Annotated in this window: 167 protein-coding genes, 6 rRNA genes and 1 pseudogene (1 of these 174 running past the window's edge); 88 read left to right on the top strand and 86 right to left on the bottom strand. The window is 68.1% G+C overall.

All coding sequences use genetic code 11. The features are described from left to right. Positions 1-10: 10 nt before the first annotated feature. The 4 genes from rrf (NOV86_RS12320) to NOV86_RS12305 form a co-directional block, all read right to left on the bottom strand. Positions 11-132: ribosomal RNA gene (gene rrf / locus NOV86_RS12320) — 5S ribosomal RNA — on the bottom strand. Between the two features lie 129 nt (positions 133-261). Further along, positions 262-3,177 (bottom strand): 23S ribosomal RNA (locus tag NOV86_RS12315). 364 nt (positions 3,178-3,541) lie between these two features. After that, positions 3,542-5,014, bottom strand: a 16S ribosomal RNA gene (locus tag NOV86_RS12310). The 16S, 23S and 5S rRNA genes sit together here, the layout of an rRNA operon. 508 nt (positions 5,015-5,522) lie before the next feature. Further along, positions 5,523-6,809: a Cdc6/Cdc18 family protein gene (locus NOV86_RS12305; RefSeq protein ID WP_267641691.1), complete on the bottom strand. Its 1,287-nt coding sequence runs from the start codon at positions 6,807-6,809 to the stop codon at positions 5,523-5,525. A gap of 1,283 nt (positions 6,810-8,092) precedes the next feature. On the opposite strand from NOV86_RS12305, the gene NOV86_RS12300 reads away from it, so the two are divergent. After that, complete coding sequence (locus NOV86_RS12300) at positions 8,093-8,902, top strand: DNA-directed RNA polymerase subunit epsilon (protein ID WP_267641690.1); 810 nt, start codon at positions 8,093-8,095, stop codon at positions 8,900-8,902. 337 nt (positions 8,903-9,239) lie between these two features. Here NOV86_RS12300 and NOV86_RS12295 read toward each other — a convergent pair whose 3' ends face one another. Both NOV86_RS12295 and NOV86_RS12290 read right to left on the bottom strand, forming a co-directional pair. Then, positions 9,240-9,491, bottom strand: coding sequence for a ribbon-helix-helix domain-containing protein (locus NOV86_RS12295; protein ID WP_267641689.1), 252 nt, complete (start codon positions 9,489-9,491; stop codon positions 9,240-9,242). 329 nt (positions 9,492-9,820) lie between these two features. After that, positions 9,821-10,588, bottom strand: coding sequence for a hypothetical protein (locus tag NOV86_RS12290; RefSeq protein WP_267641688.1), 768 nt, complete (start codon positions 10,586-10,588; stop codon positions 9,821-9,823). Positions 10,589-10,937: 349 nt separating this feature from the next. On the opposite strand from NOV86_RS12290, the gene NOV86_RS12285 reads away from it, so the two are divergent. Next, the gene (locus NOV86_RS12285) at positions 10,938-11,909 is read left to right on the top strand and encodes an AAA family ATPase (protein ID WP_267641687.1); all 972 of its coding nucleotides are present in this window, start codon (positions 10,938-10,940) and stop codon (positions 11,907-11,909) included. 510 nt (positions 11,910-12,419) lie between these two features. On the opposite strand, the gene NOV86_RS12280 is transcribed toward NOV86_RS12285, so the two are convergent. From NOV86_RS12280 to NOV86_RS12260, 5 genes are all read right to left on the bottom strand, one after another. Beyond that, positions 12,420-14,003: a DUF7519 family protein gene (locus NOV86_RS12280; RefSeq protein ID WP_267641686.1), complete on the bottom strand. Its 1,584-nt coding sequence runs from the start codon at positions 14,001-14,003 to the stop codon at positions 12,420-12,422. Positions 14,004-14,009: 6 nt separating this feature from the next. Further along, a complete protein-coding gene (locus NOV86_RS12275; protein WP_267641685.1) occupies positions 14,010-15,464 on the bottom strand; it encodes a DUF58 domain-containing protein in 1,455 nt (484 codons plus the stop codon). Beyond that, positions 15,461-16,246 carry a DUF7269 family protein gene (locus tag NOV86_RS12270; protein ID WP_267641684.1) on the bottom strand — a complete coding sequence of 262 codons (786 nt, stop codon included), beginning with the start codon at positions 16,244-16,246 and terminating at the stop codon, positions 15,461-15,463. The genes NOV86_RS12275 and NOV86_RS12270 overlap by 4 nt, the downstream gene beginning before the upstream one ends. Position 16,247: 1 nt before the next feature. After that, positions 16,248-19,391: a transglutaminase TgpA family protein gene (locus NOV86_RS12265; protein ID WP_267641683.1), complete on the bottom strand. Its 3,144-nt coding sequence runs from the start codon at positions 19,389-19,391 to the stop codon at positions 16,248-16,250. A gap of 162 nt (positions 19,392-19,553) precedes the next feature. Then, positions 19,554-19,958 carry a hypothetical protein gene (locus NOV86_RS12260; protein WP_267641682.1) on the bottom strand — a complete coding sequence of 135 codons (405 nt, stop codon included), beginning with the start codon at positions 19,956-19,958 and terminating at the stop codon, positions 19,554-19,556. Between the two features lie 500 nt (positions 19,959-20,458). Between NOV86_RS12260 and NOV86_RS12255 the strand changes: the two genes are divergently transcribed. Next, on the top strand, positions 20,459-22,708 hold the full coding sequence (locus NOV86_RS12255; protein ID WP_267641681.1) for an amino acid permease: 2,250 nt from the start codon (positions 20,459-20,461) through the stop codon (positions 22,706-22,708). A 45-nt stretch (positions 22,709-22,753) separates the two neighbouring features. Here NOV86_RS12255 and NOV86_RS12250 read toward each other — a convergent pair whose 3' ends face one another. Continuing rightward, positions 22,754-22,942: a hypothetical protein gene (locus NOV86_RS12250; RefSeq protein WP_267641680.1), complete on the bottom strand. Its 189-nt coding sequence runs from the start codon at positions 22,940-22,942 to the stop codon at positions 22,754-22,756. A gap of 184 nt (positions 22,943-23,126) precedes the next feature. On the opposite strand from NOV86_RS12250, the gene NOV86_RS12245 reads away from it, so the two are divergent. The 4 genes from NOV86_RS12245 (at position 23,127) to NOV86_RS12230 (ending at position 26,628) form a co-directional block, all read left to right on the top strand. After that, on the top strand, positions 23,127-23,891 hold the full coding sequence (locus tag NOV86_RS12245; RefSeq protein WP_267641679.1) for a TraB/GumN family protein: 765 nt from the start codon (positions 23,127-23,129) through the stop codon (positions 23,889-23,891). Positions 23,892-24,570: 679 nt separating this feature from the next. After that, positions 24,571-25,446 (top strand): ParA family protein, encoded by an 876-nt coding sequence (locus NOV86_RS12240; protein ID WP_267641678.1) that lies wholly within the window; start codon positions 24,571-24,573, stop codon positions 25,444-25,446. After that, positions 25,443-25,832 (top strand): DUF7970 domain-containing protein, encoded by a 390-nt coding sequence (locus tag NOV86_RS12235; RefSeq protein WP_267641677.1) that lies wholly within the window; start codon positions 25,443-25,445, stop codon positions 25,830-25,832. Before NOV86_RS12240 ends, NOV86_RS12235 begins: the two co-directional genes overlap by 4 nt. Positions 25,833-25,890: 58 nt before the next feature. After that, positions 25,891-26,628, top strand: a complete 738-nt coding sequence (locus NOV86_RS12230) for a sugar phosphate isomerase/epimerase family protein (RefSeq protein WP_267641676.1) — start codon at positions 25,891-25,893, stop codon at positions 26,626-26,628. Between the two features lie 120 nt (positions 26,629-26,748). Here the strand turns inward: NOV86_RS12230 and rrf (NOV86_RS12225) are convergent. The 4 genes from rrf (NOV86_RS12225) to NOV86_RS12210 form a co-directional block, all read right to left on the bottom strand. Beyond that, positions 26,749-26,870, bottom strand: a 5S ribosomal RNA gene (rrf, locus tag NOV86_RS12225). A 129-nt stretch (positions 26,871-26,999) separates the two neighbouring features. Continuing rightward, positions 27,000-29,915 (bottom strand): 23S ribosomal RNA (locus tag NOV86_RS12220). 364 nt (positions 29,916-30,279) lie between these two features. Beyond that, positions 30,280-31,752, bottom strand: a 16S ribosomal RNA gene (locus tag NOV86_RS12215). Positions 31,753-32,497: 745 nt separating this feature from the next. Next, positions 32,498-32,803 carry a non-histone chromosomal MC1 family protein gene (locus tag NOV86_RS12210; RefSeq protein ID WP_267641675.1) on the bottom strand — a complete coding sequence of 102 codons (306 nt, stop codon included), beginning with the start codon at positions 32,801-32,803 and terminating at the stop codon, positions 32,498-32,500. A gap of 244 nt (positions 32,804-33,047) precedes the next feature. Here NOV86_RS12210 and NOV86_RS12205 point away from each other — a divergent pair, with 244 nt between their 5' ends. Both NOV86_RS12205 and NOV86_RS12200 read left to right on the top strand, forming a co-directional pair. Further along, positions 33,048-33,245, top strand: a complete 198-nt coding sequence (locus NOV86_RS12205) for a hypothetical protein (protein ID WP_267641674.1) — start codon at positions 33,048-33,050, stop codon at positions 33,243-33,245. A 66-nt stretch (positions 33,246-33,311) separates the two neighbouring features. Next, entirely contained in the window at positions 33,312-34,373 is a 1,062-nt protein-coding gene (locus tag NOV86_RS12200) for a quinone-dependent dihydroorotate dehydrogenase (RefSeq protein ID WP_267641673.1), read from the top strand. A 24-nt stretch (positions 34,374-34,397) separates the two neighbouring features. On the opposite strand, the gene pheT is transcribed toward NOV86_RS12200, so the two are convergent. The 3 genes from pheT to NOV86_RS12185 form a co-directional block, all read right to left on the bottom strand. Then, on the bottom strand, positions 34,398-36,161 hold the full coding sequence (pheT, locus tag NOV86_RS12195; protein ID WP_267641672.1) for a phenylalanine--tRNA ligase subunit beta: 1,764 nt from the start codon (positions 36,159-36,161) through the stop codon (positions 34,398-34,400). Continuing rightward, entirely contained in the window at positions 36,161-37,663 is a 1,503-nt protein-coding gene (gene pheS / locus NOV86_RS12190; RefSeq protein ID WP_267641671.1) for a phenylalanine--tRNA ligase subunit alpha, read from the bottom strand. The genes pheT and pheS overlap by 1 nt, the downstream gene beginning before the upstream one ends. Before the next feature lie 223 nt (positions 37,664-37,886). After that, positions 37,887-38,540 carry a hypothetical protein gene (locus tag NOV86_RS12185; RefSeq protein WP_267641670.1) on the bottom strand — a complete coding sequence of 218 codons (654 nt, stop codon included), beginning with the start codon at positions 38,538-38,540 and terminating at the stop codon, positions 37,887-37,889. A 169-nt stretch (positions 38,541-38,709) separates the two neighbouring features. On the opposite strand from NOV86_RS12185, the gene NOV86_RS12180 reads away from it, so the two are divergent. After that, positions 38,710-39,363 carry a class I SAM-dependent methyltransferase gene (locus tag NOV86_RS12180; RefSeq protein WP_267641669.1) on the top strand — a complete coding sequence of 218 codons (654 nt, stop codon included), beginning with the start codon at positions 38,710-38,712 and terminating at the stop codon, positions 39,361-39,363. A 98-nt stretch (positions 39,364-39,461) separates the two neighbouring features. Continuing rightward, positions 39,462-40,172, top strand: coding sequence for a class I SAM-dependent methyltransferase (locus NOV86_RS12175; protein ID WP_267641668.1), 711 nt, complete (start codon positions 39,462-39,464; stop codon positions 40,170-40,172). A gap of 35 nt (positions 40,173-40,207) precedes the next feature. On the opposite strand, the gene NOV86_RS12170 is transcribed toward NOV86_RS12175, so the two are convergent. The 4 genes from NOV86_RS12170 to NOV86_RS12155 form a co-directional block, all read right to left on the bottom strand. Further along, entirely contained in the window at positions 40,208-41,833 is a 1,626-nt protein-coding gene (locus NOV86_RS12170) for a hypothetical protein (protein WP_267641667.1), read from the bottom strand. A 135-nt stretch (positions 41,834-41,968) separates the two neighbouring features. Beyond that, on the bottom strand, positions 41,969-43,546 hold the full coding sequence (locus tag NOV86_RS12165) for a tryptophan--tRNA ligase (protein ID WP_267641666.1): 1,578 nt from the start codon (positions 43,544-43,546) through the stop codon (positions 41,969-41,971). 624 nt (positions 43,547-44,170) lie between these two features. After that, the gene (endA, locus tag NOV86_RS12160; RefSeq protein ID WP_267641665.1) at positions 44,171-45,202 is read right to left on the bottom strand and encodes a tRNA-intron lyase; all 1,032 of its coding nucleotides are present in this window, start codon (positions 45,200-45,202) and stop codon (positions 44,171-44,173) included. Positions 45,203-45,265: 63 nt separating this feature from the next. Beyond that, positions 45,266-46,036, bottom strand: coding sequence for a topoisomerase DNA-binding C4 zinc finger domain-containing protein (locus NOV86_RS12155; protein WP_267641664.1), 771 nt, complete (start codon positions 46,034-46,036; stop codon positions 45,266-45,268). Positions 46,037-46,430: 394 nt separating this feature from the next. On the opposite strand from NOV86_RS12155, the gene NOV86_RS12150 reads away from it, so the two are divergent. Beyond that, a complete protein-coding gene (locus NOV86_RS12150) occupies positions 46,431-47,090 on the top strand; it encodes an HAD family hydrolase (protein WP_267641663.1) in 660 nt (219 codons plus the stop codon). Here NOV86_RS12150 and NOV86_RS12145 read toward each other — a convergent pair. From NOV86_RS12145 to NOV86_RS12130, 4 genes are all read right to left on the bottom strand, one after another. Next, the gene (locus tag NOV86_RS12145) at positions 46,982-47,575 is read right to left on the bottom strand and encodes a hypothetical protein (RefSeq protein WP_267641662.1); all 594 of its coding nucleotides are present in this window, start codon (positions 47,573-47,575) and stop codon (positions 46,982-46,984) included. The two genes, NOV86_RS12150 and NOV86_RS12145, sit on opposite strands and share 109 nt — an antisense overlap. A 76-nt stretch (positions 47,576-47,651) precedes the next feature. Next, the gene (locus NOV86_RS12140) at positions 47,652-49,997 is read right to left on the bottom strand and encodes a DEAD/DEAH box helicase (RefSeq protein WP_267641661.1); all 2,346 of its coding nucleotides are present in this window, start codon (positions 49,995-49,997) and stop codon (positions 47,652-47,654) included. A 68-nt stretch (positions 49,998-50,065) separates the two neighbouring features. Further along, the gene (locus tag NOV86_RS12135; RefSeq protein WP_267641660.1) at positions 50,066-50,506 is read right to left on the bottom strand and encodes an ester cyclase; all 441 of its coding nucleotides are present in this window, start codon (positions 50,504-50,506) and stop codon (positions 50,066-50,068) included. A gap of 62 nt (positions 50,507-50,568) precedes the next feature. Beyond that, entirely contained in the window at positions 50,569-51,981 is a 1,413-nt protein-coding gene (locus NOV86_RS12130) for an MATE family efflux transporter (protein ID WP_267641659.1), read from the bottom strand. Positions 51,982-52,118: 137 nt separating this feature from the next. Between NOV86_RS12130 and lipA the strand changes: the two genes are divergently transcribed. The 7 genes from lipA to pheA all read left to right on the top strand — a co-directional run bounded on the left by lipA (position 52,119) and on the right by pheA (position 59,884). After that, positions 52,119-53,063, top strand: a complete 945-nt coding sequence (gene lipA, locus NOV86_RS12125) for a lipoyl synthase (RefSeq protein WP_267641658.1) — start codon at positions 52,119-52,121, stop codon at positions 53,061-53,063. Positions 53,064-53,539: 476 nt separating this feature from the next. Beyond that, a complete protein-coding gene (pdhA, locus tag NOV86_RS12120; protein ID WP_267641657.1) occupies positions 53,540-54,646 on the top strand; it encodes a pyruvate dehydrogenase (acetyl-transferring) E1 component subunit alpha in 1,107 nt (368 codons plus the stop codon). A 5-nt stretch (positions 54,647-54,651) separates the two neighbouring features. Then, a complete protein-coding gene (locus tag NOV86_RS12115) occupies positions 54,652-55,659 on the top strand; it encodes an alpha-ketoacid dehydrogenase subunit beta (protein WP_267641656.1) in 1,008 nt (335 codons plus the stop codon). A 1-nt stretch (position 55,660) separates the two neighbouring features. Continuing rightward, positions 55,661-57,202 carry a dihydrolipoamide acetyltransferase family protein gene (locus NOV86_RS12110; protein ID WP_267641655.1) on the top strand — a complete coding sequence of 514 codons (1,542 nt, stop codon included), beginning with the start codon at positions 55,661-55,663 and terminating at the stop codon, positions 57,200-57,202. A gap of 1 nt (position 57,203) precedes the next feature. Continuing rightward, entirely contained in the window at positions 57,204-58,664 is a 1,461-nt protein-coding gene (gene lpdA / locus NOV86_RS12105) for a dihydrolipoyl dehydrogenase (protein WP_267641654.1), read from the top strand. A 91-nt stretch (positions 58,665-58,755) separates the two neighbouring features. Continuing rightward, positions 58,756-59,022 (top strand): DUF8593 domain-containing protein, encoded by a 267-nt coding sequence (locus NOV86_RS12100; RefSeq protein WP_267641653.1) that lies wholly within the window; start codon positions 58,756-58,758, stop codon positions 59,020-59,022. 55 nt (positions 59,023-59,077) lie between these two features. Beyond that, complete coding sequence (gene pheA, locus NOV86_RS12095; protein WP_267641652.1) at positions 59,078-59,884, top strand: prephenate dehydratase; 807 nt, start codon at positions 59,078-59,080, stop codon at positions 59,882-59,884. A gap of 21 nt (positions 59,885-59,905) precedes the next feature. On the opposite strand, the gene NOV86_RS12090 is transcribed toward pheA, so the two are convergent. Then, positions 59,906-60,649: a plastocyanin/azurin family copper-binding protein gene (locus NOV86_RS12090; RefSeq protein WP_267641651.1), complete on the bottom strand. Its 744-nt coding sequence runs from the start codon at positions 60,647-60,649 to the stop codon at positions 59,906-59,908. Between the two features lie 81 nt (positions 60,650-60,730). Continuing rightward, positions 60,731-61,516: a plastocyanin/azurin family copper-binding protein gene (locus NOV86_RS12085; protein WP_267641650.1), complete on the bottom strand. Its 786-nt coding sequence runs from the start codon at positions 61,514-61,516 to the stop codon at positions 60,731-60,733. Between the two features lie 112 nt (positions 61,517-61,628). On the opposite strand from NOV86_RS12085, the gene NOV86_RS12080 reads away from it, so the two are divergent. The 3 genes from NOV86_RS12080 (at position 61,629) to NOV86_RS12070 (ending at position 62,929) form a co-directional block, all read left to right on the top strand. Further along, the gene (locus NOV86_RS12080) at positions 61,629-61,979 is read left to right on the top strand and encodes an ArsR/SmtB family transcription factor (protein WP_267641649.1); all 351 of its coding nucleotides are present in this window, start codon (positions 61,629-61,631) and stop codon (positions 61,977-61,979) included. Between the two features lie 2 nt (positions 61,980-61,981). After that, a complete protein-coding gene (locus NOV86_RS12075) occupies positions 61,982-62,257 on the top strand; it encodes a DUF7521 family protein (protein WP_267641648.1) in 276 nt (91 codons plus the stop codon). Between the two features lie 252 nt (positions 62,258-62,509). Further along, complete coding sequence (locus tag NOV86_RS12070) at positions 62,510-62,929, top strand: Hsp20/alpha crystallin family protein (RefSeq protein WP_267641647.1); 420 nt, start codon at positions 62,510-62,512, stop codon at positions 62,927-62,929. A gap of 390 nt (positions 62,930-63,319) precedes the next feature. Here NOV86_RS12070 and leuS (NOV86_RS12065) read toward each other — a convergent pair whose 3' ends face one another. Next, positions 63,320-65,986 carry a leucine--tRNA ligase gene (gene leuS / locus NOV86_RS12065; protein WP_267641646.1) on the bottom strand — a complete coding sequence of 889 codons (2,667 nt, stop codon included), beginning with the start codon at positions 65,984-65,986 and terminating at the stop codon, positions 63,320-63,322. Between the two features lie 149 nt (positions 65,987-66,135). On the opposite strand from leuS (NOV86_RS12065), the gene leuS (NOV86_RS12060) reads away from it, so the two are divergent. Both leuS (NOV86_RS12060) and NOV86_RS12055 read left to right on the top strand, forming a co-directional pair. Then, positions 66,136-69,018 carry a leucine--tRNA ligase gene (gene leuS / locus NOV86_RS12060; RefSeq protein ID WP_267641645.1) on the top strand — a complete coding sequence of 961 codons (2,883 nt, stop codon included), beginning with the start codon at positions 66,136-66,138 and terminating at the stop codon, positions 69,016-69,018. Positions 69,019-69,087: 69 nt separating this feature from the next. Continuing rightward, on the top strand, positions 69,088-69,303 hold the full coding sequence (locus NOV86_RS12055; protein WP_267641644.1) for a DUF7535 family protein: 216 nt from the start codon (positions 69,088-69,090) through the stop codon (positions 69,301-69,303). A 40-nt stretch (positions 69,304-69,343) separates the two neighbouring features. Here the strand turns inward: NOV86_RS12055 and NOV86_RS12050 are convergent, their stop codons facing one another. From NOV86_RS12050 to eif1A, 12 genes are all read right to left on the bottom strand, one after another. Continuing rightward, positions 69,344-70,336, bottom strand: a complete 993-nt coding sequence (locus NOV86_RS12050) for an ornithine cyclodeaminase family protein (protein WP_267641643.1) — start codon at positions 70,334-70,336, stop codon at positions 69,344-69,346. A 59-nt stretch (positions 70,337-70,395) separates the two neighbouring features. Further along, positions 70,396-71,244 carry a hypothetical protein gene (locus NOV86_RS12045; RefSeq protein WP_267641642.1) on the bottom strand — a complete coding sequence of 283 codons (849 nt, stop codon included), beginning with the start codon at positions 71,242-71,244 and terminating at the stop codon, positions 70,396-70,398. Between the two features lie 169 nt (positions 71,245-71,413). Next, positions 71,414-72,301 carry a hypothetical protein gene (locus NOV86_RS12040; RefSeq protein ID WP_267641641.1) on the bottom strand — a complete coding sequence of 296 codons (888 nt, stop codon included), beginning with the start codon at positions 72,299-72,301 and terminating at the stop codon, positions 71,414-71,416. Between the two features lie 171 nt (positions 72,302-72,472). Next, complete coding sequence (gene thsA, locus NOV86_RS12035) at positions 72,473-74,161, bottom strand: thermosome subunit alpha (RefSeq protein ID WP_267641640.1); 1,689 nt, start codon at positions 74,159-74,161, stop codon at positions 72,473-72,475. A 243-nt stretch (positions 74,162-74,404) separates the two neighbouring features. Beyond that, the gene (locus NOV86_RS12030; protein ID WP_267641639.1) at positions 74,405-74,959 is read right to left on the bottom strand and encodes a KH domain-containing protein; all 555 of its coding nucleotides are present in this window, start codon (positions 74,957-74,959) and stop codon (positions 74,405-74,407) included. A gap of 176 nt (positions 74,960-75,135) precedes the next feature. Continuing rightward, on the bottom strand, positions 75,136-76,488 hold the full coding sequence (locus NOV86_RS12025) for an MFS transporter (protein ID WP_267641638.1): 1,353 nt from the start codon (positions 76,486-76,488) through the stop codon (positions 75,136-75,138). An 89-nt stretch (positions 76,489-76,577) separates the two neighbouring features. Then, a complete protein-coding gene (locus NOV86_RS12020; RefSeq protein ID WP_267641637.1) occupies positions 76,578-77,450 on the bottom strand; it encodes a winged helix-turn-helix domain-containing protein in 873 nt (290 codons plus the stop codon). A gap of 50 nt (positions 77,451-77,500) precedes the next feature. Beyond that, complete coding sequence (locus NOV86_RS12015; protein WP_267641636.1) at positions 77,501-78,778, bottom strand: MFS transporter; 1,278 nt, start codon at positions 78,776-78,778, stop codon at positions 77,501-77,503. A 108-nt stretch (positions 78,779-78,886) separates the two neighbouring features. Next, the gene (locus NOV86_RS12010) at positions 78,887-79,807 is read right to left on the bottom strand and encodes an ArsR/SmtB family transcription factor (protein ID WP_267641635.1); all 921 of its coding nucleotides are present in this window, start codon (positions 79,805-79,807) and stop codon (positions 78,887-78,889) included. A 96-nt stretch (positions 79,808-79,903) separates the two neighbouring features. After that, complete coding sequence (locus NOV86_RS12005; protein WP_267641634.1) at positions 79,904-81,136, bottom strand: tryptophan--tRNA ligase; 1,233 nt, start codon at positions 81,134-81,136, stop codon at positions 79,904-79,906. A gap of 223 nt (positions 81,137-81,359) precedes the next feature. Further along, on the bottom strand, positions 81,360-82,256 hold the full coding sequence (gene rio1, locus NOV86_RS12000; RefSeq protein WP_267641633.1) for a serine/threonine-protein kinase Rio1: 897 nt from the start codon (positions 82,254-82,256) through the stop codon (positions 81,360-81,362). A gap of 128 nt (positions 82,257-82,384) precedes the next feature. Then, a complete protein-coding gene (gene eif1A, locus NOV86_RS11995; protein ID WP_267641632.1) occupies positions 82,385-82,675 on the bottom strand; it encodes a translation initiation factor eIF-1A in 291 nt (96 codons plus the stop codon). Positions 82,676-82,838: 163 nt separating this feature from the next. Here eif1A and NOV86_RS11990 point away from each other — a divergent pair, with 163 nt between their 5' ends. From NOV86_RS11990 to NOV86_RS11980, 3 genes are read left to right on the top strand one after another with little or no spacing between them, the layout of a single operon-like run. Then, a complete protein-coding gene (locus NOV86_RS11990) occupies positions 82,839-83,069 on the top strand; it encodes a DUF7470 family protein (RefSeq protein WP_267641631.1) in 231 nt (76 codons plus the stop codon). 50 nt (positions 83,070-83,119) lie between these two features. Next, positions 83,120-83,839, top strand: coding sequence for a cytochrome c biogenesis CcdA family protein (locus NOV86_RS11985; protein ID WP_267641630.1), 720 nt, complete (start codon positions 83,120-83,122; stop codon positions 83,837-83,839). A 54-nt stretch (positions 83,840-83,893) separates the two neighbouring features. Continuing rightward, positions 83,894-84,307 (top strand): HIT family protein, encoded by a 414-nt coding sequence (locus NOV86_RS11980; RefSeq protein ID WP_267641629.1) that lies wholly within the window; start codon positions 83,894-83,896, stop codon positions 84,305-84,307. Positions 84,308-84,310: 3 nt separating this feature from the next. On the opposite strand, the gene NOV86_RS11975 is transcribed toward NOV86_RS11980, so the two are convergent. Beyond that, the gene (locus tag NOV86_RS11975; RefSeq protein WP_267641628.1) at positions 84,311-86,290 is read right to left on the bottom strand and encodes a DUF460 domain-containing protein; all 1,980 of its coding nucleotides are present in this window, start codon (positions 86,288-86,290) and stop codon (positions 84,311-84,313) included. 150 nt (positions 86,291-86,440) lie between these two features. On the opposite strand from NOV86_RS11975, the gene NOV86_RS11970 reads away from it, so the two are divergent. After that, positions 86,441-86,875, top strand: a complete 435-nt coding sequence (locus NOV86_RS11970; protein WP_267641626.1) for a rhodanese-like domain-containing protein — start codon at positions 86,441-86,443, stop codon at positions 86,873-86,875. Between the two features lie 31 nt (positions 86,876-86,906). On the opposite strand, the gene NOV86_RS11965 is transcribed toward NOV86_RS11970, so the two are convergent. Together NOV86_RS11965 and rnz are read right to left on the bottom strand one after the other, a co-directional pair. After that, the gene (locus NOV86_RS11965; RefSeq protein ID WP_267641625.1) at positions 86,907-87,758 is read right to left on the bottom strand and encodes a PhzF family phenazine biosynthesis protein; all 852 of its coding nucleotides are present in this window, start codon (positions 87,756-87,758) and stop codon (positions 86,907-86,909) included. A gap of 53 nt (positions 87,759-87,811) precedes the next feature. After that, complete coding sequence (gene rnz / locus NOV86_RS11960) at positions 87,812-88,741, bottom strand: ribonuclease Z (RefSeq protein ID WP_267641624.1); 930 nt, start codon at positions 88,739-88,741, stop codon at positions 87,812-87,814. Positions 88,742-88,925: 184 nt separating this feature from the next. Here rnz and NOV86_RS11955 point away from each other — a divergent pair, with 184 nt between their 5' ends. The 5 genes from NOV86_RS11955 to NOV86_RS11935 all read left to right on the top strand — a co-directional run bounded on the left by NOV86_RS11955 (position 88,926) and on the right by NOV86_RS11935 (position 96,364). Continuing rightward, a complete protein-coding gene (locus NOV86_RS11955; protein WP_267641623.1) occupies positions 88,926-90,227 on the top strand; it encodes a DUF4382 domain-containing protein in 1,302 nt (433 codons plus the stop codon). A gap of 212 nt (positions 90,228-90,439) precedes the next feature. After that, positions 90,440-93,832, top strand: a complete 3,393-nt coding sequence (locus NOV86_RS11950; RefSeq protein WP_267641622.1) for a S8 family serine peptidase — start codon at positions 90,440-90,442, stop codon at positions 93,830-93,832. A gap of 141 nt (positions 93,833-93,973) precedes the next feature. After that, positions 93,974-94,678: a cohesin domain-containing protein gene (locus tag NOV86_RS11945; RefSeq protein WP_267641621.1), complete on the top strand. Its 705-nt coding sequence runs from the start codon at positions 93,974-93,976 to the stop codon at positions 94,676-94,678. A 42-nt stretch (positions 94,679-94,720) separates the two neighbouring features. Beyond that, on the top strand, positions 94,721-95,728 hold the full coding sequence (locus NOV86_RS11940) for an AAA family ATPase (protein WP_267641730.1): 1,008 nt from the start codon (positions 94,721-94,723) through the stop codon (positions 95,726-95,728). Positions 95,729-95,920: 192 nt separating this feature from the next. Continuing rightward, complete coding sequence (locus NOV86_RS11935; RefSeq protein WP_267641620.1) at positions 95,921-96,364, top strand: acyl-CoA thioesterase; 444 nt, start codon at positions 95,921-95,923, stop codon at positions 96,362-96,364. Positions 96,365-96,366: 2 nt separating this feature from the next. Here the strand turns inward: NOV86_RS11935 and NOV86_RS11930 are convergent, their stop codons facing one another. Then, on the bottom strand, positions 96,367-97,425 hold the full coding sequence (locus tag NOV86_RS11930; protein ID WP_267641619.1) for a methyltransferase domain-containing protein: 1,059 nt from the start codon (positions 97,423-97,425) through the stop codon (positions 96,367-96,369). Between the two features lie 285 nt (positions 97,426-97,710). Between NOV86_RS11930 and NOV86_RS11925 the strand changes: the two genes are divergently transcribed. From NOV86_RS11925 to NOV86_RS11915, 3 genes are all read left to right on the top strand, one after another. After that, positions 97,711-98,271, top strand: a complete 561-nt coding sequence (locus NOV86_RS11925; protein WP_267641618.1) for a TATA-box-binding protein — start codon at positions 97,711-97,713, stop codon at positions 98,269-98,271. Positions 98,272-98,305: 34 nt separating this feature from the next. Then, the gene (locus NOV86_RS11920) at positions 98,306-98,677 is read left to right on the top strand and encodes a DUF7473 family protein (RefSeq protein WP_267641616.1); all 372 of its coding nucleotides are present in this window, start codon (positions 98,306-98,308) and stop codon (positions 98,675-98,677) included. A gap of 75 nt (positions 98,678-98,752) precedes the next feature. After that, positions 98,753-99,076 carry a hypothetical protein gene (locus tag NOV86_RS11915; RefSeq protein WP_267641615.1) on the top strand — a complete coding sequence of 108 codons (324 nt, stop codon included), beginning with the start codon at positions 98,753-98,755 and terminating at the stop codon, positions 99,074-99,076. A 26-nt stretch (positions 99,077-99,102) separates the two neighbouring features. On the opposite strand, the gene hisG is transcribed toward NOV86_RS11915, so the two are convergent. Beyond that, positions 99,103-99,951, bottom strand: a complete 849-nt coding sequence (hisG, locus tag NOV86_RS11910; RefSeq protein WP_267641614.1) for an ATP phosphoribosyltransferase — start codon at positions 99,949-99,951, stop codon at positions 99,103-99,105. Between the two features lie 59 nt (positions 99,952-100,010). Then, the gene (locus NOV86_RS11905) at positions 100,011-100,709 is read right to left on the bottom strand and encodes a stage II sporulation protein M (protein ID WP_267641613.1); all 699 of its coding nucleotides are present in this window, start codon (positions 100,707-100,709) and stop codon (positions 100,011-100,013) included. A 73-nt stretch (positions 100,710-100,782) separates the two neighbouring features. Between NOV86_RS11905 and NOV86_RS11900 the strand changes: the two genes are divergently transcribed. Then, positions 100,783-102,069: an amidohydrolase gene (locus NOV86_RS11900; protein ID WP_267641612.1), complete on the top strand. Its 1,287-nt coding sequence runs from the start codon at positions 100,783-100,785 to the stop codon at positions 102,067-102,069. Here NOV86_RS11900 and NOV86_RS11895 read toward each other — a convergent pair. Then, the gene (locus tag NOV86_RS11895) at positions 102,066-103,067 is read right to left on the bottom strand and encodes a type IV pilin domain-containing protein (protein ID WP_267641611.1); all 1,002 of its coding nucleotides are present in this window, start codon (positions 103,065-103,067) and stop codon (positions 102,066-102,068) included. The genes NOV86_RS11900 and NOV86_RS11895 overlap by 4 nt on opposite strands. Before the next feature lie 215 nt (positions 103,068-103,282). Here NOV86_RS11895 and NOV86_RS11890 point away from each other — a divergent pair, with 215 nt between their 5' ends. Then, positions 103,283-103,918: a hypothetical protein gene (locus NOV86_RS11890; RefSeq protein WP_267641610.1), complete on the top strand. Its 636-nt coding sequence runs from the start codon at positions 103,283-103,285 to the stop codon at positions 103,916-103,918. Between the two features lie 170 nt (positions 103,919-104,088). Here NOV86_RS11890 and NOV86_RS11885 read toward each other — a convergent pair whose 3' ends face one another. Further along, positions 104,089-106,479 carry a PAS domain S-box protein gene (locus tag NOV86_RS11885; RefSeq protein WP_267641609.1) on the bottom strand — a complete coding sequence of 797 codons (2,391 nt, stop codon included), beginning with the start codon at positions 106,477-106,479 and terminating at the stop codon, positions 104,089-104,091. Between the two features lie 144 nt (positions 106,480-106,623). Between NOV86_RS11885 and NOV86_RS11880 the strand changes: the two genes are divergently transcribed. Both NOV86_RS11880 and NOV86_RS11875 read left to right on the top strand, forming a co-directional pair. Further along, positions 106,624-107,907, top strand: coding sequence for an adenosylhomocysteinase (locus NOV86_RS11880; RefSeq protein ID WP_267641608.1), 1,284 nt, complete (start codon positions 106,624-106,626; stop codon positions 107,905-107,907). A 162-nt stretch (positions 107,908-108,069) separates the two neighbouring features. Beyond that, on the top strand, positions 108,070-110,223 hold the full coding sequence (locus NOV86_RS11875) for a coiled-coil domain-containing protein (RefSeq protein ID WP_267641607.1): 2,154 nt from the start codon (positions 108,070-108,072) through the stop codon (positions 110,221-110,223). Between the two features lie 27 nt (positions 110,224-110,250). On the opposite strand, the gene NOV86_RS11870 is transcribed toward NOV86_RS11875, so the two are convergent. Then, positions 110,251-111,063 (bottom strand): formate/nitrite transporter family protein, encoded by an 813-nt coding sequence (locus tag NOV86_RS11870; protein ID WP_267641606.1) that lies wholly within the window; start codon positions 111,061-111,063, stop codon positions 110,251-110,253. 100 nt (positions 111,064-111,163) lie between these two features. On the opposite strand from NOV86_RS11870, the gene hjc reads away from it, so the two are divergent. Then, positions 111,164-111,598: a Holliday junction resolvase Hjc gene (hjc, locus tag NOV86_RS11865; RefSeq protein WP_267641605.1), complete on the top strand. Its 435-nt coding sequence runs from the start codon at positions 111,164-111,166 to the stop codon at positions 111,596-111,598. A gap of 238 nt (positions 111,599-111,836) precedes the next feature. Here hjc and NOV86_RS11860 read toward each other — a convergent pair whose 3' ends face one another. Then, positions 111,837-112,475: an SWIM zinc finger family protein gene (locus NOV86_RS11860; protein WP_267641604.1), complete on the bottom strand. Its 639-nt coding sequence runs from the start codon at positions 112,473-112,475 to the stop codon at positions 111,837-111,839. A gap of 207 nt (positions 112,476-112,682) precedes the next feature. Between NOV86_RS11860 and NOV86_RS11855 the strand changes: the two genes are divergently transcribed. The 5 genes from NOV86_RS11855 (at position 112,683) to NOV86_RS11835 (ending at position 116,431) form a co-directional block, all read left to right on the top strand. Beyond that, entirely contained in the window at positions 112,683-113,027 is a 345-nt protein-coding gene (locus tag NOV86_RS11855) for a DUF7471 family protein (protein ID WP_267641603.1), read from the top strand. Continuing rightward, positions 113,024-113,536: a winged helix-turn-helix transcriptional regulator gene (locus NOV86_RS11850; protein ID WP_267641602.1), complete on the top strand. Its 513-nt coding sequence runs from the start codon at positions 113,024-113,026 to the stop codon at positions 113,534-113,536. Before NOV86_RS11855 ends, NOV86_RS11850 begins: the two co-directional genes overlap by 4 nt. Positions 113,537-113,725: 189 nt before the next feature. Continuing rightward, positions 113,726-115,036, top strand: a complete 1,311-nt coding sequence (locus tag NOV86_RS11845; protein ID WP_267641601.1) for a DUF7405 family protein — start codon at positions 113,726-113,728, stop codon at positions 115,034-115,036. A gap of 77 nt (positions 115,037-115,113) precedes the next feature. Then, positions 115,114-116,166 carry a DUF7350 domain-containing protein gene (locus tag NOV86_RS11840; RefSeq protein WP_267641600.1) on the top strand — a complete coding sequence of 351 codons (1,053 nt, stop codon included), beginning with the start codon at positions 115,114-115,116 and terminating at the stop codon, positions 116,164-116,166. A gap of 46 nt (positions 116,167-116,212) precedes the next feature. Then, entirely contained in the window at positions 116,213-116,431 is a 219-nt protein-coding gene (locus tag NOV86_RS11835) for a DUF7472 family protein (protein WP_267641599.1), read from the top strand. 21 nt (positions 116,432-116,452) lie between these two features. Here NOV86_RS11835 and NOV86_RS11830 read toward each other — a convergent pair whose 3' ends face one another. Together NOV86_RS11830 and NOV86_RS11825 are read right to left on the bottom strand one after the other, a co-directional pair. Then, positions 116,453-117,481 carry a DNA primase large subunit PriL gene (locus tag NOV86_RS11830; protein ID WP_267641598.1) on the bottom strand — a complete coding sequence of 343 codons (1,029 nt, stop codon included), beginning with the start codon at positions 117,479-117,481 and terminating at the stop codon, positions 116,453-116,455. Between the two features lie 107 nt (positions 117,482-117,588). Next, positions 117,589-118,032 carry a MaoC family dehydratase gene (locus tag NOV86_RS11825; protein ID WP_267641597.1) on the bottom strand — a complete coding sequence of 148 codons (444 nt, stop codon included), beginning with the start codon at positions 118,030-118,032 and terminating at the stop codon, positions 117,589-117,591. 206 nt (positions 118,033-118,238) lie between these two features. Between NOV86_RS11825 and NOV86_RS11820 the strand changes: the two genes are divergently transcribed. Then, positions 118,239-119,066: an alpha/beta fold hydrolase gene (locus NOV86_RS11820; RefSeq protein WP_267641596.1), complete on the top strand. Its 828-nt coding sequence runs from the start codon at positions 118,239-118,241 to the stop codon at positions 119,064-119,066. Then, positions 119,056-120,621, top strand: a complete 1,566-nt coding sequence (locus tag NOV86_RS11815) for a class I adenylate-forming enzyme family protein (RefSeq protein WP_267641595.1) — start codon at positions 119,056-119,058, stop codon at positions 120,619-120,621. The genes NOV86_RS11820 and NOV86_RS11815 overlap by 11 nt, the downstream gene beginning before the upstream one ends. A 1-nt stretch (position 120,622) precedes the next feature. On the opposite strand, the gene NOV86_RS11810 is transcribed toward NOV86_RS11815, so the two are convergent. After that, positions 120,623-120,979 carry a DUF7994 family protein gene (locus NOV86_RS11810; protein WP_267641594.1) on the bottom strand — a complete coding sequence of 119 codons (357 nt, stop codon included), beginning with the start codon at positions 120,977-120,979 and terminating at the stop codon, positions 120,623-120,625. Positions 120,980-121,011: 32 nt separating this feature from the next. After that, entirely contained in the window at positions 121,012-121,770 is a 759-nt protein-coding gene (locus NOV86_RS11805; RefSeq protein WP_267641593.1) for a DUF429 domain-containing protein, read from the bottom strand. A gap of 133 nt (positions 121,771-121,903) precedes the next feature. On the opposite strand from NOV86_RS11805, the gene NOV86_RS11800 reads away from it, so the two are divergent. From NOV86_RS11800 to NOV86_RS11765, 8 genes are all read left to right on the top strand, one after another. After that, positions 121,904-122,608, top strand: a complete 705-nt coding sequence (locus tag NOV86_RS11800; protein ID WP_267641592.1) for a helix-turn-helix domain-containing protein — start codon at positions 121,904-121,906, stop codon at positions 122,606-122,608. 119 nt (positions 122,609-122,727) lie between these two features. Then, entirely contained in the window at positions 122,728-124,128 is a 1,401-nt protein-coding gene (locus tag NOV86_RS11795) for an ABC transporter substrate-binding protein (protein WP_267641591.1), read from the top strand. A 16-nt stretch (positions 124,129-124,144) separates the two neighbouring features. Continuing rightward, positions 124,145-124,978 carry an ABC transporter ATP-binding protein gene (locus NOV86_RS11790; RefSeq protein ID WP_267641729.1) on the top strand — a complete coding sequence of 278 codons (834 nt, stop codon included), beginning with the start codon at positions 124,145-124,147 and terminating at the stop codon, positions 124,976-124,978. Further along, the gene (locus NOV86_RS11785) at positions 124,975-125,688 is read left to right on the top strand and encodes an ABC transporter ATP-binding protein (RefSeq protein ID WP_267641590.1); all 714 of its coding nucleotides are present in this window, start codon (positions 124,975-124,977) and stop codon (positions 125,686-125,688) included. Before NOV86_RS11790 ends, NOV86_RS11785 begins: the two co-directional genes overlap by 4 nt. Further along, on the top strand, positions 125,685-126,698 hold the full coding sequence (locus NOV86_RS11780; protein ID WP_438266712.1) for a branched-chain amino acid ABC transporter permease: 1,014 nt from the start codon (positions 125,685-125,687) through the stop codon (positions 126,696-126,698). Before NOV86_RS11785 ends, NOV86_RS11780 begins: the two co-directional genes overlap by 4 nt. After that, entirely contained in the window at positions 126,688-128,079 is a 1,392-nt protein-coding gene (locus NOV86_RS11775; protein ID WP_438266711.1) for a branched-chain amino acid ABC transporter permease, read from the top strand. The genes NOV86_RS11780 and NOV86_RS11775 overlap by 11 nt, the downstream gene beginning before the upstream one ends. Continuing rightward, entirely contained in the window at positions 128,076-129,113 is a 1,038-nt protein-coding gene (locus NOV86_RS11770) for a 3-oxoacyl-ACP synthase (RefSeq protein WP_267641589.1), read from the top strand. The genes NOV86_RS11775 and NOV86_RS11770 overlap by 4 nt, the downstream gene beginning before the upstream one ends. A 578-nt stretch (positions 129,114-129,691) precedes the next feature. Then, positions 129,692-130,981: an MFS transporter gene (locus tag NOV86_RS11765; protein ID WP_267641588.1), complete on the top strand. Its 1,290-nt coding sequence runs from the start codon at positions 129,692-129,694 to the stop codon at positions 130,979-130,981. A gap of 21 nt (positions 130,982-131,002) precedes the next feature. On the opposite strand, the gene NOV86_RS11760 is transcribed toward NOV86_RS11765, so the two are convergent. Both NOV86_RS11760 and NOV86_RS11755 read right to left on the bottom strand, forming a co-directional pair. After that, positions 131,003-131,374 (bottom strand): hypothetical protein, encoded by a 372-nt coding sequence (locus NOV86_RS11760; RefSeq protein WP_267641587.1) that lies wholly within the window; start codon positions 131,372-131,374, stop codon positions 131,003-131,005. Between the two features lie 79 nt (positions 131,375-131,453). Beyond that, positions 131,454-131,831, bottom strand: a complete 378-nt coding sequence (locus NOV86_RS11755; protein ID WP_267641586.1) for a DUF7994 family protein — start codon at positions 131,829-131,831, stop codon at positions 131,454-131,456. An 85-nt stretch (positions 131,832-131,916) separates the two neighbouring features. Between NOV86_RS11755 and NOV86_RS11750 the strand changes: the two genes are divergently transcribed. Together NOV86_RS11750 and NOV86_RS11745 are read left to right on the top strand one after the other, a co-directional pair. Next, complete coding sequence (locus NOV86_RS11750) at positions 131,917-132,513, top strand: DUF7474 family protein (RefSeq protein ID WP_267641585.1); 597 nt, start codon at positions 131,917-131,919, stop codon at positions 132,511-132,513. 7 nt (positions 132,514-132,520) lie between these two features. Further along, the gene (locus NOV86_RS11745) at positions 132,521-132,895 is read left to right on the top strand and encodes a hypothetical protein (RefSeq protein ID WP_267641584.1); all 375 of its coding nucleotides are present in this window, start codon (positions 132,521-132,523) and stop codon (positions 132,893-132,895) included. A gap of 9 nt (positions 132,896-132,904) precedes the next feature. Here NOV86_RS11745 and NOV86_RS11740 read toward each other — a convergent pair whose 3' ends face one another. Continuing rightward, positions 132,905-133,648 (bottom strand): DNA polymerase sliding clamp, encoded by a 744-nt coding sequence (locus NOV86_RS11740; protein ID WP_267641583.1) that lies wholly within the window; start codon positions 133,646-133,648, stop codon positions 132,905-132,907. A gap of 164 nt (positions 133,649-133,812) precedes the next feature. Here NOV86_RS11740 and NOV86_RS11735 point away from each other — a divergent pair, with 164 nt between their 5' ends. Next, on the top strand, positions 133,813-134,640 hold the full coding sequence (locus tag NOV86_RS11735; RefSeq protein WP_267641582.1) for an alpha/beta fold hydrolase: 828 nt from the start codon (positions 133,813-133,815) through the stop codon (positions 134,638-134,640). An 83-nt stretch (positions 134,641-134,723) separates the two neighbouring features. After that, a complete protein-coding gene (locus NOV86_RS11730) occupies positions 134,724-135,506 on the top strand; it encodes a 23S rRNA (uridine(2552)-2'-O)-methyltransferase (RefSeq protein WP_267641581.1) in 783 nt (260 codons plus the stop codon). 15 nt (positions 135,507-135,521) lie between these two features. Here the strand turns inward: NOV86_RS11730 and NOV86_RS11725 are convergent, their stop codons facing one another. Beyond that, positions 135,522-136,262, bottom strand: a complete 741-nt coding sequence (locus NOV86_RS11725) for a TrmB family transcriptional regulator sugar-binding domain-containing protein (RefSeq protein ID WP_267641580.1) — start codon at positions 136,260-136,262, stop codon at positions 135,522-135,524. Positions 136,263-136,363: 101 nt separating this feature from the next. Here NOV86_RS11725 and NOV86_RS11720 point away from each other — a divergent pair, with 101 nt between their 5' ends. Continuing rightward, positions 136,364-137,938, top strand: a complete 1,575-nt coding sequence (locus tag NOV86_RS11720; RefSeq protein WP_267641579.1) for a hybrid sensor histidine kinase/response regulator — start codon at positions 136,364-136,366, stop codon at positions 137,936-137,938. 9 nt (positions 137,939-137,947) lie between these two features. Here the strand turns inward: NOV86_RS11720 and NOV86_RS11715 are convergent, their stop codons facing one another. Next, positions 137,948-138,124, bottom strand: a complete 177-nt coding sequence (locus NOV86_RS11715) for a ribbon-helix-helix domain-containing protein (RefSeq protein ID WP_267641578.1) — start codon at positions 138,122-138,124, stop codon at positions 137,948-137,950. Between the two features lie 93 nt (positions 138,125-138,217). Here NOV86_RS11715 and NOV86_RS11710 point away from each other — a divergent pair, with 93 nt between their 5' ends. After that, positions 138,218-138,973, top strand: a complete 756-nt coding sequence (locus NOV86_RS11710; protein ID WP_267641577.1) for an HpcH/HpaI aldolase family protein — start codon at positions 138,218-138,220, stop codon at positions 138,971-138,973. Here the strand turns inward: NOV86_RS11710 and NOV86_RS11705 are convergent. The 6 genes from NOV86_RS11705 to NOV86_RS11680 form a co-directional block, all read right to left on the bottom strand. After that, entirely contained in the window at positions 138,970-139,758 is a 789-nt protein-coding gene (locus NOV86_RS11705) for an enoyl-CoA hydratase/isomerase family protein (protein ID WP_267641576.1), read from the bottom strand. The genes NOV86_RS11710 and NOV86_RS11705 overlap by 4 nt on opposite strands. Next, positions 139,751-141,943: an acetate--CoA ligase family protein gene (locus NOV86_RS11700; RefSeq protein ID WP_267641575.1), complete on the bottom strand. Its 2,193-nt coding sequence runs from the start codon at positions 141,941-141,943 to the stop codon at positions 139,751-139,753. Before NOV86_RS11700 ends, NOV86_RS11705 begins: the two co-directional genes overlap by 8 nt. Further along, on the bottom strand, positions 141,936-142,736 hold the full coding sequence (locus NOV86_RS11695) for an enoyl-CoA hydratase/isomerase family protein (RefSeq protein ID WP_267641574.1): 801 nt from the start codon (positions 142,734-142,736) through the stop codon (positions 141,936-141,938). Before NOV86_RS11695 ends, NOV86_RS11700 begins: the two co-directional genes overlap by 8 nt. A 131-nt stretch (positions 142,737-142,867) precedes the next feature. Beyond that, positions 142,868-143,740 carry an ABC transporter permease gene (locus NOV86_RS11690; RefSeq protein WP_267641573.1) on the bottom strand — a complete coding sequence of 291 codons (873 nt, stop codon included), beginning with the start codon at positions 143,738-143,740 and terminating at the stop codon, positions 142,868-142,870. 1 nt (position 143,741) lies between these two features. Further along, positions 143,742-144,659, bottom strand: a complete 918-nt coding sequence (locus NOV86_RS11685) for an ABC transporter permease (protein WP_267641572.1) — start codon at positions 144,657-144,659, stop codon at positions 143,742-143,744. 20 nt (positions 144,660-144,679) lie between these two features. Next, positions 144,680-145,720, bottom strand: coding sequence for an ABC transporter substrate-binding protein (locus NOV86_RS11680; RefSeq protein ID WP_267641571.1), 1,041 nt, complete (start codon positions 145,718-145,720; stop codon positions 144,680-144,682). Positions 145,721-145,967: 247 nt separating this feature from the next. Between NOV86_RS11680 and NOV86_RS11675 the strand changes: the two genes are divergently transcribed. Both NOV86_RS11675 and NOV86_RS11670 read left to right on the top strand, forming a co-directional pair. After that, positions 145,968-147,038 (top strand): ABC transporter ATP-binding protein, encoded by a 1,071-nt coding sequence (locus NOV86_RS11675; RefSeq protein WP_267641570.1) that lies wholly within the window; start codon positions 145,968-145,970, stop codon positions 147,036-147,038. Between the two features lie 45 nt (positions 147,039-147,083). Next, a complete protein-coding gene (locus NOV86_RS11670; RefSeq protein WP_267641569.1) occupies positions 147,084-147,569 on the top strand; it encodes an Lrp/AsnC family transcriptional regulator in 486 nt (161 codons plus the stop codon). A 39-nt stretch (positions 147,570-147,608) separates the two neighbouring features. On the opposite strand, the gene NOV86_RS11665 is transcribed toward NOV86_RS11670, so the two are convergent. Then, on the bottom strand, positions 147,609-150,059 hold the full coding sequence (locus NOV86_RS11665) for a twin-arginine translocase subunit TatC (protein WP_267641568.1): 2,451 nt from the start codon (positions 150,057-150,059) through the stop codon (positions 147,609-147,611). Positions 150,060-150,599: 540 nt separating this feature from the next. Here NOV86_RS11665 and tatC point away from each other — a divergent pair. The 7 genes and pseudogenes from tatC to NOV86_RS11630 form a co-directional block, all read left to right on the top strand. Next, positions 150,600-151,511, top strand: a pseudogene (gene tatC, locus NOV86_RS23405) (twin-arginine translocase subunit TatC); the annotation flags it as partial. 525 nt (positions 151,512-152,036) lie between these two features. Beyond that, entirely contained in the window at positions 152,037-152,669 is a 633-nt protein-coding gene (locus tag NOV86_RS11655; protein WP_267641566.1) for a histidine phosphatase family protein, read from the top strand. A gap of 202 nt (positions 152,670-152,871) precedes the next feature. Then, a complete protein-coding gene (locus NOV86_RS11650; protein ID WP_267641564.1) occupies positions 152,872-154,842 on the top strand; it encodes a MutS-related protein in 1,971 nt (656 codons plus the stop codon). Positions 154,843-154,931: 89 nt separating this feature from the next. After that, entirely contained in the window at positions 154,932-155,090 is a 159-nt protein-coding gene (locus NOV86_RS11645; RefSeq protein ID WP_267641563.1) for a DUF1059 domain-containing protein, read from the top strand. Positions 155,091-155,198: 108 nt separating this feature from the next. Next, positions 155,199-155,363 carry a DUF1059 domain-containing protein gene (locus NOV86_RS11640; RefSeq protein ID WP_267641562.1) on the top strand — a complete coding sequence of 55 codons (165 nt, stop codon included), beginning with the start codon at positions 155,199-155,201 and terminating at the stop codon, positions 155,361-155,363. A gap of 146 nt (positions 155,364-155,509) precedes the next feature. Next, a complete protein-coding gene (locus NOV86_RS11635) occupies positions 155,510-156,640 on the top strand; it encodes an ORC1-type DNA replication protein (protein WP_267641561.1) in 1,131 nt (376 codons plus the stop codon). 63 nt (positions 156,641-156,703) lie between these two features. After that, positions 156,704-157,435, top strand: a complete 732-nt coding sequence (locus tag NOV86_RS11630) for a CPBP family intramembrane glutamic endopeptidase (protein WP_267641560.1) — start codon at positions 156,704-156,706, stop codon at positions 157,433-157,435. 389 nt (positions 157,436-157,824) lie between these two features. On the opposite strand, the gene NOV86_RS11625 is transcribed toward NOV86_RS11630, so the two are convergent. From NOV86_RS11625 to NOV86_RS11615, 3 genes are all read right to left on the bottom strand, one after another. Further along, a complete protein-coding gene (locus NOV86_RS11625; RefSeq protein ID WP_267641559.1) occupies positions 157,825-158,526 on the bottom strand; it encodes an SDR family NAD(P)-dependent oxidoreductase in 702 nt (233 codons plus the stop codon). Positions 158,527-158,628: 102 nt separating this feature from the next. Continuing rightward, positions 158,629-159,870: an ABC transporter permease gene (locus tag NOV86_RS11620; RefSeq protein WP_267641558.1), complete on the bottom strand. Its 1,242-nt coding sequence runs from the start codon at positions 159,868-159,870 to the stop codon at positions 158,629-158,631. Further along, the gene (locus tag NOV86_RS11615; RefSeq protein WP_267641557.1) at positions 159,867-160,580 is read right to left on the bottom strand and encodes an ABC transporter ATP-binding protein; all 714 of its coding nucleotides are present in this window, start codon (positions 160,578-160,580) and stop codon (positions 159,867-159,869) included. The genes NOV86_RS11620 and NOV86_RS11615 overlap by 4 nt, the downstream gene beginning before the upstream one ends. Positions 160,581-160,703: 123 nt before the next feature. Here NOV86_RS11615 and rpiA point away from each other — a divergent pair, with 123 nt between their 5' ends. Further along, positions 160,704-161,390, top strand: coding sequence for a ribose-5-phosphate isomerase RpiA (rpiA, locus tag NOV86_RS11610; protein WP_267641556.1), 687 nt, complete (start codon positions 160,704-160,706; stop codon positions 161,388-161,390). 58 nt (positions 161,391-161,448) lie between these two features. Here the strand turns inward: rpiA and NOV86_RS11605 are convergent, their stop codons facing one another. Next, a complete protein-coding gene (locus tag NOV86_RS11605) occupies positions 161,449-161,616 on the bottom strand; it encodes a DUF1931 family protein (RefSeq protein ID WP_261649355.1) in 168 nt (55 codons plus the stop codon). A 511-nt stretch (positions 161,617-162,127) separates the two neighbouring features. Here NOV86_RS11605 and NOV86_RS23400 point away from each other — a divergent pair. Together NOV86_RS23400 and NOV86_RS11600 are read left to right on the top strand one after the other, a co-directional pair. Then, the gene (locus NOV86_RS23400; RefSeq protein WP_435320101.1) at positions 162,128-162,277 is read left to right on the top strand and encodes a DUF7563 family protein; all 150 of its coding nucleotides are present in this window, start codon (positions 162,128-162,130) and stop codon (positions 162,275-162,277) included. Between the two features lie 63 nt (positions 162,278-162,340). Further along, on the top strand, positions 162,341-162,595 hold the full coding sequence (locus NOV86_RS11600; protein ID WP_267641555.1) for a GIY-YIG nuclease family protein: 255 nt from the start codon (positions 162,341-162,343) through the stop codon (positions 162,593-162,595). On the opposite strand, the gene NOV86_RS11595 is transcribed toward NOV86_RS11600, so the two are convergent. The 3 genes from NOV86_RS11595 to NOV86_RS11585 form a co-directional block, all read right to left on the bottom strand. Beyond that, a complete protein-coding gene (locus NOV86_RS11595) occupies positions 162,573-163,295 on the bottom strand; it encodes an ATP-grasp domain-containing protein (protein WP_267641554.1) in 723 nt (240 codons plus the stop codon). The genes NOV86_RS11600 and NOV86_RS11595 overlap by 23 nt on opposite strands. Before the next feature lie 34 nt (positions 163,296-163,329). Next, on the bottom strand, positions 163,330-163,923 hold the full coding sequence (locus tag NOV86_RS11590) for an NADPH-dependent FMN reductase (RefSeq protein ID WP_267641553.1): 594 nt from the start codon (positions 163,921-163,923) through the stop codon (positions 163,330-163,332). A 101-nt stretch (positions 163,924-164,024) separates the two neighbouring features. After that, positions 164,025-164,621 carry an OsmC family protein gene (locus tag NOV86_RS11585; RefSeq protein WP_267641552.1) on the bottom strand — a complete coding sequence of 199 codons (597 nt, stop codon included), beginning with the start codon at positions 164,619-164,621 and terminating at the stop codon, positions 164,025-164,027. Positions 164,622-165,128: 507 nt separating this feature from the next. Between NOV86_RS11585 and NOV86_RS11580 the strand changes: the two genes are divergently transcribed. Genes NOV86_RS11580 through NOV86_RS11570 form a run of 3 tightly spaced genes read left to right on the top strand, consistent with a single transcriptional unit; the run spans position 165,129 to position 167,040 of the window. Beyond that, a complete protein-coding gene (locus NOV86_RS11580; protein WP_267641551.1) occupies positions 165,129-166,505 on the top strand; it encodes a phosphoglucomutase/phosphomannomutase family protein in 1,377 nt (458 codons plus the stop codon). Between the two features lie 43 nt (positions 166,506-166,548). Continuing rightward, positions 166,549-166,833, top strand: coding sequence for a DUF8066 domain-containing protein (locus NOV86_RS11575; RefSeq protein WP_267641550.1), 285 nt, complete (start codon positions 166,549-166,551; stop codon positions 166,831-166,833). A 45-nt stretch (positions 166,834-166,878) separates the two neighbouring features. Continuing rightward, a complete protein-coding gene (locus NOV86_RS11570) occupies positions 166,879-167,040 on the top strand; it encodes a hypothetical protein (protein ID WP_267641549.1) in 162 nt (53 codons plus the stop codon). On the opposite strand, the gene NOV86_RS11565 is transcribed toward NOV86_RS11570, so the two are convergent. Further along, a complete protein-coding gene (locus NOV86_RS11565) occupies positions 167,041-167,406 on the bottom strand; it encodes a GNAT family N-acetyltransferase (protein ID WP_267641548.1) in 366 nt (121 codons plus the stop codon). It abuts the gene before it with no gap. Between the two features lie 103 nt (positions 167,407-167,509). Here NOV86_RS11565 and NOV86_RS11560 point away from each other — a divergent pair, with 103 nt between their 5' ends. Beyond that, positions 167,510-167,851, top strand: a complete 342-nt coding sequence (locus NOV86_RS11560) for a DUF5789 family protein (RefSeq protein ID WP_267641547.1) — start codon at positions 167,510-167,512, stop codon at positions 167,849-167,851. Between the two features lie 7 nt (positions 167,852-167,858). Here NOV86_RS11560 and NOV86_RS11555 read toward each other — a convergent pair whose 3' ends face one another. From NOV86_RS11555 to NOV86_RS11545, 3 genes are read right to left on the bottom strand one after another with little or no spacing between them, the layout of a single operon-like run. Further along, positions 167,859-168,356: a peroxiredoxin family protein gene (locus tag NOV86_RS11555; RefSeq protein ID WP_267641546.1), complete on the bottom strand. Its 498-nt coding sequence runs from the start codon at positions 168,354-168,356 to the stop codon at positions 167,859-167,861. Then, a complete protein-coding gene (gene samp2 / locus NOV86_RS11550) occupies positions 168,357-168,554 on the bottom strand; it encodes a ubiquitin-like small modifier protein SAMP2 (protein ID WP_267641545.1) in 198 nt (65 codons plus the stop codon). A 47-nt stretch (positions 168,555-168,601) separates the two neighbouring features. Next, a complete protein-coding gene (locus NOV86_RS11545) occupies positions 168,602-169,720 on the bottom strand; it encodes a bactofilin family protein (protein ID WP_267641544.1) in 1,119 nt (372 codons plus the stop codon). Between the two features lie 124 nt (positions 169,721-169,844). On the opposite strand from NOV86_RS11545, the gene NOV86_RS11535 reads away from it, so the two are divergent. Both NOV86_RS11535 and NOV86_RS11525 read left to right on the top strand, forming a co-directional pair. Continuing rightward, the gene (locus tag NOV86_RS11535; protein WP_368408743.1) at positions 169,845-172,784 is read left to right on the top strand and encodes a replication factor C small subunit; all 2,940 of its coding nucleotides are present in this window, start codon (positions 169,845-169,847) and stop codon (positions 172,782-172,784) included. Between the two features lie 129 nt (positions 172,785-172,913). After that, positions 172,914-173,510, top strand: a complete 597-nt coding sequence (locus NOV86_RS11525) for a HalX domain-containing protein (protein WP_267641543.1) — start codon at positions 172,914-172,916, stop codon at positions 173,508-173,510. A gap of 16 nt (positions 173,511-173,526) precedes the next feature. Here the strand turns inward: NOV86_RS11525 and NOV86_RS11520 are convergent, their stop codons facing one another. From NOV86_RS11520 to NOV86_RS11505, 4 genes are all read right to left on the bottom strand, one after another. Continuing rightward, positions 173,527-175,422: an ATP-binding protein gene (locus NOV86_RS11520; RefSeq protein WP_267641542.1), complete on the bottom strand. Its 1,896-nt coding sequence runs from the start codon at positions 175,420-175,422 to the stop codon at positions 173,527-173,529. A gap of 89 nt (positions 175,423-175,511) precedes the next feature. Then, positions 175,512-176,021: a TspO/MBR family protein gene (locus NOV86_RS11515; RefSeq protein ID WP_267641541.1), complete on the bottom strand. Its 510-nt coding sequence runs from the start codon at positions 176,019-176,021 to the stop codon at positions 175,512-175,514. A gap of 89 nt (positions 176,022-176,110) precedes the next feature. Next, complete coding sequence (locus tag NOV86_RS11510; RefSeq protein ID WP_267641539.1) at positions 176,111-176,911, bottom strand: DUF7345 domain-containing protein; 801 nt, start codon at positions 176,909-176,911, stop codon at positions 176,111-176,113. A gap of 4 nt (positions 176,912-176,915) precedes the next feature. Next, positions 176,916-181,142 carry a metallopeptidase domain-containing protein gene (locus tag NOV86_RS11505; RefSeq protein WP_267641538.1) on the bottom strand — a complete coding sequence of 1,409 codons (4,227 nt, stop codon included), beginning with the start codon at positions 181,140-181,142 and terminating at the stop codon, positions 176,916-176,918. 253 nt (positions 181,143-181,395) lie between these two features. On the opposite strand from NOV86_RS11505, the gene alaS reads away from it, so the two are divergent. Continuing rightward, on the top strand, positions 181,396-184,167 hold the full coding sequence (gene alaS / locus NOV86_RS11500) for an alanine--tRNA ligase (RefSeq protein WP_267641537.1): 2,772 nt from the start codon (positions 181,396-181,398) through the stop codon (positions 184,165-184,167). Positions 184,168-184,296: 129 nt separating this feature from the next. Continuing rightward, positions 184,297-184,917: a DUF4013 domain-containing protein gene (locus NOV86_RS11495; protein ID WP_267641536.1), complete on the top strand. Its 621-nt coding sequence runs from the start codon at positions 184,297-184,299 to the stop codon at positions 184,915-184,917. Between the two features lie 269 nt (positions 184,918-185,186). Here the strand turns inward: NOV86_RS11495 and NOV86_RS11490 are convergent, their stop codons facing one another. Further along, positions 185,187-186,389, bottom strand: coding sequence for an HD domain-containing protein (locus NOV86_RS11490; protein WP_267641535.1), 1,203 nt, complete (start codon positions 186,387-186,389; stop codon positions 185,187-185,189). Positions 186,390-186,480: 91 nt separating this feature from the next. Between NOV86_RS11490 and NOV86_RS11485 the strand changes: the two genes are divergently transcribed. The 4 genes from NOV86_RS11485 (at position 186,481) to NOV86_RS11470 (ending at position 190,351) form a co-directional block, all read left to right on the top strand. Next, complete coding sequence (locus NOV86_RS11485; RefSeq protein ID WP_267641534.1) at positions 186,481-187,257, top strand: alpha/beta fold hydrolase; 777 nt, start codon at positions 186,481-186,483, stop codon at positions 187,255-187,257. Between the two features lie 215 nt (positions 187,258-187,472). After that, positions 187,473-188,192 carry a type 1 glutamine amidotransferase gene (locus NOV86_RS11480; protein ID WP_267641533.1) on the top strand — a complete coding sequence of 240 codons (720 nt, stop codon included), beginning with the start codon at positions 187,473-187,475 and terminating at the stop codon, positions 188,190-188,192. Positions 188,193-188,265: 73 nt separating this feature from the next. Then, positions 188,266-189,102, top strand: coding sequence for a DUF8054 domain-containing protein (locus tag NOV86_RS11475; RefSeq protein WP_267641532.1), 837 nt, complete (start codon positions 188,266-188,268; stop codon positions 189,100-189,102). 85 nt (positions 189,103-189,187) lie between these two features. Continuing rightward, on the top strand, positions 189,188-190,351 hold the full coding sequence (locus tag NOV86_RS11470; RefSeq protein ID WP_267641531.1) for an acyl-CoA dehydrogenase family protein: 1,164 nt from the start codon (positions 189,188-189,190) through the stop codon (positions 190,349-190,351). A 91-nt stretch (positions 190,352-190,442) separates the two neighbouring features. Here the strand turns inward: NOV86_RS11470 and NOV86_RS11465 are convergent, their stop codons facing one another. Both NOV86_RS11465 and NOV86_RS11460 read right to left on the bottom strand, forming a co-directional pair. Further along, positions 190,443-190,892 carry a hypothetical protein gene (locus NOV86_RS11465; protein WP_267641530.1) on the bottom strand — a complete coding sequence of 150 codons (450 nt, stop codon included), beginning with the start codon at positions 190,890-190,892 and terminating at the stop codon, positions 190,443-190,445. Positions 190,893-191,004: 112 nt separating this feature from the next. Next, on the bottom strand, positions 191,005-191,493 hold the full coding sequence (locus NOV86_RS11460) for a universal stress protein (protein ID WP_267641529.1): 489 nt from the start codon (positions 191,491-191,493) through the stop codon (positions 191,005-191,007). Between the two features lie 173 nt (positions 191,494-191,666). On the opposite strand from NOV86_RS11460, the gene NOV86_RS11455 reads away from it, so the two are divergent. Together NOV86_RS11455 and NOV86_RS11450 are read left to right on the top strand one after the other, a co-directional pair. Then, positions 191,667-192,845 (top strand): MFS transporter, encoded by a 1,179-nt coding sequence (locus NOV86_RS11455; protein WP_267641528.1) that lies wholly within the window; start codon positions 191,667-191,669, stop codon positions 192,843-192,845. 110 nt (positions 192,846-192,955) lie between these two features. Next, a protein-coding gene (locus tag NOV86_RS11450) for a phosphotransferase family protein (RefSeq protein WP_267641527.1) crosses the window boundary here: on the top strand, positions 192,956-193,894 show its 5' portion. 9 nt of this gene lie beyond the right edge of the window; only the first 939 of its 948 coding nucleotides appear in the window; it begins with the start codon at positions 192,956-192,958; its stop codon lies beyond the right edge, outside the window.

Here is a 193,894-nt window from a genome sequence, read left to right as displayed (position 1 = left end):
GTAGTATGAATGGAGGCGGCGAATGGGTTTTCCCAGAGGCTCGCGCACTCCAGTACTCGCCCAAACGCAGGTGAGCTTAACTTCCGTGTTCGGGATGGGTACGGGTGTAACCTCACCGCTCTGGCCGCCTTAACGCCGATTCGCGGAATCGAACCGCGACCATGATCCAATATCGGTGGTCTTGAAACCAGTGTGTAAACGCAATCCAGTTAACGCCTGGACCTCTCACCAGAACGGTGATCGATCCCAGTATGCGGTATGATTGTGTGGCTCGACCTGTTAGTGCTCGCGGGCTGAACGTCTCGTTGCCTTGACGCGTACACCCCGAGTCTATCGAACTCGTCTTCTACGAGTGGTCTCAGCGGCACCTCTTTTCCATGTGGGTTTCGAGCTTAGATGCATTCAGCTCTTACCCCGTGTGACGTAGCTGCCCGGCACGTGCCCTCTCGGACAACCGGTACACCAGTGGTCACCATTCGTAGTTCCTCTCGTACTATACGAACGTTCACGTCAGGTGCCATAGCACCCCCAATAGATAGCAGCCGACCTGTCTCACGACGGTCTAAACCCAGCTCACGACCTCCTTTAATAGGCGAACAACCTCACCCTTGCCCGCTTCTGCACGGGCAGGATGGAGGGAACCGACATCGAGGTAGCAAGCCACGCGGTCGATATGTGCTCTTGCGCGTGACGACTCTGTTATCCCTAAGGTAGCTTTTCTGTCATCAATCTCCCGCATCAAGCAGGATGATTGGTTCGCTAGACCACGCTTTCGCGTCAACGATCCTCGTTAGGAAGATCATTGTCAGCCCATCTTATGCTCTTGCGCTCTTCTCCGAGTCTCCGACTCGGATGAGATGGACTTAGGGCGCGCTCGATATCTTTTCAAGCGCGTACCGCCCCAGTCAAACTGCCCGGCTACCGGTGTCCTCCTCCCGGAGTGAGGGTCACAGTCACTAATGGGTAGTATTTCAGTGATGTCTCGGTGGCCCGCTAGCGCGGGTACCTGTGTAATGACTCCTACCTATCCTGCACATTAGCGACCGTGTCCCAGCGACAGCCTGCAGTAAAGCTCTATAGGGTCTTCGCTTCCCCTTGGGGGTCTCCAGACTCCGCACTGGAACGTACAGTTCACCGGGCCCAACGTTGGGACAGTGACGCTCTCGTTGATCCATTCATGCAAGCCGCTACTGAAGCGGCAAGGTACTACGCTACCTTAAGAGGGTCATAGTTACCCCCGCCGTTGACGGGTCCTTCGTCCTATTGTACTAGGTGTTCAGATACCCGCACTGGGCAGGATTCAGTGACCGTACGAGTCCTTGCGGATTTGCGGTCACCTATGTTGTTACTAGACAGTCGGAGCGTCCGAGTCACTGCGACCTGCCCCTATACAGGGCAGGCATCCCTTATCGCGAACTTACGGGACTAACTTGCCGAATTCCCTAACGTCGGTTGTTCCCGACAGGCCTTGGCTTTCACTGCCACGAGCACCTGTGTCGGTTCTTGGTACGAATCTCATACTCGCCTTTTCACGGGCTCTAGGTACGATCGACTTGCGCTATCCCGTGATTCGTCCGCTTCGTGCCATTACGGCTTCCACGGATTTCCACGGTTCGACTGGGCGAAGGCCCAGCTCGATTGTCCCCAAAGCGTCAGCTTTGAGTGTATGAGAGCACTGGAATATTAACCAGTTTCCCTGTTGTCACATTCGAATTACGGTGTGACTTAGGATCGGCTAACCCTCGACTGATTGGCATTGTCGAGGAACCCTTGCTCGTTCGGCCGTCGGGGTTCTCACCCGACTAACGCTGCTACTATGGCCAGGATTTTCGTCACTATACGGTCCACACGAGTTCTCACCCGTGCTTCCACCCGTATAGAGCGCCAGCCTACGGAATTGCTCGATCAAGAGCATCGTCAGGTCTCGGAAGCGGACTTGAGCCCCGATCATTTTCGGCGCCTCAAACCTCGGCCGGTAAGCTGTTACGCTTTTCTTAGAGGGTAGCTGCTTCTAAGCTCACCTCCCGGCTGTTTAGGGCTTGAGACCACCTTCAATCGCACTTAGTCCGCATTTTGGGTCCTTAACCCGACTCTGGGTTGTCTCCCTCATGGTGCACAGGCTTACCCCGCACACCGGACTCCCTGCATCGACGGCGTTCGTAGGTTTGGAGTTTGACAGGGAGGTCGACGTCTCTCGACGGCGAGTCTCCCAATCGGTCGCTCTACCCCACGAACTACCTCAGCAGAGGTCATGCTTCGACATGTTTCGGCTGGAACCAGCTGTTGCCAGATTCGATGGGCCTTTCACCCCTATACGTAGGTCACGAGAGGGTATTGAAGGACACCAACTCTAACAGGCCTCCACGTGCCTTTCGGCACGCTTCACCTTGCCCACGCATAGATCATCTGGTTTCGGGTCGTATCCGGTCGACTCCCCGCGCTTGAACACGGCGGCCCTGGTAATACTGCGGCCTTGTCGGTTTCCCTACGCCTTCCCCGGTACACGGGTTAGACTCGTCGATCAGATACACTCCCTGGCTCGTTTTTCAAAACGCACGACGCGACACCGGCTTCCTGTGATTCCTACTGCGGCCTTGCGGCCAGGTCGTTTTTCACAGGACCTTTCGTGCCACGTCGCTCCATCGCCACCTGATTTCAGGCCCTATTGCACCTCCCTTCTCGGGGTGCTTTTCAGTGTTCGCTCACGCTACTTGTTCACTATCGGTCTCGAGTAGTATTTAGTCTTGGCAGTAGATGCCTGCCATATTCACGAGGGATATCCAACCCCCGCTACTCTGGAGCTGACGCGTGCTGTACTGGTCTGGGTTACGGGACTGTCACCCTGTATCGTGCTCTGTTCCAAGAGACTTCACGCAGACGGTCGAGCAGTGAGAGTCAGTCCGAACACCACATTGCCCGTGAGGGCTTCGGTTTGGACTGTGTCGCGTTTACTCGCCGTTACTAACGACATCGCGGATTGCTTTCTCTTCCTGCCGGTACTGAGATGTTTCAATTCCCGGCGTTCCCCATTGCGCAAGGCAATTGCGAGAGGATTCCTATTAGGAGATCCGTGGTTCTTACCCTCCGTGCGGGTCCCCACGGCTTTTCGCAGCTTGGCACGTCCTTCGTCGGCACTCGAGCCGAGCCATCCACCAGGTGGCAAAGTAGCCACGCTGAGTGGGACGTTCACTGTTACCTGGTGAAAGGTCCAGTGGACGTCTGGATTGCGTTTACACACGGTTTCATCACGCACCCCGGTAGTCGCCGGGCATACGTTCGACCCTTCCCACCCTCGCTTGCACGGGATGGTGCATCGGTTTTCTTTCAGGATGAAATCGTTTCGTCGTCCCACACTTAAGGGGAGCGATTTGATTTCACCCTGAAGGTACGAACCTCCCTGGGAGTCGAACCCAGACGCCTCTGATATCAGGGCGTTCCAGCATGAGGTTCAGGTTCCGAGCCTTGGTGGTTCTAAAGCGCCCGGACGGACGACGTCGGACGAGTCGATAGTGGGCCAGGCGTGGTGCCTGGTCCCGGTCTGTGGAGGTGATCCAGCCGCAGATTCCCCTACGGCTACCTTGTTACGACTTAAGCCCCCTTGCGAAGCCCAGATTCGACCACCGTTACGGTGGCCTCATCCGGACCTCACTCGGGTGCTTTGACGGGCGGTGTGTGCAAGGAGCAGGGACGTATTCACCGCACCCTTCTGAGGTGCGATTACTACCGAATCCAGCTTCATGCGGGCGAGTTTCAGCCCGCAATCCGAACTACGATCGAGTTTCGGAGATTAGCGCCCTCTCTCGAGGTAGCTTCCCATTGTCTCGACCATTGTAGCCCGCGTGTAGCCCAGCTCATTCGGGGCATACTGACCTACCGTTGCCCGTTCCTTCCTCCAGTTTGGCACTGGCAGTCCTCCTAATGTACCCAGCCAGTCGAAACTGCTGCTGGCAATTAGGAGTGCGGGTCTCGCTCGTTGCCTGACTTAACAGGACGCCTCACGGTACGAGCTGACGGCGGCCATGCACCTCCTCTCAGTAGCTCAGGTAAGCTCATCACACTGACCTTCACTGCATACTGTCGGAGCTGGTGAGATGTCCGGCGTTGAGTCCAATTAAACCGCAGGCTCCTCCGGTTGTAGTGCTCCCCCGCCAATTCCTTTAAGTTTCATCCTTGCGGACGTACTTCCCAGGCGGCCAGTTTATCGCCTTCGCTGCGGCACAGCACGAGCTCGTAGCCCGCGCCAAACCTAACTGGCATCGTTTACAGCTGGGACTACCCGGGTATCTAATCCGGTTCGTGACCCCAGCTTTCGTCCCTCACCGTCGGATCCGATCTCTCAAGGTGCTTTCGCCATCGGCGGTCCGTCCAGGATTACAGGATTTCACTCCTACCCCAGACGTACCCCTTGAGTCTCTCGGTCCCAAGCCAAACAGTATCTGCTGGACGCCTGCTCGTTGAGCGAGCAGATTTCCCAACAGACTTGCCTGGCCGGCTACGGACGCTTTAGGCCCAATAATATCGGTCATCACTCGAGCTGCCGGTGTTACCGCGGCGGCTGGCACCGGTCTTGCCCAGCTCTTATTCGTGAACCTCCCTACGGTTCACAAAAGCGAGGGCACTATGCCCACGCACTCGGAGTCCCCTTATCGCACTGTCGTGCAGTGTAAAGTTTTCGCGCCTGCTGCGCCCCGTAGGGCCCGGAATCTTGTCTCAGATTCCGTCTCCGGGCTCTTGCTCTCACAACCCGTACCGATTATTGGCACGGTGGGCCGTTACCCCACCGTCTACCTAATCGGCCGCAGCCACATCCTATGGCGCCGGAGCGTTTGTACCTCGACCCATTCCAGGAGTAGAGGAGTATCCAGCATTAGCCTCAGTTTCCCGAGGTTATTCTGGTCCATAGGGTAGTTTGGCCACGTGTTACTGAGCTATCTGCTACGAATATGAATTCGTGCAACTAGCATGGCTAAATCGGACTCCGATAGCAATGACCTCCGGCAGGATCAACCGGAATGTCCCGTGCGGATGCACGGGGGTGGCGGAAATTGCGTTCGTCAAATTGCGTATCGGGTCTCGTCCGACGACATCCGACCGGATGTCGCCGAACCAACCAAGGCTCGCATCAGATTCCGTCTTGACGGCGGACCGCAGGGGCGGAATCCTCATACGTGACAGCCAGCACCGGAGACCGGTGCTGACCTTCTGCCCCGGGTGGCCGGGGCGTCCTTCACACCACTTCGTATTGGAGGCAAGTATTTAACCCCCACGAATCGGACTGGCATTGTGAAGCGCCGCCACGTCACCGCGTTATCACGGGGCCGTCCCCTGATTTTGCAAGTGGATTCACGGTTTTGTTTCACGCATGCGTGTGAGTGCAACAGTCGTGGCACTAGCGAGTCGAAATCGGGTCGTTCGACCAGTAATTCGGTCGAAGAGAGCGGTCTTTCTCGGTTCGGGTCGCTGACACGGGGGTCACGCCCCGGACCCCCCTGATTCAGAGTGAAAGATTGGGCAGGTTGAGATCACTCGACGAACGAGGAGAGGTCCGTGTCGTTCGTCTGGTTCCCGCCGTAGTTCACCAGCGTCTCGTAGGTCGGCAGTTCGTCGAGCGAGGCGTCGCGACGGACGGCCTTCACGATGTGCTTCGGGTCGGTCACGAGCCGGTGGAGGAGGTAACTCCCCTGCGACCGGCCGCCGCCGGTCTTCTCGGACTCGATGACCCCGAGGAACGCCTGCTCCTTGAGCTGGCGGTAGAGTCCGTTCTCGGTGACGGGGTCGAGCGCGGCCATCTCGCAGACGCCGACGTAGCGCTGGTACACCTCGCGGGTCTTGTACGTGTCCCGCTCGCCCGTGATGATGCGGCTCGCGAGCGCGTACAGCGCGAGCTTGGCGTGGACGGTCGCCCCGCTGGTCAGTTCCTCGATGCGGTTGACCTCCGCGACCTCCTGGGCCTGCTTGATGTGCTCCTCCGTGACCTCCGTCACGTCGTTGCGGCGCGCGAGTTCGCCGGCCTCCTTGAGGATCTCGATGGCCTTGCGCGCGTCCCCGTGTTTCTTCGCCGCCAGCGCGGCACAGAGCTCGATGGTCCCGTCGGCGAGGACGTCGGGCTGGAAGGCGTCCTGCCGGTTGCGCATGATCTCGCGGAGCTGGGCCGCGTCGTAGGGGTGGAAGAAGAGCTCACGATGGCCGAAACTGCTGTCGATGCGCTCGTCGAGGCTCTCCTTGTACTGGACCTTGTTGCTGATGCCGATGACCCCGATGTACGTGTTCGTCTTGCGCGCCTCGCGTGCGCGCGAGAGTTGCATGAGGATGTTGCTGTTGTCGAGTTTGTCGATCTCGTCGAGGATGACGATGGCCGCGTCGTACGCCGCGTCCAGGACCGCCCAGATGTGCTGGTAGTACTCCATCGTCCCGACGCCCCGCAGGGGGATCTCGGCCTCGTAGTCGGTCTTCTCCTTCAGGTCGAGGGCGAGCTGTCGCGTCGCCCGCGTCTCCGTGTTCGCCTCCGAGCAGTCGATGTAGAGGACGGTGCAGTCGATGTCGTTCGACTCCGCCGCTCGCTGGGCCCGGGTCGCGACGTGGCGCGAGATGAGGCTCTTGCCGGTCCCGGTCTTCCCGTAGATCATCACGTTGTTCGGTGGGTCGCCACGGACGACCGCCCCGACCTCGTTGGCCACGGACTGGATCTCGTCGTCGCGCCCGACGATCCGGTCCTCGTCGGGGACGTGGCCGACGTGGAGCAGCTCCTTCCGGGCGAAGACGGGGTCCTGGTCCTGGAAGAGGGGGTCCCCGCTCGTCTGCTCGGACATATCCCACTGGTTGAATCGTCTACTAATAAAAACCACGGAACCCGCTTCAGACTGAAAACGAGTAGTCTCAGAGAGTTTCCGTGTCGATTTTCGCTTTCTCGTGGGAGTTCAGAACGGACCAGAGGCAGAGTGAAACCGCGACCTGTGTCGATTCCCGGTCGACGGGACGAGTCGCCACCCTCACACCACCCCATTTAGTCCACCGGTTGAGCCGAGATTAGAACCCCACCTACCAGATTTCTTACCGTGGTTTTCGCCCCCGATTTGCGTCAGACGCACGTCTGACACACACACACCCCTGATTCAGAGTGAAAACGGCTCCGAAGGAGGGGTGGGTCGACGAGCTGGCGTCCCTGTCGAACCTCGTGCAGACTGTATCTCCCGGAATTTCTCCATCTACAGCCATTCACTCTCTCGTTCTCTCTTTCTTACTAGAATAAATACTAGTCGGGATTGGGAATTTGAAGTAACTAATCAAGCTTCGGGTACCAGCACCTGATGCCGCTACAACCAGCAAAAAATGCCGCAAAAATTTTCCACTACACCTTCGGAGCCGTTTACACTCTGAATTGGGGGAGAGGGTGTCCCACCCTCCCCCATATCTCGGCCGTTCGGACGACCTACCAGTGAGATGACGTTGATTCACGAGGTGGTGTGAAACCACCCACATCGCGGGTGGTTCTAGACCACCTACTACTAGACTAGGACTAGCACTAGCTAGCTAGCAAGCAACAGCTAGCAGCAGACAGCAACAGCACGGCAACAGCTGGCCGCGACAGCTGCCGCGCCAGCTGGTGTTGTGTCCGGTATCGGTCGGTGTCCGGTATCGTGGTGGCTAGTCTGGTCGCCTTCGTCCTGTTGTTCTCTTCCCGTCGTCCTGCGGTCTTCCTCGTCCCCGTTTCACTCGTGGTCTCGTGGTCTTCGTCTTCGTCTCTCCCGTTCCCCTACGTCTCCCTCACCACCCGTCACCACCCTTCCACTACCCGTCTCCCGGTGTTCGTCCATCCCCAGTGTCACCCCAACCTCCACCCACCCGTTCGTCGACCTCGTCCCTCGCTTCCCCACTGAGACGCTCTCCGCGGCGTTTTCACTCTGCATCGGGGGTGTGTGGGACTCTCACTTGACCACTCATGCACTACTCCACGAGAACGGTCGTCGGTCCACAACTCATACAAAAAAGCGTCGTTTTCACTCTGAACGAGGGGTGTGTCTCCCGGTCGAGTCCCGCGTGTTCGTGGCCCGGTTTTCCACGCATTTGAAGAGCGTCAAGCCCCCAATCTGGTATGATGAATTACGACGGGGACACTGCGTCGTCGGCACTCGTCGCGGGAACCGGGACCGGTGAGACCGACGTGGAGTCCACGTGGATCAGTGCGGGCCCCGGCGACGGCGCCCTGTCCCGGGTGGACGCGGTCAAGGACGAGGTCGTCCGCCGGTGGGACGTCATCACGCCGAGTGCGACCCTCATCGGCCGGGCCGACAGCCCCGAACACGACCTCAGCGAGAGCATCCGCCGTCTCCACGACGAGCAACACGGCGCGATGGCCGGCCACAGCGCCCGGATGCACCAGCTCGACAAGCTCCGCATCACTCACGCGCTCTCGTCCGCGCTCGACGTGACCCGCTGGGAGCGCGACTGCGCCCTCGGCATCATCGGCGAGATCGACCTCACCGCGTTCGGGAGCCAGCGCGCCATCCCGAAGGTCGCCCTCGTGGTCCTCCGGTACGTGGTCGACCGGGAGCGCCAGCACCAGCTCGGCCTTGACGACCAGGAGGCGGTCGCGAGGCTCACGCCCGACGAGATGGAGTCCCTCTACGACCGGTTCACCTCGCTCACCGAGAACGAGACCTACCAGGAGCTGCTGGACGAGCACGGCATGACGACGACCAACGTCAACCGGCTCACCCGCGTCCTTCGCGAGCAACTCGCCGAGCACGACCTCGAGGGTGCGGTCCTCGGCCGGGACCCCTTCCGCGACCCGAACCTCCCCGCAGTGGGCGAGACCCCACGCGACGAGGGCGAGCGACACGCCTGGACCGACGGCTGGGGCGCGGAGGACGGCGATGACGGAGCTTCCGGCCCCGACGAGTGAGCGAGCCGCCGCGATTCCTCTTTAAGTTGTTCTGGTGACAACGGCTCATTGTGAAGCATTCTGCGGGAGACTACACCCACGAGCCACTGCCGTCGCTCGTGTGCTCGAGAGCCGGATGAGACGAGAACGGTGTCGCCGGGCGCGTCGCTCGTTTAAGTTATTCTGGTGACAACGGCTCGTTATGAAGCATTCTCCGGGGACCAGACACCGTGAGCGAGAGCCATCTCTGTCGCGGGTTCGCCCGGTTCGTCCACGCCCGCGACGTGCTGGGCGGTCGGCGGAGGGGTCGACGCTCCGGGCTGGCGTGTCGCGGCGCGGTGCTCGGGAGGGGTCGACCTCAGAACGTGTAACCGTCGTTCTGGTCGTCGTTCATCGCGGCCGGGTCCTGCTGGTCGGCCACGGAGCGGTTGAACAGCCCTTCGTCGATCTCGTTGCGCGGTTCGTCGTCCTCGGTCGGGCCGTAGGCGGAGATGCCGCGGGTCAGGAGCTCCTCGACGGCCTCGTCGCGGTTCAGGAAGTCGCCCTGGTTGACGAGCCGGTCGATCTCGGCGTCGAGGTTGTCTGATATCGAGACTTCGGTCTTTGGCATAGCGAGGGCTTGCCAACCAAGGAGTGTTAATGCTCGGGTTCGCGCCAGCCCAGTCGCGCGGGAAATGAAGGTGAAGTTGTACGAGTGGGGGACGGGGGTGTCCCGAGAAATCGGTCGATTTCACGGGGTCTGGACCGTCACACTGTTGTGACGGTGGCTAGCCAGGCAAACCGGCGAAGATCGTGCTTTCGCTTCGCTACTAGCACTAGAACACGGGGCTCCTGCCCAGTGTCTCCACTAGGGAGAGGGGCAAGCGGGTGACGCAGCCGACGTGAATTATCGTGGCCTAGAGAGGTGCCTCTCGGTAGAGTGGGTTCGTCACACGGGGGCTAGTCGATGACCGTCACAACACTGTGACTGGACGACTCGATACCATCGAGGCGGTCGAGTCGCCGGAACAGTTCGTCGGTGAGGATGAGCAGGTCGGACCCGCGGCGTTCGACGATCCTGGTCTCGCCACGCCCGAAGTCGTCGAAGATCTCCCTGACCCGCCTGACCGTCTCCCTGTGGTCCGACCCGTCGTAGGCGGCGAGCATCTGCAGCATCGTCGAGGTACTGACGGCCCACCCGGCCGGAATCGACGTCGCGTAGGTCCGGATGTTGTTCGCGAGGAACCGGGCACGGTCCTGGTTCGGCCCGAGGAACTGGTCGGCCGCTTCCTCCGAGAAGACGGTGACGTGTTCCAGTGGCGTCTCCAGTCTGTAGTGCTCGCCGGTGTCCGGGTCGGTCACCTCCGTGCCGGTCTCCATCTCCTCGATCTCGTTCTTCAGCTCCTCGATTCGGCCCTCGACGTCGCTCATGCCGGGCTTGGACTGGATGGCCTTCCCGATGGGCGCGCCTTCGACGCGGAGGCTCTTGATGGGGTCCGAGTCGTCGCCGACCTCGAAGGTCGGCTGGGATTCGAGGACCGTGACCCGCTTGCTGAGGTCCTCGTTCCGCTCCTGCAGTCGCTGGTTCTCCTCGCGGAGCTGCTCGTTCTCTGCCTCGAGTTCGGCCGTCCTGGCCTCGAGGTCATCGATGCGGTCGCGGAGCGATTCGAGCGTCTCCTCGAACTGGTCTGCGAACTCTGCTCGCGTGCGTTGGGCTGCGTCGGTCATTGTCGGATTCGGTGGCCTGGTACAGACAGCCCCAGCAATCCGTATTGGTGGTAGTGACGACGAGAACAGACACGTACGACCGGAGGATTTTTGATTCGCACCTCCGATGTTGTACATGTAAGCTCCCATCAAATCCCGAGTCCAAACGAGATTCACAGGGGCTTTCTGGCCGGTGTTGGCGCACCGGCTCACGATTTCTGAGGTGAACCCAGAACCGCTTAGTTACGAGTGTCTCGTGGCGGTACTATAAAACTTCGTGAGCGGCTGCTCGGGGCCGGGGGCGATGGGCTCCCCTCGTCCCCGTCCGCCCACTACGGTTATACCCGGCCGCGCAGAACGACGGACACGAATGCCGCCCGCCGACGCGTTGCCCATCGACGAGGCAGCCAGACTCTGCACCGACGTCATCGACCGCGTGAACGAGGCCGTCATCGGCGAGCGCGACTTCTTCGAGACCGTCCTCACGGGCGCGCTGGCCCGCGGCCACGTCCTCCTCGAGGACGTCCCGGGGACCGGCAAGACCCTGACCGCCATCGTGCTGGCGCAGGCGCTGGGCCTCGACTTCTCGCGCGTCCAGTTCACGCCGGACCTCCTCCCCTCGGACATCACGGGCTCGCACGTCTACGACGAGCACGCCCGCGAGTTCGAGTTCCAGGCGGGCCCCATCTTCTCGAACGTGGTGCTGGCCGACGAGATCAACCGCGCGCCGCCGAAGACCCAGGCCGCCCTCCTTGAGGCGATGGACGAGAAGCAGGTCACCGTCGACGGGACGACCCACCAGCTCCCGGGCCCCTTCTTCGTCATCGCGACCCAGAACCCGGTCGAGCAGGAGGGCACCTTCGAACTCCCCGAGGCGCAGCGCGACCGCTTCGTCGTGAAGACCAGCATGGGCTACCCCGACAGGGCTGGAGAGCTCGAGCTCATCGACCGGCGCTCGAACCGCCACACCCAGATGCCCTCGGTCGGGGCGGCGCTCACGCCCGACCAGGTCCGCCGGCTGCAGGAGACGCCGGAGACCGTCACGATGCACCGGCAGGTCCGCGAGTACGTGGTCGACCTCGCCCGAGCGACCCGCGAGGACGAGCGCGTCGAGGTCGGCGTCTCACCTCGCGGTATCCAGCGGTTCTACGAGGCGTCGCGCGCCCACGCCGTCGTCGCGGGCCGGGACTACGTCGCCCCGGAGGACGTGAAGTTCGTCGCCCGCGCCGTGATGCAACACCGCATCGTCCTCACCCCGCAGGCCAACATCCAGAACGCGACGACGGAGGACGTGGTCTCGTCGGTGCTGAACCGCATCGAGGTGCCCGCGGTCTCGCCGTAGCACTGCAGCACCGACCGCCAAACCCTCGAACCGCCGAGAGAGGGTCCAGAGAACGGACAGAGATACCCGTGGCTCGTGGGTGTAGTCTCCCGCAGAATGCTCCACAATGAGCCGTTGTCACCAGAACTACTTAAAGAGCCGACGGCCAGCCGGGGAGTCTCCAGACCGAGACCACGACGAGACCGTCGAATCTCCGCCCACCAGCTCCCACTCACCCGTCACGAGAACGCAGGAGACAGCCGCGGCTCGCGGTGTCTGGTTCCCGGAGAATGCTTCACTACGAGCCGTTGTGACCAGAACAACTTAAAGCGCTGCTGCCCTCCGAACCTCGCGCTGTCTCTCCTCGCCTTTCCTCGCCTCTCCCCCGCACCCCCTCTCCACTCCTTTCCACTCCTCTCTGCGCGCTAGCGTCGGGCCCCCCGCCGCCGGCTGCGGCGGCGCGCGTCGCCCCGGCGCGGCCGGTGTGTCTCGCCGCCACCGCCCCCACCCGCCCGCCCTGTGCGCCTGCGGCTAGCCGCGCAGCGCGGCGACGAGGGCGACCACGCCCCCGACGGCGGCCACGACCCCGACCACCGCGGCGGTCGAGCCACCCACCGGAATGCGCTGCCCGGCCAGTACCGCGAGGGGCACCACGGCCGCGACGCCGACGAACCCGCCCGCGACCGCGTGGACCAGTTCGGGGCGGTGGGTGGCCGCGTCGTCGCCGAGTTCGGCCCCGAGGACCGTCCCGTAGCTGGCCACGTCCCAGACGACGAGGCCGGTCGCGACGGTCCCGAACAGCACGAGTGGGGGCACGCCGCCGATCCCGGCGAACAGCGCGGCCGCCACCAGCCCGCCCCCGGCCACCGACGCCGAGGCGGTCCGGTCCGAGACGAACCCCATCCCGGCGACCATCGAGAACCCGAGCAGCACGCCGAGGAACCCGGCCGCGAGCGCCACGACCAGCGCGAGCACGACGACCGTCGGCGAGGCCGCGTCGGCCCCCGCGGTCAGCACGCCGGTCACCGCACTCGGTACCTCCGCCAGCACGAGCGAGAAGGCCTGCTCGCCCATCGCGAGCACCAGCCCGGTCACCACGGCACCCCCCGCGAGCCGGGGCGCGACCGCCCCGGCGGTCTCGCGGAGGTTCCGGCGCGCGAGCCGGGTCACCAGCCCGACGACGAGGACGAGCGCGGTCGCGAGCACCGCGACCCCGAACAGGACCAGCCGGAGGGGCTGTGCGGTCGTGACCGCCCGGACCAGCTCCAGCACGGCCGGGGACCACGAGAGCATGGGCGCGACGCCGGCCACGACCTGCACGACCAGCAGGACCGGGAACGCGAGCATGGCGAGCACGCCGACGGTCCGGAGCCGGCCCGCGACCCGCGCCAGCACTTCCGACACCTGCTGGCGGTCCTCCCGGTCGACGAACTGCGCGAGGGGGAGTCGCGCGAGCGCCGCCGCGGTCGCCATGCTCGCGACCGACACCAGCAGGGTGAACCCGGCCACCTCCGGGCTGGCCTGCCCGGGCGAGAGCAGCGCGTCGACCCCGTCGCCGGTCACGTCGTTCGCGACGCCCACGACCTGGTCGAGGAGCGCGAGGTCGGTCAGGAAGAGCACGCCCGTCGCCAGCACCGGGAGCGAGAGCGTCTCGAACAGCAGGCTGGCGGTCCGGAACACGCTCCCGTTCCCGAGGCCGCCCGTCGGCGCCGTCGCCGCCCCGAACACCGCGAACACCACCGCCAGGGCGGTCAGCGCGCCCATCAGTACGACGGGTAGCGCCCCACCCCGGACGGCCGGGAGCGCCACCGCCGCGAGGAACAGCACGGCCAGGACCGGCAGGACCAGCGTCGCGAGCAGGTCCCCGAGGGGGGTCCGCCGGGCCGCGAGCGTCGTGACGCCCGCGAAGACGAGGCCGGCGACGACGGCCGTCCCGACGGCCGCGACCTGTCCCGTCCCGGCCGCGAGCAGGGCCACCCCGACGAGCGTCCCCAGGACCGCCAGCAGCCCACTGGTGCGGGCCGCGGGCTGGCTCCGGCGCTCTCGCTCTTCCTCGCGGCGCTGTCGCTCGAGGCGTACCGGGTCGTCGGGTCGTGGGTCGGGGGTTCCAGGCATGGTTCTTCAGTTCACCCAGGGTCGGATGGCCTGCGCCAGCGCCATCGGCAGGGGGGTGTCGTGCGCCCAGTCGACGACGGGGACGCCCGCGGTCCGCACCTCGTCGAGGCGCAGGGCGCGCTCCATCGTCACCACCTGCTGGCCGGCGCTCCGGCCGCCGGTCACGTCCGGCGAGAGCACGGTCGTCTCGTGCCCGTACCCCCGGAACGTCCGGGCCACGGTGACCGGGAAGTCGTCGAGCGCGGGCGTGACGAACAGGACCTGCGCGTCGCTGGGCAGGCGCGCGAGCAGGCGCTCGAGTTCGGCCGGCGGTTCGCCTGTGCCACCCGTGCCCGCCCCGCCGTCGGTCGCGACGGGCACGGTTTCGCCGGCCTCGCGAGGACTGGAACCGTCGTCTTCGGCCTCCGACCCGCCGGTCCCCGCGCCCCCGGTCAGTGGCCCACTCGCGCCGACCCCGTCGGTGGCGGTCGCGGCGTCGACGACCTGGGCCGCCCGGGCGGTGAACCCCCGGCCGGACTCGGGGCCCACCCAGGCCGGGGCGGGGGTCCCGCCGTCCGGGTTCTGGATGCCGAATGCGGCGAGGCCGACCTGGTGGCCGGCGTCCGCCAGCGCGTCGAGCGCGAGCGCGCCGGCGTAGGCGCCCAGGGTCGCGCCCGTCAGGTACCCGCGCGCCGCGGCCTGCCGGGCTTCCTCGCGGGCGTCGAGCACCACGACCACGCGGGCCGACCGGTGCTCCTGGAAGTCGATGGTGACGAGTTCGCCCCGCTTGGCCAGCCGGCGCCAGTCGATGCGGTTCATCGGGTCGCCCCGGCGGTAGTCCCGGGTCTTGTGGAACTCGATGCCGGGTCCGCCGGTGTCGGTCGCGAGGGGCCCGGTGAAGAACATCGTCTGGTCCTGCACGGGCATGTCCTCGACCGTGACCCGGCAGTCGACCGTCTCGGTCCCCGTCGTCGCGACGTCCTCGGTCACGACCGCGCTCGCGCTCAGGCTGCGCGACCGGGCCGCGACCGGGGCGAACTCGTGGGTCCCGCGCCGGGGGACCACGGTGTACGCGAGTTCGGTGGTCGCGCCCGGCCGGAGCGACACTGCGCCCGCGGGCGTCCCGTCGACGACCGTCAGCCCGTCCGGCACGCCGTCGACGAGGCGCACGTCGGTCAGCGCCCGGTCCCCGGTGTTCTCGACCGTCAGCGTCACCCTCACGCGCTGGCCCGGGATGGGCGAGGAGGGCTCGACGGTCCGCGCCACCGCCAGCCCGTCGCTCACGGGCGCGACCGTCGAGAGCGCGCTGTAGGCGACGAACGCGAGGGGGACTGCCCCCGCGAGCAGGAGTTCCGGGCGGCCCGTCGCGACGCCCGCCGCGACGAACGCGACGGTGGCCGCGGTGGCCCCGCGCCAGCGGTCGAGCCGGGTCACGCTGCCGGTGCTCGAACCCCTGCTCGCCTCGCCGTCCTCGCCCGTCATCCTCGCACCTCCGCGGGCTGCTGGCCGCGCTCGCTTTCGCGTTCCCCCGAGCCGTCGACGGGCTCGAACCCGTCCCCGACGTCGACCGCGTCCTCGTCGACCTGCTCGGGCGGGTCGTACCCCGAGACGGTGTCGGCACACGCGGCCTCGACCGCGGCCAGGGTGCGCTCGTAGCGCCTCCGGAACGCCCGCGAGGGGTAGAGCCAGCCGTAGAGCCGCCGCCAGACCGGGAGGTCCGGGAGTTCGGACTCGTCGGGGTCGCCGAGGAAGACCGCGGCGACGACGTCGTCGGTCCAGGCTCCGGTCGCGATGGCCTGCTCCGGATCGTCGTACTCGCCACCGTGTTCGAGGACGTCCAGCAGCACCGACCGGAGCCGGGTCTTCGCCGTCTCGAGATGGTCGGGGTGGGCGTCGCCCGTGGTGCTGGCGGCGGCCCACGCCAGGGTCGCGTCGAGGTCGCTCCCGGTCCGGGTGTCGCGTTCCTGGCCCCGCCTCTGGCGGCCAGTGCGCCCGTCGTCGCCCCCGCGGAACCGGTCGTCGTCCTCGACCGGGTCGCCGCCGGCAGACCGCCAGACACGGTAGACCGCGTAACAGCCGACCAGCAGCGCGACGAGGAGCGAGAGGGCGGCCGGCCCGGTCGTCGCGAGCAGGCCGTCGACGGTGGCCCGGAGGGCGCCGGGGACCGCCCCCGGGACGAAGATGAACGTGGCGCCGACCGCGAGCGCGACCAGCCCGTAGCCGACGAGGACGGTCCGGAGCGACAGCAGCCGGCGACCGGCCATCTCAGTCGTCACCTCCGCCACTGGCAGTCGTCTGCTGCGCGTCCGCACTCCCACCGCCACCGCCGCCGTCGGCCGTCTCTCGAACCGTCGCGAGGGCGCTCCGGACCCGGTCGAGGACGGTCTCGTCGGCCCCGCGCTCGCTGTACTCCGCGTCGCGGAACGCGTCCGTGACGGTCGTGACCGGGCCCGCCGGGAGCCCGCGGTCGATGGCGTACTGGGCGATCTCGCCCGGCGTCATCGTCCGGACGCTGGGCGGGCGCACCACCGCGATGAACTCGGCCCAGAGGTCCCGCAGCGTCCGGTGGGCGGCGGCCGCGGCCGCGGACTCGTGGTCGCCGCCGGGCTCACCAGAGGACTGCCCCGGCGACTCTGCAGGGTCGGCGTCGCCAGCACGGAGTAGCCCCCGCAGGAACGCCAGCAGGCGGGCGGGGTGGAGCCGCGCCGCGAGGGCCTGCAGGTGTGCCACCACGAGCCCGGGAAGCTCGCGGAGCTGTGCGGCGGCGTCCAGCCACCAGCCCAGCGCCTCGAGGCGGCTCGCGACCGCGAGGACGGCGCCGACCGCCATCGTCGCGGCCCACGCGACCGCGGCGCGAACCCGGGCGGCGACCCCACCCGGCGTGACCCCGCGCCGGTAGGCCACGGCGAGCAGCCCGAGCAGGACCAGGAGGACGCCCCCGAGCACCAGCCCGAGGTTGCGGTACAGGCCGTCGACGGTGGTCCGGTGGAGCTGGCCCGCGACCGTCGCGACGATTCGTGCGCTCCCGGCCACGGGGAGTGCCGCGTCGACCCGGCCGCGGGCGTCGGTCGTCCCCGCGGTGTGGCCGGCGACGCGCACTGGCACGCCAGCGACCGGTTCGCCACCCGCGGTGACGGTCACCGTCACGGGCTGGCCCGGCAGCGCGAGCAGGTACGCCGGCGTCACGTCGAGGTCGATCTCGGCGACCGAGACGTTGGCTGTCCCCGCGATCTCGCCGCGTTCGACCGTCACCGGGACGGTCCCACCCGCGTCCGCGGGCAGGTCGATCTCGGCCACGCCCGTCGCGTTCGTGGTCGCGACGCGCTCGCCGTCGATGTTGACGACCGCCTCGCGCATCGGCACGTCCCTCACCGCGGCGACGAGGGTGACCGTGTTCCCGGGGACGGGGGCGCCGCGGAGCTCGATGGAGACGTTCGAGTCGACCTCGTAGGTCCGGGATTCGGTGCTGTTCTCGGGGGCGTCGTCGTGCTCGACACTGCCCGGTGGCGAACTGCTCGGTGGCGGCACGCCGTGGCCGCCCGCGAAGAACCGGACCGAGTGGGTCGGCAGGACCGCCGCGGCCGAGCTGTCGCTCGAATCCGGCGCGGTCACCGACACGTCGAGTTCCCTGACGTAGGGGACCGTCGCGACGACCTGCCCGAGGTCGTCGGTCGTGCCCACGACCGCGCCCTCGAAGCGGACGGTCGCCCCCTCGACGGGGGTCCCCGCCCGCGAGACGGTGACGGTGACGCTCGCGCCCGGGACGGCGCTGCGGTTGAGCTGGACGGTGTACGGCGGCGGGCTCTGTGAGAGCGGGTCCTCGCCGGGGCTGCCGGCGGTGTCGGACTGGCGGGGCGCGATGGACTCGCTGCCCGGCTGGCCGGCGGCGCTGGCGTTTGCCGCGGCCGCGTCGAAGGTCCGCTGGTCGCTGGTCTTGCGGTCGGCCGGCGGGGTCGGGTCGAAGCGCACCCAGCCGGTGTCGGGGACGTACACCTCGACCCAGGCGTGGGCGTTCGACCCCGTCACGAGGTACTCGTCCTCGCCGGCGCGGAGCCCGGGCGAGAAGCCGGTGACGTACCGGGCCGGGATGCCCTCGCTGCGGAGCATCACCGTCATCGAGCTGGCGAAGTACTGGCAGTAGCCGCGGTCCATCTCGAAGAGGAACTGGTCGACCACGGGCCGGTCGGGGTCGTGGCTCGCGTTCAGCGAGTACGTCTTCTCGGTCTCCAGCCACGCCTCGATGGCGCGGGCCGTCTCGTAGGGGTTCGAGGCGTCGGCCGTGACCTCGGCCGTCAGGTCCCGGACGCGCTGGGGCGTGTCGGCCGGGAGTTGCGTGTAGCGTTCCTCGACCGCGTCGGGGTAGTCGGTCCCCGCGGCGGCCAGCCGCGCCGGGTCGTCGGGTGGCTGCGCGCTCGTGACCGTGAGGGTCGTCCCGTTCGGGAGCGCGGTCTCGGCCTGGAAGGTGCCCTGTGGCGTGACCTGCAGGTCGGCGCCGGGGGCATCGACCTCGACGGCCACCGGCTTCCAGGCGGTCGGGAGCGTCGACGAGGCGGTCTGGAGCGTGATGCGCTGGGTGATGCGCTCGCCGGCGACCGTCTCGCCCTCGGCCGCGCTGTCGGGGACCGCGCCGTCGAAGGGGACCGGGTCGGTCTCGCGCGCCCAGCCCGTCCCGGTGTAGGTCGCGAAGGTGTTGGTCCGGACGTAGGTCGGCTTCGGGCTCTCGACCGTGAACAGCCGGGTCGGGGACTGGTTCTGGAACGACGCGGCCCCGGGGTCGAGGCCGCCGATGCTGGTCTCCCCCGGCGGTGCGGCGAGCCGGGAGACGCCTGCCGAACTGGCGGACTGCGTCTGTGCGAGCGCGCTCTCGGCGCCCGCGCCGGCGGTCGGGCCGTTCGTCAGTTGCTGGTCGCTGCCCGCGCTGGCGTCGGCGAGCCCGGAGAACTCGGCTGTCTCCGAGCCGGGCGACCCGGTCTCCGACTGCGTCGTGGTCCCGGCGCCCGTGCTTGTCCCAGAACCGGTTCCGGCCCCGGTCCCGGTGCCGACGCTGGTGCCAGACCCCGAACCGGTGGCGGTTCCGCCCTGGTCGGCAGCGGTCGCGGTGCCCTGGCTACCGGTCTGGGTCGCCACCGGGCCGCTGGTCCGTTCGGCTGCCGCGTCCTGGGGTGTGGCGTCGCCACTGGACCCGAGGCCCAGCAGGTCGCCGAGTCCCGAGAGCCCGGAGAGGCCACCGGCGTCGCCCCCGCCGGCACCACCCGTGCCGCCCGGAGCGTCGGCCTGTGGACCTGCGAGTCCGCCGAGTGGGGCCTGGCCCGGGACCGCGGGGAGGATACCGGCCGCGAGCACCAGCCCGCAGACGGCGAGGCCGACGAGGACGACCTGTCCGAGCGAACGACCGTCGCCGCCCGTCATCGGCGTGCTTCCCGAGACGTCGGCTGGTGGTCGGTCGACTCCATCTGTTGCGATTACTCACCTGTAACTCCAAGAAGATATTAAGCGCTCTGGGGGTTTCGACGGATGAGTAGCCGTGGCCGGGCGCTGGTCGTGGTGCAGCCACCGAGAAGCGGGGGTCGGTCAGCGCGGGCCGGCGGCCCCGTCGGGGTCCGGCTCCCAGTTGGTCTCGTCGAGGACGATCTCCGAGACGTCGGCCGCGAACTCCCGGGCGACGTGCTCCTCGGCGAAGTAGAACACGTTGCCCATCGCGGCCCCGAAACTGTGGTGCAACTGCGTCGTCTCGCTCTCTTCGCCCTCGACGAGGGTCTCGACGCGGTCGGTCCCGAACGCCTTCAGCTCGTCCCTGGCGTCGGCGGTGAGGCGCTGGCCGGTCGGGATGAGGTCGTAGGCGAGCGAGAACCCGTGTTCCTCCTCGTCGACGACGAACAGCGCGGTCCCCTCGCGGTTCGCCTTCGCGTATGCCGCCCGGTGCTCGTCCTCGGTGCGACAGACCGGGACCGAGTCGGGCGTATGGCTGCTGGGCATACCGTGAGAGTAGTCACGTGTTCCTGATGAGGGTTGTGACGGCCGAAGCCGAGACACGAGCCACCGTTCCGGCCGTCGACCGGCCAGAATGGGCGAGACGACACCCCGTCTTCCCGCCACAGCCACAGGTATTCGATAATCACAATTTATCGCTCTCGATTTTCGCTTTTCGAAATATAATGGCGAATTTTATGTGTTCTGGAATCTCTGGGGCGAACATGGACAGAACGATACCCGAGTACGAACGGTTCGGTACGGACACGGCGAGAACGACCCCTCGTCACGCCACGCTGGGACGGCGCGTCTCGCGCGAGCCGGCGGCAGCCCGGCTGACGGAGCAGTGCACGTGCTCGTCGATGCGGGGCGGAGGTGGCTGACGGGATGGTGCTGCTCGACCGCGCCGTCGGTCCGGTCGTCTCGCTTGCGCCGCAGTACCCGCAGTGTCAGGCGCCTTCAGCCGCGAAGCGGCAGCTGCGGGCGCGGCACACGGAGGTGCGCGGATGAGCGACGAGGAGCTGGCGAAGGACCTCGGGCTGCTCTCGGCGCTGACTATCGGCATCGGGACGATGATCGGCGCGGGCATCTTCGTCCTCCCCGGGGTCGCGGCCAGCACCGCCGGGCCCATCGTCATCGTCTCGTTCGTCGTCGGCGGGCTCATCGCGCTGGTGAACGCCCTGTCGGTCTCCGAACTCGGGACGGCCATGCCGAAGGCCGGCGGCGGCTACTACTACGTCAACCGCGCGCTCGGCCCGCTGTTCGGCTCCATCGCCGGGCTCGGCGACTGGGTGGGGCTGGCGTTCGCGTCCGCCTTCTACAGCATCGGGTTCGGGCAGTACCTCGCCACGCTGGCACCGATACCCGGGTTCCTGTTCCTCTCCGAGATCCAGGTCGGTGCGCTCATCGCCGGCACCGTCTTCGTGGGCGTCAACTACGTCGGCGCCAAGGAGACCGGCGGCGTCCAGACGGTCATCGTCACCATCCTGCTGGCCATCCTCGGCCTGTTCGCGATCCAGGGCTGGCTGTCGTTCGACCTCGCGACGCTGCTCGGTGACGGCGGGGTCGCGCCGTTCGGCTACGGCGCCATCCTCCCGGGGACGGCGCTCGTGTTCGTCTCCTTCCTCGGGTACGCGAAGATCGCGACCGTCGCCGAGGAGCTGAAGAACCCCGGCCGGAACCTCCCACTGGCGATCATCGGCAGCGTCGTCATCGTGACCGTCCTCTACGCCATCCTCGTGAGCATCATGCTCGGCGTGGTGCCCTGGCCCGACCTGAGCCAGGACGCGCCGCTGACCCAGGCCACGCAGGTCGCCTTCCCGGGCGGCCTCGCGGCGTTCGCGGCCACCATCGTGACGCTGGGGGCGCTGCTCGCGACGGCCTCGAGCGCGAACGCGTCCATCCTGGCGTCGGCCCGCATCAACTTCGCGATGGGGCGCGAGCGCATCGTCACCAACTGGCTCAACGAGATCCACCCGACGTACGCGACCCCGTATCGCTCCATCATCATCACGGGCGCCGTCATCATCGTCTTCATCGCGGCGCTCGGCCGGGACATCGAGGTGCTCGCGAAGGCGGCCAGCGTGCTCCACCTGGTCGTCTACGCGCTGATGAACGTCGCGCTGATCGTCTTCCGGGAGACCGACCCCGAGTACGACCCGGACTTCACCGTCCCGTTCTACCCGATCACCCCCATCGTCGGCATCGTCCTGTCGCTGGGGCTGCTGGCGTTCGTCGGCGAGCAGGAACTGCTCCTGTCGGGCGTGTTCGTCCTCGGGGCGGTCGTCTGGTACGGCCTGTACGCCCGGCGCCACACCACCAGACAGGGCCTCCTCGGCCGCTACATCCTCGACCGGGACGGGGAACTGCCCCCCACCGTCGTCGAGGCGGCGGCGACCCTCGCGCCGAACGGGTCGGATGCCGACGACGACGCCCCCACGACGATGGTCGCCGTCTCGAACCCCCGGACCGAGCGGGCGCTGGTGACGCTCGGGTCCATCCTCGCGAAACACGAGGGCGGCCGCGTCCTCGCGACCCACATCGTCCAGGTGCCCGACCAGACCTCGCTGGCGGCTGCTGCCGCCCAGCGCGACCGCCTGCCGCGAGCCTCCGAACGGCTCCTGGCCGACGCCCAGGCCGACGCCGAAGAACTGGACGTGCCGGTCGAGACGCTGACCATCCTCTCCCACGAGGGGCTCGCGGAGGTGTTCGACGCCGCCCGCGAACACGACGTGGACCGGCTGGTCATGGGCGCCAGAAGTACGAAACTCGCCGGCGGGCGGGTCGAGGGGGCGCTCGACGAGCTCACCCACGACCTGCCGTGTGACGTGCTCGTGCTCGACGAACGAGGGTTCGACCCCGAGACGATCCTCCTGCCGACTGCGGGCGGCCAGTCGTCCGACCTGTCCGCCGAGATCGCGCAGGCGCTGCAGGAGACGGTCGGCGCCAGCGTCTCGGTGCTGCACGTCGCCGACGACGCGGCCACTGGACGGGCGTTCCTCGAGGACTGGGTCGCCGACCACGACCTCGAGGATGTGGAGCTACTGGTCGAGACAGGCGACGTCGAGACCGCCATCGGCGAGGCGGCGGCCGACAAGTCGCTCGTCCTCGTCGGGGCGACCGAGCGGGGGCTCCTGTCCCGGCTGGTCGGCGGCTCGCTGGCGCTGTCCGTCCTCGAGGACCTCGATACGACCGTACTGCTGGCGGAGCGGCCGCACAAGCGGTCGCTCCGGGAGCGGCTGCTCGGGCGCCAGTAACTCCGAAAACGGGCTCTCGGCGGTAGTCCCGCCGGGCTGCCTGCCTCAGCCGGTGTCCGGCTCCGACAGCGTGTCCTCCAACCCCGTCTCCCTGAGAGCGTCTCTGACCTCGGCCTCGAGTTCGGCGTCGACGACGCCGTGGGTGGCTTCGGTCTGTCGCTCCGTCGTGGTCGTCGTCCCCGTGATGTCGACGAAGAGCTGTGCGAGTTCGTCGGATGAATCTGCCTGGCTCATGTGCGCACCCCATGTTACACGTTAACATGCCATAAAGGTTCGTATACCTACATTACGCGAGGGTAACCGGGCTGCGTCCGGGTAAGCCGGCCGCGCAACCGCCGATAGACCTTTACCATTCAGGACATAACCTCGGTCAGCCTCGACGTGACGACCCGGTCGGTCGCACCACTTCCCCCCACAGATGGCCGACACCAGCGACACGAACGCCTTCGACCTCGAGAGTATCGACGACCCGCGGGTGAGCGCAGCCCACACCCGGACGGTCCCGGGCACCGACGACACCGGGTCGCTCACCCTGCTCGGCATCGTCCACGACCACCCCGCGAGCATCTACCGCGTCCAGCACGTGGTCCAGACCCTCACCCCCGACGTGGTCGCGCTCGAGCTCGCACCACTCGCGGTGCCACTGTTCGAGCAGTACGCCGGCGAGAGCGAGATTCCACCCAGTCGCGGCGGCGAGATGAGCGCGGCGATCCAGGCGATGGGCCCCGACGCTCGTGCGGTCGGCATCGACGCGCCGACCGGGTCCTTCCTCCGGACCGTGGTCGCGGAACTCCGGGACCGGGACGCCGCGATGCTGACCGCCCGGCGGGTCCTCAGCGACGTGGCGGACCTCTCACGCCACGCGGTCCAGTGCCGGCTCGCCGCCGTCATGGGACCGGCGGGCCTCGTCTCGATGGACGACACCGTCCCCGAGATGGCCCACGACTGCTCGCACGAGGACCCGCCGGCCGTGCAGGCCGACGACGAGGAACGACTCATCTCCCGCAACCGGGCGCTGCGGGGCGCGACGAAGACGCCACTCCCGATATCGCTGCTCGACACCGCCCGCGAGAAGACGATGGCCCGCCGCCTTGACCAGCTCAGGGAGTCGGGCGACGTCGTGGCGGTCGTCGGCCTCGAGCACCTCGACGCGGTCACCGACCGGGTCGACACCGGGCACTGAATCTTACAGAATCTCGATGTTTCGGGACCGCGGCTCGAACCGGTGAGCATCTGGGATTCGTTCCGTCGTTCTCATCACGACACATTCGGTAAGACACTCGGTCGATGCGGCTGGAGCCCGATCTATATCGTGCTATTCGATATATCCGGAAATCTCCCGGATTCGCCGAGAATTCTCGTGTTCACACAGACTCATCCAGTCTGTTGGGACACGAAATATACCTACACCCATACATTTCTGCTATCGCGGGCGAAACCAGCCGTCTTAAATCTGGCACTCGTACAGTGATTCGTGTACGCGCCGGCTCGGACCGGCACCCGGGCCCCAGCATCGTACGGGCGGGTCGAGATGGCGTCGGAAGCAGCCGCGAACGAAGTCGGTGAACGACCTCGGTGAACACGGATGCTGACTAGAACCGGTGAACAAACCTGATGAACAGATATCGTGAACAGACATAGTGAACAAGAATAGTGAACAAGAATAGTGAACAAGAATAGTGAACAAGTACGGTGAACAAGTACGATGAACATTTCTGGTGAACAAACTCGGTGAACACGGGTACGGTAGCGTGTTCACCGATGATGTTCACTGCTTCTGTTCACCAGTTATGTTCACTATGAACATCTGTAGTGAACATCATCGGTGAACATTCAAGACGACGGGCACGAATCACGAGCACATGTTAGCGTACTCGACCTACAGCGAGGCAGGCGGGGTCGGCAAGACGACCACCGCCGCGAACCTCGCGGTGGCACATGCCCGGGCCGGGCTGAAGCCACTCGTCGTCCCACTCGACCCCCAGGACGGAGACCTCTCGCGACTGTTCGGCGTCGACGACCAGCGGACCGAACCCGTCGACAACCTCGTCCGGCACCTCATCCGCCGCCCGAAGGGCGAGTTCGACGACCTCGTCCGGACCGTCGAGGGCGTCGATATCGTCCCCGAACACAACATGCTCTCGGACCTCGCGGAGTACCTCCAGCGCGAGAAGGACCAGGCCGAAGCGATGGGCGAGGCGTTCGGGATGCACGCCCAGCTCCTGCGCGTGCTCCGTGACGCCGGCGTTCCCGACGAGTACGACGTGCTCATCTGTGACCCACCCGCGACCGAGGGCCCGCACCTCTACAACGCCATCCACGCGACCCGGTCGCTGGTCATCCCCGTGGAGCCGAGCGCGAAGGGGCGAGCCGCCGTCGAAGGCCTGGAAGCACTCGTCGGCGGCTTCGAGGAGCAACTCGACGTCGATGTCGGCGTGCTCGCCGCTGTCCCGGTCGGATTCAAGGACACGCGCGACCAGCGGACCATCCTCGAAGAGATCGACTACCCCATCCCCGAGATCGTCGGCGAGCGCAGCTCGCTGATGGAAGGCTGCTGGATGCAACAGTGCTCGGCGTTCACCTACGTCAGCGAGCACCGCGACCGGCGGCGCGACTACGAACTCGAGACGCTCGCACAGTTCGACCGCCTCGCGCGCCACCTCGAGGCCGAGGTCGGGCTCGAAGCGCCGAACCCACCGGAGCCGGGCGACCTCGACCACCAGGTGATGTCCGCATGACGGGGATGAAGAAAGGTGCGGGCGAGGACCCCTTCGCCGACGACACAGCAGAGACGAACACCCGGGAGGAGAGCGACGAGGCCACTCCTTCGGACGGGAACCCAGCCGCGAGCGGTGGAGCCAGGACGAGCCAGAACTCGATGTCCATCCCGTACAAGTTCCGCCGCGACAGCGTCCAGGACGGCCGCGACCGCGTGCCGCTGTTTCTGCAGCCGGCGACGAAGGACGCCGAACGCGACGCTCTCGAGGACCTCGAGACGCGGTTCGATGACAACGTCTCCCTGACCGACCTCCGGGAAGCACTCGTGGCCGTCGGGCTCCAGCACCTCGACGAGGTCGAGGGACAGCTGGAGGACTGGGGCTACGGGATGCGTTTCGACGAGTAGCCACCGCGGAATCGCCGCCACCCCCACTGCTTTCAGACGGGCGACCGGTACCTCGGGCATGGCACGCCCTGCCGTCCAGTTGTACTCGCTCCGCCGCGTCGACCAGCCCCTCGAGACCGTCGTCCGCCGCGCTGGGGAGCTGGGCTTCGACGGCGTGGAGTTCGCGACACGGGTCGGCGACGCCGACCCCGACGCCGTCGCGGCTGCACTCGAGGAAACCGGGCTGGAGACCGTCGCCGCACACGTCGGGTTCGAGACCCTGACCGCAGACCTCGAAGCGACCGTCGGGTTCTATCGTGACCTCGGATGCGACACCCTGGTCGTCCCGTACCTCGACGACGCCCACTTCGCGTCCCGGGGTGCCATCGAGGACACCGCGACCGAGCTGGTCGCGCTCGCCGAGCGTTGTCGCGACCACGGCATCCGGCTGTGCTACCACAACCACGACCACGAGTTCGTCACCGTCGACGGAGCGCCCGCGTTCGTCCAGCTCCTGGAGGCGGCCGACGACCCACTCCGGTTCGAGGTCGACCTCGGCTGGGTCACCGCCGCCGGGTACGACCCGGTCGCGTTGCTCGAGGCGTACCACGAACAGATACCGCTCGTGCACGTCTTCGACGTGGCTCCCGAGACGGGCGAGCCCACGAATGTCGGGGACGGACTCCTCGACGTCGACGCCTGTGCCCGGGCTGTCCGCGAGCACGAGATCGAGTGGGCGATCTACGAACACGACGACCCGGCCGACCCCTTCGGGGCTGCTGAACACGGGGCGACGGTCCTCGCCGACTTCGAGTGACGAACTGGCCGGTGTTGCCACTATGGGCGCGGTCGCTGCCCGGAGCACACTGTCGGCACTCCCGGACGATAAATGAAGAAAGCCACACACCCACGACGGGTGTGTGGCTTGTAGTATGAATGGAGGCGGCGAATGGGTTTTCCCAGAGGCTCGCGCACTCCAGTACTCGCCCAAACGCAGGTGAGCTTAACTTCCGTGTTCGGGATGGGTACGGGTGTAACCTCACCGCTCTGGCCGCCTTAACGCCGATTCGCGGAATCGAACCGCGACCATGATCCAATATCGGTGGTCTTGAAACCAGTGTGTAAACGCAATCCAGTTAACGCCTGGACCTCTCACCAGAACGGTGATCGATCCCAGTATGCGGTATGATTGTGTGGCTCGACCTGTTAGTGCTCGCGGGCTGAACGTCTCGTTGCCTTGACGCGTACACCCCGAGTCTATCGAACTCGTCTTCTACGAGTGGTCTCAGCGGCACCTCTTTTCCATGTGGGTTTCGAGCTTAGATGCATTCAGCTCTTACCCCGTGTGACGTAGCTGCCCGGCACGTGCCCTCTCGGACAACCGGTACACCAGTGGTCACCATTCGTAGTTCCTCTCGTACTATACGAACGTTCACGTCAGGTGCCATAGCACCCCCAATAGATAGCAGCCGACCTGTCTCACGACGGTCTAAACCCAGCTCACGACCTCCTTTAATAGGCGAACAACCTCACCCTTGCCCGCTTCTGCACGGGCAGGATGGAGGGAACCGACATCGAGGTAGCAAGCCACGCGGTCGATATGTGCTCTTGCGCGTGACGACTCTGTTATCCCTAAGGTAGCTTTTCTGTCATCAATCTCCCGCATCAAGCAGGATGATTGGTTCGCTAGACCACGCTTTCGCGTCAACGATCCTCGTTAGGAAGATCATTGTCAGCCCATCTTATGCTCTTGCGCTCTTCTCCGAGTCTCCGACTCGGATGAGATGGACTTAGGGCGCGCTCGATATCTTTTCAAGCGCGTACCGCCCCAGTCAAACTGCCCGGCTACCGGTGTCCTCCTCCCGGAGTGAGGGTCACAGTCACTAATGGGTAGTATTTCAGTGATGTCTCGGTGGCCCGCTAGCGCGGGTACCTGTGTAATGACTCCTACCTATCCTGCACATTAGCGACCGTGTCCCAGCGACAGCCTGCAGTAAAGCTCTATAGGGTCTTCGCTTCCCCTTGGGGGTCTCCAGACTCCGCACTGGAACGTACAGTTCACCGGGCCCAACGTTGGGACAGTGACGCTCTCGTTGATCCATTCATGCAAGCCGCTACTGAAGCGGCAAGGTACTACGCTACCTTAAGAGGGTCATAGTTACCCCCGCCGTTGACGGGTCCTTCGTCCTATTGTACTAGGTGTTCAGATACCCGCACTGGGCAGGATTCAGTGACCGTACGAGTCCTTGCGGATTTGCGGTCACCTATGTTGTTACTAGACAGTCGGAGCGTCCGAGTCACTGCGACCTGCCCCTATACAGGGCAGGCATCCCTTATCGCGAACTTACGGGACTAACTTGCCGAATTCCCTAACGTCGGTTGTTCCCGACAGGCCTTGGCTTTCACTGCCACGAGCACCTGTGTCGGTTCTTGGTACGAATCTCATACTCGCCTTTTCACGGGCTCTAGGTACGATCGACTTGCGCTATCCCGTGATTCGTCCGCTTCGTGCCATTACGGCTTCCACGGATTTCCACGGTTCGACTGGGCGAAGGCCCAGCTCGATTGTCCCCAAAGCGTCAGCTTTGAGTGTATGAGAGCACTGGAATATTAACCAGTTTCCCTGTTGTCACATTCGAATTACGGTGTGACTTAGGATCGGCTAACCCTCGACTGATTGGCATTGTCGAGGAACCCTTGCTCGTTCGGCCGTCGGGGTTCTCACCCGACTAACGCTGCTACTATGGCCAGGATTTTCGTCACTATACGGTCCACACGAGTTCTCACCCGTGCTTCCACCCGTATAGAGCGCCAGCCTACGGAATTGCTCGATCAAGAGCATCGTCAGGTCTCGGAAGCGGACTTGAGCCCCGATCATTTTCGGCGCCTCAAACCTCGGCCGGTAAGCTGTTACGCTTTTCTTAGAGGGTAGCTGCTTCTAAGCTCACCTCCCGGCTGTTTAGGGCTTGAGACCACCTTCAATCGCACTTAGTCCGCATTTTGGGTCCTTAACCCGACTCTGGGTTGTCTCCCTCATGGTGCACAGGCTTACCCCGCACACCGGACTCCCTGCATCGACGGCGTTCGTAGGTTTGGAGTTTGACAGGGAGGTCGACGTCTCTCGACGGCGAGTCTCCCAATCGGTCGCTCTACCCCACGAACTACCTCAGCAGAGGTCATGCTTCGACATGTTTCGGCTGGAACCAGCTGTTGCCAGATTCGATGGGCCTTTCACCCCTATACGTAGGTCACGAGAGGGTATTGAAGGACACCAACTCTAACAGGCCTCCACGTGCCTTTCGGCACGCTTCACCTTGCCCACGCATAGATCATCTGGTTTCGGGTCGTATCCGGTCGACTCCCCGCGCTTGAACACGGCGGCCCTGGTAATACTGCGGCCTTGTCGGTTTCCCTACGCCTTCCCCGGTACACGGGTTAGACTCGTCGATCAGATACACTCCCTGGCTCGTTTTTCAAAACGCACGACGCGACACCGGCTTCCTGTGATTCCTACTGCGGCCTTGCGGCCAGGTCGTTTTTCACAGGACCTTTCGTGCCACGTCGCTCCATCGCCACCTGATTTCAGGCCCTATTGCACCTCCCTTCTCGGGGTGCTTTTCAGTGTTCGCTCACGCTACTTGTTCACTATCGGTCTCGAGTAGTATTTAGTCTTGGCAGTAGATGCCTGCCATATTCACGAGGGATATCCAACCCCCGCTACTCTGGAGCTGACGCGTGCTGTACTGGTCTGGGTTACGGGACTGTCACCCTGTATCGTGCTCTGTTCCAAGAGACTTCACGCAGACGGTCGAGCAGTGAGAGTCAGTCCGAACACCACATTGCCCGTGAGGGCTTCGGTTTGGACTGTGTCGCGTTTACTCGCCGTTACTAACGACATCGCGGATTGCTTTCTCTTCCTGCCGGTACTGAGATGTTTCAATTCCCGGCGTTCCCCATTGCGCAAGGCAATTGCGAGAGGATTCCTATTAGGAGATCCGTGGTTCTTACCCTCCGTGCGGGTCCCCACGGCTTTTCGCAGCTTGGCACGTCCTTCGTCGGCACTCGAGCCGAGCCATCCACCAGGTGGCAAAGTAGCCACGCTGAGTGGGACGTTCACTGTTACCTGGTGAAAGGTCCAGTGGACGTCTGGATTGCGTTTACACACGGTTTCATCACGCACCCCGGTAGTCGCCGGGCATACGTTCGACCCTTCCCACCCTCGCTTGCACGGGATGGTGCATCGGTTTTCTTTCAGGATGAAATCGTTTCGTCGTCCCACACTTAAGGGGAGCGATTTGATTTCACCCTGAAGGTACGAACCTCCCTGGGAGTCGAACCCAGACGCCTCTGATATCAGGGCGTTCCAGCATGAGGTTCAGGTTCCGAGCCTTGGTGGTTCTAAAGCGCCCGGACGGACGACGTCGGACGAGTCGATAGTGGGCCAGGCGTGGTGCCTGGTCCCGGTCTGTGGAGGTGATCCAGCCGCAGATTCCCCTACGGCTACCTTGTTACGACTTAAGCCCCCTTGCGAAGCCCAGATTCGACCACCGTTACGGTGGCCTCATCCGGACCTCACTCGGGTGCTTTGACGGGCGGTGTGTGCAAGGAGCAGGGACGTATTCACCGCACCCTTCTGAGGTGCGATTACTACCGAATCCAGCTTCATGCGGGCGAGTTTCAGCCCGCAATCCGAACTACGATCGAGTTTCGGAGATTAGCGCCCTCTCTCGAGGTAGCTTCCCATTGTCTCGACCATTGTAGCCCGCGTGTAGCCCAGCTCATTCGGGGCATACTGACCTACCGTTGCCCGTTCCTTCCTCCAGTTTGGCACTGGCAGTCCTCCTAATGTACCCAGCCAGTCGAAACTGCTGCTGGCAATTAGGAGTGCGGGTCTCGCTCGTTGCCTGACTTAACAGGACGCCTCACGGTACGAGCTGACGGCGGCCATGCACCTCCTCTCAGTAGCTCAGGTAAGCTCATCACACTGACCTTCACTGCATACTGTCGGAGCTGGTGAGATGTCCGGCGTTGAGTCCAATTAAACCGCAGGCTCCTCCGGTTGTAGTGCTCCCCCGCCAATTCCTTTAAGTTTCATCCTTGCGGACGTACTTCCCAGGCGGCCAGTTTATCGCCTTCGCTGCGGCACAGCACGAGCTCGTAGCCCGCGCCAAACCTAACTGGCATCGTTTACAGCTGGGACTACCCGGGTATCTAATCCGGTTCGTGACCCCAGCTTTCGTCCCTCACCGTCGGATCCGATCTCTCAAGGTGCTTTCGCCATCGGCGGTCCGTCCAGGATTACAGGATTTCACTCCTACCCCAGACGTACCCCTTGAGTCTCTCGGTCCCAAGCCAAACAGTATCTGCTGGACGCCTGCTCGTTGAGCGAGCAGATTTCCCAACAGACTTGCCTGGCCGGCTACGGACGCTTTAGGCCCAATAATATCGGTCATCACTCGAGCTGCCGGTGTTACCGCGGCGGCTGGCACCGGTCTTGCCCAGCTCTTATTCGTGAACCTCCCTACGGTTCACAAAAGCGAGGGCACTATGCCCACGCACTCGGAGTCCCCTTATCGCACTGTCGTGCAGTGTAAAGTTTTCGCGCCTGCTGCGCCCCGTAGGGCCCGGAATCTTGTCTCAGATTCCGTCTCCGGGCTCTTGCTCTCACAACCCGTACCGATTATTGGCACGGTGGGCCGTTACCCCACCGTCTACCTAATCGGCCGCAGCCACATCCTATGGCGCCGGAGCGTTTCCGGCTCAACCCATTCCAGGGATAGAGCGTTATGAGTTATTAGCCTCAGTTTCCCGAGGTTATCACTCTCCATAGGGTAGTTTGGCCACGTGTTACTGAGCTATCTGCTACGAATATGAATTCGTGCAACTAGCATGGCTAAATCGGACTCCAATAGCAATGACCTCCGGCAGGATCAACCGGAATGCTCCCGAGCGGATGCTCGGGGGGCGTGGCGGGTACACCATCGAAATGGTGTATCCTCACATTGCGTGGTCCATGTTCGGTGAACCGAATCGGCGTGGCCGATCAGGCGTCACCGAACTACCAAGGCTAACATCAGATTCCATCGTATACGGCGGACCGCAGGGGTGGAATCCTCATTTCCTTTCGGACCTAAACATACCCCGAGACAGGTATTAAACCCTTCGAAGTCTGCCTGCGTCCGCCGGGGCGACCCCGACGGACAGCGGTCCGAGATTGGGACACGGATTCAACGCGTCCCGAATCACGTTGTGCGTTTGCGTTCGTACTCCAGCGTCCTCGACGATATAAGGACATCGAAACGCACCCGACGTCGAGGGTCACTCGACGGGACGACGCCCGATGTCCGGACACTGGAGACGTGCCTGCCTCCGTGCCGGGTCGCGGCCGGAGGGAGTGGCGCGAGGCGCCACGTCGTTCACATTCAGACAGATGGGAGTGGCACATTTAACCCCGTCGAACTGGCGCTCCTGTGGGAATACATTGACGTGACAACGGTGTCACAGACGGCCGGGCCGGTCGACACAGCGACAGCTCGTGGGTGCAGGACGATGTTACGCGGATGGAGGCCGACCGGTCATCCCTCGCGTGTCGCGTCGGGTCTGGTCGGGTGTGAGCCGCGTACCTCTGCGTGCGATGTCCGGGTAAAAACGATTGTTGATTCGCGCGTCCTCGCGCGGGCGCCCCGTCACTCGTCGAGGTGTTCGATCCCCTTCTTCGAGACGTTCGCCTCGGTGATCTCACTCGGCATCCAGTCGGGTTTGTCGTCGGGTGCGGTCTCGCGCCACGCCCAGCCCTCGTAGATGTGGACTTTGTCGGTGCCTTTCTCCCGAAGTCGGAGTTCGATGCGGTCTGCGTCGTCCTCGCTCGGTGCCGGGTCGAGCCGACGTGCAGCCTTCAGTGCTGCCTGCCGTGGCGTGTTGCCAGAGAAGACACTCGTCTCACCGTTCGCTTCGCGGAGAGCGAAGTTTCGCTTACCATCTTCACGTACCATGATTTTTCCCTCCATGTCACAGCAACACACGCCCCATGATAAAGATATCCCCCGAAAACGGGCGACGGCGACGATGTGTTTATATACGGGCCCCAAAATGGAGGTCCACTCCGTCTCGTGATTCCCGATTTTGGGGTGGATTTCGCGCGTGAAACATTCTGTGCGCGTGATGTGTCGGCCTGTGTTCAGCCGTAGAAAACACTTAAGTATGTCCTGTGGCGAACACACGAGATAGACTACCGCGATGGTACGGAAAAAGAAGTTGAGCCCGAGTGGTGCCAAAGACGAGAACGGGGAATACCACAACGTGCACATCAACCTCCACGAGGACGAACTCGCAGTCGCCGGCATGGAGATCGGTGACGAGGTCTTCGTACGCGTGCGGGAGGACAAGATCATCATCCAGAAAGCAGACCAGGACGAGGTCGAACACGAGTTCTAACCGTCGTACCATCGGTCACCGGTGCTTCGGGACGCTTTTACGGGTTCGTCTCCCCCTGATGCGTAGATGACGCTCTACGATGCCGTCAGGCCGTTGCTGTTCGCGCTGCCCGCCGAGACAGCGCACGGTGCGGTCCACGGGATGCTGTCGGCGGTGCAAGGGACGCCGGTCGAGAGCGCGCTGGCGAACCGGTATCGCGTGGCGGACGACCGCCTGCACGTCGACGTACTCGACCAGGAGTTCCCCTCCCCGGTCGGCGTCGCCGCCGGGTTCGACAAGAACGCGGAGGTCCCCCGGACCGTCGCCGCCCTCGGGTTCGGCCACGTCGAGGTCGGTGGCGTCACCGCCGAACCACAGCCGGGCAACCCGCGCCCGCGGATGTTCCGCCTGCGCGAGGACCGTGCCATCGTCAACCGCATGGGGCTGAACAACCAGGGCGCCGACCGCGTCGGTCAGCGACTTCGCGCCCTCGACCGCCCCGACATCCCCGTCGGCGTCAATATCGCGCTCTCGGAGTCGACGCCGTCCGAGGACGCCCCCGGGGACTACCGCTACACCTACGAGCAGGTCGCCGACGGCGGCGACTTCTTCGTCGTGAACGTCTCCTGTCCGAACTCCGAAGGCATGCGCGACCTCCAGAACCGCGACCAGATGGAGGCCATCCTCGGTGCGGTGAAAGACGCCGGCGCGTCGCCCCTGCTCGTCAAGCTCTCGCCCGACCTCCCCGAGCCGGCGGTCGAGGACGCCCTCGACATCGTGACCGACCTCGACCTCGACGGCGTCGTCGCGACCAACACCACCACGGAACGGCCGGACTCCCTCCGGAGCCCCAACGCGGCCCAGTCCGGCGGGCTCTCGGGTGCCCCCATCGAGGACCGCGCGACCGAGATGGTCCGCTTCGTCGCCGAGCGCGTCGACGTCCCCGTCGTCGGCGTCGGTGGCGTCTCGGACGCAGAAGGCGCCTACGCGAAGATCCGCGCCGGTGCCTCGCTCGTCCAGCTCTACACCGGCCTCGTCTACGAGGGCCCCTCCCTCGCACGTGACATCAATCGGGGCCTGCTCGACCTGCTGGAGCGCGACGGCTTCGATTCCGTCGAGGCGGCGGTCGGGGCGGACCTCGACGACTGAAACGCGAGAAGGGAATCGACTGTTCTACTGCAGCGCGTCCAGCTCGAACTCGAACGCGGTGACAGGAACCTCCAGGTCGTGCTCGACGAGCACGGCCGGGTGGACCTCACCGACGATGCCGGCGACCTCGCCGTCGATGCGGACCTCGGCGGTCCGACCGTCGATGAACGTCGGGTGGGTCGTCGGCGGGGTCGTCAGCTCTGCCTCGAAGTTGCGCGCGAGTGCCTGCAGGCGGGCCTTCGCGTCCTCGTAGGAGGCGTCGTGGCGGGCGAGCGCGCCGGCGACCGTCCGGCGCTCCGCGACGTAGGTGTCCTCGGCCTCGTCGTAGTGGGCGGCGAAGCCGACCTCGGCGATGTCCTGCGGGTACGACCGGTGGGTGTTGTTCTCGAGCACCATCAGCAGCGACGGGAGCGCCCACGACCGGACCATGGTGTAGTCCTCGCTGTAGGGCTCCGTGATGGTCACGGGCTGGGCGGCCCCGAGGCAGTCGTCCTCGTCGGGGTCGAGGCGCATGCGCTCGTAGTTCTCGGCCTCGTCGATCATGTGGAAGTTGAGCATGTCCTCGAAGCCGAGCCCGACGAGCTGGTCGCGGACCGCGTCCTCCAGCCCGGTGCGGTCGTGGCGGCCACCGACTGTCCCGACCTCGGGGTACGTCGGCTCCAGTTCGTTGAACCCGTAGGCGCGGCCCACGTCGTCCACGATGTCGAGCGGGTGGAGCACGTCGACGCGGTACGGCGGTACGTCGACCTCGTAGACGAGGTCGCCGTCCTCGTTCTCCTCGCGGACCGCGTCGAGGCCGGCACGTTCGAGCAGGTCGACGACCTCGTCGGGGTCGAGGTCGATGCCGAGCAGCGACTCGATGCGGGTGTGCCGGACCGTCTTGTCGCTGGTGTCGAAGTTCGGCCGGACGAGGTCCACGTCGGGCGCGACCAGTTCGACGTTCTCCGCGGCGTAGACGTCCTTGTCGGGGTAGTCCACGGTGACCTCCTCGATGGTCGCGCCGCGGGCGTCGAGCGCGTAGCAGACGATGTTCAGCATCTTGTCGATGGTCCACTGGTCGGTCCCCGTCATCTCGACGAACAGGTCCCGACTGTCCGTGGAGACCTCGGTCCGGCGACCGTTGATGACCGGCGGGAACGAGAACAGCCCGATGTCGTCGTAGATAGCCGGGTAACGCTCGTACTCGCCGACGATGTCGGCGTACTTCTCGCCGGTCGGGTGGTCGGTCAGGACCTCGGCGGGCGTCATCTCGGTGTCGGCATCGAGCGGGACGAAGCGGTCCTCGTCGGGTTCGACGCCGACGTACTGGATGCTGTTGCCGCCCTCGTCGTCGACGCTGGCACCTTTCAGCATCGTCAGGTCGTGGATGCCGATGGCACCCTTCGCGCGCTTTCTGCCCATCGTCGCGTGCAACTTCTCCTGCAACTGGATGAGCGAGTCGAGCGCGTCCTCGCCGAGGTTCACGCCGCGGACGACCGCGCCCGTGACGTAGGGGCGCTCGTCGGGCACGGACTCGTCGACCTCGATGGTCCAGTCCGGGTCGTTCGTCTTCGGGACGTACACGCCGCGGTCGTCGCCGTACTGGTAGCGCAGCGACCGGGCGACGCCCTCGACCGAGAGGCGGTCGAGGCGGTCCGGGGCGAACTCCAGCTGGAACTCGCCGTCCTCGGTCTCGCCCTCGTACTCGAGGCCGAGCGCGAACATGTCCTCTTTGAGTTCCTCGTCGGACTTCTCGTCGTGACCGGTCAGGCTCCGCAACTCGTCGGGGTCGACGTCTACGACTGGCATTATCGGATCACCTCGGCGTTCCGCAGGAAGTCCAGGTCACACAGCGTCCCGTGGACGTCCCGGATGTCTTCGAACCCGTGCGTCAGCATCAGCAGACGTTCGAGGGCCAGCCCCCACGCCATCACGTCGCACTCGACGCCGAGCGGCCGGAGCACCTCCTCGCGGAAGATGCCCGAGTTGCCGATCTCGACGAGTTCGCCCGTGCGCGGATGTTCGCCGAACAGCTCGAAGCTCGGCTCCGTGTACGGGTTGTAGTGGGGCTTGAACTGCAGGTCGGTGATGCCGAACTGCTCGTAGAACTCGGTGAAGGTGCCCATGAGGTCGCGCACCGAGAGGTCCTCGGCCATCACCCAGCCCTCGATCTGGAAGAACTCCAGCAGGTGGGTCGCGTCGAGCGTGTCGTTGCGGTACACCTTCTCGACCGAGAAGTACCGCTGGGGCGGTTCGAGGTCGCCGACGGCCTCGCCGGAGAGGTACCGCATCGACAGCGAGGTGGTGTGGCCGCGGAGGTCCACGCCCCGGGCGACCTCCTCGGTCCACGGCGAGTGGTAACCGTCGCCGTCTTCCCCGACGCCGTTCCGGTGGGCGTCCTCGACCCGGTCGACGAGGTCTTCGGGGAGGTCCTGCATCGGCGGGACGTCCAGCGCGAACTGGTCCCAGTGCGTCCGGGCAGGGTGGTCCTGGGGCATGAAGAGGCAGTCGTTGATCCAGAACTCCGCGTCGGCGTGCGGGCCCTCCATCTCCTGGAAGCCCATGCCCACGAGCACGTCCTTCACGCGGTCGGCGGTCTGGCGCAGGATGTGCTTCTTGCCGCCGTAGAGCGTCTCGGCGTCGGCCTCGACGTTGTACTCGGCGAACTCGACGTCCTGCCACTCGCCGCTCGTCAGCAGCTCGGGGGTGAGCTGGCCGACGGACTCGGCCACCTCGATGCCCTCCATCATGGCGGTGACACCCTCGTCGGTGAGGGTGACGAGGCGCTCGGTCTGTTCGACGCGCTCGACGAGCCCGCGGCGGTCGAGCTGGTCGAGGACGTCGGTGTCGGTCACGGTCTCGCCGCCGTGGAGGGCGGCCAGCGCCAGTGCCTCCTCGTCGGCCTCGGGGTCCGGCCCGGCGTTCGCGGCGATCTCGCCGCTGTCGATCTCGCCGTAGCCCTTGCGGGCGTAGTTCGCGAGGGCGATGTCGACGAGGTCGCCGAGGCCGGAGGCCCCGATGACCTGCCCCATCGACACCGGTTCGTCGGTGGCGCCCGCGTCGACGGCCGCCTCGTAGAGTCGGACCTCGGGGAGGCCCTCGTCGACGTAGCGTTCACCTTCGTCGGTGAGTTCGACGTGCTCGGTTGTTCGCTCCTCGATGGCGAGGAGGCCCTGTTCCTCCAGGTCGAAGGCCGCGCCCACGACCGACTCGGGCTTTGCGCCCACGTCGTCGGCCAGTGCGGCGACCGACCTGGCGTCGGTCGCGCTCGCGGCCTCGAGGACCGCGGCCTGTGTCGCTGGCAGTTTCATCTCTTGGTAGTGCGTGCTCGGGTCAGTCAGTTAGCTATTCCGAAGCGCACGATTTCGTCCGCCGGGACCGCGCCGGGGAGTCCGCCGTGCCTACACCGCGAAGAAAAAGCCGAACCCGGGGGTGTCGCCGTGCTCCTGTGCGATACCACGATGGCTGGATTCGGCTGCCATACTGGGGATGTTCGCGTGACCGCAGAAAAGCCTTCGGGAGCCGTGAGACCGGTCAGTCCCAGTCGAAGCCGGCCTCGTCGATGGGGTCGGTCGCGTCGTCCGGGTCCGGGGTGTCGTCCGGTGTGTCGTCGGCGTCCGACCCCGGGACGGCGTCGGCCGTCTCGCCGGCCTGCAACACGTCGGCCAGCGCCTCCTCCTCGCTCGGCGCGTCGAGGTCCAGCGAGGCGGCGACGGTCCCGTCACCGAGTGCCAGCTCCTCGAGGTCGAGGTCGTCGAGGTCGACCGCCCCGGACTCGGCGGCGAGCGACTTGAACTCCTCGTGGGCACTCGGCCCGGTGTCGGTCGGGCCGGTGTCGGTGGAACCGGTGTCGGCCGGGCGCTCCGCCGCGCCGAAGTCGAACTCGTCGTAGGCGAGCCAGCGCCCACGGCCGTCAGCCTCGCGGTCGACGTCGGACTCGACGGCGGCGAACGCCCCATCGAGCTCCGGGACCGGGTGCCGGGCCTCATCGTCAGCGAGGCCCGCCAGCGACTCGTCGGAATCGTCGCGTTCCAGGAGAGAATCGAAGACTGCGGCGGGGTCGGCGACGGTGCTCTCGCCGGTGTCGTTGTGTTCGATGACGGCGTCGGGATCGGCGTCGAACGCGTCGACCACGTCCGCCAGGTCGCCCGACGACCCGCGACTCGACTCGGACTCCCGGGTTGGCATGGCTACGGTTTCAGGCTACTGGTAGTTAATTCCTCGCACACGTCCGGTCGATTTCTCGATAGGTTCGCCGGTCGAAAGCGGGCAGACCAGCGCCAGTCCGCCCTCGGACGACCTGCCCCGGGGGCGACGGACCACAACGCTATTGCGATGCGGTCTGGCACGTCGAGACATGCCCTTCGACTGGGAGACGGACTTCTACGCTGCCACCGACTGGGACCGGGGCGCGTACGTCGGCGGCGACGACATGCCCGAACACCTCGCGACGTTCTTCGAGCGCGTCGGGGTCCCCGACACCGTCGCGGACGTGGGCTGTGGACCCGCCCTCGTCGACTTCGAGCTCGCACCGCGGTATCCCGACACCGCGTTCTACGGCTACGACGTGGCCCCCTCGGTGGTCGAGTCGAACCGGGAGCAGGCCGCCGAGGCGGGGCTGTCGAACCTCTCGTTCGCGGTCGACGCCCTCCCCGACCTCGCCATCGACCGCGAGTTCGACCTCGTCTACTGCATGGCCACCCTCTACTTCGTCGACGACGTCGAGCGCGCCCTCACCGAACTCTACGACCGGGTCGCGCCGGGCGGTCACCTCGTGTTCAACTACCCCAACCGGTACACCCGGACCTGGGTCCACGAGGAGACCAGCGGCGAGAAGCGCGAGGCGTTCGGACTCGTCGGAGCGGGCGAGAACCTGCTCAGCTACGACGCCATCGAGTCGGTCCTCGGCCGCCGGCCCGAGAGCTACTGGACCGCCGTCGGGGCCCGGGGCGAGCCGTACGCCAGCCGCCGGAGTCCCGCCGTGTTCGTCCGGAAGCCGGCGTCGCCGTGACGGGCGGGGGCCGCTTTCCGCACCACCAACCCCCTACCGGGGCGTGACTCCCGCACTGCCGGTGTCCCGTTATACCGAATCGTCGCGTTCAGAGTAGTATGTCCGAGAACGTCACCACGGACGCGACCTGGGCCGACCCCGGGTCGGCCACCCACTGGGAGGACTTCTACGCGGCCGGCGACTACGAGCGCGTCGCCTACATCGGCCGCGAGGCCATGCCCGGGCTCCTCGCCCGGTTCGTCGACCGCCACTGGCCACCCACGGGCCCCCGGGGAACCGGCGGGCCGGCCTCGGTCGCCTCCATCGGCTGTGGCGCCGCCGTCGACCTGTTCGAACTCGCGGTCCGGTTCCCCGACACCGCGTTCTACGGCTACGACGTCTCCGCGTCCGTCATCCGCGACGACCGCCGCCTCGCCGCCGACCTAGGCTTCGAGAACGTCCACTTCGCGGTCGACGCCCTCCCCGACCTCGCGACCGACCGCACCTTCGACCTCGTCTACTGCATGGCCACCCTCTACTTCGTCGACGACACCGGGGCCGCCGTCCGGGCCATGTACGACCGGGTCCGGCCGGGTGGCTACCTCGTGTTCAACTACCCCAACCGCTACACCCACACCCGGTTCGACCGGGAGTTCACCGGCGCGCGCCGGGAGCTGTTCCACCACGTGGTCGCCGGCGAGAACCTGCTCTCGTACAGCCGCATCGAGGACCTGCTCGGGACCCGCCCCCGCGACTACTGGCGGCTCGTCGACGCCCGCGACTGCTCGTTCGTCGGCCGCGACACGCCCTGCGTCGCGGTCCAGCGGTAGGGCCCGGTCGCCGCGCTGGCCCACCAGTCAGACAGTCAGTCAGTCCCCGTCGAGAGGCCGTCCGCGTTCACCCAGACGAAGCCCTCGTCGGTCTCGACCTCGCTGGCCGACGGCGCATCGAGGTCACAGCCGTCCTCGTACTCGATGCGGACCTCGTCGGAGTCGGCCGCCGGGAACGTCGGGACGAAGGTGTCGTCGTCGAGCAACCCCCTGACCGAGAGGTTCCCGCCGGCGTCGATGGCCGCCCCGTAGGCCGCGAGCCGGTCGTCCTCGGAAGGGCGCTCGACCCCGACGCCGAAGGAGTCGTTCTCGACCCTGTCTTTGCGCGCCCCGCGCTTGAAGTCCGCGAGGTCGTCGGCGTCGAACCCGTCGTACTCGGGGTCGCTCCCGCCCGCGGAGCCGGTCGCGGCCGACGCCTCGACCGAGTCGAACAGGTCGTCCATCGGGTCGTCGTCGGTATCGCCCGACTGGCGTGACACCGAGGGGCCGCCGCCGAGGAGTTCGAATCCGCCGTCGTCGTCGTCGCTGGGTCCGGTAGCCTGGGCAGCACCGGCAGGCTCGCCGTCCTCGCTGGCATCCTCGACTCCGCCCACATCGTCTTCGCCAGCGACTGGTCCATCACTCGCCTCGTCGACCTGTTCACTCGCCTCGCCACCAGTCACCGGCTCCAGCCGCCAGTCCCCGGCGTCGTCCCAGAAAGAGTCGCTATCGTCGGCGGCGGCGTCGCCAGCGTCGTCGGAGCCCGACCCCGCCCCGGTCGCCGGTGCCGTCCCGGTGTCCGACTCCACGAAGTCGATGAACTCGGCGGCCGACCCCGCCCCCGACTCGTCCCCGGCGTCCTCGAAGAACGCGTCCACGTCGGACGCCACCGACGACACCACGTCCGAGGCGGCCGACCGCTCGCGCCCGAGCCGCGGCCCCTCGTCGGTCGTGGTCACCCAGTCCGGCAGTGGCACGTCGCCGCCCTCGTCGGGCAGGTACGCCGGGGGCTGGGGGGCCGAGAGCAGCGGCCGGTCGAACACCGTGACCCGCAGCCCGAACTGGTCGCGCAGGCGGGCGAGTTCGTCGGTCTCCACCAGCGCGAACCGCCAGCGGTCGGTCCCATCCGAGAGCTGGACGAACTCGACTCCGAGCCCGTACAGCAGCCGGGTGTTCACCGCGTGGATCAGCGCCGGGTAGTTGTCGTCACCCAGTGGCGTCTCCGGGTACTCGAAGGGGGCTTCGCGGGTGATGCCGTTCGCGTCCGTGAGCGAGATGGTCCACGGGAAGTCCGCGAACCCCGCCTCGTCGAGCCGCCGGCCGTGGGCATCGCGCAGGTCGGCCTCCCACGCCAGCGCGTCGAACACCGCCCCGAGCTGGACCTGTGGCGCGTGGCGCCAGTGCCGGGCCGGCGCGTCGATACCACGGTCCGACCGGGCGATGGTCCGCCGGACGAACTCCGCGGGGTGTTCGGTCCCGTCGAGCGCGTCGGCGATGACCGCCTCCAGCGACCGGTCTGCCGCGGTCCCCGGTGCGCCGGCAGGTCCCTCGGTCGACGACCCGACATCATCACCCGCCTGCGCGCGAACCCCGTCGGTCGAGACGCCGAAGCCACCGAGGACGTCCGCACACACGACGGTGTCTCGGACGTCGTCGGTGTCGCGGCTCGACCGGAAATCCATCGCTCTCCAGATGTATCACGACCGATTTAAATCTACCTCTGGAAGATGTGAAAGAAGCATCATGTGCCTGCGTCTGGACGTTCTGTTGGCACTTTCGAGCGTGGTAGAATAGATAGAATACCGACAGGTCTGCGGTCAGTTCCGCTTGCGGTCCGAGTCGAGGTCGATGTCGAGGTCGTCGAGGTGTTCGGCGACCTCCGCGCGCTTCTTCTGGTGCTCTTCGAGGAACTCCTCCATGAGTTCGGCCGCCTGTTCCTTGCAGCCGCCACAGAGGCGCTCGCCGCCGACGCACTCCTCGTACACCTCGGTCGCGAACTCGTCGTCGTCGCCCGCGAGCAGGTACGCATAGAGTTCGTACACCGGGCACTTGTCGGCCTCGCCGCCCTTCTCGCGCTGCTCCTCGGCGGTCTCGCGGCCGCCGGTGGTCGCCGACTTCACCTTGTCGTAGCCGTCCTCGGGGTCGTCGAGCAGGCTGATGTGGCTCGCCGGGACCGACGAGGACATCTTCCCGCCCGTGAGCCCGGTCATGAACCGATGGTAGATGGACGACGGTGGCATGAAGCCGTAGCCGCCGTGGTCGACCTCGACCTGCCGGGCGAGTTCCTCGGCCTCGCCTCGGTCGAGGTCGAACGAATCGATGTGGCCCTCGTAGACGCGCTTCTCGCCCTCGACCGCGTCGATGAGCGCCTCGAACGCCGCGTCGGTCGCCTGCCGGTCGAAGAACCGGGTCCGGGGTCGGAGCGGCTCCTTCCCCGCGGAGTCGAGCTTCTTCACCGCGGAATCGCGGGCGTCGGCCGGCTCGGGCTGGTGCTCGCGCAGCCACTCCGCGCCGTCCTCACACCGGACCGGCTCGCCCTCGGGCGCGTCGTCCGCCAGCGCGGCGTAGGCCGCCGCGATGAGTTCGCGCTCGTCGTCGTCCGCCTCGAAGCTCGCGTACGCCTTCGAGACCTTGAAGAAACGCATCCGGGTCGCCAGGTCGCGCGCCAGGCGCATGTGCGGGTCCTGGTCTGGGCCGACCGGGATGACGGTCGGCTTCGGCTCGTCCAGTTGCGGGTAGAGGATGTCCGCCATCTGGGTCACGACCGACTGCATGTGGCTCACGTCGGTCTCGCCGTCGAAGCCGTAGATGGCCTGCAGCTCGGAGTAGTTCGCCTCGATGCCCAGCTCGAAGGCGAGGTCCTGCAGTTCTCGATTGTCGGACTGCCGGTAGAGTTCGCCCTCCGCGGGGTCGAACCCGAGCGCCAGCAGGCTCAGGATGTAGTCCCGCGAGTGCTCGTCGATCTCCTCCCACGTCAGCCCGCGGGCGCTGTGGGCCTCCAGGTCGGCGATGAGGCCGTACGCCTCCCCGCCCTGCTGCTGGTGCCAGATGATCTCGTCGAACACCAGTTTGTGCCCGATGTGCGGGTCGCCCGTCGGCATGAACCCGGAGAGGACGGCCCAGGGCTCGCCCTCGCGCATCGCGTCGGCGACCGGGCGGTAGTCGCGGTGGCCGAAGATGACCCCGCGGCGCATCAGGTAGTGCGGGTTCGGAACTTCGGGCAGGACCTCGTCGAACTCCTCGATGCCGAACTCCTCGAACAACTTGCGGTAGTCGGAGACCGTCGAGGACCCCCACGGGTCGAGTGCGACCTCGTCGGCGCCCTCGGCGGCCGTCTCGCCACCGTCCGGAACCAGCTCGTCGTCGGGTGTCGACGACTCGGAATCGCGCGTCATTTGACTACCCGAGAGTGGCGTCGGCCCGCGCAAAAAGCTTCGCTTCCCGTGTTCTGGGGTGTGGTGCGTGTCGGTTGTCGAGAGCGTCGTCGGTGGGGCGACCCGGTCTGTCGTGGTCACGGCCGAGACCGACTGGCAGTTCACTCGCGCTGGCGTCGTGACCGCACCACACCCTCCCCAGCCGATACCGATGCTCGCTTCGCTCCGTTTCACTCCGCTTCGTTGCGCGTCTCATCCCTCGCGCGGTTCGGCGGGCGGATGAACCCGCCCGCCTGCACGCGCCAGACTGAGATTCGGCGTTCAACGCGCGACGGAGGAATCACCTGGCGCGCACTGGTGAGCGTGCCGAAGGCCGCGAACCGACATTGCGCGAGGGACGCCCGGAACGAAGTGGAGGGAGTCGGCTGGGGAGGGCGTGGCTGCGGGGCGGGGCAGTGGCGGTCGTGGACGCCAGTGCGAGTCGACTGCGTACTCGACGAACTCCACGAGACACGTGACACGGTTGGGCGAGAACACGAACACACCCCAGCGGTCGGTTCTGGCAGCAGTGCGTGACGATGGGGTCGAATGCATCAGGGGCGAGCCGTAGAATAGAGAGACTCGAACCCCAGGTCGAAGCAGGTTTCAGGGCGTCAACCGCCCGACCCGCAGCCACGTCACCCCATCGCCGGGCCGATCCACGAGCCCGAACACCATCTCCTTGCGGACCCCGTTCGCCAGCCGGACGTCGAGCGCCAGGTCGCGCGGCGCGAAGGTGTGACTGATGGGCAGCACCCGGACCAGCATCTCGCTATGCCCGAAGTCGTCGACGCTCTCGAACTCGGCGTAGGTCCGGAAGTCCGCGCCGAACTTGAAGCCGGTCTTGGGCACCACTTCGGCCTCGCGCAGGGCGGCGTAGACCCGGAGCCGGCGGTCGAATCGCTCGCCTTCGACCTCGCGGCCGCGCGCACAGACCGTCTCGGGGTCCACGTCGACTGCGCCGCGGGTGGCGAGGTAGGCCGCCTCGACCAGCGAGAGCTGGATGGCGCCGAGGTCGGAGTCCCGGCCGTCCAGTGGCGTGCCGTAGAAGCCCTCCTCGTACAGTTTCGCCGGCGGGTTCCAGCAGGTCGCACGGTCCGCGAGCAGGTCGCAGTCGACACCCGTGGGGAGCGAGATACCGGCCGAGCCGTCGATGTCCGGGTGGTCCGTATCGAGGTAGGTTATCTCGGACTCCTCGTCGACGACCGCCAGGACGCCGTCGCCCAGCGCCACCGCGTCGACCGTCTCGCGCTCGCCGACCACTCGAACCCGATATTCGACCTCGCCGTCGGTCGGGCCCTTCCCGCGGGGGTAGACCACGAAATCTTCAGAGTCGGGCTCGACGCCGTGGAGCCAGTCCGCCTTCGCCGGCGAGAGGTAGAAGCCACGCTCGCGGAGGTCGGCGTAGACCAGAAAGCGCGGCATGAACCCGGGGTCGGTCGCGTCGCGGATGAACTCTCGAAATTCCATCCCGTCGACGGAATCGAGGTCGCCGCGGTAGAGCAGGTGGGCCGCCTCGACCGGCGCGAGCGCCACGTCGTTCCCGCCGAGAGGGTAGCCGTACCCCCGCGAGTCGTAGTACCGCTGGCGGGCGTCCTGCCCCACGTGCACGACGCCGCCGTCGAGGTGTCCGTCCATGGGCGCGGATGCGCCCCGGGCGGGCAAAGGGGTGACGGTCCCCGGTCGCCTGGGGCGGGTCGGTCAGGGCCCCGTCTCGGCCTCGACACCGTTTCCTTCGGTCCAGTCGCGGTCGCAGGTGCTGTCCAGACATCGCCGGCCGCTGGCCGTCTCGAACACCGGCAGCCCGCACTCGCAGGTCCCGACGACGGTACCGGCCGGGAACGAGAACCCGGTGTCGCAGTCCGGGTAGGAGTCGCATCCCGCCAGCAGGCCGCCACGGCGGAGCACCCGCAGGTCGTCCCCGCACTCGGGACAGTCCCACGCCCGGTCGAACCGGTCGACCACCGCGCTGTCCAGCGACTCGCAGTCGCGGTCGATACAGAGGTCCAGCGGCGCCCCACGCTCGACCCGCATCCGGGGCAGCCCGCAGTCACAGCGCCCGCCGTGGACCACCGCATCTGTGGGGATGCCGTGGTGGCGCTCGCAGTCGAGGCAGGTCACCGCCCGCCGGGTCCTGACCAGCGCGCCGCCACAGTCCGGGCACCGACCCGCCGGTGTCCCCGCGGTGCTCGTCGGGTAGGTCCCCGTGAGGTGGAGCTGGTGGGACTTCACCAGCAGCGTCTGGTCGCCGTCTTTCGCCCGCAGGTCCAGCTCCCCGTCGTTGGTCACCCAGACCTCGCTGGCCCGGGTCAGCCACGCCACGGGCTGGTAGCCCTTCGCGTCGTGGACCAGCACCGTGTCGTCCGGTTTGACCACGACCACGACGTGGCCCCGGTGTTCCTGTCTGTCGGCGCCGTCGAAGACGACGCTGCAATCCCCCGCGAAGACGCGGACTGCTGCTCCGGCTGTCATGCCGGGGTTGGCCCCGTGCTGGTATTTGAATGGTGGGCCCGCGATGGCTGGTGGATTTCCGGGTGGCGCGTGCGGTCGGCGGTCCGAACGCAGTGAGGCCGCCGATGAAAGCACGCGAGGGATGAGACGCGCAACGAAGCGGAGTGAAACGGAGCGAAGTGAGCATCGGAATCGGCTGGGGAGGGCGTGGTGCGGAGGTCGGGGCGGTGCCGTGCGGGGCGGTCGCGGTCGTTCACCGCCATCGGCGCGAGCACGCTGCTCGTCGCCACGAACACCTGCGCAACTGCCTCCCTGAACCCCACCCAGAACCGCACCCGGCACTCCACCCTCCCAGCGTCCCAACCCACGAACCCACCCAAACGAAGTACCCGGCCCCCATCCTCGGAACCAACACATGAGTCACGACGCGGTGCTGTTCGACATGGACGGCGTGCTGGTCGACTCCGAGGACTACTGGGTCGAGCGCGAGCGCGAGGAGTTGCTCCCCTGGGCGGTCCCCGACGAGGACGTCGCGGTCCGCGAGATAATGGGCATGAACTACCGCGAGATCCACGACTACCTCACGGAGCACTACGACGTCGCCGTCACCAAAGAGGAGTGGGTCGCCCGCTTCGACGAGACCGCAGCGACCATCTACACCGAGAAGGTCGACCTCCTGCCCGGGTTCGCCGACTGGCTGGCCGCCCGCCGCGAGGCCGACATCCCCATGGCCATCGTCTCCTCCTCGCCCCACGACTGGATCGACCTCGTCCTCGACCGGTTCGACCTGCGGTTCGACGCGGTCGTCAGCGCCGAGGACATCGACGCGCCCGGCAAGCCCGAGCCGCACATCTTCGAACACGCCGCCGGCGAGGTCGGCTTCGCACCCGGGGACTGCATCGCGGTCGAGGATTCCGAACACGGCGTCGACTCGGCGGTCGCCGCCGGCACGACCTGCATCGGCTATCACTCCGGCGCGGACGAGTCGGTCGACCTCTCCAGTGCGGATTTCGTCGTCGACTCGCCCGAGGACCTGCTGGCGACGGTCGACGAACTGCTCGACGTCGAGGACTGAGACGGCCGCGATTCGACGGTCGCGGTCACGCTGTCGAGTGCTGCGTCGACCCCGTCGTCGAGCGCCGCGTCGAACTCCCGCCGGGCGGTCGCGGCCGGGACGTCCTCGGCGACGAGTTCCGGCGTCGATTCCCGCGGGTCCGCGGTGTCGTACCACCACCGAAGTGCGGCGACGACCGCCAGCCAGAGCAAGCCAGTTACGTACGGGAGCCCGACCGACTCGGCCAGCGTCCCGAACAACGAGAGCGGTGCCAGCCCGAGCAGCCCCCACCAGACCGTGCTCTGGGTGGTGAACCACTGTCGCTTCGCCGCGTTCTCGCGCTCCGCGACGGTTCCGGCACCCTCACCCGCAGGCACGCCACGATACCTGGCCTCGCCGTCGTCCTCGCCGGGGTACCGCAGCACGTCGACCCGGGCGCCCACGGCCTCGTCGGGTATCCGGAACCCGTCGGCTGTCGGCGGGGTGTCGCCACCTGCGGGGGACATACCCGCCGGTACCGGCCGCGGACGTTTAATCTCCGACCATACAGCCGAACCGAGAACAGTTGCTGCCCGAACTCGCTCAGTCCTGCACGCGAACCGTCCGCGTCTCAGTCACCGGAACCAGCGGCAGGTTCGAGAACGCGACCGACACCTCGTAGGTCAACTCGTCGTCGGTCGCGCCGAAGACGCCGACCGGGACCGAGGTCTCCCCGTCGAGGTAGGTCTCGGTCGCGGACATCTCGACGCCGTTGACCGTCACGCGCACCCCGGCAGAGCCGCTGCCGCCGTCGTTGCGGACCGTCACCTCGCACATGTCGTTCTCGCCGCGGCCGATGGTGCTCGGGAAGTCACCCCACTCCACGGAGATGTCGGGCAGTTTCTTCGCGCCCTCGTACACCTGCTCGGCGACGCCCTCGGAGAGGCCGGCCGTGACGAGCCCGTCGACGCCGGCGTCGACCGCGTCGGCAGGCGTCTCCAGGCCCTCCTTGGCGAGCTTGCTGGCGCGGCCGGGGCCGACCCCGTCGATGGCGGTCAGGCCCACTGCATCGGGGGCGACCCCGTTCTCGACGCGGGCCTCGACCCGGCGAGCGACGTTGGTCGCGTGGGGGGTCGCGAACCGGTCGAGGAACGCCTGGAGCGCGGCGAGCAGGCGCAGGCCGTTCTGCTTGATGACCCACGCGTCCGAGCGCAGGTCGCCGGGGGTCGTCCCGTTCATCGACCCGACGAGGATGGCGAGCACCTTCCGGCCGCCGGCGTCCATCTCGCCGGTGTCCTGCCCGACGAGCATGGCGTCGACCGCCTCCTTCTCGGACTGGCGGGCGCTCACGCTGTCGAACTCGGCGGCGGTCGCGACGGCGCCGAGAACACCCTTCTCGGTGATGCCCTCGGAGTCCGCGAGCGTCTTGAAGCGTTCCGCGGTCTCCAGCCGGAGGTAGTACTTCGAGGCGAGCACGCCGAGGCCGGTCGCGGAGATGTCGAGCTCGTCGCCCAGGTCGACGAAGCCGTGGTCGACCAGCGACTTCAGGACCTCGCGCACCCGCTCGCGGAGGTTCGCGAAGTCGTACTGCTCGGGTTCGGACTGGGCGCGCTGGTAGTAGAACGTGGTCTCCAGCCAGTCCATCACGTCGTCGAGGTCCCTGACGGTGCCCATCGCGATCTCGGCGTTCAGGTGGGCGTCGAGGTTCTCCGCGAGGCGGCTCTCTATCTCCTTGCCCTCCTTGAGCAGTCGCCGGTACTTGCCGGCGTCCGAGGCGTCACAGACCACGTAGCCGTGGCCCACGTCGTCGTAGCCGGGGCGGCCGGCGCGCCCGAGCATCTGGAGCACGTCGAGGGGGCTCATGTCGACCTCGCCCTCGAGGGGGTCGTGGAGTTTCGTGTCCCGGATGACGACACACCGGGCGGGGAGGTTCACGCCCCACGCCAGCGTCGAGGTCGAGAACAGCAACTGGAGCTTGCCCTGCTTGAACCACTCCTCGACGCGGTCCTTGTCGTTCTTCGAGAGGCCGGCGTGGTGGAACGCCACCCCGTCGATGCAGGAGTTCCGGAGGGTGTCGTTGTCGAGCTCCTGCGTCTCGGTGTGGAAGTCGTAGTCGCCGCGCGCGCCCATCGACACGTCCCGCTCCGAGATCTCGTCGCGGGCCTTCTTCGCGGCCTGCACCGTGTCCTGCCGGGAGGAGACGAACACCAGTGCCTGCCCGTCGTCGTTCAGGTGCGGTTCGGCGAGGTCGAGCGCGCGGTAGAGCCGCCGGTACTTGTCCGCGAAGGAGTTCTCGCCGTGGCTGTAGGTCTTCACGTCGGCGTGGAGGTCCACAGGCCGGTACTCGTCGCCGAACTCGAAGGTGTTCTCCGGCGGCGCGTCGAGCCACGCGGCCACGTCGTCGATGTTCGGCATGGTCGCCGACAGTGCCACCACGCGGGGGGCACAGAGCCGGCGGAGCCGCGAGACGGTCACCTCCAGGACCGCACCGCGACGGTCCGAGTCCAGCAGGTGGACCTCGTCGATGACGCAGACGTCGACATCCGTGATGAAGTCGTACCGGGCCGTGTCGTGCTTGCGGGTCGCCGAGTCGAGCTTCTCGGGCGTCATCACGAGGATGTCCGCGTGACGCGCGCGACGTGGATTCAGGTCGCGCTCGCCGGTGACGACGTACACCGAGTAGCCCAGCTCCTCGAAGCGGTCCCAGTCCGCCTCCTTCTCGTTCGTCAGCGCGCGCAGCGGCGCGATGAACAGCGCGGTACCCCCCGTATCGAGCGCCCGACAGATGGCGAGTTCGGCCAGCGCGGTCTTCCCGCTGGCGGTCGGCGCGCTCGCGACGACGTTCTCCGACGAGTCGAGCAACGCCGGCAGCGCCTCCCGCTGCATGCGATTGAACTCCTCGAAGGCGAAGGCGTCGGCAAAATCTGGAACGACCTCGGCGACCTCCATTCTCGTTCCATAGCCGGGTCCCCGGTATCAAGAACGTTTCCGTACCGGGGCGGAAGTGGACCGGCGCGTCAGGCGGCCTCGACCCGGACGAGTCCGAGCTGCTCGTACATGCCCAGGGCGTCCCACTCGCTCCACAGTTCGGTGACGCGACCGTCGGCGACGTGGAGGACGTTCGTCGAGACGACCTCGAACTCGTTCCCGGTCGCGTCGACGTCGGCGAACACGCCGGGGCCGTCGCTCCCCTCGTGCGTGCCGGTGACCGTACAGCGGACGGCGACCAGCTCGGCCGTCGCGCGGAGGTCGTCGACCGCGTAGCGCAGGTCGGGGAACAGCTCGAGGTACGTCGCCTCGTTGTCGATGAAGGTCGCTGCGTCGTACTCGGCGGTCCCGTACACCATCACGAAGTCCTCGGCGAGCAGGTCGCGCAATCCCGCGAGGTCGTGGTCCGTGATGCACGCGAAGAACTGTCGGGCGAGGGACTCGCTGGCTGCGCGCGGCGTGGTGCTCATTCCACACCGTTCGCACCGCGGGGGAGTAACTGTACTCCCTGGGTCGGACAGATGCCGGGAGGTCAGCCGGCGGACTCCGCGGCCCGGTCGGCGGCCCGCTCCATCATGCCCTCGCTGGTCTCGTACCAGTAGTAGAACCCGAGGCCGATGGCGACCAGCACGTTCGAGAGCGTCACGCCCCAGAACACCGCGACCACGCCGTAGTCGAGGACGTAGACGCCGACGAGCGCGACCGGCAGGCGGACGCCCCAGTACTGTGCCAGCGAGGCGATCATGCTGGTCTTGGTGCGCCGGGCCGCGTTGAATCCCGCCCGCAGCAGGTAGGAGGCGCCGATGGCCCAGTAGCCGACCGCGAGTATCTGGAGGTACGCGACCGTGAGCGCGAGGCCGTCGCCGGAGATGTCGGGGACGAACAGCCGGGCGATGGTCCCCGGGAACAGCAACTGGAGGCCGCCGAGGACCACCATCGCGGCCGTGATGATGCCGACGCCGGTCCAGGTGGTCTGGCGGGCGCGACTGGTGTTGCCCGCCCCGAGGTTCTGTCCGACGATGCTCTGGGCCGCCTGCTGGAAGCCGCCGGCGGGAATCCACGCGATGGCGGAGACGCGCGCCCCGAGCGTGTACGCCGTCAGGCCGGCCGCACCGCCGCCGGCGAGGACGACGCTGATCATGACGAGGCGGACCGCGTCCTGGGCGAGGCGCTGGCCGACGTTCGGGAGCGACACGTCGAGCATCTCGCGCCAGTCCGCGAGGTCGACGGTCGCGGACGCCCACGTGAACTGGAAGGAGTCGCGCAGGCCCAGCGAGAACGCGAGGATGAGGAGCAGCCCGGCCATGCCGCCGATGGCCGTCGCCGCCCCGGCCCCCTCGACGCCCATCTCGGGGAAGGGGCCGACGCCGAAGATGAGCAGCGGGTCGAGCGTCAGGTTGACCGCGACCGTGGTGACGTTGACCCAGAGTGCGGCCCGGGCGTCGCCCCAGCCGACGAACGCGCCCTCGATGGCGTCGGAGGCCGCCATCGCCGGGAAGCCGACGGCGTAGGCGACGAAGTAGGCGGTCGCGGGCGTCACGACGTCGGTCCCCGGGTTGAGCGTCGAGACGGTCCACGAGATGAGCGGTTCCGCACCGACGATGGCGATGGCCGTGATGGGGACCATGAGCAAGAGCGCGAAGAGCACCACCCCGTTGAACGTGACCCGGCGGGCGCCGACCTCGTCGTCGCCGCCGACCCGCTGGGAGACGATGACCTGTGTACCGATCATCGCGGCCGTGGCGACGGCCAGACAGATAGAGGTGAGCGGGAAGACCAGTCCGACCGCGGCGACCGCCTGCTCGCCGAGTTGCCCGACCCAGAAGGCGTCGACGACGAGCTGGGCGAACCGGACGAGGTTCTGCGCGATGAGGGGGGCGGCGAGGAGGAGCAGGGTCTGTGTCAGGGACCCTGACGTTATGTCATCACGTGACACGTCGAACATTTCGTATTGCTAAACTGGTACACGCATCGCATAAAACCCTACCGACCATCACCGATGGAAACGGGTTCTCCGTGGGGAGTTTACCCCCCGGCGCACAATCCCCACGCTTTTTGTCCACCCGAGCCGCAGATTTTGCCATGAGTCGCTCCCGGAAGCCCGACTGGCTGAAGATGCGGCCGCCGTCGGGCCGCCAGTTCACGGACATCAAGCAGACGCTCCGCGAGCACGACCTCAACACGGTGTGCGAGGAGGCCAACTGTCCGAACCTCGGCGAGTGCTGGAGCGGTCGCAACGGGTCGGGCGACGGCGGGACGGCCACCTTCATGCTGATGGGGCATCGCTGCTCGCGCGGGTGTAACTTCTGTGACGTGGAGACCGGTGGCATGGAGCCGCTGGACCCCGACGAGCCGGCGAACGTCGCCTCCGCCATCGCCGAGATCGGGCTGGACTACGTCGTCCTGACCTCGGTCGACCGGGACGACCTCCCCGACCAGGGCGCGGGCCACTTCGCCGAGACCATCCGGGAGATCAAACAGCGCCACCCCGGTATCCTCGTCGAGGTCCTCATCCCGGACTTCCAGGGCGAACCCGACCTCGTCCGGAAGATCATCGACGCCGAGCCGGACGTCATCGCGCACAACGTCGAGACCGTCGAGCGCCTCCAGTGGCCGGTCCGGGACCGCCGCGCCGGCTACGAGCAGTCGCTCTCGGTGCTCGAACAGGTCTCGCGCGAGTCCGACATCTACACGAAGACGAGCCTGATGCTCGGCGTCGGCGAGTACCACCACGAGATCTACCAGACCCTCTCGGACCTCCACGAGATCGACGTGGACGTGGTGACGCTGGGCCAGTACCTCCAGCCGTCGCGCACCCACCTCGACGTGGAGCGCTACGTCCATCCCGACGAGTTCGACACGTGGCGCGCGGTCGCCGAGGACGAACTCGGCTTCCTGTACTGCGCCTCCGGCCCGATGGTCCGGTCGTCGTACAAGGCCGGCGAGCTGTTCGTCGACGCCGTCCTCCGGGATGGGAAGAGCGTGGAGGAGGCACGCGAGGCGGCGCGAAGCGTCGCCTCGGACTGAGCGAGCGGCGAACGCAGTGAGCCGCGAGCACGGGAGGCCGCTCGTAGAGTGGCCTCCGATTAGCCGAACGGGGAGTGCGCGACCCGTGAGGCACGCGAGGCGGCGCGAAGCGTCGCCTCGGACTGAGCGACACCAGCGACCACCAGAACATTCAGATTGGTGATATGCAAGCGGGAGCGAGAGGTCGGCCGCGAAAGTGTGGGTCGGTACCACAGAACAGCCGGAAATCGACCGCAGCATGGTACCGAGACACACCCATCGAACCCGCCCATCCGTCCAGAATCCCGTTGGTAAAACCGTGATAGACCCACAAAGGAGACGGTTCGTCCACGTGAATTTTAAATTTGTTCGAATTTTCGCCGATTTGCGTGAATCTTTGCGACAGCGTGGCAAGAATGAGTCCGAAAGCAACGTTTTTACGAAAACAATATAACGCGAGCGAGAGACGTGACACACATGTCAAGGTGGGTTCTACCGTGAGCACGTTACAGCACAACCCCCGTGACCGTGTACAGGTACTCGACGACGCGGGTCGAGTCCTCGACGGTGCGGAGGTGCCGGAGGTCGACGACGACAAGCTCGTCGAGATGTACAAACAGATGCGGCTGGCCCGCCACTTCGACCAGCGCGCGGTCAGCCTGCAACGACAGGGCCGCATGGGCACCTACCCACCCCTCTCGGGGCAGGAGGGTGCCCAGGTCGGCAGCGCCCACGCGCTGGACGACGACGACTGGCTGTTCCCCTCTTACCGCGAACACGCGGCCGCCCTCGTCCGGGGGCTCTCGCTCAAGCGGACCCTCCTCTACTGGATGGGTCACGAGCAGGGGAACGCCATCCCCGCGGACCTGAACATCTTCACCGTCGCGGTCCCCATCGCGACACAGGTCGTCCACGGCACCGGGGCCGCCTGGGCCTCGAAGCTCAAGGGCGAGGAGAAGGCGTTCATCACCTACTTCGGTGACGGCGCGACCTCTGAGGGCGACTTCCACGAGGGCCTGAACTTCGCCGGGGTGTTCGACACCCCGAACGTCTTCTTCTGCAACAACAACCAGTGGGCCATCTCGGTCCCGCGCGAGCGCCAGACGGCCTCCGAGACCATCGCCCAGAAGGCCGAAGCGTACGGCTTCGAGGGCGTCCAGGTCGACGGGATGGACCCCCTCGCGGTGTACAAGGTCACCCGCGACGCCGTCAACAAGGCGAAGAACCCGGACGACGACGAACTGCGGCCGACCCTCATCGAGGCGGTCCAGTACCGCTTCGGTGCCCACACCACCGCCGACGACCCCTCGGTCTACCGCGACGACGAGGAGGTCGAGCGCTGGAAGCAGAAGGACCCCATCCCGCGGATGGAGACGTTCCTCCGGAACCACGGCCTGCTCGACGACGAGCGCGTCGAGGCCATCACCGCGGAGATCGAGGACGAGGTCGCCGACGCCATCAGCGCGGCCGAGGCGGTCGAACGCCCGGAACCCGAAGAGATTTTCAAGCACGTGTACGCCGACATGCCTCAGAAGCTCCAGGCACAGCTGGAGTGGTTCAACGAGGTCCGTGAAGAGTTCGGCGACGACGCCCTGCTGGAGTGATATCAATGTCTACGCAAGATACCCAGACCGAGACGGAGAACCTGACCCTGGTGCAGGCCGTGCGTGACGGCCTGTACACCGAGATGAAGAACGACGACGACGTCATCGTCATGGGCGAGGACGTCGGGAAGAACGGCGGCGTCTTCCGCGCCACGGAAGGCCTCTACGACGAGTTCGGCGAGGACCGCGTCATCGACACGCCGCTGGCCGAGTCCGGCATCGTCGGCACCGCCATCGGGATGGCCGCCTACGGCCTGAAGCCCGTGCCCGAGATCCAGTTCATGGGCTTCATCTACCCCGCCTTCGACCAGATCGTGAGCCACGCCGCCCGCCTGCGCACCCGCAGCCGCGGCCGGTTCACGTGCCCGATGGTCGTCCGCGCCCCCTACGGTGGCGGCATCCGCGCCCCGGAGCACCACTCCGAGTCGACCGAGGCCATGTTCGCCCACCAGCCCGGCCTGAAGGTACAGATTCCGAGCACGCCCTACGACGCGAAGGGCATGCTCATCTCGGCCATCCGCGACCCCGACCCGGTCGTCTTCCTCGAGCCGAAGCTCATCTACCGCGCGTTCCGCGACGAGGTCCCGACCGGCGACTACGAGGTCCCGCTCGGTGAGGCCGCGGTCCGCCGCGAGGGCGCGGACATCTCCGTGTTCACGTGGGGCGCCATGACCCGCCCGACGATGGAGGCCGCCGAGGAACTCGCAGAGGAGGACGGCATCGACGTCGAGGTCGTCGACATCCGCTCCATCTCCCCGCTCGACGAGGAGACCATCGTCGAGTCGTTCAAGAAGACCGGTCGTGCCGCCGTCGTCCACGAGGCGCCCAAGTCGGGCGGCCTCGGCGGCGAGATCGCGACCATCATCCAGGAGGAGGCACTCCTCTACCAGGAGGCACCGGTCAAGCGCATCACCGGCTTCGACACGCCGTTCCCGCTGTACGCGCTGGAGGACTACTACCTCCCCGAGCCGGCGCGCATCAAGAAGGGCATCCGCGAGGCGATGGACTTCTAAGATGGCACGAGAATTCAAACTCCCCGACGTCGGTGAAGGCGTCGCAGAAGGCGAACTCGTCTCGTGGCTCGTCGAAGAGGGCGACACGGTCACCGAGGACCAGCCGGTCGCCGAGGTCGAGACGGACAAGGCACTGGTCGAGGTCCCCTCGCCGTACAACGGCACGGTGAAAGAGCTCCGCGCCGAGGAGGGCGAGATGGTCCCGGTCGGGAACGTCATCATGGTCTACAACGTCGAGGGCGAGGACGACCTCGACGACGTCGGTGCCGACGAACCCGCCGAGGCCGACACTGCTGCCGAGGCGGACACCGGCGCCGAGGCCGAACCCGCCGACGCCGGCGGCGAGGCCGCGGAGGCCGAGACGCCCTCGGGTCGCGTGTTCGCGCCCCCGAGCGCCCGCCGGCTCGCCCGCGAACTCGACGTCGACATCAACGCGGTCTCGGGAACCGGCCCGTCGGGCCGCATCACCGAACAGGACGTCCGCGCCCACGCGGAGTCCGGCGGCGAGCCCGAGCCCGCCAGCGAACCCGCGTCCGCGGAGGCCGAGGCCGAGAGCCCGTCCGAGCCGGCGACCGCCGACTCTGGAACCGGCGGCGGCCAGGCGGCCCAGACCATCCAGCGCGAGGCCGCCGACCGCGACAAGACGCTCGCGGCACCGGCCACCCGCAAGCTCGCCGAGGAGCAGGGCGTCGACATCAACGCGGTCCCCGCCACCGAGGAGCGCGACGGACAGGCGTTCGTCACGCCCGAGGCGGTCACGGAGTACGCCGAGGCCCAGCAGCAGGCACAGCAGGCCGACGCCCAGGCCCTGGCGGCCGGCGAGGACCGCCCGCGCGAGGAGCGCACCCCGTACAAGGGCGTCCGCAAGGCCATCGGCGACCAGATGCAGAAGTCGAAGTACACCGCCCCGCACGTCACCCACCACGACGAGGTCGACGTGACCGGGCTGGTCGAGGCCCGCAAGGAGCTCAAGCCCCACGCGGAGGAGAAGGACATCAAGTTGACGTACATGCCCTTCGCGATGAAGGCCGTCACCGCGGCCCTCAAGGAGTACCCGCGGCTCAACTCCTCGCTCGACGAGGAGAACGAGGAGATCGTCCAGAAGAACTACTACAACATCGGCGTCGCCGCGGCGACCGACGCGGGCCTGATGGTCCCGGTCGTCAAGGACGCGGACAAGAAGGGCATGCTCCAGCTCTCCTCGGAGATGAACGAGCTGGTCACGAAGGCCCGCGACCGCTCCATCGCGCTGGACGAGATGCAGGGCGGGACGTTCACCATCACGAACGTCGGCGTCATCGGCGGCGAGTACGCCACGCCCATCATCAACTACCCCGAGGTCGGCATCCTCGCGCTGGGCGCCATCAAGAAGAAGCCGCGCGTCGTCACCGACGAGAACGGCGAGGACAGCATCGAGATCCGTCACGTCATGACGCTCTCGCTGTCGTTCGACCACCGGCTGGTCGACGGGGCGTACGCGGCACAGTTCACCAACAAGGTCAAGGAGTACCTCTCGAACCCCAAGCTCCTGCTACTCGAATAACATGGTCGTTGGAGACGTCACGACAGGAACGGACGTACTGGTAATCGGTGCCGGACCGGGCGGCTACGTCGCCGCCATCCGCGCCGGGCAACTCGGCCTCGACGTCACGCTCGTCGAGAAGGACGCCTACGGCGGCGCCTGCCTGAACCGCGGGTGCATCCCGTCGAAGGCGATGATCACCGCCGCCTCGCTCGCCCACGACGCGGGCAGCGCCGAGGAGATGGGTATCCATGCCAACCCGGCCGTGGACCTCTCGCAGATGGTCAACTGGAAGGACGGCGTCGTCGACCAGCTCACCGGCGGCGTCGAGAAGCTCTGCAAGGCCAACGGCGTCAACCTCGTCGAGGGCACCGCGGAGTTCGCCGGCAACGACAAGGTCCGCATCGTCCACAGTGGCGAGGGCCAGGGCTCGGAGTCCATCGAGTTCGAGCACGCCATCGTCGCCACCGGCTCGCGGCCCATCCAGATTCCCGGCTTCGAGTTCGACGGCGAGCACGTGCTCTCCTCGAAGGAGGCGCTGGAACTGGAGGAGATCCCGGACGAACTCGTCGTCGTCGGCGCGGGCTACATCGGCATGGAGCTCGCGACCGTCTACGCCAAGCTCGGCACGGACGTCACGGTCGTCGAGATGCTCGACGACGTGCTCCCGCCGTACGAGGACGACATCAGCCGCATCGTCCGCAAGCACGCCGAGGACCTCGGCATCGACTTCCACTTCGGCTACTCCGCCTCGGACTGGGAGGAGCGCGCCGACGGCCGCGGCATCACCGTCACCGCCAGCCCGGCCGCGACCGACGGCGGCCAGGCCGCAGAGGCCGAGGCCGAGGAGCTCGCACTCGACTGTGACAAGGTGCTCGTCGCGGTCGGCCGTCAGCCCGTCACCGACACGGTGAACCTCGAGGCTGCCGGCGTCGAGACCGACGACAACGGCTTCATCCCGACCGACGACCGCGCCCGCTCGAACGTCGAGAACATCTTCGCCATCGGCGACGTGGCCGGCGAGCCGATGCTCGCGCACAAGGCCTCGAAGGAGGGGCAGGTCGCCGCCGAGTTCATCGCCGGCGAACCCGCCGCCCTCGACTACATGGCGATGCCCGCCGCGGTGTTCACCGACCCCGAGATCGGCACGGTCGGGCTCACGAAGCAGCAGGCCGAAGAGGAGGGCTTCGACCCGGTCACGGGCAAGTTCCCCTTCCAGGCCAGCGGTCGCGCCCTCTCGACGGGCGAGACCGACGGCTTCGTCCGCGTCGTCGCCGACGAGGACTCGGGTTTCCTGCTCGGCGCCCAGATCGTCGGCCCCGAGGCCTCCGAACTCATCGCCGAACTGTCGCTCGCCGTCGAGATGGGTGCCACACTCGAGGACGTGGCCGCGACGGTCCACACCCACCCGACGCTCGCCGAGGCCGTGATGGAGGCCGCCGAGAACGCGCTCGGCCACGCCATCCACACGCTGAACCGGTAAGCGACGACACGGTCACTTTTCGGGTCGCCACACCGACGACCAAACAGAATTAGGCAACCACCAGAAGGCCCCCGAACTCCAACCGACTGGTATGCCTCGCGCCTTCCGGCGCAGCGACGAGGGAAAGCACGTCTTCACCGCGGACGGTGAGCTGGTCGGACGCATCGAACACGTCGAGGACGGCCGGGCGTTCGTCGACCTCGACCGGGGACTCCCCGCCAGTCGCGTCCGGCACGCCATCGACCAGGTCGGACGTGAACGCTGCGTCATCGAGCCGTCGCACGTCGCCTCTTTCGATGGACCCGACCGCCTGACCCTGCAGACCATGCAGTCGCCGGAGTCGCGCCCACGGTGGTGACTGTCCCGTCTGTGTCCCCGACGTGTTTTTCCGCGGGGGCGGTGTACCGCCAGCCATGACAGTCGTCACGCTGGGACCCGCGGGCACGTACTCGCATCGTGCCGCCCGCGCGGTCGCCGAGGACGTGTCGTTCCGCGAATCGGTGACGAGCATCGTCGAGGCCGTCGCCGAGGGTGACGCCGCCCGCGGCGTCGTCCCCATCGAGAACAGCATCGAGGGTAGCGTCACGGAGACGCTCGACGCCCTCGCGACCTACGAGGTGGCGGTCGTCCAGGAGGTCGTCACGCCCATCCGCCACGCGCTGCTGGCCCAGTCCGAGACGTTCGACACGGTGGCGAGCCACCCGCAGGCGCTCGCACAGTGCCGGGAGTACCTCGACGCGAACTACCCCGGCATCGAGCGCGAACCCGTCGCGAGCACGGCCCAGGGAGTCGAACACGCCCGCGAGGACGAGACCGTCGCGGCCATCGCGCACCCGGGCACCGCCGACGAGACGGTACAGGTGCTCGCCGCGGACATCCAGGACCGCACCTCGAACGCGACCCGCTTCTTCGTCGTCGCGCCGCCGGCCGAACGCTCGGAGGCCGGCGGGAAGACCTCCTTCGTCGTCTACCCGAACACGAACTACCCCGGGCTGTTGCTCGAACTGCTGGAGCCCTTCGCCGACCGCGACATCAACCTGAGCCGCATCGAGTCCCGGCCCTCGGGCGAGCGCCTCGGCGACTACGTCTTCCACATCGACGTCGACGCCGGCCTGTACGAGGACCGCACGCAGTCGGCGCTCTCGGTCATCGAGGACATCGCCGGCAACGGCTGGGTGCGGGTGCTCGGCTCCTACGACGTGCGCCACGTACTGGAGTGACCGCCCGGGGTCGCGACGCCCTCAGGCGGTGGTGACCAGTTCTCGAACCGCCGCGTGCAGTTCTTCGAGTCGTTCGTGGGCCGCCCGGGGGATGCCCGACTGGCCTGCCGTAAGCGCGGGCTGGTCCGCGAGCGACGGCCGCCCGACCACGACGGTCCCGACCATCCCCAGCGCGTGGTGCGGGATGCAGTAGTAGTCGTACACGCCCGCCTGCTCGAAGGTGTGTTCGAACGTCGCGCCCGCCTCGGTGAGCGTCCCGCTATCCCAGGACGCGGCTCCGGCCGGAACCCGGTCCGTCTGGCCGTTGGCGGCGGTGTAGGCCGTCGCCGAGTGGACCCCACTCGCCAGCTCGAAGGCGACGGTCGACCCCGGCGTCACCCAGACCAGGGGCGGGTCGAAGCGGGTCCCCGCCGAATCGGTCACCATCCGGACGGTCGCGCCGTCGCTCGGGGCGGTCGGCGCGGAGACGGGACCGCGGTCCGTGCCGTCGCCGTGGTGATGGCCGTGATGTGGGCCGTGACCGCCCTCGTGATGTGGGCCGTACTCCTCGCCGTGATGGGGACCGTGACCGCCCTCGTGATGTGGGCCGTACTCCTCGCCGTGGTGGGGGCCCCTGTGGTGCGGGCCGGCCCACGTCTCGCCCGTCCGGGTGGTGGTGCCCGTGGACGTGTCCCCGGGGCGCGCCTCCGTGAGACACCCGGCGAGGGCCAGCAGGACGCCCGGCCCGGCGGCTCGCAGGAATGCCCGTCTCGTGTGGGTATGCATGGCTCTTCGTCACTAGGTACGAGGCTCCGCGAGAAGGGGGTGCTGCTGGGTATCAGCAGGTGAGAATCGGGGACGGGGTCGTCAGTGGTCGTGCCCGTCGTCGGTCCCGGTGCTCGTCTCGTCGTGGTCGTGCCCGTCGTCGGTGCCAGTACTCGTCTCGTCGTGGTCGTGCCCGTCGTCGGTGCCAGTACTGGTCCCGTCGTGGTGCCCGCCACCCAGGACCTCCATGCACGTCTCGTTCAGCTGGGTGATCTTCGAGCGCGCGCCCTCCGGGAGCTCGGACTGCGGCTCGGTCAGGCCGGGCTGGCCCTCGGTGTCCGGCTCGCCGACGATGACGCTACCGAGCATCCCCATGCCCTCGTGCGGGATGCAGTAGTAGTCGTAGACGCCGGTGGTCTCGAACGTGTGTTCGAAGGTCTTGCCGGTCTCCGAGAGCGTGCCGCTGTCCCAGCTCTCGGCGTCCTCGGGGATGCGCCGTGGCTTGTCGTTCGCGGGGGCGTACGCGGTCGCGGAGTGGGCACCGCTCTCGAGGTCGAACGTGACGGTGCCGCCCTGCTCGACCCAGACCACGTGGGGGTCGAAGTGCTGGCCCGAGTCGGTCGTCTTCATCGTGACCGTGGCCTGTTTCGAGGGGGACTCGGGGGCGCCCGAGTGGCCGTGGTCGTGCCCATCGTCGGTCTGCTCGTCGTTCTTCTCACCGCTGCCGTCGGTGGTGTCGGTGCTCTCTTGCTCGTCGGCCGTGGTGTCGGTACTTGTCGCGTCACCGGCGCCGTCGCCGCCGAGACAGCCGGCGAGTGCGAGCAGGGACGCGCCGCCGGCGGCTTTCAGCACGGTACGACGGGTCGCGGGGGAAGGGGAGTCTGTCATCGTGGGGGTGCCTCCATCTGGGTGTAGGACCGTCCCCGAAAAACCTGCTCGGCCTATCTGCAGAGCGTGCAGAACGCCCATCGTTTTATATACGGGCCGGAAATCTCTGTACGTGTCCGACGAGCAGGACGCCGACGCCGTGCTCGAACTGCTCGGCGACGAGTACGTTCGGGACATCCTGGCGGCGACGAGCGAGCGGCCACACTCCGCGCGGGAACTCGGCGAGGTGTGTGGCTCCTCGCGGTCGACCGTCTACCGACGGGTCGACGACCTGCTGGAGCACGACCTGCTCGTCGAGGGGACCCGTATCGACGACGACGGATCACACGTCAACGTCTACGAGGCGGCACTGGAGGGGCTCGAACTCGAACTGGACGACGGGCACTTCGCCATCGACCTCGACGTGAAAGAGGACGCCGCCTGGCGGTTCACGCGGCTGTGGGAGGACATCAAGAACTCGTAATCATGCACATCGAACTCGTCATCGCCAAGACGGCCACGATGGTACTGGGGCTACTCATCGCGTACCAGGCGTTCCGGGGGTACCGGGTACACGGCAGCACAGCGATGCTGTTCGTGGCCATCGGCTTCGCCATCATCAGCATCGGCGCGGTCATCGAGGGCGTCCTGTTCGACGTGGTCGGCTGGTCGATCTTCCTCGCGGGGTTCGTCCAGACCGTCGTCGTCGCGGTCGGGATGCTGTTCGTCCTCTACTCGCTGTACGGGAACGCCTCGTTCTGACCGGTCTGAAAAGCATTGCCCCGCACGCCGATGAATCGGCGTGGGGGCCTGAATGAGCAGCGGGGCGGCTGCCAACTCCCCCTTCCTGTCGGCTATCGCCGCCTACCCACGCGTACGACGCGAGCAGATATGTACGTATCGGGGTCGTGTCGGGCCGTCGAACACGCATCCGGCTGAACACTTCACGAGCAGACGACAGGGCGCCGACCGGAGTCGGTTTTAAGGTATCAGCGACCGTATCAGTCGCCTGTGATGCGACGAAATCCGTTCGACGAGCTCGAAGAGATGCTCGACCGCATGGGCCGCCAGTTCGAGCAGACCGGGATGTCCTCGCTGGAGACGGTCCCCATCGACATGCAGGACCACGGCGACGAGTACGAGGTCGTCGCCGACCTGCCCGGGTTCACCACCGACGACATCGAGTTGACGTTCTCGGAGGGGACACTCCACCTCGACGCGTCCCGCGAGGAAGAGAGTGACGAAGCGGACGAAGACGAGGGGCGCTACATCCACCGCGAGCGCCGCCAGTCGGTGAGCCGGAGCATCCGGGTCCCCGAGGCCGTCGACGAGGACGGTATCACGGCCTCCTTCACCAACGGCGCCCTGACCGTCCGGCTCCCGAAGGAGGACGCCGAGGACGACGACGGCCACACCATCGACATCATCGACTGACTCGCGTCTCGACTGTTTTTTCCCGTCTGTGTCGTCCGGCCCGGTCGTTTCGAGCCTGACTATGACCGTCGTGGGCTGTTCGGCTGCGGCGCCCGCGACCAGTGCAGGTGGCGACGAGCAGCGAACTCGCGCCGATGGAGATGGAGACCGCCCCGCACCGAATCGCACCGAATCGCACCGAACCGCACCGAACCGCACCGAACCGCACCGAACCACACCGAACCGCGCAGCACCGCGACCGCACCACGCCCTCCCCAGCCGACTCCCTCCACTATCGCTCCGGTCGTCCCTCGCGCGAGTCGGTCTCGCCGCCTCGCAGTGCTCGGCGACGAGTCAGGCCACGCGCCAGACCGAAGAACCGGCAGAGAACAGAAACCCGACAGTCGCGGCTCAGTCCTCGTGGACCTGGATGGCGGGGCGGCCCGGGCGGGCCTTCTTCGCCACGCCGTCGTCGGCCTCCTCGGCCGCGAGCACCTGCACCGGCACGCCGAACTCGTCCTCGACGAGCCAGGTGGCGCGTTCGAGGGCGGCGCGCTCGCGCTCGGGCGGGAGCGCCTCGGAGAGGCCGGGGTGTTCGGCGGCGAGGTCCTTCGCGAAGTCGGCGGCCGCGTTGCCCTGCTTGCGGAGTTCCTCGTCGCGCATCACGGAGCCGACCACGTCGTCGTCGGCCTCGATGGCGAGTTCGAGGGCGCGGTGCTTCCACTCGGGGGCGACGACCACGTCGATGCCGGTGGGGTCCTCGATGCCGGCCACGTCGATGATCTGGCGCACGTCCTCGCGGGTGTTCTCGACGAGGGTGCGCTCGCGCTCGTGGTCGGTCACGTCGCTCTCGGGGCTGGGCCACGCGGCGGTGGCGACGAAGCCGGCGTCTTCACCGGCGAGTTCCTCCCAGGCCTCCTCGCAGACGTGGGGCGCGATGGGTGCGAGCATCTTGACGGCGGCCTCGACGCCACGGGCGACCACGCCGGCGTCGGCGTCGTCGCGGTCGCGGTAGCGCACCAGCAGCGTGACGAGTTCGTCGATCTCGCGGGTCGCGAGGTTGAACTGCATGTCGTCGAAGTGACTCGCGGCGGCCGCGATGGTCGCGTCGATCTCGCGGGAGACGTAGGCCGCGGCCGGGTTCTCGGTGTCGGCCTCGGCGTCGATGTCCACGTCCTCGGCCAGCCGGTAGAGCCGCTGGAGGAACTCGTGGCTGGAGCGGACGCCCTCCTCGCTCCACGGGAAGTCCTTGTCCGGGCGGGCCGCACGCAGGACGAACAGGCGGGCGGTGTCGGCGCCGTACTCCTCGACGATGCGCTCGGGCGAGACGCCGTTACCCTTGGACTTGGACATCTTCGCGCCGTCCTCGCCGAGGACCATGCCCTGCGTGACCAGCGTCTCGAAGGGCTCGCGATGGTCCAGCAGGTCGAGGTCGGCGAGCGCCTTCGTGACGAACCGGGAGTACAGCAGGTGCATCACGGCGTGCTCGATGCCGCCGACGTACTCGTCGACGGGCATCCAGTCGTTGGCGCGCTCGACGTCGAAGGGTGCGTCATCCATGTCGGGCGCGATGAAGCGCAGGAAGTACCACGAGGAGTCGACGAAGGTGTCCATCGTGTCCGTCTCGCGGTGGGCGTCTGCGCCACACTCGGGACACTCGGTGTGCTTCCACTCCTCGGCGGCGTCCAGCGGGTTGCCCGTCGTGTGGACGAACTCCGGCAACTCGACCGGCAGGTCCTCGTCGGGCACGGAGACGGGCCCACACTCCTCGCAGTGGACGATGGGGATGGGGGTGCCCCAGTAGCGCTGGCGGGAGACGCCCCAGTCGCGCAGCTGGAACTGGACGGCGGACGCGGCGCCGGGCAGGTCCGCGGTGAGTTCCTCGCGGGCCTCGGCACTGGTGCGGCCGTCGTACTCGCCGGAGTTGACGAGCACGCCGTCCTCGGTGTATGCTGCTTCTTCGATGTCGACCTCGCCCTCGGTATCCTCGTCCTCCTCGGGCGCGACGACCTGCCGGATGGGGAGGTCGTGGGACTGCGCGAAGGCGTGGTCGCGCTCGTCGTGGGCCGGGACGGCCATCAGCGCGCCAGTCCCCACGTCGCTCAGGACGAAGTCGGCGACGAAGACGGGCAGGTCCTCGCCGGTCGCGGGGTTCTCGGCGACGAGGTCGGTCTCGACGCCCTGGGGCTCGTCGCCCTCGGGGTCGGCGACCTCCTCGACGAAGTGGGCCACGTCCTCGTCGCGCTCGGCGGCGGCCTCGGCCAGCGGGTGGTCCGGGGCCAGCGCGAAGTAGGTCGCGCCGTGGATGGTGTCGAGCCGGGTCGTGAACGCGGTCACGTCCTCCGCGCCGTCTGGCGTCCGGATGGTGAAGGGAATCTCGGCGCCCTCGGTGCGCCCGATCCAGTTGCGCTGCATGTCCCGGACGTTCGTCGGCCAGCCGTCGAGGTCGTCGATGGATTCCAGCAGTTCGTCGGCGTACTCGGTGATGCGGAAGAACCACTGGTCGAGTTCGCGCTCGCCGACCGGGGTGTCACATCGCCAGCAGCGTTCGTCGTCGCCCTCGACCTGCTCGTCCGCCAGCACCGTCTCGCAGGAGGGACACCAGTTGACCTCGCTGGCCTTCTGCTCGACCAGCCCGGCCTCCTTGAACCGCGAGAAGAGCCACTGGTTCCAGCGGTAGTAGTCCGGGTCGCAGGTCTTGACCTCGCGCTCCCAGTCGTAGCCAAAGCCTAGCGACTCGAACTGCTCGCGCATCTGCTCGATGCAGCGCTCGGTCCACTCGCGGGGGTTGGTGTCGCGCTCGTTCGCCGCGTTCTCGGCGGGGAGCCCGAAGGAGTCCCAGCCCATCGGGTGGAGCACGTCCTCCCCCTGCAGGCGCTGGTACCGGGCGTAGGCGTCCGTGATGGCGTAGTTCCGCACGTGGCCCATGTGGAGCTGGCCGGACGTGTACGGGAACATCGCCAGGACGTACTCGGGGTCGGTCGCGTCGTCATCGACGCGGAAGACACCCGCGTCGTCCCATGCCTCCTGCCATCGTCGCTCGATTCGTGTGTGGTCGAACCCCTGCTGTCGCTGCATGGATATCTCGTTGGCTGAGCCGAAGATACGCAGCGTGAAAGGCTTTTCAATCCGACAGCGACCGACTGGTCGGTTCCGCGGGGAGGAGCCGGCCGGGTCCACCCTGCCCCCCGCCTGCCTTTTTATCGTCTCCACGCGAACCGAAGGGTATGGAGTACGTCCCCGAGACACTCGAAGAGCGGTGGCGCGAACGGTGGGCCGAGGCGGGTCGGTACGAGGCGACGCCGGCCCCGGACGCAGACGCGGACGCGGAGTCGACCTTCGTCACGGTCCCGTACCCCTACCCCAGCGGCGGGATGCACATCGGGCACGCCCGGACCTACACCGTCCCGGACGTGTACGCCCGGTACCGCCGCCAGCAGGGCGACAACGTGCTGTTCCCCATCGCGTGGCACGTCACGGGCACGCCCATCATCGGCGCGGTCGAGCGCCTGAAGAAGGGCGAGGCGAAGCAACTCGACGTCCTGAAGAACACGTACAACGTCTCCGAGGAGACCCTCGAGGACCTGGAGACGCCGATGGGGTTCGCCCGCCACTTCATCGAGGAGCACTACAAGAAGGGGATGCGCCAGCTCGGGCTCTCCATCGACTGGCGCCGGGAGTTCACGACGAACGACGAGCGCTACTCGCGGTTCATCACGTGGCAGTACGAGACGCTGCGCGACCGGGGGCTGCTGGAGAAGGGCCTGCACCCGGTCAAGTACTGCACCGAGGAGCGCCAGCCGGTGACGACCCACGACATCCTCGAAGGGGAGGAGGCCGAGTTCCAGGAGTACACCCTCGTCAAGTTCGGCGCCGAGATGGACGGTGCGGACGTCATCGTCCCGATGGCGACCCTGCGCCCGGAGACGGTCCGCGGGGTGACCAACGCCTTCGTCGACCCCGACGCCGAGTACGTGGTCGCGGAGGTCGACGACGAGTTCTGGTTCGTCTCCCAGCAGGCGGCCGAGAAGCTCGACCTGCAGGGCCACGACGTCGAGGTCCGCTACGAGTACGCTGGCGAGGACCTCGTCGGCAAGCGCGTCGAGAACCCGGTGACGGGTGACGACGTGCTGGTGCTCCCGGCGGGCTTCGTCGACGCCGACAACGCGACCGGCGTCGTGATGTCGGTCCCGGCGCACTCCCCCGACGACTACCTGGCGCTCCAGGAGGCCAAGGAGGCGGCAGCAGCCGGCGAGATGGCCACCTACGGCATCGACGCCGACGAGGTCGCCGCCATCGAACCGGTCCCCATCCTCGACATCGAGGGCTACGGCGAGGTGCCGGCGAGGTCGGCGGTCGAGGACGCAGGCATCACCGACAGCCAGGACCCCGACCTGAAGGCGGTCACGCAGGACCTCTACAACGCCGAGTTCCACTCGGGGCGACTGCTGGAGGCGTACGGCGAGTTCGCCGGCGAGGTCGTCGAGGACGTCCGCGAGGCGTTCAAGCAGAAGCACCTCGCCGACGCCGCCTTCGCGACCATGCAGGAGTTCACCGAGGAGGTCGTCTGTCGCTGCGGCGGCGACGTGGAGGTGGCCAAGCAGGAGACGTGGTTCCTGCGCTACAACGACGCGGCCTGGAAGGAGAAGGCCCACGAGGTCGTCGCCGGCCTCGACGCCATCCCCGAGAACACCCGCGAGCAGTACGACCGCACCATCGACTGGCTGAACGAGTGGCCCTGCATCCGCAACTACGGGCTGGGCACCCGGCTGCCGTGGGACGACGAGTTCGTCATCGAACCGCTGTCGGACTCGACCATCTACATGGCGTACTACACCATCGCCCATCGGCTGGACGACGTGCCGGTCGACGATCTGGACCACGACTTCTTCGACACGCTGTTCTACGGTAGCGAGGCGGTCGAGGACCCCAGCCAGACCGCCCTCGACCTCCGCGAGGAGTGGGACTACTGGTACCCGGTCGACTACCGCTGCTCGGGGAACGACCTCGTCACGAACCACCTGACGTTCTACCTGTTCCACCACGCCGAACTGTTCGACCAGTCCCAGTGGCCACAGGGCATCACCGTCATGGGGATGGGGCTGCTGGAGGGCGAGAAGATGTCCTCCTCGAAGGGCCACGTCGTCCTCCCGGGCGAGGCCATCGACAGGTACGGCGCGGACACGGTCCGGTTCTTCCTGATGAACTCGGCCGAGCCCTGGCAGGACTACGACTGGCGCGCCGAACAGGTGTCGAGCACGCGTGACCAGCTCGACCGGTTCTGGCGGCGCGCCCAGGAGACCATCTCGGCGCCGGCGGGCGAGCGCGACCTCGAACAGGTCGACCGCTGGCTCCTCTCGCGCCTGCAGGACACCGTCGCGACCGTCACCGAGGCGATGGACCGCTTCGAGACGCGGACCGCCTCGCAGGCCGCCTTCTACAACTTCGAGGAGGACCTGCGCTGGTACCGCCGCCGGACCGACACCGACCGACCGGGTGCGCGGTGGACCCTCCGAAAGGTCCTCGAGACCCGCCTGCGCCTGCTCGCCCCGTTCGTCCCGTTCCTGGCGAACGAGCTCCACGAGCAGCTGACCGGGACGCCCGCCGAGGACGCCCCCTGGCCCGAGGTCGACGAGTCGCTTCGCAGCCCCCGGGACGTGGCCGCCGAGAGTCTGGTCGAGCGCCTCACCGACGACATCAAGGGCATCCAGCAGTCGCTCCAGAACGCCGCCGAGGCCGTGCCCGAGGCCGACCCCGACGTGGTCCGCGTCACCGTCGCGGCCGACTGGAAGCACGACGTGTTCCAGACGGTCCAGGCGGTCGGCCCGGACCAGGGCGCGGTCATGAGCGAGGTCATGAGCGACCCGGCCCTGCGCGAGAAGGGGAACGCGGTGAACGACCTTGTCCAGGACCTGGTCGAGCTGGTCCGCGAGACCGACGACGACCGCCTCGCACAGCTGGCCGACATCGACGAGGCCGCGGTGTACGAGGCCGCCGCCGGCTTCGTCGGGGACGAGTTCGACGCCGAGGTGGTCGTCGAGACCGAGGGCGAGGACGCGGACGCGGGGGCGGTCCCCTTCCGGCCGAGCATCGACCTGGAGGCGAACTGACCGCGCAGGCGGCCCGCCTGCCGCGGTAACGGGCGCTTGCTTATTCTCGCCGGGACCGTACATACTGCCATGGCGACAGCAGACTCGGAGGAAGAGCAGGTGTCGACAGCACGGCAAGCGCTCCGGACGGTGACGGAGCTGCCGCGAGGGCGACCGAACCGGGACATGTCCGCGGTCGGGCTGGTCATGCTCGCGTTACTGGTCGTCGTCCTGCTCCCCGTCCTCCCGGTCATCGCGCTGGTCTGGCTGCTGGCGAAGGGACTGGAGTCGTTGCGGCCGCAGTAGAACCGACGCGGCCCGGCGAGACGGCCTGACGAGTTGACGGTCAGTTCCCGAGCCCGAGCAGGTCGAAGGGCGTCCCGTTGTCGTTCTCGTCGGCGTGCTCGTAGACGACGTGGGCGGTCGCCACGTCCTGGATGGCGAGGCCCGTCGAGTCGAAGACGGTCACCCCGTCGTCGGCGGTGCGACCGGCTTTCTTCCCCGTGACGATCTGGCCGATCTCGCCGTAGATGTCGTCGTCGCCGAGGACGCCCGCGTGGAAGGGGACGTTGATCTCGCCGGAGTGGGTCGTCTGGTCGTAGTCGTCGATGACGAGCTTGGCGTTCAACAGCACCTCGTCGGCGAGTTCGTGCTTGCCCTCGGCGTCGGCACCCATCGCGTTGACGTGGGTGTGCTCGCCGAGGTCGTCGGGTGAGACGATGGGGTCTTCGACCGGAGTCACCGTCGAGAGCACGTCGCAGTGGCCCGCCTCCGAGATGGAGCCGGCACGGACGTCGAACTCGTCGTCGTAGCGGTCGATGAACCGCTGGACGGCTTCCTCGCTCACGTCGGAGACGACGACCTCATCGATGTCCCGCACCTGGCTGATGGCGTCGAGTTGCGTGTAGGACTGGACGCCGGCACCGACGATACCCAGCGAGGAGGCGTCCGCGACCGCGAGGTGGTCGGTCGCGACCGCCGCGGCCGCCCCGGTCCGCTTCATCGTGAGTTCGGTCCCGTCCATGATGGCCAGCGGGAAGGCCGTCTCCGGGTCGGAGTATATCATCGTCCCCATGACGGTGGGCAGGTCGTGCTCTCTGGGGTTGTTCGGGTGGACGTTGACCCACTTGATGCCCGCGGCGGCCCACGTCTCGGCCTCCATGTAGGCGGGCATCGACCGGAAGTCACCGTCGTACTGCGGCAGGTCGATGTAGGACTTCGCGGGCATCTGGGCGTCGCCGCGCTCGTAGGCCGCGAACGCCTGTTCGACCGCACGGATGACGTCGGGCATCTGTGCGTTCTCGTCGACGTCGTCGCTGCTCAGGAGGAGTGTCTGCATTATGCCGCAGATATTGCCGGTGGCCACTTATGTGAATCGGTGACGCCGGGGCCGGCCGGTCAGTTCCCGCCGAGGGAGACGGTGGCTCGTTCGCGGGTGCCCACGGCGTGGAGCGCGAGGGCCATCTCGGTGTTCTCCTCGTCGGTCGCCTTCGCCGTGAGTTCGGTCGACCACGTCTGCTCGGTGCCGGCGTCCATGGCGAGTTCGAAGAGCTTCGGGTCCGGGCCGTTCACGACGCCCTGGAACGTCCCCGCCGTGCCGTTCGTGTTCTTCACGTCCACGGAGACGGTGATGGTGTCGCCCGGCGAGGCCGACTCCGGCGCGGAGAAGTTCGAGACCTCGAACGCGGCGATCTGCTGTGCGAGTGCGGCCCGGCCCTGCTCGGGGAGGCGCGTCCGGGCGGTCTGGCCGCCGACCGACAGGGTGATGAGGTGGTCCTCCTCGAGCGGCGCCGGGACGGCGAACCCGACCCAGCCGCTGCCGTTCTCCGGGGTGTAGGGGGCCTCACCCGTGGGGTCGACGGCGGCCGCGATCGACTCGTAGGCGGTCCAGGCGCGGGCCGAGTAGTCGCCCGCCTCGAACCGGATGTCCTCGAGCTTCGGGTCGGTGTCGCCCGTCGACTCGACGTTGACGAAGAGGAACCGTTTCCCCTCGATGGCCATCACGCCCGCGGCGTTCTCCGAGAGGCGGGCGAAGTACGAGTCCTGGACGGCGGGTTTGGAGAGCGTCACCGACGCCCGCCCGGCGGTAAGCGGGTCGCCGAACGCGGTGACGGACGGGCCCGAGGGGGTGTCGGTAGGGTGGGGGGTGGTCCCGTCGGTCTCTCCGTCGGAGTCTCCGAAGCCGAAACAGCCAGCAGTCGCAATCGATGTCCCGATTGCGGCGAGATATGTACGGCGGCGTTGCACGAGTGGGCTATCTGGAAGCACGGGTAAATGCTTTGTACATCCTCGACTCTCTCGGTTCCGTGAACGTCCGGCAGACGGCCTCTCGAGCACGGACCGCCGACAGCAGGCCGCGAACCTGCGAGGCTGCTGTCCCGGGGCGGACGCGCGAACGTGTCATGGCGGCCATCGGTCAGGCCGACCCCGTGATGGTGACGCTGTGGCTCGACTCCAGCCCGGGCGCGAGGACGGTGAAACTGACCGTCCCGGTACCGTCACCGGCGTTCATGTGGGTGTCGATGGAGCCGGTCAGCGTCTCCGACGCGCCGGGGTCGAGCGCCGTCTCCAGCTGGTGTGGCGCGTACATCGGTCCCGTCTCGTTCACGACGACCCGGGCCGTCCCGGGGCCGTCGCCCTCGTTCGTGACGGGAACCTCGACCGGAATCGGCTCGTCGGCGGCGACGGACTCGGGCGCCGAGACCTCACCGAACGTGAACGCGGGCGCCGGGTCGCCCAGCGTGTCCGCGGCGTGCCCGGGGAGCGTGACGTCGTGCGTCTCCTCCCCGACCGACACCCGGAGCAGTGGCTCGGCCTCGTCGATGGGCGCGGGCACGTCGGCGGCGACCCAGCCGGCGCCCTCGTCGGTCCGGTAGGGCCGCCCGTCCCCGGCCGCGACGGGGACGCTGTAGGGGACGCGCTCGCCGAGTTCGGTTCCGAGGTCGTACGTCTCCTCGCCGACGACGAGGGCGAAGGCGTCCGGGTCGGGGGGCGACCCGTCCTCGACGGCGACACCGACGAAGCAGAACTGCCCGTCGGCGACCTCGACCGCCATCGAGTCCGGCGTCGTGAGCCGGAAGTACGAGTGCTGGACGACCGGCCCGGCGAACCGGAGCGTCGTGTCCCCGACGGTGAGCGTGTCGGTGAACGGGGCCGGCGGCCGGTCGGTCCCGGGCGGGGTGGTCGTCGGGTCGGTTCCCGTGGTCGGCGTCCGGTCGTCGGTCCCCGGCGAGTCGCCCCCGGCGAGGCAGCCGGCGGTCGCGACGGCGGTTCCGAGGGACGCGAGGAAGGCACGGCGGCGCATACTCGGACAGAACGAGCAGACTGGTAAGTACTTTCTACTGGCTGAAATATCGCTTTCAGCGTCAGCTCGGGGTGCTGCAGCTACGGGACAGCGTCGAAAGAAGTGCGTCGGTCAGCTGGCGGTTCGGGGGTCGGGTGCAGTGGGGTGGGGAATGTGCTACCTAGACGGGCTTCACATCGCACCGCCCATGCCGCCCATACCGCCCATGCCGCCCATACCGCCGCCCATGCCGCCGGCCGGCGGGCCGCCTGCGTCGCCACCGTCGTCGGGGTCGACCTGACCGCCGGAGAGGTCGCCCGCGGCGATGACGTCGTCGATGCGCAGGAGCATGACGGCCGCCTCGGTGGCGGACTCGATGGCCTGGCTCTTCACGCGGCGCGGCTCGACGACGCCTTCCTCTTCCATGTCGATGACGTCGCCGGTGTAGGCGTCCAGGCCGGCAGCGTACTCGCCGCCGTCGTGGCGCGAGCGCAGCTCGACGAGGCTGTCGATGGAGTCCAGCCCCGCGTTCTCGGCGAGGGTGCGCGGGATGACCTCGAGCGCGTCGGCGAACGCCTCGACGGCGAGCTGCTCGCGGCCGCCGACGGAGTCGGCGAAGTCACGGAGTGCGAGCGCGAGCTCGACCTCGGGTGCGCCGCCGCCGGGGAGGACGGTGCCGTCCTCGATGGTCGTGCGGACCACGCCCAGCGAGTCGTCGATGGCACGCTCGACCTCGTCGACGACGTGCTCGGTGCCGCCGCGGAGGAGGAGCGTGACGGACTTGGCGTCCTCGACGTCCTCGACGAGGATCTGCTCGGAGCCGCCGACGTCCTGCTGGCTGATGTTGCCGGCGAAGCCGAGGTCGTCGGCCTCGATGTCGTCGACGCTGGAGACGACGCGAGCGCCCGTGGCACGGGCGATGCGCTTCGCGTCGGAGTCCTTGACGCGGCGGACGGCCAGGATGCCCTCCTTCGCGAGGTAGTGCTGGGCCATGTCGTCGATGCCGTCGGTGACGAAGACGGCGTCGGCGCCGGCCTCGACGAGGTTGTCGACCATCTCCTTCAGCTGCTTCTCCTCCTGGTCGAGGAACTGCTGGAGCTGGTCGGGGTCGGTGACGTTGACCTCGGCGTCGATCTCGGTCTCACGCACTTCGAGGGCGTCGTCGAGGACGGCGACGTTGGCGTCCTCGACGAAGAAGGGCATGTTGTCGTGGACGCGCGTCTTGTCGAGGAGGACGCCGTCGACGAGCTCGGAGTTCTCGGTGGAACCGCCGACGACCTTCTCGATCTTGATGTTGTCGGCGTCGACACCGTCCTCGTCCTGGACGGCCAGGACCGCGTCGACGACGATCTCCGCGAGGATGTCCTTCGCGGACTCGGCGCCCTTGCCGGTCATCGCGGTCGCCGCGATCTTCTCGAGGTACTCGCGGTCGTCCGCGTCGACGTCGATGGCGGAGTCGGCGAGCACTTCCTTGGCCTTCTCGGCGGCCTGGCGGTACCCGTTCGCGATGGTCGTCGCGTGGACGTCCTGCTCGAGGAGGTCCTCGGCCTTCTTCAGGAGTTCACCGGAGACGACGACGGCGGAGGTGGTGCCGTCACCGACCTCGTCCTCCTGGGTCTGAGCGACCTCGACGATCATGTTGGCCGCCGGGTGCTCGATGTCCATCTCCTTCAGGATGGTGACGCCGTCGTTCGTGACGACGACCTCGCCGGTGGAGTCGACGAGCATCTTGTCCATCCCTTTCGGACCGAGTGTGGTCCGTACGGACTCGGCGACGGCCTTGCCGGCCGTGATGTTCATCGACTGCGCGTCACGTCCGGACGTTCGCTGGCTGTCCTCCGAGAGAACGATAAGGGGCTGACCGCCCATCTGTTGTGCCATGGTCACTCGATGGATTGAATGTGATTCTACATAAAGCTTTCTGTGACGGTTGCTACATCCGCGTCAGGAGGCCGAGACGAGCCGTGTGGGACAGAGACACACACTACGTTTATATACCACCGTGCGACAGCGCCGAGTCCGGCCGAAATCCGGCGATGCGTCTCGGAGCGTGGACGGGAAGACCGCGAAAACGGCGTGCAGTCGTGCGGTTTCGGTGGCGTCGAAGCGACGGGACGACCGGACTCAGGTCCCACCGGGGTACCGGTGGAAGTTCATGCCCTTGCGCTTCAGTTCGTTGTGCTTGCGTTCGAGGAACGAGTACACCGAGCCGTGGGGTGCGCCGTCGAGGAGGCGTTCGGCGGCCTCCCGGACGATCTGCACCTGCTCCGGGTCGCCGATGACGCCCATCGTCGAGCCGTAGATGACGACGCTGGAGCCGGTGAGTTCCTCCATCAGTTCGCGGGTCCGACCGTTCTCGCCGATGAGTCGGCCCTTCTTTCGCTTCAGGTCTCGCTTGTTCCGCGCGGCAGCGTCGATGTCGATGAGGTCGAACATGCGCATCTCGTCGTCGAGCAACGACAGCGCGTCCTCGGGCGGGAAGCCGCGGCCGATGGCCTGGACGATGTCCGGGCCCTTCAGCGCGTCGATGGGGTCACCCACCTGCTCGATGGCGACGGAGCCGTTCTCGGAGTCGATGTCGAGTCTGACACCGGCCCGGTTCTCGATCCGTCGCATCGTCTCGCCACCTTCACCGATCAGCACGCCGATGCGGTCCTGCGGAATCTTCACGTGCTGCATGGCCGACGCTATGTCTCCCGGCGGTTTAAGGCTTCGGCAGTCGCGGTACCGTGTCTCTGGCCCGCACGAAATCGGGGTGCTGGCGGGCCGGTACGGGGGAGTGCAGGGCAGGTCGAGGCGGGGGTCGCTTGGCGGGCCGAGGCGGGGGGCGTGTGCCGGGCCGAGGCGCCGAGAACTCACTCGGCGCCGGCCGTCGAGAACGTCTGGATGTCCCCGACCGCCGGCAGCTCGCGCAGGCCCGCGTTGGCGGTCCAGTACAGCGCGAGCACCAGCAGGCCGACCCCGCCGGCCACGAAGAGGACGAAGGGGCCGGCGGCCTCGGTCAGCGTCCCGCCGAAGAGCGCCCCGAACGGGATGGAGACCGAGGCGGCGCTGCCGAGGACCCCGGAGACGCGGCCGAGCAGGTGTTCGGGGACCACCGACTGGACCATCGAGGAGAGCAACACGTTGCTGACCCCGATGGGGACGAACGAGAGGGCGAACAGGGCCACGGTCGCGGGCAGGCTCCCGGTGTAGGCGGCCGCGGCGACCCCGAGCAACCAGAAGCAGCCCCCGAGGCCGAACGCGAGGATGGAGGTCCAGCCGAAGGCGCGGTCGTCGACCCGGCTCGCCCCGAAGGCCCCGACGAACGAACCCGCGGAGACGGCGGCCATCAGGAACCCGTAGGCGCCGGCCCCGCCGAAGGTGTCCGCGAAGGCGGGCATCGCCGCGATGATGGACCCGCCGGCCGCGAAGTTGACGAACGCGGCCCCGGCGACGACCGGGACGAGGACCGTCCCGCGGATGTACGCGAGCCCCTCGCGGAGGTCGTCGAAGTACCCCGGTTCCGTGCTGTCGTCGTCCTCGCCCCCGTCCGTGACGGCCGGGCTGGCGGGGCCGTCCTCCCCGGGCTCGCCGGCCTCGGACGCCAGGGTGTCGGCCTCACGCTCGCCGGCATCGCTGGTTTCGGCGGCCTCGGCGGGCGGGATGGTCACCGTGGCGAACAGCAGGGCCGCCGCCGCGAAGGTCACGGAGTCGACGACGAACAGGGTCGTCGCGCCGACAACCGCGATGAGGACGCCCCCGAGCGCGTTGGCGACCGAGTCGCTCCCCTGGTAGGCCAGCGAGAACAGCGAGTTCGCCTGCACGAGTTCGTCCTTCTCGACGATGCGGGGCAGGGCCGCCGACTGCGCCGGGTAGACCAGCTGGTTGAGCAGCGAGAGCAGGGGCATCACGGTCAGGACGAGCCAGACCGAGAGGTAGCCGAGGTGGTCGGCGACCGGGAGCGCGGCGATGACGACGCCCTGGACCAGCTGGGTCCCGACGAGGAGCCGGCGGATGTTCCAGCGGTCGACGAGGGGGCCGGCGAAGGCCTGGAGGGCACCCGGTGCGAGGACGAGGAACCCGGCGATACCCGAGTAGGCCGCGTTGCCCGTCAGTTCGTAGACGAGCCACATCGCGGCGACGAAGTAGAGGCTGTCGCCGACGTTCGTGACGACCCGCCCGGCGAACAGCCGGGCGAAGTCGCGGTTCCGGAAGAGCGTTCGCATACCTGTACGCCCGTCCGCCACGCCCATATAGGTAATCAGAATTACATTTCTGTATGGTGCGATACAGATGTTCTCTTCTGTAACTTCTCCTACGTTTCCCGGTGCGTCTCGACCACGGCGAGCGACTCGTCCAGCGTGAGAATCAGTCGCTCGTCGTCGATGGCGAACGTGACGTCGACGCGCAGGGGGTCCTCGGTCGTGACCGTGGCGTTCTCCGCGTCGAACCAGTCGAACTGCCAGAACGGTTCCGTCCGGATGTCGATGCCGTGGTCCGCGAGGAAGCCGACGACGACCGGGTGGGTCAGGACCGCCCCACCGAGGAACGAGGTGAGTTCGAGGCCGCACCGGTCGCAGGTGTAGCGCGCGTAGTAGCCGCGGTCCTCCTTCTCGAACACCGAGCCCCAGATGCGGCCGGTACAGACGGGACAGAACCCGGTCGAGACCTGTGTCATCACCGTGTAGAGGTAGCTGGTGAAGATCTCCGGGAGGCGGTCGGGGTCGCGGCCCTCGACGACGCCCGAGGGGACGCCGTACCCCATGAACTGCTCGCCGCAGTCGTCGCAGTCGATGCAGGCTTCGCCGTGCTCGTACCGGGCCGACAGGGGGCCGCCGCACTCGAGACACTCGAGGTCGATGGGGACCGGCCCGACCTCGGTCTCGCGGGTGTAGACACCCGAGAGGACGGCCCCGAGCAGGGTCAACCCGGCGAACCGGAGCTCGTACCCGGCGTTCGACCCCCCGTCCTCCCCCGGCTCGACCCTGTCGACGAAGGTGCCGACCAGTTTGCCGAGGTGGTAGTTGAACTGGCCGGTGTCCCTGACGCCGACCGCGTCCCGGAGTTCGGAGAACGAGAGCACCTGGTCGTCGGCCTCCCAGAGCGCCCGGAGGATGGCGAGTCGCGTCTCGTTCGCCACCAGCCCGAAGGCCTCCTCGGGGGCACGCGTGGCTGCATCGTCGTCCATGCGTGAGACACCGATGGGAGACCGCTTGGGTGTGTCGCCTGTCTGCCCGGTCAGGCCGCCAGCGTCTCCACGTCGCCGACCGCCGGCATCCGGCGGAGGCTGGGGACGGCCGCGACGTAGGCGGCGAGGAACAGGAACCCACCCCCGGCCATCGACATGACCATCGCCGGCCCGAACGCGGCTGCCAGCGCCCCGCCGGCGAGCGCTCCGAAGGGCGTCGCGACCGCCGAGGCGCTGCCGGTGACCGCCATCACGCGGCCGAGCAGGTGCTCGGGCACCAGCGACTGCACCATCGAGACGATGAGGACGTTCGTGATGCCCGTCGGGACGAGTGCGACCGCCACCAGCGCGACCGTCGCGGGGGTCCAGGCGAGCCAGATGGCGACGGTCCAGAGCACGCCCGCGGCCGCCATCGAGGCGATGGTCAGCCGGCCGAACGCCCGGTCGCCGAACCGGCCAGCCAGCAGCGAGCCGACGAGCATCCCGACGCCGAGGCCGGCCATCAGGAGCCCGTAGGCCCCCGCGCCGCCGAGCAGGTCCCCGTAGGCGGGCATCGCCGCGATGGTCGCGCCGAAGGTGAAGTTGATGACGAGCGAGCCGCCGAGCATCGTGAGCAGGATGGTCCCCCGGACGAACGCGAACCCCTCGCGCAACTCCGCGAGGTAGCCGCGCTCCGCGCCAGCCCCGCCGTCGGTGACGAGGCCGTCGGCGACCGCGTCGCTGTCGGCCGCGGCGGTCGACGCCTCGGCTGGGCCGTCCGCCGCGGGCAGCCGGACCGACGCGAACAGCAGGGCCGCCGCGAGGAACGTCACCGAGTCGAACACGAAGATGGCGACCGCCCCGAAGGCCGCGACCAGCAGGCCGCCGAGCGCGTTGAACACCGCGTCGACGCCCTGGTAGGCCATCGCGAACAGGGAGTTCGCCTGCACCAGTTCGTCCTTCTCGACCACGCGGGGCAGCGCCGCGGACTCGGCCGGGTAGACCAGCTGGTTGAGCAGCGAGAGCAGGGGCATCACGACGAGGACGACCCAGACCGTGAGCAGACCGAGGGCGTGGGCGACCGGGACCGCGAGGATGAGCACGGCCTGGACGAGCTGGGTGCCGACGAGGAGCCGGCGGAGGTCCCAGCGGTCGACGAGGGGGCCGGCGAACGCCTGGAACGCGCTCGGCGCGAGGGTGAGGAAGCCGGCCAGCCCCGAGTAGAACTCGTTGCCCGTGAGGTCGTAGACGAGCCACATCGCGGCGACGAAGTAGAGGCTGTCGCCCATGTTCGTCACCAGCCGCCCGGCGAACAGCCGGGCGAACGAGTGGTTCCGGAGGAGTGTCATACCGGAGGGGACGCCACGGGACCCGATAAGTGAACGCAGAAGGACACTTCTGTCCGCCGCCGGGCAGAACGCAGGTTCTGTCGGGGCGTGGTCAGTTCGCCGGCGTGGTCAGGCCCGTGCCTGCTCGGCCGGTAGCCGCTCCTCGGCGACGACGGTCAACTGGTCGTCGACCGTCAGCCGGAGCGTCTCGTCGTCGACCGTCACGTCGAAGGAGACGGTGAGGGGGTCCTCGGTGACGACCGCGACCTCGTCGAGCAGCCAGTCGAGCCCCCACGTCGGTTCGTCCCGGACGTCGGCGCCGTGGTCGTGGTAGAACGAGACGATGGCCGGGTGCCGGGTCAGCATCTCGGTGACGCTGGCGTAGAGGGTCGCGCCACAGCGCTCGCACTCGTACTCGACGAGTGCCTCGTCCTCCTCCGCCCAGTCCGCGCCGGTGTGCGCGCCGAGCAGGACCGTGAACGTCGTCTTCCCCTGGCAGAGCATACAGAACCCGGCCGCGATCTGGTCGACCTGGGCGCGCATCCACCGGTCGAACACCTCCGGCGTCGCCTCGCGGTCGTACTGCGAGAAGACCCCCGCCGGGATGTTCGACTGGAGGGTGAAGTTCCCGCAGTCGCGACACGAGAGGTTCGCGCGTTCGTCCTCGTATTCGAGGTCGAGCGCGCCCCCACAGCGCGGGCACTCGCCGTCGACGGGGACCGGTTCGTCGAAGCCGGCCTGCTGGTACATCCCCGAGAGGATGGCCCCGACGACCGCGATACCGGCGAAGCGCAGGACGTACCCGCCCTCGCCCTCCTCGTCGTCTTCGGGGTCGACCTTCCGGATGAAGGTGCCCGTGAGCTTCGTCAGGTGGTAGTTGAACTGGCCCGAGTCGCGCATGCCGACGCGCTCGCGCAGCTCGGAGAACGGCATGGGCCCCTCCGTCGCGGTCTCCCAGAGCTCGCGGAGGATGGCCACCCGTGTCTCGTTCCCCAGCAACGCGAACGCCGCCCCGTGGGAGACGGCGTCGGCAGGGTCCGTGTTGTCCATACGATACATCAGGAGAGAGAAGCATATCTCGCTACCGTGTCACGGGGCGACACAGTCGGGTGCTGGCCGGTGACCCGCGGTGGCCCGGTCCAGGGCTCAGATGGGGTCGAGACCGACCGCCTCCAGAGCCGTCTGCTTCGCAGCAGGCCCGAGCCGGTACGCCGGCAGCTCCTCCTCGAGGGGGCCGAGGGCCGCCTTGCGCTCCTGGTGGGCCGCGAGGAACTCGGTGATGCGCCCGGCCGCGAGCTCCTTCAGCTCTCCGCTCAGGAGGTCGCCGGCCCGGTACTCGCGGGCGAGACGCTCGACCGCCTCGTCGTCCGGTTCGAAGAAGAACCGCAGGAGCTGGAAGGGCACGTCGACCGTCGGGTCGCCGCCGTGCTCGCGGTGCTCCTCGACGCTCGACCGGCCGCCCGAGAACGCGTGGGTCAGCACCGTGTCGCGGACGGTCTCGGGGTCGTCGTCGAGGGTGATGCTCGGCACGTCGGCGCTGCTCGACATCTTCCCCGGCCCGGAGAGGTCCGGCAGGAACTTCCCCAGAAGTGCCCCCGGCTTCCGGACCGGGAACCGCTCCTTGGCGGCCACGTCCCGGCACACCCGGACGTGCGGGTCCTGGTCGACCGCGACCGGGACCAGCGTCGGGTGCGCGCCGTGGACGAGCTGGGGCAGGAGCAGGTGGGCGGTCTGGACCGCCGGGTAGAACGAGAGGCCGACGTTCTCGGGGTCGCCGTAGGTGGCGTCGACCGTCGCCTGCGTGAGGTGCCTCGCGAACGCGCTCGCGAGGGGGTAGACCACGTCGGCGTCGGCCGTGTCGACGACGATGGTCGTCTTCGCGGGGTCGAAGCCGACCGCGAGGACGTCCCGCAGGTTCTGGCGCGTGTACTCGCCGATTTCGGGATACGTGAGGTCCTTCGAGTAGTACTTCTCGTCGTCGGAGAGCGGGATGTACACGTGCGCGCCCGTGGCGTCCTGCAGGCGCTTCGCGACGTAGAACACCGGCGCGTGCCCGATGTGCATCGGCCCCGAGGGCCCGATACCGGTGACGATGCTGTGTGTCTCGCCGGCCTCGGCAGCGTCGAGGTACGGGTCGACGTCCCGGCCGGCGTAGTAGATGCCCCGGCGGAGCATCTGGTGGTCGGGGAAGCGGTCGACCTGCTCGGCGGTGAGGCGGTCCGCCCCGAACTGCTCGAGCAACCTGTCGTAGTCGACCGTCCCGGAGACGGCGTAGGGCGTGACGGTGAACCCGGGGTCCTCGTCGGTGTCGCTGGTCGTGTGCTGTTCTCCTGTCTCTGTCGCGTGCTGTGCGTCTGTCGTGTCGTCGTGGCGTGTCATCGTGGATACGTGGGACTGGCGGCTGTCGGGCGGTGCACGAAGAGAACGAAGGGAGCACCGCGCCGCCGCCGACCCGGTTACGCCACGTCGACGCCGCACGCGATACTGTCCGCTCCCGGGAAACTGCGCCAGCGCCAGCAGGGAGCGGACTGCATGGGAGAAGGTACTGGATTCCGTCGTTTATCGGTTTCGCTCTCGTGTCGGCCGACCGGCAGGACGACTGCTACTCCTCGACGTCGGCCCAGTCGCCCTCCTCGATGACGAAGTCGTAGAGGTCGTCGCCGGTCACGTCGACGCCCTGACGGGCGAAGAAGTTCGCGACGTTCCGACAGTCGCGTTCGAGGAAGTCCCGCGCGTTCGGGTGGTGGACCGTCACGGCCTGCCCGAGGTCGATGACGACCAGCTCGCCCTCGTGGATGACCATGTTGTACTCCGAGAGGTCGCCGTGGACCAGCCCCGACTGGTGCAGGCGGCGCATGTACTCCCGCACGACCTCGTAGGCCGTCTCCGGGTTCTCGACGTGGACCTCGGCGAGCCGTTTCGCCCGGCCGTCCTCGGCACCGATGTACTCCATCACGAGCAGGTTCCGCTCGACCGCCAGCGGCTTCGGGACCCGGACCCCCGCCTTCTGGGCGCGTTCGAGGTTCGCGTACTCCTTGCGCACCCACGCGAGCACGACCTGCTTCTTCTTCGAGCCGATGCCCTCGAATCGCGGGTCCCCCGTCAGGTAGTCCCGCATGTCCCGGAAGTCCGACGCGTTGATGCGGTACGCCTTGATGGCCACCTCCGGGCTCTCTTGGGCCAGTTCCTCGGCGGAGCGTTCCCCGCCCAGCGCGGTGTAGACGTTCGCCTCCTTCCCCGTCGAGATGGGCCCCCCGAGCGCGTCGACCCAGCCGTCCTGCACCAGTTTGTACAGCGCGGCGTAGGTCGCGTCGTCGAACACCGACGCCTCCACCTTGAACTGGTCGGCGTCCTTGATGCGTTTCCGGAACTGACTGAACTCCCGGTCTCGTTTCCGTGCGATACGGTCGGCTTCCGTGTCGGAGACGTCGATCTCCTCCCACTCGTCGCCGGGCGTCTCGACGGCCTCGGGCTCCACCAGTCCGTACTCCTCTGTCATCTAGCCCATGCCACGTGGCGAAGGGGTATCAGCCTTGGTATCGCCGGCTGCTCGAGTGGAATCGAATCACCGACAGCAGAAACAGCTATCCACCGGACGACCCGCGACGACCGAGAACGAACACCGCCTTACTGGATGTGACCTTCCTCGCGGAGCTGGTCGGCGTCCTGCTTCTCGTAGCGCCAGGTGATGTCGGCCTTCTCGTCCTGCCAGTCCCACGGACTCACGAGCACCACGTCGTCCTCGCGGATCCAGACGCGTTTCTGCATCTTGCCCGGAATCCGGGCTGTGCGCTCGACCCCGTCGGCACAGCGGACTCTGACCCGGTTCGCGCCGAGCATGTTGGTCACCGTCGCGAACACCTCGTCGTCGTCTGGCATACGAAGGTTACGTCGACCGCCGCCCTCGTTGTCACTCATACGTGGTGCTTGGTGGCCGACGTTTTTAACTTATCTGGACTTCCGGAGGTGAGCGGGTCGTTCGGTGGTGGTCGCCCACCCCGGTCACCGACACTGCCCCAGCCCTGAATCGTTTCACGCACGAACCACGCCGTTTAATCCGGTGGCCCCGCGACGGGAGCACATGGCAGCAGATTCGTCCCAGTCTGGCGGTGTCGGCGGCAAGTACGGGCAGATGCTCGGGCTCTCCGGGTTCCTCGGCGGCGTGTTGATGCTCGCCGGCATCGCCGTCGTCGCGGTCGGGAACCCCATCGTCGCGGCCGGCCTCGCCGTCTTCGTCGTCGGCGTGGCCCTGCTCGTGAAGGCACTCCTCAGCAGCATGCTCGGGATGTTCGGCATGGGCGGGATGTTCTGAGCGCGCCCGACCGCCGGAGCTATTTACCACGACCCCGCCTCGTTTCATCCATGGACCTCCTCGCCTCGTCCTGGCTCTGGTACGCCTTCACCCTCGGCGCGGGGGCCTTCTTCGCGCCCTGTGCGTTCCCCCTCCTGCCGGGCTACGTCTCCTACTACGTCGGGACGAGCGCGGGCGAGGGTGACGCGGGCCACCAGCAGGTCTCGACCGCGACCGTCCTCCGGGCGGTCGGGGTCGCCCTGCTCGTCAGTCTGGGCTTCTTCGCGGTGTACGGCCTGCTCGGCGGGGTGGTCGTCGCGCTCGGCACCCGCTACCTCCAGCACATCGCGATACTGGAACTCGTCGTCGGCGCGCTGATGATACTCCTCGGCGCGGCGATGGCCGCCGGGGTGAAGGTCAGCCTCCAGCAGGTGGTCCTCCCCGAGCGAGAGCGCTCGGCCTCGGGGTACGTCGCCTTCGGGGTGGTGTACGCCGCGGCCGCCGCGGGCTGTACCGCGCCCCTGTTCTTCAGCGTCGTCCTCGGCGCGCTGACGACGGACCCCGGTGCTGGAATCGCCCGGCTGGTCGCCTACGCCGCCGGGATGAGCGTCCTGATGATACTCCTGACGGTCGCGACCGCGGTCGGCCGGGACGTGCTCGTGCGTCGGCTCACCCGCAACACGGGGCGCATCACCCGCGCCGCCGGGGCCCTGCTGGTCGTCGCCGGCGTCTACCAGATATACCTCTTCTTCGTCGAGTTCGACGGCGCGGCCCTCCTCGGGTTGGCGTGAGTACCGGTATCACGCCGGGGGAACGCTGACGGGGACCAGCCGCCACGCACCGGTATGGACTGTGTCTTCTGTGCCATCGTCGCGGACGAGGCCGAGGCCACCCTGCTCGACGAGACCGACGAGACGCTCGCGTTCGCCCCACTCGACCCCGTCTCCGAGGGCCACCTGCTGGTCGTCCCGAAGGCCCACCACGAGAACCTGTTCGACATCCCCGCGGCGTCGCTCCGGGCGGTCACCGACCACGCGAAGGACATCGCGACCCGCCTCGAAGCGGCCGCTTTCGACGGCGTGAACCTCCTCCACGACACCGGCGTCCAGCAGTCGGTCCCGCACTTCCACCTGCACGTCGCCCCCCGCCGCGCGGACGACGGGCTGGACCTCTGGCCCGACAGCGGCTACGAATCACGGGGGAAAGAGGAGGACTACGCGGCGGTTCGGGAGGCGCTGGGCGCGACAGAAACAGAGTAGCTGTCAGTACCGCCCGGTCCCGCGCTCGGCCCGGTGCTCGCTGATGATCTGGTCGACCATCTCGTTCTTCTGGTCCTTCTTGCGTTCCTCGGCGCGGTCCTCCCAGTCGGCGATGACCGACTTCACGTCGTCCTCGCGCGCGACCGCGAGTTCGTCGACCTCCTGCATCGCCACGTCGTCGGCCGGGCCGACCGGGATGCGGTGCTCGAACAGTATCTCGTCGGCGGCCTCGGACAGTCCGCCGTCCTTGATGACGACGCGGGGCTCGTGCTCGACGAGCTTCTTCGCGGTCGAGGGACCGGCCCCGGAGGCGTCGCGCAGGTACACCACGTCGCCCTTCGCCAGCCCGTAGCTCTCGTGGGCCGCGTCGATGGCGTCCTTCGTGAACTTCTCGACCGGCTTGACCGGGACGAGCCCCTTCTTCTTCTCGGAGACGTCCGCGAAGTTCGAGTGGTCGAGCTTCCACAGCTCCTTGAGCCGCTTCAGTTTGCCCTCCAGCGCCTCTATCTCCTCGTCCTTCTCCTCGAGGTCGCGTTCGAGCGCCCGGTTCCGGCGCTCCAGGCGCGTGACGGTCCGGCGCTCTTTCGCCTCCTTGCGCTCCTTCCGGCGGGCCTCGGAGAGCTCCTGTTCCAGTTCGTCGATACGGTCGTCCTTCTCCGCGATGGTCGATTCGAGGGAGTCGACGTGCTCGTCGAGGCGCTCGACCTGCCGTTCGAGGTCGCGGATGCGCTTCTCCTCGTCGGTGAGTTCGCGCGGGTCGTGCTCGTGTTCCTCCTCGCCCTCGTCCTCGGACTCGGTGAGCTCCGCGATGACGGCCTCGACGCCGCCCTCACCCGCCAGCACCTTCGCCGTGACCGTCCCGCGGTCGAGGCGGGGCGGCGTCTTCTGGGCGATGCGCGCGAACTGGTCCTCGTGGTCGTCGTAGGCGAACAGGGCCGCCGCGAGCGCGTCGCGCTCGTGGTCGTTGTCGTAGCCGACCTCGCGGGTCCGGTGTTGCTTCTCGTCGATGGGCAGGTCGCTGTCGGGCTCCCAGCCGACGGCGTCGAAACTGGTCCGGACGCGCTGGACCGTGTTCGGCATCGGCGTCACGTCGGCGGCGACGATGACCGGTCGACCGCGCTCGACGACCCACTCGATGACGGCGGCCATGTCCGCGGTCCGGGTCGAGAGCACGTCGAGCACCTGCCCGTCGAGGCCGACGATGGCGACCGCGGTCGTCGTCCCGGGGTCGACCCCGACGATGACGTGGTCGCGGCGCTTCGCGAGGGGTTCGAACTCGATGCCGTCGCGGCGCTCGCGCTCGATCTCGATGCGGGTGTCGCCCGAGCGGTTCCGCGAGAGGGGGATGTCGGCGGGGTGGGCGTCGACCGAGAACACCGCGCTGGAGTAGCCGCCGTACTTCTCGGTCACGTCCACCTCGTAGTCCAGGCCCGCCTCGTCGAGCGTCGACTCGACCTCGCGGGCGCGCTTCTTGACGTTCCCGTGGATGCGCCGCGTGTATCGGTCCTGGCTCCAGCCGCCCTTGCCGGTCGAGCGACCGCGCGAGACCTTCACCCGTGTCGTGTCCGTGAAGGCGCTGACCTCGTAGCCGACGTTGCCGGCCGCGAGGCGTGCGGCCGCCTCGGCCTCCTGCATCGGGTCTTTCCCATACGGAACCCCGTGCCGGGAGGCGACGCGGGAGAGGGGTTCGGGCTGTTCGTCACCCGTCACCTGGACGAGGCGTGTCTCGTCCGGGAGACTCCCGAGGAACCGGACCAGGTCGTCCTTGTCCTCGGCGAGTTCGTACATGTTGTCCGTGGCCACGATAGCCGGCGTCTCGGCGTCGATACGGCGGCGGAGCTTCCGGTAGGTGACCACGTCGCGTTCGACGGAGTCGCCGTCGAAGACGACGAGCGCGTAAGAAGGTGCGTCACCCCGAACGTCCCCGCTCTGGATGTCGACGCCGAAGATGACGGCGTCGAGGGCCGTGGTACGGGCGCTCACACCGCCGGGTAGGCAATCAGTGGCCATAAATCCCGTGCCGCGCCAGCGACCGCCCGTGACGCCCCCCGCATCTCGCCGTCTCCGATTCTCAGCCGCCCGGAACCGGGAACGAAGCTATCTCCCTGGGACGCGTTCACTCTAGACACAGATATGTCCCACGAACAGGGGGAACGCCGCCAGCAGGTGGCGCTGACGAAGGGGTATCGTGACCTGGTCAGGGAGGCGAGAGCGGCGGTCCGGGCGTACCAGCCGACCGAGGCGCTGGCGCGCTTCGGCGACGACGACGTGCTGTTCGTCGACGTCCGGGACGGGGGCGAACTCCGGCGGACCGGGAAGATACCCGGTGCGATCCACGCCTCGCGCGGCATGCTGGAGTTCTACCTCGACCCGAAGAGCCCACACAGCATCGACGCCATCGACCCGGCGAAGGAACTCGTCTTCTACTCGGCGGGCGGCAGCCGGGCCGCCCTCGCCGCCCAGCGCGCCGCCGAGATGGGCTTCCCGTACGTCATCATGGTCGAGGACGGCTTCGACGGCTGGCGCCGGGCCGGCGGCCCGGTCCAGGCGGTGACCGTCGCCAACTGACCGCGCCTGCTTCTCTGGCTCCCCTGCCCCGTCAGCGGAGCGTCCCATCCGCGACCGGGACCACGTCCCCGCCGACCTCGACGTGTACGTCGCCGGCGACCCGGTTCGCCCGCAGTTCGAGCAGCGACGGCCGCCCCATCTCGTAGCCCTGTTCGACGACCGCGTCGACACCGCCGCGGTGCCGGGCGAGGTACCCCGCCAGACAGCCGTTCGAGGAGCCAGTCGCCGGGTCCTCGGGGACGCCGTAGTACGGCGCGAACACCCGGACGGCGTAGTCGTGTGCCTCGTCGCGCGGGTCCGAACAGTACGCCAGCAGGTTCTTGGCGTCGTGCCCCTCGGTCAGGGCATCGTAGGCCGGACGGTCGACCTCGATGGTTTCCAATGCTTCCCGGTCCCGGAGCGGGACGACGATGGTCGGCAGGCCGGTCGAGACCGCCTGCACGGGCAGGTTCTCCGTCACCGCCCCGGGGTCGAGTCCGAGGGCGGCCGCGGCCGCCTCGCGCTCGAACTCCTGTCCGAACGACGGTGCCTGCTGGGTCATCCAGAGCGACCCGTCCTCGACACGGACCGGCACGTCTCCCACCTCCAGATGGAGCAGGACCGGGTCCGGGCTCCCCGTCGCCAGCTGCTCGCGGATGACCCAGGCCGTCCCGAGGGTCGGGTGGCCCGCGAAGGGGATCTCCTCGGCCGGCGTGAAGATGCGGACGTGCCAGCCGTCGTCGTCCCGCCCCTCGACGAACGTCGTCTCCGAGTAGCCGAACTCGCGGGCGATGGCCTGCATCGTCTCGTCGGCGAGGTCCCCCGCCCCCGTCACGACCGCGAGCTGGTTCCCGGCGTAGCGCTCGGTCGCGAACACGTCCACGATGTGGAACTCGTGTGCCATGTCTGTGCGTGCGGACGGCAGCCGCTAAAAGAATCGTGTCGTGTGTGCCCGCGTCACTCGCCGTCCGGGTACGGAATCTCGACGGTGTCGCCGTCGTCCGGGACGAACACCTCGCCGTCGAACACCTCGGAAGCTTCCTCCTCGTGGGCGGAGACGTCGTTGGCGTACCGCGAGGAGATGTGGGTGAGCGCGAGCCGTTTGACCCCGGCCCGGCGGGCGAGTTCGGCGGCCTGTTTCGCCGTCGAGTGGCCGGTCTCGCCGGCGCGCTCGCGGCCGTCCTCCGCGAAGGTCGCGTCGTGGACCAGCAGGTCCGCGTTCGCCGCGACCTCGGCCGTGGCGGCCACCGGTTCCGTGTCGCCGGTGTAGACGAACCGGCGGCCCGGCCGGGGGTCGCCGACGACCTGCTCGGGGTGGACGACGGTCCCGTCCTCGAGTTCGACCGGGTTCCCCTCGTGGAGTTTCGAGAACTTCGGGCCGACCGGAACGCCGAGTTCCTCCGCGTGCTCGCGGTCGAACCGGCCCTTGCGGTCGTCCTCGACCAGCGCGTAGCCCACCGCGTTCGTCCGGTGCTCTACGTCGAAGACGCGGATCTCGTACTCGTCACGGTCGAGGGCCACGTCGCCCGGCGTCACCTCGTGGACCCGGACCGGGAACGACGGCCGGTTGCCGGTCGCCCGGAGCAGCCCCTCGACGACGCGGCGCTCGCCGGCCGGGCAGTGGATGGCCAGCGCGTCCTCGCGGTCGTTGAAGTCCATCGTCTGCATGAGCCCGGGGATGCCGAGGACGTGGTCCCCGTGGGTGTGCGTGACGAACAGGTGGTCGATGCCGAACCCCGTGCCGAAGCGCATCATCTGGCGCTGGGTCCCCTCCGCGCAGTCGAAGAGGAAGCCCTCGCCCTCGCGCTGACAGTAGATGGCCGACGGGTTACGCTGGGTCGTCGGAACGGCCCCACTGGTGCCGAGGAACGTCACGCGAAGCGACATACCAACCCGTCCGCCCGGCAGCGTGAAACCGGTGTCGAATCGGTCGACCGCCGTTCTGGCAGGGACCCGAAAAGATGCGAAACCGTTCATTACCGTTCATCGCCGGCGAAAACCGCAAAATCGACCGAACGGTCCGGAACGGAGTAACCGGTTTATCAGGTCCCGAGACGGAGGATGGACTGTAATGACGCGACCGAACGTCCTGGCGGCACTCGCGATGGCCGCCCTGCTGGTAACCGCCGGCTGTCTGGGTGGCGCTGTCGATGGCACGCAGACAGCCGCCCCGAACAGTGATAGTACCGCAACCGATGGCACCGGTAGCTCGGGCGACGCCACGATGTCCTTCTACGTGAGCGACCGCCCGGGTGCGATCGACGACTTCGAGCACCTCAACGTGACCATCACCGAGGTCGGCCTCCACCGCACCGGTGACGTCGAGTCGGACGAGACCGAGACGGAGACGGAGAACGAGACGGAGACGTCCACGGACTCCGAGACCGAGACGGCGACCGACACGTCCACGACGACCACGGACACCGACACCTCGACGATGACCGCCGAGGAGCCCGACGAGACGACGCACACGATGACGGACACCATGACGAACCAGTCCGTCGACGCGAAGCAGGAGGATACGGAGACCGAGACCGAGACTGACACCGAGACGGAAACGGAAACGGAGACGGAAACGGACGACGAGACCGAATCCGAGACCGAGACCGAGGAGTCCGAGGGTGAGGACGACTCCGACGACTCCGAGGACGCAGAGTCCAGCGAGGGCTGGACGACCTACGAGGTCGACAGCAAGACGGTCGACCTGACCGAGCTCCGGGGCGCGAACGCCTCCAAGCTCGCCGACTTCCAGGTCCAGTCCGGCGAGTACGACAAGGTGTTCGTCTACGTCAGCAACGTCGAAGGCACCCTGAAGAACGGCGAGAAGGTGAACGTCAAGCTCCCGAGCGGGAAGCTCCAGATCAACAAGGCGTTCACGGTCCAGGAGGGTGAGAACACCCAGTTCGTCTTCGACATCATGATCCACAAGGCCGGCAACTCGGGCAAGTACGTTCTCCGCCCGGTCATCAGCGAGTCCGGCACCGGCGACCAGGTCGAGATCGACGACGTCGACGACGACAGTGACGACGAGAACGAGAAGAAGAACGAGAACGCCGGCGAGGGCGAGGACAGCGACGAGTCCGAGTCCGCCAGCGAGCTGACCGCCGAACTGCAGGGACAGGTCAAGGCTGGCGAGACGGTCACCCTGACGGTCACGAACGCGAGCGGCCCCGTCGAGGGCGCGAACGTGACGGTCAACGGCGAGGCAGTCGGTGAGACCGACGCCGACGGCACGCTCGCCATCGAGGTCCCCGACGCCGAGGACCTCGAGGTCGAGGTGACCAGCGGTGACGCGGAGACAGAACTCGAACGCAAGATAGCCGGTGGCAACGGGAACGGCGGGAACGGTAACGGGGCCGTCCTGCCCGCGTAACCGGTCGCGAACAGGCTGAAAATTCGGTTATAGCTATCGGAAATACCCTTTTCTGGCCCGCTGTACGCCGAAATACCCGCAGCCTGGACTGTTCCAGCCGTCCCGGAGCGGTCCAACCGACCCGGAATTATATTCACGGTATCGTGAGAGTAACTTAGTCCCTCCCGTCGGTGCCACCGAACGCTGCGAGACACTCTCTCGCAGGGGCAACGATGAACAGGAAGTTACTCGCGATCGCACTCACCGGTCTGATGGTCGTCGGCGGCGTCGCTCCGTTCGTCGGGACGACGGCGGCCGCACCACAGGCCACACACGGACAGACGAGCGTCGACGGGAGCGTCGGCGCCGGAAGCACAGTGTCGGAGACAGATACAGTACGGGACACGAGCGCGGCACCTGACGACGTGTGGGTCTCACCACGACTGGAACGCCAGTTCGAGCAAAAGGACGTCGTCGAGGTCGTCGTCCGCCTCGAGGAGGGGTCGACGCGCGCCGCGACCGACCGCCAGTCCACCATGCAGACGCTCAAGGCACACGCGGCGGTCACCCAGCGCGAGGTCGCCAGCTGGGCGAACAAGCACGAGGGCGTCCGCCTCTCGAACTCCTGGTGGGTCACCAACGCGGTCCTCCTCGAGGTCCGGACCGACCAGGTCGACCTCGACGAGCTGACGCGACTCGACCACGTCGAGCGCCTCCACACGAACTTCGAGGTCGAGGCCCCCGAACCGCGCGCGACCGGGAACGCCGCCGAGGGCCCGACCACCCAGAACGGCTACAACGCGTCCTACGCGCTGACCCAGACGAACGCGACCGAGGTCTGGGACCAGTTCGGGACGATGGGCGGCGGTGCCAAGGTCGCCGTCCTCGACACGGGTGTCGCGGTCGACCACCCGGACATCGACCTCTACACCGAGAACGCCTCCGACCCGACCTACCCCGGGGGCTGGAACGAGTGGAACGGGGACGGTGAACCCGTCGACTCCGAACCGTACGCCAGCGGCCCGCACGGCACCCACACCTCCGGCATCGTCGCCGGCGGGAACGCCAGCGGGACCTGGATCGGCGTCGCACCGAACGTCCAGCTCATGCACGGCGGCGTGCTCACCGATACGGGGGGCACCTTCGCCGCGATCATCAGCGGCGTCGAGTGGGCCGTCGAGGAGGACGCCGACGTCATCAGCATGAGCCTCGGCTGCATCAACACCCCGTGTTACATCGACGGGATGATCGAGCCGATCCAGAACGCCGAGGACGCCGGCACCATCGTCATCGCGTCCTCGGGGAACGACGGACCGGGCATGAGCAGTTCGCCCGGGAACGTCGTCGAGGCGGTCGCCATCGGCGCGACCGACCGGAACGCGAGCGTCACCGACTTCTCCAGCGGGATGACCGTCGACACCAGCGACGCCTGGGGCGACGCGGCTCCCGACGACTGGCCGGAGGAGTACGTGGTGCCCGACCTCGCAGCACCGGGGAACCTCGTGTACAGCTCGATCCCCGAAGACCAGGCCATCCCGGGCTACCCGGGCTGTGTCGAGGGGTCGCAGTACTGTGAACTCAGTGGCACCTCGATGTCCGCCCCGGCGGTCGCGGGCGTCGTGGCCCTGATGGAGTCCGCGGCCGGCCCCGGCGAGGTCTCGAACGACGACCTCCGCTGGGCCCTCCGCGACAGCGCCTGGAAGCCCGAGGGCGAGCCGTCCGGGAACGACACCCGCTACGGCGCGGGCATCCCCAACGCGCTGCAGGCGACCGAACTGGTCGCACTCGAACAGGGCGTCAACGGGACCGTGACCGAACCGGACGGTGACCCAATCGGTGGCGCGACCGTCAGCGTTGCCGGCGGCCTGTCGACGACGACAGCGGCCGACGGCTCGTTCTCGGTCATCGCCCAGAACGGCACCCACGACGTGACCGCCGACGGCTTCGGCTACGTGCCGGAGACGCGGACGGTCAGCGTGAACGGGAGCTACGCCGTCCAGAACTTCACCCTGGACGAACAGCTCGCGGTCCGCCTCCAGCAGGGCCAGCCCCCAGCGGTCCAGGCTGGCGATAACGTGACCGCGGTCGCACAGGCAGCCAACCTCGAATCCTACACGGCCGAACTCGCCGCGGGCTACAGCGAGGCCGACGCCACGCTGTACGTCAACGGGAACGAGGTCCCGTGGGGCCAGCCCGTCGAGTTCGACCAGCCGACCGACGTGACCGCGACGGTCACCGTCGAGACCGCCCCGAACACCTCCGGGAACGTCTCGGTCGTCCACACCTTCGCGGGGCTGAACGAGTCCGTCGAGGCCACGACCGGGCCGACCCAGGTGTTCGAGGAGTTCGAACAGGTCGGCGTCGTCGATGACGACGACGAGTACGGTCCGGCGGTCGCGAGCACCCTCGACGAGGAGCTGCCCGCGAACTACCAGCTGACCGTTATCAGCTCCGACGAGGCCATCGCGAACGTCGACAGCTACGACACCTTCGTCGTGCAGAACATCGACCCGGCCAACGGCGAGGCGTTCGCGGCCGCGACCGCCGACATCACGGTCGGGACGGTCTGGCTCGACAACTGGGGGAGCGACAGCAACGGCATCCCGACCCGGTCGGACGCCATCGGCGCCCCCGGGACGACCGGGGACGGCTTCGGTGATGGCATCGTCTCCTACGAGGCGACCGCCGACCACCCGATCCTCGACGGCGTCGTCGAACCCGGCGAGACGGTCCAGCTCCACACCGCGACCACGTTCAACGACCACTCGTGGTTCGGCCAGGCCGACTCGACGGTCGTCGCTGACCTCCACACCGCCGACGCGGGCGTGAAGGGCGCCGGCCTCGCGGTCGACGGGGAGCGCTGGGACGTCCTCGCGTCGTCGCTCGGTCGCGAGATATTCGTCACGGACGAGCAGTTCACCGAGGAGGCCGACCAGATCCTGGCGAACTCGGTGCTGTTCGCGTCCGACACGCCGGAACCGGCCGGCACGGTCGACGTGACCGAGACGACCGTCCAGCCCGATGGGACCGCCACGGTCACCGTCTGGACCGACACGCTGGACGACCTCTCCGGCTACCAGGCCAGGCTCGACTACGACCCCGACAAACTCTCCGTGGTCGACGTGACCGGCAAGGACATGCCCGACCCGGTGACGAACGTCGACGAGCAGAACGGGACCATCTACATGGCCCAGGCCGTCGCTGACGGCGTCGACGACCCACAGTTCGTCGAGGTCGAGTTCGAGGTCCTGATGGACGACTACGGCCAGGAGGCCGACGTCACCTGGGACCGCGGCAGCTCGCTGGTGACCTACGAGAACGGCACCTCGCCGCTCGTCTCGTGGACCCCCGGCGCGGTCTCGACCGCCGACGGGATGCTGGGTGACGTGAACATGGACGGCGAGCTCACCGTCCAGGACGCCACGCTCGTCCAGCAGTACATCGTCGGCGACCTGCCGCCGGGCGCCACCTTCAACGAGGACCTGGCCGACGTGAACCAGGACGGCGCCATCACCTCCGCCGACGTGACCCTCATCCTCGAGGAGATCGTCGACGAGCAGCTGACGGCGACGGTGGACACCACCGTCACCGCCATCGACGTGAGCGCGCTCGCGGCACGCGCCTGACCCGGGAGTCGCATCGCTCGCCGACCACCCTCGCCCCGTGCAGGGTCCTTTCACAGACGACCGCGACGCGGCTTTCAGTACCGCCCGTTCGACGGGCACCCCGGCGACCGACCCGGTCGCCGTTCCGACACGACCACGACCATGACCACCACCCGACTCACAGACCCGAGGACCGTACTGCTGGCGGCGTGCTGTCTGGCGCTCGCCGTCTCTCCGACGACCATCGCGGCGGCCGACGCCGAGCCGAACGCCACCCTCTCGCTGTCGACCGCCGAGGTCGCGAACGACGCGGACACGACGACCGTGACGCTCGCGGCCACCGGCGAGGACGTCGCCGGCTACCAGGCGAACGTCACCTTCGACCCGTCAGTCGTCCGCGTGACCGAGGTATCGGGCGCCGACTTCCCCGACCCCGTCGTCAACGTGAACAACGAGGAGGGGTGGGTGTTCCTCACCCAGTCCCGGGCGAGCGGGAGCGCGGACCCGGCGCTGGCTCGCATCACCTTCGAGGCGGTCGGCTCGGACGCGTCCACCCGGCTCCGGTTCGTCGAGGACGACACGCTCGTCAACGACGGCGACGGCGAGCACGTCGGCACGTCGCTGGACCCCGGCGGCGTCGCGGTCGGCGAGAGCCAGGTCGGCGCGATGGCCGACGGCGCCGGCACCGACGGCGAGGGGTCGGCACCGGACGATGGGGGTTCCTCCGGGGACACCACCGGTGCCGGTGACGGCGCGGCATCGAGCGACAGCGCACTGCTCCCCGAGTCCGCCACCCAGCCGGTGCTCGTCGCCGGTGCGGGGCTGGTCCTGCTGGCGGGCATCGCCATCGGCCGCCGGTCGTCCTGAGAATCGACCGATTCTTAGGCCGTCCTCGCTTAGGCGGCGATGATGGACGCGCCGCTGTGGACCGACACACACGCCCCGGACCTGGCGGACCTCCCGCAAGACGAGGCCCGCGAGTACCTCGAGAAGGCCGTCTCGGAACCGATGAACCTCGTCCTCCACGGCCCGCCCGGGAGTGGCAAGACCGCAGCGGTGCGCGCCCTGGCCCGCGAGTCCCACGAGGACCCCGAGAACGACCTCGTGGAGATCAACGTCGCGGACTTCTTCGGCCGGACGAAGACCGAGATCAAGAACGACCCGCGGTTCGAGTCGTTCCTCGTCGGCAAGTCCGACCTCTCCAAGCGCGACATGATCAACCACGTGCTCAAGGAGTCCGCGAGCTACGCGCCGGTCTCTGGCCACTACAAGACCGTCGTGCTGGACAACGCGGAGGACATCCGCGTCGACTTCCAGCAGGCGCTGCGCCGGGTGATGGAGCGCTACCACCGGACGACCCAGTTCGTCATCTGCACGCGCCAGCCGACGAAGCTCATCCCGCCGATCCGCTCGCGCTGTTTCCCGGTGTCGCTCCGGGCCGCGACGAACGCGGAGACGGTCGACATCCTCCGGGACATCGTCGAGGCCGAGGGCGTCGACTACGACGACGACGGCCTCCAGTACGTCGCCGGCTACGCGGAGGGCGACCTCCGCGAGGCCATCCTCGCCACGCAGACGGTGTACACGAACGAGGGCGAGGTGACGATGCAGACCGCCTACGAGACCATCGGCGAGGTCGGCGACGAGGAGGTCATCCAGTCGATGCTCGACGACGCCGAGGCCGGCGAGTTCACCGACGCGCGCTCCACGCTGGACGACCTGCTGGTCGACGAGGGCTACAGCGGGCAGGAGGTGCTCGACTCGGTGCTGCGCGTGGCCCGCAAGCGCTACGACGGCGACCGCCTGGCGCGCCTGCACCGGCTGGCGGGCGAGGTCGACCTCGACATGAGCGAGGGGACCTCCGACCGGGTCCACCTCTCGCACCTGCTGGCGGAGCTGGGGCGCGGGACGGCCTGAATCGGCGTCTTCTGTGGAGAACGCAGTCGCTCGATAGCGTGGCGAACAGGCGGCCGGACTCGAACCGTCGCGGGGTGGCCGCACACCCGCCTCGCCCACGCGACGCCGACGCTCAGGTCACGCCGGGATTGTGCCGGCCCGGTATTTGAACCCTGGCGAGGACTCTTGCCGCTACCGCGCGAACGGGGAGGTATGCCGTCGCTCTCGGAGACGTACATCTCGAACCGCCAGCGCGTCCAGCCGAACCACGCGAACAACTACGGGGCGGTCCACGGCGGGAACCTGATGAAGTGGATGGACGAGGTCGGCGCGATGTCGGCGATGCGGTTCGCGGGCAACTCGTGTGTGACCGCCGCCGTCGACGAGTTCTCCTTCGAGCGCCCCATCCCGGTGGGCGACACCGCACTCATCGAGTCCTACGTCTTCGAGGCGGGCCGGACCAGCGTCAAGGTGTTCCTCCGGGCGTTCCGCGAGAACCCACGGACGGGCGAGCGCGAGCAGACGACGAGTGCCTGTTTCACCTTCGTGGCACTGGGCGAGGACGGGAAGCCGACCCGCGTCCCGGAGCTGACGGTCGAGGGTGACGGCGAGGAGGAGCTGCGCGAGCAGGCGCTGGCGAACCAGTCGAGCGAGTAGCCCTACTCGAGCACGACGACGTACCGGGTCAGCGACCGGTGGACCCGGCGCTCGAAGGTGTCCTCGACCGCCCAGCCCGCCGCGCGGGCCTGCTCGACCCAGGAGCGGTCCGCGACGACGACACAGCGGTCGGCCACCCGGCGGGCCTCGGCGAGCGCGCCGGCGACGAGGTCGTCCAGTGCGTGGGTCTCGATCTTCGACTGGCGGCCGTAGGGCGCGTCGAAGACGACCGCGTCTATCGCGTCGTCGCGCAGGGGGAGGCGGGTCGCGTCGCCCCGGCAGACGTGCCAGTCGCCGGGGTCCTCGATGGCGTGGTCAGCCGAATCGAGGAAGTGCGAGAGGTTCTCCGTCGCACCCGCGACCATCTTCGCCTGGGCGTCGGTGCCGACCACGTCAGCGCCGACGAGCCCGGCCTCGACGAGGACGCCGCCGGTGCCACACATCGGGTCGAGCAGGCGCTGGCCGGGGGCGGCCCCGGCGATGTTGACGACGGCACGTGCCAGGAGGGGGTCCATGCTCCCGGGCTGGAAGAACGGTTTGTCGGTCGGCATGCGGTCGCCGAAGTCGCGGGTCGACTCGACGGCGAGCCAGCCCAGTGCGCAGACGCCGCCCTCGCCGGCTGTCGGGTCGGTCTCGTCGTCGCCGTCTCCCCCGTCCTCGTCGGGCTCTTCGAGCGGCGCGAAGACGGCCCGGAGCTCGTGGTCGGGGTCGTCGAGGTCGACCGTGAAGCCGCGGTCGACGAGGACCTGGCCGAGCGCGCGCTCGGCGTCGCTGGTCGAGATGCCGGTGGCGCCGCGGACGTCCCGCGCCCGCACCGCGACGCTTCCCTCGCGGTCGATACCGGCCGCCTCGAGCAGGGCGACCGCGCTGTCGATGGCGGCGTCGGTCCGGCCGACGAGCCGGCTCGCGCGGTGCGTGTAGGCGAGCCCTCGCACCCGGTCGGGCGCGACGCTCCCGGCGGTCGCGAGCCCGACCCCGATGCGTTCGACGCCGGTGGCGGCGTTTCCGGCCTCGCGGGCGGCGAAGGCGTCGTCCTCGCCGCCGAGTTCCAGCAGGTACACGCGTGCTGGTACTCGGCTGGGATTGAATACGATTGTGATGCGGGCCGGTACGGGCGAGGACCCCGGTGCCGTGTCCGTGGGGGTCGGCTCGCGCGCGCTCCAGCACGCGTCATCTCCCCCGTGCGACCTGTCAGTCACCCCGGCGAAAGGATTCAAGTCAGCCTTATACCGGCAACATTCGAGGGTTCTGTCCCCGGCGAACCCCGTCACGTCCGTCGGTTTCGGGTGATACGCGCACACGGCACCAACCTTTATAAACCTTAAATACGACTTTTAAGACGATATATGACCGACCCCAAGGAGACCATCAATATCGAAAACGTGGTCGCGTCGACTGGCATCGGCCAGGAACTCGACCTCCAGAGCGTCGCCATGGACCTCGAAGGTGCGGACTACGACCCGGAGCAGTTCCCCGGCCTCGTCTACCGGACGCAGGACCCGAAGTCTGCGGCGCTGATCTTCCGTTCCGGGAAGATCGTCTGTACCGGCGCCAAGAGCACAGACGACGTGCACGAGAGCCTCCGCATCGTCTTCGACAAGCTCCGCGAGCTCAACATCCAGGTGAACGAGGACCCCGAGATCGTCGTCCAGAACATCGTCACCAGTGCGGACCTCGGTCGTAACCTCAACCTGAACGCCATCGCCATCGGCCTCGGCCTCGAGAACATCGAGTACGAGCCCGAGCAGTTCCCCGGCCTCGTCTACCGCCTCGACGAGCCGAAGGTCGTCGCCCTCCTGTTCGGCTCCGGCAAGCTCGTCATCACCGGCGGCAAGAAGCCCGTCGACGCCGAGCACGCGGTCGACAAGATCGTCTCGCGTCTGGAAGACCTCGGCCTGCTGGAATAGCAGGGCACAAGCCACCGGCCTCCCAATGGCCGGTATGCTCGCTCTCGCGCAGCTCGACCCAGCCACCGGCTCGCCAGTGGCCTTCCTCGGCACGTTCCTGCTGGCGGCCCTCTTCTACGCGGTGACGCTGCACATCGCCGCGCGGAACGTCCTCGGCAGCGTCCCGGTCAAACCCGCGTTCGTCGTCGGGCCGCTGCTCGCGGCCGTCTCGCTCCTGCTCCAGCGCCGCGGCCCCGCGGTCGTCATCCCGGTCCTGCTCCTGCTCGACGCCTTCGCCATCCACTGGGTGTACGGCCTCGACCGCCGCGAGACCGCCTTCGTCGCCGTCATCCACTACACCGTCGCGGTCATCCTCGGGTTCACGCTGTACAATCTGGTGGCGCTGCTGTCGACCGCGCCGACGTAGGCGTCACCGAGGCGCGACCCGACCTCCCCACCCCGACATACCGGGGTTTTTGTCCCTCACCCCCGCAGTCCGGGTATGGAACAGTCCCAGCGCACCGGTATCGCCCGCGGCGGCCTCTCGTTCATGCTGGCCGCGGTCGTCATCTTCGCCGTCGGCGCGACGGGGACCTACCCCAGCGACGGCCTGCTCGCCGCGCTGGTCGTCCTCGGCGTCGCCATCGTCGTCGCCTCGCGGTTGCTCGAGAACCCGATGCTGGCGGCGGTCTGGTTCGCGCCAATCGTCGCCGCCATCGTGCTCTTCCTCCAGCAGGACACGTCGAGCGAGAACCTCGTCACGCAGTCGGTCGTCGTCGGCGCCATCGGCGTGGCGCAGGTGCTGTTCTCGCAGGTCGGCCGGTAGCAGAGTCGAGAACGAAGACGGCGGCGTTACTCGACGAGGCGCTCTATCTCGGTGACGAGCACGTCGCTCGCACCCTCCTGTTTGACCCTGTTGATGGTCTCGAAGATGTCGCGCTCGTCGACGACAGCGTGGACCGCCACCTTGTCGGTGCCCGCGATGTCCATGACGGTCGGACCGCCCATCCCGGGGATGACCTCGCGGATGCGGTCGAGCCTGTCCTCGGGGGCGTTCATCATCAGGTAGCGCTTCCCGTCGGCCGTCAGCACGGAGTTCAGTGCCATCCGGATCTGGTCGACCTTCTCCTCGCCCACGACGTCGGGGCGGGCGAACAGTCGGACCGACGACTTGAGGACCTCGTCGATGATGCCCAGCCGGTTCATCCGCAGGGTCGTGCCCGTGCTGGTGATGTCGACGATGGCGTCGGCCATGTCGACGTGGGGCGTGAGTTCGGTCGCGCCGGTCACCTCGGCGATGTCGACCGGGATGTTGCGCTCCTCGAAGTAGTTCTCCGTGATGCGGGGGAACTCGGTCGCGACGGTCCGCCCCTCGAGGTCGTAGGGAGTCTCGATGGTGTCGTCCTCCTCCGGCGCGGCCAGTACGAGCCGGCACTGCCCGAAGCCGAGGTCGAGCAGGTCCTCGACCTCGACGCCGGCCTCAGAGACCTGGTCGAAGCCCGTGATGCCGAGGTCCGCCGCCCCGTCGGCGACGTACTCGGGGATGTCCGCGGCGCGGGCGAACAGGAGCGACACGTCCGGGTCGACGGTGTCGGCGTACAGTTTCCGGTCGGCCCCGTCGACGACGTGCAGGCCCGCACGTTCCAGCAGGTCGATGGTCGGGTCGTGCAGTCGGCCCTTGTTAGGCACCGCGATTCGCATTTGCCGGGGTTTCGCGGGCAGGGGGGAATTGCCTTTCCCTCTGCCCGCGACTTGCCGGTTCACGCCGCGCCGGCGCCGCCGAACACCTGCTCCAGCAGCCACGTCGTCACGTGCATCTCGACGACGGCGGCGACTCCCAGCGCGACCCACGCGACGAGCACGAGCAACAGCGTCCGCTTCACCTCGGCACGGGTCCACAGCTCGTCGCGGCGGTCCAGCACGTAGTTCACGACGACGCCGATGACCCGGAAGCCGACCGCGCTGGCGACGAACAGCGCCGGCAGTTCGAGGATTCCGTGGGGCGCGAGCGCGAGCAGGACGAAGCCGATGCCGGCCTGTGCGGCCGCCAGGGAGGCGACGTAGCCGACGATGACGCCGTTGAACAGCAGCCCGACGAGCGTGAGCAGGCCGCCGGTGAGCGCCCCGAAGATGAAGATGAAGAACACCCGCGTGTTGTTCAGGAAGACGAACGTCGCGGTCGGGTCCTCGGGGAGGAGGTCGCCGAAGGACTCCAGCCCCATCGCCGCGAACAGGTCGATGTCGGCCTGGTAGATGGCGATTCCGGCGAGGATGCCGAGACAGAACAGCGCGACGGAGAACCCGACGTAGGGCCGGTGCTCCCGCCACGCGAGCCGGAGGGCGTCGGTCGTCCAGTCTGGAGGGCCGTCCCGGGCGGGCGAGGACGCCGCGTCGGCCTCGCTGGTGGGGGCCGTGGCGTCGGCAGCGTCGGCGGCGTCGGCAGGGTCGCTGGCGGACATACCCGACCCTTCGACCGCCTGCCAGAAAAACCGTCCCGATGGAGTCATGGCCGCGGGGGCGAAAGCGCGGGACATGGAACGCGTCATCAGCGGCGGACAGGTACTCCTGCCCGACCTGACGATTCGAGCGACGGACGTGCTGGTCGACACAGCGGCCGGCGAGATTCTGGAACTCGGCGACGACCTCGCCGGCGACGACGAACTCGACGCCGCGGGCGGCCTCGTCGTCCCGGGCCTCGTGAACGCCCACACCCACGTCGCGATGACCCTGCTGCGGGGCTACGCCGACGACAAGGAGCTCGACGCCTGGCTCCAGGAGGACATCTGGCCGGCCGAGGCGGCGCTCACCCCCGAGGACGTCCGCATCGGCGCGGAACTCGGCATGCTGGAGATGATCAAGACCGGCACGACGGCGTTCGCGGACATGTACTTCCACGTCCCCGAGATCGTCGACGCGGTCGAGGAAGCCGGCCTGCGTGCCCGCGTCGGCCACGGCGTCGTCACCGTCGCCAAGGAGGCCGACACCGCCCACGACGACGCGGCCGAGAGCATCCGGGTCGCGAAGGAGTTCGACGGCGCCGCCGACGGCCGCGTCCGGACCGCCTTCATGCCGCACTCGCTGACGACCGTCGCCACCGAGTTCCTCGAGGAGTACGTGCCACAGGCCCGCGAGGCCGGCGTCCCGGTCCACATCCACGCGAACGAGACCGCCGACGAGGTCTCGCCCATCGTGGCGGAACACGGGATGCGCCCCCTCGAATACGCCCGCGAACACGGCCTGCTCGAACCCGGGGACTTCCTCGCCCACGGCGTCCACACCGACGCGACCGAGCACGACCTGCTGGCCGAGACCGGTGCCGCGGTCGTCCACTGCCCGGCCTCGAACATGAAGCTCGCCTCCGGGATGGCCCCGGTCCAGGAGCTGCTCGATGCCGGCGTCACCGTCGGCCTCGGCACCGACGGCGCGGCCTCGAACAACGACCTCTCGATGTTCGACGAGATGCGCGACGCGGCCATGCTCGGCAAGCTCGCGGCCGACGACGCCAGCGCGGTCCCCGCCGAGGCCGTCGTCCGGATGGCCACCGAGGGCAGTGCCGCGGCCGCGGGCCTCCCCGGCGGACGCATCGAGCCCGGCGCAGCCGCCGACCTCGTCGTCCTCGACCTCGACGCACCCCACCTCACGCCCGCCCACGACCTCGTGAGCCACCTCGTCTACGCCGCCGCGGGCTCCGACGTCCGGCACACGATGTGCGACGGGCAGGTCCTCATGCGGGACCGCGAGGTCCTGACGCTGGACGAGGAACGCGTGAAGACAGACGCGAGAGAACACGCGGCGGCGCTGGCCGAGCGCGCCGATTAGGCCGCGATTCCGGCCGCGACCGGGCGAATCGCCGGCGAGCTCGTGTTCTCGTACACCCGGACGTTGCGGAACCGGGAGACGGCGGTCGGTTCACCGTCGGCATTCTGGGCGGGGCACTTGTTCGCCGGGTGGGACGGGCCGTTCGGGTCACAGTCCGTGACGAACACGAGGTAGTCGGTGTTGCCGGTGTACAGTTGCCCGATGGGCACCTCGTACCGGACCCAGCCGTCACCGAGTTCGTAGTACGCCGCACCAGAGAACTGGCTGACGTTCTCGCCCCAGTTCTGGACGCCGAACACCTGTACCACCCGGCTCGCGTCCTGATTGTCCTTGTCGTCCGCCAGCCCGATACCGTGGATGTCGCCCTCCGCGGTGCTGTCGAACTCGAACGCGAGGACCGTGTCCGACGTGACGTTGTAGGAGTGGTCGATGTACCGCCACTGGTTGCCCCGCATCGTGACGGTCGCGCCGCCGTCGGTGGCCGTCGTCTCGCCGTCGCCGTTCTGGCTCCCGGCGTAGGTCTGCGTCGGTGCCTGCTGGTCGAAGTCGGTGACCTGCGGCGAGGAATCGGGAACCGGCGGCCGCGCCTCCGCGACGACCGTGTTCGACGGCTCGTGGACCACCCGGACCGTCACCTGCGAACTGGACAGCAGGTTCGTCGTGCCGAAAGCCTCGCCAGCACGCAGTTTCCCGTCGTTGTCTGCCGACCGACGCAGGAACGCCGAGAGGGGCGTCTCCGAGACGGTCCCGCCGTCGTCGACGAAGACCACGAACTCCTCGACGGGGAGCGCGTCGCCGCCACGGTGGGTGACGACCAGCGTCTGGGCGTTCGCGCCGTTGGCCGCCACGGTCGCGTCGACCGACGCCTCCGGCGGGTCCGCCAGCACCCCCGGGACCGCGTCGAACACGACGACCCCGGCCGCGCCGACCATCACCACCGCGAGCGCCGCCATCAGGAGCAACCCGACCGGTGAGGTGGCCCCCCGTTCCCCGAACATGGGTCGAGACAGGGGGCGAGGATGGATAAATACTAGGACGAATGACATCCTCGGCACGGTTGGTATCCTGGGTTCCCATTCCGAAACGAACCGCGAGCATCGTTTTTGAACTGAATGAACGATTCCAGCCGGGTCGTTCGAGGCCGGTGAACCGAGTGAACGAGGCTGAACGTCAGTACGGGTTTATGCAATGTCTGTGCAGATGGTGAGTCGTGATGATGCGCTCAAAGACGACACTCGCGGTGTTCGGCGCGCTGCTGCTGGTCGCAGCGGCGGTCGCCCCGGCAGCCGCGGCAGCCTCGCCACAGACGACCGTGCAGACGAGCAGTCCGTCGGCCTCGCTCAGCGACCTGGTCGCTGACAACAACACGACCGACGACAACACGACGGACGCCACGAACAACACCACCGACGGCGACAACGTCACGAACACGACCGACGGTGACAACACGACGAACACCACCAACACCACCAACCAGAGCTCCGAGGACGCGATGAACGAGTTCTCGCGTCAGCTCACGGACTACGTCCAGGAGGTCACCAACAACTCCTCCGTCGAGGCGCCCGGCCGCCTCATCGCCAACTGGGTCCTGACGCACAACCCGGGTAACGCGCCGGACCACGCGGGTCCGCCGACCGACGCCCCCGGCAAGTCCGACAACAGCACGCAGGGGCCGCCCGAGGACAAGCCCGGCAAGGCCGGCGGCAACAACAGCTCCGGCGGCCCGCCGAGTGACGCGCCCGGCAACGACGACGGTGACGACGACGAGGAGAAGGGCAACAACGGTAACGGGAACGGCCCGGACAAGCGCCTCGTCGCCGACCTCGGGTTCCTGCCCTTCGACTGGTAGAACCCGTCTCCCACACCAACCACACGCCCCCTTCCCCACTCCCACCACTGGGAAACCACTTCCACCACCGGGGAACCCCCCTTCCCCACTTCCACCATCATCTTCCTGTGTGACACCACGGCCCCGGAGCGGCAGCGCCGGGCCGGCCTCGTGTGACCCTACCCGAGCCGTCAGTCCACCCGCGGCAGGTGGACGGTGAACACCGCGCCGCCGTCGGGGCCGTTCTCGGCGTCGACCCGCCCGCCGTAGGAGTCGACGATCTCGCGGACGAGGTAGAGCCCGAAGCCGGTCCCCGGGCTGTCGAAGCCCTTGCGTCCCTTCTCGAAGACGGCGTCCCGGAGTTCCTCGTCGATGCCGGGGCCGTTGTCGCTGACCACCACGGAGACCCTCTCGTCGGTCACCTCGGTCCGCACCTCGACGACCGGGGTCTCCCTGTCGTTGTGCTGGACCGCGTTCGTCAGCAGGTTCTCGAACACCTCCGGCAGCAGGTCGTCCGCCAGCACCGCGACGTCGGGGAAGTCCTCGGCCTCGACCCGGGCGTGGTCGTAGGCGTCGACCGCCTTGGCGACCTCGGATTCGAGGATGGGCGCCAGGTCGGTCGGCTCGGGGTCGTGTTCCTTCCCCTCGACGATGGCCCGCATGAACGCCCGCATCGTCTCGATGAGGTCGATCATGTCCCGGATGCGGGTCTGGATGGTGTCGAGGTGGCCGGCCATCTGGTCGTCGACGTGCCCCTCGAGCATGCCCGCGCGGGCCTCGACCACGTTCATCCCGTTGAGCAGGTTGTGCCGGATGATGCGGTTCATGAACTCGAGGCGCTCGCGCTCGTGTTCGACCTTCTGTTCGCGCTCGCGGCGCTCGGTCATGTCGCGGGTGACCTTCAGGAACCCGCGGACGTCGTCGTCCTCGTCGTCACGGAGGGCCGTGACGACCACGTTCGCCCAGAACCGGGAGCCGTCCTTGCGCACCCGCCAGCCCTCGTCGACGGCCCGACCCTCCTCGGCGGCCCGGTTGAGCAGCGTCTCGGGGCGGCCCGCCGCGCGGTCCTCCGTCGTGTGGAACGACCGCACGTGCTCGCCGAGGATCTCCTCCTCGGTGTACCCCTTGATGTCCTCGGCGCCGCGGTTCCAGCTCTCGACGTGGCCCTCGGGGCTGAGCCGGAAGATGGCGTAGTCCTCGACGTCCTCGACCAGCGACTCGAACTCCTCGCGGGTCTCCTGGAGTTGCTGCTCGCGGCGGCGGTCGTGGAGCCGGTGTTCGAGTTCGTGCGCCAGCGAGTTCGCCATGATGTCGAGCAGGGCCAGTTGCCACCCGGCGGTCTCCTCGCGCGGGCTGGGGTCACCGAACGCGAGGACGCCGTGGAGGTCGTCGTCGACCCGCACGGGAACGCCCACGTAGTACTCCAGGCCGAGCTCCTCGTAGGACCACGAGTCGGTGAACCCCGGCCACTCCTCGGAGACGTTCGACGCGTACTGGAGTTCGTCCTGTTCGACGATGCGCTCTGCGTACGTCCCGTCGAGAGCGACGGCGTAGCCCGCCTGGACGTCGCTCCCGAGCTCCGACTGGACCGCCTCGACGAGCATCTCGTCGCCCGCGACCTGCGTGAACACCGCGTGCTCCACGTCGAGCATCTCCCGTCCGATGTCGAGGAGGTCGTCGATGCGGTCGTCGAGGGGCGTCGACCGGTCGAGCAGCACGTCGTGGAGCCGGCGGAGGGTCCGCTCGCGGGCCTCGAGCCGGTCGTTCGTGCGCTTTCGCTCGGTGATGTCGGTGTAGTGCTCGATGCGGCCGCCCCGGTAGAGCCCGGACTCGATGGGCTGGCTGAAGTGTGCCAGCCACCGGTCCTCGTCCCCGTCGGCGACGCGGCACTCGAACTCCGCCTCGCCCGTGTTGTCGTCGTACCCCGCGGTCACCTGACCGGCGAACCGGTCGGGCTGGGCGAAGCGGTGTTTGAGTCGCTCCTCGACCAGCGTCCGGGCGTCGCACCCGATGACCTCGTCCCGGTCGAGGTCGAAGTACTGCTCGGTCGCCTCGTTGATCCAGACCACGTCGAACTCCGCGTCGAGGATGAACAGCCCCACGTCGGAGCTGTCGAGGACGTCCTCGGTCAGCGACCGGTAGCGTTGCTCGCTCATCGTCAGCTCTCGCTGGCCTTCGCGCTGGCGGGCGCTGTAGAGCCCGGCGGCACCCCCGGCGACGAGCCCGAGCAGGACCGTGTTGGTGACGGTGACGTAGGAGGCGGTCTGGTCCTGTAAGAACACGTGGACGCCGATGACCCACGATTCGAGGGCGACCGCGATGACGACGGCGACCACGGTCCACCGGGCGATGTGGACGACGCGGTCCGCCGGCCAGTCGTCGACCCAGAACCAGAATGCGGCGGCGATGACACCGATCGTCAACAGCCCGGTCGGGCCGACCTCGAGGGCGGCCGTGAAGGGGTTCCCACCAGCCGTGACGGTGACCACGACGGACTGCAACTGGGCGGCCAGAACGACGACACAGATGCTGACGATGCTGGCGACGCCCACCAGTCGTCGCTGCTCGTCCGAGAACTGCATTGCTGGGAGGTGGCCGTGGGAGCCTAAAAAGAGCGGCGCCTACACACCTCGGGCAGCTCCCCGCGAATCCGGCGGCGAACCCGCCGACCAGACCGGTGTGCCGACTTCGGTACCGTTTTCCTCCCGCTTCACATGGTCGCAGCCATGAGCACGTATCCGACCATCACGGAGCAACTCGACGACCCCGAACCGACCCAGGAGGAGGGCCGACGCAAGATGGACTGGGCCCGCCAGCACATGCCCATCCTGAACGCGCTCCGCGAGGAGTACGAGGCCGAACAGCCCTTCGCCGGCCAGCGCATCGGCATGGCGATGCACGTCGAGGCGAAGACGGCGAACCTCGTCGAACTCCTCGCCGACGGCGGCGCCGAGGTCGCCATCACCGGCTGCAACCCGCTCTCGACACACGACGACGTGAGCGCGGCGCTGGACACACACGAGAACATCACGTCCTACGCCAAGCGCGGCGTCGACGACGACGAGTACTACGAGGCCATCAAGGCCGTCATCGACATCGACCCGACCATCACGGTCGACGACGGGATGGACATGGTCGCCGCCATCCACGAGGACTACCCCGAACTCATCGACACCATCGTCGGCGGCTGTGAGGAGACCACGACCGGTGTCCACCGCCTCCGCGCCATGGACGACGACGGCGCCCTGAAGTACCCCGTCTTCGCGGTCAACGACACCCCGATGAAGACGCTGTTCGACAACGTCCACGGCACCGGCGAGTCCTCGCTGGCGACCATCGCCATGACCACGAACCTCTCGTGGGCCGGCAAGGACGTCGTCGTCGCCGGCTACGGCTACTGTGGCAAGGGCGTCGCGAAGAAGGCGGCGGGCCAGAACGCGAACGTCATCGTCACCGAGGTCGAGCCGCGCCGCGCCCTCGAAGCCCACATGGAGGGCTACGAGGTCAAGCCCATGGAGGAGGCCGCCGAGGTCGGCGACGTCTTCATCACCACCACGGGCAACCGCGACGTCATCACCGCCGAGCACTTCGAGCGCATGCAGGACGGCGTCCTGCTGGCGAACGCCGGCCACTTCGACATCGAGATCAACCTCGACCAGCTCGACGACATGGCCGTCGACCGCTACGAGGCCCGCGACGGCGTCGAGGCCTACGAGATGGCTGACGGGCGCCGCCTGAACGTCCTCGCGGAGGGGCGCCTCGTCAACCTCGCGGCACCCCTCGCGCTCGGCCACCCGGTCGAGGTCATGGACCAGTCCTTCGGCGTGCAGGCCGTCTGTGTGCGTGAACTCGTCGAGAACGGCGAGGAGTACGAGGCGGGCGTCCACGACGTGCCCGACGAACTCGACAAGGAGGTCGCCGAGATCAAGCTCGCGGCCGAGGGCGTCGAGTTCGACGCGCTGACCGACGAACAGCGCGAGTACATGGGCTCCTGGGAGCACGGGACGTAGCGCACCCACCAGCCCACCCGTCCTCGCCAGCCGACAGGAACGACGCTTTCTTGCGATTCTCTCGTTTTCATGCTACCCGGGACACACCTCAATCACCGATAACCTTAATTTTACAACAATTTCCGATACCATGAAGGATATTGGGAATGAGCATCAGACAGCGTGACGGAGGATAGCGACCTAACGACTGACGAGGAGGCGGTGGACTGGCCCCCGACGGATGGTGACGCGGTGAACGTCGCCGACCGCGGCGTCCGTGTTCGGAAGTGGGTTACCGAACGCGGCGCCGCCGTACCCGTCGTGAACTACGACATCGCGTCGATGCGTGACGAGCCAGTCACGCTCGAACTCCGTGACACGACCCCAGAGGACCTCTCGGGCGAGGACGTGGGCTTTCACGAGGACTTCGAGGCGGAGAACTGGCGACGCGTCGACGAGAACGAGATCGCGTACCGACGACGGCTCGACCCCGGCGAATCGGTGACCACGGTGTACGGGGTTCGACGGTCGTCGCTCGACGACCGCGAGGCGTTCCTCGAGCGGCCGACGCTGTCGGTCACCACCGAGGACGAGGACGGCCCCGGGCCGGTCGAGGAGACCGCCGAGGCGGTCCCGACGCTCGACGTGGACGACGAGGGCGACATCGCCATGGACGAGGGGGACGCCGAGAGCATCGAAGAGGCGGCCGCAGAGGTGCTCGACCTGGACGACCCCGATAGCGACCCCGGTGCCGAGCCGATGCCACCGGCCGATGCCACCGAGGCCGCCACGCCGGCGGAGGATGACCAGGCCGAGGAGCCGGAGGAGCCGGCCGCGTTCGGCTCGGGCCTCGACCTCTCCGGCGCGGACGACCTCGGTATCGACGACGACGAACCGGCACTCGGCGACCTCTCGCTCGACGAGGGACCGGACGCAGACAGCGCCGCCCCCGGCGCCGATAGCGACAGCGATAGCGACGCGAACGTCGGCCGGACCCAGGCCGGCGCCAGCGTCGCGGCCGACCTCGCCCGCGAGTTCCGCACCGACAGCGTCGACGAGGACGACCGGGACGCCATCGCACAGGAGCTCAACCTCGAGCTCTCCGAGTCGACGGCGGCGTTCCTCGACCGGCTCCGCGACCGGGCGAACCAGCGCCGCGAGCGGCTCGAACGCGACATCGAGGACCTCGAATCCAGCATCACCGAGGTCTACGGCCTCAAGGCCGACGCGGCGGACCTGCAACAGACCCGGGCGGACCTCTCCGCCCTCGCAGAGCAGAAGGCCGACGAGTCCGACCTCGCGGTGGTCACGGAGGCCGTCGAGGCACTGGAGGACGCGAAGGCCGAGGCCGACCGCCTCGACGACGTGGCCGAGCGACTCGACACGCTGGTCGAAGACGCCGCGACCGACGAGCGCGTCGACGACGTGGTCGCCCGGCTGGACGACCTGGACGAGGCGGCCGCCAGGGCGGACGCACTCGAGGACCTCGCCGACGAGGTCGACGCACTCGACCACCGTTCCGCTACGGTCCGCGGGCTCGCCGAGGCCGAGCGCGACCTCGCACGCCTCGACGACATCGCGGCCCGGGCCGAGGCGCTGGCAGCGCTGGAGGACCGCGTCGACGCCCTCGACGACGACCTCGAGACGCTCCGCGAGGAGCGCGAGGACGCGACAGCCGAACTCCGGGAGGACCTCGAAACGTCCATCGCGGACGCGAGAGAGGACCTCTCCGCGGACCTCGCGGACGCGCGCAGTGAGTTCGAGAACGACCTCGAGGCGGTCCGGCGCGAGCGCGAAGCGGCGACGGGTGACCTCCGGGACGACGTGGAGGCGGACCTCGAGGCGGTCCAGTCCGACCTCGAAGCGGACGTGGTCGACCTCCGCGAGTCGACCGACGACGACGTACAGGCGCTCCACGACCTGCTCGAGGACGAGTACGTCACCGAGCGGACCGTGGACGACGTCATCGTCCAGCGCGTGGACAACAGCCTGCGGGCGCTGCTGTTGCTGGCGCTCGGCTCCGGTGGCGTCCTGCTCTCGTTCGTCCTCGCGGCGACGGGGGCGGCGTCGCTGGCGCTCAGCGCGTTCGTCCTCGGCGCGGTCGTCCTCGGCGGCTGGTGGTACCTCCAGCCCGGCGGACTGGCCAGCGGCATCGGCGACGGCGACGACGCCGTTGCTCCCGATGCAGGGGCCGAGAGCGAGTCGTCCGCAGACGACGACCCGGTCGAAGCTCCCGACGAAGAGGAAGCGAGCGCGGACGAGGAGGAACCGGCCCCGGACGTCGACGACGACTCGCCGGACGAGGACTCCGCGACCGTCGAAGCGAGCGACGATTGACCACCCGCTGTCACCCTCTTCTCGGCCCTACTGGCCGCCGCGGACGACGTGGCCGTACTTCAACAGCGCGACGAACGTCGTGCCGCCGAGGACGTTCCCGATGGTCGCGGCGGTCATGAACCGGGCGTACTGCGCCAGGTCGATGCCGCCGGCGAAGACGGCCGCGAGCACCTCGACGTTGCCTGCGATGCAGTGGGGCAGGTGCGCCAGCCCGATGGTGACCGTCACGATCCAGACGACGAGCATCCGCCCGGTCGTCTCCTGGGCTGCGGTCACGAGCCACGAGAGCAGCCCCATCAGCCAGCCGGCGAGGATGGCGCCGACGAGCAGTTCGAGGAACCCGTGGTCGACCAGCGGCTTCGCTATCTCGGTGAACGCGGAGAGTTCGGCGATGCCGAAGGCGGGTGCGGCCGCGACGGCCAGCCCCGCGAACAGCGCCCCGCCGACCACGTTCGCGGTGAAGACGACGCCCCAGACCCGGCCGAGGTCCGAGAGCGCGGCGCGCCGGTCGAGGACCGGGAGGACGGCGAGCGTCGTGTGCTCGGTGAACAGCTCCGAGCGGCCGAGGATGACGAAGACGAACCCGACGGTGTAGGCGTTGGCCAGCAGGATTCTCGTCGCCGGCTCGCCCCAGGTGTCGCCGACGAGCGTGAGCAGGACCACCATGAGCAACGGGCCGAAGCCGATGTCCAGCCCGGCCGACAGCCCCGAGAGGAAGAGCCCGTCGACCGACCGCGTCAGCTGGTTCATCCCCTCCTCGATCTGCTCGGCGAGGATGGTCGTCGACGGCTTCTGCTCGTCGGAGTCGTGCGGCTGACCGCCGGCAGGCTCTCCTGACATCCCGTTGGAGGTCCGAGGGCAGCGGCGTGGAAAAACGGCCGGCCTATCCGGACCGACCACGGTCGCCCGACTTAAGAACCACCGTCTCCGAGAGGGGAACATGAGTTCGAACCGCAAGGGAGACCGACGGGAGCGCGAGCTCGTCAATCGGCTCGACGAGGCGGGCTTCGCCGTCATGCGCGCGCCGGCGAGCGGGAGCGCGACCGAGCGCGAGCTCCCCGACGTGCTGGCCGGGAACGGCGACGTGTTCTACGCGATCGAGGCGAAGTCCTCCTCGGGCCGACCCATCTATCTCGACGGCGAGGAGATCGAGGCGCTGCTCTTCTTCGCACAGAACTTCGGGGCGAAGGCCCGCGTCGGCGTGCGCTTCGACCGCGAGGACTGGTACTTCTTCCACCCGGCCGACCTCTACGTCACGGACGGGGGGAACTACCGGGTGAAGAAAGAGACGGCGCTGGCCGAGGGGACCGACTTCGAGGAGTTCGTCGGCGGCCCGCGAAAGCGCAGCCTGACGGAGTACGACGACGACGAGTAGCGACTGGAGCACGTTTTCTGGCGAACAGGCGGTGGCTGTCGCTCGCCTGTGTGGGCACCGCACACCCGCTGGCACACAGACGGTGGCTCGTCAGGGCACACCGGCGGTGGCCGCGCTCTCGGATAAGAAGGGTGGGGAACGGCAGAGCGGATGGAGTCCGAGCTTCCCGTCGGCGCTGCGACCGAGCACCTTCGGGTTCTCGAACCCGCTAACCGGGCGAATCGGTCGTACAGCCGAATCAGACGTCCGGCCGCTCGAGGCGAGAGACGGGGAAGGTGTACACCCGGAGCGACCCGGGCTCGGGCCCGTCGTCGGTCACCCGGACCGCCGGGTACACCGCGCTCACGACCGGGTCGTCCGCCGGGTAGTCCCGGTTGGTGGCGTACTCGGCGACCGTGCAGTCGTGGCTCGGGACCCGGACCTCGTCGGCGCGCCGGTCCGACGTGGCCACGACGAGGACCAGTCCGCCGGTCTCGCGGTCCCGGGCCACGTCACCGCGCTGGAACCGGTGGCGCGGGCAGAGGTGTGGCTCGTCCGACCCGGTTGGCACGAACACCGACTCGGAACAGACCGAGCAGGGGACCGCGACGTGCCCCGGCGGCGGGACCCGTCCCTCGGTGATCTCGATGGCCACGCGCCGGAGGTGCTTACAGCGCGCCTCCCGGAACACGTGGTCCGGGCAGGTGCAGGTGCCGGCGACGACGTTCGCGAGGTAGCGGTTGCCCGACTCGGTCTCGACCTCGTAGACGTCGCCGCCGAACGACGTGACCGACATGGGTTCTTCGCGTGCGCGACGCGACCGCTCGTCGAGGTGGGCGCCGCTGGGCACGGGCAGGTTCGCCTTCTGTGACGCTGGTGTGCTTCTGGTGTGCGTCATGTGATTTCACCGCCGGAGCGCGGGCTACGCCGGCGTTCCGGGCTCGAGTCGAAGTACGGGTTCTGTGGGTGTAAGTCTTTCACCCGGACCGGTGATTTCGGGCCGTCTGCGCCCCCGAAGACGGCATTCTGCCCCCGCCAGCCCCGTGGTCGTGCGCAGACCACACAATCGAACGGTTCAGGTGGCTGGCCCGACTAGCAGTTCGCGATGGAACCCCTGCCGGGGCTCGCACCACTGCACGCCAGCACCACGGTCAGCCCGCTGCTGCTGGGTGTCCTCACCCTCGCCGGCCTCGGGTCCGCGCTGTTGCTCGGGCTCGGGCTGGCGGCCTACGTCCGGCGGCGCTCGCGGCCGTACCTGCTGGTCGCACTGGCACTCGCCACCATCGCGGGGCGGTCGCTGGTCGCCTGGCTCGCGATGATGGGGCCGCTCACCGACGCCGACCACCACCTCGTCGAACACGGCCTCGACGTGGTGATGACCGCACTCGTGGTCGGCGCGGTGTGGTACGCCCGCGAGATCCGGCAGGGCCGCGGTACCGACGACACATGACCGACGCACGCACCCGCATCGAGCACGAGATCGCAGCACAGCCCGGCGTCCACTTCAACGAACTCGTCCGGTCGCTCCCGTTCGCGGCCGGCCACGTCCAGTACCACGTCCGCTCGCTGGTCGACGAGGAGGCGGTCCGCCGGGACGAACTGTTCGGCCGAACCCACTACTTCCCGCCCGGCTACGACGAGTTCGAGCGCGCGGCCATCGCGCTGGTCCGCCGGGAGACCACCCGCGACGTCCTCGCCACCCTCATCGAGCAGGGACCCTCCCGCCCCGCCGCGGTCGCCGAGGAGGTGGGCGTGGCGCGCTCGACGCTGGAGCACCACCTCGACAACCTCTGTGATGCCGGGCTGGTCGAGAAGGAACGCGACTCGCGCAACCGCGTGACGCTGGTGCTCGCCGACCCCGAACGGACCGGCGACCTCCTCGCCGACGTGACGCCGACGATGCCGGAACGCCTCGTGGACCGGTTCACCCGCCTGGTGGACGACCTGCTGGCCGAGTGATTTTATACGAGGACGCGGCCAGCCCCGTCGTGTCCTGACGAGCAACCGCGTGGCGGGCAGCGGGTGTGCGACCAGCCGCCACGCGACTCCCGGGCGTCCAGACCGGCCACGACGCCCACGTGTCGCCTGTTCGCCCTTTCGACGCGCGCACCACGCCGTTTTTTGCGGGCCAGTCCCTAGCGAACGTCGATGACAGCACGCGACAGCCGCGGAATTCCCCGCCGCGAGTTCGTCAAATCCGCCGTCGCCATCGGCGGGACGGCCGCCCTCGCTGCCTGCCTCGACCGCGAGCGAGGCGGCGACGACGCCGCTTCCATCCCGACCGGCCGCGACGACCCGACGAGCCTCCCGAGCGGCCAGCACACCTGGAACCGGTTCCTCGCCACGGACGACCACGGCAACGACGTCATGGCCCGCCACCACCTCCTCCTCTACCTCGACTACGCGGGCGACGGGACGCCGACCAGCGACGAGCGCGAGACCGTCGAGACCGCCTTCCGGAGCCTCGAACGCGCCTTCGAGTGGTCGAACGAGGGCCTGCTGTTCACGGTCGGCTACTCCCCGGCGTACTTCGACCGGTTCGACGAGTCCCTGCCCGAGACCGCCGGGCTGGCCGAGCCGAAGGCCCTCTCCCCCTTCGAGGAACCCGAGTTCGACACCAACGACGCCGTCGTCCACCTCGCGAGCGACCACGGCTCGGTCCTGCTCGAGGCCGAAGAGGCCCTGAAGGGCAGCCGTGAGAAGGCAAACGGCGTCGAGATGGAGGCCCACCTCGGCGACGTGTTCGACCTGCCGAGCGAGTTCCCCGGCCGCCGAACCGGCTTCGTGGGCGATGGACTCCCCGCGAAGAACCAGGACGTGGACGGCATCCCGGAGGAGGCCGACATCGACGAGGACGCGCCGCTGTACATGGGGTTCAAGTCCGGTTTCAAGAAGAACCAGGCCAGCGAGGACTTCGTCACCATCCAGGAGGGCCCCTTCGCCGGCGGGACGACCCAGCACGTCTCGCGCATCCGCCTGCGTCTGGACGACTGGTACACCGAGAACGACCGGGAGGAGAACGTCGCGAAGATGTTCTGCCCGGCCCACGCCGAGGAGGGGAAGGTCGAGGGTGCAGGGGACAACCTCGGCGACTCCTCCGGCGTGGAGGAGGCGGACTGTGTCGAGTCCATCGACGAGGACGCCCGGACCCATGGGAGGATCGGCCACACCCAGAAGACGGCGGCGGCCCGCGAGGACGGCAGCCCGCTCATCCTCCGGCGCGACTTCGACTCCACCGACAGGGGCGAGGCCGGCCTGCACTTCCTCGCCGTCCAGCGTCGCATCGAGGACTTCGAGACGACCCGCGAGGCGATGAACGGGACCGAGCAGACCAAGCACCCGACCATCCGCCAGCGCGTCAACAACGGCATCCTCGAGTACACGTTCGTCAAGCGCCGCGGGAACTTCCTGCTCCCGCCGCGGGCACACCGCGCGCTGCCGGGCCCGAACCCGCAGTAGCGCGTGCGACCAGCGAAGCACCCTGTTTCGATGGAAGAACCAGAAGCCGCTTTTCTCCGAAGTGCCGAGTCACGAGCATGAGACGACGCACGTTCCTCGCGGCCGGTGCCGGCGCGGCCGCGACAGGGCTCGCCGGCTGTGCCGGGCTGCTGGAGACACAGACGGCGGGCATCCCGCCGGTCCTCTCCGACCGTCCGGACGCGGTCTACTATCCCACCCACGTCGAGGGGATGCAGATGGAGTCGATGACGACGAGTGGCGACTACAAACTCGGGCTGATGTACAGCTACCCCCATCGGTTCTGGACGGTGTCGGGCACCGAGGCCGAGCTGGTCGACATCGAACCCGACGACGCGGTCCACCTGATGGTCGCGGTCTGGGACCCCGAGACGGGAATCGTCCTCCCCGACGCCGGCGTGAGCCTCGAGGTGACGAAAGACGGCGACCTCGTCACCGAGGAGACCATCTACGCGATGCTCTCCCAGCCCATGGGCTTTCACTACGGCGCGAACTTCCCGCTGGAGGGCACCGCCACCTACCAGGTCGAGGTGTCCGTCGGCGGCCTCTCGGGCGTCCGGACGACCGGCGCGTTCGAGGGGAGGTTCGCGGAGTCGACCACCGCGACGCTCGACCTCAGCTACAGCGAGGGTGAGAAAGAGCAGATCATGTACGAGAACACCCAGGACCGCGCCGGCGCGCTCGAGGCCGTCCCACCGATGGAAACGAAGATGCCCCTCGGCGTCGCGCCCGCACAGGCCGACCTCCCCGGTCGCGCCCTCGGCGCCCCGAAATCGGGCGACGCGGTGCTCGCGACGCAGGCCGTCGACGCCGACCGGTTCGGCGACGGCACGTACCTCGCGGTGTCGGCGCGGTCGCCGTACAACCGGATGGTGCTCCCCTCGATGGCACTGCGCGCGACGGTGGCTCGCGACGGCGAGACCGTCTTCGACGGCGACCTGACCCCGACGTTCGACCCCGAACTGCACCACCACTACGGTGCGGCGGTCGAGTCCATCGAGTCCGGCGACGAGGTGACGCTCACCCCCACCATCCCGCCGCAGGCCGCCAGACACGAGGGCTACGAGACGGCCTTCGTCGAGATGGCCGAGACGACGTTCACGGTAGCGTAACTACGACACGCTTTTGTCCGGGCCGCGGGAAGCGCGTGCCAACGACATGGATTCGGAGACACTCAAAGAGGTCGTGGTCTCCTCCGGGGCCGTCGCGACCATCATCGGGATCATGATCTACATCGGCATGACCTACGGGGGCAACAAGGGCGTCCTCGCGATGGACGGTGGCCGGATGCTCGCGTACGCCATCGCCTTCTTCGTGGTCCTGATGGCGGTCATCGGGTACACGCGAAAGTACTGGCTCGACCTCGAAGACGAGTAACGGTCGGGCGCCGCGCCCGGGTCAGTCGTCCGCAGTCTCTACTCTCGTCTCGTAGTACGCGAGCGGGTGCGATATCTCCGCACAGACCTCGTCCTGGTTCACGCAGTCGCCGTAGGCCTGCACGGTCGTACACGACACCGGCGGGTACTCGATGCTGCCGTCCTCGCGCGCCAGTTTGGCCATCTGGTAGCGGATGCGCTCTGCGGTCTCGCCGGTCGCCCGGGTCACCGCGACGACCTCCTCGGGGTCCATCCCGACGGTCGCACAGAACGCACAGAGCGTGAACCACGACGGGGGCGCGAGCTCGTCCTCCTCGTCCTGTGCGCGCTCGAGCAGGTGGTCGACACACGGCGGGAACGAGTTGGCGTCGACCGGCCCGAACGAGGTCGGGAGGGCAGGGTCCGAGAGCACGTCCTCGATGCGTTCGACCTCGTCCTCGAGGTGTTCGGCGATGACGTCTGGTACCTGGAACGGGAGGCCGAGCATGACGCGCTCCTCGATGGCACCGCGCAGCAGCGTGAGGAGTTCGTCGCGGCTCACGGGGACGGTCCCGTCGGCGAGGCTGCGCCGGGGCAGCCGCCACGAGTCGCCGTCGCGGTCGCCGGCCAGCCGCAGGTACGCGCCGACCGCGACCCGGTAGCCGGTCTCGGCCTCGGTCACGTCCCCGGCGAGGTCGAACTCACGGAGCAGGCGCGCGACGGTGAGGTCGCTCCCGCTCGCGGACTTCAACTGCGTGGTGGTGTCGAGGTCCGAGCGGACGCGCTCGGCGGCGGTCGCGGCCTCCGCCTTGGCGTAGGTCTGGGTGACGACCGGGTCGTCGACGAGCGAGACGAGCACGCGCGCGACGGGGTACGAGAGGAGTTCGGTCCGGTTGTCGCGTCGCATCTCGCCGGTCGTGTGCTCGGTCAGCGCGGTCGTGACCCGCTCGATGGCCCGGTCGACCGCGGGGTCGTCCTCGCGGGCCACCAGCTCGCCGAGGTCGACCGCCGCCTCGTCGACGGCCTCGCGGGCCGCCGCGAAGAACGGATACCGGGCGTGAAGACGCTCCATCGACGGTCAGTTCCGGGTGCGGGCGGATAAACGCGACGGTCGCCGGTGCTGGTCGTGTCGCGCGACCGCACCGGCCGGGGGGAGAGAATCAGCTGCCGTATCGTGGGTCAGTCCGCGCCGGCTTCCGCTTCCGACTCTGCGCCGCTCGCCTCCGGGGCCTCGTGGGGGAGCGAGAGGACGACCGCCTCGCCGCCGAGCACCGTCGTCTCGCCGACCTCGACCGTCGTCTGGACCCGGAGTCGGTCGTCGCCGACGTGCTCGACGACCTCGGCCACGGCCTCGACCCGGTCGCCGGGTTGGACCGGCGCCTGGAACTGGAGGTCCTGTGAGAGGTAGACCACGTCGCCGGGGAGGTCCGCGAGCGCGGCGCTGACGACGCCCGCCGAGAGCATGCCGTGGGCGATGCGTCCGTCGAACATCGTCTCCTCCGCATACGCCTGCTCCATGTGGATCGGGTTCTCGTCGCCGACGAGCGCCGCGTAGGCCTCGATATCTTCGATCTCTACTGTCATCGTCGCAGTTGCCAAGTCACCCACCGTAGCTACTGCCATACACGGGGCCTTACCCTGCATGGCTATAAGTTATGCGTTAACATATCAACCCCTGACGGGAATCGTCCCACAGTTTCGGGATTTAGGCAGCGCCTTCCTTCGATATCGAGGGGTGGGAAGGCGGGTCGCCGCCCCCGGCGAGGGGGACGTGGGAGGTTAACATGTGAAACGGGGTCTTTTCTATCGTCTCGGTCGTTGGCCCCGGCATGGAACACGTGGTAAACGACGGGGTCCGCATCGCCTACGAGGTCGACGGGCCAGCGGACGCCCCCGTCATCGCCTTCTGCGAGGGGCTCGGCTACGGGCGCTGGATGTGGCGCTTCCAGCGACGACGGCTCGAGGACTACCGGACCATCGTCTTCGACAACCGGGGCACCGGCGACTCCGACGTGCCCGAACCGGCCGACGAGGGCGAGGACCCCCGGTACAGCATCGAGCTGTTCGCCAGCGACCTCGAGGCCGTGCTGGACGCCGAGGGGGTCGAGTCGGCCCACGTCGTGGGCGCGAGCATGGGCGGGATGACGGCCCAGCAGTACGCCCGCGACTACGACCGCGCCGAGACCCTCACCCTGCTGTGTACCTCCCACGGGGGCGAGGAGTCGGTCCCGACGCCGGAGTCGACCCAGGAGCGGATGTTCGAGGTCCCGCCGGAGTACGACGAGCGCGAGGCCCTCCGGTACAAGATGCAGCCCGCGATGTCCGACGACTTCTGGGAGGACAACGACGACCTCGTCGAGGAGATCATCGACTGGCGGCTGAGCTCCGACGCGCCACCCGAGGCTCGCCTCGCTCAGGCCGGCGCGGTCGCCGCCTTCGACAGCACCCCGTGGCTGGAGGACCTCACCATCCCGGCGAAGGTGCTGCACGGGACCGCCGACCGGGTACTCCCGGTCGAGAACGGGAGACGGCTCCACGAGCGCCTGCCCGAGAGCACGCTGGAGCTGTACGAGCACGGCTCGCACCTGTTCTTCATCGAGTCGGCCGACGCCGTGACCGCGGACATCCGCGAGCACGTGGAGAGTCATGCGGCATAGCCAGCGCCCCTACGAGTGGGTCGGCGCGTGGTCCGAGCGCCGCGCCAGCCTCTCGCCCGACGCGGTCGGCCTGCGGGACGCGACCACCGGCGAGGCGTACACCTACGCCGACCTGGACCGGCGCGCGAACCGGACCGCCCGCCTGCTCCGCGAGCACGGCGTCGCCAGCGGCCCGGAGACGCAGACCGGGGAGGCCGGCGGCCGCGTCGTCACGCTCTCGCGCAACCGGCCGGAACTCGTGGACCTGTTCTTCGCGACGGGGAAGACCGGTGGCGTGCTCGCGCCGCTCTCGCACCGCCTCGCGTGCCGGGAACTCGCCGAGTTGCTGGCCGACGTGGCCCCCGACCTCGTCGTGGTCGAGGGTCCCTTCGACGACCTGCTCGCGGAGGCGCTGGCCCACGAGGCCTGTGAGTACGACGGCCCGGTACTCGGCCTCGGGGAGTCCTCGTACCCGGGCTTCCTGGCCGCGCTGCCCGACGACGACTCGCCGGTCGAGACCGCCGACGTCGCGATGGACGACCCGCACCTGTTCCTGCACACCGGCGGCTCGACGGGCACGCCGAAGGAGACCGTCATCACCCACGGGAGCATCGCCTGGAACTCCGTCAACACCATCACGGCGTGGGGGCTCCGGCCCGAGGACGTCACCCCGATGGTGTTCCCGATGTTCCACACCGGCGGCTGGAACGTCCTCACCGTCCCCTGCTTCCACCTCGGCGCGGAGGTCGTCATCGCCCGCGAGTTCGACCCCGAAGAGGTCCTCAGAATCGTGGACGAACGCGACGCGACCGTCCTCGTGGCGGTCCCCGCCGTCCTGCGGATGATGACCCAGGCCGACGGCTGGGAGACCGCCGACCTCTCGACGCTCCGGTTCGCCAAGTCCGGCGGCGGCCCCTGCCGCGAGGCCGTCATGGAGGAATGGTGGTCCCGCGGCGTGGACCTCTCGCAGGGCTACGGCCTCACCGAGTGCGGCCCGAACAACTTCGCGATGCCCGACGGCTGGCCCCACGAGAAGGCCGACAGCGTCGGCGTCCCCGCGATGCACGTGGACGTACGAATCGTCGACGACGAGGGTACGGAAGTGCCCGAGGGCGACATCGGCGAACTGGAGATCTCGAGTCCCCACGCTGCCCACGAGTACTGGCACGCCCCCGAGGAGACCGCCGAGACCTTTGGCGAGGGGTGGGTCAGCACCGGCGACCTCGCCCGCCGCGACGAGGACGGCTACGTCTACATCGAGGGACGCAAGAAGAACATGTACGTCTCCGGCGGCGAGAACGTCTACCCCGCCGAGGTCGAGGACGTGGTGGCGAAGCACCAGAAGGTCGACGAGGTGGTCGTCATCCCGGTCCCCGACGACCAGTGGGGGCAGGTCGGGAAGGCCGTCGTGCAGGGCGACGCGAGCCTCACGCTGGAGGAACTGACGGAGTTCCTGGAGGGCAAACTGGCCCGGTTCAAGCGCCCGCGACACCTCGCGTTCGTCGACGAGATGCCGACCTCGGGGCCGTCGAAGATAGATAGAGAGGCGGTCAAGGAGCGGTTCGGCGGCGAGTAGGTCAGAAGCCGGGGTCGGCCTCGTGCCGGACGAGCCTGACGGCACGCCACACGCCGGCGACGAGGACGACCGACCCGAGAATCACGAAGACGAGGTCGGGGCTGGTGCCGACCTCCGGGACGACGAACAGCCCGAAGATGCCTGCTGCGAGGCTCGCCTGTCCCGTACCCGCGAGGAGGTGCGGGTCGATTCCTGCCGGACCGACACCGCTTGTGAGGAACAGTGCGCCGCCGAGGCCGAACAGGCCGATGGCGAGCGCCGAGACCAGCTCCCCACGCGCCTCCGGGACGAAGACGGCCATGAGGACGGCGAGCGCGAGGAGGACCGCGCCGTAGCCGGCTCTGGCTCGTGACTGCATGGCCGGCGGTTCGACGCCGGACGTGAAAAAGGTCAGTTCTGTGAGGGCGGTTCGGCGTACACCATCTCCATCCGGAGCCCTTCCTCGTCGGTCTCGGGCTCTGCCGGGAGCGTCTCGTATCCCGTCTCGGTCCCGACCGTCGCCGTCAGCGCCAGCACGAACGCGTCGAGCAGGTCGTCGTTGGAGAGTTCGGGGTCGTCCCAGCCCGCGATCGTCTTCCCGGCGGCCGCGAGGGCGTCGGTGAAGTCGTCGTCGACGGTCTCGAGGACCGCGACGCGCTCCCAGAAGGCGGCCGCGGGCTGGCCCGTCTTCGAGAACTGCATCGGTTCCGCGTCGTTGAACGCCCAGAAGCAGACCTCGGGATGGGATTCGCGGATGGTCTCCTGTGTCGCGTCGGAACCCCCGTTCAGCAGGTCGTCCACCGCCCGTATCTTCGGCGTGATGTTGAACGTCTGTTGCATGAGGCCCTTGCCGATCCGGTCCTTCTGCCGGCGGTTGGCCTCGTGGTAGTCCTCCTCGTCCACGACCTCGCGAATCGGGACGTTGAACACGCTTCCGGTGCGCCCTTCGAGAACACGACGGGCTTCCTGCTCGGGCTCTCGCGCCGCCGCAGCCGCCGCCAGCCCGATGGGCACGTCCACGAGAATCGTCTCCGCGCCCGCGTTGTCGTCCCACAGGGCGGCCATCTCGTCGTATCGGACCACGTCCGCGAACCCGTCCTCGCCGTACTGTACCGCGACCCAGCCGTCCGGGGTCCCGTCGACACCGACGAACTGCCGCCTCGAATTCATATCTCGTGGTTGGTCCCCGTCGGTAAAAACGCTCGCAGGCATGCCATAGCAAGTAGTAAGCCCGCTGGAGGTACCAAGAAGACAATCCTTATGAACGACCGGTCCGTTGAGTGTATACTAGTCACACACTATCATGATAGACCTCTCGATGGACATGGAGCAGTACGACTGCCCGTTCATCGACACCACCGCGGACCACGACGTCGCCTTCGCGGCCGCACACTGGGAGTTCAACCCGGTCGCGGAGGAGCTGGAGTGTCGGATGGTCGTCGAAGGAGCGGACAGGGGGGCGCTCGACAACGGCCTGCACACGCTGCAGGACCACGACCAGATGCACGACATCGACCTGCTGGCGAAGCGCGAGAACGTCGCGCACCTGCGGACGGTCATGGGCCAGACCGACGCGATGGCGACCATCCGCCGCAACGACGGCTACATCACCGGCCCGTTCTACATCGAAGACGGCAGCGAGATGTGGCACGTGGGGTTCGACGACGAGGGGCGGGCGAACGGGACGCTCTCCGAACTGGAGAAACACAACGAGTTCGAGGTCCTCGAACGCGAGTCGACGACGCTGCCCTCGATGAACGACATCGTCCGGAACGCGGGTGCCGCGATGTCGCTCATCGACGGCTGTCGCGACCTCTCAGACGTGGAGCGCAAGACCCTGGAGACGGCCGCCAGCGAGGGCTACTTCGAGAGCCCGCGCGAGACCACATTGGGTGACCTCGCCGACGAGTTCGGCGTCTCGAAGCCGGCCGTCTCGAAGAACCTCCGGCGCGGCCAGCAGAAGATGGTCGACCGCGTCGTGGAGGCGCTCTCCGAACTCGACGAGTAGCGACGACCCCGCGACTGCGGCCTGGTTCCGGCAGAGGTTGATATGTTAACCTTGTAATTATTGCCTAATATTCCCCGATAGACCTTAACATGTCGCGCGTGGACATCTCACGAAGACGAATGCTGGGAACGTTGGGTGCACTCGGGGTCGGCGGCCTCGCCGGGTGTACGAGTGGCGGTAACGGAACGGACACCGAAACCACGACAGCCACCGACGGTGGCGGTGGCGGCAACGGGACGACGAAGACGACGACACAGGCCGACGTCTCCGCGTCGGGGACCGTCAAGGTCGGCATCATGCAGCCGATGTCGGGCGACCTCCAGTACTACGGGATGCAGTCCATCTGGGGCTTCCTCTCGGGGCTGGCCTACCGCACCGACACCGACCCGCTGACCGACGTGAAGACAGGCACCCGCACCGTCGAGGACGGCGACGTGACCTGGGAGTTGCACTTCAAGGACACCGGCTTCTCGGCCGACAAGGCCCAGACCATCGCGACGGACTTCGTCCAGAACGAGCAGGTCGACGTGCTGTTCGGCTGTACCTCCTCGTCCTCTGCGACCCGGGTCATCGAGACGGTCGTGAAGACGCCGGCGGTCGACATCCCGTTCATCGCGGGGCCCGCCGCCTCGGCGGACATCACCGCGAACGAGAACACCTGCTCGAACCAGGTGTTCCGCGCGAACGAGAACACGGCGATGGACGCCCGGTCGGGTGGGACCTACGTCGCCACGGAGACCGACATCGAGAAGGTGTTCCTCATGGGGGCGGACTACTCCTTCGGGAAGGCCGTCGTCAACAACTACCGGAACGTCCTCGAGGCGAACGGCATCACCATCACGGGCGAACGGTTCGTCCCGCAGGGCTACTCCGAGTTCGACGGGCTGTTCCAGGCGGCCGTCGACTCCGGCGCAGACGCTGTCGTCGGCGGGTTCACCGTCGCGACGCTGCCGAACTTCATGACCACGGCGGCGAACTACGACGTGCGCGTCTTCGGTGGGTTCGCGACCGAGATCACGAACTCCGTCGTCGGCTCGGTGCTCCAGAACATCCTCGGCAAGCCGCTCTCGGCACAGAAGATTCGCGACGCCGAGGTCGGGCCGTTCACCACCCGCTACCACTGGAACCAGTACGACAACGAGATCAACAACGCCTTCGTCGACATGTACACCAGCGCCTACGGGAAGGTGCCCGACCTGTTCACCTCGGGGACCTTCACCGCGGCCTCCTCGCTGCACCAGGCCGTGCAGGCGTCGGGCTCGACGGAGGGTGTCGACATCCGGGGCGCCCTCGAGGGCATGACCGTCGCAGACACCCCGAAGGGCCCCGACGGGTACACCTACCAGGAGTACAACGGCCAGGCCCGCTCCGAGATGACGGTCGCGTACCCGGTGCCGACCAGCGACGAGTGGAAGTCCAACTGGGGCGCCGCCATCATGCCGGGCGACCCGGTCGCCCGTCTCAGCGCGGACGACGTCACCATCCCCGCGGACTCGGACCAGATGGGGTGCTCGCTGTAGGCCGATGGCCGCACAGCTGCTCAGGACGAGCGGCCTGACGAAACGGTTCGGTGGTGTGACGGCGGTCGACGACGTGGACTTCGGCCTCGCGGACGACGAGTGCTGTGCGCTCATCGGTCCCAACGGGGCCGGCAAGACGACGTTCTTCAACCTGCTCACGGGGGCGCTCGCGCCCACCGAGGGGCGCGTCGAGTTCCGCGTCGACGGCGACTGGCGAGACATCACGGACTTCGAGCCCCACCAGACCGCGTCTGTCGGGCTCCACCGCTCGTACCAGATAACGAACGTCTTCCCGACCGCGACGGTCTTAGAGAACGTCCGCGTGGCCGCCCAGGCCGACAGCGACGCCACGGCGCGCTTCTGGCGCAACGTGGACGCGTTCCCCGAGTTCGTCGCGGAGGCCGAGGCCATCCTCGACCGGGTCGGCCTCGGCGGGAAGACGGAGACGGTCGCACAGAACCTCAGCCACGGCGAGAAGCGCCAGCTGGAGCTCGGTATCGCCCTCGCGGGCGACCCCGACGTGCTCCTGCTGGACGAGCCGGCCGCCGGCGTCTCCTCCGAGAGCGTCGACGACATCGTCGACCTCATCCGGGACATCGCGGGCGACCACTCGGTGCTGCTCGTCGAGCACAACATGGACGTGGTGATGGACCTCGCCGACCGCATCGCCGTGTTGCATCGCGGCAGCCTCATCGCCGACGGCGAGCCCGAGGCCGTCCGCGAGGACGAGGCGGTCCAGGAGGCGTACCTCGGCGGCTACGACGCCGACGCCGAACACGTCGCCGGCGCGGAGGCCAGCACCGGCGGCGGTAGCGACGCCGGGAGCGACAGCGAGGGTGGTGCCGCATGAGTGGCGACGCCGCCGGCCACCTCCTCGAACTCTCGGACGTCCACACCTACTACGGCGAGAGCCACATCTTAGAGGGCGTCTCGCTGCACGTCGACCCCGGCGAGACGGTCGCGCTCGTGGGGCGAAACGGCGTCGGCAAGACGACGACGCTCCGGACCGCGCTCCAGCTCACGCCGCCCCGCGAGGGGACGGTCCACCTCCGCGGCGAGGACGTGACCGGCACGGCGACCCACGAGGTCGCTCGTGCGGGGATGGGCTGGATTCCCGAGGACCGCCGGATGTTCTCGCAACTCACCGTCGAGGAGAACATCCAGGTCGCGGTCAAGGACGGCGAGAACGTCGAGGCCCACCTCGACACCGCGTTCTCGGCGTTCCCCGACCTCGACGAGTTCCGCGAGAAGAAGGCCGGCAACCTCTCGGGCGGCCAGCAGCAGATGGTCGCCATCGCCCGCGGGCTCGTGGGCGAGAACGACCTCCTGCTCGTCGACGAACCCAGCGAGGGCCTCGCCCCGCAGATAGTCGAGAACGTCGCGCAGGCGCTCCGGTCGGTCTCGGACGAGGCGTCGCTCCTGCTCGTCGAGCAGAACTTCCCGCTGGCGATGGACCTCGCCGACCGGTTCTACCTGATGGACAACGGCCAGGTCGTCCACTCCGATACCACGGAGGGCGTCAGCGCTGACGACGAGGAGATACGGAGGTACCTGACGTGATTCCGTTAGTCTCCCTCGTCGACGCCATCCTGCACTTCGCCGACCTCGGCGTGCTCGTCGGCATCGTCCTCGACGGCCTGGCGAAGGCGTCGCTGTACATCATGATCGCGGCCGGGCTGACGCTCATCTTCGGCCTGATGGGCGTGCTCAACTTCGCCCACGGCTCGCTGACGACCATCGGCGCGTACCTCGGCGGCCTGCTGATGGTGACGCTGGTCTCGCAGGCCAGCGGCGACGTCGCCCGCCTCGCCATCTTCTTCGTCGCGGTCGTGGTCGTGTTCGCGCTCCTGACCGGCTTCGGCAGCCTGCTGGAGGTCAAGCTCATCCGGCCGCTGTACGACCGGCCGCCGCTGTACCAGATACTGCTCACCTTCGGGGTGACGCTGGTGCTGGAGGAGCTCCTCCGGATGATACTGCTGTTCTACGGCGTCCAGCCCTCGACCAAGTGGCAGGAGGCCCTGGGCACGAAGCCGGCGCTGCTGTCGCCGGAGACGAGCTTCATGGTCCTCGGCGCCCGCGTCGAGGGGCTGGAGCTGTTCGAGATCGTCTTCGGCGCGGTCGTCGTCGCGGCGCTCTGGGCGTTCCTCACGCAGACCCGGTACGGGCTCTACATCCGCGCCGGGAGCGAGGACACCGAGATGGCCGAGGCGCTCGGCATCAACGTCCGGCAGGCGTTCACCGTCGTCTTCGGCATCGGCGTCGGCGTCACCGGTATCGCCGGGACGCTGCTGATGTGGGACGTGGCGTGGGCCGCCAGCATCAGCCTCGGGGCCGAGGTGTTGCTGCCCGCGTTCGTCGTCGTCATCGTCGGCGGCCTCGGGACGTTCCGCGGCACGGTCGTCGCGGGCGTCCTCGTCGGCTTCGTCGACGCGTTCACGACCGAACTGTTCACCAGCAACATCGTCAGTTTCACCGCCCTGCCGGAGCTGATAATCTTCCTCATCCTCGTGGTGATGCTGGTCGTCAAACCGCAGGGCCTCTACGGCGTCGAGGAGGTGGGTGGCCATTAGCGACTCTGGCTCGTCCCCCGACGCACGAACCGACGGCGGCGCCCCGGAGGCGACCGCCGACGCGGCCCCGGAGTCCACGGCCACGGCCGGCGTGACCGACGAGCACTACCTCGTCCAGTACGCCCGCGAGCAGTCGGTCCACCTCGCCGTCATCGTGCTGTTCGGGCTCTACCCGTTCGTCTACACCTTCCTGCTGGAGTCGCCGGTCGCCGCCGAGATGGCGATGTTCCTGCCCCGCGTGGACACCATGGTCACGGTGTTCTACTTCGGGCTGTTCGCCATGTCCTTCGACTTCATCAGCGGCTACACCGGCTACCTCTCGTTCGGCCACTCGGCCTTCTACGGCCTCGGCGCGTACTTCGTCATCCTCGTGGCCAACGGGAAGATACCGGTTCTGGGCGCGAACACCCCGTTCATGGTGAGTCTGGTCGTCGCGGGCATCCTCGCGGCGCTGCTCGCCCTGCTCGTCGGGGCGGTGTCGTTCCGGCTCTCCGGGGTGTACTTCGCGATGATCACCCTCGGGTTCTCCCAGATCCTCTACGTCCTGTTCTCGAACTGGGACTTCGTCTCGGAGAACCCCGCCGACGGCGTCTCGGCGTCCATCCAGGAGGGCTTCGCCATCGGCATCCCCTACGTCGACGCGCTGAACATGCGCATCGGGCGCCTGCTCGGCGACCAGTTCGTCTGGGGGATGGACTTCGTCCAGCTGACCGGGCTGGGCTTCCTCGAACCCATCAGCCACACCATCGCCCTCGGGCCGACCGAGGTGTCGTACTACATGGTCGGCATCGTGGTCGTGGTGTCCTACTTCGCCATGCAGCGCATCCTCCACTCGCCGTTCGGCCGCGCGATGGTCGCCATCCGCGAGAACGAGGAGCGCGCCCGTGCCGTCGGCTACGACACCTTCCGCGTGAAGATGGGCGCGTTCGCCATCTCCGGGTTCTTCGGAGCCGTCGGCGGCGGCCTGCTCGCCGGGTTCAAGGGCTCGGTCGCCCCCGAGAATTCCTTCTACTTCCTCGCGGCGGGTGACGCCCTGTTGGCCGCCATCATCGGCGGGTTCGGCAGCCTCGCCGGCCCGCTGTTCGGTCGGCTGTTCCACGAGGGGCTGCACGAGTTCCTCTCGAAGGAGGGCGGCGGCCTGCTGCCGTACCTCCGCGAGAGCCTCGGTCAGGGCACCCTCGACACGGTGCTCTTGAACGGCTTCACCATCGGCGAGGGCATCGAGGTGTTCCTGAACGGCCGGGCCGGCCTCTACATCGGTCTGTTGTTCGTCGTGTTCGTCCTCTACGTGCCCCACGGTCTGCTCGGGACGCTCCGGGCACGCCTCGGTGGGACGGTCGCGAAACGGCTGCCGGCGCACGTCGAGAGGTACCTGAAGTGAGCCGGGACGACCGTTCGAGGTCGGTCGCGCTCACCGGGTTCGGGACCCACGTCCCCGACGAGACCGTCTCCGGCGAGGCCATCGCCGAGCAGAGTGGTATCCCCGAGGACGTGGTCACCGAGAAGATGGGCCTGCGCCAGAAGCACGTCTGTCCGGCCGACGCGGACCATTGCAGCGACATGAGCGTCGCGGCCGGGCGCGAGGCCCTGGCCGACGCCGACGTGGCCCCCGAGGACGTGGACCTCGTGCTCTACCACGGCAGCGAGTACAAGGACCACGTCGTCTGGTCAGCCGCGGCCGACATCGCCGAGCGCCTGGGCTGTACCGAGGCGTTCGCCACCGAGAGCTACACGCTCTGTGCCGGCGCCCCCATCGCCATCCGGCAGGTGAAGGCCCAACTGCTCGCAGACCACGTCGACACCGCCCTGCTGGTGACCGCGAGTCGCGAGGAGGACCTCGTCGACTACGAGAACGAGCGCGCCTCGTTCATGTTCAACTTCGGCTCGGGTGCCAGCGCGATGGTGCTGGAGTCGGGTGCTGCCGAAGACCGCGTTCGCGCCCGCGTCCACGAGAGCGCGGCCCGAACCGACGGGTCGTTCTCCCGAGACGTGGTGATGCCCGCCGGCGGCTCGGCACGCCCGCCCAGCGTCGAGACGGTCGAGCACGGCCTGCACACGCTGGACGTGCCCGACCAGCAGGGCATGAAGGAGCGCCTCGCCGAGGTCAGCCTCCCGAACTTCCGGGCGGTCGCCGAGACGGCGATGGAGCGCTCCGGCGTCGAGACGGTCGACTTCGTCGCGTTGACCCACATGAAGCGCTCGTTCCACGAGTTGCTGTGTGCAGACCTCGGCTGTGACCCCGCGACCGACGCCTACTACCTCGACGACTACGGCCACGTCCAGTCCGCCGACCAGATTCTCGCGGTGGCGGAAGGGCTCGAGAGCGGGCTGGTCGAGTCGGGCGACTCGGTGCTGTTCCTCGCGGCCGGCACGGGCTACACCTGGGCCGCGACCTGCCTGACCTGGGTCGACTGAGTCGTTCACGGCCCGGTCTCTGGTTTCTGTCGGCCGCGTTTGTCGTTCTGGAATCGTCGCCGTGACTCGTGCCGCCGAGCAGTGTGCTCGCGCCGATGGCAGTGGAGACCGCCACCGCCCCGCCCCGCACCACACCTCGCCCTCCCCAGCCGACTCCCTCCATTCCGTTGCACTCCATTCCGGTCGTCCCTCGCACGGCACTGCCTCGTGGCCTCGCTTCGCTCGGCACACTCACCAGCGCGCGCCACCCGGCTGTCCGGGGGTCGAGTCCCCCAAGTCTGCTGGCGGTGGCGCGCGTGGCCGAGACCGGTGAGCGCCAGCGAACCGTGTCGATGGCGACGCGCGAGGGACGAGCACCACAGCGAAGTGAAACGAAGCGAGGAGCGCAGTCGGCTGGGGAGGCTGTGGTGCGGTCTCCATGCCGCCAGCGCGAGTGAACCGCGTGTCGCCACCGACACCCATCGACCGGGTCCGACACGTCACCCATCGACCAGCCGCTGGAACGATACCGAGAGCCGACCAGTCGGCGCACAGCAGCAACCCAACACCTAACCCCCCACCCTGCGACGCCCTACCAGATGGCCGCGACCCACGCCCAGAACGAGGTCCCGGGCCCCGCCGAGGTCCCGCGAAAGCGCGCCATGGCGGTGGTCGTCCTCGTCGTCTTCCTCGACCTCGTGGGGTTCGGCATCGTCATCCCCATCCTGCCGTTCTACGTCCGCTCCTTCGCGGTCAGCGACGTCTTCATCGGGTTGCTGGCGGCCTCGTACTCCATCATGCAGTTCCTCGCGGCCCCGTGGCTCGGGCGGCTGTCGGACCAGCGCGGCCGGCGGCCGGTGCTCGTGCTCTCGCTGCTGGGCAGCGTCGCGGCGTGGATCGTCTTCGGGCTGGCGGGGGCGCTCTGGGTGCTGTTCCTCGCGCGGATGCTCGCCGGGGCGATGGGCGGCAACATCGCCACTGCACAGGCCTACGTCGCCGACGTGACGCCGCCGGCGGAGCGCGCGAAGGCGCTCGGCATCCTCGGCGCGTCGTTCGCGCTGGGGTTCATCTTCGGCCCCGCACTCGGCGGGTTCTTCGCCAGCGACCCGGTGCTGGCCGTGGCGCGGGACGTGCTCCCGGCGGCGGTCCCGGTGACCCAGTTCTCCATCCCGAGCTTCGCCGCGGCGGGGATGTCCCTGCTGGGCGTGGTGGTCGCGCTGGCGTTCCTGCCCGAACCCGACCGGTTGCGCACCGCGGGCGAGCGCGAGACCCTCGTCGGGCAGTTCCGCAACGCGCTGGCCGACCCCGACCTGCGGGGGCTGGTGCTCTCGTTCTTCCTCGTCTCGGTCGCGTTCTCGGGCGTCACCATCGCGTTCATCCCGTGGCTCGCGGACACCTTCGGCTACGAGTCCGAGCAGGCCGCGCTGTTCATGACCTACGTGGGCGTCCTCGGCGTGGTCGTACAGGCCGGCCTCGTCGGCACGGTGTCGAAGCGCCTCGGCGACGAACGCATGGCCGTCCTCGGCGGGGCCGCACTGGCGGTCGCGGTGACGCTCATCCCCTTCGCGCCGACGCTGGGCCGGCTCCTGCCGAGCCTCGGGCCGCTCCCCGCCGGTGCGCTGGCGGTGGTGCTCGTCCTCCCGCTGCTCTCGTTCGGCAACGGGCTGTTGAACGCGGCCCTCGGCGCGCTGGTGTCGAAGTCGGCGAGCGCGGAGACCCAGGGCAGCGCCTTCGGGGTCACCCAGGGCGCCGGGAGCCTCGGGCGGACGGTCGGCCCGCCGGCGATGGCCGGGCTCTACGCCTTCGCGTTCCACTGGGTACCCTTCGTCGTCGGCGGGCTCTTGCTGGTGCCGGTGCTGGGGCTGTTGCTGGCGTTCGTGCGCGAGTAAGCGGAGAGAGCCTCGACCGATTCAGGCCCCGAGGCCGACACTGCTCGGTTCCGACGCGACCGAGAACGCCGCCATGTAGAGCGCGAGCGCCCCGACCAGCAGCGCCGCGTCCGGCCCGAACAGGTCCGCGGGCGTCCGGGTCACGGCCGCGAGGAACGGGTTCGTCACCAGCGCGGTGCCGGCGCTCACCAGCGCGAGGAACAGGAGCGCGGTCGGGTCGTACCGCGACGACCCGGCCCCGATGAGCCCGAGTGCGACCGCGGCGACGACCAGCAGGGCGGCCGGCACCCCGACCGCGGGGTGGGCCTGCCAGTCGGTCCCGAACGCGAGAGTGAGCCAGAGCGGTGCCAGGAGCACGGCGCTCCCGAGGGGGAGGAACACGCGTCGGCGCATACGTCCGGAACACCGGAACCGAATATAAGTAACGTGCTAGTCTATTTGACACGTTCTGGGGACGGACCGGGGCGGGTGGTCAGCTCCCGAACTCGACCTCGAACGCGCCGTTGTCGGTGCCGATGGCGTACGCGAAGTACGCGAAGCACAGCCCCATGAACACCGTGAAGAGCGCGAACGGTTCGGCGGCCGCCCACCCGCCCGAGACGACCGGCGCGAAGCCGTTGGCCACCGTCGCGACGGCCGCGAGCAGGTACGACCCGGCGAGCAACAGCCGGGCGGAGGCTGCGTATCGGTCGAGGCCTGCCACGACGAACCCGACGCCTGCCAGGAGGGTACAGCCGATCCAGACGAGGTTCGTCGGGGCCGCGAGCGATGCCAGCCCGAACATGGCGAGGTAGGCGACGGGGACCAGCACGAGGAGGGCGCCGAGGTAGCGGAAGTACCGGACGTGCATCTGTTCTAGCTGTCAACTTCGCTCGGGAAATAAACCCATCGACGAACCAGTAGGCTCTTTGTTTCGCCTCCCGCTCTTGCGACCAGTGGCGCGACACTTCGAGTATCCCTGTCCGGACTGCCGGAGCACGAACGACCTCCACGACCCGGACTGCGAGTTCGCCGGCGTCGAGTGGCACGACGTCGAGAAGGCCTACGCCGACCTGCTGGCGGTCCTCTCGAGCGGTGTCACCGGCGAGGACGAACTCCGCGAGGCGGTCGACGAGTTCGCCGACTGGGACCGGCTCCACCACGGCGCCCTGCGGTACCTGCGCAACGTCCAGCGCGTCGAGGAGCGCCGCGACCGCCTCGAACTGCTGGACCCCGACGAGTACCGGGACCGACTCACCAGGCCGCAGTACGAGCCACTCCAGACCATCTACGAGAAGGGCTCGGTGCCCGGCTGTCACGACAACAGCGTCTTCGCGATGGTCGCCTACTACGAGATGGTCGGCCTGACGTGGGAGGAGACCCGCGAGCAGGTCCTGGAGTGGCTCGACGAGTCCGGCACCTGGGCCCGCGGCGGCTTCGCCGAGGACACCCCCGAGGAGCTGGTCGACTCGAAACGACACGTCTTCGAGGCCGGCTACGGCTGGAAGCAGGCCGCCCGCGAGGCCAAGGCCGTCATCGACCGGAGCCTCTGACCCGCGCATGCCGCCGACCGAGTCCGTCGCCGACCGGTACGCCCCCGTCGTCGCCAACGTCCGCCGGTACGGCTGGACGATTCTCGCGGCCGTCTTTCCCCTCCTCGCCTACTACGTCGCGATCGGAAACTGGGCAGTCCTCTTCGCGGTCGCGGCGACCCTGTTCGCCGCGGTCCACGCCTTCGTCGCCGGGATCGCCCTCGGCGGCGGCGACACCGAGATCGCACTGTTGAGCGGCGCGGCCGCCGCAGCCATCGTCGGCGGCGTCGCCATCCTCTCGCTCCCGTCGCTCTCGCCGGTGCTGTTGCTCGCGGTCGGGACGCTGGTGTGTCCGGTCGCCGCCGCGCTCGGCTACGCGGCGTGGGAAACGAGTGAGAACTGAGAGAGAGAGTCAGTCGCTCTGGATGCGCGGCGCGAGCACGAACAGGACCGTCCCCTGGCCCTCCGCGATGTCGAACGAGAGCTTGACCGGGAACTCCTCGCCGAGTTCGAGCGTGACCTCGGCGTCCTTCGGGATGGCCTTGTTCATGTCCTTCAGGTAGTCGAGGCTGAACAGGGAGTGGGCCTCGCCCGTCTGCAGGTCGATGAGGTCGCTTTTGTCCAGTTCGAGGTGGACGTCGTCGGTGTCGCCCTCGGCGTCGACGTAGAACTGGCCGGCGTCCGAATCGACGCCCAGCGCGATGTGGTCGGAGACCATGTCCGCCGCCTTGACGGCGCGGTTGATGTCCTTGCCCTCGATCTTGACCTCGGCCGGGAGGTCCAGGTCCGGGATGTCCGGCTCCTTGCGGATGGAGTCGGGGTCGATGAGCGCGAGCGTGTACTCGAGCCCGTCGATCTGGATGTGGAGCTTGCGCGTCTCCTCGTCCAGTTCCAGTTCGACGAGCTGGCCCGAGTCCGCCATCCCGGCGATGTCCTCGAGTCGGGAGAGGTTCACGCCGATGATGCCGCCGTCCGCCTCGTAGGACTCGAAGGCGCTGGCAGAGAGGCGCAGGTCGACCATCCCGACGTTCGCCGGGTCCACGGCACGAATCTCCAGCCCGTCGTCGTTCAGGTGGATCTTGCACTCGTCCACCAGGACGCTCACGGAATCGAGCGTCGTCTTGAGCGTCTCCGCGCTCACGATGGCCTTGAACATGTTGAGTCAGGGTACGAAATCGGGCCCTAAAAAGACACCCTTTCACTCGCGTGTGCGCGGCGTGTGGGAGGTCTATTCGCGCCTCCCCCCTACCCCTTCGTTTCCGGTCGAACACCGCCGCCCAGCCAGTACTGTTTTCCCACGTCCTGTCAACCGTGCGAACGATGCCACGGGTTCGCACGAACGGGGTGGCGACGTACTACGAACGCCGGGGGGACGGGCGACCGGTCGTGTTCATCCACGGCCTGGGCTGGGACCACCGGTCGTGGTGGCCGCAGATGGCCGCCCTCGAAGAGGAGTACGAGCTGGTCGCCTACGACTACCGCGGCCACGGCGACAGCGAGACCGGCGACACGGACGCGTACACCGTCTCCCTGCTCGCCGACGACCTCCGGGAACTGGTGACCGAACTCGACCTGGCCGACCCGGTACTCTGTGCGCACTCCTACGGCGGGCTCATCGCGGCCGAGTACGCCATCCAGTACCCCGACGAGGTGGCCGGTATCGTCTTCGCCGACGCACGGACCACCCTCGGCGAGAGCACGGTCGAACGGGCGGTGTTCCGCCTCCAGCCGGTCTTCCACCGGCTCGAAACGGTCGTCGGCCGTGACCGGGTCCAGCGACTGATGGAGTTCGTCGGCGAGCACATCACGGACATGGAGCAAGGTCCCGACGAGCCGGTTCCCGAACTCGGGATGACACGGTCCGAGTACACGGACGAGGTCACGGAGTCGTTCTCGCGAGACGCCGAGGGCGCGCTCGTCCGCGCCGGCCGGGCGTACGTCGGTGCCAGTCCGACCGACTTCGACGTGCCCGTGCTCTACACCTACGGGGAGCTGACCGGCGAGGTCATCGCCGGGAAGGCCGACCGGCTGGCACGGGCCCCGACGGACGTCCGGGTCCGGGAGATATCGAACGCCGGCCACAGCCTCATGCTGGAGCAACCGGAGACGTTCACCGGGGTGCTTCGGGAGTTCCTCGCGGACGTGTGAGCCGGGAGCACCCGACCCGTCGTGGCTCGACCACGATGCGACACCCCTAACCGACTCCGCCGGATATCCCTCTACAATCGACCATGGCGCGCAAGGACCAATGGTACAACAGGGCGAAACAGCAGGGCTACCGGACGCGAGCGTCCTTCAAGCTCAAACAGCTCGACCAGCGAGAGGGGCTGTTCGGCCCCGGGAACACGGTCGTCGACCTGGGTGCGGCCCCCGGCGGCTGGATCCAGGTCGCCGCAGAGGAGGTCGGTGCCGAGGGGAAGGTCATCGGCGTGGACTTCCAGCGCATCAAGGGCTTCGGCGACGAGTACGAGGCCGAGATCGAGACCATCAAGGGCGACATGACCGAGGAGAAGACGAAAGAACGCGTCAGGGAGGCCGCCGGCGGCGAGGTCGACGTGGTGCTCTCGGACATGGCACCGAACATGACCGGCGAGTACAACCTCGACCACGCCCGGTCGGTCTACCTCGCCCGGCAGGCGTTCGAGACGGCGCTCGACGTGCTCGACACCGGCGGTGACTTCGCCGTGAAGGTGTTCCAGGGCCCCGACGTGGACGACCTCCGCACGGACATGGAAGAGGAGTTCCAGTACGTCCGCACCACGACGCCGAAGGCCTCCCGCGACGAGTCCTCCGAGACCTACCTCATCGCCAAGCACCGCCTGACCGCACCGGTCCGCGAGGGCGACGTGCTGGAGGTGACCATCGAGGACATCGGCAGCGAGGGCGACGGCATCGCGAAGGTCGAGGGCTACACGCTGTTCGTCGACGGCGTCGAGCAGGGCCAGACCCTCGACATCGAGGTGACCGGGCTGAAGCCGCGCTTCGGCTTCGCGAAGCCGGCCGAAGAATCGTGACGGAACCGGGGGAGCTCACTCCCGGCGGGTGAGCTTGACCTCGGTCGCGCCGTAGTCCTCCACGAACGCGCCCTCGCCGCCGACGCTGACCCGGCCGACCGGCGAGGAGAGGATGAGGGTGTTCTCCAGCGGGAACGACGCCGTGATGGGCGTGACGATGCTCTGTCTCGCGTTGATGACCTGCCCGGAGAGCGTTCGCTGTTCGCCGGTCGTGGTGTCGTGGGCCTCGACGGTCGCCGTGAGCGCCCGGCCCGCCCGGAGGTGGAGCGCCGCCGTGCAGGCGGCGTGCCGGACGCTCCCGAACGTCCGGGGGAGCGGTTCCGGGTCCGCGGTGTACAGCTCCTCGGCGACCGGCCAGAAGTTCCCGAAGTAGGTGCTGAACGCGAGGTCCTCGAAGTACTGGTCGGCGAGGAAGACGGTCCGCAACCCGCGGTCGGCCGTGAGCGCGCCGGGGCCGGCGACCATCGCCATCTCCCCGTCGAACGCCGCGATGCTCAGCCCGCTCTCGGCGATGTCCCAGCGGCGGGCGACGCTCGTGCTCTGCTCCAGCTCGACCGCCGAGAGCTGGTCCGAATCGCCGAACAGGACCGCGACGAGGACGCCCCGGTCGCGGGCGGCCGCCAGCTCGTCCGCGAGGTGCTCGACGACCGCGGCCGACGCCAGCAGGACGACCTCCTGTTGGGCTGCCGCGACGTGGTCGGCGAGCCTGTCGAGTGCCGCCGCCCGCCCGTGTTCGACGGTGACCATCTCCTCCATACCCCGGAGAGACGGGCGGACGGATTAAACGCGTGGGCCGCCCGCCGGCCCTGCATCGTCGGGCCGAAGCCTTTTGCCGACCCCTCACATCGGAGGGGGTAATGAGGTCGGACGCCATCGACGTGCTGGTGGTCGACCGACTGGAATCCGCAGCCGAGACCGTCCGGCACCTCGAGGACCGCACGGACGAGATGCGGCTCCAGCTCTCCAGCGACGTTTCCGACGCGCGACGGGTCGTCGAGGCGGACGACGTCGACTGCGTCGTGAGCAACTTCGAGATACCCCGTCCGGACGGCATCGAGTTCGTCGGCGCGTTCGAACTCCTGCGTACCGTCCGCGAGGTCGACCCCGACCTCCCCTTCGTGCTGTTCACCGACGTCGGCAACGAGGCCATCGCCGAGACGGCCATCGCCCGCGGCGTCACCGAGTACGTGCCACGGACCGCGACCGAACACTCCTACCGGCGACTCATCGGTCGGGTCGAGCGCGCCGTCGAGTACCGGCGCGCGGACCGGCGCGCCGAACGGCAGGCCCGCATCAACGAGGTCATCCGCGACGTGAACCAGTCGCTCGTCCGGGCGGCCGACCGGAGCGAGATCGAGACGATGGTCTGTGACCAGCTCGCCGGCGACCGCGGCTACAGTTTCGCCTGGTGGGGCACCCCCGGCGGTGACCGGCTCTCGACCGCCGCCGTGGTCTGTGCCGGCGACGGGGTCGAGGCGATACCGGCCGAAACCACGCCGGTCCCGGCCGCACTGGAGAGCGACGAGGTCACCGTCGCGAGCGGTCTCGCGGCCTGCGACGACTGGACCGTGCTGACCCCCGAGACCCCGCAGGCGGTCGCCGCGGTCCCCATCACCTACCAGGAGACGACCTACGGGGTGGTCGTCCTCGGCTCGACCGCCGCCGACGGGGTGGACGAGACCGAACGGACCGTCCTCGCGGAGCTGGGGGACACCATCGCCTACGCCATCAACGCGACCGAGACGCGTACCGCCCTGCGCCGGCAGAACGAGCGCCTCGACACCTTCGCCAGCATCGTCAGCCACGACCTGCGCAACCCCCTCGGGGTCGCCCAGGCGTACCTCGGCGAACTCGGCGCCGAGGCGGACGCGGTCGACGACGACGCCGTCGAGGCCATCGACGAGTCCCTCGACCGGATGGAGGAACTCGTCGCCGACGTGCTCCAGCTGGCCCGGGAGGGCCGCGACGCCTACGAGACGGCCGTCGTGGACCTCGGCGCCGCCGTCGACCGGGCCTGGAGCAGCGTCGAGACCGCCGACGCGACCCTCCGGGTCGGGGACGACTGCGGCTACCTGCTCGCCGACGAGTCCCGGCTCGCGCAGTTGCTCGAGAACCTGTTCCGGAACAGTGTGGAACATGGTGTCCCACGAGCCTCCGGCGAGGCCGGAGACCCGGGCGAGCACGGCGGCGACGACGTGACCGTCACGGTCGGGCGCTGGAAGGACGGCTTCTACGTCGCCGACGACGGCGCGGGCATCCCCGAGAAGGAGCGCGAGCAGGTGCTCGAATCGGGGTACTCGAGCGCCGACGGGACCGGCCTCGGGCTCGCCATCGTCGAGTCGGTCGCGGCGGGCCACGGCTGGTCGGTCACGGTCACCGAGAGCGAGAGCGGCGGCGCCCGCTTCGAGTTCACCGGCGTCGACCGGCCCTGACCGCGGACCTCACTCGTCGTCGTCCAGGCGGTCGTGCCGGGCGTCGATCTCGTCGAGGATGTCGAGGTTCTTCCGGATGGACGACCGGATGGCGTCGCTCCGGTTGACGAACTTCCCGTCCTCACCGACGTGGTCGTCGAGGTCGTCGAGGAGTTCCTGCGGGATCTCGACGCTTATCTTGGGCATACCAGGAGAATACCCGTAGAGTAGCTTAAGAGATGTGCCTGCCGGCCGTCGGCACCCCCGAGCGTTTTGCCGGTGCCGACCGATAGCTGTCCCATGACGAACGAGACGGCAGCGGGGCTGGCGGCCGGCGAGTCGGTGCTCGGTGCCTGGGTCGAGTCTGCGAGCCCGCGGCTGGCCGAGGCGCTCGCGGCCACCCGCCTCGACTGGCTCGGTATCGACATGGAACACACCCCGGTCGGCCCGGGCGAGGTCGAGTCACTCGTCCGCGCCATCCACCCGGATGCGACCCCCATCGTGCGCCTCCCGTCCGTGGAGTACGCCGTGGCGAGGGGCTGCAAGCTCGCCCTCGACGCCGGGGCCGGTGGGGTCATCGTGCCGCGCGTCGAGTCCGCGGCCGACGCCGAGGCCGTGGTCGAGGCCGCCACGTTCCCGCCCGACGGCGACCGGGGCGTCGCCGGGAGCGTCCGGGCGAACGGGTTCGGTGAGGGCTTCGACGAGCACGTCGCGACGGCGGACGACGAGAGGCTGGTCGTCGTCCAGCTGGAGACCGCGGCGGGTATCGAACACGCCGACGATATCGTCTCGGTGCCGGGCGTCGACGTGGCCTTCGTCGGCGAGAACGACCTGTCGGCGTCGCTCGGGACGCCCGGCGAGAAAACGCGTGAGCCGGTCCAGGACGGTGTCGAGGCGGTGCGCCGTGCCGCCAGCGAGGCCGGCGTCCACGCCGGGGTCGCCGCCCGCGACGGCGAGACACGAGCCGAACGCGAGGCGCAGGGCTTCCGGTTCTTCCTGCTCGGCGGCGACTGCTCGCTGGCGCGGGAGGGGCTGGCGGCCAGACTGGACGACTAGCGCCCCTCGAACTCCGGCTCGCGGTCCTCGGCGAACGCCGCCACCGCCTCCTCGTGGTCGCGGGTCTGCGAGCAGATGCGCTGGGCCCGGGTGGCGTGGGCGAAGGCCGTCTCCAGGTCCACCTCGTGGCTCTCGTTGACCAGCCGTTTGCTCTGGGCGAGCGCGACGGGGGGCTGTTCGGTGAGTTCCGTGGCGAACGACACCGCGGCCTCGCGCAGGTCACCCGCCGGCTCGCACGAGCGAGCCAGCCCCCACTCGACGAGCTCCTCGCCGGTGAGCTTCTTGCCCGTGAAGATGAGTTCCTTCGCGCGCTCCTCGCCGACCAGCCGAGGGAGCAGGTACGCCCCGCCGTCGCCGGGGACGAACCCGACGTCGATGAACGTCTCGCCCATCGTGGCCTCGGTCGAGGCCATCCGGAAGTCACACGCGAGCGCCGTGTCGCAGCCGGCCCCGAGGGCGTAACCGTTCACGGCGGCGACGACCGGCACCGACAGCGACCGGATGGTCCGGACCACGTCCTGGAACAGGCCGAGGCCACGCTCGTAGTCGGCGAAGTCCATCTCCGGGGTCAGGGGCATGTCCGTCAGGTCGACGCCTGCACAGAACGCCTCGCCGGCCCCGGTCAGGACCACGGCGCGGACCGCGTCGTCGTCCTCGAGCGATTCGAGTTCCGCCACGAGGTCGGTCAGCAACGGCTCGTTGTACGCGTTCATCGCGTCGGGCCGGTCGAGGAGCAGGGTCGCGACGTGCTCGGTCGGTCGCTCGACCTGGACGACGTCAGTCATCGGCGGACTCCTCGCTGACCTGCTCGGCTGGGTCTCCGGACTCCTCCCGCCCCGCCGGCCGGACCGTCATGGCGGCGTCGAGCGCCTCCACGTCGCTCCCGCTGGCGCGGGCCGGGTTGAGGTCGAGTTCGGTGACGCGCGGGTTCGCCTCGACGAACCCCGAGACAGCCACGAGCAGGTCGACCAGCGCCTCGCGGTCGACCGGCTCCGTCCCTCGCGCCCCGTCGAGCAGTTCCTGCGCGTCGAGGTCGGCGAGCATGTCACGGGCGTCGGCCCGCGTCAGCGGGAGTGCCCGGAAGGCCACGTCCTCCAGCACCTCCACGAACACGCCGCCGACGCCGACCATGGCGACGTGGCCGAACTGCTCGTCCTCGACGACCCCGACGACGAGTTCGACACCCGTCTCCCGCATCGGCGAGACGAGGACGCCCTCGACCGTCGCGTCCGGGTCGTGGTCGTGGGCGGCCGCGACGAGGTCGCGGTAGGTCCCCGCGGGGTCGTCGGTCACGTCGAGGGCGACCCCGCCCACGTCGGACTTGTGGACGATGTCCGGCGAGACGACCTTCATCGCCACCGGACCCTCGAATCGGTCGGCTGCTGTGGTAGCCTCGTCCGCGCTGGTCGCCAGTTCCGACGGCGACAGGGGGACGTCGTGGCGTGAGAGCGCCTCGCGGGCGGCGTGCTCCGAGAGGTCGCCGTCGCCGTCGACGACCTCGTCGAGGGTCGTGTCGTCCGCGGCGCCGGGCTCGAGCCGGAAGTCCGACTTGCGGTCGGCCCGGGCGCAGTGGTCGCCGTAGGTGGCGAGCGCGCCGAGGCTCCGGGTGGCGACCTCCAGCGACTCCAGCACGGGGATGCCCTGCTCGCGCAGGACCGCGTGGGCCTCCGGCTCGGCGCTCTCGTAGGCGCTCTGGACGACCACCGGCAGGTCGTGCTCGGCGGCGAGGCCGGCGATGTCGTGGGCCGCGTCGAGTTCCGGGTCGGCCAGCGACGCCGAGAACCGGATGCCGTACCCACCGAACAGTCCCGACAACAGCAGGGCGTCGACGTTCGGGTCGGCCGCGATGGCGGCCGCGCAGTCGTAGAAGACGCTCGGGTCGTCGTCGGTACCGCCGGCCACGTCGACCGGGTTGACGACGCTCGCCGCATCGGGCAGGACCTCGCGCAGTCGCTCCTGGGTCTCGGCGGTGAGGTCGGGCACCGAGAGGCCCTGCTCGGCGAGCGCGTCGGCGGCGAGGGTCGCGTGTCCGCCCCCGTCCGCGAGGATGGCGACGTTCTCCCCGTCGGCCGCCGGCAGCGACCCGAGCGCCCGGGCCGTCGGCAGCAGTTCGTCGGAGCGCTCGACGCTGACGACGCCGGCCTGTTCGAAGACGGCGTCCGCGACCGCGGCGTCGCCGGCCATCGAGCCGGTGTGGGAACTGGTCGACTCCTTGCCGACCGCGGAGCGCCCGCCCTTCAGCGCGACGATGGGCGTGTCCGGGGTGACCTCGCGGGCGCGCTGGAGGAACGCCCGGCCGTCGCTCATCCCCTCGACGTAGAGCGTGATGGCGTTCGTCCCGTCGTCCGCGGCGTAGAAGGGCAGGTACTCGTCGAACCGGAGGTCGGACTCGTTGCCGACGCCGACGTAGTGGCTGAAGCCACGGCCCGGGACACCCATCGCCTCCATGAACAGCGCGATGGCGAGGTTCCCGCTCTGGCAGAGCAACGCGATGTCGCCCGCCGGGACGTTCTCCGCGCCCACGAGGTTCAGGCCCTCGTGGACGTTGATCATCCCCGACGTGTTCGGGCCGATGAGCCGGACGTCGTGCTCGCGGGCGAGGTCGACGATGCGTCGTTCGAGTGCCTCGCCCTCCTCGCCGGTCTCGCCGAAGCCGACCGCGACGACGACCGCCCCCGCGAGGTCGGTGTCGGCGCAGTCCTCCAGGACGCCCGGGACGACGGGTGCGGGCACCACGACGAGCGCGAGGTCGACGGGGCCGGGGATGGCCGAGACGCTGTCGTAGACGGTGCGCCCGCGGATCTCCTCGGCCCCCGGGTTGACGGGGTAGATGTCGCCCTCGTAGCCGCCCTCCTCGAGGGTGACGATGGCCTGGTGGCCGCGCTTCTGCGGGTCCGTGGAGGCACCGACGACCGCGACGGAGTCGGGGTCGAGGATGCGCTGGCGCTGGTCGTCGCGCACGTCACTCACCCCGGAACTGCGGCTCGCGGTCCTCGGCGAACGCGTCGACGCCCTCCTGCCAGTCGTCGGTCTCCATGCAGGCCAGCAGGGCGTCGGCCTCCGCGGTCAGCAGGTGGTCGCGGTCGGGTTCGCGTCGGAACTGTTCTTTCGCGTACTGCATCGGGACGGGCGCGTGACCCGCGAGGGTGTCCGCGAGGTCGGCGACCGCCTCGTCGAGGTCCTCGGGTGGGACGGCCTCGGTCGCGAGGCCCATGTCGCCGGCCTCGGTCCCCTCGACGGTCGCCGCGGTCAGGACGAGTTCACGCGCCTTCGCCCGGCCGACGCGCTCGGGGAGGGTGTACGTGACGCCGCCGCCGACGTAGGTCCCGATGGACACCTCGGGGAAGCGCATCTCGGCGTCTTCGGCCATCACGATGCAGTCGGCACTCAGGGCCAGCTCCGCCCCGGCGCCGATGGCGTACCCCTGTACCTTCGCGACGACTGGCGCGGGGTGAGTCTGGACCGCCCGGCAGGTCGCCTGGGCGGTCTCGACGTACTCGCGCTTCTCGGCGGGCGTGCGCTCGGCCTCGTCGTGGCCCTTCATGTCCGCGCCGACGCAGAAGGCGCGGCCCTCGCCCTGGAGGACGACGACCCGGGCGTCGTCGTCTGCGGCGGCGTCGAGTCCCGCCCGGATACCGTCGTACAGTGGTCGCGTGACGGCGTTGAGGCTGTCGGGGCGCGACAGCGTGACGCGTGCCACGTCGGCCTCGCTGTCGTACTCGTAGGAGACGGGTGTGGTCTGCAGCGACTCGATGGAAGACATCCTTGTATTGTATATACTACAAAGAATAGACTAAAGAGTAGTGTAGATTAGAAAAAGTTGGACTCTTTCTAAGTCCTTATCTTTTATAGAGCATCCAGATTGGAGAGATTACAAAGTACTGTGGTGGCGGGCTACTCCTCCTCCTCGGTCCCGGCGACGTACCCGGTGACGTTCCCGACGTTCATCGCGACCGCGAGGACGACCGCGATGACGAAGACGATGAACGACGAGATGGCGTTCATCTTCGGGGCCGCCCCGAACTTGATCATCCCGAACATCGCCGTGGTCAGCACGTCCATCACGCCCTTGACGAAGTGGGCACGGATGAAGTCCTCGAACGACCGGATCCACGCGAACAGGAACCCGGCGCCGATGGCCGGCGCGATGACCGGGAAGGTCACGTCCTTGAACACCGTCAGCGGGTCCGCCCCGAGGTCCCGGGCCGCCTCCTCCAGGGACTCGTCGAAGGTGTACATCCGCGACGTGACGATGAGCAGGACGAACGGGAAGCCGTACACCGAGTGGGTCAACACCAGCGTGAGGAACCCGGGCGACAGCCCGAGCAACGTCTGGAAGTAGATGAGCAGGGCGATGCCGAGGACGACGCCCGGGATGACCATCGGCAGGATACCGATGGTCCGGTAGGCCTCCTTGTACGGGAAGTCGTAGCGCGCGAGCCCGAAGCTCGCGAGCACGCCGAGGACGGTCGCGATGACCGCCGAGATCGTCGCGATCTGGACGCTCGTGAACAGCGACCCCATCAGCGCCTCGTCGGCGAAGGTCGCGGTGTAGTGTTGCAGGGTGACCCCCTGGAACGGGAAGAACGTACTCGAGTTCTGCATGAACGAGAGGATGACCATCACCGCGAGGGGGATCCACAGGAACACGAGCAGCGCCACCGTGAGGAGCCGGAACCCCACGCTCAGCAGGCGCTCGCGCACCTCGTGGTCGAACACGCCCGAGAACCCCTCGGTACCGGTGTCGGTCTGGGTCTCTGTCGCCATCTCAGACACCTCCGATGTCCTCGATGCTGACGTACCGGAACGCCACGGCGAACGCGATGACGATGGAGATGACGATGAACATCGACGCCGCGCTGCCGTAGTCGATAGCGTACAGCGAGTTGATGCGTTCCTCGATGAGCTGTCCGATCATGAGCACCTTCCCCTGGCCAAGGAACCGCGGCGTGATGAACGCGCCCAGCGAGGGCACGAACACGAACAGGCTCCCACTGATGATGCCGGGCAGGGTGAGCGGGATGATGACGTCCCTGACGACGGCGACCCGGCTCGCGCCGAGGTCCCGCGCCGCCTCGATGAGGCTGAAGTCGATACCGTCCAGGCTGGCGTACAGCGACAGCAGCATGTACGGGAAGTACGCGTGGACCAGGCCGATGATGATGGCCACCTTCCCGAAGTTGAATATCCCGAGCGGTTCGTCGACGATGCCGATGGTCGTCAGGGTGGCGTTGATGACGCCGTTGGGGCCGAACATCAGGAACCACGAGTACGCCCGGACGAGGTACATCGTGAAGAACGGGAGCAACACGAGGTAGATGACGATCTTGAACGTCCGACCGTCGGCCCGTGCCAGGTAGTACGCGAGCGGGAACGCGAGCACCAGACACAGGATGGTCGTCACGAACGCGATCTGGTACGACAGGACGAGCGACTCGTAGAACGAGGTCTCCCAGAACGGCCCGCTCCCGCTGAACAGCTCCCCGTAGTTCGCGAGCGTCGGCTCCCAGACGATCTGGTAGGCGTCGTTCACCTGCAGGAAGCTCACGGTCACCATGAAGGTGATGGGCGCCAGCAACAGCAACAGGAGCCAGAGGCCGCTCGGCCCGATGACGAGCCCGAGCCGGCGTTTCGGCTCGCTGAACGCCGCCACCAGTCGCTTACGCGTCGATTGCTCTGTGGACATTGATGTGGAATACGGGGTGTTCAGGCCGTCTTCACGTCCTCCCAGGCGGTGATCCACTTCTCCTCGTTCTCGACGGCCTTGAACGGGATGAAGCCCTCCAGGCGGCTCGGGTCGACCTTGCCGAACATCTCGTTCTGCTCGCCGGAGAGGTTCTCCTGGGTGTTCGGGTTACAGCTCGGCGAGTAGCCGACCTTCGCGAGTTCGGCACCGGTCTTCGCGCCGATGTACTCGTTGACGACCTTCCAGGCCATCTCCTTGTTGTCGGACTTCGCGGAGACGCCGGCGCCCTCGAACCACGCGAGCGACCCCTCCTTGGGGACGTAGAGGTCGACCCAGTCGTCGCCGTTGGCCCACATCTCCACGATCTCGTTCCGGCCGGAGAGCCCGATGGTGTGGTTGCCCTGCCGGAAGGACTTGATGTACGTCGGGTCCGCCGCGATGTACCCCTGGAGCAGGGGCTTCTGTTCGATGAGCTTCTCTTTGACCTTCTCTATCTGCTTGTCCGAGAGGCTCACCTTCGCGCCCTCGAAGGCGTCCGTGTACCCGAGCGAGAGCGCCGTCGCGCTCATCGACTTGAAGTGGTTGTCGTACATGATGATGCTCCCCTTGTGGTCCTCGCTGAACAGCTCGGAGTAGGACTTCTCGGGGTCGTCGACCTTGCGGCTGTCGTAGGAGACGCCGTACCAGCCGAAGCGGATGGGGACGCCGTAGATGTCCCCACCGTCGGCGAACTGGGTGTTGGCGAACTCCTTGAACTTCCCGTACAGGTTCTCGAAGTTCGGGACCTGGTCCTTCTGGAGCGGGGCGAGCAGTCCCGCCTGCTGGAGCTTGGGGATGTAGTTGTTGTTCGGGATGACGACGTCGTACTGGGAGTCCTGGCCGGAGTTGAACGCCGAGAACATCTTCGCCGAGGACGTCCCGATGGTGTACTTCACCGTGACGTCGAGTTTGCTCTCGATCTGCTCCTTGAAGTCCTTGTACTCCTCCCAGGTGTAGATGTTGATCGTCGTCGTCCCACTCCCACCGGTCAGCCCACCGACACAGCCTGCGAGTCCGAGCATCGACGCTGCGCTCGCTGCACCCGCACTTTTCAGGAACGTACGCCGCTTGGTCGGTTTCGTCTCCACCGCATCCTCGCGATGGCCATTGGTACCGTTTGGCATGTATCAGCCGTCAGTCTGGAAGATATTAAAACTTGACCAACTAAATCAGTTTATTTCAGGTGCCAGAGGCACAAACCGAGTATGGAGCAGGTTAGTCTCCAAATAATCCCGGTGATTTATTAGTAGCCAGAGCAAATCGAGCGGTATGTCACCGAGTGACGAACAGGCGCTCGTCGAACTCTCCGACATCCGCAAGGAGTACGGGTCGGTCACCGCCGTCGACGGCATCGACCTCACCATCCGACAGGGCGAGTTCTTCTCGCTGGTCGGCCCATCGGGGTGTGGCAAGACGACCACCCTGCGCATGATAAGTGGCTTCGAGACACCGACCGCAGGCAGCCTCCGGCTCAACGGGATGGACATGCGGAGCATCCCTCCGGAGGAACGCGACTCGAACCTGGTGTTCCAGCACCTCTCGTTGTTCCCCCACATGACCGTCGGCGAGAACGTCGCCTACGGGCTGAAGAAGGCGGGCGTCGAGAAGCAAGACCGGATGCAGAAGGCCCAGGAGTACCTCGAACTCGTCGACCTCGAAGGGTTCGCAGACCGCGACCCCGGCGAACTCTCCGGCGGCCAACAACAGCGTGTCGCGCTCGCGCGTGCGCTGGTCAACGAACCCGCGGTCCTCCTGCTCGACGAGCCACTGTCGAGTCTCGACCGCAAACTGCGCAAACAGATGCAGGTCGAGTTGCGAAAGCTCCACGAGAAGACCCAGGGCGCGTTCTTCTACGTGACCCACGACCAGGAGGTCGCGATGACCCTCTCCGACCGTATCGCCGTCCTGAACGAGGGGCAGATCGAACAGGTCGGTCGACCCGAGGAGATCTACCGCGACCCCGCCTCCCCGTTCGTCGCGGACTTCATCGGTGACACCAACCTCCTCGACGGCCACGCACGGTCGAACGGCGACGGCTCGATGGTCTCCGTCGGCGAGGGTGGCAGTTTCAGTTTCCACACCGACGAGGAGGTCGACGGCGAGGTGACGGTCTCCATCAGGCCGGAGGATATTTCCTTGGGCGACCCTGACGGTAGCGCGTTCACCGGGGAGATCGTCGAGCGGTACTTCCAGGGCGACCAGACGAACTACGTGGTCGACCCTGAATCAGCCGGCCTCTCGGAGGTTCGCGTGGTCATGCAGGGTCGAGAGACGCCGGTCGAGCGCGGTGACACCGCCCACTTCGAACTGGTCGACGACGGTCCGGTGGTGTTCGAGTGAACCGCATAGCAACACAACCCGGCGTGACCAGCCACAGACGAGACCATGGAGCTTGACGAAACCGACATCGAGATTCTCACCCAGCTCGACGAACACGGAGAGGTAGACGCGACCGAACTCGCCGAGACCCTCGGCATCAGCACGTCGACGGTGTACTACCGCATCGAGACCTACCGCGAGAACGGCCTGTTCGAGGGCCGGGTCGCAGAACTCGACCCCCAGGAACTCGGGTTCGAGCTGACCGCCATCACGCGCATCCAGAGCGAGTACGGCCAGGAGTACGGCGACGTCGGCGAGCGACTCGCGGACATCTCCGGCGTCCAGCAGGTGTACCAGATGCTCGGCGAGGTCTCGTTCCTGGTCATCTCGCAGGTCCGCGGTCACGACGACCTCCAGCAACTCATCGACCGCATCATCGACATGGACGGCGTCGTCGACTCCTCGACGAACGTCGTCCTCCGGACGGTCAAACAGGAGTCACGCCTGCTCGTCAACTACGACGACGAGTCGCTGCAGGCGCTCCTCGACTGAGCGCCGCCAGCAGAAAGCGACGGGCCGGTACCGCCCGGCCTACACCGATTCTGGCTCCGGTTCCTCGGGCTTCGAGCCGCCGCCACCGCCCCGGGCCCGCCACGGGAACGTCAGCAGGCCGAGCAACAGGAGGCCCAGCCCGTAGGCGAGCGCGATGGGGATGGCGAGGATGAGCATCGTCAGCACACCGGAGGGCGTGAAGACCGCCGCGAGGGCGAAGATACCGAGGATGACCGGCCGCCAGTACTCCCGCATCTGCTCGTACCGGACGATGCGGCCGCGGTGGAACAGCAGCATCGTGATGGGGATGTCGATGAAGATGCCGATGCCCGCCGTGGTGAAGAAGATGAGCCAGAAGAAGCTCTGCAGGCGGTAGGAGATGATGATGTCGGCCTGGATGGCGTCGGAGACGAGGTAGGAGATGATGGTCGGGGCGACCACGAAGAACCCGAGGATGCTCCCGATGACGAAGCCGACGAACAGGGCGACGCCCCAGACGAGGAACGTGTTGTTGTTCCCGCTCTTGACGAGGCCGCGCTCTTTCATCGCGGGCCACGCGTAGTACAGCACCAGCGGGAGCACCGTCACGGCCGCCAGCAGGGTACTCACCTTCACCTCGAAGATGAGCGCCTCGACGGGGTGGAGCGCGACGATGAGGCCGACCTCGCTCGGGCCACCCATCGCGGTGACGATCTGCTCGTAGGGGTGTGCGCCCACGACCGCGCCAGGGTTCGTCGGGCCGGTGCCGGCCGCCTCGGGGACGCCGGGCATGACCGTCATGGCGTCGGTGAGGGGCTGGCCCGCGACGAAGAACTCCTCGAAGCCGACCGCGGCGGGGTCGCCACGGATGGCCGGCGGGACCCGCGAGATGAAGTTCCGCTTGATCTCGCCGAGGCCGCCGCCGTAGAGCCAGCCGAACGAGCCGACCAGCACGATCATGAACAGCGCGATGATGCGGAAGAACTTCGAGGTGAGCGACTGCAGGATGAACGCGAAGTCGTAGTAGTAGCCGCCGATGTCCTCCTCGGTCGTCTCCTCCTCCGTGAAGGGGTTGAGGACGCCGGCCGCGGTCCGCGAGAGGACGTTACCCTCCTCCTCGGCCTGTTCGGGGGCCACGCCGTCGCCCATCGAGGACGGGTCGGCCAGCGACTGCGGCTGGTCGCCCGACTCGGCGGCCTCCTGCATCTCCTTGACCTCCTGGGCGTCGTCGAAGCGGTCGAGGATGGCCTGTGCCTTCTCGGAGTCGTCCTCGTCCATCGCCGCGCGGGCGTGCTTGAGCGCCTTGTCCTCGGAGAGCTCCATGAAGACCTCCATCGGCGCCGCCCGCACGCCGGCCGCGTCGAGGGTGTCGAGGTCGATGCTCGTCGGGTCGCCCATCCGCGTGCCGCCGCGGGGCACCGTCGGCTGCCGGAGCACGACGACCGTGTAGGCGACGAGGATGAGCGTCCCGACGATGAGGCCGGCCTCGATGGCGACGAGCACCTGTCCGGCGAGTCCGGTGAACGGGGTGAGGCCCTCGACCGACAGCGGGCCGATTGGCACCCAGCCGGGGAACTGCGAGACGACCTGCCGGTTGACCGTCTCCAGGCCGCCGGCCTCGACCGCGACGAACGTCGCGATGCTGGTCAGGCCGACGATGGCGAGCAGCTGGTAGATGCGGGTGCGCAGCAGGTTGCTGCCGCCGGAGGGCGAGTTCTCGCCGGCGCGGTGGAGGTTGGTGACGACCTTCGAGAACCCGAGGCTCAGGACGTACAGCGAGATCAGCGGGAGCGCCCACATGATCTGGGTGAAGGGGTCCGGCGGGGAGAAGACGGCCCCGAAGACGAAGATAGCGACGAAGGCGTACCGCCACTTGTCGCGCCACTGCTCGTAGGGGACGATCTCGGCGTACGAGAGCGCCGACATCGCGAGGGGCAACTGGGCGGCCAGCCCGAACGAGAAGGTCAGGAGGACGATGAACTGCGTCCACATCGTGATGTCGTAGCTGGGTTTGATGGACGCGTTCACGGCGTTGGTCGCCAGGAACTGGAACATGAACGGGAAGAAGACCGCGTACGCGTAGATGACACCGAGCGTGAAGAGGAAGATACCGAGCGAGATGAACCCGCCGATCTGGAAGCGCGAGAGTGGCACCCTCGGCTTGACGCCGCGCTGTGCCAGCGAGTCGCGGGCGTAGTACAACAGCACGGGGAGCGCCATGACGATGCCGACGACGAGACCGATCTTCACCTGCAACAGGATGACGTCGAACGGTGTCCTGGCGATGACGTCGACCTGCTCGGCGACGTTCGCCGACATGCGCTGCTGGGTGTTCGCGCGCAGGAAGTCCCAGATGAACAGCCGCAACGCGTAGATGGTGCCGAGCAACCCGATCAGGAAGACGATGAATACCTTCTGGAGGTGCTTCTGCGCGGTGCGCAACAACACGCCGAGGCTCTCACGCCCCTGGTTGATGGTGCGCGCAGTGTCCTCTCCGACCACGGAGCTCATTGGATGCCGAGAGGTACCAACCTCGCGAACATCAATCTTCTTCTACGGGGTCACCACGAGGGAACGAAACTACGGGGACGACGCCCCGGTAAGAAAAAGGTCTATAACGCGCGGGCCGACTATCTCCGGTAGATGGCGGACGAGTCTGAAGAGTCCGGGCTATCCGATGTCGACGACGAGGAGTCGCGACCGGAGCGGCCCGAGACCGAGCCGGCGGAGCACGACGAGAGCGCGCCGCCCGCGGGCGACGACGCCGACGCGCCCGAGGACGATGGACCCGAGAAGGACGGGCCCATCGGCGGGGAGCCCGAGGTCCCGGAGAAGTTCCGGGACGAAGACGAGGACGGCGTCCCCGTGGACCCCTTCGAGTACGTCGACGACGACGACGAGCCGGCCGGTGACGACGACGCGGCCGACGACGCGACCAGCGGGCTCCAGAAGGTCGACTCCGGCGACGCCCCGCCGGCCGACGCCGAGGACGAGGACGTCCAGTACGGCGTCACCGACCCGCGGGACATCGACACCGGCGACCCGGACGCAGACGACGACGCGCCCTACGGCGACGTCGAGGGTCGCCACGCCGACACCGGGGCCCCGCAGGCCGACGCCGACGGCGGCGAGGACGTGCCCGTCGGCCACGCCGCGGGCGCCGCCCGCCCGGCGGCCGAGTCGACCGTCGACGACGACTCGTTCACCGAACCGAGTTTCGACTACGACGAGGCCGAGGAGGAGTACCAGCGCCCGCCCGACGACGAGGAGATGCCGCTGGCGGTCCACATCGAGGAGATGGTCCGTCGCCTCGGCATCGTCCTCATCGCGGCGGCCGCCGCGACCGCGCTCTCGATCTTCGCCTCGGAGGCGATCATCACGACGATGTGGTTCGACCTCCTGCCTTCGGCGGGCGAACTGACACGCCCCCGCGTCTACTCCCCGCTGGAGTTCATCCTGACGAAGATCAAGGTCGCGAGCCTGGCCGGTATCGTCGTCGCGCTCCCCCTGTTCGTCTACGAATCGTACCTCTTCATGCGGCCCGGCCTCTACCCCAAGGAGCGCCGATACTACCTCGCATCGGTCCCGACCAGTCTCGTCCTCGCGGTTGCGGGGATGGCCTTCGCGTACTTCCTCGTGCTGCCCGCGCTGTTCGAGTACTTCCTCTACTACACCGAGGGCTCCGCGGAGATCGCGTTCGCGCTCTCGGACACGTTCAACCTCATCATCACGCTGATGGCGTTCCAGGCCATCGTCTTCCAGATTCCGCTGTTCATCATGCTCGCCATCATGATGGGCGTGACGAGCCGGCGCTGGCTGGAGTCCAAGCGCATCCTCTTCTGGGGTGCGTTCGTCGCCATCGCGTTCGTCTTCGCGCCGGACCCGACCGGGATGGCGCCCATCATCATCGCGCTGTCGATGGTCGTCCTCTTCGAGGGGACGCTCCTGCTGTTGCGCTGGACCGACAGTTCCTCGCCCATCCCGACGGCCGAGGAGATGGGCGAGCGCCGGCCGTACATCTACCTGCTCATCGGTATCACCGGCTACGCCGCCAGCGCGGCACCGGTCCCGAGCGGCTACTACCAGGAGCTGCCGCCCGTCGTGACCGAGAACCTGGCCACGCTCGGCTTCGGGAACGCGACGCCGTTCCTGTTCAGCGCGGCCGCGGTGCTCGTCTACGAGCTGGTGGCCTACACGAACAAGAACTACTACGGCAGCGTGAAGCTCTGGCGCGCCCTCCGGAAGGGCCGCCCGCTGGTCTGGATCACCGCCATCCTGGCGGGCTACCTGGGCACGCAGAACTCGCTGCTCGCGCGGGTCATGACCGAGGCGGCGCTGCCCCAGACCGAGGCCATCGCGCTCACGGTCGGCCTCGTGGTGCTGTTCGAGGCGTCGCTGTTCCTGGCGAAGCGCCGGGCCTGACCCGGCTCCCGTCTTCCGTCTCCGCGACCCGGTAGACACTTCTCGCGCCCGACCCGAGTCGCCCCCATGACGAGCGACGCTGCGACGGTGGTCCTCGCGCGCCACGGCCGGACGGTGTGGAACCACGAGCGCCGCATCCAGGGGTGGGCACCCGCGCCGCTGGACGAGACGGGTCGCGAGCAGGCCCGGGCCCTCGGCGCCCACCTCGCCGAGACGTACGACGTGACCCGGCTGGTCGCCTCCGACCTCCGACGGACGAAGGAGACGGCGCGGCTGGTGAACCACGCCCTCGACGTGGACGTGACCTTCAGCCGGGACTGGCGCGAGCGCGACTTCGGCGTCTACCAGGGCATGGGCTACGAGGCGCTGTTCGAGGGCTACCCGGAGTTCGCGGTCGGCGAGACGGGCATCGCGGCCGCCGAGACCGAACCCGAGGGCGGCGAGACGCTGCTCGAGGCGCGCGACCGCGTCCTCACCGGCTGGCAGGCGGTCGTGGACTCGCTCTCGCCGGACGAGACGGTCGTCGTGGTGACCCACGGCGGACCACTGTACGTGCTGCTCGGATACCTCCAGGACCGTGACCTCGTGACCGCCCTCACCGAGCACAGCCAGGACAACTGCGCCGTCACGGAGGTTCGGGTCGACGGCGGGGACCCGACGGTCGTCCGGGAGGGCGACGTGGGGTACCGGGAAGCGTAAGAGACTCAGATTGCGACGAGCAACGCGCTGTCGATGGCGACGCCGAAGACGACGGCCAGCGCGAGCAGGAAGAGCCCCAGGCCGACCAGCCTGACCAGTGGCCCGTAGCGTCGCCGGTTCATGGACGAACTACGCCGCCCTGATGGATAAAGCTCCCTCACGGGCGGGAACTTTTTGCTGGCCCCGGAAATAGAGACGGCCGATGGAACTCTCGGCGATCCCCGGCGTAGGCGAGAAGACGGCGGACGCGCTGGCGCAGCTCGACGACCCCGAGACGGCGCTGCAGACGGGCGACGTCGCGACGCTGGCGCGGGCACCGGGCATCTCGGAGGGTCGTGCCGCCCGTATCGCCCGGGCGGCCATCCGCACGGAACACGACGACCCCGGCGGGTTCCTCGCGACCGGCCGGGCGCGCGAGGTGTACGAGGCGATGCTGGACCGGCTGCGCGAGCGGACCGTCACCGACTACGCGGGCAAGCGGGTCGCGACGTTCTACCCGAGCGCGGCCGAGTCACGCATCGAGGAGGTACAGGCGTTCACCGCGGAGGCGATGGCGCGCGAGCCGGACGAGGCGGTCCTCGACGCGCTCGCCGGCGTGGAACCGCTGGACCCGCCGCGGGACGTGCAGGTCCGGGACCGCTGTCTGGCCACGACCGACGCCGAGCGCTACTCGAAGGCACGGGACGCGATCCCCGAACTCCCGGTCGAGGTGGTCGAGGACGCCCGCGGCCTCGCCGAACTCGCGCGGGGGTACTCGACGGTCATCGCGCTGGACGAGGCGTTCGCCGGCATCGACGTGGAGGGCGACGTGCGGGTCGAGCCCGACGCGCTGGAGAACCCGAGCGAGATCGTCCCCGAGCGCGTGCTGGCGTTCTTCGCGACGAACCGCGACCGGCTCCGGGCCGCGGTCGAGGTGACCCGGGAGTCGACGCTGGAGCCCGCAGCCGACCTCGCGACGCTCGAATCGGCGCTGGACCGGCTGGACGACGCCGGCGGCATCGCGGGCGACGCCGAGGTCGACCGGCTCGCGAGCGCCATCGACGACCTCGACTCGGCCGTCTCGATGTCCGAGAACGTCGCCAACGACCAGTTACGCGAGGCCATCCAGGAGAAGGACGTGACCATCGAGGGCGCGGACCTGCTCTCGCTGGTCGAACGCGGCGCGGGCGTGGACTCGCTGCTGTCGCGCGAACTCGCCGACGAGTACGCGGCGGCGGTCGACGCGGCCCGCGGCCACCTCGTCGACGCCCTCGACCTGGACACGGGCGAGGCCGAGATCGCCCGGCGGGCCTTCGGCGACGAACCGACCTACCCGGTCGAGCACGAGGAGCAGGCCATCTCGCGGCTGCGCGAGGAGCTGAAGGCGGCGAAGGAGCGCCGCGAGACCCGGCTGAAGCGCGAGCTCGCGGCCGACCTCGCCGACCAGCGCGCGGACGCCGAGGCGCTGGTCCGGGACGCACTGGAACTCGACGTGGAACTCGCCATCGCCCGGTTCGCCCGCGACTTCGACTGCACGATGCCCGAGTTCGGCGGCGAGGGGTTCGCCATCGAGGCGGGCCGGTCGCCCCTGCTCGACGTGCCCATCGACGCGGTCGACCCCGTGGACTACGACGTCGAGGGCGTCGCGCTGCTCTCCGGCGTGAACTCCGGGGGGAAGACCTCGACGCTGGACCTCGTGGCGGCCGTGGTCGTCCTCGCGCACATGGGCCTGCCCGTCCCGGCCGACTCGGTCCGACTGCAGCGGTTCGCAGACCTGCACTACCACGCGAAGACCCAGGGGACCCTCGACGCGGGCGCGTTCGAGTCCACGGTCCGGGAGTTCGCCGGGCTGGCCGACGGCGGCGCGGACTCCCTGGTGCTGGTGGACGAACTCGAGTCCATCACGGAGCCCGGGGCGTCCGCGAAGATCATCGCCGGCATCCTCGAGGCGCTGCACGAGAACGGTGCGACCGCGGTGTTCGTCTCCCACCTCGCCGGCGAGATACGCGAGATGGCCGACTACCCGGTGACCATCGACGGCATCGAGGCGGTCGGACTGGAGGACGGCGAACTCGTCGTGAACCGGTCGCCGGTGAAGGACCACCTGGCGCGGTCGACCCCGGAACTCATCGTGGAGAAGCTCGCGGGCGAGGCCGAGACGGGGTTCTACGACCGGCTGCTGGAGAAGTTCTGAGCCCGCGAGACCTGAAAGCGCCGCGTCAGTAAGCACGCGTTACTTATGCTGGTTTGGCGGGTACTCGGCGTATTTGAGGTGTTCGTCCCATGCCATACGAGTTCCGCTGCCAGAAGTACGGGTGCCCGTTCGTCGTCCGCCGCGCAGACGACGAGGAGATTCTCGCCATCGCCACACGACACACGGCCGAGGCCCACGGGATGGCCATCGACCGCGGGGTCGTCGAGGACACGCTGGACGTGGTCTGAGGAGCGCCGGGCGCCCCCGGCGTATCGTCCTCGCAACCCGGTCGCCAGCGTGGACTCCCTTCGCTAGTGGCACAATCGATTATATCGTGCGGTGCGTCATCATCTACCATGGTACACGAGTTCAGCTGTAGCGTCGAGGACTGTCACTTCACCATCCACTCCGACAACGACGACGAGATCGTCTCGATGGTCCGCAAGCACGCACAGGACGTCCACGGCATGAGCATGAACGCCGGCCAGATCAAGAGCAACATCAAGAAACTCCAGTCCTGAGCGGTTCCTGATAGATCGGCTGACGGGCCCGGAATCCACGTCGTCAGCCGTCGGCGACCGCGCCAGACCCACCTTTTTGCAGTCCTGCGGGCGTCTGACCTTCGTCTGCCGAAGACCTAAGTAGTCCGCGAGGCTGGGTGAAAGTAATGGCTGGGGACCCTCCGGACGAGGGGATGTTGTCGTGGGACGAATCCGTCTTCCGCAACGAACGGGTCTTCGAGATCGACTACGTCCCCGAGGCGTTCGAACACCGGGATAGCCAGATGCAGAGCCTGCAGTACGTGCTGCGTCCGGCCGTCCGCGGGTCGCGCCCGCTCAACGCCGTCGTCCGGGGCCCACCCGGCACCGGGAAGACCACCGCCGTCCAGAAGCTCTTCTCCGAGCTGAAAGCCGAGACCAACGACGTGCGTACCGTCCGCGTGAACTGTCAGATGAACGCGACGCGGTACTCCGTCTTCTCGCGGCTGTTCGAGGGGATGTTCGACTACGAACCCCCGGCGTCGGGCATCTCGTTCAAGAAACTGTTCGGGCAGGTCACCGAGAAACTGGTCGAGCAGGAGGAGGTGCTCGTGGTCGCGCTCGACGACGTGAACTACCTGTTCTACGAGGGCGAGGCCTCCGATACGCTCTACTCGCTGTTGCGTGCCCACGAGGAGCACTCCGGGGCCCGCATCGGCGTCATCGTCGTCTCCTCGGACCCGAACCTCGACGTGATGGACGAACTCGACACCCGCGTCCAGTCGGTGTTCCGCCCCGAGGACATCTACTTCCCACCGTACGACCAGCGCGAGATCGTCGACATCCTGCGCGAACGCATCGAGCGCGGCTTCCAGGACGGCGTCGTCTCCACGACCGTCCTCGACGACGTGGCCGCCAAGACCGCCGAGAGCGGCGACCTCCGGGTCGGTATCGACCTGCTCCGCCGGGCCGGCCTGAACGCCGAGATGCGCGCCTCGAAGACCGTCGAACTGGAGGACGTCGAGAAGGCCTACGAGAAGTCCAAGTTCGTCCACCTCTCCAGGTCGCTCGACGGCCTGAGTGACTCCGAGCGCACCCTCGTCGAGGTCATCGCCGAGCTGGAGGGCGAGCAGGCCGGGACCGTCTACGAGACCTTCCACGAACGCTCCGGGCTGGGCTACACCCGGTACTCCGAGATCGTCAACAAGCTCGACGACCTCGGCATCATCGACACCGAGTACGCCGACGTCGAGGGCCGCGGGCGCTCGCGCGAACTCAACCTCGCCTACGACGCCGACGCCGTCCTCGACCGGCTGTAGCGGCGATTCCTCGCCGGGGTGAGGGCTGCGTCCCCTTTTCGCTGATGCAGACGTAGTTTCGGTATGGATACCGTCCGGACACGTCGGCAGGTTGGGGCGACCATCGCCGGCGCGGGGGTCGCGGTCGCGGGCGTCCTCGCCTCGGCGCTGGCGACGATTCCCGTCGTCGCACTGCTCGCCCTCGACGCGGGCGACCTGACGCTGCCCGTCTACGCGCTGCTGTTCGTCGTCGGGTACACCGGGCTGACGCTGGTCGGGGTCGCCTACCTGACCCTGACGGGCCGCGGCTGGGGATTCGTCGACCTGAAACCGCTCGACCGCGAGAGCCTGAAGGCCATCGCGGGCTACACCGCGCTCGCGGTCGCCTTCGTCCTCGTGGTCGGCGTGCTCACGACGGTCACGAGCCTGGAGACCAGCGAGAACGTCAACCTCGCGCCCGGGCTGGCGGGCAACACCGACTACCTGCTCCTGCTCGTCCTCGTCGCCCTGCTGGTCAACGGCCCCGCCGAGGAGTTCCTCTTCCGCAACGTCATCCAGAAGTCGCTCTACCGCGTCTTCTCCCGCCGCGGCGCCAACGTCGTCACCAGCGTCATCTTCGCGCTGGTCCACATCCCCGCGTTCTGGACGACGAACCTCGGTGCACTCGGGCTGTCGCTGCTGACCATCTTCGTCGGCTCGCTCGTGTTCGGTGCGGCCTACGCGAAGACCGAGAGCCTGACCGTCGTCGCGCTGGTCCACGGGCTGTTCAACGCGGTCCAGATCTCGCTGCTGTACCTGCTGTTGACGTTCGGATAGGGTCGGTGCCGGGTTCGGTCTGCTGTTCCCTGCGGCGGTGTGGTTCTGGCTGTTCGCCGGGTGCCGGGAGGGCCGGCTCCAGTTCGCTCGCGCCGATGGCAGTGAACGACCGCACCCGCCCCGCCCAGCCCACCACCGCCCCGCACAGGACAGCCTACCACCGCCCCGCACAGGACAGCCCACCACCGCCCCGCACAGGACAGCACACCCCAGCACAGCACCGCGACCGCACCACACCCTCCCCAGCCGATTGCGCGCTTCCTTCCGTTTCGCTGGCGCTTCACTCCAGTCCAGTGCGCATCCCTCGCGCGGCGTCGAGCGACCAGCCTCACTGGCGTTCGGGGGTCGCCCCGCACGCGCCGGGGTGGAGTCGAGTACAGCCGCCCGTCTCAGAACGCCTCGACGTGCGGGCGCAGGTCGAGTTCGAGCGTCCACGCCGACCGGTCCTGCTCGACGAGGTGCCAGTAGCTCTCCGCGATGGCGTCGGGGTCGAGGTACTCGTGCTCGTTCTGGACCTCGCGCTCGGGGTGGAGGATGCCCCCGTCGATGACGACGTGGGCGACGTGGATTCCCTCGGGACCGAGTTCGCGGGCCATCGACTCCGCGAGGCCGCGGGCCCCGAACTTCGCCGCGGAGAAGGCGACCGACCCCTTGCGGCCGCGGACCGAGGTGGTCGCGCCGGTGAAGATGACGGTCCCGCCGTCGCCCTCGCGCATGTCCGCGACGGCCTCCTGCGAGCAGTGGAGCGCGCCCGTCACGCCCACGTCGAGCGCCTGCTGGAACTCGTCGTGCGAGACTGCGGAGAGCCCCTTCCACGGCGCGGCGCTGGCGTGGTTGACGAGGATATCGACCGGCCCGAACTCGTCCCTGACGGCCGCGAAACCCTCGTGAATCTGGTCGGGGTCGGTGAGGTCGGTCGGGACGGCGAGGGCGTCGCCGGCGGTCTCCTCGCGGAGGTCGGCCGCGAGGTCCGCCATGTAGTCCTCGGACCGGGCGAACAGGCCGACTGCACAGCCCTCGTCGGCGAACGTCCGGGCGAGCGACGCGCCGAGGCCGGGGCCGACACCGGCGATGACGGCAGTTCGTGTCATGTGTTGGCATATGATTGCCGGCGGAACGGGTTAGGTGTCGGGGAGGCGGTCGGCGTTGCTGGTGGAGGGACGAACCGAGAGAAAGCGGTCAGTGGTCCGCGCTCACTCGTACCGCAGCGCGTCGATGGGGTCGGTCCGGGCCGCACTCCACGCCGGGTAGAGCCCGGCCAGCACCCCGACGAGGATGCCGACCGCGACCGCGATGCCGAACCACTCGACGGGGTACGTGAGCGGGATGTCGATGTACTGGGCGCCGAGGTAGCCGGCGGCGAGGCCGAGCAGGGTGCCCAGGATGGAACCGATGATGCCGATGATGACCGCCTCGGTGATGAACAGGCCGATGATGTCGCGCTTCTGTGCGCCGACGGCCTTCATGATGCCGATCTCGCGGGTGCGCTCGGTCACCGAGACGAGCATGATGTTGGCGATGCCGATGCTGCCGACCAGCAGGGAGAGCGCCGCGATACCGATGACGAACGCCTGGAGCTGTTCGAGGACGGCCTCGAGCTGGCCGAGCAGTTCCGTGCTGGTCTGGAGTTCGTAGACGAGGTCGTCGCCCGCCAGTTCCTCGGCGTCGGATCGGTCACTGTCGAGGTAGCCCCGGGCCTGCTCCTTGGCGGCCTCGACCTGTCCCTGGCTCGTGGCCTCGACCACGACCGCGGCGAACCGCGGCGTCTCGGTGGCCTGCGAGACGAGTTCGGTGTAGTACGGGTTCAGCGGCAGGTACACCCGCGGCGACGGGTTGAACCCCTCGAAGGGCGAGCGCGAGTCCGAGGTCTCGGTGATGCCGACGACGGTCGCCTCTATCTGCTGGCCCCCCAGCAGCGTGACCGTGATGTTGTCCCCGACGGTGACGTTCTGGTCGAACGCGTTGGCCATCGCGGGGTTGAGGACGGCCTCGCGGGCACCCATCTCGAACTGCCTGCCCTCGGCTATCTCGTCCGCGTCCACGTACTCGGGGCCGGTGGCGACCACCCCGTCCTGCCTGGGGATGCGCTGGTTCTCGAAGTTCACGGTCTGGGCCGGTAAGGGCGTGTAGCCGTAGGCCGCGTCGACGGCCTCTAACTTCGCGAGTTCGTCGGTGTCGCGCTGCGTGAACACCGGTTGTGCACCCGAGAGCGGCCCCTGGTTGGAGTTGTTCTCGGGGGCGGCCCAGGTGTAGACGTTGCGCTGGTCGTCGGGGCTGACCTCGCCGATGATGCCGGCCTGCAGCGACGCGCCGAGCGTGACGAAGGTGATGACGGCGGCGACCCCGATGATGACGCCGAGCGTGGTCAGGGTCGACCGGAGCTTGTGCGAGCGGATGGCCCGCCAGGACATCCGCAGTCCGGTGAAGGGGTTCACCGTTGCACCTCCGCGAGTTCCTCGACGGACTCGATCTGCCCGTCGACGATGTTGACGACGCGCTCGGCGTGTTCGGCGATGTGGCGCTCGTGGGTGACCATCATGACCGTGTTCCCCTCGGCGTGGAGCTCCTCGAACAGGGCCATGATCTGCTCGCCGGTCTTCGTGTCGAGGTTCCCGGTCGGCTCGTCGGCGAGGATGATGGCCGGGTCCGACACGAGGGCCCGGGCGATGGCGACGCGCTGGCGCTGGCCACCAGAGAGTTCGTTCGGCACGTGGTCGAGCCGGTCACCCAGCCCGACGCGCTCGAGGATGTCGGCGGCCTGTTCGCGGCGCTCGCTCGCGCCGACGCCGCGGAAGACCAGCGGGAGGGCGACGTTCTCGACGGCGGTCATGCGGGGCATGAGGTTGAACGTCTGGAAGACGAAGCCGACCTCCTGGCCGCGGATGCGGGTCCGCTCGCGGTCCCCCATCGCGGTCACCTCCTCGCCGTTGACGTACACCTGCCCCTCGGTCGGGGTGTCCAGACAGCCGATGACGTTCATCAGCGTGGACTTCCCGGAGCCGCTGGGGCCCATCACGGCGGTGTAGGAGCCGCGGTCGATGTCGAGGGTCACCCCGTCGAGGGCGTGGACGGGCTCGCCGACCTGGTAGGTCTTTCGCACGTCGGTGAGACGGACGGCAGGTCCCTCCGTCGTGGTAGAATCCATACTTGTTGGAACACGCGGGACTGAGAAAAGCACTTCGCAGGGGGAAAGGAACTCCGTATGCCTCTGTTTCGCAACGAACTGGACGACGAAACTGATTACTCGGTTCGCCCTGCATCCGCCACCATGAAGAACACGAGCGGCACCACCGAACAGAAGCGCCGCGCCGGGGAGAGCGCGGCCGACCTCGTGGCGGACGGGATGGTCGTCGGACTCGGCACCGGCTCGACGGCCGCCCACGCCATCGAGGCCCTCGGACAGGCGGTCGACAGCGGCCTCGACATCGCGGGCATCCCGACCTCGTTCCAGTCGCGCCAGCTCGCCCTGGACCACGGCATCCCCCTGACCACGCTGGACGCGGTCGAGACCGTCGACCTCGCCATCGACGGGGCCGACCAGGTCGCGGGGTTCACGCTGGTCAAGGGCGGTGGGGCGGCCCACGCCCGCGAGAAGATCGTCGACGCGGCCGCGGACCGGTTCGTCGTCGTCGCCGACCCCTCGAAGGTCGTCGAGGGGCTGGACTACCCGGTCCCCGTCGAGGTCCTGCCGGACGCCCGGACCACCGTCGCCGACGCCGTCGTCGACCACGGGGGCGACCCGACGCTCCGGCAGGCCGAACGCAAGGACGGCCCGGTCGTCACCGACAACGGGAACGTCGTCCTCGACTGCGACTTCGGGACCGTCGCGGACCCGGCCGAACTCGCCACCGCCCTGTCGGCACTCCCGGGCGTGGTGGAGCACGGGCTGTTCGTCGACATGGCCGACGAGGTACACGTGGGGCTGGACGACGGCGTCGAACGACGCACGCGCTGAGCAGGTCAGCGCGGGCGCTATCCGGGTGAAAAGTGGTTAGAAGTGAAAGCGACCGAGTTTACAGGTCGCGCGGCTGGACCGTCTTCCGGTCGTTCGCCTCGGCGCGTCGGGCGGCGTCCTCGAGGAGCTCGGCGACTTCCTCGTCGAGTGCGTCGTAGAAGTCCGATGCGACGTTCTTGTCCTTGAGCGCTTCCTTAACGGCTGCCTTGACGATGAGGTCTGCCATACGGGCGGTGGTTCCCACGCCCCCTTTATAATACTTGCTGTATGTTGCGGTGACAGGCCGTGAGACCGGCGTGTAGCGGGGGTCCCTTTCATCTCGAGGAAGCGGAATGTTCAGGAGAAAATCGCAAGACAGCGCCGGGTTATGACGGATTCTCGATGGCCACATAGATAACCAACAGAAATGCCCGATGGCGAATCTCGGGGGCGTCTCCGCCCCGACTGCGGGTTCTGGCGCGCACTCGACGGCTCGCGCGCGCCCAGCTGACGCCTCGCGCGCAGGCCGCCCCGTCCGTGACGGGACGTGATAGCCGAGCGACACGCCAGCCCACCGGGTTCGACTATCGGGAAGTTTTGTTTCGGTTTCAGAAACAAACGCGAGAGTCATCGCGAACTCCATCGAGTAGAGGAAAATGTTGCTTTCTCTTTCCCGAATTTGGGTGAGAATCTGGAACAGGTATTTGGTGATGTGTTGCCAAGCATGCGCTACCGGCACCCCACCGCCGGAGACTACCATGCCAACGTGTGATAATTGCGGTGCGCACGTCTCTGAACAGTTCGCCCGCGTCTTCGCCGACGAACACGGACGGATCCTCGCCTGTGTGAGCTGCTCGGCGAACGCAGGTATCGCGGAAGAAGCTCGGCGACGCGCGCGGACGACGTGACGACGCGACGGCCGCAACCACCACGCGAAGCCTTTCTGTACCCGGCCGGCCACACCACGACCAGTGAGTGACCACTACGTCTACGTCCTCGAGTGTGCCGACGGGACCCTGTACACGGGCTACACCACGGACGTCGAGCGCCGCGTGGCGGAACACGACGCGGGCGAGGGTGCGAAGTACACCCGCGGGCGGACCCCGGTCGAACTCCGCTACCGGGAGTCGTTCGACTCGAAGTCGGCCGCGATGGCCCGCGAGTACGAGATCAAGCAGCTCTCGCGCCGCCAGAAGGAGGCGCTCATCGAAGGAGACTCCGGATAGAGTCGGCGATGGGGGCTTCGAGCCCGGTCTCCCGGAAGCTCGGCGCCGGGTTCACGTCCACGGCGTAGGGCTCGCCATCGACCGATATCACGTCGACGCCGACCCCGTGGGCCCCCGTCCGGCGCGCCAGCTCGCGCACCTTCGCCGCGAGGTCGGGGTCGGGGTCGCGCCGCCCGAGGACGCGCTTCTCCCCGCCGAGCTTCGAGGCGGCCTCTAACACCCGGACGTGGTACTGCTCGCCGTCGTCGACGCAGTAGTACTTGTGGTCGACCGGGTCCGCCGGCAGCAGCGGCTGGTAGAAGTCGCCCTCGCCGTTGCGGACCGGGACGCCCTCCCAGCTCCGGAGCGTCTTCGCGACGTACTCGCCCTCGGGCGGCGTGAACGAGACGGGCGGCGTCCGGAACCCGACCGTCTCCAGCGCGTGGAGCCCGACGAGGCGGAACGCGAAGATACAGTACGCGACGAAGTCGTTCCAGGCGGGGACGCCGCAGTCGGCCGCCAGCCGGAGCGTCGTGAACGTCGCCGGCCGGGTCTTCTTGGCCACGATGGCGTCGAGGTCGGCGACCGTCGTCCGGTCCAGTGGTGCCTCGGGGTCGTAGAACGTGACCACGACGCCGCGCTCGCGAAGGGTGTCGGCGACCGCGGCGAAGACCGTGTGGTCGGGGGCACAGAGGATGCCAACCCGTGACTCGTCGGCCATGCGACGACGTACGCGCGGACGCGACAAAAGGTCCTCAGTCGTCGGCGACGGCGTGCCCGTCGTCCTGGCAGCGCGCGTCGAACCGGCGGGCCGCCGCGACGACGGCCTCGCCGAGGGCGGCGACGCGCTCTTCGATGTCCTCGTCGGTGAACACCCGGCCGCCGGGGGCGTCGGGGGCCGCCTCGAACTTGTCGTAGGCGCCCCGGATGCCGACCTGCTCGGGGACGACGTGGCCGTGGACGCCCCGGACCGTGCTTCGCATGTGCTCCAGCGTCGGGCCGTAGGAGCCGCCACCGGCGGTCGCGAGCAGGCCGACGACGGTGTCCTCGTACTCGTCGAAACTGCAGAAGTCGTGGAAGTTCTTCAGCGCACCCGAGTACGAGCCGTGGTAGACCGGCGACCCGAGGATGACGGCGTCGGCCTCCCGGACCCGCCGGACGTGCTCTGTGACGCCCTGGTCGTCCTCGTCGGGGTCGAACATGGGGACGTCGGCCTCGCGCAGGTCGAGCAGGTCGGTCTCGGCACCCGCGGCCGCAGCGGCGGCCAGGGCGTGCACCAGTGCGGTTCGCGTGTAGCTCTCCTCTCGTAGACTGCCACTGACCGCCAGGACGGTCGGTGCTCCACTCATCGGCGGTTCTCGGGGGTGCACAGGTAAAAGCTCGTCAGTTTTACCGATGGTAATTCACTCGCGTCGACAGGAACGTGGCAGGGTGTGCGGTCGGGGAGTGCTCACGTCGCGACGTGGACCGTCGGCTCGGTCGGGTGCGCCCGGGTGAGCAGGTTGAACACCGGCGAGCGCCGCGGGAACGACTTGATGCGGTCGATGTCGGCCTCGCTCAGGTCCGCGCCGGTCACCTGCACCTCGACGTCGAGGTCGCCGAGCATCTCGGCGGCGCGGTCCTCGTCGTGGATGCCGAGCAGGACGCGGGGGTCGAACGGGACCGAGACGGTCGTCGTCACGTCCTCGACGGCGATGCCCTCCCGCATGGCGTTGAGCTGGACCGTCCCGTTGATGCAGGCCGTGAGGCCGGCGAGCGCGAGTTCGATGGCCTCGCACCGGTCCACGGGGTCGACGTACCCCATCGCGTCCTCCATCTCGGCCGGCAGGCCGACGTCGATGGTGTACTCGCGATCGTGGCCGCGGGCCTCCTCGCCCATGACGAACTCGCCGATGGTCGACTTGGTGTGGACCGCCACGTCCTCGGTCGTGCCCGTGGCACTGAACTCGATGGTGGCCGCGGCCGGGTTCTCCGCGACCCAGTCGACGAACGTGTCGTGGGCCGCGCGGTCGATACCCTGTACTCGCTGTGTCTTCTCGACTGGCATGATGGGTTCCGTGCCGGTAGGTAGGCCTCGTGAGCCGATAAGCCGTCTCGCGGGGGGCTGGAGAGTCTCGGTGGAAGTAAAGTTATTTGAGCGTGTGCGCGCAATCGACACGTGTAGGATACAGAGACGGGTAGTCTGTGCGAAACCGAAGCAAGAAGAAGGGCCGACGATCGTGCCAGCGATCGCCGGTGTCACTCGGACTGCTCGTCAGACGATGCGAACACCGCAACGGCGATCAGAATCCAACCGGATTCCAGACCCTGTGCCAGCAGGGTGACACCGCCCGATGCGAGTGTTACGCGGAGGCCCTTTCCGATTCTCACTCACCTCCGCCGATTCGTTGTTTCACGACGCAGAGCGGTGTGCGTCGTCGCCCCGAGACGGGACTCGCGCCGCTCTAGGGCGCTAATGGTAATATCGAACGGGCGGGTTAAAGTCCTGTTCGTACCGGAGTGAAAGTGAACGCCGTCGGTGGGATTTATCGCCCGGGCAGGTGATGGACCCCACATGGACGCCATCTCCTTCGGGACCGACGGCTGGCGAGCGACGCTCGACGAGTTCACCGCCCCTCGCGTCCGGATGGTCGGACAGGCGGTCGCCACCTACCTCCGCGACGAGGGTCGCGGCGGCGAGACGGTCGCGGTCGGCTACGACGCCCGCGAGTCCTCGCCCGGGTTCGCCGAGGAACTGGCCCGGGTGCTCTGTGCGAACGGGTTCGACGTGGTCCTGCCCGACCGCGACCGCCCGACACCCCTGACGGCGTGGCAGATCCGCCACCGCGACCTCGCGGGCGCCCTGATGCTCACCGCGAGTCACAACCCGCCGGAGTACAACGGCGTGAAGTTCATCCCCGACGACGCCGCCCCCGCCCTCCCCGAGGTCACCGACGCCATCGAGGCGCGCCTCGCGGAACCCGACCCACTCCCGGAGGAGGACCACGGCACCGTCAAGGAGGTCGACTTCGTCCCCCCACACTTCGACCACGCGCGCGACCTCGTCCCGGACGACCTCTCCGGCCTGACCGTCGTCTACGACGCGATGCACGGCTCCGGCCGCGACACCACCGACCGCCTGCTGGAGGAGGCTGGCGCGACCGTCGAGCGCATCCGGTGTGCGACCGACCCCGAGTTCGGCGGCACCCCGCCGGAACCGAGCGCCGAGAACCTCGAAGAGCTGGTCGAGACCGTGCGCGAGACCGACGCCGACCTCGGCATCGCCAACGACGGCGACGCCGACCGCCTCGCGGTCGTCACGCCCGAGCGCGGCTTCCTCGACGAGAACCTCTTCTTCGCCGCGACCTACGACTACCTGCTCGAATCGGACTCGGGCCCCGTGGTCCGGACCGTCTCGACCACGTTCCTGCTCGACCGCATCGCCGAGGCCCATGGGCAAGACGTCGTCGAGACCCCGGTCGGCTTCAAGTGGGTCGCCCAGGCCATGCAGGAGCACGACGCCCTGATGGCCGGCGAGGAATCGGGCGGGTTCACCGTCCGCGGCCACATCCCCGAGAAGGACGGCGTGTTCATGGCCCTGCTCGCCGCCGCGGTCGCCCACGAGAAGCCCTACGACGAGCGCGTGGACGACCTGCTGGCCGAACACGGCGAGATCCACCAGAACAAGGTGAGCGTGGACTGCCCCGACAGCGAGAAGGCGCGGGTGGTCGACGACCTGAGCGACGAGATTCCCGAGTCCGTCGCCGGCGCGGCGGTCGCCGACGTGGTCACGAAAGACGGCTTCAAACTCCTGCTCGAAGACGGCTCGTGGGTGCTCGTCCGCCCGAGCGGGACCGAACCGAAGATGCGGGTCTACGCCGAGGCCGACAGCGCGACCCGCGTCACCGAGTTGCTGGCCGACGGCCGGGACCTGGTCGAGTCGCTGGTCTGAGGCGAGACTGAACCTTTTTCGGGTTTCCGACAGAAGTACGGGTATGTCCTCCAGAGCCCTGCAAGTCGGGTACGGTGCGTTCGTCCTCCTCGTGATGGGGTACGCCATCCTCACCCGGAACCTCCTGCTCGGCCTCCTCGTCGCGGTGGTCGTCCCCGGTGTCCTGTACCTCGGCTACGTGATGCTCCAGTTGCTGCGTCGCCTCGTCGTCGCCCTCGAACGCATCGCCGACAACGTCGAGGCCGGCGACGTGGACCGACTCCGGACCGACGGGAGCGAGCGACAGGACGACGACGAGGACCGCGAGGTCTCGGAACTGTTCGACTGACCGCCCGACTGAAAGCTTATCCGGCCAGCGCCAACACCGACAGCCATGCCCAGACAGACCGTCGTCGACGCGGCCTACCTGGTCGTCATCGCCATCGCCCTCTTCGTCGGGCTGGTCGAGGACGCCATCGTCTTCGCGCTGGTGTTCGCCCTCGCCCTCCGGTTCCTGCTCGTCGCCGAGCGCATCGAGACGCACCTCCGGGAGTAGTCAGTCCAGTACGCCCCAGAGCCGCCCGTCCCGTTCTCGAATCTCGAACCCCAGGTCCTCGTAGAAGGGCCGCACGTCCGGGTCGAAGGCGGCGGTGAGCCGGCCCTTTCGCGCGTTCGCGGCGGCGACCAGCGCCGACCCGATGCCCTGCCCCCGTCGCCGCCGCCGGACCGCGATTGCGTCGAGGTGGGGACCCCCCGGTTTCGGGTCGAGAACCGCCGCCCCGAGGACCCGGTCGTCCGCCACCGCGACCAGCGCGTCGCCCCGGTCGATGGCCGCCGGGACCGCGTCGGTCCGGAGCATCGCGGCGTCGAGGACGGCCTCGACGGCCTCGCGTTCCTCGGGGCGGGCCTCGCGCACTCGCATGCGAGCCACTACGTGGTGGCCGGAAGAAAGCTACCGGAATCCGCCGGCCCGGCCTCAATCCATAGGCACGCCTGTTAGCCGGCTGGGGACAGTCGTCCCTGACATGACAGAGACGCCCAGCGACGCGCCCGGCATCGACATGCACGACCTGGACGGAACGCTCGCCGACGAGTCCTTCCCGCTGGAGAAATCGCGGCTGCTCGACGAGTACGGCGACCACGAGGTGTCGTTCGCCAACGGCGGGAGCACGACCCTCGACGACGTGCTCTCGCCCGCGGGCATCGAGACGTTCGAGGACGTACAGGGCATCCGCGAGATGGTCGTCACGATGGTCGACGCGGACGCCATCGGCGAGAAGGGACAGACCGGCCGCGGGACGGCGAGCGACGCGGCACTGGACGAACGGGCCGCGATGGACGAGGCCGCCGAATCCGAGTCGCTCTGAGTGGGCCTCAGGTACCCGTCGCCGCGTCGCGATGCTCGTCGATCTCGGCGAGCAGCTCGGCTATCTCCGGCCGGTCGAACGTCGATTTTCCCGCGTGACTCCAGACGAGTGCGGGCTCCTCGCCGCGGGTGTCGAGCAGCACCGCCTCCGGCATCCGCCCGAAGAAGTCGCTGAATCTGCCCAGGATGCCGTAGCGGACCGGCTGGTCGTAGGCGTCGCCCGTGGCGGCGTCGGGGTCCGCGAGCAGGGGATACGGCAGGTCGTAGCTGTCCTGCCAGTCCCGGACCTTCTCGGCCGGTTCGGGGACGATGGAGGCGACCTCGGTGTTCCGGGCCTCGAACTCGTCGTACCGCGATTTCACCTGCTGGACCTGCTTGCGGCAGTTGACGCAGTGGTAGTCGCGCTGGAACAGCAGGAGGACGAAGTCGTGGTCGGCCGCGAGGTCGGCGAGCGAGCAGGGGTCCGGCCCCGGCCCGACGTTCGCCAGCGAGAAGGACTCGGGCATCTACCCACCCTTGATGAGCCGCAGTACGGTTACCTCGGCCGACGCGACGGGCTGGTCCTCCGGGACGGGCCGGCCGTCCACGAGGACGCTCACCTCGTGCGGGCTCAGGTCGAGCTCGCGCAGGAGGTCGGCGTAGGTCGGGTCGGGGAGGTCCAGTTCGTGGGTCCCCTCGCCCTTGACGTCCACGGTGACCTGCATGGCCGGCCCTTGCCGGCCCGCGGGCCTAAGCGTGTCGTTGCCGGTGGTCAGGCCGGCGGGACGCCGCCCGTGTCCTCACCAGCCACGGTCGATTCGTCCTCGGTCGCGGGTGCGGCGCGGTCCCGGCCGGAGCCGTACCGGTCGTACAGCACCAGCGCGAGGGCGCCGAGGCCGAGCAGGAAGACGGCGAAGTTGACGATGTCGCCGACCCAGCTCAGCATGTTGAACAGGGCGCCGAACAGCAGCCCGACGACCAGCGCCAGCCAGCGGTTGTCGCCGCCGGCCTTGCCGACCAGCCAGGTGCCGACCGCGAAGCGGCCGTAGATGACGGCGACCCACGCGACCAGCGCGAACAGCCCCGCCCCGATGAGGGTGATGGGGATGCCGATGATGGTCAGCGCGATGACCACGAGCGCGACGGGCACCGCGATCAGCGCCAGCAGGCCCACGCCACCGCTCTTGGCCGGCTCACCGATGGCCGTCTCGGCCACCCGGCGCGAGAAGCCGGGCAGGACGAGCAGGAGGATGGCACCGACGGCGAGGTTCACGAGGAACCCGTAGACGGCGAACACGCCCTCGGCGAAGTCCTCGGCGACCGAGACGCCGAAGTCGGAGCTCCCGATGGACTCGTCCCTGACGACGGGCCCGGCGATGCTGGCCCGGTCGACGCCGACCAGTTCGTCGGCGTCGTAGCGGAACTCACCGCCGACGACCGCGGTGTCGGTCAGGCGGATGACGTCCGCGCCGAGCGAGACGTCGCCCTGGATCTCGCCGGCGATGGTCGCGTCGGCCGCACCGGCGCTCAGTTTCCCGGCGATGACGGCACCCTCCTGCACGCGGAGGGTGGCGGTCCCGGCGTTCACGTCACCGCCGACGCGGCCGGCGATGTCGATGCTGGCCGCGGCGACGTTCACGTCACCCGTGACGACGCCGGTGTCCTCGATGCGGACGTCGGCGGCCGCCCCGTTCAGGTCACCCTGGACGGTCCCGCGGACGACGACGGTCGCCCCGACCACGTCGAGACCCCGGACCGTCTCGCCCTCGTCGACGACGAAGGTGCCGGCGACGACCGACTCCGCACCGACCGCTCCCGGGACGGACCCGAGGACGACCAGCAAGGTGACGAGCAGTACGACAAATCTCTTTCTGGAACTGATTACTCTCATGTGTAGAAATTCACCCGACGAGGAGATATACACATATGCTGATTTACAAAAACTGAGAAGGATGTCACGGCCCCGCACGGCTCGTCTCGGGGGCTTTATGAACGGGCCAGCCTTCCGTTCGCCCATGAGCGAGGCCGACGAGACCGGCGCACGACCCGGGGGGCGCAACGAGGTCTGGATCGAGAAGTACCGGCCGGACTCCCTAGACGACGTTGTCGGGCACGAGGACATCATCGGACGCCTGCAGAGCTACATCTCGAAGGACGAACTGCCCCACCTCATGTTCGCGGGGCCGGCCGGCGTCGGTAAATGTGTAACTGGGGAGACCCCAGTTCTGACGAATCGCGGTGTCGAGCGTATCGAGGATGTCGTCGGCGACGCAGATGGGTTCGCGGAACCAGACGACGACCTTCAGGTAGTCACCTTCGACGCGCAGGGGAACTTCGAGTACGTGACGCCGTCGAAGGTGTTCGGGAAGCAGGCCGACAACGTAGTCGAAGTGGCCACCCGCGATGGGAATCAGGTGACGGTCACGCCGGAACACCGACTGCTCGTCCTCTCTGCTGACGGCCTCGAATGGCGGCAGGCCCAAGACGTAGAAGCAGGTGACAGGGTCGTTCGACCGCGTAACACGCCGGTTCCAGAGGGAGAGGCGGAACTCGACTGGCTCGACCAGGTCGACCCCAACCGAATCCACGCCGATGTCTCGGCGGGCTTCGCGGCGGAACACAACCTGACTTATCAAGAGACCACCGACCGCGTGCCGCTGTCGACCCTCCTTGACCTCGACACTTCGCGTGACCGACTTTACACCGAGATAGACCGAATCGAGTACGTCAACGCCAACGGGTACGCTTCGACGCCGATCGAGGTCACGAACGAGGTGACGCCCCGGCTCGCATCGTTCCTCGGACTCGCGGTGAGCGAAGCACGAATCGACAACGGCCGAATCCGGTTCTACAACACCGACGACGCACTTCTCGACGAGTTCGAGCAGACCGTCGTCGACCTGTTCGGACTCGAACCGACTCGGGGTGAACAGGGCGGAACCCCCTTCGTTCGGGTCATCTCTCAGACGCTCACGCACTTCCTCGAGTCCTGCTTCGACGTGTTCGATGGGGCCACGACTGGCGACGGTATCGGCTCCACACTCGTCCGTGCCGACGACGAATCACGGGCCGCATTCTGCCGGGCGATGTTCGACGCAGAGGGGTACGTCGCGGACAACGGTATTCTGGAACTTACGCAGAAGAACGGCGGCCACATCACACTCCTCTCGTATCTGCTCTCCAGTTTCGGTATCCCGTCCAGACGGACGGTGAAGCGAAAGGCCGCAACGAACGGGAGTGGCAAGAAGCGGGAGTATCACGTCCTCTCGATATCAGGTGCGCCGAACGTTCGACGGTTCGAGGATGCCATCGGCTTCACCATCGACTACAAAGCCGAGGCACTCGCGAAGCACACCGAGAAAGACTCGAACCCGAACCACGACACGATACCGGTGCAGTCGGCGGTCGACGACGTCTGTCAGCGACTACACATCGACAAGAACAGCGTCGTCCCCGAGAGCCTGAACCCGGAGACGCCCGGCAGAGAGAACTACGAGACCGCCCTCAGAACGCTTCTTGACGAGGCGAACGAACGACTCGAGACGGCACAGGTCGTCCACGAGGCGATGGCCGAGATTCGAGCCGACATCGAGGCCGTCTCGAAGACACCAGCAACGTGGGTGAGGTCCCGTGAACAGCTCGGACCACTCACGACGCGCAAGGAGGTCGCAGCGGAGACCGGCGTCCGAACCGACCGGCTACTCGAATACTCGGATGGCCGTCGGGCACCGACCGCGAGACGGGCGGAAGAGATACTGGTGACGCTCGGTGAGTCGGAGGGGACACCGCCGGTCCGAACGGTTCAGAACGAACTGGCTTCGGCCATCGACGCGCTCGGCGTCTCGTTCAATAGAGTCGGCGACGAGGCAGGTATTCGTGGGGCAGATGTGGCGAATCTCGTCCGGACAGAGGACCACGACATCGCTTCTCTCACCCGGTTCGAGACGGTCACCGAGGCTATCGAATCCATCGCGAACGATATGCTCTCGGTCGACGTACTCGACTCGATTCAGAAACTGGAGGCACTCGTCAGTGCCGACCTGTACTACGACGAGGTCGAATCCGTCGACCCGGTCGACGAGGAAACTCGCGTGTACGACCTGACGGTCCCGGAGAGCCACAACTACGTCGCAGGTGCGGTCCCCACCGTGATGCACAACACCGCTTCGGCCGTGTCCATCGCCAAGGAGATCTACGGCGACGAGTGGCGCGAGAACTTCCTCGAACTCAACGCCTCGGACCAGCGCGGCATCGACGTGGTCCGCGACCGCATCAAGAACTTCGCGCGCACGTCCTTCGGTGGCTACGACTACCGCATCATCTTCCTCGACGAGGCCGACGCGCTGACCTCCGACGCGCAGTCCGCCCTGCGCCGGACGATGGAGCAGTTCTCGAACAACACGCGCTTCATCCTCTCGTGTAACTACTCCAGCCAGATCATCGACCCCATCCAGTCGCGGTGTGCCGTCTTCCGGTTCACCCAGCTCTCGGACGAGGCGGTCGGCGAGCAGGTCCGCTACATCGCCGGCGAGGAGGGCATCCCCCTCACCGACGAGGGCGTCGACGCGCTCGTCTACGCGGCCGACGGCGACATGCGCAAGGCCATCAACGCGCTCCAGGCCGCCTCCGTCATGGGCGACGAGGTGACCGAGGAGACCGTCTACGCCATCACCGCCACGGCGCGCCCCGAGGAGGTCGAGGCGATGGTCACCGACGCCATCGAGGGCGACTTCATCGCGGCCCGCGCGAAACTCGACGAACTCCTGACCGAACGCGGGCTGGCCGGCGGCGACATCATCGACCAGCTCCACCGCTCGGCGTGGGAGTTCGACCTCTCCGAGGAAGCCGCGGTCCGCCTGATGGACCGCGTCGGCGAGGCCGACTTCCGCATCACCCAGGGTGCGAGCGAGCGCGTCCAGCTCGAGGCGCTGCTGGCGTCGCTCGCGCTCGACTGACTCCCCGGACCACCCGGAAGACGTATTTTCGAGGCCGGTTTTCCGATATATCAACCGACAGGTCGTATCAACGGCCGCGACATTTATACCAGAGAACAGCATCGATTGGTACTGTTTCGGGAGGGTAGCATGACCGACGACACCACAGAGGTCCTCATCGTCGAGGACAACACGGAGCTGGCGAGCCTCTACGTATCCTGGCTGGGCGACCGATGGGACGTACGTAGTGTGACCGACGGGGCGTCCGCCATCGAGGCCGTCACAGCGACGACGGACGTGGTCGTCCTCGACCGTCGGTTACCGGGCATCTCGGGCGACGAGGTGCTCCAGCAGCTCCGGGCGGCAGGCTTCGACTGCCAGGTCGTCATCGTCACCGCCGTCGAGCCCGACTTCGACATCGTCGAGATGGGCTTCGACGACTACCTCGTCAAACCGGTCGACGCGTCGACGCTCAACCGGTGCATCCGCCGGCTCGAACGTCGGTCGGCCTACGACGCGGAGCTCCGGGAGTACTACTCGCAGGTCACGAAGAAGGCCGTCCTCGAGGCGCGCAAGTCCGAGGCGGCACTCGACGACAGCGACGAGTACACCGAACTCAGAGAGCGCGTCGAGACGCAGGCCGACCGGGCCGACCAGTTGCTCGACGAGTTGCTCACGGACACGGCCGACCACGCCCACCTGTTCCACGGGCTGCTCGAGTCGGACCCGGGTGCGGCGTCGAACTGATATTCGGAGCGTCTCGTCACGTCTCGTCGGCCGGCGTCTCCACGCCTTCGAAGTCGAACTGCACACCGCCAGCCTCGCTCTCGTCGACCGACACCGCCCAGCCGTGGGCCGAGGCGATCTCCTGGACGATGGTGAGGCCGAAGCCCGTCCCCTCGTCGCTGGTCGTGTAGCCCGACTCGAAGACCGTCTCGCGTTCCCCCGGCGGGATACCACAGCCGGAGTCGGCGACGTAGAAGCCCGCCGCGTCCTCGGCCGGCTCGCCGGGCAACACCCCCACTGTCACCGTGAGCGACGACCCGTCCTCGCGGTAGCCGGCGTCGCCGTCGACCGGACAGCCGTGGAGCACCGCGTTCCGGAAGAGGTTCTCGAACAGCTCGACGAGCCGGTCACGGTCGGCGAGCAGCGTCGTGTCCTCGACGACCGCCAGTTCGGCCCCGCCGGTCTGGACGCCGGCCCACGCCTGCGTCGCGACCTCGGCGAGGCTGACCGGGTCGAGCGACCCGACCACGTCCCCCTGTCGGGAGAGCGTGAGCAGGTCGTCGATGAGGTTGCTCATGCGCTCGTGGGCGTGGCGTATCTCCTCGAAGTGTTCGGGGTCGCCCACGTCCTGGGCGAGTGTGAGGTAGCCCTGGGCGATGGAGAGGGGGTTGCGCAGGTCGTGGCTGACGATGCTCGCGAAGGCGTCGAGGCGCTCGTTCTGGCGCTCGAGTTCGCGCTGTCTGGCCTTCTCCTCCGTGATGTCGGTGTAGATGGCGAAGCCCTGGAGGCTGCGTTCGCCGCGCTCGAACGGGACGACGTGGAGCAGGATGTCCCGGACCTCGTCGTGGGTCCGGCGCTGGGTCGTCACGTGGAGGCTCTCGCCCGCCATGAGCTTCTCGTTCAGGCGCTTGGCCTCGTCCTCGCGCCCCTCGGGGACGATGTACTCGTCGATGTCCTCGCCGCGGATCTCGTCGGCCGCCCAGCCGAAGACCCGCTCGAACGTCGCGTTCACGTCCTGGACGCGCAGCGCACCGTCCTCGTAGGCGAAGCGGACGACCGGGTCGGGGACGTTCTCGAACAGGGCCGACAGTCGGTCGCGCTCGCGTCGGAGCCGCTCCTCGGCCTGCAGGCGTTCGACCGTCTCGGCGACGTGGCTCACCAGCAGTTCCGCGAGTTCGCGGTCGCGCTCGCCGAACGCGTCGGTCTCGCAGGAGCCGGCCTGCAGGATGCCGATGTCGCCGATCGGGACGGAGAGGACGGAGCGGTACGGGCCCGTGGGCGAGGCGTCCGGGTGCGCCTCGGTGTCGGGGACGAGGATGGACTCGCCCTCCTGGTAGCTGCGCCCGGCGACGCCCTCGTCGGCCGGCAGGGTGCCGTAGCCCGACGACTTCAGCTCCTCGGAGACCGCCCGCGGGACGAAGTAGCCGTCCTCGACCGTGTCGATGCCGACGATGTCGAGGTCGAGGATCTGCTCGGCCGCCCGGATGGCCACCTCGAACACCTCCGCTTCGGTGTCGCAGGCGACCATCTCCGCGGCGACCGTGTGCAGGCGCTCGATCTTCGCCCGGCTGGCCTCGAGTTCGGACTCGGCGGCGTCGGTGCCGGCCCGCAGCCGCCAGCGCACCTCGTCCCGGAGGCGGTCGTATCGGCCGTCGTCGCGGACGAACCCGTCCGCGTGACAGGGGACCGACCCGGGCTCGACGGCGGCGAAGACGACGGTCGGGACGCCGGTACCGGCCTCGCAGGCGTCCCGGACCACCGGGTCGGCCGGGTCGTCGGCGACGACGAGGCAGGCGGCCGCGGTCGTCGCGAGCCACTCGCCGAGTGCCTCGGGGGCGACCGTCTCCGTCGGCCGCACGTCGAGGGCGGTCGCTACGGCCGACCGTCTCTCGGCCGTCCTGGCGGTCACGACGACGGGGGGAGCGTCGGGCATTCGAGCATCACATCCGGTCCACCGGGGTGGAGTCGGGTTCGATACGCGGCCACTATACGGGGGAGACGGTTAATGTTGCCGCCCGAACGTCAGTTCAGCCGCCAGATGTCGTAGTTCAACACGGCGGCGAAGCTCACCCACAGCAGGTAGGGCACCAGCAACGCGGCGGCGGGCCGGTCGACCCGGCGGAACGCCCAGATGGTCGCGACCACGAGCACCCACAGCACCGCGATGACGGCCAGCCCGAGGCCGGGGTTCTGTGCCCCGAAGAACGCGGGCGTCCAGGCGACGTTGAACACCATCTGGAGGGCGAACGCGCCGAGGGCGACCCGGCGCTCGCCGGACTCGTCGGCGCGCCAGACGCGGTACAGCGCCACGCCGAGCAGCGAGAACAGGAGCGTCCAGACCACGCCGAACGCCCAGCCCGGCGGGTAGAACCACGGTTTCTCGAGCGCGAGGAACCACTCGCTGCCGGGGCCGCCGATGACCGCGGCCGCGCCCCCGACGAGGTTGACGAGGACGACGAAGCCGACGATGCGCAACAGTTCGTCGCGCGAGGGCAGGTCGAGGCCCGAGCGCGTGCTACCGGAGGTTGACATGGGAGACGGTACGCGACCACCCCGGATAGCGGTGTGGTCGAACTGGTTTGGTTCACGGTGGGACGCGTCGAATCGTGGACCGGACGGCGTCAGCCGTCGTCCGTCCGGCGCCGGGCCGCGAGGAGGCCGGCGACCACGACGACCGCCAGTGCGGCCGGAATCGCGCCTGCGGCCGGTCCCAGTGGGATGCTCCAGTTCTCCCCGGCGCGGGTCGTCGTCCGGGTGGCGAACGCGTCTCGCTCGAAGACGAGCGTCGGGGGCGCCCCCGAGTCGACCGTCGTCGCGTACGTCACCTCGTCGCCGCGCGTGCGGGTGACGTACCCTTCGGCTCCCGACGACGGCTCCCACCAGTACGGGACCGTGACGGTGAGGCGGTCGCCGGAGCCGAGTTCGGCGGTGAAGGCGTCGCCGACGGCCTGCCGGTCGTCACCGTCGCCGAGGAACCCCTCCCAGGTGGCGTAGGCAGAGACCGACACCCAGCCGTGTGTCGCGTTCCGGGTCGCCGGCCCCGGGAAGTAGTCGGTGTGCTGGACGGTCCGCGCCGGGTCCGCGAGCGAGTCGTCCCCGTCGGCGGCCGCCTCGAACACCCGGCGGACCGTCGCGTTGCCCTCGAACCAGGGCGTCGCGAGGTCACCCGCGCTGGCGGCCTCGGCCTCGCTCTGGTTCCGGGCGGGGTAGCGTACCGTGAACCGGACGGTCGCGTCGCCGTCCGCGTCCACGAGGACCGACAGTTCGTGGGTCGCGTTCTCGGGCGTCGGCGCGACAGCCGCGGTGGTAGCCAGCGCCGGGTCACGTCCGCTCGCCCCTGCGCCGGGCGCGCTCGCGCCAGCCACGGCACTCAGGAGGACGCACGCGAGCAGGCAGACGGCGAGCGGACGGGGGGCGGACATCGTGTCAGGGACTACCGCCCTGCTTGCCCTTGCCGTTTCCGTTGCCGCCGCCGTTTCCGTTGCCGCCGCCGTTTCCGTTGCCGCCGCCGTTGCCCGGGTCGACCACCGTCACCTCGGTGGTGCCCCGGAGCAGCGTCTCACCACCCGACAGGGCGGCGAACAGCGGCGGCGCGGAGGACCCGGTGTCGAGCGCGTCGAGCAGGTCCTCGCGGGGGAACTTGACCTCGACGTAGGTCCGGCCGTCCCGGGTCGTCGTCGGCGGGTTCCTCACGAACCCGTACTGTTCGTCGGACACCACGGGGACGCCGGCGAACGCGACCGAGTCGAATCGCAGGTCGTCCGCCGCCGTTCCCTCGGGCAGCCCGACCTGGGCGGTCACCCACCTGCCTTCCGACCTCGCGTTGAGCCGGTCCGGCGAGAGGTCCACGTCACAGGTGGCCACCGCCGGGGCGGTGTCGGTCTCCTCGTCCCCGACCGTCCCGGTCGTGGTGTAGGTGAGCCGCCCGTCGATGAAGGCGACGCCGTCGCGCTCGGTGACGGAGAGGTCGCCGTCGTCGACGACGGTGCGGCGGTACTCGATGGCATCCGGGACCGTGAGGTCCGGCCGGTCCTCGAGCGCGTGGCGCAGCCGGTGTGCCGAGACGGAGAACGTCGCCTCGACCGACCGCGGCAGTGAGACGACGGTCGTCGTCGGCGTCTGGTAGACGGACGCGCCCTCGACCTCGTTCACCACCTCGCCGGTCTCCTCGTCGACACCGACGCGCCGGCCGTCGTCGGTCACCGCCAGCACGTCCAGCGGTGGGATGGGTTCCTCGTGCGAGCCACTGCTGTACTCGTCGGCGAGGTCCTGCAGGCCGCCGAGGACGTCGACGATGAGCCGGTAGCTGTCGCCGAGCAGGTCGGTGTCGCGGTGCAGGTTCACGGTCCCGCTCCCGTCCTCGCCGTCGCTGACGAGTTCGAACGTGGTGGCGGATGCCGGGTCGGTGAGGGTGTCGCCCTCGTTCGCCAGCGTGTGCGCGTCGATGTCGCCCGACGACGGCGGCATCGCCTCGATGGAGATGGCGTCGGCGTCGTTCAGCGTGAAGTTCGGCGCGTCCGGCACCTCCCCGTCGAGGATGTCCGCGACGAATTCCTCCAGCCCGGAGACCGAGCCATCGACGGTGATACCGTTGAACCGGTAGAGTTGCACTCCGCTCTCTGCGTCCTTGTCGGGGGTCTTCCAGAGGTCGTACCCGTCCGGACTCGTGAGCGCGAGGCCGCCGTCGCGCCCTTCGACGATGTAGAGCCCGAGCTGGGGGTCCGCGTCGACGTCGACCTCGTCGAGCGACACCTCGATATCGACGTTGGCCCACGCCGAGACGACGTAGTCCGCGGCGTCGCCGACCTGTTTCTCCGTCAGCGGGTCGACCTCGACCTCGACGTCCTCGACGACGTGGGGCGTGACGTCGGCGTCGAGCCAGCCGTTCTCGTAGTTGTAGGGGTCGCTGCCGAGGGTGCGACAGAACGAGGAGACGACCTTCCCGTCCCGGCCGCCCATCAGCCCCCAGCCGTTGATGACGCCGAAGTTCTGGAACGGCGTCGGGATGTCGTAGAGGTCCGGGAAGCCGACCTGCTGGTCGGGACCGAGGCTGTGCCCGAACTCGTGGAGCCACGTGTCGACGTGCATCGGCGCGTACATCGCGTCGATGGTGCCACTCGGCGTCTCGAACGGCGTCATGCCGACGATCTCGCCGGGGTCGATGGTCGCCTTGAGCACCGGGATGGTGAACTCCTTCATGGGCTCGCCGCGCCAGACGGAGCGACTGAGACCCCACTGGTCGTCGCCCCCGACCGACCGCGTCGTGTCCTTCCCGTTGGTCACGAGGGCGGTGTCGTACTGGTCGAAGTCGACGTCGAGGTCGGTCGCGGCCGCCGACAGCGCGTCCGTGACGAAGTCGAAGGTGTTGCTGCCGGGGACCTCGTCGATGTGTTCCCCGTCGTTGTCGGTGTCGGGCTGGGCGTAGTGGTCCCACTCTTCGGAGAGCGCGACCCACCCGGCGTCGAGGGCACCCGTGTTCGCCGTCGTGAAGTTCACGAACTCCACGTCGAAGCCCTGTGCGCCCATGCTCCCGAGACCGCTCGCGTAGTACCGGTTCAGGTACTCGAGCTTCTGCCGGAGGTGAGCGCGTAAACCGGCGTCGACCAGCTGGGGCGTCGTGTCGGACGCGCGTGCCGCGACCGCGGCGACCGTGTCGACCTGGTCGAACGCGAAGGTGTGGAAGTCCCCGAGGGTCGCGACGGTCTCGCCGACGCTCTCGTCGATGACGCGGACCGAGACCTCGTACTCGAACCCACGTTCGAGCGAGTCGATGAGCGGGAGTTCGGCCGCGGCCGGCAACGCGTCGTCGAACAGGACCGTCCCGTCGTCGGTCGTCGTCTTCGAGAGGACCTGCGTGTAGGTCGTGGCCCGCCCGTCGGCGATGTCGAGCGAGTCGCCGCGCCAGGCGCCGAAGACGGTCGCCACCGCGGTCAGGTCGGCCGGGTCGGCGGAGCCGGGGTCGAGTTCGACCGACAGGTCGGGGGCCTCGTCGCGCTCGACCGCCGTCGGCGGGGGCGACACGTCCACCACGCTGGCGGGCGTGGTCTCGGCCTCGCCGCGGCGGATGGTCACGGGGTCGTCGGTGTCGAGTGGGATGCGCTCGACGGTCGGCTCCGTCACCTCGACGGCGAGGCGGGCGTTGGACCACGCCGCCGAGACGTGCCCGCGCACCCGCGCCGTCAGCGTCTGGTCGCCCGATTCGGGCACCTGGACGGTCCGCGAGAGCGAGCGCATCCGGTTCGTGTGCTCCTCGACGTAGGCCGTCCCGTCGCGGACCTCGCAGGTCCCGACGGTCGGGGTGTCGCTGTACCCGTCACCCCGCGGCTGGTTCTCGCAGGTCCAGCCGTCGAGGCTGTCGAAGGACTCGTCGAGCGCGCCGGGCAGTCGGACGTAGTCGGCCTGGACCCAGGACTTCGTGTTCTCGTAGGTGTAGGTGTGGCGACCGTCGGCCTGGAGGCGGACGCGGACGCGCTGGCCGGCGTACGCCGACAGGTCGAGGGAGACCTCCTGCCAGTCGGTCGTGCGCGACTCGCTGCTGTAGTCGTTCTGGAGGTCGAACGCCCGCAGCGACTCGGTCGTCTCGGCCTCCCCCTGCCGGAGCAGGTGCCACTCGTCGATACCGCTCTTGAAGTCCGGCGTGAGCGTCACAGCGAACTCGTCGTCGAGGCCGCCACGGAACGCCCCGCCGTCGGTGTTCTTCGCGAGCCAGTACCAGTCCACCTCGGTGTCGAGGGTCGGCTCGTCGCCGTCGAAGTCCTCGGGATCGTCCTGGACGACCCAGCTGCCGCCCGAGGCGACCGTCTCGACTGTCAGGTCGTCGACCCAGAAGTACGTGTCCGCGTGGTCGAAGTTGCTGCAGTACCGCGACGGTTCGAGCGCGAACCAGAGCGAGACCGGGCCGTCGACGGCCGCCTGCACCGTCACCGACCCGCCGCGCCGACCGCCTGGGCTGCCCGCACCCTGGACGTCCGTGCCAGAGACGACCTCGTACTCGATGGCGTTGCCGTCTGCGTCACGGAGTTCCCAGTCGGGGATCTCGTACCACTCGTCGGCCGCGGTCTCCCACGAGAACGAGACCTCCAGGGTCCCGGACTGCTCGCCGAGGTCGTGGACCGCCGTCGCCGTGTTGCACCTGTAGACGCGAAAGCGCATGCGCCCGTCGTCGGTCGAAACGCCGGCGTTCGACGTGGTCGAGGTGTCCCAGGCGTCGAGCGTGTCGAAGTCGTCGGTGAACACCGTCTCGCCGGCCTCGCCGACCGGGAGGCCGTCGAACGAGATGGTCGCGCGACCGTCGCTCCCGTCGTCGGGGGCGTCGTGGAGTACCCCGAGGCTCGTCCCCTCCGGCCCGTCGAACAGGAAGACGTTGCTGACGTTCGAGCGTGTGATGTCGAGGCTCGGTCTGGCCGTCTGGTCGCCGTCGCCGCCCCAGCCGTAGAACTCGACGACCGATTCGCCGGTCGAGAGCGGTGTCAGCTCCCACTGGTCGTCGCCCTGTTCCGCCAGCAACGGCAGGGACCCGTCCCCGGTCGATCCGTCAGCAGCGGCCCCCGCGGAGAACGCCGCGGGTCCCAGCGAGGACACCGCGAGCGACTGCAGGAAGCGTCGGCGGTCGAAGCCGCCGGCCCCGGTACTATCACCATTATCGTTGGTCACTGGCCATCACCATGCGACAAACGTGTGCACTACCCTGTAATATCATTTTTGGGTAAATTCAGTCTCGATTGGTATACTGTGGTGGTCGGCAGCGAGAGGGCGCGCCGTCCCGCGACCGTCTCGACCCCGCCGCCGGTCGGCTCGCTGTCCCGTGTTCGTCTCACACCGTCGTCGTCTCGAACAAACGGACCGAATGGGGGCCTGCACCGTTGCGGAACTGTTTTACTCACCGAAAGGCCACTGTGGCACAAGAATGACTCTAGAGGAGGAGTACCGCCTCGAGTATTTCGAGGAGGAAGACTTCGTGCGCCGGGAGTGTGTGGACTGCGGTGCCCACTTCTGGACGCGCGACCACGACCGGGAGACGTGCGGGGAGCCACCCTGCGAGGACTACAGTTTCATCGACAACCCCGGGTTCGACGAGGCGTACACCCTCGAGGAGATGCGCGAGGCGTTCCTCTCCTTCTTCGAGGAGAACGGCCACGAACGCATCGACCCGTATCCGGTGGCCGCGAACCGCTGGCGCGACGACGTGCTGCTGACGCAGGCGTCTATCTACGACTTCCAGCCGCTCGTCACCTCGGGCCAGACGCCCCCGCCGGCGAATCCGCTGACCATCAGCCAGCCCTGCATCCGGATGCAGGACATCGACAACGTCGGCAAGACGGGTCGACACACCATGGCCTTCGAGATGATGGCGCATCACGCCTTCAACGTCCGCGAGGACGCCGAAGAGGAGTACGCCTACGAGGGTGAGGTCTACTGGAAGGACGACACCGTCCGGTACTGCGACGAGCTGTTCGAGTCGATGGGCGCGAACCTGGACGAGATCGTCTACATCGAGGACCCCTGGGTCGGCGGCGGTAACGCCGGGCCCGCCATCGAGGTCATCTACCGCGGCGCCGAACTCGCCACGCTCGTCTTCATGTCGATGGAGCAGGACCCCGAGGGCGAGTACGAGATGAAGGACGGGAACCGCTACTCGCCGATGGACACGTACATCGTCGACACCGGCTACGGGCTGGAGCGATGGACGTGGATGTCCCAGGGGACCCCGACCGTCTACGAGGCGGTCTACCCCGACATGATCGAGTTCCTGAAGGACAACGCCGGCATCGAGCACACCGAGGACGAGGAGCAGCTCATCCACCGCTCGGCCAAGCTCGCCGGCCACATGGACATCGACGAGGCCGAGGACATGGAGACCGCCCGCGGCACCATCGCGGACAAGCTCGACGTCTCGAAGGCCGAACTCGAGGAACTCGTCGAACCCCTCGAAGACATCTACGCCATCACGGACCACTGCCGGACGCTGGCATACATGTTCGGCGACGGCATCGTCCCGAGCAACGTCTCGACGGGCTACCTCTCCCGGATGGTCCTCCGGCGCACGAAGCGCCTCTGTGACAACGTCGGCGTGGACGCCCCCCTCGACGAACTCGTCGACATGCAGGCCAAGCGCCTGGGCTACAGGAACCGCGACACCATCCGCGAGATCGTCCGCAACGAGGTCGAGAAGTACCACGAGACGCTCGACCGCGGCAGCCGGAAGGTGCGCCAGCTCGCCGAGGAGTACGCTCGCAAGGGAGAGCCCATCCCGACGACCGAGCTCATCGAGCTGTACGACAGCCACGGCCTCCAGCCGGACATGGTCGAGGAGATCGCCAGCGAGGAGGGCGCCCGGGTGAACGTCCCGGACGACTTCTTCTCGCTCGTCGCCGAGCGCCACGACGGCGGCCAGGCGTTCGAGGAGGAAGATGACGACGACGACGAGCGCCTGTCGGACCTCCCCGAGACCGACCGCCTCTACTACGAGGACCAGCAGCGCACCGAGTTCGAGGCCGTCGTCCTCGACGTGTTCGAGCGCGAGGACGGCTACGACGTGGTGCTCGACCAGACGATGTTCTACCCCGAGGGCGGTGGCCAGCCCGCCGACACCGGGACGCTCAGCACCGACGACGTGACCGTCGAGGTGACCGACGTCCAGCGACAGGACGGCGTCATCCTCCACCGGACCGACGAGAACCCCGGCAAGGGCGAGTTCGTCCGCGGCCAGCTCGACACCTACCGCCGCCGCCAGCTGATGCGCAACCACACCGCCACCCACGTGGTCATCCACGCGGCCCGGCAGGTGCTCGGCGAGCACATCCGGCAGGCCGGTGCCCAGAAGGGCGTCGAGACCTCCCGCATCGACGTCCACCACTACGAGCGCATCTCCCGCGAGGAGGTCAAGGAGATCGAGCGCTTCGCGAACGAACTCGTGATGGAGAACTCGCCGGTCAAGCAGGAGTGGCCCCACCGCCACGAGGCCGAGGAGGAACACGGCTTCGACCTCTACCAGGGTGGTATCCCGCCGGGCACGAACATCCGGCTCATCCACGTCGCCGAGGACGTCCAGGCCTGCGGTGGCACCCACGTCGCCCGCACCGGCGACATCGGCGCCATCAAGATCCGCAACACCGAGCGCGTGCAGGACGGGGTCGAGCGCATCACGTTCGCCGCCGGCGACGCCGCCATCCAGGCGACCCAGGAGACCGAGGACGCCCTCTACGAGGCCGCCGAGGTCCTCGACGTGGGCCCGCAGGAGGTGCCCGAGACGGCCGAGCGCTTCTTCGAGGAGTGGAAGGCCCGCGGGAAGACCATCGAGGACCTCAAGGAACAGCTCGCCGAGGTCCGCGCCTCGGGTGCCGGCGGGACCGAGGAGGTCGACGTCGGCGGGACGCCCGCCGTCGTCCAGCGCATCGACGCCGACATGGACGAACTCCGGGCGACCGCGAACGCGCTGGTCGAGGAGGGCAAGATCGCCGTCATCGGCTCCGGTCTCGACGGCGCCCAGTTCGTCGTGGCGGTTCCGGACGGCTCCGACGTGAACGCCGGGCAGGTCGTCAGCCAGCTGGCCGCGAAGGTCGGCGGTGGCGGCGGCGGCCCGCCGGACTTCGCCCAGGGCGGCGGCCCGAACGCCGACGACCTCGACGCGGCGCTGGAGGACGCTCCGGACGTGCTCCGGACCGTGCTGAACGCCTGAACCGGGCTCTTCTCTCCGTCCGTCCCGGACCCGGCGTGAACGTTTAAGAGGGTGGTCGGGTATTCTCGGCCTGATGCTTCGGACCGACGACACGACGGCGATGGCACCGACACGGGCAGGGGGCGACACATGAGCCTCGACGCCAAGCAGAACCCCTTCGAGTACGCGCTCTCGTACCCCCGCGAGAACGGGTGGGGCGCCATCCTCAAGGGTGGCCTGACGCTGCTGGTCAGTTTCCTCGTCGTGCCGTACTTCGTGCTGTTCGGGTACGTGTTCCGGGTGTACCGGAGCGCGGCCCGCGACGAACCACAGCCCGAGTACACCGACTACGTCGAGCTGCTGAAGGAGGGGGTCTGGCTGTTCGTCGCCCAGCTCCCCTTCGTCGCGGTGGTGAGCATCCTCGGCGTCGTCAGTATCCAGTACATCCACCCGGCGGTGTACGTGCTGGTGGTGCTGGTCGCCATCTACGTCGGGCCGGCCATCATCACGGTGTACTGCGTCACCGAGGACATCGGCGAGACGTACACGTCGAGTCGCGTCCCCGAGTTCGCCTTCACCGGCTTCTACGCGAAGCACGTCGCGATGTACATTCCGCTGGCCATCCTGCTCGCGGTGGTCTCGATGGTGTCCGTCCTGGCGCTCGGCGTCGGGATACTGTTCGCGAGTGCCTTCGCCGCCTACGCCCAGGCGGCCTACTGGGGTCGGGTGTACGAACGGGCGGCCGCGGCCGGCATCGTCGAGCCGGCCTGAGGCGGGGCTGTCTCTTCGAGGGTCACGTTACGCGAGCCGCTGGCTCGTGGGTCGTGAAAGGGAAAGGAAATGATAGTGGCGTATCCCAGTTCCCACTCGGTCCCGGCCGAGCAGGACATCGGTCAGGAGGCAACGACTGATCCGATACAGGGTGTCGTACCCCATCGAGTAGTGCGAGATGGAGTATTGTAAACGTATCGGCTGTGTAGGTCGGTTAACACGAAGGTACGGCGGGTTCAGACCCGAATTTCTGAAAGAGCGGACCGAACTCAGGCCGGCCACGACCGCGACCCGGACGGGCGGGTGCCGGCGTCGGGCAGGTCGAGCACGGACAGGGCCACGTCGCGGACCGTCTCGACGGACTCTTCGGGCGTGAAGAGCCCGAGCCGCCACTGGACGGACTGGGCGGCCTGCAGGCCCTGGACCAGCGGGGACTCCTCGTGGAGCCGGCGGACCTCGCCGTTGACGACGACGCGGGTGGAGGACTCGGGCATCGAGGGGCGGCCCGGGACGTCGAGGAGGACGGTCTCGGCCGGGACGTCGGCCGCCGCGGCGATCTCCGCCTCCAGGTCGCGCCGGGTCTCGTGGTCGGCGTCGACCACCCGGTCCGGCACGTCGTCGAGTTCCGCCCAGACCGCCCGCTTGTAGAGGTCGCGGGTGGCGAGGCGGGCGGCCACGTCGCTGGTCGCCTCGTGCTGGCGCAGGGCCGCGAGCAGTTCGTCGTCGCTCATCCGGGCGAACTCCTCGGCGGAGACCGGCGTCTCGTCGAGGAGGCGCTCGCAGACCTGTTCGAGCATGGCGCCGGCGATGCGGGAGACGTGGTGGCGGTAGACGGTCGCGTTCATCAGGGCCCGGGCGACCAGCATGGACTCGGCGGTGGCGAGGTTCCCCGCCGAGAGCGCGAGGTCGTCGTCGATGAAGGTCAGCGCGCGGAGCAGCCGGCCCTGGTCGATGGTCCCGTAGGGCACGCCGGAGTGGTGGGCGTCCCGGACGAGGTAGTCCATCCGGTCCACGTCGAGTTCGCCCGAGACCAGCTGGCCGTACTTCCCCTGGCCGTCGATGAGGTCGGCGATGGTGTCGGTGTGGAGGCCGTGGGATTCGAGGACGCGTGCGAGTTCGCCCTGCCCGAGCAGGTCGTGGACCTCGTCGTGGTGGCGGCCGAGCCGCCGGAGGATGATGCCCTCGGTCTGGTGGCCGTAGGGGCCGTGGCCCACGTCGTGGAGGAGCGCGGCGGCCTGGACCGCCTCGGCGCGCGAGCCGTCGATGCCGAGGTGGCGGCAGGCGCGGCGGGCGAGGTGGTAGACGCCGAGGGAGTGCTCGAAGCGGGTGTGGTTCGCGGAGGGGTAGACGAGCCGCACCGTCGAGAGCTGCTTGACGTGGCGCAGTCGCTGCATCTGGGGGGTATCGAGCAGGTCGGCGACGACGCCGGACACCTCGATGTAGTCGTGGACGCTGTCCTTGATGGCGTGCATTGGCCGAGTGAACACGTCGGCGACTCAAAAGGAACCCGAAGCGTCGGGCGACTCCGTGAGTGGTTTGTCGTCGGCCCGCCTCCGACGAACCATGCCCACGGTAGACAGGGACGGGACGACGCTGTACTACGAGACCGACGGCGAGGGGGAGACGGTCGCGTTCGTGCCCGACATCGGGTGTGGCGCGTGGCTCTGGGGCTGGCAGTACGACAGCCTCGCGGGCCCCTACGAGACGCTGGTGTGGAACACGCGCGGGACCGGCCGGTCGGACCCGCCAAGTGGCGACATGACGATGGCGACGTTCGTGAACGACCTCGACGCGGTCCTCTCGGACCACGGCGCGAGGACGGTCCACCTCGTGGGGTGTGGCCTCGGCGCGATGGTCGCACTGGAGTACGCCCGCAAGCACGACCGGGCCCGGAGCCTCACGCTCGTCGGGCCGGCGGCTGCCGGCGACGAGTACGACCCCGAGCCGTTCTTCGCCGACCCCGCGGACGAGTCGGCGTGCCGGGAGACGCTGTCGGCGGTACTTTCTGCCGAGTTCTGTGAGGAGATGCCCGAGGTCCTCGACGGTATCGCGTCGTGGCGGAGTGCAGAAGACACGGGACGGGCGGCATGGCAGCACCAGCGAGCCGCGCTCGCGGACTACGACGCGGCGCCGCTGTACGAGATACCCGTCCCGGCGCTGGTGGTCGACGGCGGGTCCGACGGCCTCGTGTCGGCGGGAGCCGCCGACCGCCTCGCCGAGGGCCTCCCGCGGGGGCAGCGGGAGCACTACCCCGACGCAGGCCACTTCGTCCACGTCGAGCGGTCCCGACCGGTCAACGACGGCATCGTCGGGTTCCTCGACGAGGCGGTCGACGCCTAGCGGAACAGTCGCACCCGAAACCGCGGATGGGGGGAGAATCCGCGGGGTGCACACGCTGTCAGGTGAGGGGAGTGCCTTCTGCCGTCTGCTCGACGGCAGCGGATACTAGCCGGGCCAGCCACCTACACCTCGTGCCTACAGCCCTAGGTCGGAGGTGGCGGCAAACGCTCGCCGAGGCGTAACTGACTAATTGGTAAGTGACCCTTCTATACGTGATGAGTCGAGTTCGTATCGCACTGCTGAACGCCGCGCATGGCGACGAGAACACCCGCCGCAACTTCCGGCGGGAGCTCGACGCCGACCTCGTGGAGTTCAGCGCGACAGACGGCCACCTGCCGGACCACTACGACTGGGACGGCGTCGTCGTCACAGGGTCACGCTCGTCCGTCTACTGGGACGAAGCATGGATTCAGCCCACCAGGCGGTGGGTTCGCGACGCCGCGGACGAAGGGCTGCCCTGTCTCGGCGTGTGTTGGGGGCACCAGCTCCTCGCCGACGCCCTCGGTGGCCGGGTCGCCGACATGGGCGAGTACGAGATCGGGTACCGTACCGTCCAGCTCTCCGGCGACAACCCGCTGTTCGACGGACTCGACGGCGAGTACACCGTCTTCACGACGCACTCGGATTCGGTCGTCGAACTGCCGCCCGGCGCGGTCGAGATCGCCCGCAACGACTACGGCAACCACGGCTTCCGCAAGGGTCACGTCTTCGGCGTGCAGTTCCACCCCGAGTACGACACGAAGACCGCCCGCGAGGTGACGCTCGGCAAGGACGAACTGTCCGACGAGCGCAAGCAGGCGGTCGTCGACGGCATCACCGAGAAGAACTACGCGAAGGCCTGCGAGCCCAAGCGCCTGTTCGAGAACTTCACCTCGTACGTCCGACACGTCGACCGCGTCGAGGACGACGCGACCGCCACGGCCGCGTCGGACTGACCGGCGCCGGGTCGTTCGACGTTTCAAGGTGTTGAAAGTAAGACCTATTTTCGTCCGGGCCACTTTCTGGAGTATGGTCGATTCACACTCCGCCGGGCTCGACGCCCTGCGACAGCCCGAGTACACGGGTGAGAACCGCTGCTGGCCCTGCACGACGGTCAACACGCTCATCGCCGTCGTCCTGAGCGTCGTCGTCGCGGCGGCCGCGAGCACCGCACTCGCCACGAGCACCGCGGCGGGGCTCGGCCTCGTCGTCTTCCTGCTGAGCCTCGCCGCCATCTGGCTCCGGGGCTACCTGGTGCCGGGCACACCCGAGCTGACGAAACGCTACATGCCGGAGTGGCTGCTGGCGTGGTTCGGCAAGGAACCCGAACACCCGCTCCCGAAGGCCGGTGACGTGCGCGAGGTCGAACCCGAGACGTTCCTCTCGGCGGCCGGCGCCATCGAACCCTGCGAGGACATCGACGACCTCTGCCTGAACGCCGACTTCGCCGAGGAGTGGGACGCCGTCCTCGCCGAGACGCCCGACGAGGTCGACCCCGAGGAGGTCCGGACCGTCTTCGGCCTCGACGGCGACGGCGAGTACGACATCGAGCGCTACGGCGAGGGCGTCGTCCTCCAGCGCGGCGCCCAGCGCGTCGGCGAGTGGCCCTCCCAGACGGCGCTGCGCGTGGACGTGGCGGGCGCGCGCGTGCTCGCCCGGACCGCGACCGACCAGTGGGCCGAACTCGACCCCGTCGCCCGCGGCGCGGTGCTGAACGGCCTGCGCATCTTCCTCGAGGAGTGCCCCGGCGGCGGTCCCGTCGAGATGAAAGAGGAGACCGTCGAGTCGTGCTGTAACTCCTACGAGGTCGTCGCGCTCATCTGTGCGGAGTCGGGCGACCGCGTGCTCGAACAGCGCGTGAGCTGAACGCGGAAGTCGGGCGTCCCGGCGCATCCGGCAACACTTGCGACGAATTAGGAGTACTTTTCTGCGCGCGCTACCCAGCCGACGTATGCTCGATTACGTCGGCCTGGAGGCGGACCTCGGCGAGGAGGAGCGGATGATCCGCGACTCCGCCCGTGAGTTCGTCGAGAACCGGGTGCAACCCGACATCGCACAGCACTTCGAGGAGGGCACCTTCCCGACCGAGATCATCACCGAGATGGGCGAGATGGGCTTCTACGCCCCGAACCTCGACGGGTACGACCTCCCGAACGTCTCCGAGACCGCCTACGGCCTGCTCATGCAGGAGCTGGAGGCGTGTGACTCCGGCCTGCGCTCGATGGCCAGCGTGCAGGGGGCACTCGTCATGTACCCCATCCACGCCTTCGGCAGCGAGGAACAGAAAGAGGAGTGGCTGCCGGCGATGGGTCGCGGCGAGAAGATCGGCTGCTTCGGCCTCACCGAACCCCAGCACGGCTCGAACCCCTCGGGCATGGAGACCCGCGCCGAGGCAGCCGACGGCGGCTACGTCCTCAACGGCTCGAAGACGTGGATCACGAACGCACCCATCGCCGACGTGGCGGTCGTCTGGGCGCGCGACAGGTCCAGCGAGGACGACCCGGTGCGCGGGTTCCTCGTCGAGACCGACCGCGACGGCTTCTCCGTCAACAAGATCACCGAGAAGCTCTCGCTTCGCGCCTCCATCACGGGCGAGTTCGGCCTCAACGACGTGTTCGTCCCCGAGGAGAACGTCCTCCCCGGCGTGGCGGGCATGAAGGGCCCGCTCTCGTGTCTCACGCAGGCGCGCTACGGCATCGCCTGGGGCGCGGTCGGCGCGGCCCGCGACTGCTTCGAGGTCGCCCGCGAGTACGCCACCGACCGCGAGCAGTTCGACAGGCCCATCGCGAGCTTCCAGCTCCAGCAGGAGAAACTGGCCGAGATGGCGACCCAGATCACCACGGCCCAGCTGCTGGCCCACCGCCTCGCCGACCTCAAGGAACGCGGCGACCTCCGCCCGCAGCACGTCTCGATGGCCAAGCGCAACAACGTCCGCATGGCCCGCGACCAGGCCCGCGTGGCCCGCGAGATGCTCGGCGGCAACGGCATCACGTCGGACTACTCGCCGATGCGCCACATGGCGAACATGGAGACGGTGTACACCTACGAGGGTACCCACGACATCCACACGCTGATTCTCGGGCAGGACCTCACCGGCATCGCCGCCTTCGAGTAGCCACAGGGCTACGAGAGATGTGGCGATGCCGGTGAGCCGACCGGCATCGCGGCGTTCGAGTAAGTCCGAGAAGGACCCGCAGTCCCGGTCCTCAACGGCTCTCCTGGTACCGGACAGTGTTCTCCGTCCGTGGTCGGTCACACCGCTCGTACGTTCCATGCTCCAGGTGGAGTGTCGTCTCGCCGAGGTAGCACTGGAGGCGGAGACACGAGTGCTCGGCTGTCCGGAGGTCGCTCGTCTCCGCCGTCACGGAACGGCCGGCTGCGGCCACGTTCACGGTGTAGGTCCCCGGTTCGACCGGATTCTCGTACGCTACCGCAGCGGTTCCCGAACCTGCGGGGCCGAGGCGAGGGGACCGCTCGAAGACGACCTCGTCGGCCGCTATCTCGACCGAGAACTCCTGGCTCTCGTCCCGTCGATGGTTCTCGAGTTCCAGGAGCGCGATCTCCGCGGTCGACCCGGAGTCGTCCGCAGTGAGACACCCCGCGGTGAGGCCACAGAAGACACAGCCGAGGCCTTCGACGAGCGTGCGTCGGTCCATAGGTTCGTGGGAAGCACGCTGTCAGAAATCAGTTCTGCTCGACCACGGCGGTGTCTCACCTGGAGCGCTGGTCGAAAAACGGGGCCAGCAGGTGGGATGACGAGGCAGTCGTCTATGCCGCGTCGGCGCGGACGAAGGTGACCGGGCAGTGTGCCGAGAGCATGACCTCCTGGGCGGTGCTGCCGAAGACGGCCTTGCCCGTCGGGGAGCGCTTGCGGCCACCGACGACGACGAGGTCGGCGCCCTCCTCCTCGGCCAGCTCGGCGATACCGTCGCTGTACTCACCGAGGCCGCCACGCACGACGTGGTCGATGCCGGCGGCGTCCAGTCGGTCGCCGAGGTCGCGGGCGACGTCGAACCGCTCGGCGACGACGTCGGGGGTGACCTCCGCGTCGGGGTCGTAGTTGAGCAGCTCGCGGCGCTCCTCGTACTCCTCCTTCGTGAAGACGTGGCCGAGGACGACGCGGGCGTCGGAGGGGCCGGCGAGGTCGACGACCTCCTCGGCGAGTCGCTCGACGCGGTCGTGGTCGCTGGGGCCGAGTGCGACGAAGATTGTCTCGAAACCTGCCTGTGCTTGCTTGGAAGCGGTACTGGTCTGCATACACGTCCGTAGTTCCCCGAGCGACATAAAGATTCCGAACTATTTACTCAGTTCCGAGTAAAAATTTGTATCGAAAGTTCATGTCGGTCCGGCGGGCCAGAGAGTCTCTCACACTCCGGAACCGACGGCCTCTTGGGTCGACATCTGTGACGAGTAGCTACTCACTGCACTCGATGACCGTCACCTGGCCCTACCGTCGGACCGTCCTCGTCCTCAGCACGCTCGCGTTCTTCGCGACGATGGCCGGCCGCCTGGTCATCAGTCCCGTCGTCCCGGCCATCACCGACCAGTTCCACGTCTCGAAGTCGCTGGTCGGCCTCGCGCTCACCGGGCTGTGGATGGCCTACTTCGCCGCCCAGTTCCCCAGCGGGGTGCTCGCCGACCGCTACAGCGAACGCCCCATCATCCTCGTCGCGGTCGGCGGGACCGCGGTCGCGAGCGTCCTGCTCGCGCTCTCGCCGCTGTTCGCCGTCTTCGTCCTCGCGACGGTGCTGCTCGGCGCCGTGGCCGGGCTCCACTACAGCGTCGCCGCGACGCTGCTGACCCGGACCTACGACGAGACCGGCTTCGCACTGGGGTTCCACAACGCGGGCGGGCCGGCGGCCGGGCTGGTCGCGCCGGTCGCCGCCGCCTGGGTCGGGGTCCGGTACGGCTGGCGGCCCGCCGTCGCGCTCGGGGCGGCCGCCGCGCTCCCCATCTTCCTGCTGTTCGCGTGGCGGGTCCAGCCCACGGCGCCGCGCCGTCCCGACCAGCCGGTTCGCGACCGGTTCGAACTCGAACCCATGCTCGAACTGCTCTCGCGCCGGAAGATCGCCTTCACCGTGGCGGTCGCCGTCGGGGGCGCGTTCGTCTGGCAGGCGACCGCCTCGTTCCTGCCGACGTTCCTCGTCGAGTACCGCGGCCAGTCCGAGACCACCGCCGGGGCGGTCTTCTCGGCGTACTTCGTCGTCCAGGCGGTGACCTCGGTCGGCGTCGGGGCGGCCTCCGACCGCTTCGGACGCGAGGTCTCGACGGCGGCCTGTCTGCTGCTGGCCGCGGTCGGGTTCGCCCTCCTCGTGGGGGTCCCCGGCGTGGTGGCGCTCGTGGCCGCGCTCCTCCTCATCGGGACCGGCCTCGGCTGGGGAGGGGCGCTCCTCCCGCGGTTCATGGACCACCTCGACGACGCGGAGCAGGGCGCCGGGTTCGGCCTCGTCCGGACGGTCTACGGCGTCCTCGGGTCGGTCGGCTCGGTCGCGACCGGGGCGGTCGCCGACGGGTTCGGCTGGGCGGCCGCGATGGGGATGCTCATCGCGCTGCTCTCGCTGGTGTTCCTCGCGCTGGTGGTGAACAGGGTGTTCGGCCTGGGCTACTGAGGACAATATTCAAGTCGCCGCCCGCGAAACGTCTGGTCGTCTTCTGTGGCCATAGCAGCAGCACCGGCTCGCCGCTATGGCCGGCCGCCGCCCGTCACGCGGTGGAACCCATGACAGCCAGCGAACCCACCATCGAGTCTGCACTCGCACAGCACTTCGACCAGTTCCACGTCGGCGACCGCCTCCACGAGGTGCCGCCCCACCAGACCGACGCGGTCACGGTCGACGGCCAGCGCGCGGTCTGCAAACTGGCGACCGGGCCGCAGGGCGACCCCGAGACCGAGGCACGCGTGTACGAGTTCGTCGCCGAGGCGACGACCGTTCCCGTCCCCGAGATCCTCGCGGTCGGCGCCGACCACTTCGTCGCGGCCTGGCACGAGGACGCCTCGCCGGGGCCGGACTGTGACGTCGAGAAGGCGCGAACCATGGGCGCCGGGCTGGCGACCCTGCACGCGGAGACGGCCGGGCACTTCGAGCGACCCGGCCACCCCAGAGCGACCGCCGACGGCCTCGAAGTCGACGCGTACGCGACGTGGGGCGGGACCCTCCGACGCCACCTCGAGTCGATCCGCGAGTACCTCGCCGACCACGAGGACGCCTGCCAGCACGTCGACGTGGCCGACGCGGCCATCGCGTTCCTCCGCGAACACCCCGACGCGCTCTCGGGCTGTGGCGAGCCCGTCCTCTGTCACGGGAACTACCTGCCGGACCACGTGGCGACCCGCGACGGGGAGGTCACCTGCGTCGTCGACTTCGAGCACGCGCTGGTCGGCCCCGGCGAGTACGACCTCTGGCGGACCGCGCTGCCCCTGCTCTCGCACGAGGACGACCAGCTGTTCGCCGCGTTCCGCGAGGGCTACGAGTCGGTCCGGGCGCTCCCGCCGGGGGTCGACGACCGGCGCCGCTGCTACGAGGTCCTCATCTCTGTCTCGTACCTGCAGGCGCTCTACCTCCAGAACCAGCACGACGCCGAGACGACCAGCGAGCGAGCCACGTGGCTGCGCGAGTTCGTCCTCGACGGACTGGACGACCTCACCGGCGGCGAGACG

It is taken from the genome of Haloarchaeobius amylolyticus (assembly GCF_026616195.1).
GTDB classification, from domain to species: Archaea; Halobacteriota; Halobacteria; order Halobacteriales; family Natrialbaceae; genus Haloarchaeobius; species Haloarchaeobius amylolyticus.
The sequence above is the reverse complement of the archived record's forward strand: the minus strand, read 5'-3'. Positions and strand labels throughout refer to the sequence as shown.

What these genes read in the sequence shown, in the direction of transcription:
- NOV86_RS12240 (WP_267641678.1), top strand. Translation starts at nt 24,571, where the DNA reads ATGTTAGCGTACTCGACCTACAGCGAGGCAGGCGGGGTCGGCAAGACG.
- NOV86_RS11855 (WP_267641603.1), top strand. Translation starts at nt 112,683, where the DNA reads ATGGAACCCCTGCCGGGGCTCGCACCACTGCACGCCAGCACCACGGTC.
- NOV86_RS11510 (WP_267641539.1), bottom strand. Translation starts at nt 176,911, where the DNA reads ATGTCCGCCCCCCGTCCGCTCGCCGTCTGCCTGCTCGCGTGCGTCCTC.
- NOV86_RS11785 (WP_267641590.1), top strand. Translation starts at nt 124,975, where the DNA reads ATGAGTGGCGACGCCGCCGGCCACCTCCTCGAACTCTCGGACGTCCAC.
- NOV86_RS11870 (WP_267641606.1), bottom strand. Translation starts at nt 111,063, where the DNA reads ATGTCAGGAGAGCCTGCCGGCGGTCAGCCGCACGACTCCGACGAGCAG.
- NOV86_RS11535 (WP_368408743.1), top strand. Translation starts at nt 169,845, where the DNA reads ATGAGCGAGGCCGACGAGACCGGCGCACGACCCGGGGGGCGCAACGAG.
- endA (WP_267641665.1), bottom strand. Translation starts at nt 45,202, where the DNA reads ATGGACGGACACCTCGACGGCGGCGTCGTGCACGTGGGGCAGGACGCC.
- NOV86_RS11575 (WP_267641550.1), top strand. Translation starts at nt 166,549, where the DNA reads ATGTCCTCCAGAGCCCTGCAAGTCGGGTACGGTGCGTTCGTCCTCCTC.
- NOV86_RS12260 (WP_267641682.1), bottom strand. Translation starts at nt 19,958, where the DNA reads ATGCCCAGCAGCCATACGCCCGACTCGGTCCCGGTCTGTCGCACCGAG.
- NOV86_RS12090 (WP_267641651.1), bottom strand. Translation starts at nt 60,649, where the DNA reads ATGCATACCCACACGAGACGGGCATTCCTGCGAGCCGCCGGGCCGGGC.
- NOV86_RS11815 (WP_267641595.1), top strand. Translation starts at nt 119,056, where the DNA reads ATGCGGCATAGCCAGCGCCCCTACGAGTGGGTCGGCGCGTGGTCCGAG.
- rio1 (WP_267641633.1), bottom strand. Translation starts at nt 82,256, where the DNA reads ATGACAGAGGAGTACGGACTGGTGGAGCCCGAGGCCGTCGAGACGCCC.
- pheS (WP_267641671.1), bottom strand. Translation starts at nt 37,663, where the DNA reads ATGAAACTGCCAGCGACACAGGCCGCGGTCCTCGAGGCCGCGAGCGCG.
- NOV86_RS11730 (WP_267641581.1), top strand. Translation starts at nt 134,724, where the DNA reads ATGGCGCGCAAGGACCAATGGTACAACAGGGCGAAACAGCAGGGCTAC.
- NOV86_RS12135 (WP_267641660.1), bottom strand. Translation starts at nt 50,506, where the DNA reads ATGAGCACCACGCCGCGCGCAGCCAGCGAGTCCCTCGCCCGACAGTTC.
- NOV86_RS11560 (WP_267641547.1), top strand. Translation starts at nt 167,510, where the DNA reads ATGACAGAGACGCCCAGCGACGCGCCCGGCATCGACATGCACGACCTG.
- NOV86_RS12255 (WP_267641681.1), top strand. Translation starts at nt 20,459, where the DNA reads ATGAGCGACGAGGAGCTGGCGAAGGACCTCGGGCTGCTCTCGGCGCTG.
- NOV86_RS11810 (WP_267641594.1), bottom strand. Translation starts at nt 120,979, where the DNA reads ATGCAGTCACGAGCCAGAGCCGGCTACGGCGCGGTCCTCCTCGCGCTC.
- NOV86_RS11640 (WP_267641562.1), top strand. Translation starts at nt 155,199, where the DNA reads ATGGTACACGAGTTCAGCTGTAGCGTCGAGGACTGTCACTTCACCATC.
- NOV86_RS11630 (WP_267641560.1), top strand. Translation starts at nt 156,704, where the DNA reads ATGGATACCGTCCGGACACGTCGGCAGGTTGGGGCGACCATCGCCGGC.
- NOV86_RS11725 (WP_267641580.1), bottom strand. Translation starts at nt 136,262, where the DNA reads ATGGAGGAGATGGTCACCGTCGAACACGGGCGGGCGGCGGCACTCGAC.
- NOV86_RS12235 (WP_267641677.1), top strand. Translation starts at nt 25,443, where the DNA reads ATGACGGGGATGAAGAAAGGTGCGGGCGAGGACCCCTTCGCCGACGAC.
- NOV86_RS12290 (WP_267641688.1), bottom strand. Translation starts at nt 10,588, where the DNA reads ATGACCGACGCAGCCCAACGCACGCGAGCAGAGTTCGCAGACCAGTTC.
- NOV86_RS11650 (WP_267641564.1), top strand. Translation starts at nt 152,872, where the DNA reads ATGGAACTCTCGGCGATCCCCGGCGTAGGCGAGAAGACGGCGGACGCG.
- leuS (WP_267641646.1), bottom strand. Translation starts at nt 65,986, where the DNA reads ATGCAGCGACAGCAGGGGTTCGACCACACACGAATCGAGCGACGATGG.
- NOV86_RS11845 (WP_267641601.1), top strand. Translation starts at nt 113,726, where the DNA reads ATGACAGCACGCGACAGCCGCGGAATTCCCCGCCGCGAGTTCGTCAAA.
- NOV86_RS11695 (WP_267641574.1), bottom strand. Translation starts at nt 142,736, where the DNA reads ATGTCTTCCATCGAGTCGCTGCAGACCACACCCGTCTCCTACGAGTAC.
- NOV86_RS12075 (WP_267641648.1), top strand. Translation starts at nt 61,982, where the DNA reads ATGCACATCGAACTCGTCATCGCCAAGACGGCCACGATGGTACTGGGG.
- NOV86_RS12305 (WP_267641691.1), bottom strand. Translation starts at nt 6,809, where the DNA reads ATGTCCGAGCAGACGAGCGGGGACCCCCTCTTCCAGGACCAGGACCCC.
- NOV86_RS12285 (WP_267641687.1), top strand. Translation starts at nt 10,938, where the DNA reads ATGCCGCCCGCCGACGCGTTGCCCATCGACGAGGCAGCCAGACTCTGC.
- rnz (WP_267641624.1), bottom strand. Translation starts at nt 88,741, where the DNA reads ATGTCGCTTCGCGTGACGTTCCTCGGCACCAGTGGGGCCGTTCCGACG.
- NOV86_RS11625 (WP_267641559.1), bottom strand. Translation starts at nt 158,526, where the DNA reads ATGACACGAACTGCCGTCATCGCCGGTGTCGGCCCCGGCCTCGGCGCG.
- NOV86_RS12210 (WP_267641675.1), bottom strand. Translation starts at nt 32,803, where the DNA reads ATGGTACGTGAAGATGGTAAGCGAAACTTCGCTCTCCGCGAAGCGAAC.
- NOV86_RS11990 (WP_267641631.1), top strand. Translation starts at nt 82,839, where the DNA reads ATGGCAGCAGATTCGTCCCAGTCTGGCGGTGTCGGCGGCAAGTACGGG.
- NOV86_RS11880 (WP_267641608.1), top strand. Translation starts at nt 106,624, where the DNA reads ATGAGCACGTATCCGACCATCACGGAGCAACTCGACGACCCCGAACCG.
- NOV86_RS11485 (WP_267641534.1), top strand. Translation starts at nt 186,481, where the DNA reads ATGCCCACGGTAGACAGGGACGGGACGACGCTGTACTACGAGACCGAC.
- NOV86_RS12145 (WP_267641662.1), bottom strand. Translation starts at nt 47,575, where the DNA reads ATGTCCCCCGCAGGTGGCGACACCCCGCCGACAGCCGACGGGTTCCGG.
- NOV86_RS12050 (WP_267641643.1), bottom strand. Translation starts at nt 70,336, where the DNA reads ATGCAGACACTCCTCCTGAGCAGCGACGACGTCGACGAGAACGCACAG.
- NOV86_RS12025 (WP_267641638.1), bottom strand. Translation starts at nt 76,488, where the DNA reads ATGCGAACGCTCTTCCGGAACCGCGACTTCGCCCGGCTGTTCGCCGGG.
- NOV86_RS11545 (WP_267641544.1), bottom strand. Translation starts at nt 169,720, where the DNA reads ATGAGAGTAATCAGTTCCAGAAAGAGATTTGTCGTACTGCTCGTCACC.
- lipA (WP_267641658.1), top strand. Translation starts at nt 52,119, where the DNA reads ATGAGTCGCTCCCGGAAGCCCGACTGGCTGAAGATGCGGCCGCCGTCG.
- NOV86_RS11690 (WP_267641573.1), bottom strand. Translation starts at nt 143,740, where the DNA reads ATGGCGACAGAGACCCAGACCGACACCGGTACCGAGGGGTTCTCGGGC.
- NOV86_RS11970 (WP_267641626.1), top strand. Translation starts at nt 86,441, where the DNA reads ATGTCCCACGAACAGGGGGAACGCCGCCAGCAGGTGGCGCTGACGAAG.
- NOV86_RS11955 (WP_267641623.1), top strand. Translation starts at nt 88,926, where the DNA reads ATGACGCGACCGAACGTCCTGGCGGCACTCGCGATGGCCGCCCTGCTG.
- NOV86_RS11615 (WP_267641557.1), bottom strand. Translation starts at nt 160,580, where the DNA reads ATGGATTCTACCACGACGGAGGGACCTGCCGTCCGTCTCACCGACGTG.
- NOV86_RS11860 (WP_267641604.1), bottom strand. Translation starts at nt 112,475, where the DNA reads ATGACGCACACCAGAAGCACACCAGCGTCACAGAAGGCGAACCTGCCC.
- NOV86_RS11830 (WP_267641598.1), bottom strand. Translation starts at nt 117,481, where the DNA reads ATGGAGCGTCTTCACGCCCGGTATCCGTTCTTCGCGGCGGCCCGCGAG.
- NOV86_RS11555 (WP_267641546.1), bottom strand. Translation starts at nt 168,356, where the DNA reads ATGCCCGAGTCCTTCTCGCTGGCGAACGTCGGGCCGGGGCCGGACCCC.
- rpiA (WP_267641556.1), top strand. Translation starts at nt 160,704, where the DNA reads ATGAAGAACACGAGCGGCACCACCGAACAGAAGCGCCGCGCCGGGGAG.
- NOV86_RS12245 (WP_267641679.1), top strand. Translation starts at nt 23,127, where the DNA reads ATGGCCGACACCAGCGACACGAACGCCTTCGACCTCGAGAGTATCGAC.
- NOV86_RS11455 (WP_267641528.1), top strand. Translation starts at nt 191,667, where the DNA reads ATGACCGTCACCTGGCCCTACCGTCGGACCGTCCTCGTCCTCAGCACG.
- NOV86_RS11565 (WP_267641548.1), bottom strand. Translation starts at nt 167,406, where the DNA reads ATGCGAGTGCGCGAGGCCCGCCCCGAGGAACGCGAGGCCGTCGAGGCC.
- NOV86_RS12155 (WP_267641664.1), bottom strand. Translation starts at nt 46,036, where the DNA reads ATGACAGCCGGAGCAGCAGTCCGCGTCTTCGCGGGGGATTGCAGCGTC.
- NOV86_RS12140 (WP_267641661.1), bottom strand. Translation starts at nt 49,997, where the DNA reads ATGGAGGTCGCCGAGGTCGTTCCAGATTTTGCCGACGCCTTCGCCTTC.
- NOV86_RS11940 (WP_267641730.1), top strand. Translation starts at nt 94,721, where the DNA reads ATGGACGCGCCGCTGTGGACCGACACACACGCCCCGGACCTGGCGGAC.
- NOV86_RS12015 (WP_267641636.1), bottom strand. Translation starts at nt 78,778, where the DNA reads ATGACACTCCTCCGGAACCACTCGTTCGCCCGGCTGTTCGCCGGGCGG.
- hisG (WP_267641614.1), bottom strand. Translation starts at nt 99,951, where the DNA reads ATGCGAATCGCGGTGCCTAACAAGGGCCGACTGCACGACCCGACCATC.
- NOV86_RS11490 (WP_267641535.1), bottom strand. Translation starts at nt 186,389, where the DNA reads ATGCACGCCATCAAGGACAGCGTCCACGACTACATCGAGGTGTCCGGC.
- NOV86_RS11645 (WP_267641563.1), top strand. Translation starts at nt 154,932, where the DNA reads ATGCCATACGAGTTCCGCTGCCAGAAGTACGGGTGCCCGTTCGTCGTC.
- NOV86_RS12070 (WP_267641647.1), top strand. Translation starts at nt 62,510, where the DNA reads ATGCGACGAAATCCGTTCGACGAGCTCGAAGAGATGCTCGACCGCATG.
- NOV86_RS11850 (WP_267641602.1), top strand. Translation starts at nt 113,024, where the DNA reads ATGACCGACGCACGCACCCGCATCGAGCACGAGATCGCAGCACAGCCC.
- NOV86_RS11740 (WP_267641583.1), bottom strand. Translation starts at nt 133,648, where the DNA reads ATGTTCAAGGCCATCGTGAGCGCGGAGACGCTCAAGACGACGCTCGAT.
- NOV86_RS12275 (WP_267641685.1), bottom strand. Translation starts at nt 15,464, where the DNA reads ATGACGGGCGAGGACGGCGAGGCGAGCAGGGGTTCGAGCACCGGCAGC.
- NOV86_RS11460 (WP_267641529.1), bottom strand. Translation starts at nt 191,493, where the DNA reads ATGCAGACCAGTACCGCTTCCAAGCAAGCACAGGCAGGTTTCGAGACA.
- NOV86_RS11605 (WP_261649355.1), bottom strand. Translation starts at nt 161,616, where the DNA reads ATGGCAGACCTCATCGTCAAGGCAGCCGTTAAGGAAGCGCTCAAGGAC.
- NOV86_RS11755 (WP_267641586.1), bottom strand. Translation starts at nt 131,831, where the DNA reads ATGCACGTCCGGTACTTCCGCTACCTCGGCGCCCTCCTCGTGCTGGTC.
- NOV86_RS12280 (WP_267641686.1), bottom strand. Translation starts at nt 14,003, where the DNA reads ATGCCTGGAACCCCCGACCCACGACCCGACGACCCGGTACGCCTCGAG.
- NOV86_RS12110 (WP_267641655.1), top strand. Translation starts at nt 55,661, where the DNA reads ATGGCACGAGAATTCAAACTCCCCGACGTCGGTGAAGGCGTCGCAGAA.
- NOV86_RS12165 (WP_267641666.1), bottom strand. Translation starts at nt 43,546, where the DNA reads ATGACGCGCGATTCCGAGTCGTCGACACCCGACGACGAGCTGGTTCCG.
- NOV86_RS12040 (WP_267641641.1), bottom strand. Translation starts at nt 72,301, where the DNA reads ATGCGCCGCCGTGCCTTCCTCGCGTCCCTCGGAACCGCCGTCGCGACC.
- NOV86_RS11905 (WP_267641613.1), bottom strand. Translation starts at nt 100,709, where the DNA reads ATGTCCGCCAGCGACCCTGCCGACGCCGCCGACGCTGCCGACGCCACG.
- hjc (WP_267641605.1), top strand. Translation starts at nt 111,164, where the DNA reads ATGAGTTCGAACCGCAAGGGAGACCGACGGGAGCGCGAGCTCGTCAAT.
- NOV86_RS11670 (WP_267641569.1), top strand. Translation starts at nt 147,084, where the DNA reads ATGGAGCTTGACGAAACCGACATCGAGATTCTCACCCAGCTCGACGAA.
- NOV86_RS11965 (WP_267641625.1), bottom strand. Translation starts at nt 87,758, where the DNA reads ATGGCACACGAGTTCCACATCGTGGACGTGTTCGCGACCGAGCGCTAC.
- NOV86_RS11680 (WP_267641571.1), bottom strand. Translation starts at nt 145,720, where the DNA reads ATGCTCGGACTCGCAGGCTGTGTCGGTGGGCTGACCGGTGGGAGTGGG.
- NOV86_RS11805 (WP_267641593.1), bottom strand. Translation starts at nt 121,770, where the DNA reads ATGAATTCGAGGCGGCAGTTCGTCGGTGTCGACGGGACCCCGGACGGC.
- NOV86_RS12170 (WP_267641667.1), bottom strand. Translation starts at nt 41,833, where the DNA reads ATGGATTTCCGGTCGAGCCGCGACACCGACGACGTCCGAGACACCGTC.
- NOV86_RS12230 (WP_267641676.1), top strand. Translation starts at nt 25,891, where the DNA reads ATGGCACGCCCTGCCGTCCAGTTGTACTCGCTCCGCCGCGTCGACCAG.
- NOV86_RS11840 (WP_267641600.1), top strand. Translation starts at nt 115,114, where the DNA reads ATGAGACGACGCACGTTCCTCGCGGCCGGTGCCGGCGCGGCCGCGACA.
- NOV86_RS11820 (WP_267641596.1), top strand. Translation starts at nt 118,239, where the DNA reads ATGGAACACGTGGTAAACGACGGGGTCCGCATCGCCTACGAGGTCGAC.
- NOV86_RS11795 (WP_267641591.1), top strand. Translation starts at nt 122,728, where the DNA reads ATGCTGGGAACGTTGGGTGCACTCGGGGTCGGCGGCCTCGCCGGGTGT.
- NOV86_RS12205 (WP_267641674.1), top strand. Translation starts at nt 33,048, where the DNA reads ATGGTACGGAAAAAGAAGTTGAGCCCGAGTGGTGCCAAAGACGAGAAC.
- NOV86_RS12100 (WP_267641653.1), top strand. Translation starts at nt 58,756, where the DNA reads ATGCCTCGCGCCTTCCGGCGCAGCGACGAGGGAAAGCACGTCTTCACC.
- NOV86_RS23400 (WP_435320101.1), top strand. Translation starts at nt 162,128, where the DNA reads ATGCCAACGTGTGATAATTGCGGTGCGCACGTCTCTGAACAGTTCGCC.
- NOV86_RS11475 (WP_267641532.1), top strand. Translation starts at nt 188,266, where the DNA reads ATGGTCGATTCACACTCCGCCGGGCTCGACGCCCTGCGACAGCCCGAG.
- NOV86_RS12295 (WP_267641689.1), bottom strand. Translation starts at nt 9,491, where the DNA reads ATGCCAAAGACCGAAGTCTCGATATCAGACAACCTCGACGCCGAGATC.
- NOV86_RS12020 (WP_267641637.1), bottom strand. Translation starts at nt 77,450, where the DNA reads ATGGACGACGATGCAGCCACGCGTGCCCCCGAGGAGGCCTTCGGGCTG.
- alaS (WP_267641537.1), top strand. Translation starts at nt 181,396, where the DNA reads ATGACTCTAGAGGAGGAGTACCGCCTCGAGTATTTCGAGGAGGAAGAC.
- NOV86_RS11515 (WP_267641541.1), bottom strand. Translation starts at nt 176,021, where the DNA reads ATGTCAACCTCCGGTAGCACGCGCTCGGGCCTCGACCTGCCCTCGCGC.
- NOV86_RS11705 (WP_267641576.1), bottom strand. Translation starts at nt 139,758, where the DNA reads ATGACTGACGTCGTCCAGGTCGAGCGACCGACCGAGCACGTCGCGACC.
- eif1A (WP_267641632.1), bottom strand. Translation starts at nt 82,675, where the DNA reads ATGAGTGACAACGAGGGCGGCGGTCGACGTAACCTTCGTATGCCAGAC.
- NOV86_RS11885 (WP_267641609.1), bottom strand. Translation starts at nt 106,479, where the DNA reads ATGCAGTTCTCGGACGAGCAGCGACGACTGGTGGGCGTCGCCAGCATC.
- NOV86_RS12265 (WP_267641683.1), bottom strand. Translation starts at nt 19,391, where the DNA reads ATGACGGGCGGCGACGGTCGTTCGCTCGGACAGGTCGTCCTCGTCGGC.
- NOV86_RS11835 (WP_267641599.1), top strand. Translation starts at nt 116,213, where the DNA reads ATGGATTCGGAGACACTCAAAGAGGTCGTGGTCTCCTCCGGGGCCGTC.
- NOV86_RS11635 (WP_267641561.1), top strand. Translation starts at nt 155,510, where the DNA reads ATGGCTGGGGACCCTCCGGACGAGGGGATGTTGTCGTGGGACGAATCC.
- NOV86_RS11710 (WP_267641577.1), top strand. Translation starts at nt 138,218, where the DNA reads ATGACGAACGAGACGGCAGCGGGGCTGGCGGCCGGCGAGTCGGTGCTC.
- NOV86_RS11950 (WP_267641622.1), top strand. Translation starts at nt 90,440, where the DNA reads ATGAACAGGAAGTTACTCGCGATCGCACTCACCGGTCTGATGGTCGTC.
- NOV86_RS11585 (WP_267641552.1), bottom strand. Translation starts at nt 164,621, where the DNA reads ATGCCAGTCGAGAAGACACAGCGAGTACAGGGTATCGACCGCGCGGCC.
- samp2 (WP_267641545.1), bottom strand. Translation starts at nt 168,554, where the DNA reads ATGCAGGTCACCGTGGACGTCAAGGGCGAGGGGACCCACGAACTGGAC.
- NOV86_RS11920 (WP_267641616.1), top strand. Translation starts at nt 98,306, where the DNA reads ATGCTCGCTCTCGCGCAGCTCGACCCAGCCACCGGCTCGCCAGTGGCC.
- NOV86_RS12250 (WP_267641680.1), bottom strand. Translation starts at nt 22,942, where the DNA reads ATGAGCCAGGCAGATTCATCCGACGAACTCGCACAGCTCTTCGTCGAC.
- NOV86_RS11980 (WP_267641629.1), top strand. Translation starts at nt 83,894, where the DNA reads ATGGACTGTGTCTTCTGTGCCATCGTCGCGGACGAGGCCGAGGCCACC.
- NOV86_RS12185 (WP_267641670.1), bottom strand. Translation starts at nt 38,540, where the DNA reads ATGCCAACCCGGGAGTCCGAGTCGAGTCGCGGGTCGTCGGGCGACCTG.
- NOV86_RS12150 (WP_267641663.1), top strand. Translation starts at nt 46,431, where the DNA reads ATGAGTCACGACGCGGTGCTGTTCGACATGGACGGCGTGCTGGTCGAC.
- NOV86_RS11735 (WP_267641582.1), top strand. Translation starts at nt 133,813, where the DNA reads ATGCCACGGGTTCGCACGAACGGGGTGGCGACGTACTACGAACGCCGG.
- NOV86_RS11685 (WP_267641572.1), bottom strand. Translation starts at nt 144,659, where the DNA reads ATGTCCACAGAGCAATCGACGCGTAAGCGACTGGTGGCGGCGTTCAGC.
- NOV86_RS11895 (WP_267641611.1), bottom strand. Translation starts at nt 103,067, where the DNA reads ATGTTCGGGGAACGGGGGGCCACCTCACCGGTCGGGTTGCTCCTGATG.
- NOV86_RS12270 (WP_267641684.1), bottom strand. Translation starts at nt 16,246, where the DNA reads ATGGCCGGTCGCCGGCTGCTGTCGCTCCGGACCGTCCTCGTCGGCTAC.
- NOV86_RS11480 (WP_267641533.1), top strand. Translation starts at nt 187,473, where the DNA reads ATGAGTCGAGTTCGTATCGCACTGCTGAACGCCGCGCATGGCGACGAG.
- pheT (WP_267641672.1), bottom strand. Translation starts at nt 36,161, where the DNA reads ATGCCAGTCGTAGACGTCGACCCCGACGAGTTGCGGAGCCTGACCGGT.
- NOV86_RS11590 (WP_267641553.1), bottom strand. Translation starts at nt 163,923, where the DNA reads ATGAGTGGAGCACCGACCGTCCTGGCGGTCAGTGGCAGTCTACGAGAG.
- NOV86_RS11890 (WP_267641610.1), top strand. Translation starts at nt 103,283, where the DNA reads ATGATGCGCTCAAAGACGACACTCGCGGTGTTCGGCGCGCTGCTGCTG.
- leuS (WP_267641645.1), top strand. Translation starts at nt 66,136, where the DNA reads ATGGAGTACGTCCCCGAGACACTCGAAGAGCGGTGGCGCGAACGGTGG.
- NOV86_RS12175 (WP_267641668.1), top strand. Translation starts at nt 39,462, where the DNA reads ATGTCCGAGAACGTCACCACGGACGCGACCTGGGCCGACCCCGGGTCG.
- NOV86_RS12300 (WP_267641690.1), top strand. Translation starts at nt 8,093, where the DNA reads ATGATGAATTACGACGGGGACACTGCGTCGTCGGCACTCGTCGCGGGA.
- NOV86_RS11945 (WP_267641621.1), top strand. Translation starts at nt 93,974, where the DNA reads ATGACCACCACCCGACTCACAGACCCGAGGACCGTACTGCTGGCGGCG.
- NOV86_RS11595 (WP_267641554.1), bottom strand. Translation starts at nt 163,295, where the DNA reads ATGGCCGACGAGTCACGGGTTGGCATCCTCTGTGCCCCCGACCACACG.
- NOV86_RS11470 (WP_267641531.1), top strand. Translation starts at nt 189,188, where the DNA reads ATGCTCGATTACGTCGGCCTGGAGGCGGACCTCGGCGAGGAGGAGCGG.
- lpdA (WP_267641654.1), top strand. Translation starts at nt 57,204, where the DNA reads ATGGTCGTTGGAGACGTCACGACAGGAACGGACGTACTGGTAATCGGT.
- NOV86_RS11720 (WP_267641579.1), top strand. Translation starts at nt 136,364, where the DNA reads ATGAGGTCGGACGCCATCGACGTGCTGGTGGTCGACCGACTGGAATCC.
- NOV86_RS11760 (WP_267641587.1), bottom strand. Translation starts at nt 131,374, where the DNA reads ATGCGCCGACGCGTGTTCCTCCCCCTCGGGAGCGCCGTGCTCCTGGCA.
- NOV86_RS11915 (WP_267641615.1), top strand. Translation starts at nt 98,753, where the DNA reads ATGGAACAGTCCCAGCGCACCGGTATCGCCCGCGGCGGCCTCTCGTTC.
- NOV86_RS12200 (WP_267641673.1), top strand. Translation starts at nt 33,312, where the DNA reads ATGACGCTCTACGATGCCGTCAGGCCGTTGCTGTTCGCGCTGCCCGCC.
- NOV86_RS12115 (WP_267641656.1), top strand. Translation starts at nt 54,652, where the DNA reads ATGTCTACGCAAGATACCCAGACCGAGACGGAGAACCTGACCCTGGTG.
- NOV86_RS11580 (WP_267641551.1), top strand. Translation starts at nt 165,129, where the DNA reads ATGGACGCCATCTCCTTCGGGACCGACGGCTGGCGAGCGACGCTCGAC.
- NOV86_RS11525 (WP_267641543.1), top strand. Translation starts at nt 172,914, where the DNA reads ATGACCGACGACACCACAGAGGTCCTCATCGTCGAGGACAACACGGAG.
- NOV86_RS12030 (WP_267641639.1), bottom strand. Translation starts at nt 74,959, where the DNA reads ATGCAGCACGTGAAGATTCCGCAGGACCGCATCGGCGTGCTGATCGGT.
- NOV86_RS11985 (WP_267641630.1), top strand. Translation starts at nt 83,120, where the DNA reads ATGGACCTCCTCGCCTCGTCCTGGCTCTGGTACGCCTTCACCCTCGGC.
- NOV86_RS12085 (WP_267641650.1), bottom strand. Translation starts at nt 61,516, where the DNA reads ATGACAGACTCCCCTTCCCCCGCGACCCGTCGTACCGTGCTGAAAGCC.
- NOV86_RS11655 (WP_267641566.1), top strand. Translation starts at nt 152,037, where the DNA reads ATGACGAGCGACGCTGCGACGGTGGTCCTCGCGCGCCACGGCCGGACG.
- NOV86_RS11745 (WP_267641584.1), top strand. Translation starts at nt 132,521, where the DNA reads ATGCCGCCGACCGAGTCCGTCGCCGACCGGTACGCCCCCGTCGTCGCC.
- NOV86_RS11675 (WP_267641570.1), top strand. Translation starts at nt 145,968, where the DNA reads ATGTCACCGAGTGACGAACAGGCGCTCGTCGAACTCTCCGACATCCGC.
- NOV86_RS11935 (WP_267641620.1), top strand. Translation starts at nt 95,921, where the DNA reads ATGCCGTCGCTCTCGGAGACGTACATCTCGAACCGCCAGCGCGTCCAG.
- NOV86_RS11800 (WP_267641592.1), top strand. Translation starts at nt 121,904, where the DNA reads ATGATAGACCTCTCGATGGACATGGAGCAGTACGACTGCCCGTTCATC.
- NOV86_RS11900 (WP_267641612.1), top strand. Translation starts at nt 100,783, where the DNA reads ATGGAACGCGTCATCAGCGGCGGACAGGTACTCCTGCCCGACCTGACG.
- NOV86_RS11715 (WP_267641578.1), bottom strand. Translation starts at nt 138,124, where the DNA reads ATGCCCAAGATAAGCGTCGAGATCCCGCAGGAACTCCTCGACGACCTC.
- NOV86_RS11570 (WP_267641549.1), top strand. Translation starts at nt 166,879, where the DNA reads ATGCCCAGACAGACCGTCGTCGACGCGGCCTACCTGGTCGTCATCGCC.
- NOV86_RS11495 (WP_267641536.1), top strand. Translation starts at nt 184,297, where the DNA reads ATGAGCCTCGACGCCAAGCAGAACCCCTTCGAGTACGCGCTCTCGTAC.
- NOV86_RS11520 (WP_267641542.1), bottom strand. Translation starts at nt 175,422, where the DNA reads ATGCCCGACGCTCCCCCCGTCGTCGTGACCGCCAGGACGGCCGAGAGA.
- pheA (WP_267641652.1), top strand. Translation starts at nt 59,078, where the DNA reads ATGACAGTCGTCACGCTGGGACCCGCGGGCACGTACTCGCATCGTGCC.
- NOV86_RS12180 (WP_267641669.1), top strand. Translation starts at nt 38,710, where the DNA reads ATGCCCTTCGACTGGGAGACGGACTTCTACGCTGCCACCGACTGGGAC.
- NOV86_RS12055 (WP_267641644.1), top strand. Translation starts at nt 69,088, where the DNA reads ATGGCGACAGCAGACTCGGAGGAAGAGCAGGTGTCGACAGCACGGCAA.
- NOV86_RS12010 (WP_267641635.1), bottom strand. Translation starts at nt 79,807, where the DNA reads ATGGACAACACGGACCCTGCCGACGCCGTCTCCCACGGGGCGGCGTTC.
- NOV86_RS12130 (WP_267641659.1), bottom strand. Translation starts at nt 51,981, where the DNA reads ATGTTCGACGTGTCACGTGATGACATAACGTCAGGGTCCCTGACACAG.
- NOV86_RS12005 (WP_267641634.1), bottom strand. Translation starts at nt 81,136, where the DNA reads ATGACACGCCACGACGACACGACAGACGCACAGCACGCGACAGAGACA.
- NOV86_RS11765 (WP_267641588.1), top strand. Translation starts at nt 129,692, where the DNA reads ATGGCCGCGACCCACGCCCAGAACGAGGTCCCGGGCCCCGCCGAGGTC.
- NOV86_RS11465 (WP_267641530.1), bottom strand. Translation starts at nt 190,892, where the DNA reads ATGGACCGACGCACGCTCGTCGAAGGCCTCGGCTGTGTCTTCTGTGGC.
- NOV86_RS11925 (WP_267641618.1), top strand. Translation starts at nt 97,711, where the DNA reads ATGACCGACCCCAAGGAGACCATCAATATCGAAAACGTGGTCGCGTCG.
- NOV86_RS11825 (WP_267641597.1), bottom strand. Translation starts at nt 118,032, where the DNA reads ATGGCAGTAGCTACGGTGGGTGACTTGGCAACTGCGACGATGACAGTA.
- thsA (WP_267641640.1), bottom strand. Translation starts at nt 74,161, where the DNA reads ATGGCACAACAGATGGGCGGTCAGCCCCTTATCGTTCTCTCGGAGGAC.
- NOV86_RS11665 (WP_267641568.1), bottom strand. Translation starts at nt 150,059, where the DNA reads ATGAGCTCCGTGGTCGGAGAGGACACTGCGCGCACCATCAACCAGGGG.